Below are 230,686 nucleotides of genomic sequence, written 5' to 3'. Positions count from 1 at the left end.
GCGGTGAACCCGAAGAAGGTCATCGGACCGGCCAGCGCCGTCGACATCGCGACCATCAGCGAGACCACGACCAGCGCGCCGGTCAGCTCCCCGCGGTGGTTCAGGCCCAGCCCGGTGGCCGCGTCCCGGCCCGGCAGCAGCACGTCGAGCCGGTGCCGGCGCCGCCACAGGCAGAGGCCGGCCGCGGCGCACACGGCGAAGGCGAACGGGAGGTGCGTCGCCTCCACCGATCCGAGGCGGCCGAACAGCCGCGCGGAGAGCACGTCGTAGTCCGCGGGCGCCAGCATCCTCTGGAGGAACAGCGACAGGCTCTCGAAGGCCGCGCCCGGCACCACCCCGGCCAGCAGCAGCACGTGGAGGTTGCCCGTGGGGCCGCTGAAGAGCCAGCGGAACAGCACCGTGGTGAAGGCGACCATCAGCGCCGTCTGCACGACCAGCTTGGCGAGCCCGTCGGTCGCGGCCAGCGCGGTGCCGCCGAGGAAGAACACCATCAGCGTCTGCATCAGGGTGTGGACGGCGTCGAAGCCCATAGGGACGGGGTGAGGATCCGGTTGCGGGTGACGGTCTGGAACACGACGGTTCCCACGCCCTGGGCGAAGGCCGCCACCACCATGGCGCCGACCAGGGTCAGCCGTCGCTCGATCGCGAACTCGAACGAGCCCCTGACGAAGGGGAACAGGAAGCAGAGCGCGGCCACCACGACGGCGCCGCCGACGACGACCAGGCGCACGCGCGGACTCGGGCCGCGCCGCCGCCCCTCCTCCGGGGTGCCCGACGGCCGCAGGGAACGGCCGGGGGCGGCCGGGCCGGAGGCGGCCGGCGCCCGGACGGCTGCGGACTCAGGCATGGACGGCTCCTCCTCGTGCGAACCGGCGCAGGATCAGGCTCAGGAAGACGACGGCCCCGAGGATCACCGAGGCGGGGATCTCCGGCGGGGCGACGACGGTGCGGCCGATCAGGTCGCACACCGTCAGCAGGGCGACACCGCCCAGCACCGCCCAGGGCAGGTGGGAACGCACGTCGCCGCCGCGCTTCTTCTCACCGAGGTTGGTGGTCAGGGTGACCTGCTCCGCACCCGCGGCGCCGGCCGTCCCCCCGGAGCCGGTGCCGGAGGAGCAGGCCACCGGCAGGGCCACGGAGCCGGCGACGGCGCCGAGGGCGATCAGCGGGCGGGACGGGGCGAGCGGAGCCGGGCCGGACCGTCCAAGGGCTTCCGGCGGGTTTCCCACGGGCAAAGCCCTGAGGGCCCCCGGGACGCAGGGGGCCCGGGCGCGTCGGGAAGGGGCGGTCAGCCCGCCGTGGCGAGCACCAGCGGCAGGACCTGGGCCGCCCCCGCCCGCCTCAGCAGGCGAGCGGCGACCGCGAGGGTCCAGCCGGAGTCCGTGCGGTCGTCCACGAGCAGGACGGGCCCTGAGACACCGGCCAGGGCGTCGGCCAGCTCCCCGGGGACGGTGAAGGCCCCGGACAGCGCCCTGAGGCGCTGGGCGGAGTTGCTCCGCCGGGCCGCGTGCGCGCCGTCCGGCCCCGTGTACGCCAGGGCGCCCAGGAAGGGCAGTCGCCCGATGTCCGCCACTCCCCGGGCCAGGGACGCGACCAGCAGGGGTCGGGTCAGGGACGGCACGGCGACGACGCCCACCGGACGGGCGAGGGCGTCCGGGCCGTCCGACGCCCAGCCCCCCGCGGAGCGCGCCCAGTCGGCGAGGACCGTCACCGCGGCCCGCAGGACGTCGTCGGGGACCGGCCCGTCGGGTGCGTCCTCGGCCAGCAGCGGGCGCAGCCGGTTGCCCCAGCCGATGTCCGAGAGCCGGCCCAGGGCGCGCCCGGTGGAGCACTGCTCCTCGGCCGGGATGCGGCCCTTGAGGTCGATGCCCAGGGCGGGCATCCCCGTCGGCCACATCCGGCGCGGCTCGACCGCCACCCCCGGGCGGTCCAGCTCCTTCGCCGCCCCCGTCAACGCCTCCGCCGAAACCGAGGGATCGGCCCAGGCGCCCGCGCAGTTGTCGCAACGGCCGCACGGAGCCGCCCCCTCGTCGTCCAGCTGCCGGCGCAGGAACTCCATCCGGCACCGGTCCGTGCTCACGTAATCACGCATGGCCTGCTGCTCGGCGGCGCGCTGCCGCGCCACCCAGGCGTAGCGCTCGGTGTCGTACACCCAGTCGGCTCCCGTGGCCGTCCAGCCGCCCTTCACCCGCTTGACCGCGCCGTCGACGTCGAGCACCTTCAGCATCGTCTCCAGGCGGGTGCGCCGAAGGTCCACCGCCGCCTCCAGTGCCGGTACGGACAGGGGCCGCCCCGCACCGGCGAGGGCCGAGAGGGTCTGGCGGACCTGCGCCTCGGGCGGGAAGGCGGTGTCGGCGAAGTAGCGCCAGATGGCCTCGTCCTCCTTGCCCGGCAGCAGCAGTACGTCGGCGTGGGCCACACCGCGGCCCGCGCGCCCCACCTGCTGGTAGTAGGCGATCGGCGAGGACGGCGAGCCGAGGTGGACCACGAAGCCCAGGTCCGGCTTGTCGAATCCCATGCCCAGCGCCGACGTCGCCACCAGCGCCTTGACCCGGTTCCCCAGCAGGTCGGCCTCGGCCTGCAGCCGGTCGGCGTTCTCCGTGCGCCCCGTGTAGGAGGCCACCTGAAAGCCGCGCTGGCGCAGGAAGGCGGTGGCCTCCTCGGCCGCGGCCACCGTCAGCGCGTAGACGATCCCGGATCCCGGCAGCTCGTCCAGGTGCTCGGCGAGCCAGGCCAGGCGGTGCGCGGCGTCCGGCAGCCGGACGACTCCGAGCCGGAGGCTCTCCCGCTCGAGCGGGCCCCGCAGCACCAGGGCCTCGCCCGCGCCGGTGCCCAACTGCTCGGCCACGTCCGCGGTGACCCGCGCGTTGGCGGTCGCCGTCGTCGCGAGCACCGGAACGCCGGGAGCGAGTTCGGCGAGCATCGCCCGCAGCCGGCGGTAGTCGGGCCGGAAGTCGTGCCCCCAGTCGGAGATGCAGTGCGCCTCGTCGACCACCAGCAGGCCGGTCGTGGCCGCGAGCTTGGGCAGCATCTGTTCGCGGAAGTCCACGGAGTTGAGGCGTTCCGGGCTGATGAGGAGAACGTCGGTCTCGCCGCGCTCGACCTCCTCCTGGATGGTGTCCCACTCCTCCGGGTTGGCCGAGTTGATGGTGCGCGCCCGGATACCGGCCCGCGCCGCCGACTCGACCTGGTTGCGCATCAACGCCAGCAGCGGCGAGACGATCACCGTCGGGCCGGAGCCACGCCGGCGCAGCAGAGCGGTGGCCACGAAGTACACCGCCGACTTGCCCCAGCCGGTGCGCTGCACCACCAGGGCCCGTCGGCGCTCCTTCACCAGGGCCGCCACCGCCTGCCACTGGTCCTCCCGCAACCGCGCCGAGCCCTGCGGGGCGCCGACGAGCTCGGCGAGGATGGCGTCTGCTTCGGTGCGGAGCTCCAGGTCGTCCATGCCCCCATGCAACCCGACGGCACTGACAATCGGCCACTTCACCCTGCGTGACGGCCCGCTCGCGCACGCTCCTCGGGGCGCGTCCCTCCGGAGACCCGGTCTCCCGCGGCGTACGCATGTGTCGTGATCGAACGCCACGTGCGTGGCCCGGAGGGGCGGCGTGTGGGGATATAAGCCGCACTTCATCCGATAACGGTCGGCTGTCCCAATTGCTCGTTGCCGCATCCCAGTTCGACAGGAAGAATTGAAGTCCGCACCCGCACGGTTCGTCCGCCGATCAGGTAGTGCTCCGTTGCGTGCGCGCTCCCCCGAATCCGACCCCGCCCGCAGTGTGGGCGTAGCCGAAGGGAGGACCGTGACCTTCGGACTCGCTCCGTCCTCGGCGGCATCACTGTCGACGCCCGCCGCTTCCGCCAACCGTGTGCTCGAACCTGCGGAGTGGGCCGCCGCGGGAATTCCGCTGCTGCGCAACCCGCGCGAGGTCGTCAGCGGACTGCACGTCCGGCATCGCCCCGGGCCGGCGACCGCGGTCGTCGCCGTGCTCGACCCGGACGAGCGGCTGCGGGCGAGCGCTTCGTTCACCCGCCGCTCCGCCCCCGCGGACGGCTGGATGTTCCGCAACGCGCTGCTGGCCCAGTTGCGCCGGGTCATCCCGCACGACCTGCGGCGCCGCACCCCGGTGCGCACGGCCGTACTGCTCTACTGCCGTGACGGCGACGCACGTTGGACCGAGGAGGACGGCGCGTGGATGTGGGGGCTGCGGGACGCCTGCACCCTGCACGGGCTGCGCTGCGGGGCGTACATCACGCTGACCCGTGACGGCTGGCAGGTGCTCGGTGAGGACCGTGGCGGGCGTCACCCCAGCGCCGGCTCGGCACCGGAGCCGTTCTCCACGTCCGAGGCACCGCCCCGGATACCGCGCACCGGCGGCGCCGCGTCGGAGGTCCTGCGCCGCGCGGCGGCGCGCTGACACCGCGCACGGACCGCTCGGCGTCTCCGGCCCGCTCCCCGGGGCGGGTCGGACGGCGGGACGGCACAGCGCGCCCGCACGACGCCGGACTCGGCCCGGCGCAGCACGAACCGCCCGCGCACCGGCCCGGCCGGTCCCCCGGGCACGCCGAGTCCCCGGGCGCGGCGCTCGCGTCATCCCCCGGCGTCCGTTCCGACGCCGGGGTGCCGGCTCAGACGCCCGCGCCCAGCACCGAGTTGATCCGCTGCGGGTCGCCGCAGACGATCAGCAGGGCGCCGGCCTTGGCGTGGGCCGCCGACAGGGCGGAGGCGGCCACGGACTGGGAGCCGCCGTTGACGGCGACCACCACGACGGGCCGCGCACCGGCACGCTCCGCGACGCCGGCGTCCGTGTAGAAGACGTCGTCACCGGCGTCGTGCTGGGCCCAGTAGGAGGCCTCGCCGAAGGACAGTTCGTGGGTGGCCCACGGGTGCGGCTCGCCGGTGGTGATCACCAGCACGTCGCCGGGGGCACGGCCCGAGTCCAGCAGCAGGTCCACGGCCTCCTCGGCGGCGTCGAGCGCCCCCTGGACCGAGGCCGGGATCAACTGGATCTGCGGGGTGGCTCCGGCGGGCGCGGCCGGACCCGAAGGGCCGGGCTTGGCCGGAGCGGCCGCGTCACGCGGCGCACGTTGCGCCGGCGGCGCGGGCCGCGGCGGGCCGGGGCGACCGGGGCGCGACGGAGCCGCGGGGCGGGGACCGGGTACGGGGCGGGGGGTCGGCGCGGTGCGGCCACTGGCCGGAGTGGCGCGGGGACCCTGGGCACTCTCGTGAATCTGAGGCTCCTCGGGAATGAGAGGCATGAGCTGATTTTTATCAAACGTTGGTACGGCTCGCGCCGCCGGGTGGCACATGAGTGCGAGCGGAACCGTCAGAAATCGAAGCCGAGCTGACCCTCGATCCCCGGAACACTTCCGTCCGCCCAGCTGCGGACCTTCTTGAGGTGCCGCCACTGGGGCAGCGCATCAAGATACGCCCACGACAACCGGTGGTGCGGGGTGGGTCCCCGGACCTCCAGTGCGGCCTTGTGCACGGGCGACGGATACCCGGCGTTGTCCGCGAAACCGAAGTCTGCATGGTCGACGCCCAGTTCGGCCATCATTTTGTCGCGCTGGACCTTGGCGATCACCGAGGCCGCCGCGACCGCCACGCACGACCGGTCGCCCTTGATCACCGTACGGACCTTCCAGGGCGCGCCGAGGTAGTCGTGCTTGCCGTCGAGTATCACCGCGTCGGGCCGGACCGGCAGCGCTTCCAGCGCCCGCACCGCCGCCAACCGCAGCGCGGCCGTCATCCCCAGGTCGTCGATCTCCTCCGGAGACGCGTGCCCGAGCGCGTACGACGTCACCCAACTCCGCAGCGTCCCGGCGAGCTCGGCGCGCCGCTTGACGGTGAGGAGCTTGGAGTCGGTGAGCCCTTCGGGGGGCCGGCGCAGTCCGGTGACCGCCGCGCAGACGGTGACGGGGCCGGCCCACGCGCCGCGCCCCACCTCGTCGACACCTGCAACGATCTTCGCCCCGGTCGTGGCGCGGAGGGAGCGCTCGACGGTGTGAGTGGGTGGTTCGTACGGCATGGCGCCCTCAGGGTACGCCGCCCTCGACGGCCCGCGACACCCCGGCTCCCCGAGCGGCGTCATCTCCCCGGCGGGATCCGGTCAGGAGCCGTCCGGCCGCAGCAGCGGAACCATCAACCGGTCGATCATCTCCTCCAGGTCGGCATCCGCCCATTCGCTTGCGCACATCTTGGACCGGTACATCATCATCGCGGGGATGGCGTCGAAGACATATCCGTTCGCGGCCTCGGGACGCACCTCTCCCCGCTCGATTCCGCGCTCGATCACCTCGCGCAGCATCTGGATGGTCGGTTCCACGACCCCCTCGACGATCACGGCGTGGAAGGGTTCGGCCTGCACGGTGTCGCACTCGTGAATCACCGAACGCAGGGCGGCTCCCGGCCGGGAGAACATCGCGTCGCGCGCCCGCCGGCACAGCGCCAGGAGGTCCTCGCGCACGCTCCCCAGGTCGGGCGCCTCACCGAAACGCGGCAGCTCGGACTTCAGGGCGTCCGCGACCAGGTCCTCCTTGGACGGCCAGCGGCGGTAGACGGCGGCCTTCCCGGTCTGGGCGCCCGCGGCGACGCCCTCCATCGTCAGACCGCTCCAGCCGACCGTGCTGAGCTGCTCCAGCGCGGCATCGAGGATCGCGCGTTCCAGTACGGCGCCGCGCCGGCGGGAGGCGACCGTCTGAGCGTGGGCAGCCGCCCAGCTCGAAGTAACCATCTGACTCTCTCCAACGAGCAGAGGAAGCGGACATTCCGGGGATGGGCACACGCCGCGCGGCACCTACGGGGGACATGCCGAGCGACGACACATTTAGTGGACGCTTGCGTTCACTGTCGGGGACTCATACCGTTGACGCAACAGTGAACGCGAGCGTTCACTGACGCACTCGTGGGGGACCCATAGTGACAACCTCTCCGTTGATCCAAGACCGGAAGCCCGGTGCGGCCCGCCGGGAAGGACATCCCGGCATCGCGCTCGCCGTCATCGCGGCCTGCCAACTCATGGTGGTACTCGACGCGACGATTGTGAACATCGCGCTGCCGCACATTCAAAACGCTCTCGAGTTCAGCACCACCGACCTCACCTGGGTGGTCAGCGCCTACACCCTGACCTTCGGCGGCCTGCTGCTCCTCGGCGGCCGGGCCGGTGACATACTCGGCCGCCGCCGCGTCTTCATGACCGGCATCCTGCTGTTCACCCTCGCCTCGCTGCTCGGCGGATTCGCCCAGGAACCATGGCAGTTGCTGGCGGCGCGCGTCCTGCAGGGTGTGGGCGGTGCGATCGCGTCGCCCACCTCGCTGGCGCTCATCACCACCACGTTCCCGGAGGGCCCCGAGCGCAACCGGGCCTTCGGTGTCTTCGCCGCGGTCTCCGCGGGCGGCGGCGCCATCGGTCTGCTCGCGGGCGGCATGCTCACCGAGTGGCTCGACTGGCGGTGGGTGCTCTTCGTCAACGTGCCGATCGGTGTACTGATCGCCGTGCTCGCACCGCTGTACATCAACGAGTCCGAGCGGCACACCGGTCGCTTCGACATCGCGGGCGCGGTGACCTCGACGGCCGGTATGGCGTCCCTCGTCTACGGCTTCATCCGCGCGGCGGACGAGGGCTGGCGGGACGGTGTGACCATCGGCTCGTTCGCGGCCGCCGTGGTGCTGCTGGTGGCCTTCGCGCTGATCGAGTCCCGGGCCAAGGAGCCGATCACCCCACTGCGGATGTTCGCCGACCGCAACCGCTCGGGCACGTATGTGATCATGCTCAGCCTGGCCGCGGCGATGTTCGGCATGTTCTTCTACATCGTTCTCTTCGTGCAGAACGTGCTCGGATACAGCCCGATCGAGGCCGGTCTCGCCTTCCTGCCGGTGACGGTCGTGATCGCGCTCGGAGCGGGTCTGTCGCAGCGGTTCCTGCCCGTCTTCGGGCCCAAGCCGTTCATGCTCGTCGGCTCGGCGCTCGCCGCGACCGGACTGGCCTGGCAGGCGCTGATCAGTTCCGACAGCTCCTACGTCGGCGGCGTCCTCGGCCCGATGCTGATCTTCGGCTTCGGCATGGGCCTGAACTTCGTGACGCTGACGCTGACCGCGGTCTCCGGCGTGGCCCCGCACGAGGCCGGCGCGGCGTCCGGGCTGCTCAACGCGACCCAGCAGGTGGGCGGGTCGGTGGGACTGGCCCTCCTGACGACGGTGTTCGGCACGGCCAGCAGGGAGGAGGCGGAGAAGCAGGTCCCGGCCTTCCTCGCCGAGGCGACGCCGGAGCAGAAGGCCGAGTTCGCGCAGACGCAGCAACTGCCCGCGCCCTGGGGGCACGAGGTGCTCGCGCAGGGCATCTCGACGGCCTTCGTCCCGGCCGCGGCGATGGCCGTGCTGGCCCTGGTCGTCGCGGGGCTGGTGATCCGGGTCCGCAAGAGCGACCTGGAGGCGCTCTCCGGCTCGGTCGGTCCGGGCATCGGCTGACGGGGGAACGCCGCGGGTCCGGCCCGGCAGCTCACCGACGGAGGTCACGGGGACCGGTCGGAGAGCGCCGGGTCGCCCCGCGCCCGGCCGGTGACGGGCGAACCCCCACCGGCGCCCGGAGGGCCGGTACCGCCGGCCGGACACACCGGCGGGGGCACCGGACCGCGCCCCCGCGGCCCTCAGGGCGAACAGCACTTTCACGATCACCCCCGACGGCACTCATCGACGACGCTCTCCACCCCGCCTGCACGTGCCGGAACCCATGGCTCGCACAGCGGATGTTCCGACAACGCGCGGCCGTCACGGAGGGTTCCCGCCGCGCACGGAGAGTTCCCGACGCCGTAACTCGTCCCGGTCACTCCCGGAACTCACCGGCACCGTCCGGACGGTCCGCGCCCGGGCCGATCCGGCAAGCAGGCCCTCAGACCGAGGTCGGCGTCCAGTCCGGCAGCGGCTCGACCCGGTCGGCCCACTCGGCGGGCGGTGCCCCCGCCTTCCCGGCGGCGACCACCCCGCCCACGATGGCGCAGGTCGTGTCGACGTCCCCGCCCACCTGCGCGGTCGTCCAGAAGGCCCGCTCGTAGTCGCCCAGTGCCCGGGCGGCCGACCAGAGGGCGAACGGCACGGTGTCATGGGCCGTCGTGCGCCGTCCGCAGCCCAGCACGGCGGCGACGGTGGCCGCGTCGCCGTAGTCGAGCATGTCGCGGGCCCGGCGCAGCCCGGCGCCGACCGCGCTCCTCATGGGCACCAGCGCGATGACCCCGTCGAGGAGGGCTTCCGCTCCGGGTGGCCCGCCGGGGGCCGCGGCCAGCGCGGCTGCCGCGGCGACGGCCATGGCACCGACCACGGCCTCGCGGTGCTGGTGGGTGGGGTAGGCAGAGATCTCCGCCTGGTGAGTGGCCTGCTCCGGGTCGTCCGCGTACCAGGCGCCCAACGGCGCGATCCGCATCGCGGCGCCGTTGCCCCAGGAACCCTGTCCGTTGAAGAGCGCGGCGGCGAGCTCACGCCAGTCGCCCCCCTCACGGACCAGCCGCAGCAGCCGGCCGACCGCGGGGCCGTAGCCCCGGTCGAAGTCCTGGTGCTCGGCGAGGGACCGCGCGAGGGCGTCCTGGTCGATCCGGTGGTGCGCGGCCAGGACGGCCACGACGGAACAGGCCGTCTCGGTGTCGTCGGTCCACTGCCAGGGCCCGTGGGGCAGCTCGCGGCGCTTGAGCAGCGGATAGTTCACCGGAACGAAGAACTGCGAGCCGAGCGCGTCCCCCACCGACAGTCCGCGCAGGCTGGCCAGGGCGCGGTCCAGGCGCCCGGCGGAAGAGGAATCAGCGGTCATCGCACTGCCACTCTATCCGGTGATCCCGTACGGCTCCGGATCTCGCCAGCGCTCGAAGGGCCGGTCGAGGGTGTACTTGCCGTTCTCCCCCAGGACGAGCATCCGCATCTCGGCGTTCCCCGGGTTCGACAGCGACTCGAACTCCGCCACGGTCCAGTGGAACCACCGCATGCAGAACAGCCGCATGGCCAGACCGTGGGTGACGATGAGGACGTTCGGCGGATGGTCGGGGGCCTCGAAGCTGCGGAACAGGCTCTCCAGGAACCCGCCGACCCGGTCGTAGACGTCGGCTCCGGACTCACCCTGGGCGAAGCGGTAGAAGAAGTGCCCGTAGGCGTCCCGGTAGGCCTTCTGCAGACGCACGTCGTCGCGGTCCTGCCAGTTGCCCCAGTCCTGTTCGCGCAGCCGCGGTTCCTCGCGCACGCGTATGAGATCCGGGTCGAGGCCGAAGGCGCTCAGCGTCTGGTGCGTCCGGCGGTACGGGGAGACGTAGACGCTGACGCGTTCCCGGCCGAACAGTTCCCGCAGCCGCCTTCCCGTCTCCTCCGCCTGCCGCCGGCCCCGCTCGGTCAGGGCCAGGGCGTGATCGGGTTCGCGTTCATAGACGGAGTCATCAACATTGCCCGTTGATTCGCCGTGCCGGACAAGGACGATGCGCCGTGGTCGTGCCATGCCGAAACCCTAGATCGGGTGACGCGCCGGCGAGCACTCCCAGGGGCCCCTTACGGCGTAGGTCACACAGGTCCCTCACCAAGGGCCGCACGCGGACGCGTCCTCGCGCATCCGGGGATCAGACCGTCCAGGCCGGTTCCATGTCCACGACGTCCCCCGTGAGGGCCACGACGTCGGCCTCCGTCTGCGCCCGCAGGGCGAGGCGTTCCACCCTCTCGGTGCGGTACTTGCCGTGCTCGGCCGCGGACCGCCACATCGACAGCACCAGGAACTCGTTTCCGGGCGCCTCGCCGAACAGCCCGCGGACCATCCCGGGCGAGCCGGCCATCGCCGGGTTCCAGACCTTCTCCTGCATCAGCACGAAGTGTTCCGCCCGCTCCTCGTGGACCCGGCACAGCGCCGCTCTGAGCAGGTCGGCGTCCGTGAAGCGCGGTTCGAAGCCGGTCTTCACGTCGAAGCGGTGGTCGAAGAGCCTGACCTGAGCGCCCTTGAAGGTGCCCGACTGGGCCGAGGCGAGCCGGTCGTGGGAGCGCGCCATGAAGGAGTCGTAGAAGGCGCGGCTCTCCCAGAAGGAGAAGATGTGCGCCACGTCCGGCCGCCCACGGCTCCAGCCCCCGCCCTGTCCGCGAAACCCCGGCTCCCCCAGAAGCCCCGCCCACTTCCGCTGCCCCCGCTCGAACCCGCGGCGGTCCACCACGGTGCAGCGAATCCACTTGACCAGCACCGCGCCATCGTAAGGCCAGGGAGCGTGGCGCCGGTCACCCTCGGGTGGACCGCTTCCCCGCACGTGCCACCGCGCGCGTGGCAGGATGGACAACCCGCCGGGACAGCCCGGCGGTTGGGGTGAGCGGCAGGACGGTCACGGGGAAGGGGAAAACTGGTGAACGGCCTCAACAAGGGCATCCGCAAGGTCGAGATCGCGCTGAGGTGGGACCCGAGTCCTTCGGGGGAGCCGTCGACCGACCTGGATCTCGTCGCCGCGCCCTATCCGGCGAGCGACCCGCACGGCGATCCCGCCTACGTGGTGCACTTCGACAGCCGCTCCCCCGACGGCACCATCACGCTCAACCGGGACAGCAAGGACGGCAGGGGCTTCGGCTTCGACGAGGTCATGACGCTGGAGCTGGACCGCCTCGACGGGCGGTACGCGCGCGTGGTGGTCGGCGTCGTCATACAGCAGCACCGGGCGCGGCGCACGTTCTCCGGTGTGGGCAACCCCGGTCTGCGCATCCGCGAGGGGTACACCGTCCTGGCCGAGGACGACTTCGGCGGTGTCCTGGGCGCCACGGCGGCGACGGTCGCGGAGTTCGTCCGGGACGGCTCCGGGACCTGGGACTTCCACCCCGGCGTCCAGGGCTTCGAGGGCGACCCGGCGACCTTCGCCCGCGCGATGGGGGCGGCGCGCCGGCCGTGACCCGGCGGCCGGTGCCCGGGCTGGTTCCCGCACGCCGTACTCACCGGCGGCACGGCTTGCCCGGTCCCGGCCCCGCCTGCGAAGATCACCGCATGAACGAGCGAGAGGACATCCGGGTCCCCGCCCGGTGAGCCGCCCACAGCCATGGGACCTGGGCGGGACCTTCGGCGGCCGGCCCTCCCTCCACGGCCACGCCCTGGCGGCCGAGCGTCAGCACCCGGGGCGGCCACGAGACCGGCTTCCCCGGAAGCAGCCCCGGCCGAGCCGCCGCGCCAACCTCTCGGAGGACGCTGCCGCGCGGATCGTCGCCACCGTCACCCGTCTGGTCCGTTCCGGTCCCGATCGCCCGGTGGCGTCCGTCCTGGACAGACAGCTCCGGCGCATCGTGTGGCGGGACCACGAGCGAGCCCTCGAGGCGGCTCTTCGCGAGCGGTCCCTTCCCCCCGGCCACGTGCGCGGGCTGGGCCGGTGGTTCGCGACGCACGGTGAGCACCCCAACGCCGTCCGGTTCGGCATCCTGCTGCTGGGCATGGCCGGGACCGACGACGACGGCGACATCCTGAAGACGCTGGGCGCCTTTGGGGCGTTCTCGGCCGAGGCCTGTGAAGCCCTGGTGCGCTCCCGGGCCGACCCGTGCCGGATCCTGTTCGAACTGGCCCGGCAGGCGGAGGGGTGGGCTCGCGTCGACGCCGTCCGCCGGCTCGAGGGAGCGTCCGATCCCGATGTCCGGGAGTGGTTGGTCCGCGAGTCGTGCACGGGCGACGTGCTGGACGGCTACTTCGCGCTGACCGCCGCGAGAGCCGGCGATCTCGCCGGTGTCCTGGCCCGCGAGACCTTGGACGAGGAAACCCTGGACGGCGCCGGAAGACTCCTCCAGGCGCTCACCGACGTCGACGGACCGGGGCCGGCGCTGACGTCGTACGACGGCGCGGTACGCGCGCTGAACGGCTACCTGTCCCACTCCGCGGCACGAGGCGTCACCCTGCGGAGGCTCTGGAGCCTCTTGACGATCGACCGGTTCCTGAACGGGACGCACGCGGACGCATGGTGCCCGGGGAACGACGAGTGGCGGCGCGTCCGGAACCGGTTCGCGGAGGCGGTCGCCGATCCGGCGGCGCGGGACCTCGTACTCGCCGGCCTCACCGATGAGGAGCCGGACACGCGTCGTCTCGCGGCGTGGGCGGCACGACCGATGAACGTCCCGGCCCGCCCGGCCCTGCTGCGAGGGGTGGAGTCGGACCCTCACGACAGCACCCTCTGGTTCCTGCTCGTCGACGACTGTCCGAGCGAGGACATCCAGGCGGTCGTCGAGGCGGCGGCACGCCTCCTGCCCCTGCGGGAACTGCGGACCGGCCCGACGGCCGAGCCGGGTCTGGGGGCGGAGTACGCGCTCGACGGGATCCTCGACGTGATCGTGAGCCGGCTGGACGACCATCCCGGCCACGGCTGGGAACTGCTGGAAACCGCCCTCGGCAACCGCACGAGCAGGAATCGCCGCATGGCGCTCCGGGCCCTCAGGGGCTGGCCGGCCGAGTCCGTTCCCCCCGCGGCTCGCGGGATCCTCCTCGCCGCCGCGGCGAGGGAGCCCGTCCCCGAACTCAGGTCGGAGATGGAGCAAGAGGCCCGACGGCTGTGAGAGTGCCGTGGGGCGCGCCGTGGGGCGGGGAAACCTCGTCGCGGTCTCCCCGCCCCACCGCCCGGTCAGCGCCCCTTCGGCGCGTCCGGGATCAGCTGCAACCGCTGGTCGAGCCGCAGCCCTCGCAGATGTAGCAGGAGCCGGCCCGCTGCATCTTCGTGCCGCAGGAGAAGCACAGCGGGGCGTCGGCCTGGATGCCCAGCTGCATCTCGACCAGCTCGGCGCTGGTGTGGGCCTGCTTCGGGGCGGGCTTGGCCACCTCGGCCTCGGCCTTCGGCGTGGCGACCGCCTTCAGCTCCTGGGCGCGCGGCGCCGACTGGGCCAGACCCTCGACGTCGACCTCGTCGTCGTCGATGGCTTGCTCGTACGAACCGGTCTCCAGGTGGCGCTGGCGCTCCTCGGCGGAGTGGATGCCGAGCGCGGAGCGCGTCTCGAAGGGCAGGAAGTCCAGCGCCAGGCGGCGGAAGATGTAGTCGACGATCGACTGCGCCATCCGCACGTCCGGGTCGTCCGTCATGCCGGCCGGCTCGAAGCGCATGTTGGTGAACTTCGAGACGTACGTCTCCAGCGGCACGCCGTACTGGAGGCCCACCGAGACGGCGATGGAGAAGGCGTCCATCATGCCCGCGAGCGTCGAACCCTGCTTGGACATCTTCAGGAAGACCTCGCCGAGACCGTCGTCCGGGTAGGAGTTGGCGGTCATGTAGCCCTCGGCGCCGCCGACCGTGAAGGAGGTGGTGATGCCGGGACGGCCCTTCGGGAGGCGCTTGCGGACCGGGCGGTACTCGACCACCTTCTCGACCGCGGCCCGGATCGTCTCCTCGGCCTTCTCGGTGACCTCGGCCTTCTCCTTCTCCTTGGTCTTCGCGGAGAGCGGCTGGCCGACCTTGCAGTTGTCGCGGTAGATGGCGAGCGCCTTGACGCCCAGCTTCCAGGCCTCGAAGTAGATCTCCTCGACCTCCTCGACGGTCGCCGTCTCCGGCATGTTGACCGTCTTGGAGATGGCGCCGGAGATCCAGGGCTGGATCGCGGCCATCATGCGGACGTGGCCCATCGGGGAGATGGCGCGCTCGCCCATGGCGCAGTCGAACACCTCGTAGTGCTCCTGCTTGAGACCGGGGGCGTCGATCACATTGCCGTGCTCGGCGATGTGGGCGACGATCGCCTCGATCTGCTCCTCCTGGTAGCCCAGGCGGCGCAGGGCCTGCGGGACGGTGCCGTTGACGATCTGCATCGAGCCGCCGCCGACCAGCTTCTTGAACTTGACCAGGGCGAGGTCGGGCTCGACACCGGTGGTGTCGCAGGACATCGCCAGGCCGATGGTGCCGGTCGGGGCGAGCACGGACGCCTGGGAGTTGCGGAAGCCGTTCTTCTCGCCGAGGCGCAGCACGTCCTGCCACGCCTCGGTGGCGGCGGCCCACACCGGGGTGTCCAGGTCGTCCATGCGCACGGCGGTGCCGTTGGCGTCGGCGTGCTGCTTCATGACGCGCTGGTGCGCGTCGGCGTTGCGGGCGTAGCCGTCGTACGGGCCGACGATCGCGGCGAGCTCGGCGGAGCGCCGGTACGCCGTGCCGGTCATCAGGGAGGTGATCGCGCCGGCGAGGGCGCGGCCGCCGTCGGAGTCGTAGGCGTGGCCGGTCGCCATCAGCAGGGCGCCGAGGTTGGCGTAGCCGATGCCGAGCTGACGGAACGCGCGGGTGTTCTCGCCGATCTTCTGGGTCGGGAAGTCCGCGAAGCAGATCGAGATGTCCATCGCGGTGATGACCAGCTCGACGACCTTCTGGAAGCGCTCGGTCTCGAAGGACTGGTTGCCCTGTCCGTCGTCCTTGAGGAACTTCATCAGGTTCAGCGAGGCCAGGTTGCAGGACGTGTTGTCCAGGTGCATGTACTCGCTGCACGGGTTCGACGCGGTGATCCGGCCGGACTCGGGGCAGGTGTGCCAGTTGTTGATGACGCCGTCGTACTGGATGCCCGGGTCGGCGCAGGCCCAGGCGGCTTCGGCGATCTTGCGGAAGAGCGCCTTGGCGTCGACCTCCTCGATGACCTCGCCGGTCATCCGGGCGCGCAGGCCGAACTTGCCGCCCTGCTCGACCGCCCGCATGAACTCGTCGTTGACGCGGACCGAGTTGTTGGCGTTCTGGTACTGGACGGACGTGATGTCGTCACCGCCCAGGTCCATGTCGAAGCCCGCGTCGCGCAGGACGCGGATCTTCTCCTCTTCCTTGACCTTGGTCTCGATGAAGTCCTCGATGTCCGGGTGGTCCACGTCGAGGACGACCATCTTGGCGGCGCGGCGGGTGGCGCCACCGGACTTGATCGTTCCGGCGGAGGCGTCGGCTCCGCGCATGAAGGAGACCGGGCCGGAGGCGTTGCCGCCGGAGGACAGCAGTTCCTTGGAGGAACGGATCCGGGAGAGGTTCAGGCCGGCGCCGGAGCCGCCCTTGAAGATCATGCCCTCTTCCTTGTACCAGTCGAGGATCGACTCCATGGAGTCGTCGACGGACAGGATGAAGCAGGCGGAGACCTGCTGCGGCTGGGGCGTGCCCACGTTGAACCACACGGGGCTGTTGAAGCTGAAGATCTGGTGCAGGAGGGCGTACGCCAGCTCGTGCTCGAAGATCTCGGCGTCGGCGGGCGAGGCGAAGTACTTGTAGTCCTCACCGGCCTTCCGGTACGTCTTCACGATGCGGTCGATCAGCTGCTTGAGGCTGGTCTCGCGCTGCGGGGTGCCCACGGCACCGCGGAAGTACTTGCTGGTGACGATGTTGACCGCGTTCACCGACCAGAAGTCGGGGAACTCGACGCCGCGCTGCTCGAAGTTGACCGAGCCGTCGCGCCAGTTGGTCATGACGACGTCACGGCGCTCCCAGGTCACCTCGTCGTAGGGGTGGACCCCGGGAGTGGTGTGGATGCGCTCCACACGCAGTCCCTTGCCGGCCTTGTTGCTCTTGGCTCGGGGACTCCGTGCCGGACCGCTCGCCGTCTCTGTCATGCCGCCTCCCTGTACGGGCTGAAACGCCCTGAAGTGCCCCGTTGTTTCCGTGGCACGGTGTTCTGTCTGGTGCTGCGGGCACCCACTCGCCTGCCCGCAACAGGTCTTCTCGTCGCCGCCGCCCGGCCGCTCCCCGCACCTGGCGTCCGGGGCCGGCCCGCCGGTCAGCCGGCGGCGGGGGCGGGTTCGGGGACCTGGGCAGTCCCTCCGGACCCGCTGTCGTCCTCGTGGCTCCCCGGGACGGCTCCGCCGCCGCCCCCGTCGTCCGCGGCGGGCCGCTCCGCCCGCCGGAGTTCCGCGATCGCAGCCTCGAAGTCCTCGAGCGAGTCGAACGCCCGGTAGACGGACGCGAACCGCAGGTAGGCGACGAGGTCGAGCTCCTGCAGCGGGCCGAGGATGGCCAGCCCCACGTCATGGGTGGTCAGCTCGGCGCTCCCGGTGGCCCGCACCGCCTCCTCGACGCGCTGGCCCAGCTGGGCGAGCGCGTCCTCGGTGACGGGCCGTCCCTGGCACGCCTTGCGCACACCATTGATGATCTTGGTGCGGCTGAAGGGCTCGGTGACTCCGGACCGCTTGACCACCATGAGCGAGCACGTCTCCACGGTCGTGAATCGACGGGAGCAGTCGGGGCACTGGCGGCGCCTGCGGATCGACGTGCCGTCGTCGGTCGTACGGCTGTCGACGACACGGCTGTCGGGGTGCCTGCAGAAGGGGCAGTGCATGAACTCCCAACCCTCCTCACAGCAGACTCAATGGCCTCGTCGGGCCTCTCGGGCCTCACGAAGCAGCTCCAGCATAGGCGATCTCGGAGGGCCCGAAGACCCGGGGGACCACAACTTCTGGGCCGCTGCCGCAATCCAACCACTAGATGTGGGGATTGGCTCATACATGCACGTCCCGCACGCGTGTCGCGCGCGCCGGGCCCGGCGCGGGGCGCCGGCCACCTCCGCGGTACCCGGAAGCGTCCGTTCGAATCCTCGGATCCGCCGGGCGCGCCGCGCATGGGGAGACGCCGTGCACGGGGAGAGGAGGGGCGGTGCGACTCGCGGAGAAAGCGGGGGCCGCTCCCCGCGCCGCGGGGTACCCGATGGCAGACTGGGCACGCCGGCACGAGGTCGTCGCCTCGGCGGTGAAGACTACAACAGCAGGTCCGTGCGCCCGCCGGGGAGCGTGGTGGCCGATACACCTCGATGAGAGATCGCGCACAGCAATTCGCGATTTTTCACTCGAACGTGTGTTTGGCGCAACCTTTCGAAAGCAACTACCGTTGTGCTGCAGGGAGACCATCGAGAGGGGCCGACGTGACCACCACCGCAGACAGCGCCGCCATCACCGCCCAGGACCGCTCCCAGGGCCGACTCGAGCCGGTGCATGCGATGAACGAAGCCATGAGTCCCGAGGGGCACAAGCGCTCCCTGCCGGGCCGACCTCCGGGCATCCGGGCGGACAGCTCCGGGCTCACCGACCGCCAGCGCCGGGTGATCGAGGTCATCAGGGATTCGGTGCAGCGACGCGGCTATCCGCCGTCGATGCGTGAGATCGGCCAGGCGGTCGGCCTCTCCAGCACGTCTTCCGTGGCACACCAGCTGATGGCGCTGGAGCGCAAGGGCTTCCTGCGCCGTGACCCGCACCGCCCGCGCGCGTACGAGGTGCGCGGCTCCGACCAGGCCGCCCCCGTGCAGCCCGCGGACACCGCCGGCAAGCCGGCCGCGTCCTACGTCCCGCTCGTCGGCCGTATCGCCGCCGGCGGGCCGATCCTCGCCGAGGAGTCCGTCGAGGACGTCTTCCCCCTCCCCCGGCAGCTCGTCGGTGACGGTGAGCTGTTCGTGCTGAAGGTCGTGGGCGACTCCATGATCGAAGCCGCGATCTGTGACGGCGACTGGGTCACGGTCCGCCGCCAGCCCGTCGCCGAGAACGGCGACATCGTGGCGGCGATGCTCGACGGCGAGGCGACCGTCAAGCGCTTCAAGCGCGAGGACGGCCACGTCTGGCTCCTCCCCCACAACGCGGCCTACGAGCCGATCCCCGGCGACGACGCGACCATCCTGGGCAAGGTGGTGGCCGTTCTGCGCCGCGTCTGAACACGGCGCGGGGCCGGCCTCGACCGGCGCCCCGCCCCTTGACCGGGCCCCGGAACCCCTGCGCCGGTTCCGGGGCCCTGTGCTGTCCGGCCCCCGTGGCGGACGCCGATGACGCCCCCGGCCGCACCGGGGTGTGCCGCGGCGGGCGGCACACCCCGACCCCCTACGCCTCCGCCTCGGCCTCGGCCTGCTTCGCCGCCGCGTCGATCGCGGCCAGCGACTTCCTGACCTGGTTGCGGTCCGTGGTGTACCAGAAGTCGGGCAGCGAAGCCTTCAGATAGCTGCCGTACCGGGCCGTCGCCAGCCGCTGGTCCAGCACGGCCACCACGCCCCGGTCCCCCGACGCGCGTACGAGACGGCCGGCTCCCTGCGCCATGAGCAGCGCCGCGTGGGTGGCGGCGACCGCCATGAAACCGTTGCCGCCCGCCTCCTCCACGGCCTTCTGGCGGGCGCTCATCAGGGGGTCGTCCGGGCGCGGGAACGGGATCTTGTCCATGACGACCAGCTGACAGCTCGGACCCGGGACGTCGACGCCCTGCCAGAGCGACAGCGTGCCGAAGAGACAGGTCCTGGGGTCGGCCGCGAAGTTCTTGATCAGCTCGCCGAGCGTCTCCTCACCCTGCAGGAGGATCGGGAACTCGGGAATCCGGGAGCGCAGCTCCTCGGCGGCGAGCTGGGCGGCCCGCATTGAGGAGAACAGCCCCAGCGTGCGGCCGCCCGCCGCCTGGATCAGCTCGGTGAGCTCGTCGAGCATGTCCGCGCGGTCACCGTCACGGGCCGGGCGGGCCAGATGCCTGGCGACGTACAGGATGCCCTGCCTGGGGTAGTCGAACGGCGAGCCGACGTCGACGCCCTTCCACTGGGGGAGATCGTCGCCCTCGGCACCCTCGGGACCGAGGCCCAGAGAGGCTCCCACGCCGTTGAAGTCGCCGCCCAGCTTCAGGGTCGCGGACGTCAGGACGACGGAACGGTCGGCGAAGAGCTTTTCCCGCAGCAGACCCGAGACGGACATGGGGGCGACGCGCAGGGAGGCGCCGAATCGGTCATGGCGCTCGTACCAGACGACGTCCCACTCGGAGCCGTTGGTGATCCGTTCCGCCACGTCGTGCACGCTCTCCACGGAGGCCAGCGCCTGCTTGCGGACCGCGTCCTCGTCCTGGACGGACTTGTCGCGGGTGCTCCCGATCGCGGAGATCACGGTCCGGCAGGCGTCGCGCAGCGCCATGAGCGCGTATCCGAGGTCCTCCGGGATCTCCTCCAGCCGGCCCGGGAGCGCCAGCTCCATCAGCCGTTCGAAGCCCTCGGCGGCGGTCTGGAGGCGGTCGGCGGCCTTCTCGTCGACGAGCTTCGCGGCGCGGCGCACCGCGCGGTTGACCTGCCCCGGGGTGAGCTCCCCGGTGGCGACCCCGGTGACCCGGGAGACCAGCTCATGGGCCTCGTCGACGATCAGCACCTCGTGCTGCGGGAGGACCGGCGCGCCTTCGATGGCGTCGATCGCGAGCAGGGCGTGGTTGGTGACGACGACCTCGGCCAGCTTGGCGCGCTCACGGGCCATCTCGGCGAAGCACTCCGCGCCGTAGGCGCACTTGGTGGCGCCCAGGCACTCCCGCGACGACACCGACACCTGGGACCAGGCCCGGTCGGACACGCCGGGCGTGAGGTCGTCCCGGTCGCCGGTCTCCGTCTCGTCCGACCAGTCACGCAGGCGCAGCAGGTCCTGGCCCAGCTTGCTGCTGGGCGCGGCCGCCTCGAACTGGTCGAAGAGGCCCTCCTCCTCGTCCTGCGGCACACCCTCGTGGAGACGGTGCAGACACAGGTAGTTGGACCGGCCCTTGAGCATCGCGAACTCCGGGCGGCGGCGCAGCAGGGGGTGCAGCGCCTCGACCGTGCGGGGCAGGTCGCGCTCCACGAGCTGGCGCTGCAGGGCCAGGGTGGCCGTCGCCACGACGACCCTCTCCCCGTGTGCGAGCGCGGGCACCAGATAACCCAGCGACTTTCCGGTGCCGGTGCCGGCCTGGACCAGCAGGTGGGAGCCGTCGTCGATCGCCTCGGCGACGGCTTCGGCCATGGCCACCTGGCCGGGGCGCTCCGTGCCGCCGACGGCAGCGACGGCAGCGTGCAGGAGTTCGGGGAGTGAGGGCTTCGTCATAGCCCGACCACCCTACGGCCCGGCACCGACATCGGGGTGATCACGGCGTAGGCGGGAGGTGTGATCAAGACGGGGCTCCTCGGAACGGGGCGGCGACGACCGGTCACGGCACGGGGACTGGCAGGGGCACTGGGGCCGGCACGGGCACTGGAGGAATCGCTCCGGACGGCTCCCAGGACGCGGCGACGGCGGGGGCGTTCATCCACCGCGCGAGGAGAGGCAGTTCACGTTCGACGCGGACGGGGACGGGGACGGGGACGAACTGGAACAGACCCGCGGGGGTACGGGCCGGGCCCCGGTCGGCGACACGGTCGAGCAGGTCGCGGAGGCCCCCCGGAGCCGCCCGTCGTCCGGTGACTTCCTCCCCTGGCGCGGTAGCACGGCACTCGCCCTCCCGGCGGCGGACCGGGTGGCGCCGGTGTGCGAGCCGCACGTCCGTGCCGGGATGCGGTCGTCAGGAGTGGGGGTCGTGTGCACGGCGGGTCCTCGTGGAGTGGCTCGTGGTCATACGGTGGCGGTCCGGGAGCGGGTGTGGGCCGCACCCGCCCGGTGCGTGGGTGGCCCGTCGGCCCGGACGTCCGCCGGGGAGGAGGCGCACGGCCTCTCGTGCGCCGCGGCCGCCCTTCACCCTGCCCGCTCGGTGCGGTCCGCGGAACTGCGGGATCCGCGGCGCGGATGGGGGCGGGGCTGTTCCGTCCGGGGGCGGGCGACGTGGGCGCGCGCCGCCGCCCGGAGCGCATCGGCAAGCCGGTCGAGCACCGCGCCCGCCTGTTCGTCGGTGGTCGTCAGGGGTGGGAGCAGTCGTACGACGCTCGCGCGGGGGCCGCCGAGGCCGACGATCAGGCCGCGCCGCAGGCACTCCCGTTGCACGACGACCGCGAGTTCGGGCGCTGCGGGAGGGGGGCGGCGCCCTCGGGTGCCGTCCGGCGTCGCCGTCGGCCCCGGACCGGTGGCGCCGCGGTCCCCGTCGTCCTCCTCGCCCTCCGGATCCACCAGTTCGAGTCCGATCATCAGCCCTCGTCCCCGCACCTCCCCCACACAGGTGAGCTCACCCGCCAGTGCCCGGAGCCGGTCCAGCAGGCGGGCGCCCAGCGTGGCCGCGTGTGCGGCGAGGCCGTTCTCGCGGACGTGGCCGAGGGCCGCCGTGCCTGCGGCCATGGCGAGCTGGTTGCCGGGGAACGTGCCGGTGCGGGCGTCGGAGGCGCGGCTGTCGAGGTCGTCCCGGTGGACCACGACGGTCAGCGGCAGGCTTCCCCCGACGGCCGCGGACAGCACCATCGCGTCGGGCGTGACCCCGCTGTGCTCGACCGCCCAGAAGGCGCCGGTCCGTCCGACCCCCGTCAGGGTCTCGTCGGCGATCAGGGGGACGGACCGGTCGGCCGTCAGACGCCGTATGCGCCGCAGCCAGGCGTCCGGCGCCGGGAGCACGCCGTCGCCCTGCACGGGTTCGACGATCATCCCGGCGGGAAGCGGTACGCCCGAGGCGGAACCGTCGAGGACGGACTCGGTCCAGCGGGCGGCCAGTTCGGCTCCGCGCTCGCCTCCGATGCCGAAGGGGCAGCGGTAGTCCTGCGGATGGGGCAGCAGGGCGGTCTGCGCGCCGGAGGACGCGGAGCGGGTCGTGTCCGCGGATCCGGCGGTCAGCGCGTGACGGGTGCCGGTGAACGCGAGTACGCTGGCGCGGCCGGTCGCCGCGCGGACGAGGTGGAGGGCGCTCGCCACGGCGTCGGTGTCGGCCGGTCCGCAGAAACGCACGCGTGCGCGGCCGGCGAGTCCGGGGGGCAGTGTGCGGAACAGTTCGGTGATGAAGGCGTCCTTCACCGGGGTCGCCAGGTCGGAGACGTGAAGCGGTGCACCCGAGTCGATGACCTTGCGGATCGCCTCGAGCACGACGGGGTGGTTGTGCCCGAGGGCGAGCGTTCCGGCGCCGGAGAGGCAGTCGAGATAGCGGCGTCCGTCCGCGCCCTCGATGGTCATCCCGCGTGCCCTCACCGGGACGATCGGCAGGGCACGGGCGTGGGTGCGGGCCGCGGACTCGCGCGCGACCTGGCGGCGCAGGATGTCCTCGTGCGCGGTGGTGGCCCCCGCCACGGCCTGTCCTGTGGCGGGCCGGTCACCCGGGTCCGCCGTTCTCCGCTCCTCGTGCGTGGATCCCACCGCCGTTCTCCGTCCTCCGCTGTGCTCCCGCCGGCCACGGGCGCGGGGACGCCGCGCGGGCGGCGGGCCCCACCGCTACCAACCCCGGACCGCCCAGCGGGTTACGGGTTGCCTCAAGATCCCTGCCGTGACGGAACCGTTGCCGTTCCGTCGGTTGTCCCCCACAGCGAGCGCATAGGGTGTGGTGCCGTTCCCGAAGGCCGTGAAAACTCCGGTGAACTACGCGCGGGTTCAGGCGTGATACACGGTCCAAGCGCCAAGTACGTCCATTTCAGGGGGAGTCAGATCATGCGATCCATACGTCCGTCGTCCACCGCTCGACGAGGGGGGAGGACGCGGCGCGGAACCTCCCCCGTCCTGGCCGCCGTCGCGCTCGCCTCGGCGCTCGCGCTCACCGCCACCGCCTGTGGGTCGGGGGACGCCGGCGCGAATGCCGACACCTCCGCGACCGCCGCCGACGACGGCAAGCTCAAGATCCCGGACGACATCAAGGACCGGCTCAAGGAGCACGGGATCGACATCGACAAGTGGAGGGACGGCGCCTGGAAGGACTGGAGCAAGGACGACTGGCTGCGCGAGGCCAACGAGTTCATCAACCCGATCATCGAGGACCTGTGGGACCCGGACCGGATGCGGGAGGCCGAGGAGCCGGACCAGGAAGTCGACGCCGGCGACCTCCCCGGTGACCAGGGCGTGACGGACCCGACACCGGAACCGGTGCAGGCGCAGGCCGTCCCGTCGTCGTACCACGCCAACGCCCCCACGGCCGGCAAGGTCTTCTTCGACTCCCCCGAGGGCACGATGGTCTGCTCCGCGACGGTGGTGCAGGACCCGGCCAACCCCGGCAAGTCCAACATGGTCTGGACCGCCGGCCACTGCGTGCACGCCGGCAAGAAGGGCGGCTGGTACCGCAACATCGCCTTCGTCCCGTCGTACAACGACGCGGGCAAATCGGCCGCGGAGCTCGAGACCGCCACCAAGGAGGAGGTCGCTCCGTACGGCGTCTGGTGGGGCGACTGGGCGCAGACCTCGGACCAGTGGATCGAGCAGGGCGGTGCGACGGGCGGTGACGGCGCCTCGTACGACTTCGCCGTCATCCACGTGACGCCGGAGAAGGGCGGTGACGGCAAGTCGCTGGAGGAGACCGTCGGCGCGGCGCTGCCGGTGGACTTCGAGGCCCCGGCCGTGCCGCAGGTGAAGGAGGTGACGGCGATCGGCTACCCGGCCGCTCCGCCGTACGACGGTCAGACGCTGTACCGCTGCCAGGACCGTCCGGGCCGGCTGTCCCTCAACGCGTCCGACCCGACGATGTACCGCATCGGGTGCAGCATGACCGCCGGCTCGTCCGGTGGCGGCTGGGTCGCGACGGGTCCGGACGGCGAGCCGGCGCTGGTGTCCAACACCTCGATCGGCCCGGTGACGTCGGGCTGGCTGGCCGGTCCGCGACTGGGTGACGAGGCCAAGGGCGTGTACGACGCGGTCAGCGAGAAGTTCGCCGGTCAGTGACCGGTCCGTCCCCTCCCGGGTGCCGCCGGGCCCGCGGGAGGGGACACCCCGGCGGCACGGAGCCGCCGGCACCGCCGCACGCGTTCACCTGCGGCACGGCATTCATCCGCTTCCACGGGGGTCATCGCACCATGCGTTCCACACGTACGTCCGCACCACTCGGGCGCGGACGGCGCACCGTCCTCGCCGCCACCGGGCTCGTCGCCGCCCTGGCGCTCACCGCGACCGCGTGCGGCGGTTCCGAGAAGGACACGGCGAGCGACAAGCCCGACGCCACCGCCTCGCAGGCCGCCGACGGCGGCGGCAAGGTCCGGATCCCGTCCGACATCGCGGACAAGCTCGAGGAGCACGGGTTCGACGTCGACAAGTGGAAGGACGGAGGCTGGGAGGACTGGGACAGGGACAAGTGGCTCAGGGAGGCCAAGGACTTCGTCAACCCGGTGATCGAGGGCCTGTGGAAGCCGGAGCGGATGCGCTCCGCCGAGGAGGCCGACAAGACCGTCACGACCAAGGACACGGCGGCGGCCCAGGGGGTCAGCGACCCTGAGCCGGCCCCGGTCCGGGCGGAGGCCGAGAAGACGCCGTACCACGACAACGCCGCCCCGGTCGGCAAGGTCTTCTTCGACTCCCCCGAAGGCCCGAGCGTCTGCTCCGGCACGGTCGTCAAGGACGTGAACCACCCGGGCAGGTCCAACCTCGTCTGGACCGCCGGTCACTGCGTCCACGCCGGCGGCAACGGCGGCTGGTACCGCAACCTCGTCTTCGTCCCGGCCTACAACGACCTCGGCAAGTCCGAGGCGGACCTGGGCAACGCGAGCGCCTCCGAGATCGCGCCCTACGGCAACTGGTGGGCGGACTGGGCCTCGACGTCCAACGGCTGGATCCAGGGCGGCTCGCAGACCGGCGGTGACGGGGCGGCGTACGACTACGCGGTGCTGCACGTGAAGCCGGAGCAGGGGAGCAAGTCGCTGGAGGAGACGGTCGGTGCGGCGCTGGAGGTGGACTTCTCCGCCCCGTCGGCGGCCGAAGCGGGCCAGATGGGCGCCTGGGGCTACCCGGCCGCGCCGCCCTACAACGGCCTGCAGATGTTCAAGTGCCTCGACGCTCCGGGCCGGTTCTCGCTCAGCCCGAACCTGCCGACGATGCACCGCATCGGCTGCACCATGACGGGCGGTTCGTCCGGCGGCGGCTGGTTCCGTGTGGTGGACGGCAGGACCGTGCTGGTCTCCAACACCTCGATCGGCCCGACCGACAACACCTGGCTGGCGGGCCCGCAGCTGGGCGAGGACGCGGAGGCGCTCTACCAGAACATGAGCAAGACCTACGGCGGCCGGTGACCGCACACGCGGAAGGCCCGCCCCTGCCGTGAGCAGGGGCGGGCCTTCCCGGTACGGGGCCTGACGCTGCGGGCCCTCGCGCCGCCGAGCAGGTCAGCCGGCCGGGGTCGGAACGTACGGCGTGAGTTCCGCCGCCAGTTCCTCGTGCACCCGCACCTTGAGCAGGGTGCCCTCCGGGGTGTGCTCCTCGGAGATCACCTCACCCTCGTCGTGGGCACGGGCGACCAGCTTGCCGTGGGTGTACGGCACCAGCGCCTCGATCTCCACCGACGGGCGGGGCAGCTCGTTGTCGATGAGCGCGAGCAGCTCCCCGATGTTCCGGCCGGTGCGGGCCGAGACCGCGATGGAGCGCTTCTCCACCCGCAGCAGCCGCTGGAGCGTGAGCGGGTCGGCGGCGTCGGCCTTGTTGATCACGACGATCTCGGGTACGCCGGTGGCGCCGACGTCCCTGATCACCTCGCGCACGGCGGCCAGCTGCTCCTCCGGGTTCGGGTGCGAACCGTCGACCACGTGCAGGATCAGGTCGGCTTCGCCGACCTCCTCCATCGTGGAACGGAACGCCTCGACCAGGTGGTGCGGCAGGTGCCGGACGAACCCGACCGTGTCGGCCAGCGTGTACAGCCGTCCGCTCGGGGTCTCGGCCCGGCGCACGGTCGGGTCGAGGGTCGCGAACAGGGCGTTCTCGACCAGTACGCCCGCACCGGTGAGGCGGTTGAGCAGCGAGGACTTGCCCGCGTTGGTGTAGCCCGCGATGGCCACGGACGGCACCTTGTGGCGCTTGCGCTCCTGGCGCTTGATCTCGCGGCCGGTCTTCATCTCCGCGATCTCGCGGCGCATCTTCGCCATCTTCTCGCGGATCCGGCGCCGGTCGGTCTCGATCTTGGTCTCACCGGGACCGCGGGTGGCGAGGCCGCCGCCCTTGCCGCCGCCCATCTGCCGGGACAGCGACTGACCCCAGCCGCGCAGCCGCGGCAGCATGTACTGCATCTGCGCGAGCGCGACCTGCGCCTTGCCCTCCCGGGACTTGGCGTGCTGGGCGAAGATGTCCAGGATCAGGGCCGTACGGTCGATGACCTTGACCTTGACGACGTCCTCGAGGTGGATCAGCTGGCCCGGGCTGAGCTCACCGTCGCAGATGACGGTGTCCGCGCCCGTCTCGAGCACGATGTCGCGCAGCTCCTCGGCCTTGCCGGAGCCGATGTAGGTCGCCGCGTCGGGCTTGTCGCGGCGCTGGATCACGCCGTCGAGCACCAGGGCGCCGGCCGTCTCCGCGAGGGCGGCGAGTTCCGCGAGGGAGTTCTCCGCGTCCTGCACGGTTCCCGAGGTCCACACGCCGACGAGCACGACCCGCTCCAGGCGGAGCTGCCGGTACTCGACCTCGGTGACGTCCTCGAGCTCGGTGGAGAGGCCCGCGACACGGCGCAGGGCGGCGCGCTCGGAACGGTCGAACTGGTCACCGTCCCGCTCCGAGTCGGTCTCGAGGCTCCAGGCGACGTCCTCTTCCATCAGGGCATCGGCCCGAAGGCCCTCGGGATAGGTGTACGCGAGGCGCTTGGTGTCCTGGGAAGGGGAAGAAGAGGAGGTCATTGGGTCCTTACGTAGATGAGAAACCGTCTGCGGCGACGGTGTGGGGCTTCGGTCGCCCGCCGGGCTCCGGACCCGGCCGGTGGGACCTGTCCGTGAGACCTTTCCGTCACTGTCCTCAACGTACGGGTACCCCGGGAGATTCCCGTGTCCCGTGCCGCGCGGACCCGACGATGGTCGCACGGCACGGCCCGTCTCGCCATGGTGTTATTCCCGCCCCTCGTCCGGTCGACGCACGGACGCACCCGGACGGTGCGCGGGCTCGCCCGGCCCGCGGGCGTCGCGGCCGGCGCCGTGGACGTCCACTCCGGGTGCCCGGGCATCGGCGGGGTCGTGGCCCCGTGGAGCCAGGGGTCCAGGAAACCGGTCAGATGGACACCTGGGCGAGCTCGGTGGCCATGGGATGCCGGGTCCGGTAGGTCCACGTGGTGGTCCCCTTCCGGTGGCCGGCACCGGCCGGCAGCCCGGCGGCGACGGCCGTGTGGCCGTCGGGGGCGGTGATCCGGAAGGTGAACACCGCCTTGTCGGAGGGGGTCGTTGCACGGGAACACCAGATGGGCGGCGTCGGCCTGGTTGGCCATGACCAGGCCGTCCGCGGTGCGCACCCAGCCGCCCTCGCGGTCCCCGGCGGCCACGGGGTCGCTGCTGTGCCGCACGGTGATGCGTGTCCGTTCGCCCTCGCCGGGGGCGTCCTCGGGAGTGATCGCGAGATCCTCGCCGGCGGTGGTGAAGGCGGCCGGGCCGCCGTCGGCCTCCACCGCGTGGACGATTCCGTGGGCGAAGTCCGGGTTGAGCCGGTCCAGGTCGGCGGTCACCCGGGCGTCGACCGTGGTGACGGCCCGCAGCGGCCGGTCGCCGGTGCCGGGGTGGCCGAGCGCGAGGTCGTACGACACCACGTCGTATCCGGGGTTGCCCGGGTGGGGGAAGAGGCGGTCGCCGATGCCCAGCGGGACGGCCGGAGGGCTCGCGGCGAGGAGGCAGACGGAGACGGCGCAGGCCGGCAGCGCGGCGGCCGCCCTCCGGTGGCGGACGTGCCGGAGCCCGGCGGGGACGGCCCCGCCGTGAGGGGCGCGGGGGCCCGGGCGCGGGATGCCCGGCCGGGAGGCGCTTCGCCGTGGAGGGTCCGGCCCCGGGTGACGTGACCGGGGGAGGCCGGACCGGGGGGAGTGAGCGGCATGCGCCACGGCTGTCAGCGCGCACGCGCACCGCGGCGACGACGCGCTCCGGGCCCACCCGACCGGGTCGGGCGGGGCGTCCGACCGGCGCACCGGCCGCCCGCGGCCGGGACGGCCGCCGGGTGTGCCGGAGGGACCGATCCCGCGGGACGCGTCAGGCGCCCGGGGCCTGCGGCTGCGCCCGGCTCACGTCGTACACCCCGGCCACATTGCGCATCGCGCGCATGAGGGCGGGCAGTCTCGCGGCGTCCGGCAGCTGCACGGTGTACGTGTGCCGCACCTGCTGCCGGTCCGGCGGTTCGACGGTGGCGGAGACGATCTCGGCGCCTTCGAGGGCCATGGCCTCGGTGAGGTCCGCGAGCAGATGGGGACGGACGAACGATTCCGCGACCAGCGTGACCCGGCACTCGGCGTCCTCCCCCCAGCGCACGCCGACCTCCGCGCGCCCCGAGCTCTTCATGCGCGCGACCGTGGCGCACTCGACCCGGTGCACGGTGACGGCTCCCCCGCGCACGGCGAAGCCGGTCACCTCGTCGGGCGGCACGGGCGTACAGCAGCGGGCGAGCCGTACGGCCGCGCCGGGCCGGTCGACCAGGACCTGGGCGGCGGGACGGCCGGGCACCGCGCCCGGCGCCTGGGGGGCCTGCGGAGCGGCGGGGTCGTCGGCGGTGGGCCGCTGGGCCGCCGCGGGTTCCGTCGCGGGCGCGGTGTGCTGCGCGGGGTGGGCGGTCAGCCACCGCTGGATGGCGATGCGGGCCGCGGGGGTGTGGGCGTGCTTCAGCCACTCCCTGGAGGGTTCCGAGGCGGGGTCCTGGCCCATGAGGAGCTGGACGGTGTCGCCGTCCTTCAGGACGGTGCTCAGCGTCGCCAGACGGCCGTTGACCCGGGCGCCGATGCACGCGTGGGCGTCCTCGCCGTACTGCGCGTACGCGGCGTCCACGCAGGTCGCCCCCTCGGGCAGGCCGAGCGTGCCGCCGTCGGGGCGGAAGACGGTGATCTCGCGGTCCTGGGCGAGGTCCTCGCGGAGGGTGGACCAGAAGGTGTCGGGGTCGGGCGCGGCCCGCTGCCAGTCCAGCAGCCGTGAGAGCCAGCCGGGCCGGGTGGGGTCGGCGCGCTCGCCGTCGCTCGCGGCCTGCTCCTCCGGCGGGGCCGCGTAGGGGTTGCCGAGGGCGACGACTCCGGCCTCGGCGACCTTGTGCATCTGGTGGGTGCGGATGAGGACTTCGACGACCTGGCCGTCCTCGCGGGCCACGGCGGTGTGCAGCGACTGGTACAGGTTGAACTTCGGTACGGCGATGAAGTCCTTGAACTCCGACACCACGGGTGTCATGCAGGTGTGCAGCTCGCCGAGGACGCCGTAGCAGTCGGCGTCCTCGTTCACCAGCACCAGCAGGCGGCCGAAGTCGGCGCCGCGCAGTTGCCCGCGCTTGCGGGACACGCGGTGCACGGAGACGAAGTGGCGCGGGCGGATGAGGACTTCGGCGGTGATGTCGGCCTCTCGGAGCACCGTGCGCACGTCGTCGGCGACCTCGGCGAGCGGGTCGTCCGCGCGGGCGGTGTTGCGGACGATCAGCTCCCGCGTGTGCGCGTACTCCTCGGGGTGGAGGATGGCGAAGACCAGGTCCTCCAGCTCCGTCTTGAGCGCCTGGACGCCGAGGCGTTCGGCGAGGGGGATCAGGACGTCCCGGGTGACCTTGGCGATGCGTTCCTGCTTCTCGGGGCGCATCACGCCGAGGGTGCGCATGTTGTGCAGTCGGTCCGCGAGCTTGATCGACATCACGCGGACGTCGTTGCCGGTGGCGACGAGCATCTTGCGGAAGGTCTCGGGTTCGGCGGCGGCGCCGTAGTCGACCTTCTCCAGTTTGGTGACGCCGTCGACGAGGTAGCGGACCTCCTCGCCGAACTGCTCCCGCACCTGATCGAGCGTCACGTCCGTGTCCTCGACGGTGTCGTGCAGCAGGGACGCCGTCAAGGTCGTGGTCTCCGCGCCGAGTTCGGCGAGGATCAGGGTCACGGCGAGCGGGTGGGTGATGTAGGGCTCGCCGCTCTTGCGCATCTGGCCGCGGTGGGAGGACTCGGCCAGGAGGTAGGCGCGGCGCAGGGGTTCGAGGTCGGCGTCGGGGTGGTGGGCGCGATGGGCGTCGACCACGTGGCCGATGGCGTCGGGGAGCCGGTCGCGGGTGGCGGGGCCGAGCAGCGCCGCGCGTCCCAGCCGGCGCAGGTCGAGCCGGGGGCGGGCCTTCCTGCGCGACCCCGTGGGCGTGACGTGACCAGCTGTCACCGAGCCCGGGGTCGCAGGATTGACGGCCTCCGCGTTCATGGGCACCTCCGGCTGCGTGGACCGGCGGACGGCACGCCCCGAGGCGGACTCGGGCTCGGGGCGCGGTGTTCGCTCCCCCGTCCGGGCCGGTGCTTGATGCTACCGAGCCCGACCCGGTGCGGCTGGCCTCCTCTCGCCGAGCGTGAAACGGATCACTCCATCGAGCGATGGTCCCTCCCGGGGCGGTTTCACGCCACCCGGCCGACGGCCCGCCGTGGTCCCGAAGCGCAATTCGGCCTTCCGCCCTGCGGATGTGCACGTCCGGCCGGCCGGAGGCCGGGACACCGATCCGTCACCCTGATCAACGAAGGGCGCTTTCCAGCCACTCCGCCTCGATCACGCCCTCGGCGACGATCACCGCGGGTCCGGTCATCTCGATCTCGCCGTCGGGCCGTTCGGTGATCACCAGGGTGCCGCCGGGCACGTCCACGGTGTACGTGACCGGGGTTCCGGTGACGCCCGGGTCGACGCCGTCCCGGCGGGCGGTGGCCACGGCGACCGCGCAGGCGCCCGTGCCGCAGGAACGGGTCTCGCCGGCACCGCGCTCGTGCACCCGCAGCGCCACGTGCCGCGGGCCGCGGTCGACCACGAACTCGACGTTCACCCCGTCCGGGTAGGCGGAGGCCGGGCTGAAGGGAGGCGGGGCGTCCAGGCCGCCGGCGTGGGCGAGGTCGTCCACGAAGGCCACCGCGTGCGGGTTGCCCATGTTCACGTTCCGCGCGGGCCAGCTGCGCTCGCCGACGCTCACCGTGACGTCGCCCTCGGGGAGCAGCGCCCTGCCCATGCCGACGGTGACGTCGCCGTCCTTGGCGATGTGCACGGACTTCACGCCTCCGCGCGTGGCGACCGCGAGATCCCCCTCGGCCACGTGTCCGGCGCGCTGGAGGTAGCGCGCGAACACGCGCACCCCGTTGCCGCACATCTCGGCGATCGAGCCGTCGCCGTTGCGGTAGTCCATGAACCACTCGGCCTCGTCCGCCATGGCCCGGCCCTCGGGGTGCGCCGCGGACCGCACCACGTGCAGCAGTCCGTCGCCGCCGAGCCCCGCGCGGCGGTCGCACAGGGCGGCGACGGCGGCCGGGGGCAGGTCGATGGTGTTCTCCGGGTCCGGGACGATCACGAAGTCGTTCTCGGTGCCGTGCCCCTTGAGGAAGGCGATCCGCGTGCTCATCCCTCGATCGTACGGGGTGGGCACGACAGCACCCTCCCCGCCGATGACCGGACGGACGTCAGCGGAGCCGGGCGACCCGCCAGACGGCCAGGGCCACCACCGCGGCGACCATCACGGCGTAGCCGGTCACGACCCGCCAGTCGGGTCTGCGCCCGGATCCCCTGGCCGGCAGGCCCGGCCAGGTGTGGCCCACCCGGCGGGCGGCCATCATCCCCCAGCCGGCCGAGCAGGAGCAGATCAGCAGGCCCAGCATGGCGATCACGGCCCCGCTGTCGCCGAAGTCGAAGGCGAGGGGGAAGGCGAACATCAGGGAACCGACCGCGGCCAGACCGACGATGGGGGCGAGCTGCCAGATGCGCAGCCGGCGCTGCGGGCGCAGCTCGACCTCGACCTCGTCACCGCCCGCGAACATCTGCTCCGGCTCGGGACCGTCGTCGGTCACACCGCCCTGCGTCTCCTCGGGCCCGTCCGGGCTGAGACGGTCGGTTTCCTGCTCCGGGGCACCCCGCTCGGTGGTGAGGTGTTCGGTGCCGTGTGCGGTGTCGCGAGGGCCGGCCTCCATCGCCACGCGCCCTCCCAACTTGGACTCCACTGGTCGATCGAAGCTCGATGATGGCACGGCGTCACAGGCCCCGACGGCGGCCTGGGCGTCCCGATGCCAGGACGTGATCAGGCTGTAACCGGTCGTTCGACCAACGACAGAGCGAGCCGCGGAAGTTCCCCGAGGTCCGCCGCGGCCCCACTCAACCAATGCACCCGGGGATCGCGCCTGAACCACGAATCCTGACGGCGCGCGAAGCGCTTGGTGGCACGCACGGTCTCGGACCGCGCCTCCTCCATGCTGCACTCACCGGCGAGCGCCGCGAGTACCTGCTGGTAGCCGAGCGCGCGCGAGGCCGTACGCCCTTCACGCAACCCCTGCGCCTCCAGTGCGCGCACCTCGTCCACGAGGCCCGCCTCCCACATCCGGTCGACCCGGCGGGCGATGCGCTCGTCCAGTTCGGGCCGGGCCACGTCGACGCCGATCTGGAGGGTGTCGTAGACGGAGTCGTGGCCGGGGAGGTTGGCGGTGAAGGGCCGGCCGGTGATCTCGATCACCTCGAGTGCGCGCACGATGCGGCGGCCGTTGCTCGGCAGGATGGCCCGCGCCGCCTCGGGGTCCGCGGCGGCGAGGCGCGCGTGCAGCGCTCCCGGGCCGCGCAGGGTGAGCTCGTCCTCCAGCTGGGCCCTGACCTCGGGGTCGGTGCCCGGGAACTCCAGGTTGTCGATGGCTCCGCGGACGTAGAGGCCGGAGCCGCCGACCAGGACGGGCCAGCGCCCCTCGGCGAGCAGCGCGTCGATCCGCTCGCGGGCCAGCCGCTGGTACTCGGCGACGGACGCGGTGACGGTGACGTCCCAGACGTCCAGCAGGTGGTGCGGGACGCCACCGCGCTCCTCGGACGTCAGCTTGGCGGTTCCGATGTCCATCCCCCGGTAGAGCTGCATGGAGTCGGCGTTGACGACTTCACCGCCCAACCGCTGGGCCAGGAAGACCCCCAGATCGGACTTTCCGGCCGCAGTGGGTCCGACGACGGCGATGACACGGGGGGCGAGGGGTGCGCTGCTCACCGATCCAGTCTCGCAAACCCCGCAGCCCGCTCTCGAACGAGTTACGTGACGCGACCGGCGCGGGGTCGTTGCCCGTTGCGGGTTTCCCGCCGCCGGATCACGACGGCGGCGACCGGGTCGCGCGAACGGACGCACCGGGTCACGCGGGATACCACTCGCACGAGTAACGTATGGAGTGGATATGGGCGTTTTTGCATGGCTTTTTCGGAGGTCGAAGGCCACGGAGGAGACACGGACCGACGGGGCCCGGGCCGACGGGGCCGCGGCCGGGCCGAAGACGGAGGAGGACGCGGCCGGGGCCGCGGAGCCGACGGTGCCGGCCGACGCGCCGAAGGCCTCCGGGCCGGCGGCGGAGGAGACCGGCGAGGTCACCCGCGGCGACGGCGTCGAGATCCCGAAGCAGCAGTCCTCCGAGGCGGCCGACAGCGAGGCCGGCGGGGGCGCCCGCACGTAGACGCCGGCGAGGGAAGGTGCACCATGGGTCTCCTGCACAATCTGAAGGCCAGACTCGACCCGGCCAAGAGCAAGGTCTCCGGCCTCGCGCAGCAGCACGGGGACAAGATCCAGCACGGCCTGGACAGGGCCGCGCGGGCCGTCGACGAGCGGACCAAGGGCAAGTACAGCGACAGGATCCAGACCGGTACGGGGAAGGCCAGGGACGCCATGGACCGGCTCGCGCACAAGAACGACCCCGGTCCCGCGCCCGAGAACGACCCCGGTCCGGGCACGGGCGGCACGACGCCACCGGCCGGGCCACCGCCCGTCTCCTGAGCGGTGCGCCGCCGGACGGCCGTGGAGCACATGGAGGGCTCCCGGCCGTCCGCCGTTCCTCCGGCCGGGTCCGGGGCCGGTGATCCGGCCGGCCGGTTCCCGCGGGGCCGGCCGGTTCCTACGACCAGGCGGCCACGATGTAGCCCACCCCGTACGGGGCGTCCTCGTGGAGCAGGGCCCCCTCCAGGTCCGGGTTCCCGGCCGCGGCGCCCGCCAGGACCTGCCAGGGGGCACGGCCGGACACCTTCAGTTCGCGCGCCAGGCCGGTGTCCAGCGCGCACAGGGCCGCGGTGTCGGCCGCGCCCAGCGCGCGCGCGACCTCCGCGTCGAAGGGGGCCGCGCGTTCGTCGAGGTAGCCCGGGGCCTTGAGGGTGCGGCAGGCGCTGGCGTCGCCCATCACCAGCATCGCCACCCGGTCCGCCCGCGCGGCGATCGCCCTTCCCTCCTCGACGCACCGCTCGGTCGCGAGGGTCTCCCCCACTGCCAGGCCCTCGACGGGGGCGTCCGCCCACCCGGCCCTGCCCAGCATCCACGCGCCCACGGCGAGCCCGTACGGGAGTTCCCGCCCGGTCGGCGCGCCCCTGTCCGGGCCCAGCCGTACGTCCAGGCCGACGCCGAAGCCGCGGAAGGACCCCGGGGTGCCCTCCGGGTAGCTCTCGGGTCCGGCAGCCGCCGCCGGCCCGACCACCACGAGCCGGTCGGGCCGGGCGGCGGCGAGCACCCCCAGCGCGTCCGTGCACGCGGCACGCGTGGCGTCCAGTTCGGGGGCGGCACCCGCGGCGACCTCGGGGACGAGCAGCGGCGGGCAGGGGCAGACTGCGGCGGCGACTAGCATGATCGGCAGCGTAGCCGCCGTGGAGCAGCCCGCCGCCGCGGCCCGGCCGGTCGGGCCGCCGTCGATCCACCGGTCCCGGTCCGCTTCGGCCGGTCCGTCCGCGTCAGTCGCAGCCGCAGCCGCTCGCGGCCACCGGGAGCGGTTCGGGGACGCCGATCTTCGGCAGACCCAGCATCACGCCCGCCGGCTGCGCGGTCTTCGCCGCCTTCTCGGAGTTCCGCTTCTCCCAGGCGTCCCCCGCGCGCGTGCGGCGCACGTCCAGCACGGGCCCCTCGGCGAGCAGGTGGTGCGGGGCGGCATAGGTGATCTCGACGGTGACCACGTCGCCGGGACGGACCTCCTGCTCCGGCTTGGTGAAGTGCACCAGACGGTTGTCGGGGGCACGGCCGGAGAGACGGTGGGTGGTCTCGTCCTTGCGGCCCTCGCCCTCGGCGACCATCAGCTCCAGGGTGCGGCCGACCTGCTTCTTGTTCTCCTCCCAGGAGATCTCCTCCTGGAGGGCGACGAGCCGCTCGTAGCGCTCCTGGACGACCTTCTTGGGGATCTGGCCGTCCATCTCGGCGGCCGGGGTGCCCGGGCGCTTGGAGTACTGGAAGGTGAACGCCTGCGCGAAGCGGGCCTCGCGCACGACGTGCAGGGTCTGCTCGAAGTCCTCCTCGGTCTCGCCGGGGAAGCCCACGATGATGTCGGTGCTGATCGCCGCGTGCGGGATGGCGGCGCGCACCTTCTCGATGATGCCGAGGTAGCGCTCCTGCCGGTAGGAGCGGCGCATCGCCTTCAGGACCGTGTCCGAGCCGGACTGGAGCGGCATGTGGAGCTGCGGCATCACGTTCGGCGTCTCGGCCATGGCGGCGATGACGTCGTCGGTGAAGTCGCGCGGGTGCGGCGAGGTGAAGCGGACGCGCTCCAGGCCGTCGATCCTCCCGCAGGCCCGCAGCAGCTTGCTGAACGCCTCGCGGTCGCCGATGTCGGAGCCGTAGGCGTTGACGTTCTGCCCGAGCAGGGTGATCTCCGAGACGCCCTCGGCGACCAGGGCCTCGATCTCGGCGAGGATGTCGCCGGGGCGCCGGTCCTTCTCCTTGCCGCGCAGCGCGGGGACGATGCAGAAGGTGCAGGTGTTGTTGCAGCCGACGGAGACGGACACCCAGGCCGCGTACGCGCTCTCGCGGCGGGTCGGCAGCGTGGACGGGAACGCCTCCAGCGACTCGGCGATCTCGACCTGCGCCTCCTCCTGGACGCGGGCGCGCTCCAGCAGGACCGGCAGCTTGCCGATGTTGTGCGTGCCGAAGACGACGTCCACCCACGGGGCGCGCTTCACGATGGTGTCGCGGTCCTTCTGCGCGAGGCAGCCGCCGACCGCGATCTGCATGCCGGGGCGGCTCGCCTTCTTGGGGGCGAGGTGGCCCAGGTTGCCGTACAGCTTGTTGTCGGCGTTCTCGCGCACCGCGCAGGTGTTGAAGACGACGACGTCCGCGTCGCCGTCGGAGCCCTCGGGGGCGCGGACGTAGCCCGCGTCCTCCAGCAGCCCGGCCAATCGCTCGGAGTCGTGGACGTTCATCTGGCACCCGTAGGTGCGTACTTCGTAGGTGCGCGTGCCGCCCGCTGACTGGCTCCGGTCGATGCTGCTCATGGCATACAGGGTAGGCGGTCCCCGGGACGTGCCCGGCCGCCGGAGGAGCCCGCGGTGGCGGGCTCCACGGCCCGTGGCCCGCGCCGTGCCCCCGCCCGGTGGCTCACGCCTCCCCGTCCGGCGCCCAGCCCTGCCGCCGCAGTACCGCCGCCACGTCCGGGGCCTCGTAGTGGTCGCCCTTGAGGACCTTGCCGTCGGCACGGCGGCTGACCTGGCCGTCGGGGCCGAGCTTGGTCATGTTGGAGCGGTGGATCTCGGCGATGACCGCGTCGAGGTCGATCCCGTGGACGAGTGCCGTGCCGTACGCGACGTAGACGACGTCGGCCAGCTCGTGGGCGAGCCGGTCGAGCGGGCCCTTCACCGACACCTCGGCGACCTCCGCGGCCTCCTCGGCCAGCAGTTCGCCGCGGTGGGCGGCCAGGTCCGGCGAGACCTCGGACGGTGTGTCACGGACGTCCAGCCCGAAGGCGCGGTGGAACGCACGGACCAGGTCGGCGGGCGAGGAACTCATGCGGCGACTGTAGCGGCCGCCCCGGACACCTCCCCGGCCCGCGCTCGGCTCCGGGCTGTGAGCCCCGCCCTGGTCAGCGGGGCACCGGGCTGGCAGGATCGCGCGCATGCTCCACGCACTGTCCCGGATCGGCAGGCGCCGGGCCCTGCGGGGCGCGGCCGCCGGCCTCGTGGCGCTCGCACTGCTGCTGTGGTGGCTGGCGCCCTGGGGCGAGGAGCCGCCCGGCGGGACGGTCACGCTGAGCACGGGAACCCGCGCGGGCGTCTACCAGAAGTACGGCGAGCTCCTGCGCACCTCGCTCGGCAAGCACATGCCGGACCTCGAGGTCCGGCTGAAGACGAGTGACGGCTCGCAGGAGAACGTGCGGCGGGTGGCGACCGGGCAGGCCGACTTCGCGATCGCCGCGGCCGACGCGGTGGAGACGTACCGGCTGGCCGGCCGGCCGGGCGCGGACCGGCTGCGCGGGGTGGCGCGCCTGTACGACGACTACGTGCAGCTCGCGGTCGCGCCCGGCTCGGGCATCCGCTCCGTCGCGGACCTGCGGGGCAAGCGGGTCGCCATAGGACCGCCCAAGTCGGGGGTCCGGCTCATCGCCAACCGGATCCTCCGGGCGGCCGGCATCGACCCGGAGACGGACATCAGGCCCTACGCGGACGGCATCGACACCGGGCCGGAGCGGCTGGGACACGGCCTGGACGCGTTCTTCTGGTCGGGCGGACTGCCCACGGACGGCCTGAAGACGCTCGCCGAGGATTCCGCGCTGCGGTTCGTACCGATCGGTGCCGACCTCGTCGCCGAGCTGCACGAGCAGGGCGGGGCCACGCGTCACTACCGGGCCACCAGCATGCCGGAGTCGGCCTACCCCGGCAGTCAGCTCGGTTCGGCCGTCCCGACGATGGCGGTGTCCAACCTCCTGATCACCAGGGCGGACGCGGACCCCCGGCTCACCGAGTGGCTGACCCGCATCGTGCTCAGGAGCCGGGACGGCATCGGTGCGCACGTCCACTCCGCGCAGCTGGTCGACGTGCGCACCGCGATCTACACCGACCCGCTCCGGCTGCACGAGGGCGCCCGCCGCCACTACCGGTCCGTCAAGCCCTGAGCCGTCGCCTCACCCGTGGGGGCGTTCCGCGGCACCGTCACCGTGACCGTCAGCCCGTGCGGCTCGTGGTGGCCGTAGGCGAGGGAGCCGCCGCCCGCCGCGAGCAGGGCCCGGGAGATGGACAGGCCGAGGCCGGAGCCCTTGACGTTCTGGTGCCGGCCGCTGCGCCAGAACCGGTCGCCGACGCGGGTCAGCTCCTCGTCGGTCAGCCCCGGGCCGTTGTCGGTGACGACGACGGTGGAGGTGTCGCCGTTCGAGGTGACGGTCACCTCGACGGTCTCGCCCTCGGGCGTGAACTTCACCGCGTTGTCGATGACCGCGTCCAGCGCGCTGGAGAGCGCGACCGGGTCGGCCCAGGCCGTGGTCGGCGGGCAGTCCCCGGTCAGGCGGACCCCCTTGGCCTCGGCGGTGGGCGCCCAGGCCGCGACGCGCTCGCCGGCCACCGCGCCGATGTCGGTGACCTGGAGCTGGGCCTCGCTGTGCTCGGCGAGCGCCAGATCGAGCAGGTCGTCCAGGACCCGCGCCAGACGCCTGCCCTCGGCCTGGACCGAGGCGATCTCCTCGTTGCCCTCGGGCAGCTCGAGGGCGAGCAGCTCGATGCGCAGCAGCAGCGCCGAGAGCGGGTTGCGCAGCTGGTGGGAGGCGTCGGCGACGAAGGCGCGCTGCTGCTCCAGCACGCTCTCGACGTTGTCCGCCATCTCGTTGAACGACCGGGCGAGGCGTCTGAGCTCCGGGGGTCCGCCCGCCGCGGCGACCCGGGACTTCAGCCGTCCGGTGGCGATGTCGTGGGTGGTGGCGTCCAGGACGCGCACGGGCCTGAGCACCCAGCCGGTCAGCCGCAGGGCCGCGCCGACGGCCAGCAGCATGGCGGCGGCCTCCCCCGCGCCGATGACCAGCCAGCCCTGCAGGATGCGGGAGCGCATGGCCCCGGTGGGCGAGTCGGTGACGACGACGGCGACGACGTCGCCGTCCCGGATGACCGGCGAGGCCACCACGAGACTGCGCCGCTGCCAGGGCCACACCTGCTCGGGGTCGTGGCTGCGGCGGCTGAGCAGCGCCTCCTCGAAGGCGTCCCGCACCTCGCCCGACCGCGGGAGGAACCAGTCGTCCGGGGCGTGCGCCATGGGCGAGTCGTTGCGGTAGAACACGCCGGCGCGGATGCCGTAGACCTCGTGGTAGCTGCGCAGTTCGCTGCGGAGCGTCTCCTGGCGCTCGTTGATGTCCCCGGTGGCCGGGGCGGACGGCTCGGTGACGAACTGGGCGAGGGCCGCGAAGCGTGCCGTGTCGTCGATCCGGTCGACGACGACCTTCTGCTGCTGCGCGCCGGCCAGACTCACGGCGAGCGGGACGCCGAGCGCGAGGAGGACGGCCGCCATCAGGACGATGAGCAGCGGAAGCAGACGTGTGCGCACCCGGCCCCGCTAGGCCGCGGGCGCGACGAGCCGGTAGCCGACTCCGCGTACGGTCTCGATGAGGGCCGGCATGCGCAGCTTGGCGCGCAGGGAGGCGACGTGCACCTCCAGGGTGCGGCCGGTCCCCTCCCAGCTGGTGCGCCACACCTCGCTGATGATCTGCTCCCGGCGGAAGACGACCCCGGGGCGCTGGGCGAGCAGGGCCAGCAGGTCGAACTCCTTGCGGGTCAGGGGGACGGCCGAGCCGTTCACGCTGACCTGGCGGGTCGGCAGCTCGATGCGCACCGGGCCCAGGCGCAGCTCGGTCTCGGTGCCGCCGGTGGTCTCCTCCTGGACGGTGCGCCGGCTGACGGCGTGGATCCGGGCGAGCAGTTCCCCCGTGTCGTACGGCTTGACCACGTAGTCGTCGGCGCCGAGGTTGAGTCCGTGGATGCGGGAGCGCACGTCGGAGCGCGCGGTGACCATGATCACCGGTGTGCTGGTGCGCTTGCGGATCTTGCCGCAGACCTCGTAACCGTCCTGGTCGGGCAGGCCCAGGTCGAGCAGGACCACGCCGAAACCGTTGCCCTCGGGGACGAGCGCCTGGAGGGCCTCCTCACCGCTGCGCGCGTGGGTGACGTCGAACCCGTGCCGGGCCAGCACCGCCGACAGGGCGGCGGCGACGTGGTTGTCGTCCTCGACGAGGAGCAGTCTCACCAGGGCCCCTTTCCGTTCATCGGCCGTACGCTCTCCCTGTGTACAAAAACGCGTGCACGCGCGCGTGCACCTTGCAGTGACGCCGATGGACGAGGGCGGCGTCAAGGGGGTTCCGGTTGCGCTTTCGTACCGTTACCCGGCCGAAATCACCCCTGGTCACAAGTGCTACGACACGTGTCCGATTGCTATCGGATCGTGATGCTCAGATTCCCCTCAGATGTAATGACGCAGGTCTGAACGGTTACTACTGTCCTCCGAAACCGAGGAGGACGGAGCCTGAGAGCGATGACCGAAGTATCGGTGGCCAAGGAAGATGTGGCCGCGACCGGCGATCTGGTCGTCCTGAAGAGCGTCAACAAGCACTTCGGCGCGTTGCACGTACTCCAGGACATCGATCTGACGATCGCCCGCGGCGAAGTCGTCGTGGTCATCGGACCCTCCGGGTCCGGGAAGTCCACCCTGTGCCGCACCATCAACCGGCTGGAGACGATCGACTCCGGGTCGATCACGATCGACGGCAGGCCCCTGCCCCATGAGGGCAAGGAGCTGGCGAGGCTGCGGGCCGACGTGGGGATGGTCTTCCAGTCCTTCAACCTCTTCGCGCACAAGACCGTGCTCGAGAACGTGACGCTGGGCCAGGTCAAGGTCCGCAAGAAGGACAAGAAGGCGGCCGAGGAGCGGGCCCGCGCCCTGCTCGACCGGGTCGGCGTGGCCGCGCAGGCGGAGAAGTACCCCGCGCAGCTCTCCGGCGGCCAGCAGCAGCGCGTCGCCATCGCGCGGGCCCTGGCGATGGAACCCAAGGTCATGCTCTTCGACGAGCCGACGTCGGCTCTCGACCCGGAGATGATCAACGAGGTGCTGGAGGTCATGCAGCAGCTCGCCCGCGACGGCATGACCATGATCGTCGTCACCCACGAGATGGGGTTCGCCCGTTCGGCCGCGAACCGTGTGGTGTTCATGGCGGACGGCCGCATCGTCGAGCAGGCCGCGCCGGACCAGTTCTTCAGCAATCCGCGCAGCGACCGCGCCAAGGACTTCCTGTCGAAGATCCTTCACCACTGACGGCGCCCCTCGCGCCCCGACGACCTGCGTCACCGGACATTGACCGGGCCGCATCACTTCACCAGTCAAAGGATGTGCACCATGAAGCTCCGCAAGGTCACCGCCGCCTCGGCCGCCGTGTTCGCCCTTGCCCTGACCGCCACCGCTTGCGGCGGTGACGACGGCAACGACTCCAACGGGTCGGGGTCGGGCGACGACAAGAAGATCACCATCGGCATCAAGTTCGACCAGCCGGGCCTCGGCCAGAAGACCCCGCAGGGCTACGAGGGCTTCGACGTGGACGTCGCCACGTACGTCGCCAAGAAGCTCGGTTACAGCGAGGACCAGATCGAGTGGAAGGAGTCGAAGAGCGCCGACCGCGAGACCATGCTGCAGCGCGGCGACGTCGACTTCATCGCCGCCACCTACTCGATCACCCCGGAGCGCCAGGAGAAGGTCGACTTCGCCGGCCCCTACCTGCTCGCCCACCAGGACGTGCTGATCCGCGCCGACGACAACAAGATCAAGTCCCCGGAGGACCTGAACAGCGCCAAGCTGTGCTCGGTCACCGGCTCGACCTCGGCGCAGAACGTCAAGGAGAAGCTGGCGCCCAAGGCGCAGCTGCAGCCGTACCCGACGTACTCCGCCTGCCTGCCGGGCCTGCAGAACGGTGCCGTCGACGCGCTGACCACCGACGACTCCATCCTCGCCGGCTACGCCGCCCAGTCGCAGTTCAAGGGCAAGTTCAAGCTCGGCGGCTTCAAGCTGACCAACGAGAACTACGGCATCGGCGTCAAGAAGGGCAGCGACCTCAAGGACAAGATCAACAAGGCCCTCGAGGAGATGGTCGCCGACAAGTCCTGGGACAAGGCCGTCAAGGACAACTTCGGCCCGGCCAACTACAAGAACGAGCCGGCGCCGAAGATCGGCGACATCAAGAGCTGAGGCAGCGCCTGACAGGGTGCGCCGCCCACCGGAAGGGGCGGCGCACCGGGGCGGGCATCCCTACACGCGAAAGCGCGGGAGATCGTGTTCGACTTTCTTGAGGATTACGACCTGCTGGGAGCCTTCTGGACGACAGTGCAGCTCGCTGTGCTCTCCGCCGTCGGCTCCCTGATCTGGGGCACCCTGCTGGCCGCCATGCGCGTCGGCCCGGTGCCGCTGATGCGCGGCTTCGGGACCGCGTACGTGAACATCGTGCGGAACATTCCGCTGACCGTCATCATCCTGTTCACGTCGCTGGGCCTGAACCAGACGCTGGGGGTCTCCCTCGGCGCGGACGACGTCGAGACGATCAACTTCCGGCTCGCCGTGCTGGGCCTGATCCTCTACACCTCGTCCTTCGTGTGCGAGGCGCTGCGCTCCGGCATCAACACGGTGCCGGTGGGCCAGGCGGAGGCCGCCCGCGCGATCGGCCTCAACTTCAGCCAGGTGCTGGGCCTCGTGGTGCTGCCCCAGGCGTTCCGCTCGTCCGTCGGCCCGCTGGCGAACGTGCTGATCGCACTCATCAAGAACACCACGGTGGCCGCCGCGATCGGTGTCGCGGAGGCAGCGGTGCTGATGAAGGAGATGATCGAGAACGAGGCGCAGCTGCTGCTGATCTCCGCGGTCATCGCATTCGGTTTCGTGGTTCTCACGCTGCCGACCGGCCTGATCCTCGGCTGGGTGGGCAAGAAGGTGGCGGTGAAGCGATGAGCTCCGTTCTGTACGACGCCCAGGGGCCTCGCGCCAAGCGGCGGAACATCATCTTCACGGTGGTCTTCCTGGTCGCCCTCGCGGCCCTGCTGTGGTGGGTGTTCAGCACCCTCAACGAAAAGGGCCAGCTGGAATGGGCCCTGTGGGAGCCGTTCTTCACCGGTACCGAAGCCTGGTCCACGTACATCTGGCCGGGTCTGCAGAACACCTTGAAGGCAGCCTTCCTCGCGGTGCTCATCGCGATGCCGCTCGGCGCGGTCCTCGGCATCGCCCGGCTGTCCGACCACGCCTGGATCCGCGTCCCGGCCGGAATCGTGGTCGAGTTCTTCCGGGCCATCCCCGTCCTGGTCCTGATGATCTTCGGTCTCGCCCTGTTCGCCGAGTACACCGACGTCAGCTCCGACGACCGTCCGCTGTACGCGGTCGTCACGGGCCTGGTGCTCTACAACGCCTCCGTCCTCGCGGAGATCGTGCGCGCCGGCATCCTGGCCCTGCCCAAGGGCCAGTCCGAGGCGGCCGTGGCGATCGGTCTGCGCAAGAGCCAGGTCATGCGGGTGATCCTGCTGCCCCAGGCGGTCACCGCGATGCTCCCGGCCATCGTCAGCCAGCTCGTCGTGATCGTGAAGGACACCGCCCTCGGCGGTGCCGTCCTCACCTTCCCCGAGCTGCTCGCCTCGGCCAACACGATGAGCGGCTACTACGGCGCCAACGTCATCGCCAGCTTCACGGTGGTGGCCGTCATCTTCATCGCGCTCAACTTCGCCCTCACCTCCTTCGCCTCCTGGCTCGAGGGACGTCTGCGCCGCAGCAAGCGCAGCACGGGCGCGGTGCTCGGCACCGGCGATGTCGACGACATCAACGCGGCCGAGGTCGGGGGCCCCCACGGGGCCGGTGCGGAGAAGTGACGCACGCCTGACGCACGGCATGACTGTGGCCCGCCGGTTCCCGGCGGGCCACAGTCATGCCGAGTCGCCGGCGGTGCGCAGGAGCCGTGCGCCGTGGACCCGTGTGAGGAACAGTCAAGTAATGTGACGGGTACCGCACCGCTTCATGATCGCCACTGTCCTGCGGTCACTTGACGCAAGCACCGGCAATGGGTTGCATACGTTCTGTGATCGTGCACCCTGCTCCATCTTTCTGTTCCTCCCCGTCCCTCCGGACGTCACTTCGAGCAGGGGGCGCCGCGCCGTGGACCCGGTGATCATCGTCGGAGCGGGGCCCGTCGGGCTCGCGTTCGCCCTGGCACTGGCGCGTCAGGAGGTGCCGTGCGTGGTCCTCGACGAGGGGCCGGGCAAGGACGAGCCGCGTCCGGCGCGCACCGTCGTGCTGCGCGAGGGCACCGCCGCGCTGATGGAACGGCTGACCGGGGTGCCGCTCGCGCAGGCCGGTGTCCGCCCGGCGGGATGGCGGTCGATGCGGCGCAAGCAGGTGGTGCACGAGATCGCCCACGACGACGCCCGGCCCGCGCCCCTGCACATCGCCCAGCACGTCCTGACCGGTGCGCTGCGCGCCGCCCTGGCCGGGGAGCGGCTGGTCAGGATCGCCGTGAACAGCCGGCTGGACGCCCTGGAACAGGAGCCCTCGGGCGTCACCGCCCGCACCCGCGGCCCCCAGGGCACCTGGTGGCGCGGCAGTTACCTGGTCGGCTGCGACGGTCCCCGCTCGACCGTGCGCAAGCTCCAGGACATCCGCTTCCCCGGCCGCACGGCGGTGGAACGATACGCCGTGGCCGCACTGCGCGCGGAGCTTCCCTGGCACGACGAGGCACTGCTGCACCGCATGCCGCCGTGGCGCACGTCCGGGCCCTCGGCCGGGGAGATCACCGCGCGTCCGCTGCCGGAGGGGGTGTGGCGGCTGGACTGGCTGCTGCCGCCGGGCAAGGAGCTGGTGACGCCCGAGCTGCTGCTGGCCCGCATCCGGGAGACGCTGGCCGGCTGGAACCACGGTGCGGCCCCGCCGTACGAACTGCTGGACACCGGGGTCCACACCGTTCACCACCGGCTGGCCCGGCGCTGGCGGGCCGACCGGGTGTTCCTCGCCGGGGACGCGGCCCACCTGCTCGGCGCGCTGGGCACGCACGGGCTGGACGAGGGGCTGCGCGACGTCGACAACCTCGCCTGGAAGCTGGCGCTGGCCTGGCACCACGGGCCGCACGAGGCGCTGCTCGACAGCTACCAGACCGAGCGCCGGGCGATCGTCGCCGCCCGGCTGCGCGCCGCCGACCAGGCGCTGCCGCTGCTCCGGGGCGGAGGAGGGCTGCGTTCCTACGTCCCGGGCTCCGCCCGGGGCCACGACACGCTGCTGATGGACGGTCACCTGGGGCAGGGCGCGCTGGGCGGTCCGGGCACGTACGCCGACTCGCCGCTCGCGCCCCGGCGCCTCGAGGGCGAGGTGCCCGTCGGAACGCCTCCCGGGGCGGCGGTGACGGACGTGCGCGTCACGGCGGAGGACGGCACCTTCGTCCGGTTGCGGGACCGGCTCGGCCGGGGTGCGCTGCTGGTGGTGCTGATCGCGCCGGGCACGGGGGTGTGGGACCGCAGGCACTGGATGTCCGCCGGGATCATGCCCCGGCTGGCGGCGGCCGTCTCGGCGTTGCCGCATCCGGCCGAGATCCTGGTCGCCGAGAGCTATCCGGGGGCGGCGGCCCACACCGTGCTGCTGGTACGCCCCGACGGCCATCTGGTCACGGCGCTGAGCGGGGTCCGCCCGGCGGACCTGTACACGGCGGCGGAAGCGGTCGTCGGAGGAACGACGAAGGCGAAAGCGAAGGCAGAGGCGGAGGCCGGGGCCGCGACCGGCTGAGGCGCCGGCCCCGGAAGCGGGGACCGGCTCGCGCCGGGCCCGGTCACGTCGTCCTCGCCGTACGGTCCACAGGGTGACGGCGAGTTGAAGCGGTGTGCGGCTTCGTGGTCTACTCCGGACCGTGACCGACACCTGTGTGCGCCTGTGGCGGAGGGTCCATATGGACCTCCTCCGCTACGCGGGCTGCGTGTGTCGCCCGTCCTGCTGACTTCGCGCTCTCTCCCTCACCTCCCGCGCGCCATCCGCCGCTCCGCATGCCGCCGTGGCGCGCCTTCCGCGAACTTCCCTCAGGACGGTGCACGTGTCTGTCTCCTCCGCCGCCTCATCCCCCGCCACGCCTCCCGTCTCCGCCCCCACCCAGGCGGACCTCCTCGCCTTCGTCCGCCGTGTCGCCGCCGACACCGCGCTGATCGCCTCGCTCCCGCTCGACCCTGAGGGCCGCACCTGGGTGCGGCTCGACGGGCCCGGCGGGAGCGAGGCCTGGCTGATCGGTTGGCCGCCCGGCACCGGAACCGGCTGGCACGACCACGCCGACTCCATCGGTGCCTTCATGACCGCCTCGGGTGCGCTGAAGGAGAACTCGCTCGCCGCGCGGCTGCCCTCCGAGGGCTGGAGAACCCTGGAACTGACCGAGGGAGTGGACCGGGAGCGCCGGCTGCCGGCCGGGCAGGGCCGCTCCTTCGGCCGGCACCACGTGCACGAGGTGCTCAACGAGTCCCCGGACCGGCACGCCGTCTCTGTGCACGCCTACCATCCGCCCCTGCCGCGGATCCGCCGCTACAGCCGCAGCGGCCGGGTTCTCCGCCTGGAGCAGGTCGAACGCCCGGAGGACTGGCAGTGAGCGGGACGGACGAACGGGCCGCGGGTGCCGTGGGCATCGACGAGCTGCTGGAGCGCGTGCGCTCGGGTTACCGGCGCATCGAGCCGCAGGACGCCCACGAGGCCGCCCGGACCGGCGAGGCGCTGCTGGTGGACATCCGGTACGCCGCCCTGCGCGACCGGGACGGTCTCATCCCCGGCGCCGTCGTCGTCGAGCGCAACGAACTGGAGTGGCGCCTCGACCCGCGGGGTGGTCACCGTCTCCCCGAGGCGACGAGCCATGACCTGCGCGTCGTCGTGATCTGCAACGAGGGGTACGCCTCCAGCCTGGCCGCGGAGTCCCTGCACCGCCTGGGGCTGCACCGGGCCACCGACCTGATCGGCGGTTTCCAGGCCTGGCGGGCGGCGGGGCTGCCCGTGCTGCCCGCGCCGGTGTGAGGCTGCCGGAGGGGGCCGGCGGTGCCCGTGCCGCCGGGCCGGCGGCGCCGCCCCGCTGCCCGGCCCCTCACGCCCCCTCGTCGTCGAGGAACTCCGTGTCCTCGCCCTCCTCCTCCAGCGCCTGCCGGACCACGCGGAGGGCGAGGCCCTCGGGGTAGCCCTTGCGGGCCAGCATGCCCGCGAGGCGGCGGATCCGCTTGTCGCGGTCGAGTCCCCGGGTGGAGCGCAGCTTGCGGGCCACCAGTTCGCGCGCGGTCGTCTCCTCCTGCTCGGAGTCGAGCTGCGAGACGGCCGCGTCGATCAGCGTGGGATCGACCCCCTTGGTCCGCAGCTCCTGGGCGAGCGCGCGCCGGGCCAGTCCCCGGCCGTGGTGCCGGGACTCCACCCAGGCGTCCGCGAAGGCACTGTCGTTGATCAGTCCGACCTCCTCGAACCGGGACAGCACCTCCTCCGCCGCCTCGTCCGGGATCTCCCGCTTGCGCAGGGCGTCGGCGAGCTGCTTCCGCGTGCGCGGGGTCCCGGTGAGCAGGCGCAGGCAGATCGCCCGCGCCCGCTCCACCGGGTCCCCCGGAGGCTCCTCCTGCTCGGCCCTCGACGAGGAGGAGTCGCCCCCGCCCTCCGCGGTCGCCTCGCCGAAGGCCCGGCGTCTGCGTCCGCGTCCACCGCGCGCCCCGCCGTCACGCGAGCCGCCCGACCGTGAACCACCCCCACGCCGCCGGCCGCTGCCGGAGCCCGGGGCGTGGAGGCCGTCCGCGCCGGTGCTGTCGTCGTACGCCTCGTCACCGCCCACGGCCGAGCCCTCGCCGCCCTCGGTGCCCCTCCCCCGGGAGGCACCGGTGGCGGCGAACTCGTACTCGGCCCAGTCGGTTCGTCGGGTCACGGGTCAGCTCTTGGCCGCCGCGGCCTTGGACTTGCCGGCCTTGACCGCCGGGGCCGGCACCGCGGCCGCCTCGGCCGGGGCGGCGGAGTCCGCGGCGCCCGTGCCCGGCTCGGCGGCGGGCTCCTCGGGCCGCACCCCGACGCCCAGCTTCTCCTTGATCTTCTTCTCGATCTCGTTGGCGAGGTCGGGGTTGTCCTTCAGGAAGTTGCGGGCGTTCTCCTTGCCCTGGCCGAGCTGGTCGCCCTCGTACGTGTACCAGGCACCGGCCTTGCGGACGAAGCCGTGCTCCACGCCCATGTCGATCAGACCGCCCTCGCGGCTGATGCCCTGGCCGTAGAGGATGTCGAACTCGGCCTGCTTGAAGGGCGGCGCCACCTTGTTCTTGACGACCTTGCAGCGCGTGCGGTTGCCGACCGCCTCGGTGCCGTCCTTCAGGGTCTCGATGCGGCGGATGTCGATGCGCACCGAGGCGTAGAACTTCAGCGCCCGGCCACCGGTGGTGGTCTCCGGGGAGCCGAACATCACGCCGATCTTCTCGCGGAGCTGGTTGATGAAGATCGCGGTGGTCTTGGACTGGTTGAGCGCGCTGGTGATCTTCCGCAGGGCCTGGCTCATCAGGCGGGCCTGCAGACCCACGTGACTGTCACCCATCTCGCCCTCGATCTCCGCGCGCGGGACGAGTGCCGCGACGGAGTCGATGACGATGAGGTCGAGGGCGCCGGAGCGGACCAGCATGTCCACGATCTCCAGGGCCTGCTCGCCGTTGTCCGGCTGGGACAGGATCAGGTTGTCGATGTCGACGCCGAGCTTCTTCGCGTACTCGGGGTCGAGGGCGTGCTCCGCGTCCACGAAGGCCACCTGGCCGCCGGCCTTCTGGGCGTTCGCCACCGCGTGCAGGGTCAGGGTCGTCTTACCGGAGGACTCCGGTCCGTAGATCTCCACCACACGGCCGCGCGGCAGGCCGCCGACGCCGAGGGCCACGTCGAGCGCGGTCGACCCGGTCGGGATGACCTCGATGGGCTCCTTCGACCGCTCGCCCATGCGCATGACCGCGCCCTTGCCGAATTGCCGTTCAATCTGTGCGAGCGCGGCGTCGAGCGCCTTCTCGCGGTCGGTTCCTGCCATGGGTTCCACCCGGTTTGCTTGAGTCGATCGCTTCACGTCAAAAACGCTAACGCCTGCCACTGACAACGCGTCCCGACGCACGTCCGGCCTGTGGACAACTCGGGCACATCCCCCGTTGAATCGGGACAGACCGCCCGCCGTCGAGCCCCGCCGGCACCTTCATGAGAATGGATGTTCGATTTTCGTGTCAAGCGCGCCACACGGGACTCGCGCCGCCGTCCGGCACCACCGCGGAGCACCGCGGCCCCCGTGGCGCCGCGGTCCCGCGCCCCCGGCCGCGGTGTCCCCGGCACACGGGCGGGAGGGCGCCGGACGCGGCTGGACCGTGAGACGACAGACGCTCCGGGCCCCCGGGGCAGTGCCGCGCGGGCTTCCCGGGGGCGGTACGGCACCACCTCTCCGTCAGCCGGCCCCGGTGCCTCGCCCCGTCGTCGGCCCGGTGCCCTCACCCCGTCAGCCGGCCCCGGTGCCCTCGCCCCGGGCGCCCGGCGCCCCCGGCCGGCGGATCCACAGGCGCCGGGTGCGCGTGATGAGCCCCGGCCCGCGGCCGGAACTGCGGTGGCCGTGCACACGGGGGTCGTCCGTGACGTCGTACCGCTTCACGTAAGCGCCGAGGAACGCCTGGAGGGTGGCGATCGCGGGGATGGCGATCAGCGCGCCGACGGCGCCGAGCAGTGCGGTGCCCGCGACGACCGAGCCGAAGGCGACCGCCGGGTGGATGTCGACGGTCTTGGAGGTCAGCTTGGGCTGCAGCACGTAGTTCTCGAACTGCTGGTAGATCACCACGAAGACCAGCACCCACAGCGCGTACCAGGGGTCGACCGCGAAGGCGATCAGCATGGGCAGGGCGCCCGCGAGGTAGGTGCCGATGGTGGGGATGAACTGCGACACCAGGCCCACCCACACCGCGAGCACGGGCGCGTAGGGCACTTCGAGGATCTCCAGCAATACGTAGTGCGCCAGGCCGGAGACCAGCGCCATCAGTCCCCGCGAGTACAGGTAGCCGCCGGTCTTGTTCACGGCGATCTCCCACGCGCGCAGCACCTCGGCCTGGCGGGCGGGCGGCAGGACGGAGCAGATGGTGCGCCGCAGCCGCGGGCCGTCGGCGGCGAAGTAGAACGAGAACAGGGCGACGGTCAGCAGTTGGAAGAGACCGCCGAGGACCTGCGCGGAGACGTCCAGGACACCGGTGGCGCTGTTCTGCACGTAGTTGCGCAGCCAGTCGGAGCGCAGCAGGCCCTCCTGGATGTCCACCCGCCGCAGCTCGGTGTGGAAGTGCGTGTTGACCCAGTTGATGACGGAGTCGAGGTAGTCCGGGAAGTCCTCGACGATCTTGATGATCTGTCCCGCCAGCATGGAACCGAGCAGCGTGACGAAACCCGCCGCCGCGATCAGCACCGTCAGGAAGACCAGGAAGGTGCCCAGCCCCCGGCGCACCCCGCGCGCGGCCATCCAGCTCACCGCGGGTTCGACGGCGAGCGCCAGGAAGAACGCGATGAGGACGTTGATCAGGAGGCCGGTGAGCTGGTGGAAGGCCCAGCTGCCCAGCTGGAACACGGCGACCAGGGCGAGGGCGAGCACCATGGCGCGCGGCAGCCAGCGCGGCATGCGGCTGCCCGGCCCGGCCACCGGGTCCGCCGGAGGACCGGCGGGCGGCGGGGTGCCCGGCGTGGAGGTGTGCAGGGCTGCCTGCCCGGTTTCATCAGTGGGTGCCACGGAGCAAGTCTGGCCCACGCCCCCGCCGGCCGTCCGCCCCCGGTCGATCTCTGTGACGATCAGCGCTTTTCCGGGGGGACGCCCATCACCGCGCAGACCACCTGCCAGACGTCCTTGGCGTCCCAGCCGGCCGCCAGCGCCTCGTGCACGGTGCGCCCGCCGAGCTCCGACATGACGTGGTCGCGCGCGAAGGTGTCGGCGTACCCGGAGCCGAAGTGCTCCGCCATCCGCTCCCAGAAGACCGTCAACCGCATGGCCCCAGTATCCCGCGTGCGGGGGTGGCCCCGGGCCGGGGAGCCCCCTGGGACCGCTTTCCGCCCTACGGTCGGTCCCATGGCCGATCCCGGAGCTGCCCCTTCGCCCCCGACACCCCCGGCGCACGACGGCCCGCTCGCGCGGGCGGAGCGGTTCGTCTGGCTCACCGCGCGTGTGCTCGAACAGCGCCTCTTCGCCCACCTCTTCCGGGGCGGCGCCGCCGACCCGGTGGAGACGGCGCTGGAGGCCTACCGCAACGAGGACGGCGGGTACGGCCACGGTCTGGAACCCGACCTGCGCGGTCCGGTCAGCCAGCCGCTGCACACCGCCCGCGCCCTGGACGTGCTGGACGCCGTGGGGCGGTGCGACGGACGGCGCGCGGAGCGGGTGTGCCGCTACCTGACGTCCGTCTCGACGGCGGACGGCGCGCTTCCGGCGATCCACCCCAGTCAGCGCGGCTACCCGACGGCACCCTTCGCGCCGGTCGTGGACGACCCGCCCGGCCAGTTGCTGGCCACCGGGCCGGTGGTGGGCCTGCTGCACCGCAACGAGGTGTGGCACGCCTGGCTGTTCCGGGCCACGGACTTCTGCTGGCGGGCCGTCGAGTCGCTGGAGAGGTCCCATCCGTACGAGGTCCGGGCCGCCGTGGCCTTCCTGGACCGGGTCCCCGACCGCCCGCGCGCGCAGGCCGCCGCCGAGCGGCTGGGCCGCCTGGTGCGGAGGCAGCGGCTCGCGGCGCTCGACCCGGACGACCTCGGCGCGTACCCGGTCGCGCCCGGTTACGCCCCGGGCGAGCACCACTTCCCGCACGACTACGCGAGAACACCGCGCTCACTCGCGCGCGCGTGGTTCACCGACGGGGAGATGGCCCGGTCCCTCGACTTCCTCGCGGCCGAGCAGCAGGAGGACGGCGGCTGGCCCATCCGCTGGCGCCGGTGGGCCCCGGCCCCCGCGCTGGAGGCCCGCCCCGTGGTGACGATCGAGGCCCTGCGCACGCTGGAGGCGTACGGCCGCCCCGTCGGCTGACCGCGAGGCCGGCGGATCCGGTCCTCGCAGCATGCGGGCCGCACGCCCCGAGGACCGGGAGGACACCGCCCGGCCCGCCTCCGGGTCCGGACGCGGGCCCTCCCACAGCGCCGCCGGGGGCGGCCCGTGACCGCCTCATCCGCCCAGGGCGCGCACCCCCGCCGTGACGATCACGGCCGCCCCGACGACAACCAGGAACGGAGCGCGCAGCGCCAGCGCCACCGCGGCGGCCGCCACCCCCGCCGCCCGCGCGTCCAGCACCAGCGCCCGGCCGTCGGCGAAGGTCTGCTGAGCCGTCAGGGCGGCGAGCAGGGCGACCGGCAGCAGCGCGGCGAGCCGCCTGACGAGGGGCCGCTCGAGGACTCCGGCGGGCACCATCAGCCCGGCCAGTTTGACGGCGTAGCAGCCGAGGGCGGTCACGCCGATCGCGATCCAGATGTTCAACGGTCCCCCTCCGGTACGTCAGCGCGCGGTGTGCTCTCCCGGCGGCCCCGCGCCCACAGGACGGCCGGTGCCGCGAGGGCGGCCACCAGGACCGGCACGCCGGCGGGCAGGACGGGCAGCAGACCGAGCCCCAGGAGAACGGCGAGCCCGGCGACGGTGCGCTCGGTTCCGGTCCGCAGCATCGGCGCGAGCAGCGCCAGGAAGACCGCGGGACCGGCCGCGTCCAGGCCCCACGCGTCGGTGTCCCCGATGGCCTCGGCGCCCAGCGCGCCGAGCAGCGTCGTGAGGTTCCACAGGAGGTACAGGCTGAGCCCGGTCACCACGAACCCGACGCGCGCGCTGCGCCGGTCGGGCTGGGCGAGCGAGACGGCGGCCGTCTCGTCGATGACCCACTGGGCGGCGAACGGCCGCACCGTGCGCGGGAGGGCCAGCACCTGCGACAGACGCAGCCCGTAGAACGCGTTGCGCACCCCGAGGAAGAGCGCCCCCGCGGCGGCCGTGAACGGGCCTCCGCCGGCCGCCAGCGCCCCCACCAGTGCGAACTGCGACGCGCCGGTGAACACCAGCAGGCTGAGCACACAGGTCTGGAGCAGGGTGAGTCCGCTGCCGGCCGAGGTCACGCCGAAGGCGAACCCGGAGAGTCCGACGGCGATCCCGACCCCGAGGGCGTCCCGTACGACGGCGCCGTCCGGTTTTCCTCCCCCGGCGTCCCGGACGTCTGTGAGAGTTGTCTGTTCCGTTGCCACGCCCCGGACGGTACGAGTGGGCCGCGCCGCGCGTCTTGTACGTTCTTGCGCTCGCGCTGGTACGCGCCCGGGGGCACGCCGACGATCCGGGCGAAGTGCCGGTTCAGGTGCGGCTGGTCGGTGAACCCGACCGCGACGGCCGCCTCCGACGGCGCCGTCCCCGCGTCCAGCAGCCGCCGCGCCCGCCGTACCCGCGCGTCGGTGAGCCAGGTGTGCGGTGGCATCCCGTAGGCGTCCCGGAAGGCGCGCAGCAGGGCGAACGGGCTGGTGCCCAGCTCACCGGCCAGCTGCTCCAGCGTCGGCGGTGCGGCCATCCGCGCCTCCAGCAGGGCACGCGCGCGTGCCGCGGTCCGGGCGCCGCCCGTCCGCACCTGCCGGCGCGGCAGCGCCCCGCCGTTCAGCCGCAGCAGCCGGGTCACGGCGACCCGGAGCAGGGTGTCGGCGGCGAGCGCGTTGCCCTCGTCGGTGGCCCGCAGCACCTGGTGCACGAGGCGGACCGTGTAGGGGTCGTCGAGCACCGGCGACACGAAACCCGGCGTGCCGCGCAGCGTGGTGGTCTCGGCGGCGATCGCGGCCACCACCTCCGGTGACGGGTACACCGCCCCGTACCGCCATCCCTCGGGGACACCCGCCCGCCCGGTGTGCGGGGTGTCCGGGTTCACCAGCGCGAGGGCCCCGGCGCCCGCGTACTGGTCGCCCCCGCCGTGGTGGAAGACCTCCACCCCGTCGGCGATGGCGGCGATCACGAAGTGCTCGTGGGTGTGCCGTGCGAACGTCTTCCGTATGTACCGGGCGCGCAACAGATCGACACCGGGCAGTTCGGCGTACTGCCAGTGCCGCGCGCGCTCCCCGCCCGATTCCGCCATACGGCCATTGTCACGCGGCCCCGGCCCCGGCCCCGGCCTCTGCCCCTGCCCCGGCCTCCCGGACCGAAGGGCGGACGGCGCCCCGTCCCCCGGCTCGGCCCCGCTGTCAGTCCCCGGGTGCACGATGGACGCATGGTCAGTGATCCGCACCGCGCACTGGACGGCTTCTCCCCCGCGACCCGCGGCTGGTTCACGGGGGCTTTCTCCGCGCCCACCGCCGCCCAGGCCGGCGCGTGGCGGGCCATCCGGGAGGGCTCGGACGTGCTGGTGGTCGCCCCCACCGGTTCCGGGAAGACCCTGGCCGCCTTCCTCGCGGCCCTGGACCAGCTGGCCTCCACGCCCCCGCCCGCCGACCCGAGGAAACGCTGCCGCGTCCTGTACGTCTCCCCCCTCAAGGCCCTGGCCGTCGACGTCGAGCGCAACCTCCGCAGCCCGCTGACCGGCATCCGGCAGGAGTCCGTGCGCCTGGGCCTGCCCGAGCCGGAGGTGAAGGTCGGGATCCGCTCCGGCGACACCCCGCCCGCCGAGCGCCGCGCCCTGCCCACCCGCCCGCCGGACATCCTGATCACCACCCCCGAGTCGCTGTTCCTGATGCTGACGTCGGCCGCGCGCGACGCGCTGACGGGCGTGGAGACGGTGATCCTGGACGAGGTGCACGCGGTCGCCGGCACCAAGCGCGGGGCGCACCTCGCGCTGTCCCTCGAGCGGCTGGACGAACTGCTGCCCGGGCCGGCCCGCCGCATCGGCCTCTCGGCGACCGTCCGCCCGGTCGACGAGGTCGCCCGCTTCCTCTCCCCCCGCCGGAAGGTGGAGATCGTCCAGCCGGAGTCGGGCAAGGAGTTCGACCTCTCCGTCGTGGTGCCGGTCGAGGACCTGGGAGAGCTGGGCGGCTCCCCGGTCGCCGACGGCTCGGAGGGCGCCGAACGCCCGTCGATCTGGCCGCACGTCGAGGAGCGGATCACCGACCTGGTCCAGTCCCACCGCTCGACGATCGTGTTCGCGAACTCCCGGCGCCTCGCCGAGCGCCTGTGCAACCGGCTCAACGAGATCGCCTACGAGCGGGCCACCGGCGAGCCCCTGGACGAGCACCACTCCCCCGCCGAGCTGATGGGCGGTTCCGGGGCGGCCCAGGGCGCGCCCGCGGTCATCGCCCGCGCCCACCACGGTTCGGTGTCCAAGGAGCAGCGCGCCCTGGTGGAGGAGGACCTCAAGGCGGGCCGGCTGCCCGCGGTGGTCGCCACCTCCAGCCTGGAGCTGGGCATCGACATGGGCGCCGTCGACCTGGTGGTCCAGGTCGAGTCGCCGCCGTCCGTGGCCTCCGGTCTCCAGCGCGTCGGCCGCGCGGGGCACCAGGTGGGCGCGGTCTCCACGGGCGTGGTGTTCCCGAAGTACCGGGGCGACCTCGTGCAGGCGGCCGTGGTCACCGAGCGGATGCGCGCGGGCGCCATCGAGTCCCTGAAGGTCCCCGCCAACCCCCTGGACGTCCTGGCCCAGCAACTGGTCGCGATGACGGCCATGGACACCTGGCAGTTCGACGACCTGCTCGCCACGGTCCGCCGGGCCGCGCCCTTCGCCTCGCTGCCCGAGTCCGCCTTCACGGGCGTCCTGGACATGCTCGCCGGCCGGTACCCGTCCGACGCCTTCGCGGAGCTGCGTCCGCGCGTGGTGTGGGACCGGGTCACGGGCGCGATCACCGGCCGTCCGGGGGCCCAGCGCCTCGCCGTCACCTCCGGGGGCACGATCCCCGACCGGGGCCTGTTCGGGGTGTTCCTCGCGGGCGCCGACCCCAAGAAGGGCGGCGGACGGGTCGGCGAGCTCGACGAGGAGATGGTGTACGAGTCCCGCGTGGGCGACGTCTTCACGCTCGGCACCAGTTCCTGGCGCATCGAGGACATCACGCGCGACCGCGTCCTGGTCTCCCCGGCGCCGGGGGTGCCGGGCCGGCTGCCGTTCTGGAAGGGCGATCAGCTGGGCCGCCCGCTGGAGCTGGGCCGCGCGGTGGGCGCCTTCCTGCGCGAGGTCGGCTCGCTCTCCGAGGAGGACGCCCGCCTGCGGCTCCTCGCGGCGGGGCTGGACGCCTGGGCCGCGGACAACGTCCTGTCCTACCTCGCCGAGCAGCGCGAGGCCTGCGGCCACGTCCCGGACGACCGCACGATCGTCGTGGAGCGCTTCCGCGACGAGCTCGGCGACTGGCGGGTCGTCGTGCACTCACCCTTCGGCGCCCAGGTGCACGCCCCGTGGGCGCTCGCGCTCGGCGCCCGGCTCTCCGAGCGGTACGGCATGGACGCCCAGGTGATGCACGCCGACGACGGCATCGTGCTGCGCCTGCCGGACGCCGACCTGATGGGCCTGGACCTGCTCGACCAGGAGCCGGTGCAGGCCGGCGCCGAGTACGACGCGGACCGGGCCCCCGTGGGCGCGGCGGACGTCGTCTTCGACAAGGGCGAGGTCGACCGGGTCGTCACCGACCAGGTGGGCGGCTCGGCGCTGTTCGCGTCCCGGTTCCGGGAGTGCGCCGCCCGCGCGCTGCTGCTGCCGCGCCGCAGTCCCGGCAGGCGCACCCCGCTGTGGCAGCAGCGCCAGCGCGCCTCCCAGCTGCTCCAGGTGGCGGGCGAGTTCGGCTCGTTCCCGATCGTCCTGGAGGCGGTCCGCGAATGTCTCCAGGACGTCTTCGACGTCCCCGGACTGATCGAGCTGATGGGCGACCTGGAGTCGCGCAAGGTGCGGCTCGTCGAGGTCACCACCCCCGAGCCGTCCCCCTTCGCCCGCTCCCTCCTCTTCGGGTACGTCGCCCAGTTCCTCTACGAGGGCGACTCCCCGCTCGCCGAGCGCCGCGCCGCCGCCCTCTCCCTCGACTCGCGGCTGCTGGCCGAGTTGCTCGGCCAGGCGGAACTGCGCGAGCTGCTCGACGCGGAGGTGCTGACCGAGCTGGAGCGCGAACTGCAGTGGCTCACCGAGGACCGGCGCGTCAAGGACGCGGAGGGCGTGGCCGACCTGCTGCGGCTGCTCGGGCCGCTCACCGAGGCCGAGCTGGCCGAGCGGGGCGCCGAGCCGCAGTGGGCGCGGGAACTGGCCTCCGCGCGGCGCGCCATCCGGGTGCGGATCGCCGGCGCCGACCACTGGGCGGCGGTCGAGGACGCCGGGCGGCTGCGCGACGCGCTGGGCACGGCGCTGCCGGTCGGCGTGCCGGAGGCGTTCACCGAACCCGTCAAGGACCCCCTCGGCGACCTCCTCGCGCGGTACGCGCGCACCCACGGCCCGTTCACGTCGGCCACGGCGGCGGCCCGCTTCGGACTGGGGGTGGCGGTCACCGAGGGCGCCCTCCAGCGGCTCGCGGCGGCGGGCAGGATCGTCCAGGGCGAGTTCCACCCGGCCGGCATCGGGCAGGAGTGGTGCGACGCGGCCGTGCTGCGCCGGCTGCGGCGCCGTTCCCTGGCCGCCCTGCGGCACGAACTGGAGCCGGTCCCGCCGGCCGCGCTCGCCCAGTTCCTCCCCCAGTGGCAGCACATCGGCAAGGGACACGCGCTGCGCGGCGTCGACGGCCTGGTGCGCGCCATCGAGCAGTTGCAGGGCGCGCCCGTACCCGCGTCCGCCCTGGAGAAGCTGGTCCTGCCGTCCCGGGTGGTGGACTACACCCCCGCGATGCTGGACGAGCTGACCGCCGCCGGGGAGGTGGTGTGGGCCGGCGCCGGCTCGCTGCCGGGGAAGGACGGCTGGGTCTCCCTGTACCTGGCGGACGCGGCGCCGCTGCTCCTGCCGCCCCCGCACCCCTTGGAGCCGACCGCCCTCCACCGGTCCGTCCTGGACGCCCTGTCCGGCGGCTACGGCCTGTTCTTCCGCCAGATCGCCGACCAGGTCCGCGCGACCACCCACCCCGAGGCCACCGATCCGCAACTGTCCGACGCCCTCTGGGACCTCGCCTGGTCGGGGCGGCTGACCAACGACACGCTCGCCCCCCTGCGCTCCCTGCTGGGCTCGGGCCGCACCGCGGGCTCCACGGCCCACCGCGCGAAGCGCTCGGTCCCGCGCGGGCGCTACGGCTCGCTCACGGCGGCCGCCCGCACCGCCTCCCGCACCGGCCCGCCGACCGTCGCCGGCCGCTGGTCCCTGCTCCCGGACCAGGAGACCGATCCGACGGTCCGCGCGCACGCGCTGGCCCGCACCCTGCTCGACCGGCACGGCGTGGTGACCCGGGGCGCCGTCTCCGCGGAGGGCGTCGAGGGCGGCTTCTCGGCGATGTACCGGGTCCTGTCCGCCTTCGAGGAGACGGGTCAGGCCCGCCGCGGCTACGTGGTGGAGGGGCTGGGCGCCGCCCAGTTCGCGATGGACGGTGCGGTGGACCGCCTCCGCGCGGTGGCGAACGCCCGTGAGCGGGGCGAGGCCCCGCCCCTCCCCGGCGCCGCCGGCGGCGGGGCCCCCGGCCCGTTCGACGGCGGCTCCGGTCCGTTCGCCGCCCACGGCTTCGCCTCCCGCACCGACGGCGCCCACGAGACCGCCTCCGGCCACGACGGCTTCCCCGGTTCCGGCGACGCCCTCTCCCCGAGTCCCTCGCCGGGTGACTACGTCTCCCCCCGCGACATCGCCCCGCAGGCCCCGCCGCCCTGGTGGAACGGCGGGCGGGCGTCGTACGACCCCTTCACGGGCCGTCCTGCCGGCCGGACCGCCGCCTCCCGGGCCGTCGTCCTCGCCGCCGCCGACCCGGCCAGCGCGTACGGTGCCGCCCTGGCCTGGCCCGAGCCGCCGACCGGCGCGGGGCACAAGCCGGGCCGCAAGGCGGGCTCCCTGGTGGTGCTCGTCGACGGCGAGCTGACGCTCTACATGGAACGCGGCGGAAAGACGCTGCTGGCCTGGCCCGCCGACCTCGACGGCGAACCCGCCGGCGACCCGCGCCTCCCGGCGGCGGCCGAGGCCCTCGCGGCAGCCGCCCGCGCGGGCTCCCTCGGCACGGTCACGGTGGAGCGCGTCAACGGCGCCTCCGCGCTGACGTCCCCCCTCGGCACCCTCCTGGAGGCCGCGGGCTTCGTCGCCACGCCGCGCGGCCTGCGCCTGCGCGCCTGACCGGATCCGGTCCCCCGGCCCGGTCCCGCCCCGGCCGTCGGCTCCCGGCCGCCCCGAGCACCGCGGCCGGTCCGACGTGTCACCCTTGACACATGCCCGAAGGAGACACGGTCTGGCAGGCCGCACGGCGACTGCACGACGCCCTCGCGGGCAGCGTGCTGACCCGCAGCGACCTGCGGGTGCCCAGGTACGCCACGGCGGACCTCACCGGCCGGACCGTCCTGGACGTCACCCCGCGCGGCAAGCACCTGCTCACGCGCGTCGAGGGCGGCCTGACCCTGCACTCGCACCTGCGGATGGACGGCTCCTGGAGGGTGTACGCGGACGGGCAGCGCTGGAACGGCGGCCCTGCCCACCAGATCCGCGCGATCCTCGGCACCGCCGACCGCACGGCCGTCGGCTACCGGCTCCCCGTCCTGGAACTCCTGCGCACCCGCGACGAGGACCGCGCGGTCGGCCGGCTCGGACCCGATCTCCTCGGCCCGGACTGGGACCCGGACCGGGCGCTGGCCAACCTCCTGAAGGACCCGGCCCGTCCCCTCGGCGAGGCCCTGCTGGACCAGCGCAACCTCGCCGGCGTCGGCAACGTCTTCAAGAGCGAGCTCTGCTTCCTGCTCGGCGTCACCCCCTGGCTCCCCGTGGGCGAACTGCCCGCCGAGCGCGCCGCGAAGCTGCCCGGGCTCGCCAAGCAGCTGCTGGAGTTCAACCGCGAGCGCCCGGTCCGCAACACGACGGGCCTCCGCGGCCAGGACCTGTTCGTGTACGGCCGCGCGTCCCGCCCCTGCCTGCGCTGCCGTACTCCGGTCCGTCTCGCCGAGCAGGGCGACGGCTCCCGCGAGCGCCCCACCTACTGGTGCCCCACCTGCCAGCCGGGCCCGGCCCCCGCACCGATCCGGTCACGCCGCACCGCCGTGCCCTAGGCGGCCGGCCCGCCGCACCGCTGGCCCCACCGCACCGCCGAACCCGCATCCGGCTCGGGCCGACGATCCCGGACAGGTCCGCTCGCAGGGATCTCCGCCCCGCCCCGTACGGCCTCACCGGCCGCACCGCCTTCGCCACCGGTCACCGGTCACCGGTCACCGGCCACCGGTCACGGATCGACTGGAGCACGCGCCACCGCCCGGTGCCCCGGCCTGCGACACCGCGGCCCTCATCGCCGGCCGGCTCCCCCGTCGGAACCGGGACGCGGCGTCTCCGTGGTGACCGCCGCCGCGGGGTCGGTGCCCGCGCGCCAGGCCCGCCGCCACCGTCCGGCGGCCAGTACCCCTTCCGCCCGGCCCTTGGGCACGCAGTGCACCGGCAGCAGGCTGAGCCCCCATCCGCCGGCCACGACCGCCCCCTCCAGCGCACCGGCGCCGGGCACCAGCAGCAGCCGTGCCACGGCCCACCACCACAGCGCCCCGAGCCCCAGCACGGCCCCCAGGCGCACCGCCCGTCCCGTCATGGCCCCCACCTCCCCGCCCGGACGCCGTGAGGCCTCCCGCCGGAGGTTACGAGACGGCTGGGGCCCGTGTGCAGGGCGCGTGGACGGCACACGGGCGCACCGCGCGCACCGTGCTCCCCCTGCGCCTCGGCGAGGGCCTCGCGGCCCTCCAGGGCCACGTCACCCGTTCTCGGCCTGGAACATCCAGTGCTGCTTCTCCAGACCCGCCGTGACCGTGATGAGGATGTCCTGGGTCACCGGATCCGCCTCCCCGGTCGCCGTGATCCGCTCGCGCATGCGGGCGATCACCGCGCCCAGCGCCTCCACGAGCGCTCCCACCGCGGCCGTGTCGTCGACCCAGCCCTCGGGCGTCACCCCGATCCCGCTGCCGACGGCCACCGTCGCGGCGCGCCCGTCGGGCGAGACGCCCAGTGCCGCGGCGCGCTCCGCCACGGTGTCGGAGTGCGTGCGCGCGAGGGTCACGACCTCGTCGAGCTGGAGGTGCACGGAACGGAAGCGCTGCCCGACCACGTTCCAGTGGATCTGCTTCGCGACCAGGGCGAGGTCCACCAGGTCCACCAGGGCGCCCTGCAGCGCCTCGGACACCGTCTTCAGGTTCACGTCGGACAACGGGCTCTTCACGACGTACATCCGCACCTCCGTGGCCGTCCCCCGCCTCGTCCCTCAACGATGACCGCCGCGCGCCGCACCGGCAAACGCACACGGGGCGCCCCGCGCATGCGAAAACCCCGGCGGCACCCCTCCGGATCCCTCCGGAGGAGCCCTGACCGGGGCCTCTCACATCACACCTTCACACCGCGCGTGCGAAGAACACGCGTCACGCGGCGACGACGTCCACCGCCTCGGCGGGCGCCTTGATGGTGACCCGTTCCGGTGGCACGCCGGTCACCGAGACGGAACCCAGCATCGGACGGACCGACGTGGGTACGGGCTCGCTGGGGGTCGCTGCAGCAGACTGGGCCAGCTCCGCGAGGGCGAGCTCGTCGCTCACTTCCCGCATGAGCTCGGACATCCGTACGTCCAGCGCGTCGCAGATGGCGGAGAGCAGTTCGGAGGAAGCCTCCTTCTGCCCCCGCTCCACCTCGGAGAGATAGCCGAGTGAGACTCGGGCGGACGAGGAGACTTCGCGCAGAGTACGGCCCTGGCGTTGGCGCTGCCGACGCAGCACGTCACCCAGCAGGCGACGGAGCAGAATCATCGGTGGCTCCCTCCTCGGACCGCGTAGCCGCATCCATTACGCCCCACCGTACCGCCTTGCGCCGCGGCCGTGCGGGGAGCGATGTCGTGTTCACTCAGGGCTGCAAACATCAAAACCCCCCGTTCCGTTCCGTATCCTGTGCCCGCTCATTCCCGGTCTGTTCGCCCGCAAGCTCCTCGAGGAGCAGCGCGAGTACGCTGCGTACACTCTCCATACGAATTTCCGCGCGGTCGCCGTTCAACCGCAGGTGCCCCACTTTTCCGCCGCGGGCGGAACCGGAACCCGTCCCGGAGGGGCCGTCCACGGCCACGAAAACCGTCCCGACGGCCTGCCCGTCCTGGGGGTCCGGGCCGGCGACGCCGGTGGTCGCGATGCCCCAGTCGGCACCCAGCGCCTTGCGGACACCGGCCGCCATCTGGGCCGCCACCTGCGGATCCACCGCTCCGCGCTGAGCCAGCAGAGTGGCGTCCACGCCGAGCAGCCGGTGCTTCAGCTCGGTGGCGTACGCCGTCACCGAGCCCCGGAAGACCTTGGAGGCCCCGGGGACGGAGGTGATCTCCGCCGCCACCAGACCACCGGTCAGCGACTCGGCGACAGCGAGCGTCCCGCCGTTCACGGTGAGTAGTCGCACCACCTCGGTGGCCCTGGAACTCACGCTTCCATCTCCTCCAACGCCGCCCTGCGCTCGGCGATTCCCCGCCTGCGGAGCACAATGGCCTGTTTCACATAGTCGAGTCCGGTCACCACGGTCAGCACCACCGCCGCGGCCATCACCCACCACCGCAGCGTGGCCAGCCACCCGGTGAGTGCCAGCACGTACATGCCGACGGCCACCCCCTGGGTGAGGGTCTTGAGCTTGCCCCCACGGCTGGCCGGGATCACGCCGTAGCGAATGACCAGGAAACGCAGCAGCGTGATGCCGAGTTCCCGGCCGAGGATGACCCCGGTGACCCACCAGGGAAGATCGCCCAGCGCCGAGAGACAGACCAGCGCCGCTCCCATGATCGCCTTGTCGGCGATGGGGTCGGCGATCTTCCCGAAGTCGGTGACGAGGTTGTAGGTGCGCGCCAGATGGCCGTCGAACAGGTCGGTGATCATGGCGATGGCGAAGGCCGCCCAGGCGAGCGACCGCCACGCCGGGTCGTATCCGCCGTCGGCGAGCATCAGCGCGACGAAGGCCGGTACGAGCAGCAGCCGCAGCATGGTCAGCAGGTTGGCGATGTTCCAGACGCTGGCCTGGTTGACGGCCGCCGCCGCGATCTTCCCGCCGCGCGGCGGTTTCGCGCCGTCCCCGGCGTCGAGGACGTCTCCGGAAGCCGCGCCCCGGGAGACCTCGTCGCCGGGCGGGTTCTTCCCGCCCGAACCGCGGCCGGACAGCCCGTCCGCCCCCGGGACACCCCCGGGCGGCCCGGGAGCCGCACCGCGGGCCTCCCGCGCGGCCGTGCGACCGGCCGCCCCCGGGACGCCTCCGGGGGCCGCGTTCGCCGCCGCCCTCCTCGCGCCGGAGGGGCCTCCCGCCGCCGATGCCGGGACACCCGTCATCTGCCCGCCTCCTCACTGCGCGCGAGCGAGCCCTGGAAGAGCGGCTCGGCCACCAGGTCGACACCTTCCGTACCGACCACCTTCGCCTCGACCATACGGCCGACGCTCACACCCTCGCCGCTCGTGAGCAGCACCTGCCCGTCCGTCTCGGGGGCCTGGTGCGCCGCCCGGCCGTGGACGCCCTCCTCCTCGTCCACGGACTCCACCAGCACGTGCACGGTCTCGCCGACCCGCTCCTCGGCGCGCTGCGAGACGAGTTCCTCGGCCAGCCGGGAGACACGGGCCAGCCGCTCGGCGACGACGTCCTCGTCCAGCTTGGTGTCGTAGGTCGCCGCCTCCGTGCCCTCCTCGTCGGAGTAGCCGAAGACGCCGATGGCGTCCAGCCGCGCGTGGTTCAGGAACCGCTCCAGCTCGGCGAGGTCGGCCTCGGACTCGCCGGGGAAGCCGACGATGAAGTTGGAGCGCACACCGGCCTGCGGCGCCTTGCTCCGGATGGTGTCGAGCAGCTCCAGGAAGCGGTCGGTGTCGCCGAAGCGGCGCATCGCGCGCAGCACGTCGGGCGCGGAGTGCTGGAAGGACAGGTCGAAGTACGGGGCGACCTTCGGGGTGGAGGTCAGCACGTCGATCAGGCCGGGCCGCATCTCGGCCGGCTGGAGGTAGCTGACGCGCACCCGCTCGAGGCCGTCGACCTCGGCGAGCTCGGGCAGCAGGGACTCCAGCAGGCGGATGTCGCCGAGGTCCTTGCCGTAGGAGGTGTTGTTCTCGGAGACCAGCATGATCTCCTTCACGCCCTGTTCGGCCAGCCACCGCGTCTCGTTCAGCACGTCGCTGGGCCGGCGTGAGATGAAGGAGCCGCGGAAGGACGGGATGGCGCAGAAGGAGCAGCGGCGGTCGCAGCCCGAGGCGAGCTTCACCGAGGCGACCGGGGAGCCGTCCAGCCGGCGGCGCAGGGGCGCCCGGGGCCCGGAGGCCGGGGCGAGGCCCTCCGGCAGGTCCGCCGGGCCGTGGCCGGGCAGCGCGACGGACGCGCCCGCCGTCTGCCGCTCCACCGGGCTGACGGGCAGCAGCTTGCGCCGGTCGCGCGGGGTGTGGGAGGCGTGGACGCCGCCGCTCAGGATGGTCTGGAGCCGGTCCGAGATGTCGGTGTAGTCGTCGAAGCCGAGCACGCCGTCGGCCTCGGGGAGGGCCTCGGCGAGTTCCTTGCCGTACCTCTCGGCCATGCAGCCCACCGCCACGACGGCCTGCGTTCTTCCATGTCCCTTGAGGTCGTTGGCCTCCAGGAGGGCGTCGACCGAGTCCTTCTTGGCGGCCTCGACGAAGCCACAGGTGTTCACGACGGCGACGTCCGCGTCGGCGGCGTCCTCGACGAGCTGCCAGCCGTCCGCCTCCAAACGGCCTGCGAGCTCCTCCGAGTCCACCTCGTTACGGGCGCAGCCAAGGGTGACGAGTGCGACGGTACGGCGTTCAGGCATGGGCTCAAGACTACTTCGTCCCGCCGAGGGCCCACGTCGACGGGGTTGGCCGATCTTGGCCAACCCCGTCGCCGATGCACCGCCTGGGACCGTTTATCCGGCCTGCGGGTCGCCCTTGGTGTAGGTGAGGCGCTCGACGGCCCCCGGCTGGAAATCGTCCTCGATCTTCTTGCCGTTCACGAACAGCTCGATCGCGCCGGCGTCGCCGAGCACCAGGTTGATCTTCGAACTGTCCTGGAAGGTCTTGGACTCGCCCTGCTTGAGGAGACCGTCGAACAGCAGCCGGCCGTTGTGGTCCTTGGCCGAGATCCAGCTGCGCCCGTCGGCGGCGCTCACCCGGACCGTCACCTTGTCCTGCGGCGCGGCGGCGATGGCGCTGTCCGAGGGCTCCGGCTCGGGGACGACGGGCTTCTTGGACTTGGGCGTCGGCGAGGCGGACTTGGTGGGCGCGGTGCCGTCGGCGACGTTCTCCTTGCCGCCGTCGTCACCGCCCTTGACCATCGTGAACCCGACGAAACCGATCACCACGACGATCGCGGCGACCATGGCCGCGGTCCAGTTGGGTCCGCGCCGCTCCGGACGGATGCGTTCCGCCTCGAAGAGGGGCGCGGCCGGGGTCGGGGCCGGGCGGCCGCCGCCGTGCTCGGCCTCGTACTGGGCGATCAGCGGGGCCGGGTCGAGGCGCACGGCCTTGGCCAGGGTCCGGATGTGCCCGCGCGCGTAGACGTCGCCGCCGCAGGGCGCGAAGTCGTCCGCCTCGATGGCGCGCACGATGGCGATACGGACCCGGGTGGCGGTACTGACGTCGTCGACGGTGAGCCCGGCGGCGATGCGCGCCTGCTGCAGCGCACGGCCGACGGAGGGGCGGGCTTCCTCGGAAACGTCTTCGAACGGACGCTCGTCTTCAGGGGAGTTGCCGATGGACACGGGGGCGCCTTTCGAGCGTGTAGCCGCCTGTGCTGGAGGTTCAGTCTAGGGGGGGTGCAAAAGGGTGGGGCAACCGGGCGGTAGGACTTTGTACGCCATCGGAATGGCCCGACGTCCCGATGGTGGACCTGCTGTTTGTCGCTTCCCTCAACTTGACGTACGCCGAGGGGAAACGGTTGCCCACGGTTCTCTTACGGGTGGGTCACGATCGGCCACCCGGATGTCCCGGGGCGACAACCGCGTCCCGTCCGCCTACCCTTCAGACTCCCCCCGGATCAGCGCGAGCACGCCGTCCAGGTCATCAGGCTTCACAAGAACGTCACGAGCCTTCGAACCCTCGCTCGGTCCGACGATGTTCCGGGACTCCATCAGGTCCATCAGCCGGCCGGCCTTGGCGAAGCCCACGCGCAGCTTGCGCTGGAGCATGGACGTGGACCCGAACTGGGTGGAGACGACCAGCTCGGCCGCCTGGCACAGCAGGTCGAGGTCGTCGCCGATGTCCTCGTCGATCTCCTTCTTCTGCTTGCTCCCGACGACCACGTCGTCCCGGAAGACGGGCGCCATCTGGTCCTTGCAGTGCCGGACGACGGCCGCGACCTCCTCCTCGGTCACGAACGCGCCCTGCATACGGGTCGGTTTGTTCGCCCCCATCGGCAGGAACAGCCCGTCGCCCTTCCCGATCAGCTTCTCGGCACCGGGCTGGTCGAGGATGACGCGCGAGTCGGCGAGCGAGGAGGTGGCGAACGCGAGCCGGGAGGGCACGTTCGCCTTGATCAGACCGGTGACGACGTCGACCGACGGCCGCTGGGTGGCGAGCACCAGGTGGATCCCGGCCGCCCGCGCGAGCTGCGTGATGCGCACGATGGCGTCCTCGACGTCGCGCGGGGCGACCATCATCAGGTCGGCCAGCTCGTCCACGATCACCAGCAGGTACGGGTACGGCTGGAGCTCGCGCTCGCTGCCCTCGGGCGGTTTCACCTTGCCCTCGCGCACCGCGCGGTTGAAGTCGTCGATGTGCCGGTAGCCGTAGGCGGCCAGGTCGTCGTAGCGCAGGTCCATCTCGCGCACGACCCACTGCAGCGCCTCGGCGGCCCGCTTGGGGTTGGTGATGATCGGCGTGATCAGGTGCGGGATGCCCTCGTAGGCGGTGAGCTCGACGCGCTTGGGGTCGACCAGGATCATCCGGACGTCCTCCGGGGTCGCCCGCATCATGACCGACGTGATCAGGCAGTTGATGCAGGACGACTTGCCGGAGCCGGTGGCGCCGGCGACCAGCATGTGCGGCATCTTCGCCAGCGAGTGCATGACGTAGCCGCCCTCGACGTCCTTGCCGAAGGCGACCAGCATCGGGTCGTCGTCCTCGGCGGACTCCGCCAGCCGCAGCACGTCACCGAGGTTGACCATCTCCCGGTCGGTGTTGGGGATCTCGATGCCGACGGCGGACTTGCCGGGGATCGGGCTGATGATCCGCACGTCCGGGCTGGCGACGGCGTACGCGATGTTCTTGGTCAGCGCGGTGATCCGCTCCACCTTCACGGCGGGGCCGAGCTCGACCTCGTAGCGCGTGACCGTCGGCCCGCGGGTGAAACCGGTGACCCGCGCGTCGACCTTGAACTCGGTGAAGACCGTGGTGAGCGACGCGACGACGGCGTCGTTGGCCGCACTGCGCGCCTTGCCGGGACCGCCCCGGGTGAGCAGGTCGAGCGAGGGCAGGGCGTAGGTGATGTCGCCCGACAGCTGGAGCTGCTCGGCGCGCGGGGGCAGGTCCCGGGGCTCGGAGGGCGGGGCCTTCGTCAGGTCCGGGACGCCGGCCCCGGGCCTGTCCTGTTTCGGCGCGTCCGCCTTCGGCTGTTCCGGCCGGGGGCGGGCGGCCGGCACCGGCGTGGTCGGCTCGCGGTCCCCGACGCGCACGCCCTGGGTCAGGTCGGCGACGACCGGGGAGGGCGGCATCCCGTGCAGGACGGCGCCGTCGAGCGCGGCGGCCGCGGCGGCGGCCACGTCCACGGCGTCCATGGGCCGCTGCGCGTCGGGCTGCGGCACCGCGGACCTGCGGGGCCGGCCGCGGCGCCGGGACAGCGCCTCCTGCTCCGCGTCGTCCGGGCCGTCCGGGTCGTACTCCGGGGGTGCGGGCTGCCGCCTGCGGCGGCTCGGGGGCAGCGCCTCGCGCCACTGCTCCTCGTAGCGCTCGTCGTCCTCGCCGAACTCCTCCGGCCCGGGCTCGTGGACGAGCCCGAGCCGCACGCCGAGCAGCCGCAGCCGCTGCGGAATGGCGTTCACCGGAGTGGCCGTGACGACCAGCAGACCGAAGACCGTGAGCAGCACCAGCAGCGGCACGGCGAGCACGTCGGTCATGGTGGCCGACAGCGGAGTGGCCGCGCCCCAGCCGATGAGGCCGCCGGCGTCCCTTATGGCCTGCATGCCGTCGCCGCGGGCGGGCGAGCCGCAGGCGATGTGGATCTGGCCGAGCACGCCGATGACGAGCGCGGACAGACCGATGACGATCCGGCCGTTGGCCTCCGGCTTCTCCGGGTGCCGGATCAGGCGCACGGCGATGACCGCGACCAGGATCGGCACGAGCAGGTCCAGCCGGCCGAAGGCGCCGGTGACCAGGATCTCCACGAGATCGCCGACCGGCCCCTCGAGGTCGGCCCAGGTGCCCGCGGCGACGATCAGCGCGATGCCGAGCAGCAGCAGCGCCAGACCGTCCTTGCGGTGCGCGGGGTCGAGGTTCCTGGCGCCCTGCCCCATGCCGCGGAAGACGGCGCCGACGGCGTGCGCCAGGCCCAGCCACAGGGCGCGCACGAGGCGGTAGACGCCTCCGGTCGGGCTCGGTGCGGGCGCGGGCTTCTTCGCCACCGCCTTCCCGCCGGGAGCCCTCTTGGCGGGAGCCTTCTTCGGTGGGGTCCTCTTGGCGGCGGCCTTCTTCGCCGGAGCCTTCACGGAAGCGGCCGCCTTCTTCGCGGGCGGCTTCTTGGCTGCGGAGGGACGTGAGGCCATGGGTGTGAGGTTACCGGTGGAGGAGGCAGGGGACACGCGTGGCGGACGCTTCACCCGTTCGTGTCGCCCTCATCGAGGCGCGAAGCTGACACCGGGGGCCGCGGACGGACGCGGAGGAGACGCGGGGCCCGCGGAATTGACACACCCTCACGCCCGGGCCCCGCCCCGGGGCAGGACAAGGCCCTTGCGTCCGGGATCAGTTCTGCGAGGACACCGACGACGCGCTGCCGGTGCCCGGCTCCAGCGCGTCCAGCGCCCGCCGCAACCCCGTGAGCTTGCGCTCCAGATGTGCCGCCGTGGCCACCGCGGCCGCGTCGGTCGACTCGTCGTTGAGCTGCTTGGTGAGCGCCTCGGCCTGCTCCTCGACGGCCGCGAGCCGTGCCGAGAGCTCGGCGAGCAGGCCCACCGACTCCTTCGGCTCGCCCGTGTCCTTCTCGCCGCCCTCCAACTGGAGCCGCAGCAGCGCCGCCTGCTCCCGCAGCTGGCAGTTCTTCATGTACAGCTCGACGAACACCGAGACCTTCGCCCGCAGCACCCACGGGTCGAACGGCTTGGAGATGTAGTCCACCGCACCCGCCGCATAGCCGCGGAACGTGTGGTGCGGGCCGTGGTTGATCGCGGTGAGGAAGATGATCGGGATGTCCCGGGTCCGCTCCCGCCGCTTGATGTGCGCGGCGGTCTCGAAACCGTCCATGCCCGGCATCTGGACGTCCAGCAGAATGACCGCGAAATCGTCCGTCAGCAGCGCTTTGAGCGCTTCCTCCCCGGACGATGCCCGCACCAGCGTCTGATCGAGCGCCGAGAGGATCGCCTCCAGCGCCAGCAGATTCTCCGGCCGGTCATCGACCAGGAGGATCTTGGCCTTCTGCACCATGGCCCGCCCTCCTCGCCCCGGCGTGGGGCCTCCCCTGTCCGCAGGACCTGGGAAAGCACCGGTGGGTGCCGCCCCAGGCGACGGCTCCCTTGCGCCGCCCGTCCTTGTGCCGGTCATCGTAGCCGCACCCCGCCCGTCGCCACACCCTGTCACCGCGATGTCACTGTGCACATAGCAGAAACGCGGCGTGGGACCAGAAGGTTCCCCGATTCCCGCACTTCTACACGACTTCGCGCACACCACGTGAGCAACTTCGTGTGAACACGGAAGCTTCCCGTCCCGTTCGTGCGTTCTCCGGTCGCCGCCCTCACTCCCCCCGCATCCACTGCTCCATCACCGACAGCAGGTGATCGGGGTCGACCGGCTTGGTCACGTAGTCGGAGGCGCCCGACTCGATCGCCTTCTCCCGGTCGCCCTTCATCGCCTTCGCGGTGAGCGCGATGATCGGGAGCCCCGCGAACTGCGGCATCCGGCGGATCGCCGTGGTCGTCGCGTACCCGTCCATCTCGGGCATCATGATGTCCATCAGCACGACCGCCACGTCGTCGTGCTGCTCCAGCACCTCGATGCCCTCGCGGCCGTTCTCCGCGTACAGCACGGACAGGCCGTGCTGCTCCAGGACGCTGGTGAGCGCGAAGACGTTGCGGATGTCGTCGTCGACGATCAGCACCTTCTGCCCGCCGAAGCGGATGCCGCGGTGCGACCGGGGCGCCGGCTCCTGCCGCTCCACGCCCGACCACTGCTCCGGCTCCGGCGCGGGCCGCTGCTCCGGCTGGGGCAGGACCCTGCGGCGGCGCCGGAACAGCGCGGCCGGACCGTTCTGGGTCGCCCGGTACGACGTCACCTCGGCGGGCGTCTCGACCTGCGGCCCGGTCAGCTCGGCCGATGCCACGAGGTCACCGGGCCTCCAGGGCGGGCACGGGCTGCTGGTAGCCGTGCGCGGGCAGCTCGCTCGGGTGCAGCGGGAGGTACAGCGTGAACGTCGAACCGCGGCCCGGCTCGCTCTGCGCGTGGATCTCACCGCCGAGCAGCTGCGCGATCTCCCTCGAGATGGACAGCCCCAGCCCCGTGCCGCCGTACTTGCGGCTGGTCGTACCGTCGGCCTGCTTGAACGCCTCGAAGATCACCCGCATCTTGCTGGCCGCGATGCCGATGCCGGTGTCGCTCACCGAGAACGCGATCAGGTCCGCGTCCGGGTCGGTCAGCGAACCGGTCTCCAGCAACTGCTCCCGGATGGCCTGCGGAACGTCGTCCCGGGCCGGCCGGATGACCAGCTCGACCGACCCGGAGTCGGTGAACTTCACCGCGTTGGACAGCAGGTTGCGCAGCACCTGGAGCAGCCGCTGCTCGTCGGTGTGCAGGGTGGCCGGCAGCTCCGGGGACACGCGTACCGACAGATCCAGGCCCTTCTCCGCGGTCAGCGGCCGGAAGGTGGCCTCCACGTAGTCCACGAGCTGGACGAGCGCGATGCGCGTCGGGGAGACGTCCATCTTGCCCGCCTCGACCTTGGACAGGTCGAGGATGTCGTTGATGAGCTGGAGCAGGTCGGACCCGGCGCCGTGGATGGTCTCGGCGAACTCGACCTGCTTCGGGGAGAGGTTCCCCTCCGCGTTGTCGGCGAGCAGCTTGGCCAGGATCAGCAGCGAGTTGAGCGGCGTCCGCAGCTCGTGCGACATGTTGGCCAGGAACTCGCTCTTGTAGCGCATGGAGACCGCGAGCTGCTCGGCACGCTCCTCCAGCACCTGCCGCGCCTCCTCGATCTCGGTGTTCTTCACCTCGATGTCGCGGTTCTGCCGGGCCAGCAGCTCGGCCTTCTCCTCCAGTTCGGCGTTGGACGCCTGGAGCGCCTTCTGCCGCTGCTCCAACTCCGCGGACCGCTCGCGCAGTTGCTCGGTCAGCTCCTGCGACTGCGCCAGCAGCCGCTCCGTCTTGGTGTTGACCGAGATGGTGTTGACGCTCGTCGCGATCATCTCGGCGATCTGGTTGAGGAAGTCCTTCTGGATCGCCGTGAACGGCGTGAACGACGCCAGCTCGATGACGCCGAGCACCTTCCCCTCGAACAGCACCGGCAGCACGATCACCTGTGCCGGCGGCGCCTCCCCGAGCCCCGAGGAGATCTTGAGGTAGCCGCTGGGCGCGTTCCCCACCAGGATGGTGCGCTTCTCCACGGCCGCCGTCCCGATCAGCCCCTCGCCGGGCCGGAACGACGTCGGCATGGAGCCCATGGAGTAGCCGTACGAACCGAGCATGCGCAGCTCGAACTGGTCGTCGTCCGCGGCGCTCAGGTCCTCGCCGTCGACCAGCGGCATCGCGAGGAAGAACGCGCCGTGCTGCGCCGAGACCACCGGGGTCAGCTCGCTCATGATCAGCGAGGCCACGTCCTCCAGGTCGCGGCGGCCCTGCATCAGCGCGGAGATCCTCGCCAGATTGCCCTTGAGCCAGTCCTGCTCCTTGTTGGCGATGGTGGTGTCGCGCAGGTTGGCGATCATCTTGTTGATGTAGTCCTGGAGTTCCTGGATCTCCCCGGACGCGTCCACGTCGATCTTCAGGTTCAGGTCGCCACGTGTCACCGCGGTCGCCACGCGCGCGATGGCACGCACCTGCCGGGTCAGGTTCCCGGCCATCTCGTTCACGGACTCGGTCAGGTCCCGCCAGGTGCCGTCGACGTCCCGCACGCGTGCCTGACCGCCCAGCTGCCCCTCGGTGCCCACCTCGCGGGCCACGCGCGTGACCTCCTCGGCGAAGGACGACAGCTGGTCCACCATCGTGTTGATGGTCGTCTTCAGCTCGAGGATCTCCCCGCGCGCGTCGATGTCGATCTTCTTCGTCAGGTCGCCCTTGGCGATGGCCGTCGTCACCATGGCGATGTTGCGCACCTGGCCGGTCAGGTTGGACGCCATCTGGTTCACCGACTCGGTGAGGTCCTTCCACGTGCCCGCCACGCCCGGCACGTGCGCCTGGCCGCCGAGGATGCCGTCCGTGCCCACCTCGCGGGCCACCTTGGTCACCTGCTCGGCGAACGCGCTCAGCGTCTTCACCATGATGTTGATGGTGTCGGCGAGCTGCGCCACCTCACCGCGCGCCTCGATGCTGACCTGCCGCGTCAGGTCGCCGTTGGCGACCGCGGCGGAGACCTGGGAGATGTTCCGCACCTGGGTGGTCAGGTTCTTGGCCATCAGGTTGACGTTGTCGCTCAGGTCCTTCCAGATGCCCGTGACGCCGGGCACGTGGGCCTGGCCGCCGAGGATGCCCTCGGTGCCCACCTCGCGGGCCACCCGGGTCACCTGCTCGGCGAACGACGACAGCTGGTCCACCATCGTGTTGACGGTGGTGACCAGCTCCAGGATCTCGCCCTTGGCGTCGACGGTGATCTTCTTCGACAGGTCGCCCTTGGCGACCGCGGTGGTCACCTCGGCGATGTTGCGCACCTGGAGGGTGAGGTTGTTCGCCATGCCGTTCACCGACTGCGTGAGGTCCTTCCAGGTGCCGGAGACACCCTGCACCTCGGCCTGGCCGCCGAGGATGCCCTCCGTACCCACCTCACGGGCCACCCGCGTGACCTCCTGGGCGAACGACGACAGCTGGTCCACCATCGTGTTCAGCGTGTTCTTCAGCTCCAGGATCTCCCCGCGCGCGTCCACGGTGATCTTCTGGGACAGGTCGCCGCGGGCCACCGCCGTGGCCACCTGGGCGATGTTGCGGACCTGCGCGGTGAGGTTGCCGGCCATGCCGTTCACGGAGTCCGTCAGGTCCCGCCACACACCGGCGACGCCGGGCACCTGCGCCTGACCGCCCAGCCGGCCCTCCGTGCCCACCTCACGGGCGACCCGGGTGACCTGGTCGGCGAAGCTCGACAGCTGGTCCACCATCGTGTTGATGGTGTTCTTCAGCTCCAGGATCTCCCCGCGCGCGTCGACGTCGATCTTCTGCGACAGGTCGCCCCGCGCGACGGCCGTCGTGACCTGCGCGATGTTGCGCACCTGGGACGTCAGGTTGCCCGCCATCGAGTTGACGGAGTCGGTGAGCTCCTTCCAGGTGCCCGACACGCCGTCCACGCGCGCCTGACCGCCCAGCCGGCCCTCCGTGCCCACGTCCCGGGCCATCCGCGTGACCTGGTCGGCGAAGCTCGACAGCTGGTCCACCATCGTGTTCACGGTGTTCTTCAGCTGGAGCATCTCGCCGGAGACGTCGACCGTGACCTTCTGCGACAGGTCGCCGTTGGCCACCGCCGTCGTCACCTGGGCGATGTTCCTCACCTGTCCGGTGAGGTTGCGGAACGCCGTGTTGACGGAGTCCGTCAGGTCCTTCCAGGTCCCCGCCGCCCCCGGCACCTGCGCCTGCCCGCCCAGCTCGCCCTCGACGCCGACCTCGCGCGCCACCCGGGTGACCTCGGCACCGAAGGAGGACAGCTGGTCGACCATCGTGTTGACGGTGTTCTTCAGCTCCAGCATCTCGCCGGCCACGTCCACGGTGACCTTCTGCGACAGGTCGCCGTTGGCCACCGCCGTCGTCACCGCCGCGATGTCCCTCACCTGAGTGGTCAGGTTCCGGAACACCGTGTTGACGGAGTCCGTCAGGTCCTTCCAGGTCCCCGCCGCCCCCGGCACGTTCGCCTGCCCGCCCAGCCGGCCCTCGGCACCGACCTCGTTGGCGACCCGCGTGACCTCGTCCGCGAAGATGCGCAGCGTCTCGGTCATCTGGTTGATCGTCTCGGCGAGCTGCGCGACCTCGCCGCGCGCCGGCACGGTCACCTTCCGCGACAGGTCGCCGTTGGCCACCGCGGTCGTCACCTCGGCGATCCCGCGCACCTGGGCCGTCAGGTTCCCGGCCATGGTGTTGACGGAGTCCGTGAGCTCCTTCCACACCCCGTCCACCCCGGGCACCTGGGCCTGCCCGCCGAGCGCGCCCTCGGTGCCCACCTCGCGCGCGACCCGGGTCACCTCGGAGGAGAACGCGGAGAGCTGGTCCACCATCGTGTTGACGGTGTTCTTCAGCTCCAGCATCTCCCCCTCGACGTGCACGGTGACCTTGCGGGACAGGTCACCCCGGGCGACCGCCGTCGTCACCAGCGCGATGTCGCGCACCTGCGCGGTCAGCCGCTCCGCCATGGTGTTGACGGAGTCCGTGAGGTCCTTCCACGAACCGGACATCCCGCGCACCCGCGCCTGCCCGCCCAGCTTGCCCTCGGTGCCCACCTCGCTGGCCACGCGCGTGACCTCGTCGGTGAACGTCGACAGCTGGTCGACCAGGTTGTTGACGGTGCGCCCGACCTTCAGGAACTCACCGCGCAGCGGATGCCCGGTCCCGTCCGGCGCCTGCGTCCGCAGCTCCATGCGCGGCGACAGATCGCCCTCGGCCACCGCGGACAGCACCCTGCTGACCTCGGACACGGGCCGTACGAGATCGTCCACCAGCGCGTTCGAGTGGTCGATCGCCGCCGCCCAGGAGCCCTCGGAGGCCCCCGTCTCCAGCCGCTCGGTGAGTTTTCCCTCACGTCCGACCATGCGGCGCACCCGCGCCAGCTCACCCGTCAGATGGAGATTGCGGTCGGCCACCTCGTTGAAGACCGCCGCGATCTCCGACATCACGCCGTCGCCGGACACCGTGAGCCGCTTGCGGAAGTTCCCGTCCCGCATCGCCACGAGAGCCGCCAGCAGCCGGTTCAGGGCCACCGTGTCCACCACGGTGGTCCCACCCCGCGCCTTGCGTGGGTTGCTCAGGGACGGTCCGCCTTTCGCGCGCGCTTTCGTGCCCCGCGTCGCTGCGCCAGACTCCACTGTGTCCCTCCCGCAGGGGTCGACCGTTACTGCTGTGCTCTGGTACCCCCTGGGGGCGTACCAGTTGTTGCTGCCTGTTCCCTGTACTACTGCGATTTCGCACTACTACGATTCCTGTCCGGCGTACCAGGACACCGCCGAGGGGCTGCTGCCCACCCGCCGCGGAAGACACTCGGTCCGCCCGGAACTTCACGACAAGCCTGCCCAGTGTTTCACCCCTGCCGAACCAGGCCATAACAGTTCGGCAGCTTCGCACATCGTCCGCACACCCTCCGGACGTGAGACACCTCCGGACGGAAACACAGCAGACCGGCATCCGCTGGGACCGCGAAGGTAAGTAACCTTGCATCCGGCTGTCCAGCCACGCCGGTCCGTCCGGCCTGGGCGGTGGCAGGGAGACGAGCGGGCATCGGAGGGGCGGCCGCACACATGACCACCGGACTGATCCCCGGGGACCAGCCCCCGGAGCCACGGCCGACGGGTGACCTGCCGCAGCAGCGGCACGAGCCCGACGGCCATGGGAGCATGCACGCCGACGACCGGTCGAGGAGTTCTGTGATCACCGCGCGCGCGGCCGCCAGCTTCGAGCCCGTCGGACGATCGGTCGCGAGCGCCCGCTCCTTCGTCCGCGACACCCTCCAGGGCTGGGGCTTCGGTGACATCGTGGACGACGCGGTGGTCCTCACGAGCGAACTGGTGACCAACGCCGTGGTCCACGCCGGCACCTCCGCCGACCTGCTGTGCCTGCGCGGCGACGACGCCGTACGGATCGAGGTGGCCGACCGGTACCCGGAGCGCGAGATCCCCGTCCAGGGCTCGGCCGTCAACATGGGCAGCCCCGACCGCGAGGGAGGCCGCGGCCTCCAGCTGTGCGCGGCCCTGGCCGGCCGCTGGGGCGTGGACTACACGCCCACCCACAAGACCGTCTGGTTCCAGCTCGATCTTCCCGAACGCCCGGTGGGCACCCGCACCGCCGGCCCGTCCCTGCCGGCCGACCTCCTCCCGCTCGCCGACACCCGGGTCCGCGTGGCCGTCGTCCAGATCGACCGGACCGGCTCCATCACCGCCTGGAACGAGGACGCGGAAGAACTCTTCGGCTACACGGCCGAGCAGGTCACCGGCAAGCCCCTGACCGACCTCGCCGCCTGGCCGCACACCCCCGGCACCAGCACCGGCATCGCCGAGGCGCTCCAGCTCTCCCGCTGGGAGGGCAGCTACGGCATCAGGGGCGCCCACGGCCGGGTGATTCCGGTGTACGCCTCCCACCTGCGGGTCCGCGACACCGACGGCGAGCCGTCAACGGTCTGCCTCCTGGTGAAGGACCACGAACGGGCGGTCCTGCAGACCCCCCTGCGCGTGCCGGCCTCCGAGACGCCCGGCGGCTCCGAGGGCCAGAGCACCGACCCCTTCGAGGTGTTCATCGGCTCCCCCGCCCCGGACGACCTCGACGGCCTGCTCCAGCGCACGGTGGAACGCGCCCGCGACATGCTCGACGCCGACTCCGCCTTCCTGCTCCTGGCCACCGACGACGAGACGGAACTGGAGGTCCGCGCCTCCACCGGCCTGCCCTCGGCCCGCCAGCGCTTCGCCCGCGTCCCCGTCGAGGCGGGACCCGGCCGCTACGGCTCCGCCCGCATGCCGGCCGTCCACGAGGACCTCACCGCCGTGCCGGGCGCGGTCCCCCTCCTCAACGGCACCGGCATGCGCTCGGTCGTCACCGTGCCGCTGAAGGTCGAGGGCCGTCTCACCGGCTCCCTCGGCGTCGCCGCGGAGGCACCGGGCCGGTACTCCAACGAGGAGGCGCTGCGCCTTCAGTTCGCGGCCGACCGCATCGCGCTCGCCGTCGAGTCGGCCCGCCTGGGCGAGCTGGAGCGCCTGCGCCGCGGCTCGCTCAGCTTCCTCGTCGAGGCCTCCGACCTCCTCGCCGGCACCCTGGACCGGGACCAGACCCTGGCCCTCATGGCCCAGATGACGGTCCCCACCCTCGCCACCTGGTGCGCCGTCTACACGATCGCCGACCAGGCCTCCGAGCCGTACCTGTCCTACGTGCTGCACGAGGACGAGGAACTCATCGACGGCATCAAGTCGCTGCTGTCGAAGATCTCCCCGCCCGACCCGGTCCCCACCCCCGGTGCCCGCGTCTGGTCGGCCCCCGCGGAGGTCGCCCACCAGGCGGCCCTGCGCAGCTCCATGCGCAGCCTCGGCCTCAGCGGCGGTACGACCCGCCAGGTCACCCCGGGCATCGGACCGACCCTCGCCACGGCCTCCGCCGTCGGCGGCGAGACGGTGGTCCTCCCCCTGGTCGCCCGCAACCGCGTCATCGGCATGCTGACCCTCGGCAAGCCGACCGACGAGCACTTCCGCCAGGAGATCCTGGAACTCGCCGAGGACCTCTCCCGGCGGGCCGCACTGGCCCTGGACAACGCCCGCCTCTACTCCGAGCGCACGGCCATCAGCCAGTCCCTCCAGCGCAGCCTCCTGCCCCCCGAGCTGCCGACGATCGACGGCGTCGAGGTCGAGGTCATCTACCGCGCGGCCGGCGAGGGCAACGAGGTCGGCGGCGACTTCTACGACCTCTTCCCCATCAGCGACGGCGCCTACGGCTTCGCCATCGGCGACGTCTGCGGTACGGGCCCCAACGCGGCGGCCGTCACCGGCCTCGCCCGCCACGCCCTGCGGCTGCTGGCCCGTGAGGGGCTGAGCGGCCCGGCGGTCCTGGAGCGCCTGAACTCCGCGATCCTCGACGAGGGCGCCCGCAGCCGCTTCCTCACACTGCTCTACGGCGAACTGCGCCCGCAGCAGGACGGCAGCGCGGAACTGAAGGTGGTCTGCGCCGGCCACCCGCTCCCGCTCCGCCTGCGCCAGGACGGCACGGTCGAACCGGCCGCCGAGCCCCAGCCGCTCCTCGGCGTCATCGACGACCTGGAGCTGTACGAGCAGACGGTCACCCTCGATCCCGGCGACGTCCTCCTCTGCGTGACCGACGGCGTCACCGAACGCCGTGAGGGCACCCGCATGCTGGGCGACGACGGTCTCGCCGACGTCCTGACGACCTGTACGGGTCTGACGGCCGGCGCGGTCGCGGCCCGCATCATGCGCGCCGTCGAACGCTTCGCCTCCGACGCTCCGTCCGACGACATGGCCATCCTGGCCATGCGTGTGCCGGAGCCGCACACGGACTAGGACATGCGAAAGGCCCCGCCCGAATGGGCGGGGCCTTTTTCCGAGCCCCCAAACGGAATCGAACCGTTGACCTTCTCCTTACCATGGAGACGCTCTGCCGACTGAGCTATAGGGGCCTGTTGCTGTCAGCGGGGTTTCCCCCTCGGCAACGGAATAGATCATACCCCGAAGACAGCCGTGCTCCCAACCACGCTCACAGAGCCGGCTGCAGCAGCCCGCCCAGCGCATTGCACGCGGACGCGATCCGCTGCATGTCCCGCTTGGTCAGCGAGGCGTCCACCGGAAGCGCGAGCGTCTCGTCGGCGGCCCGCTCGGTCTCGGGCAAGGACACGCACCGCCGGAATTCGGGCAGGCGATGCACGGGGGTCTTCACCGGCACCCGGCAGTCAACGCCCTTGGCGCGTACGGCCCGTGCGAAGGCGTCCCGATCAGGTCGCCCGTTCCCCGGCACCCGTACGACGTACTGCTGGTAGGTGTGCCCGACCCCGCCCTCGGGCGTCCGCACACCCCTCAACTTCGCGTCGAGGAACGCCGCCCGCTCCCTGCGCCGGGCTATCTCGTCGTACGGCGCCTCGGACTCCCCGTGCTCCAGCACCAGCAACCCGTGCCGTCGGCCGAGAGCGTGCAACCGTGCGAGGTCGGCGGGCCTGCCGAAGCGGTGCACGACGACGACGGCCGCCGTCCGGGGCGTCACGGCCGCCTCCACGGCGGCCGGCTCGAGGCAGTACGACGACGGATCTATGTCGGCGAACACCGGCAGCGCTCCCGCCGTCACCACGGCCTCAGCGACCTCCACGTTCCCGAAGGCCGGGACGACGACCTCGTCACCGACTCCGACACCGGCGGCCCTGAGCAGTGCAGCAGTACCCATGTGGTGGATGCTCGTTGCGCAACGTGAACTTCAAGTGACGCCGAACAAAAAAGGGTTGGACCCGGAACCGAAGTTCGGGGTCCAACCCTTTTCAATGATTGTTCGGCGGCGTCCTACTCTCCCACAGGGTCCCCCCTGCAGTACCATCGGCGCTGTAAGGCTTAGCTTCCGGGTTCGGAATGTAACCGGGCGTTTCCCCTACGCTATGACCACCGAAACACTATGAAACAATCAACAACCGGCTTCGGGTTGTTCGTGGTTTCAGAACCAACACAGTGGACGCGAGCAACTGAGGACAAGCCCTCGGCCTATTAGTACCGGTCAACTCCACACGTTACCGTGCTTCCATATCCGGCCTATCAACCCAGTCGTCTACTGGGAGCCTTACCCCATCAAGTGGGTGGGAGTCCTCATCTCGAAGCAGGCTTCCCGCTTAGATGCTTTCAGCGGTTATCCCTCCCGAACGTAGCCAACCAGCCATGCCCTTGGCAGAACAACTGGCACACCAGAGGTTCGTCCGTCCCGGTCCTCTCGTACTAGGGACAGCCCTTCTCAAGACTCCTGCGCGCACAGCGGATAGGGACCGAACTGTCTCACGACGTTCTAAACCCAGCTCGCGTACCGCTTTAATGGGCGAACAGCCCAACCCTTGGGACCGACTCCAGCCCCAGGATGCGACGAGCCGACATCGAGGTGCCAAACCATCCCGTCGATATGGACTCTTGGGGAAGATCAGCCTGTTATCCCCGGGGTACCTTTTATCCGTTGAGCGACGGCGCTTCCACAAGCCACCGCCGGATCACTAGTCCCGACTTTCGTCCCTGCTCGACCCGTCGGTCTCACAGTCAAGCTCCCTTGTGCACTTACACTCAACACCTGATTGCCAACCAGGCTGAGGGAACCTTTGGGCGCCTCCGTTACCCTTTAGGAGGCAACCGCCCCAGTTAAACTACCCATCAGACACTGTCCCTGATCCGGATCACGGACCCAGGTTAGACATCCAGCACGACCAGACTGGTATTTCAACGACGACTCCACCCGAACTGGCGTCCGAGCTTCACAGTCTCCCAGCTATCCTACACAAGCCGAACCGAACACCAATATCAAACTGTAGTAAAGGTCCCGGGGTCTTTCCGTCCTGCTGCGCGAAACGAGCATCTTTACTCGTAGTGCAATTTCACCGGGCCTATGGTTGAGACAGTCGAGAAGTCGTTACGCCATTCGTGCAGGTCGGAACTTACCCGACAAGGAATTTCGCTACCTTAGGATGGTTATAGTTACCACCGCCGTTTACTGGCGCTTAAGTTCTCAGCTTCGCCCACCCGAAGGTGAGCTAACCGGTCCCCTTAACGTTCCAGCACCGGGCAGGCGTCAGTCCGTATACATCGCCTTACGGCTTCGCACGGACCTGTGTTTTTAGTAAACAGTCGCTTCTCGCTGGTCTCTGCGGCCACCCCCAGCTCCGGCAGCAAGTGCCGTCACCGGATGTGGCCCCCCTTCTCCCGAAGTTACGGGGGCATTTTGCCGAGTTCCTTAACCATAGTTCACCCGAACGCCTCGGTATTCTCTACCTGACCACCTGAGTCGGTTTAGGGTACGGGCCGCCATGAAACTCGCTAGAGGCTTTTCTCGACAGCATAGGATCATCCACTTCACCACAATCGGCTCGGCATCAGGTCTCACCCTCATGAGTGGCGGATTTGCCTACCACTCGGGCTACACCCTTACCCCGGGACAACCACCGCCCGGGCTGGACTACCTTCCTGCGTCACCCCATCACTCACCTACTAACCGCTTGGGCCGGCGGCTCCACCACTCCCCTTCACCCGAAGGATCCGGGGCGGCTTCACGGCCTTAGCATCACGATGCTCGGTGTTTGACGCTTCACAGCGGGTACCGGAATATCAACCGGTTATCCATCGACTACGCCTGTCGGCCTCGCCTTAGGTCCCGACTTACCCTGGGCAGATCAGCTTGACCCAGGAACCCTTAGTCAATCGGCGCACACGTTTCTCACGTGTGAATCGCTACTCATGCCTGCATTCTCACTCGTCAACCGTCCACAACTCGCTTCCGCGGCTGCTTCACCCGGCAGACGACGCTCCCCTACCCATCACAGCACCCGTTGGGGCTTATTGCTGCAATGACACGACTTCGGCGGTACGCTTGAGCCCCGCTACATTGTCGGCGCGGAATCACTAGACCAGTGAGCTATTACGCACTCTTTCAAGGGTGGCTGCTTCTAAGCCAACCTCCTGGTTGTCTGTGCGACTCCACATCCTTTCCCACTTAGCGTACGCTTAGGGGCCTTAGTCGATGCTCTGGGCTGTTTCCCTCTCGACCATGGAGCTTATCCCCCACAGTCTCACTGCCGCGCTCTCACTTACCGGCATTCGGAGTTTGGCTAAGGTCAGTAACCCGGTAGGGCCCATCGCCTATCCAGTGCTCTACCTCCGGCAAGAAACACACGACGCTGCACCTAAATGCATTTCGGGGAGAACCAGCTATCACGGAGTTTGATTGGCCTTTCACCCCTAACCACAGGTCATCCCCCAGGTTTTCAACCCTGGTGGGTTCGGTCCTCCACGAAGTCTTACCTCCGCTTCAACCTGCCCATGGCTAGATCACTCCGCTTCGGGTCTTGAGCGTGCTACTGAAGCGCCCTGTTCGGACTCGCTTTCGCTACGGCTACCCCACCCGGGTTAACCTCGCAACACACCGCAAACTCGCAGGCTCATTCTTCAAAAGGCACGCAGTCACGAGACACCAGCAAGCTGATGTCCGACGCTCCCACGGCTTGTAGGCACACGGTTTCAGGTACTATTTCACTCCCCTCCCGGGGTACTTTTCACCATTCCCTCACGGTACTATCCGCTATCGGTCACCAGGGAATATTTAGGCTTAGCGGGTGGTCCCGCCAGATTCACACGGGATTTCTCGGGCCCCGTGCTACTTGGGTGTCTCTCCAACGAGCCGCTGACGTTTCGACTACGGGGGTCTTACCCTCTACGCCGGACCTTTCGCATGTCCTTCGCCTACATCAACGGTTTCTGACTCGTCTCATGGCCGGCAGACCATGAAAGAGAGATCCCACAACCCCGCATGCGCAACCCCTGCCGGGTCTCACACGCATACGGTTTGGCCTCATCCGGTTTCGCTCGCCACTACTCCCGGAATCACGGTTGTTTTCTCTTCCTGCGGGTACTGAGATGTTTCACTTCCCCGCGTTCCCTCCACACTGCCTATGTGTTCAGCAGCGGGTGACAGCCCATGACGACTGCCGGGTTTCCCCATTCGGACACCCCCGGATCAAAGCCTGGTTGACGACTCCCCGGGGCCTATCGTGGCCTCCCACGTCCTTCATCGGTTCCTGGTGCCAAGGCATCCACCGTGCGCCCTTAAAAACTTGGCCACAGATGCTCGCGTCCACTGTGCAGTTCTCAAACAACGACCAACCACCCACCACCCCGGGACAACATCCCGAGTTCACTGGGGCCGGCAACCGAGAGACGACCATGCGGCCGTGCCCTCAGACACCCAACAGCGTGCCCGGCCGGACCCTGTCCGGAGATCGTGCGTTCCACGCCCTTACGGGCAGTACTGGCAGCCTCCGGCCCAGTGATCGGACCGAGTAGTCAACGTTCCACCCATGAGCAACCAGCATCGGACGTTCGCCGATGCACTGGCCTCTGACCAGCCCGAGGGCCGGTGAGAAGTGCTCCTTAGAAAGGAGGTGATCCAGCCGCACCTTCCGGTACGGCTACCTTGTTACGACTTCGTCCCAATCGCCAGTCCCACCTTCGACAGCTCCCTCCCACAAGGGGTTGGGCCACCGGCTTCGGGTGTTACCGACTTTCGTGACGTGACGGGCGGTGTGTACAAGGCCCGGGAACGTATTCACCGCAGCAATGCTGATCTGCGATTACTAGCGACTCCGACTTCATGGGGTCGAGTTGCAGACCCCAATCCGAACTGAGACCGGCTTTTTGAGATTCGCTCCACCTCGCGGTATCGCAGCTCATTGTACCGGCCATTGTAGCACGTGTGCAGCCCAAGACATAAGGGGCATGATGACTTGACGTCGTCCCCACCTTCCTCCGAGTTGACCCCGGCGGTCTCCCGTGAGTCCCCAGCACCACAAGGGCCTGCTGGCAACACGGGACAAGGGTTGCGCTCGTTGCGGGACTTAACCCAACATCTCACGACACGAGCTGACGACAGCCATGCACCACCTGTACACCGACCACAAGGGGGGCTCTGTCTCCAGAGCTTTCCGGTGTATGTCAAGCCTTGGTAAGGTTCTTCGCGTTGCGTCGAATTAAGCCACATGCTCCGCCGCTTGTGCGGGCCCCCGTCAATTCCTTTGAGTTTTAGCCTTGCGGCCGTACTCCCCAGGCGGGGCACTTAATGCGTTAGCTGCGGCACGGACGACGTGGAATGTCGCCCACACCTAGTGCCCACCGTTTACGGCGTGGACTACCAGGGTATCTAATCCTGTTCGCTCCCCACGCTTTCGCTCCTCAGCGTCAGTATCGGCCCAGAGATCCGCCTTCGCCACCGGTGTTCCTCCTGATATCTGCGCATTTCACCGCTACACCAGGAATTCCGATCTCCCCTACCGAACTCTAGCCTGCCCGTATCGACTGCAGACCCGGGGTTAAGCCCCGGGCTTTCACAACCGACGCGACAAGCCGCCTACGAGCTCTTTACGCCCAATAATTCCGGACAACGCTCGCGCCCTACGTATTACCGCGGCTGCTGGCACGTAGTTAGCCGGCGCTTCTTCTGCAGGTACCGTCACTTGCGCTTCTTCCCTGCTGAAAGAGGTTTACAACCCGAAGGCCGTCATCCCTCACGCGGCGTCGCTGCATCAGGCTTGCGCCCATTGTGCAATATTCCCCACTGCTGCCTCCCGTAGGAGTCTGGGCCGTGTCTCAGTCCCAGTGTGGCCGGTCGCCCTCTCAGGCCGGCTACCCGTCGTCGCCTTGGTGAGCCGTTACCTCACCAACAAGCTGATAGGCCGCGGGCTCATCCTGCACCGCCGGAGCTTTCCACCATCAAGGATGCCCAAGATGGTCGTATCCGGTATTAGACCCCGTTTCCAGGGCTTGTCCCAGAGTGCAGGGCAGATTGCCCACGTGTTACTCACCCGTTCGCCACTAATCCCCACCGAAGTGGTTCATCGTTCGACTTGCATGTGTTAAGCACGCCGCCAGCGTTCGTCCTGAGCCAGGATCAAACTCTCCGTGAATGTTTACCGGCTGTCCGGTGACACATCACGAGAGCGGAACGGCCGGGCGGAATAGGCCCAACCGTTCACAGCGTCCTCGCTGTGTTTTTTCAAAGGAACCTCGACCATCCGAACCGGATGGACGGGGTATCAACATATCTGGCGTTGACTTTTGGCACGCTGTTGAGTTCTCAAGGAACGGACGCTTCCTTCGTACTCACCCTCGCGGGCTTTCCTCCGGGCGCTTCCCTTCGGTCTTGCGTTTCCGACTCTATCAGATCTTTCCGATCCGATTTCCTCGGTGCTTTCCAGGTTCCCGCTTCCGCGTTTCCCTTTCCGGCGGTTCCGACTCTATCAGAGATTCTCAGTCGGATTTCCCCGCCCCTCCGGGGATTGGTTCCGACGTATGAGTTGGTCGGGTTCCCGAGCGGGGCGAGTTGTAAACGTACTGGAGCGGGGCGCCCCGATGCAAATCGGGGCGCCCCGCTCCAGGTCGCGTCGTGCGTGGGGCCGACGGTCCGTCAGACCTCCACCACCACGGGCAGGATCATCGGCCGGCGCCGGTACGTGTCGGAGACCCACTTGCCCAGCGTCCTGCGGATGAGCTGCTGCAGCTGGTGGGGTTCGACGACGCCGTCCTGGGCCGAACGCTCCAGCACCTCCGTGATCTTCGGGATCACCCCGCCGAAGGCGGAGTCCTCGATGCCGGAGCCGCGGGCCTGGAGGTGCGGACCGCCCGTGATCTTGCCGGTGGACGAGTCGATGACCACGAAGACCGAGATGATGCCCTCGTCGCCGAGGATCTTGCGGTCCTTCAGGGCCGGCTCGCCGACGTCGCCGACGGAGAGGCCGTCGACGTAGACGTATCCCGCCTGGACCTTGCCCGAAATCTTCGCCTTGCCCTCGACGAGGTCGACGACCACGCCGTCCTCGGCGATGACGATGCGGTCGTGCGGGACGCCGGTCATGGCGCCCAGTTCCGCGTTGGCCCGCAGGTGGCGCCACTCGCCGTGCACCGGCATCAGGTTCTTCGGGCGGCAGATGTTGTAGAAGTACAGCAACTCGCCCGCGGAGGCGTGACCGGAGACGTGCACCTTGGCGTTGCCCTTGTGGACGACGTTGGCACCCCAGCGGGTCAGGCCGTTGATCACGCGGTACACCGCGTTCTCGTTGCCGGGGATGAGCGACGACGCCAGGATCACGGTGTCGCCCTCGACGATGCGGATCTGGTGGTCGCGGTTGGCCATGCGGGACAGGGCCGCCATCGGCTCGCCCTGGGAGCCCGTGCAGACGAGGACCACCTCGCTGTCGGGGAGGTCGTCGAGGGTCTTGACGTCCACGACCAGGCCCGGCGGGACCCTGAGGTAGCCGAGGTCGCGGGCGATGCCCATGTTGCGGACCATGGAGCGGCCGACGAAGGCGACCCGGCGGCCGTACTCGTACGCCGCGTCCAGGATCTGCTGGATGCGGTGGACGTGGCTGGCGAAGCTGGCCACGATGATCCGCTTGCGGGCGCCGGCGAAGACCTGGCGCAGCACGTTGGAGATGTCGCGCTCGTGCGGGGTGAACCCGGGGACCTCGGCGTTCGTGGAGTCGGTGAGGAGGAGGTCGATGCCCTCCTCGCTGAGCCGGGCGAATGCGTGGAGGTCCGTGAGGCGGTTGTCCAGCGGGAGCTGGTCCATCTTGAAGTCGCCGGTGTGGACGGCCATGCCGGCGGGGGTACGGATCGCCACGGCGAGCGCGTCGGGGATGGAGTGGTTGACCGCGATGAACTCGCAGTCGAAGGGGCCGATGCGCTCGCGCTGTCCTTCCGCCACCTCCAGGGTGTACGGGCGGATGCGGTGCTCCTGGAGCTTCGCCTCGATGAGGGCGAGGGTCAGCTTGGAGCCGATCAGCGGGATGTCCGGCTTCTCGCGGAGGAGGAAGGGGACGCCGCCGATGTGGTCCTCGTGGCCGTGGGTGAGGACGATGCCCTCGATGTCGTCGAGACGGTCCCGGATGGACGAGAAGTCCGGCAGGATCAGGTCGATTCCGGGCTGCTCCTCCTCGGGGAAGAGCACTCCGCAGTCGACGATCAGCAGGCGGCCGCCGTACTCGAAGACCGTCATGTTGCGGCCGATCTCGCCGAGGCCACCGAGCGGGGTGACCCGCAGGCCGCCTTCGGGCAGCGCAGGGGGCGGGCCGAGTTCAGGATGCGGATGACTCAAAAGACTCTCCTCAAACACGCGCGCCACGTACCGGTGGGCACGTGGCGCGCGTGACGTTCGTGCAGAAGCAGTTGTCGTTGTGGGGTGCGGGCACCGGTGGCCCGCCTATTCAGTTGTGGAGTCCGGCTGCGCGAGCGGTCGCGCGAAGTCTGGTTACTGGAGCTGTACCCCGCCGGCGGCAAGATCGATCTTGAGCTGCTCGACCTCTTCCGGCGCGCACTCGACCATGGGGGCGCGCAGGGGCCCGGCGGGCAGGCCCTTGAGGGTGAGCGCCGCCTTGGTGGTCATCACGCCCTGGGTGCGGAACATGCCGGTGTAGACCGGGAGCAGCTTCTGGTGGATCTCGGTGGCCTTCTGGACGTCGCCCGAGGTGTACGCCTCGACCAGGGCGCACAGCTCAGGGGTGACGAGGTGGCCGACGACCGAGACGAAGCCGACGGCGCCCACGGAGAGCAGGGGGAGGTTCAGCATGTCGTCGCCGGAGTACCAGGCGAGGCCGGAGCGGGCGATGGCCCAGCTCGCGCGGCCGAGGTCGCCCTTGGCGTCCTTGTTGGCGACGATCCGGGGGTGCTCGGCGAGGCGGACGAGCGTCTCGGTGTTGATCGGGACGCCGCTGCGGCCGGGGATGTCGTAGAGCATGACCGGCAGCCCGGTGGCGTCGGCGACGGCCGTGAAGTGCCGGTAGAGGCCCTCCTGCGGGGGCTTGTTGTAGTACGGGGTGACGACCAGCAGGCCGTGCGCGCCGGCGCGCTCGGCGGCGCGGGCCAGCTCGATGCTGTGGTGGGTGTCGTTGGTGCCGACTCCGGCCACGACGTGGGCGCGGTCGCCGACCGCCTCCAGGACCGCTCGTACGAGATCCGATTTCTCCGCGTCGCTGGTGGTCGGGGACTCGCCGGTGGTGCCGTTGATGATCAGGCCGTCGTTGCCTGCGTCCACCAGGTGGGTGGCGAGCCGCTGTGCGCCGTCGAGGTCGAGTGCGCCGTCCGCCGTGAAGGGCGTGACCATGGCGGTGAGGACCCGCCCGAAGGGGGTCTGCGGAGTGGAGGTCGGAGCCATGGGTTACACGCTACTCGTTGCTCAGGCCGGGGTCTGCCCTCGGGGGAGGCGACAAGGTGGGGCAAAAGGTGGAACAAAGGGGGGACCCGGCACTGCCTGCTCGGGGGTTCAGGCAGTGCCGGGCCCGTTTGATCAGGCTAGATGAACTTCTCCAAATGCCGCAATACGGACACTTCACAGGACTGACCCGTACATGTGTGCCTGATGCGCGAACGGGGGTTCCTCACGGCGCCACCCGGCCGTTGGCGTTGAAGGCGGCGTAGGTGAGCGGCATGAGCCGGGCCCACTCGGCCTCCATCTTCTCGCCGACCATCTCGATCTCCCGCTGCGGGAAGGACGGGACCTTCGCCAGTTCGTGCTGGGTGCGCAGTCCGAGGAAGTGCATCAGCGAGCGGGCGTTGCAGGTGGCGTACATCGAGGAGTACAGGCCGACGGGGAGCACCGCGCGGGCGACCTCGCGGGCGACGCCGGCGGCGAGCATCTCCTGGTACGCCTCGTACGCCTGCCGGTAGGAGTCCTCCATGACGCGGCCCACCAGCTCCTGCTGGGCCCCGGTGCCCTCGACGAAGCGGTACTTGCCGGGGCGGCCCTCCTGGACCAGCTTGCGGGACGCGTCCGGGACGTAGAAGACCGGCTGGAGCTCGCGGTAGCGGCCCGACTCCTCGTTGTACGACCAGCCCACGCGGTGCCGCATGAACTCGCGGAAGACGAAGATCGGGGCGCTGATGAAGAAGGTCATCGAGTTGTGCTCGAAGGGGCTGCCGTGGCGGTCCCGCATCAGGTAGTTGATCAGGCCCTTGGAACGCTCGGGGTCCTTGTTGAGCTCGTCCAGGGACTGCTCGCCGACGGTCGAGACGCGGGCGGCGAACAGCACGTCGGCGTCGGACGCGGTGTGCTTGACCAGCTCGACGGTCACGTCGCTGCGGAAGTCGGGCTTGAGGTCGTCGGCGGGGGCGTCGGTCACGGCGCGGGGGTCCTTCCATCACATCTCGCGGGCGGCGACCACTCTACGGCTCCACGCCCCGGCCCCGGTGGCGGGACGTCCGGCGGGGCGCCCGGCACCGGGCCGCGACATACGGCGCCGAACGACGGCGAACATCACCGAACGTCTGCGCATCCGGTGAAAGCGGGCACTTCTCGAGGCGCTCGTTCGTCTGTGCCGATGACAGCGATTCGTTCGATCCCGAAGGGAGACGCACCCCTGATGTCCGGTCGGCGTGAACCCGTACCGTTCGCCTTCCTCGCCGAGGCCGACAGGTTCCGCAGCAATGTCACTCCCCCGCCCCGCGAGCGGGCGACCGCCGGTCAGATAGCCGGGCGCTGGCTGCTGGGGCTCACCGTCGTCGCCGGGCTGGTGGGCTCCCTGGTCATCGGGACGCCCGCGTTGTCCACCGATCCCTCGGGCACGGAAACCCCGCAGTCACAGGCGTCCGACGGGCGCTGAACCGCCGGACCGGCCGCTCCGTCTCCGTCCGGCCCCCCGAGGGTGGTGACGGGGCACACGGATCGGTAGCCTCACCGGGCACAGCCCACGCATGGATCGAGTGAGGACCAGCCGTGCCCCTGCCCTTCCTGACGGCCGACCGCGCGTTCGACACGGCGGACGACGTCGCTCTGCCGTACGACGACCGTGACCGCTGGCGGCGCCCGTACCGTCCCGGGCCGTGGCGGGTGGGTGCGGCGGCGCTTCTGCTGCTGCTCGCCTCGTTCGTGCTGTTCGCGGGGATGGCCATCACGGTGACGGCGACGCTGTCGTCCGCCGGGGCCGTGTTCGCCATCGCGCTGGTCGTCGTCGGCTGCGCGCTGAGGATGCTGCGCATGGGCGTCTGGGTGAGCGCGCGGGGCCTGCGTCGCGTGGCCTTCCTCGGCACGCGTACGACGCCCTGGGAGCAGGTGGTCTCCGTGCGCACGGTGCAGCAGCCGGTGCGCTGGCTGGGGCTGCCGCGCACGGTGCAGGGGCAGGCGCTGCTCCTCGTCCGGCGGGGACGGGCCGCGGATGCCCCGCCGCCGCTGCTGACCTCGCACAACGCGGACTTCCTGGGGCGGGATCCGCTGGCCTTCGACCGGGCGGCCGACTCCGTGGAGGTCTGGGCCGACGAGTACCGGCAAAGCTGAGCGCACGGAGCCGCACCGCGCGCGCCGGGGCCCGGTCCGCACAGGCGGGCCGGGCCCCGGCGCGTGGCGCGCAGGCGCTCAGTGAGAGGCCTTGTGCAAGGTGATCGCCCGCTGCATGGCCTTGCGGGCGCGCGGGGTGTCGCGGGCGTCGTGGTAGGCGACGGCCAGCCGGAACCAGCTGCGCCAGTCGTCGGGGGCGGCCTCCGTCTCGGCCTTGCGCCGGGCGAAGACCTCGTCGGCCGAGTCGCGGTCGACGCGGCCGCTGGGCAGGCGCTTGAGCTCGTCGACGGGCAGTCCGCCCTCGGCGTCGAGCTCGGCGGCGAGCCGGTTGGCGTTGCGGACGAACTCGGTGTTCTTCCACAGGAACCACACGCCGATGACCGGCAGGATCAGCACCGCGACACCGAGGGTGACGGTGAGGGGCGTACCGGTCCCGATGAGCAGCACACCGCGGCTGCCGACCAGGACGAAGTAGACGACCAGGACGGCGGCCGTGACGGCGTAGGAGATCTTGGCGCGCATGGGGCGGCTCGGGCTCAGTTCAGGTCGAGGAAGTGTTCCAGGCCGAAGGTCAGGCCGGGAGTGGTCACCACGCGGCGGGCGCCGAGCAGGATGCCCGGCATGAAGCTGCTGTGGTGCAGGGAGTCGTGGCGGACGGTGAGGGTCTCGCCCTCGCCGCCGAGCAGGACCTCCTGGTGGGCGAGCAGGCCGCGCAGCCGGACCGCGTGCACCGGGATCCCGTCGACGTCCGCGCCGCGGGCGCCGTCCAGGGCGGTGACCGTGGCGTCCGGGGCGGGGGCGCTGCCGGCCCGGCGGCGGGCCTCGGCGATGAGCTGGGCGGTGCGGGTGGCGGTACCGCTGGGGGCGTCCACCTTGTTCGGGTGGTGCAGCTCGACGACCTCGACGGACTCGAAGTAGGGGGCGGCGATCTGCGCGAACTTCATGGTGAGGACGGCGCCGATGGAGAAGTTCGGCGCGATGAGCACGCCCGTCTCCGGGGACTGGTCGAGCCAGCCCCTCAGCTGCGCGAGGCGCTCGTCGGTCCAGCCCGTCGTACCCACGACCGCGTGGATGCCGTGGCGCACGCAGAAGTCGAGGTTGCCCATGACCGAGGCGGGGGTGGTCAGCTCCACCGCGACCTGGGCGCCGTTCTCGGCGAGGGTCTCCAGCTTGTCGCCCCGGCCGAGGGCGGCCACCAGCTCCATGTCCTCGGCGGCCTCGACCGCCCGTACCGCCTCGGAACCGATCCGGCCCTTGGCGCCGAGGACCGCCACGCGCAGCTTGCTCATGTTCGTTGCTTCCTTACGGGGGTGGGTCAGGCGACGGCGTCGTGCAGCCGGGACGCCTGCTTGTCCTTGAGCGGGCCGATGACCGACAGGGAGGGCCGCCGTCCCAGGACCTCGCGGGCGACCGAGCGGACGTCGTCCGGTGTGACCGAGGCTATCCGGGCCAGCATGTCGTCGACCGACATCTGCTCGCCCCAGCACAGTTCGCTCTTGCCGATACGGTTCATCAGCGCGCCGGTGTCCTCGAGGCCGAGGACCGTGGAGCCCTGGAGCTGGCCGATGGCGCGCTCCATCTCGTCGTCGGGGAGTCCGTGCTCGGCCACGTGGTCGAGTTCGTCGCGGCAGATCTTCAGCACGTCGTGGACCTGCGACGGCCTGCAGCCCGCGTACACACCGAACAGGCCGCAGTCGGCGAAGCCGGAGGTGTAGGAGTACACGCTGTAGGCGAGGCCCCGCTTCTCCCGGACCTCCTGGAACAGGCGGGAGGACATGCCACCGCCGAGGGCGGTGTTCAGCACGCCGAGGGCCCAGCGCCGCTCGTCGGTGCGGGCCACGCCCGGCATGCCGAGGACGACGTGCGCCTGTTCCGTCCTGCGGTCGACGAGTTCGACGCGGCCCGCGGTGCGCAGGGTGCGCAGGCCGCCGCGCGGGGCGATCGGCTGGGCGTCGGGGTCCTTGAGGGCACCGGCCTTCTCGAAGGCGGCGCGGACCTGGCGCACGACCTTGCCGTGGTCGACGTTGCCGGCGCAGGCGACCACGAGGTGGGTGGGGTCGTAGTGCTTCCTGTAGAAGCGGCGGATGCGGTCGGCGGTGAGGGCGTTGACCGTGTCGACCGTGCCGAGGACCGGGCGGCCGAGGGGGTTGTCGCCGAACATGGTGCGCGCGAACAGGTCGTGCACGCAGTCGCCCGGGTCGTCCTCGGTCATCGCGATCTCTTCGAGGATGGCGCCGCGCTCGACGTCGACGTCCTCCTCGCGGATCACCGAGCCGGTGAGCATGTCGCAGACCACGTCGATGGCGAGCGGCAGGTCCGTGTCGAGCACCCGCGCGTAGTAGCACGTGTACTCCTTGGCCGTGAACGCGTTCATCTCGCCGCCGACGGCGTCGATGGCGGAGGAGATGTCCAGGGCAGACCTGCGGGCGGTGCCCTTGAAGAGCAGGTGCTCCAGGTAGTGGGTGGCGCCGTTCAGGGCCGGGGTCTCGTCGCGGGAGCCGACGTGCGCCCAGATGCCGAAGGTCGCCGAGCGGACCGAGGGCAGGGTCTCGGTGACGATGCGCAGGCCCCCGGGGAGGGTGGTCTTGCGAACGGTGCCGATGCCGTTCTCGCCCTTGATCAGGGTTTGGGTACGGGCGACGGCCCGCGCCTCCGGGGAGGTGCGGGCCGTCGCCTTGGAGCCACGGGACGTCACTGGTCGGCGTCGTCCTTCTTCTCGTCGGAGGAGTCTTCCTCGCCCTCGATCACCGGGACGAGGGAGAGCTTGCCGCGGGAGTCGATCTCGGCGATCTCGACCTGGACCTTCTGGCCCACGCCGAGGACGTCCTCGACGTTCTCCACGCGCTTGCCGCCGGCCAGCTTGCGGATCTGCGAGATGTGCAGCAGGCCGTCCTTGCCGGGGAGGAGGGAGACGAAGGCGCCGAACGTCGTCGTCTTCACGACCGTGCCCAGGTAGCGCTCGCCGACCTCGGGCATCGTCGGGTTGGCGATGCCGTTGATCGTGGTGCGGGCGGCCTCGGCGGACGGGCCGTCGGCGGCACCGATGTAGATGGTGCCGTCGTCCTCGATGGTGATCTCGGCGCCGGTGTCCTCCTGGATCTGGTTGATCATCTTGCCCTTGGGGCCGATGACCTCGCCGATCTTGTCGACCGGGATCTTCACGGTGATGATCCGCGGCGCGTTGGGGGACATCTCGTCCGGCGTGTCGATCGCTTCCATCATCACGTCGAGGATGTGGAGGCGGGCGTCACGGGCCTGCTTCAGGGCGGCGGCCAGGACGGAGGCCGGGATGCCGTCCAGCTTGGTGTCGAGCTGGAGGGCGGTCACGAACTCCTTGGTGCCGGCGACCTTGAAGTCCATGTCGCCGAAGGCGTCCTCCGCACCGAGGATGTCGGTGAGGGTGACGTAGTGCGTCTCGCCCTCGATCTCCTGGGAGATCAGGCCCATGGCGATACCGGCGACCGGGGCCTTCAGCGGCACACCGGCGTTCAGCAGCGACATGGTGGAGGCGCAGACCGAGCCCATGGACGTCGAGCCGTTGGAGCCGAGGGCCTCGGACACCTGACGGATCGCGTAGGGGAACTCCTCGCGCGTCGGCAGGACCGGGATCAGGGCGCGCTCGGCGAGGGCGCCGTGGCCGATCTCGCGGCGCTTCGGGGAGCCGACGCGGCCGGTCTCACCGGTGGAGTACGGCGGGAAGTTGTAGTTGTGCATGTAGCGCTTGCGGGTCACCGGGGAGAGGGTGTCCAGCTGCTGCTCCATGCGGAGCATGTTGAGGGTGGTGACGCCCAGGATCTGGGTCTCGCCACGCTCGAACAGCGCCGAGCCGTGCACCCGCGGGATGGCCTCGACCTCGGCGGCCAGGGTGCGGATGTCGGTGACACCGCGGCCGTCGATGCGCTTCTTCTCCTTGATGACGCGCTCGCGGACCAGGGTCTTGGTCAGCGAGCGGTACGCGGCGGAGATCTCCTTCTCGCGGCCCTCGAACTCCGGCAGGAGCTTCTCGGCGGCGAGGGCCTTGACGCGGTCCAGCTCGGCCTCGCGCTCCTGCTTGCCGGCGATGGTGAGCGCCTGGGCGAGCTCGGGCTTGACGGCGGCGGTCAGCGCCTCGAGGACGTCGTCCTGGTAGTCCAGGAAGATCGGGAACTCGGCGGTCGGCTTGGCGGCCTTCGCGGCGAGGTCGGCCTGGGCCCGGCAGAGCACCTTGATGAAGGGCTTCGCGGCCTCCAGACCGGCGGCGACGACCTCCTCGGTGGGCGCCTCGGCGCCGCCCTCGACCAGCTTGACGGTCTTCTCGGTGGCCTCGGCCTCGACCATCATGATCGCGACGTCGCCGTCCTCCAGGGTGCGGCCCGCGACGACCATGTCGAAGACGGCGTCCTCGAGCTCGGTGTGCGTCGGGAACGCCACCCACTGGCCGTTGATCAGCGCGACGCGGACGCCGCCGATCGGGCCGGAGAAGGGCAGGCCGGCCAGCTGCGTGGACGCGGAGGCGGCGTTGATCGCCACGACGTCGTACAGGTGGTCGGGGTTGAGCGCCATGATCGTGGCGACGACCTGGATCTCGTTGCGCAGGCCCTTCTTGAAGGACGGGCGCAGCGGGCGGTCGATGAGGCGGCAGGTGAGGATCGCGTCCTCGGAGGGCCGGCCCTCGCGGCGGAAGAAGGAGCCGGGGATCTTGCCGGCCGCGTACATCCGCTCCTCGACGTCCACCGTGAGCGGGAAGAAGTCGAGCTGGTCCTTGGGGTTCTTGGAGGCGGTGGTCGCCGACAGCACCATGGTGTCGTCGTCCAGGTAGGCCACGGCGGAACCCGCCGCCTGCCTGGCGAGGCGGCCGGTCTCGAAGCGGATGGTGCGGGTGCCGAAGGAGCCGTTGTCGATGACGGCCTCGGCGTAGTGGGTCTCGTTCTCCACTAGCGTTTTCTCCGTTACTTGTCGTCTTTGGTCCCGCCTCGCCCGTGTGGCGGGGGGACGGTGACGGAGAAGCGCTCCACTGGTGCGGGCCGGTCTTCGATCGAAGCACCCGGGTTCATTCTCCCGGGGGCCACTACCGAGGACCGGCGGCGGCGAGGTGCGCTTCTCCTTCGTGCGTCGTGACGCCTGGACGGCGTCGGCGGTGACGTCCGTGATGGTCGCGTACCCGATGAGGCACCGGTCATCACACTGAGTCGTGTCTTTTGCGTTGTGCTACCACACTACAAAGGCGCGGTGACACTCCGCACGTACAGCAAAGGGAGCGGTCCCCTTGTCCCGGGAACCGCTCCCTCCACGGCGTCTTACTTGGCGCCCGCCGCACCGCGGCGGATGCCGAGGCGGTCGACCAGCGCACGGAAGCGCTGGATGTCCTTCTTGGCGAGGTACTGCAGCAGCCGGCGGCGCTGACCGACCAGGATCAGCAGACCGCGGCGGGAGTGGTGGTCGTGCTTGTGGGTCTTGAGGTGCTCCGTCAGGTCGGAGATCCGACGGGAGAGCAGAGCGACCTGGACCTCGGGGGAGCCGGTGTCACCCTCCTTGGTACCGAACTCGGAGATGATCTGCTTCTTCGTGGCGGCGTCGAGCGACACGCGTACTCCTCATGGTCTGAATACATGGCCACCGAGTGCCCCCGGTCTTCGTCTCGGGGGATCTTCCGTGACTCGGAAGGCGGGGATCCGCTGAGCGCGGCCTCCAGAACGAGCGCTCCGGGGGTGCGTACACAAACGGCCGTCACTCAGGGTACCAGGCGGTGGCGGGCGGTTTCCCCCCGGTCCGTCGAACCGCCCGGGCCGGACGCAGGAGGCCACTAGGGTGAGCGCTCGGACCGTTGGTACGTCGGGAAGGGGTCGCTGCGGTATGGCGGAGACGGCTGAGGAGATCAAGGCGCGCAAGGAGCGGGAGAAGAACGAGCTCTACGCCCTCGACATCTCCGGCGTGGAGTGGCACAGCGCGCCGGGCACCGAGGAGCACGAGGAGCGGGTCGAGATCGCCCGTCTGCCCGGCGGCGCCGTGGCCATGCGCTCCTCCCTCGACCCGGACACCGTGCTGCGGTACACGGAGGCGGAGTGGCGGGCCTTCGTGCTGGGCGCGCGGGACGGGGAGTTCGACCTGGAGCCGGCGCCGGCCGGCGAAGGGGCGGTTCCGGCCTCCGAGTGACGGGGGACGCGGCGCGCGGCGGGTGCCGCCGCGCGCCGCGTCCGTCGTGTGGTGCGGGGATTCGGGGACGGGCGGTACGCGTGCGTGCCGCCCGTCCGTCTGCCGCCGGTCCGCCCGCCGGCCGGCCGTCGGCCGTCGGCCGTCGTTCCGCGGCCTGTCCGTCAACCCGCGGGACTCCGGGGCCGGTTGGCGGATTTCCCACGTCCGGCGGATCGACCGGCGCATCCGTTGACCGTTGCGCGGGCATTGAGCGATTTCGCCCCTTGGGTTGTGAACTGGTACGGCTCTTGACCGCGTTGCGCGGGGACGGGCGGCGAACAGTGAGGAGCGGGCGGGGCTGACGGGGCGGGGCCACTGGTGATTAGGCTGGTACCCGGCGCGACGCCAGAACCCGGTACCGGGCATCGGCGTCCTACGGGGAGGGCCGGTTCGGACGACTTCGTTTCCTTTTCGGACACGTCGGACGACGAGAAATGGTCGCCCCAGCACGGCACGAGGGTGCTCGACCACACCAGGAGGAACTGTGAGCAGCGATCGGGACGGGACGCGCGGGGGCTGGGCGACACCCGGCGATGACCAGCCCGACGCGGAGTCCGCCCTCGAGACGACGGGCGAGTTCACCATCGACTACGCGCCGCCGGCCTGGTACACGCAGAACGCTTCGGGGAGTTCGGGGTCGGGGGGGTCCTCCTCGACCGCCGCGTCGGCCTCTTCCGACTCCTCGTCTCCTTCCGCTTCTTCTCCTTCCCCCTCTTCGGCTCCGGCCTCGCCACCGGCCGCTCCACCGGCCTCCCCGGGGCCCGTTCCGCCCCTGCCCGGGCTGACTCCGCCGCCGCACGCGGTGGGTGCCGCCGGGCCCTCCTCCGTTCCGGCACCGGCCCCGGGGGCGCCTTTCACGCCGCCCGCGCCCGCTCCCGGTGCTCCCTTCACGCCTCCCGCACCCGTGCCGGGGGCGCCCTTCACCCCACCCGCACCGCCCGTCGGGGGGCCGGTGGCCGTGCCCAGGCTTCCGGTGGGGAGCGGGTTCGAGCCGCAGCGGCCCCGGGAGGAGCACGACGAGGCGCCGGAGCCCTCGCCTCCGCCCCTGTCAGCGGCGGATCCGGACCCTGCCTCCCCTTCGGCCGTGCCGAACATGCCGGTCGGCGGGTTCCGGTCGCAGTGGTCGGCTGCCGCGTCCCCGGACTCCCCGGTGGCTCCGGCGAGTTCCGCGGCCGAGGAGAAGGGGGAGGAGGAACCCGGCAACGGGAACCTCGAGAGCGGTGCCACCCTTCGGTTCTCCGCCGCCGCGCTGAAGCGGGAGATCGAGGAGCGGGAGGCCGCGGCGGAGGCGCCGTCCGCGCCGGTCGCCGCCGACGACGAGGACGTCCGGGACGAGTCCGGTGACGCGGACGTCCCGGCCGGTGCGGTGGACGCCCAGGGCGCGGACGACCCGGAAGAGGGTGCCGGCGGGGCCGGGTCCCCCGACGCGTCCGAGACCCTCGACACCCCTGACACCCCTGACACCTCTGACGCGTCCGGCGCGTCCGGCGCGTCCGGCGCGTCCGGCGCGTCCGGCGCGTCCGAAGCCCTCGAAGCGTCCGGCGGGGACCGTCTCAGCGGCGCCCCCTCCTCCGAGGACGGAGGAGTCGCCGAGGAGGCCGGGACCGGGGAGGACGGGGACGCCGAGCCCTCCGTGACCGACGTGGAGGAGGCCCCCGCGTCGGCGGGTCCGGCGACCGAGCCCGAGGACGCCGTGCCCACGCAGGACGCACCGGCGGAGGACGCACCGGCGGCGGTCGTCGAGCCCGAGGACGCCGTGCGGGTGGAGGACGCCGTGCCCTCCGGCGCGGCTCCCGCCGAGGCTCCCCGGGACAGCCCGCCCCAGGACGCCGTCCCGGCGGCCGCGCCCGACGCCCCGCCCGCCTGGACGCCCCCGGCGCCGCAGGGAGTGCCCCCGGTACCGCCCGCGTCCCCCGCCGCCCCGGCGCCCGCGAGCCAGTGGCCCGCGCAGCCGCAGCAGGCACCGGCCCGGCCGACGGACGCCCACGTGCCCGCGCAGCCGCAGCCGGCGGACCCGGCCCAGGGCCGGCCGGTCGTCCCCGCCCAGCAGCCGCCGTTCCAGCCGCAGGCGCCGCAGCCCGCACCCGCCGCCTGGAACACACCGGGTGGACAGACACCGCCGCCCCAGGTGCCCGCACAGGCCGGATACGGCTTCCCGCCCCCGGCGCCCCTCACCCGGCAGCCCAGCAGCCGCCCGCACAGCAGCCCGAGGCCGTTCCTGCGCCCGCGCCCGCCCCGCAGGCCGGATACGGCTTCCCGCAGCCGGGGGCTCCGGGCTCCGCCGCCCCGCAGCCGCCCGCCCCGCAGCCCGGTTACGGCTTTCCGCCCGCCGGTCCCGCGCCGGCTCCGACTCCCCCGGCCCAGCCCGGTTACGGCTTCCCCCAGCAGCAGCCTCCCGTGCAGCAGGGACAGCCGCAGCCGCAGCATCCCGGTGTGCCGCCGCAGGCCCAGCCGGGCGCACCGGCCCAGCCCGACGCGCAGGCCCCGCACGCCTTCGCCCCCCAGCCGCAGCCCCCGCACGCCGGTCAGCCCCCGCAGCAGCCGGTCGATCCGCGTGCCGGGGCCGCCTGGCCGCAGCCGATGCAGCACGACCAGCGGCAGCCGACCAACCCCGGAGCGGCGCCGCTCGGTTACACCGCGGCCGTGGAGCTGTCGTCGGACCGACTGCTCAACAGCAGGAAGCAGAAGGCGAAGAGCAGCCGCCCCGCGGCCGGCGGCTCGCGGTTCAAGCTGGGCGGCAAGAAGGAGGAGGCCGAGCGGCAGCGGAAGCTGGAGCTGATCCGCACGCCGGTGCTGTCCTGCTACCGCATCGCCGTCATCAGCCTCAAGGGCGGTGTCGGCAAGACGACCACGACGACCGCGCTCGGCGCCACCCTCGCCAGTGAGCGACAGGACAAGATCCTCGCGATCGACGCCAACCCGGACGCCGGTACGCTCGGCCGCCGCGTACGGCGCGAGACCGGGGCCACCATCCGTGACCTCGTCCAGGCGATCCCGTACCTCAACTCCTACATGGACATCCGGCGGTTCACCTCGCAGGCGCCCTCCGGTCTGGAGATCATCGCCAACGACGTCGACCCGGCCGTCTCGACGACCTTCAACGACGAGGACTACCGGCGGGCCATCGACGTCCTGGGCAAGCAGTACCCGATCATCCTGACCGACTCCGGCACGGGTCTGCTCTACAGCGCGATGCGCGGGGTGCTGGACCTCGCCGACCAGCTCATCATCATCTCCACGCCGTCCGTGGACGGCGCCAGCAGCGCCAGCACGACACTGGACTGGCTGTCGGCGCACGGGTACGCGGATCTCGTCTCGCGGTCGCTCACCGTCATCTCCGGCGTGCGCGAGACCGGCAAGATGATCAAGGTCGAGGACATCGTGGCGCACTTCGAGACGCGGTGCCGCGGCGTGATCGTCGTACCGTTCGACGAGCACCTGGCGGCCGGTGCGGAGGTCGATCTCGACATGATGCGGCCGAAGGTGCGGGAGGCGTACTTCAACCTCGCGGCGATGGTCGCCGAGGACTTCGTCCGCCACCAGCAGTCGCACGGCCTGTGGACCTCCGACGGCAACCCTCCGCCGGTCGCCGCCCCGCCGCTGCCGGGTCAGCCCTTCCCGGGTCAGCCGATGCCGGGACAGCCCGGGCCGGGGCAGCCGCCGGTGCCCGGGCAGCCCGTCCCCGGTCAGCCGGGCCCCTACCCGCAGCAGCCCCAGCCCCAGCCCGGTCAGCCGTACGCCCACCCGGGACAGCCGGGACAGCCGCCGGTCCAGCCCGGCCAGGGGTACCCGCAGGTTCCGGGCCAGGCGTACCCGCAGGTTCCGGGCCAGGCGTACCCGCAGGTTCCGGGCCAGCCCCAGCCCGGTCAGCCACCGCAGCAGCCGGGCTACGGCTACCCCCAGCCCGGCCAGCAACCGCCCGCGCAGCAGTAGACCGGGGCACCGCCCCTCCCGTCCGACCGGCCCCTTCCGAGGGGCCGGCCCCTCCCGGCCCGCGCCGTTCGCACTCGGCGCGGGCCGCTTCGCGTCCGGGGGGCGAAATCCGCTGCGGGGTCCCGGCCGGGGGCGCGCCGGCGGTCTCGGCCGACGGGCGGAGACGGCGTCAGTTCACCGTCTGCGCGGGCCGCATGAGGGCGTGCCGGGGCCGGGCCCCCGAGGATTTCCGGCGGAAACGGCGCGGCCCGGGTGGAGAGCCACCCGGGCCGCGGAAGCGGAAGGTCCGGCCGCCCTACGGCCTCTCGGCCGCGGCCACCAGTTCCCTGCACCGCTCGACGTCCCGCGCCATCTGTTCCAGCAGCGCCCCGAGCGTGTCGAACTTCGCCTGACCGCGGACGAAGGCCAGGAAGTCGACGGCGACGTGGAGGCCGTACAGGTCGAGGCCGACGCGGTCGATGGCGTAGGCCTCGACCGTGCGCTCGGTGCCGTCGAACTGGGGGTTGGTGCCGACGGAGACGGCGGCCGGCATGGCCTCGCCCTGGGCGTGCAGCCAGCCGGCGTAGACGCCGTCGGCGGGGATCGCGGTGTGCGGGAGGGTCTCGACGTTGGCGGTGGGGAAGCCCATCTCGCGGCCGCGCTGGGCGCCGCGGACGACCACGCCCTCGACGCGGTGCGGGCGGCCGAGGATCTCGGCGGCGCCGCCGACGTCGCCCTCGGCGACCAGGCGGCGGGTGAGTGTCGAGGAGAACGGCTCGCCGCCGCCCGCCTCGCCGGTCACGTACAGGTCGACGACCTCGACCTCGAAGTCGTAGACCCGGCCCTGCTCGGCGAGGAAGTCCACGGTGCCCGCGGCCCGGTGGCCGAAGCGGAAGTTGGGGCCCTCGACGACCGCCTTGGCGTGCAGCTTGTCGACCAGGACCTTGACCACGAAGTCGGCCGCGGACAGCCTGGAGAACTCGGTGGTGAAGGGAAGGATCAGGACCGCGTCCACCCCCAGGCCGGCCATGAGTTCGGCGCGCCGGTGGTGCGGGGCGAGCAGCGGCGGGTGGCTGCCGGGGCGGACGACCTCGCTGGGGTGCGGGTCGAAGGTGACGACGACCGCGGGGACGCCCAGGGCGCGGGCGCGGTCCACGGCATGCCGGATGATCAACTGGTGCCCGCGGTGCACTCCGTCGTAGGAGCCGATGGTGACGACGCTGCGCCCCCAGTCCTGGGGGATGTCCTCCAAGCCACGCCAGCGCTGCACTGTGCCTGCTCCTTGTCGAAACCTCGTCGTACCCGAGTCCGTGGACTTCTCCTGCGCAGGTCTAAGGGTGCCATGCCGCATGCCCGGGGCCCGCATCGGCATGGGAGCTGTGACCGGGTGCACGCGGTGCGGGATCAGGCGGGGACGCCCACGCCCGCCAGACCCTCGATCGTCCGGCGGGTGCCGGGCCCCACGACCGCGGCCCACTCCTGTGGGGCGTCCGCCAGCCAGCCGGCCACGGCGGCGGCGAAGCCCGGGAGGTGGCGGGCCAGGTCGGTCAGGCCGTGGTCGAAGCGGGCGGCGCCCTCCGGTGTGCGGACCAGGAGCCGACCGGTGCGGTGGACGAGGACGCGCAGTTCGGGGCCGGTGTTCCGGGCGGCGGCCCGCAGCACCGCCTCCAGGACGCCGGGGTCGGTCTCGCGGATGAGCAGGAGGTCCAGCAGTGCGCGGCGCAGGGGGTGGGAGGCCGGTGTCCCGGGGCCGGCGAGGACGCCGGCGAGGGCCGCCCGCAGCGCTTCCGGGCCGCCGACCAGCAGGCCGGTGAGCAGGGGGTGGAGCACGGCGCGGGCGGCCGGTGCCGTGTCCCGGTCCAGGCGCCGGTCGACGTGCGCGGCCACGTGTCCCGCGAGCTCCGGCCGCCGTGCCACCGCCTCCCGCACCAGGGCGGCGACCGGCCGGGCCAGCCCGGGGGTGGTGGCGTCGGCGAGGGCGCGGAACGTCTCGCCCGCGTCCGCCGCCCGTCCCAGCCGCGCCCGGAAGGCGTCGAGCACGGGCTCCGGGTGGGTTACCAGGGCGTCGGTCAGCGCGCTCGGCGGGAAGCGGGGGTCCCCGGCCGCGAAGTGCTCCAGGGCACGCGCGAGGTGCCGGTCCCTGCCGCCGGGGTCGCGGACGAGAAGGGCGAGCGCGCCGCCGTGCAGACCGCGGTCGTCGGTGCGGGCCAGCAGGGCGAGCGCCGCATGGCGCAGCAGGGCGCGGTCGCCGGCGTCGCGGGCGTACGGCGCGACGCGCAGCCCGTACGTCAGTGCCGCGGCCCGGCGCGCGGGCCGCTCGTCCCGCGCCCACCGGCCGACGGCCCGGCACACCGCCGGGGGCTCCTCCTCGGCCAGCGCGGTGAGCAGTTGGTCGGCCCGCCGGTGCGCGCTGTCGGCGAGCGCCTCCGTCAGCGCGTCCGGGGCCGCCCGCCGGTGGGTGTGCAGCAGTGCCTGCGCCGCCGTCGCCACGGTGGCGTGCGGAGTGGCGGGCAGCGGTCGTTCGTCCTCGAACCAGCGGACGAGGTACGGGAGCACGGCGACGGGGTCGGCGGCGAGCAGGCGGCCGGCGGCGGCGAGGAACCGGGGCCCGCTCTCGCACGGCGGGCCGTCGGCGTGGACGAGCCGGCGCAGCAGCGCGCACCGCGCCTCCAGGGGCAGCGGGAGCCCGGTCCAGAAGGCGGGCCCCAGCTCCCGGGGCACCGTCCGGCGCTGCTCGCGCCACGCCACGATCCGGTCGGCCAGCATCCGCAGCACGCCCGTGTACGGCGTCGCGTCGGGCACGCGCGCCAGGCTCCCGGTGAGCAGCCGGACGGCCCACCAGGAACCGGGGTGGGCGTCCAGGGCGTGCACGAGGTCCGCCAGCCGCGAGGCGAGGTGGCCGGTGCCGTGCTGGCGGGCGAGGAGCAGCAGGGCCTGGACGACGGGACCGATGCGGTGGTGCGGTACGGGGGCGGGGAGGTCGTCGGGGTCCGGCGGGGTGCGGCGGTGGTGGACCAGGGCGCGCAGGGCCTCGTCGAGGTCGAGGTGGACGCCGTGGATCCAGTCGGCGAACTCCTCGTGCGCGAACCGGTAGCCGGTCCCGGCCGGGACGAGGAGACCCTCGGCGAGCACGGCTGCGGCCCAGCCGGTGCCGCCGCCGAGCCGGTCCGGGGCGGGCCCCGGCGGGAACACCGCCTCGAACGTCTCCCGGTCCAGCTCGCCCCGCCCGGCGCCGAGGCTGCGCCGGGCGGCCTCGTGCACCTGCCCGGAGACCTTAGCGGCCAGCCGCCGCACGGCGGTGCCGCGCGGTCCGTTCCCGGCGGCGAGGCGGGCGGCGATCCGCAGGCACATCAGGTCCAGGTGGGCCGAGAACACGGTGTCGCGGTCCACGGGCACGTCGGGGACGGCGTCGGCGGCGTCGGCGAGGGCGGCCCGGACCTCCGCGAGCATCCGGAGCGTCAGCGGGTGCCGGGCGTCGGCCAGGACGCCCTCGGGGATGCCGTGGCGGGCACGCGCCTGACGGGCCTCCTCGGGGGTGAGATCGCCCAGGCCCACGCACGGGGGGAGCCCGTCGGGGCGGGGGTCGGCGGCGTGCAGCAGGTCCGCCGGGAACCTCGCCCCCGCCTCCTCCCAGTACTCCGCGCGGCACGCCACCACCAGCCGTGCCCCCGTCGCCCGCAGCCAGCGCGTCGTCCCGTCGGTCCACTCGGCGAGGCGGTGGGCCAGGCCGGGCGGCATCTCCTCGGGGCCGTCGAGGAGCAGCAGCAGGGGGCGCCCGGCCGTGCGGGCGACCCGGGCCAGGCGTTCCGGGCCGGTGTCGCCGAGGTCGTCGGGGGCGGCCGGGAAGGGGATGCGGGAGGCGGCGACGGTGCGGGCGGCCCGGTCCAGCGCCCGGCGGGCGGCGTCCGCGACCGAGCCGTCGGCGCCGTGCAGATCGGCGCCGCGCAGCCACAGCGTGGGCCGCCCGGCGCGGTGGCGGCGGGCGGCGAGCTCCGCGAGCTGCGTCGTACGGCCGCTGCCGGGCGGCCCGACGAGGCCCAGCACGGCGGCGTCCCCCCGCTCGAACGCGGCGAACTCCGCGGTGACGGCGGCCCGTTCGACCGGTTCCACGGTCGTGTGTGCGCCGGGTGCGGGCGCCGGCCCGTCCCGTCGCACCGAGGCGGCCGTGAGCTCCACCGCGCCGGCGATGTTGAGGTCGGCGCCGTAGGCGGGGACCGTCACCGCGTTCTCGGCGAGCAGTTCGGCGAGCGGGTCCTCCGCCCCGGTGGCGCCGCCCGCTCGAGCGGCGCCGGGATCCCGGGGAGGCAGGGGCACGGCGAACCCGGAGTCGCGGCCCTGCGACCGGAGCGCGGTGCCGAGGACGCCGACGACGGCTCCGGTGGTGGCGTCGAGCACGGGTCCGCCGGCCGCGCCGCCGCCGAGGCGCAGCGCGTCGCGGCCCGCGGTGCCGATCGCCAGCTCGAGGGCGTCGCCGAGGGAGTGGAAGCGGTCGGTGGCGGTGTAGGTGACGGCGCTCGTGCCCAGCACCCGCGCCTCGCGCCAGCCTCCTGCGGCGATCCGCACGTAGGTGCCGGTCTCGACGCTCTCCCGCGCGGTGACCGGCAGCGGTGCGACGCCGAGCCCCTCGCTGCGGACGAGGGCCAGGTCGAGTGCGGGCAGCGGGGTCACCGCGTCGGCGGTCACGACGCAGTGGCGGTCCCCCGGGGCGTGCAGCACGAGGCGGGGAAGGCCGTCGACGGCCTCGTGACTGGTGATCACCGTGCCGTGGTGGTCGGCCACGAAGCCGGTGCCGCGCGGGCGGCCGGCGAGGTCCTGGACGCGGACCAGGACGTCGGCGGCGGGGTGGTGTCCCACGGTCGCGTGGGAGCAGTGTCCCGGACGTCCCGGACGGGTGGAGGGGTCCGCGCGGCCGCAGAGGTCCGGGGGGTCGTCTGGGATGTCCCGCCCGTGACGGGACCGGTTCCGCGACGTCATCGTCGAGTCCTTTGCCGTACATCCGTGCCCTTGCCTGCGACAGTAGGGCCGGGATGATCAGCGGGACAGATCGTTCGGCGAACGCGCCCCCTTCCGCTCCCCCGGTTCACTCCGAGCGCCCGCACGTACGGGTGAACAGGAGGGGGCGGATGGATAACCCTAGGGATGGGGGAACCGAGGGGGACCGTGGAGCGGCGGCATGTCCATCCCCGTGACGCCGCTCCACGGGCGGGACCGGTGACGGCCGGTCAGGCGAAGACGGCCAGGCTCCTGGCCTTGCCCTTCTGCTGCTCGACGAGGGCGAGGAACCGGCCCTCGGGGTCGAAGACGGCCACGGGACCGGAGCCCGCGTACTCGTCCGGCATCTCCAGCCGCACGCCGTTGGCGAGCAGCCGGGCCCGCCGGGCGTCGATGTCCCAGCGCGGGAACGCCGCGGCGGCGGCCTCGGCGATCGGCATCACGGTCAGCTCCTGCTGGAGCTGGTCGAGCGTGCGGGCCGCGTCCAGCTTGTACGGGCCGACCCGGGTGCGGCGCAGCGCGGTCAGGTGCCCGCCCACGCCCAGGTCGGCGCCCAGGTCGCGGGCGAGGGCGCGGATGTACGTACCGGAGGAGCAGACGACGGAGACCACCAGGTCGAGCACGGCGGTGCCGTCGTCGGCGACGGCCTCCCGGACGTCGTACACGGAGAACGAGGAGACGGTGACCGGCCGCGCCGGGATGTCGAACTCCTCGCCCTCCCGGGCGCGCTTGTAGGAGCGCACGCCGTTGATCTTGATGGCGCTGACCTTGGACGGCACCTGCATGATGTCGCCGGTCAGCTTGGCGATGCCGGCGTCGATCGCGTCCCGGGTGATCCGCGAGGCGTCGGTGGAGGAGATGATCTCCCCCTCGGCGTCGTCGGTGATCGTGTTCTGCCCGAGCCGGACGGTGCCCAGGTACTCCTTCTCGGTCAGCGCCAGGTGACCGAGGAGCTTGGTCGCCTTCTCGACGCCGAGGACGAGGACACCCGTCGCCATCGGGTCGAGGGTGCCGGCGTGGCCGACGCGCCGGGTGCGCGCGATGCCGCGCATCTTGGCGACCACGTCGTGCGAAGTGAAGCCCGACGGCTTGTCGACGATGACGAGGCCGTCGGGCGTGGTGTGCTTCTGGGTCATTCGGCGGTGTCGTCCGTCTCGTCGTCGCCCGGCTTGCGGTACGGGTCGGCGTCACCGGCGTACGCGGCGCCCGCGGACGCCTCGCGCACCTTCGCGTCGGACTGGCGCGCCTTGTCGAGGAGGTCCTCGATGGTGCGCGCGGTGTCCGGCAGGGCGTCCATGACGAAGGTCAGGGTCGGCGTGAACTTCACGCCCGCCGCCCGGCCCACCTCGGAGCGCAGGACGCCCTTGGCGCTCTCCAGACCGGCCGCCGCGGCCTTGCGCTCCTCGTCGTCCCCGTACACGGTGTAGAAGACGGTCGCCTCCCGCAGGTCACCCGTGACCCGGGTGTCCGTGATGGTGACGTGCGAGCCGAGCCGCGGGTCCTTGATCCCGCGCTGCAGCTTCTGGGCCACCACCTCTCGGATGAGGTCCGCCAGCCTTTTCGCCCGCGCGTTGTCGGCCACTGGTCCGTCTCCCGTTCTTTCCTGATCTGCGTGTCGATGAGCTGTGGTCGTCAGTCGTCTTCGCCGTGGAAGCGCCGCCTGACGGACAGCAGCTCCACTTCGGGGCGCCCGGCGACCAGCCGCTCGCACCGGTCCAGTACGTCGCTCAGGTGCCCCGCGTCGCCGGACACCATGGCCAGGCCGATGACCGCCCTGCGATGGAGGTTCATGTGGTCCACCTCGGCCGCGCTCACCGCGTACTTGCGCTGGAGCTCGGCGACGATCGGGCGGACGACGGAGCGCTTCTCCTTCAGCGACCGTACGTCACCGAGGAGGAGGTCGAAGGACAGCGTCCCCACATACATGTGTGCAACCGGTTCACCCGCCGGTACGGGATCGATGGCCCCGCCATCCGTACGGGCAGGGACATCAGAACCGTACATCGAAGGGGCGCGCCGATCGACGGATATTACGCTCCGTGGCTTCGGGCCCGGGGCCGCCGTCCTCGGAGGCCCCGGACACACGGACCGGCCGGCGGGACCGCGGTCCCGCCGGCCGGCACACGCCGTGGGGTGTTACGCCCGCGGCTTCTCGCGCATCTCGTACGTCGCGATGACGTCGTCGACCTTGATGTCGTTGAAGTTTCCGAGGTTGATACCGCCCTCGAAGCCTTCGCGGATCTCGGTGACGTCGTCCTTGAAGCGACGCAGGCCCTCGATGTTGAGGTTCTCCGCGATGACCTTGCCGTCGCGGATGAGGCGCGCCTTGGTGTTGCGGCGAACCTCGCCGGAGCGGATGAGGACACCCGCGATGTTGCCGAGCTTGGACGAGCGGAAGACCTCGCGGATCTCCGCGGTGCCGAGCTCGACCTCCTCGTACTCCGGCTTGAGCATGCCCTTCAGGGCCGCCTCGATCTCCTCGATCGCCTGGTAGATGACCGAGTAGTAGCGGACGTCCACGCCCTCGCGCTCGGCCATCTGCGCCGCGCGGCCGGCCGCGCGGACGTTGAAGCCGATCACGATGGCGTCCGAGCCCATCGCCAGGTCGATGTCGGACTCCGTGACCGCACCGACGCCGCGGTGCAGGACGCGGATGTCGACCTCTTCGCCGACGTCCAGCTGGAGCAGCGAGGACTCGAGGGCCTCGACCGAACCGGAGGCGTCACCCTTGATGATCAGGTTCAGCTGCTGGACCTCGCCGGCCTTGAGCACCTTGTCCAGGTCCTCCAGCGACACGCGGCGCGTGCGCTTGGCGAACGCGGCGTTGCGCTCACGGGCGGCGCGCTTCTCGGCGATCTGACGGGCCGTGCGGTCCTCGTCGACGACGATGAAGTTGTCGCCCGCACCCGGGACGTTGGTCAGGCCCAGGACCTGGACCGGCGTCGACGGGCCCGCCTCGGCGACGTTGTTGCCGTTGTCGTCGAGCATGGCGCGCACGCGGCCGTAGGCGTCGCCCACCACCATCGTGTCGCCGACCCGCAGGGTGCCTCGCTGGACGAGGACGGTCGCCACGGCACCGCGGCCGCGGTCGAGCCGGGACTCGATCGAGATGCCCTGCGCGTCCTGCGTGGGGTTGGCCCGCAGGTCGAGCGAGGCGTCCGCGGTGAGGATGACGGCCTCGAGGAGGCTGTCGATGTGCAGACCCTGCTTGGCGGAGATGTCGACGAACATGGTGTCGCCGCCGTACTCCTCGGCCACCAGGCCGTACTCGGTCAGCTGACCGCGCACCTTGGTCGGGTCCGCGCCCTCGACGTCGATCTTGTTGACCGCGACGACGATCGGCACGTCGGCCGCCTTGGCGTGGTTGAGCGCCTCGACCGTCTGCGGCATGACGCCGTCGTTGGCCGCGACGACCAGGATCGCGATGTCGGTCGACTTGGCACCGCGGGCACGCATGGCGGTGAACGCCTCGTGACCCGGGGTGTCGATGAAGGTGATCTTGCGATCCTCTTCGTTGACCTCGGTCGTGACCTGGTAGGCACCGATGTGCTGGGTGATGCCGCCGGCCTCGCCCGCGATGACGTTCGTCTTGCGGATGGCGTCGAGCAGTCGGGTCTTTCCGTGGTCGACGTGACCCATGACGGTGACGACCGGCGGACGGACCACCAGGTCCTCCTCGTCGCCCTCGTCCTCGCCGAATTCCAGGTCGAAGGACTCGAGCAGCTCGCGGTCCTCCTCCTCCGGGCTGACGATCTGAACGGTGTAGTTCATCTCGTCGGCGAGGAGCTGGAGCGTCTCGTCGGAGACGGACTGGGTCGCGGTGACCATCTCGCCGAGGTTCATCATGACCGCGACGAGCGACGCCGGGTTGGCGTTGATCTTCTCCGCGAAGTCGGTGAGCGAGGCACCGCGCGACAGGCGAATGGTCTCGCCGTTGCCGCGAGGCAGCATCACGCCGCCGACCGACGGGGCCTGCATGGCCTCGTACTCCTGGCGCCTCTGCCGCTTCGACTTGCGGCCGCGACGCGCGGGACCGCCGGGACGGCCGAAGGCGCCCTGCGTGCCACCGCGGCCACCCGGGCCACCGGGACGACCGCCGAAGCCGGGACGGCCGCCGCCGCCGGCGAAGCCGCCGCCGCCACCGCCACCGGGACGACCGGCGAAGCCGCCGCCGCCACCGGGACGACCGGCACCGGCACCGCCGCCCGGACGGCCGGCGAAGCCGCCGCCGGGACGACCGGCACCGCCGGGACGACCCGCACCGCCCGGACCGCGGCCGCCGGGGCCGGGACGCGGGCCGGCAGCGGGACGCTGCGGCATCATGCCGGGGTTCGGACGCGGGCCGCCGGGACGGGGACCGCCGCCCTGCGGACGCGGCATCGAGCCCGGGGTCGGGCGCGGACCGCCCGGAGCCTGCGGACGCGGGCCGCCGCCGCCCTGGCCGCCGGGGGCCTGCGGACGCGGACCGGCACCGGGGGCGCCGGGGGCGCCGGGACCGGGACGCGCGCCCTGCGGGCGGGGCGCCTGCGGACGGGCCATGCCGGTGGAGCCACCGGAGGTGAAGGGGTTGTTGCCGGGGCGCGGACCGGCCGGGCGGGCGCCCGGACGCGGAGCGCCGCCACCGGGACGCTGACCCTGACCGGCCGGACGGCCCTGGCCGCCCTGACCCTGACCGGGACCGGCGGGACGACCGCCGGGCTTGGGCGCACCGGGACGCGTGCCGGGCTTCGGGCCGGACGGAGCCGGGGCCGCCGCCGCGGGCGGGGCCTGGAACTCCGGGGCGGCCGGAGCCGGACGCGGCGCGGGCCGCGGACCCGGCGTCGGGCGCGGACCGGGGGTCGGCGCGGGAGCCGAGGGTGCCGCGGGCGGCTGGGCCGCAGCGGGCTTGGGCGCGGCCGGCGGCTTGGGCGCAGCCGGACGCTCCCCCGCCGGCTTGGCGGCGCGGGAGGGGCCCCCGGCCTGCGCCGGAGAGGGCGCGGCGGGCTTGGGCGCGGCCTTCCGGGGCGCGCCGGGCTTCGCGGGGGACTTGCCGTTGCCTCCGCCTTGGAAGGCGTCGGTCAGCTTGCGTACAACGGGCGCTTCGATGGTCGAAGACGCCGAACGGACGAATTCACCGAGTTCCTGGAGCTTGGCCATGACGACCTTGCTCTCCACACCGAACTCCTTGGCGAGTTCGTAGACCCGGACCTTAGCCACTTCGCTCCTTTGAGGTCCGGGTTGCGTCCGGACCGTCGCTAGTTCATGGGCGTACTCATCGCGTACTCATCGAGTGCTCATCGCAATCTCGACCTGCTTTCGACTCGCGAGGTACCAGACCGCACGGGGACTTCCGCGCGGCACATTTCCTTACCGTGTTGCCGTCAGCAACCTTGTGCCCGCTCGACGTAGTGGCGCAACGCCTTTACGTCGAGCGGTCCCGGGACGCGCAGCGCCCGTGGGAACGCCCTGCGGCGCACCGCCTGGTCGAGACAGACCGGGGCGGGGTGTACATAGGCGCCCCGGCCGGGCAGCGTACCGCGAGGATCGGGGACGCACGCGTCCTCGACCGCCACGATCCGCAGCAGCTCGCTCTTGCCTGCTCGCTCCCGGCATCCCACGCAGGTGCGCTCAGGGCATGCGCGGGTACATGTCCGGCCAGACACTCCTCAGTCTACCTCCCCGGACCGACCTCACCCCTTCGGGGCAAGGATCGGACGCACGTCGCGCACGAACCTGTCGTGATCTCAGCGACCTGCGGCTTGGTTCTATTCCCCGGCCTGCTCGGTGTCCGGCCGGATGTCGATGCGCCAGCCGGTCAGACGGGCGGCGAGACGGGCGTTCTGCCCCTCCTTGCCGATCGCCAGGGACAGCTGGTAGTCCGGCACGGTCACCCGGGCGGACCGGGCCGCCATGTCCACGACCTCCACCTTGGAGACGCGGGCCGGCGACAGCGCGTTCGCCACCATCTCGGCCGGGTCGTCGGACCAGTCGACGATGTCGATCTTCTCGCCGTTCAGCTCGCCCATGACGTTGCGCACCCGGCCGCCCATGGGGCCGATGCAGGCGCCCTTGGCGTTGAGGCCGGAGCGGGTGGACCGGACGGCGATCTTCGTGCGGTGACCGGCCTCACGGGCGATCGCGGCGATCTCCACCGACCCGTCGGCGATCTCCGGCACCTCCAGGGCGAACAGCTTCTTCACCAGATTGGGGTGCGTGCGCGACAGGGTGACGGACGGACCGCGCACGCCCTTGGCCACCCGGACGACGTAACTGCGCAGCCGCATGCCGTGCGGGTAGCTCTCGCCCGGGACCTGCTCCTGCACCGGCAGGATGGCCTCCAGCTTGCCGATGTCGACCAGCACGTTCTTCGGGTCGCGGCCCTGCTGGACCACTCCGGTGACGATGTCGCCCTCGCGGCCGGCGTACTCGCCGAGCGTCGCGTCGTCCTCGGCGTCGCGCAGGCGCTGCAGGATGACCTGCTTGGCCGTGGTGGCGGCGATGCGGCCGAAGCCGGACGGGGTGTCGTCGAACGCGCGGGGCTCCTGGCCCTCCTCGAGGTCCTCGGGGTCCTCCTTCGCCCACACGGTCACATGTCCGGTCTCCCGGTTGAGCTCCACGCGCGCGTGCCGGCGGCTTCCCTCGGTGCGGTGGTAGGCGATGAGGAGGGCCGATTCGATCGCCTCGACCAGCAGGTCGAAGGAGATCTCCTTCTCCCGTACCAAGCCCCGCAGGGCACTCATGTCGATGTCCACGGCTACGCCTCCTCTTCCTTCTCGTCGTCCTTCATGTCGGACGCGTCGTCCTTGCGGTTGAACTCGACCTGGACGCGCGCCCTGGTGATGTCGTCGAAGGCGAGTCTGCGCGCGGTGGCCTTGCGGCCCTTCACCCCGGGCACCTCGAGGTCGAGACCGTCGTCGCCGACGCCGAGGATCCGGGCGACCAGTTCGCCGCCCTCGGCCAGCTGGAACCGCACCAGGCGGCCGGTGGCGCGCACGTAGTGCCGGTGCTCGGTGAGGAGGCGCTCCGCGCCCGGGGTTCCGACCTCGAGGGTGTACTCCCCGCCGCCCATCGCGTCCGTCTCGTCGAGCTTCGCCGAGAGCGCGCGGCTCACATCGGCGATCCGGTCCAGGTCCGCACCGGTGTCGGAGTCGACGACGACGCGCAGCACACGCTTGCGGCCGACCGAGTCCACGGCGATCTCCTCGAGATCCAGGCCCTGGGAGCTGACGAGCGGTTCCAGAAGTTCTCGAAGCCTCTCGCTCTGGGTGGTGCTCATCCGGGTGACTCCTCGGCCGCGTGTGCTGTTGTGGGATGGGGCGCGTGTCTGCTCAAAGGGTATCCGGTCGCGGAGGGTGTTGCCGTCCACCCGGTCACGGAGGGTGCCGCTGAGCGCCGCCGGGCGGGGGCCCGGGTACCGTGATCACGGGCCAGCGGCCCTTTCTTCCGTCGCCCCGTTCGTACGAGCCCCCGAGGACGTCTGCCGTGCCGTTCCCCCCGTCTCCGCGCGCCCGTTCGGGGCCGCGCAGAAGGAGTCTGCTCGCCGTCGCCCCGGCGGCCCTGCTCGTGGCGGGCTGTTCCGCCGAGTCCGGGGAACCCGACGCCGCCGCCGGCGGCCGGCCCTCGGCCGCCGACCGGGCACGCGCGCGTGCGGCCCGGGACAGCCGGGAGCTGGCCGAGCGGTACGACGCGGTCATCGCCGCGCATCCGAAACTGGCCCGGCGGCTGGCCCCGTTGCGCGCGGAGGCCGTCCGGCACGAGAAGGCGTTCGGCGGCACGCGGGGGGCGACGCCGGCACCCTCCGGGACGGCGGCACCCCCCGCTTCCGCCTCCGCGTCCGCACCGGTCACCGCCGTGCCCGCCGACGAGAAGAAGGCCCTGGCCGAACTCGCCGCCGCCGAGCGGGAGATCGCCGACCGGCGGACGCAGGCGCTGCTGGACGCGCCCGGCGAGCTGGCCCGGCTGCTGGCCTCGGTGGCGGCGGCCGGCGCGGCGCACGTGTACCTGCTGACGGAGGCATGACGGTGAAGGACGCGCGCGAGGCGAAGGACAGGGAGCTGCGGGCCCTCCAGGCGGCCCTGGCCGCGGAGCACGCGGCGGTGTACGGCTACGGGGTCGTCGGGGGGCGGATCGGCGAGAAGCGGCGCACGGAGGCGCGTACGGCGTACGACGCGCACCGGGCGCGCAGGGACGCGCTGGTGCGCGAGGTGAGGGACGCGGGCGGCGAACCCGTCGCCGCGGCCGCGGGGTACGCGCTGCCGTTCCCGGTGCCGGACGCGGCGGCGGCGGTCCGGCTCGCCGCGGAGCTGGAGAACCGGGTGGCCGGGGTGTACGCCGACCTGGTGCGCGACAGCGGGGGCGAGCGGCGCCGGGGCGCCGCCGAGGCGATGCGGGAGGCGGCGGTGCGGTCGGTGCGCTGGAACCGCGAGAGCGTAGCCTTCCCTGGGCTCGCCGAGCGGGCCGGTTCGGCCTCGGCGGCCTCCGCGCCGACGGCGTGACGGGGGCGGCAGGCACCGCGTACAGCACGAAGGGAACGGCTCGCGCATGGTTTTCGAACCGCCGCAGCGTCTGGTGAGGGCGCTCGGTGAGACGGCGCCGCACGGGGACGACTGGCTGGAGAGGCTGCCCGAACTGGTGCGGCAGGCCGTCGCCCTGCGCGAGTTGACGGTGGAGCGGGTGCAGGTGCCCGGAGGGCGCAGCAGCCTGGTCGTGCTGGTGCGGACGGCCGGCGGTACGCCCGCCGTGCTGAAACTGGCCCCGCGCCGGGCCCGTCCGGAGGGCGAGCGGGCCGCGCTGGCCCACTGGGGCGGCCGGGGGGCGGTGCGGCTGCTGGAGCCTCCCCCGGGTCCCCGGCTCCTCCCCCGCTCGACCGGGGACACCCCCGTGGACGGCGAGGGCCCCCCGTCCACCGAGGGCGTCCTGCTGCTGGAGCGGCTGCACCCGGACGTGTCGGTGCGCTCGCTCCCGGAGGCGAGGGCGCTGCTGGAGGCGGCGGAGACACTGCGCAGGCTGTGGGTGGAGCCGCCGGAGGATCACCCGTTCGAGACCGTCGCCGAGCGGACCGGGCGGCAGGCCGCGGCGATGCGGGCGAGCGCGGCGACCGACCCGGAGGTGGCGCCGCTGGTGGAGGCGGCGCTGACGGCCCGTGAGGAGCTGCTGGCCGCGCCGCCCGAGCACCGGCTGCTGCACGGCACGTTCCGGCAGAGCAAGGTGCTCTCCGGGGAGCGGCTGCCGTGGCTGGCGGTGGGCCCGGACCCGGTGGTCGGCGAGCACGCCTTCGACCTGGCCCGGCTGGTCCGCGACCGCGTGGAGGACCTCATCGCCCAGCCCTCCGGCGCGACGACGACCCGTCGCCGGGTGAAGCGCCTCGCGGAGTCCCTGGAGGTCGACCGGGAACGCCTGCGCGGCTGGACCCTGTTCCGCGCGGTGGAGTCGGGGGTACGGGCCCGCCGGGTCGGCCGCGAACAGGACGCGGAACTGCTGCTGGAGTTCGCGGGCTGGCTCTAGGCCCCCCGTCCCGGCGGGCCACCGCGGACCACGCCGGAGAAGGCCGTCCGCCCCCGCCGGCACGGGGGGGCGGGGACGGGGAGCCGGACGGGGCCCGGGCGGGTCGGTGTTCCGCACGGGCCCCGTGACGTCGTTACGCCGTCACGCCGTGAGGCGGGCGATGGCCTCGTCGACCGTGAGTTCCTCGCGCTCGCCCGTGCGGCGGTCCTTGAGCTCCACGACGCCCTCGGCCGCACGGCGGCCGGCGACGAGGATGCGCGGGACGCCGATCAGCTCCGAGTCGGTGAACTTCACGCCCGGGGAGACGCCGGGGCGGTCGTCGACCAGGACGCGGACACCGGCCGCGGACAGCTTCTCCGAGACGTCGAGCGCGAGCTCCGTCTGGAGGGCCTTGCCCGCGGCGACCACGTGGACGTCGGCCGGGGCGACCTCCTGGGGCCAGCACAGGCCCTTGTCGTCGGCGGTCTGCTCGGCGAGGGCCGCCACCGCGCGGGAGACGCCGATGCCGTAGGAGCCCATGGTGACGCGGACGGGCTTGCCGTTCTGGCCGAGGACGTCGAGCTTGAGGGCGTCGGCGTACTTGCGGCCCAGCTGGAAGATGTGGCCGATCTCGATGGCGCGGTCGAGCTTGAGACCGGTGCCGCACCTGGGGCAGGGGTCGCCCTCCTGCACCACCACGACGTCCACGTACGCGTCGACCTGGAAGTCGCGCCCGGCGACCACGTTCTTCGCGTGCGTGTCGGCCTTGTTGGCGCCCGTGATCCAGGAGGTGCCCGGCGCCACGCGCGGGTCGGCGATGTACGTCACCTTGTCCAGGCCCTGCGGGCCGACGTAGCCGCGGACCAGGTCGGGGCGGGCGGCGAAGTCGGCCTCGGTGACCAGTTCCACCGTGGCCGGGGCGAAGTGCGCCTCGACCTTGCCCATGTCGACCTCGCGGTCGCCGGGCACGCCCACGGCGACGATCTCGCCGTCGACCTTGATCAGCAGGTTCTTCAGCGTGGCCGAGGCCTCCACGCCGAGCTGGGCGGCGAGGGTCTCGATGGTCGGGGTGTCGGGCGTGGGGATGTCCTCGGCGGCCGGGACGCCGGAGGCGTCGACCGGCCGCAGCTCGTACGCGACCGCCTCGGTGTTGGCGGCGAAGTCGCAGTTCGGGCAGTCCGCGAAGGTGTCCTCGCCGGCCTCGGCCGGGGCGAGGAACTCCTCGGACTTGGATCCGCCCATCGCACCGGCGGTCGCCGCGCAGATGCGGTAGTCGAGGCCGAGGCGCTCGAAGATCTTCCGGTACGCCTGGCGGTGCAGGGCGTAGGACCGGGCGAGGCCCTCGTCCTCCAGGTCGAAGGAGTAGGAGTCCTTCATCAGGAACTCGCGGCCGCGCAGGATGCCGGCCCGGGGGCGGGCCTCGTCGCGGTACTTGCTCTGGATCTGGTACAGGACGACCGGCAGGTCCTTGTAGGAGGACGCCTGGTCCTTCACCATCAGGGTGAAGATCTCCTCGTGGGTCGGGCCGAGGAGGTAGTCGCCGCCCTTGCGGTCCTGGAGGCGGAACAGCTCGGGGCCGTACTCGTCCCAGCGGCCGGTCGCGTCGTAGGGCTCACGCGGCAGCAGGGCGGGGAGCAGCACCTCCTGGGCGCCGATGGCGTCCATCTCCTCGCGGACGACGCGCTCGACGTTGGCGAGGACCTTCTTGCCGAGGGGCAGCCACGTCCAGATGCCGGCGGCGGTGCGGCGCACGTAGCCGGCGCGGACGAGCAGCTTGTGGCTGAGGACCTCGGCGTCCGCCGGGTCGTCGCGCAGCGTCTTCACCATCAACTGGGACATGCGCTGGACCGGTGCGTTCGCCATGGTTCTCGTACTCCTGCTGCGTCTGGGTGATGACAGGAGGTTAGCCGGGCGGGACGGGGCGGCGGAAATCGGTTATGGGCGAAGGAGTGGCAGAGGGGCGCCCATGACGGCGTACGGCTTGGCGGCGCTGGGGAAGTGGACCTGCCGGGCGAGGTCCCGGTAGCCGAGGGAGCGGTACAGGCGGCGGGCGGGGCTCTCCGTGTCGATGGCGGAGAGGATCGAGCGGGGTTCGTCGGCGCCGTCGGTGATCGTGGTGATCAGGGCGCGGCCGATGCCGTGCTTCTGGTGGCGCGGGTGGACGTGCAGCTCGGTGATGACGAAGGAGCCGTCGAGCCAGTCGTCGTTGTCCCGGGCCCGCAGGTAGGGCTCGACGACGGTGGACCACCAGTGGGTGCGGTCGTTGGGCATGCCGTAGACGAAGCCGACCAGGCGGCCCCCGACGGTGGCGCCGAAGGCCCTGGCGCCCGGGAAGGTCATGTGGCGCAGCACGATCTGCCGTCGCACGGCCACCTCGTCGGGGCCGAGCCCGAACGCCACCGCCTGGACCGCCAGCGCCGCGTCGACGTGGGCGGCGAGGTCGAGGGGGCCGATCACGATGTCGTCGGGGTGGGAGCGGCCGTGACCGGGAAAGCGCACCATGCCGGGGAGACTACAGGGGGTTCCGGCGGGGCAGAACGGCGTCCCGGGCCGGTGCGGGGGCCGTGGCCCCGGCGCGCGCTCAGAACAGCACGCTCATGAAGGCGCCGGTCTCCCGGAAGCCCACCTTCTGGTACGTCCTGCGGGCAGGGATGTTGAAGTCGTTGACGTAGAGGCTCACCAGGGGGGCGACGTCCGCCAGGGCGTAGCGCAGGACGGCGGCCATGCCGGGGGCCGCGACGCCCGTGCCCCGGTGCTCGGGGGCCACCCAGACGCCCTGGATCTGGCAGGCGCGGTCCGTCGCGGCGCCGATCTCGGCCTTGAAGACGACCTTGCCGTCGGCGTCGAAGCGGGCGAAGGAACGGCCCGAGCCGACGAGTTCGGCGACCCGGGCCTGGTAGAGCAGGCCGCCGTCGCCGGCCAGCGGGGAGACGCCGACCTCCTCGGTGAACATCGCCACGCACGCCGGCATGATCGTCTCCAGTTCGTCCTTGCGGACGCGGCGCACGCGGGGGTCGGGGGCCACGGTGTCGGGCATGCGGTCGGTGACCATGAGGGGCTGGTGGGCGCGGACCTCGCGGGCCGGGCCCCACTGGGGTTCGAGCAGCCGCCACAGTTCGGCGGTGGAGTCGGCCGGCCCGACTATGGAGGAGCAGCGGCGGCCCGCCCGGCGGGCGCGGTCGGCGAAGGCGCGGACGGCCCTCGGGGTGGCGCAGACGGGGACCAGGTTGGCGCCGGCGTAGCACAGGGACGTCAGCACGCCGCCCTCGTACCAGCCCCACATCTCGCCGCCGAGCCGCCACGGGTCCAGGCCCGCGACCTGTACCCGGGCGGCCACGAAGGCGTTCGCGACCGGCTCGCGGTCGAGCACGGCGAGTGCGGCGTCCAGGTCGCTCGGTTCGAGGACCCGGGATGTGGTCTGCGTCAACACGTGCGGGGCCTCACACACTGGGGTCTGCTGATTTCCGCACTGTACCTGCGGAGCTTGTGCGGCGCCGCCCTGTGCGGGGTGCCGCTGTCCGGAAGCCGGCCGCCGGGCCGTTCCCGGGGGCGGCGGCCTCCGGGCCCCCGTGGCGGCCCCGGACCGGCCTCGTCCTCGCGCTCCCCCGGGCTCCACGGGCGGGGGGAGTTCCGGAGACGGGCCGGCTCTCCCGGCCGGCGCGCGAGGGTCCGTGTCAGCCCGCGACCGAAACCGACGGCTCGCCGGAGGCCGCTCCGTCCTTCTCCATCTGCTCGGCCAGCTTCATGGCCTCTTCGATCAGCGTCTCGACGATCTTCGACTCGGGCACGGTCTTGATCACCTCGCCCTTGACGAAGATCTGCCCCTTGCCGTTGCCGGAGGCCACGCCCAGGTCCGCCTCGCGGGCCTCGCCCGGGCCGTTGACCACGCAGCCCATGACCGCGACCCGCAGCGGCACCTCCATGCCGGTCAGGCCCGCGGTGACCTCCTCGGCCAGCTTGTACACGTCCACCTGGGCGCGCCCGCAGGAGGGGCAGGAGACGATCTCCAGCCCGCGCCGGCGCAGGTTGAGCGACTCCAGGATCTGGATGCCGACCTTGACCTCCTCGGCCGGCGGGGCGGACAGCGAGACGCGGATGGTGTCGCCGATGCCCCGGGAGAGCAGCGCGCCGAAGGCGACGGCCGACTTGATCGTGCCCTGGAAGGCGGGGCCGGCCTCGGTGACGCCGAGGTGCAGGGGGTAGTCGCACTGCTCGGCGAGCTGGCGGTAGGCCTCGATCATGACGACCGGGTCGTTGTGCTTGACGGAGATCTTGATGTCCCGGAAGTCGTGCTCCTCGAACAGGGAGGCCTCCCACAGCGCGGACTCCACCAGCGCCTCGGGGGTGGCCCTGCCGTACTTCTGCAGCAGGCGCCGGTCCAGGGAGCCGGCGTTCACCCCGATGCGGATGGGGGTGCCGTGGTCCCTGGCCGCCCTGGCGATCTCCTTGACCTGGTCGTCGAACTTCTTGATGTTGCCGGGGTTGACCCGGACCGCCGCGCAGCCCGCCTCGATCGCGGCGAAGACGTACTTGGGCTGGAAGTGGATGTCGGCGATCACCGGGATCTGCGACTTGCGGGCGATGGTCGCCAGCGCGTCGGCGTCGTCCTGGGTGGGGCAGGCCACCCGCACGATCTGGCAGCCGGACGCGGTCAGCTCGGCGATCTGCTGCAGCGTGGCGCCGATGTCGGACGTGCGCGTCGTCGTCATCGACTGCACCGACACCGGGGCGTCCCCGCCCACCGCCACCGACCCGACCTGGATCTGCCGGCTCTTCCGGCGCTCGGCGAGCTTGGTCGGAACGGACGGCATGCCGAGAGAAATCGCAGTCATCTGCTGTGCAACCCCAAGTCGTGGATCAAGGTCCGGCTCCCCGTGAGCAGCGGGCTCCGGGCTCCGAGATTACGGCAATGGCCGACGCCCGGGCACATCCCGTTCGTAAACCCACTCAAAGGACGACGGCCCGGAACGAAAGGGTTCCAGGCCGTCGTGAACGGCAGGTGTCGAAGTCCGGGCTAGGAGATCCGCACCGGGTTCACCACGTCCGCGACGAGGACGAGGAGGGTGAAGCAGACGAAGATCCCGGCCACCACGTAGGCCACCGGCATCAGTTTCGCCACGTCGAACGGCCCGGGGTCGGGGCGGCGCAGCACCTTGGCGGTGTTGCGGCGCAGCGACTCCCACAGCGCGCCCGCGATGTGCCCGCCGTCGAGCGGCAGCAGCGGGAGCATGTTGAACAGGAACAGGGAGAGGTTGAAGCCCGCGAGCAGCATCACGAACATGGCCAGCTGCTGCGAGGCCGGGATGTCGAGGGTGGCGATCTCGCCGCCGACCCGGGCCGCGCCGACGACGCCCATCGGGGAGTCGGGTTCGCGCGGGCCGTCGCCGAAGGCCGCGTCCCACAGGGCGGGGACCTTGGACGGCAGGGCGGCGAGGGAGTCGACGGCGTCGCCGACCCGGTCGGTCATCCAGACCACGGACTCGCCGAAGTCCTGTTTGACGACGCCGGTGGCCGCGCTGAAGCCGAGGAAGCCCGCCTTGACGTACTCGCCCTCGACGTAGGCCCCGCTCGCGTCCTTCTTCGCGACCAGGTTGGTGGCGATCTCCGCGTGGAGGGTGACCTCCTGGCCCTTGCGGTCGACGACGATCGGCACGTCCTTGCCGGCGCTGTCGCGGATGAGGTCGGAGAGGGTGCCCCAGTCCTCGGTCCTGACCCCGTCGAAGGCGACGATCCTGTCCCCCGCCTTCATGCCGGCCGCCTCGGCCGGGGACTCGGGGTCGGACTTCTTGCAGTCGTCGCGGTTCTCGCTCTGCGAGATGACGCAGGGCGAGACGGAGCTGACGGTGGTGGTCTGCTGCTGGATGCCGAAGCCCATCAGCACGGTGAGGAACAGCACGACCGCGAGGATCAGGTTCATGAACGGGCCCGCGAACATGACGACGACCCGTTTCCACGGCTTGCGCGTGTAGAACAGGCGGTTCTCGTCGCCGGGCCTGAGCTCCTCGAACGCGGCGGAGCGGGCGTCCTCGATCATGCCGCGCCACGGTGAGGTGGAGCGGGCCTCCAGCCGGCCGTCGGGGCCGGGCGGGAACATGCCGATCATGCGGATGTAGCCGCCGAACGGGATCGCCTTGACGCCGTACTCGGTCTCGCCCTTGTGCCGTGACCACAGGGTCGGTCCGAAGCCGACCATGTACTGGGGCACGCGGATGCCGAACATCTTCGCCGTGGACAGGTGCCCGAGTTCGTGCCAGGCGATGGAGAACAGCAGGCCGGCCGCGAAGACGACTATGCCGAGGATGAACATCAGGGTCGTCATACACGCGCCTCCGCGCTCGCCGTCCGGACTGTCAGTTCCCGGGCCCGCGCGCGGGCCCAGGTCTCCGCTTCGAGGACGTCCGACACGGTCAGCGAGGTTCCCGTGTCCGGTGTGCCGTGCTCCTCGACCACCCGTGTGACCGTCTCCATGATCCCGTTGAACGGCAGCGCGCCGGCGCGGAACGCCTCCACGCACTCCTCGTTGGCGGCATTGAACACCGCCGGGGCGGTGCCCGCGAGCTCGCCGACGTGCCGGGCGAGGTTCACCGAGGGGAACGCCTCGTTGTCGAGGGGAAGAACTCCCAGGTGGACGCCTTGCTCCAGTCGAAGACCGGGGCGGCGTCGGGGACCCTCTCGGGCCAGCCGAGGCCGATGGCGATGGGCCCCCGCATGTCGGGGGGCGTCGCCTGGGCCAGTGTCGATCCGTCCGTGAACTCCACCATCGAGTGGACATACGACTGCGGGTGCACGACGACCTCAATGCGGTCGAAGGGAATGTCGTACAGCAGGTGCGCCTCGATGACCTCCAGGCCCTTGTTGACCAGGGTCGCGGAGTTGATCGTGATGACCGGGCCCATCGCCCAGGTGGGGTGGGCGAGGGCGTCCTCGACGGTGACGTGCGCCAGCTCCTGCCTGGTACGGCCGCGGAAGGGGCCGCCGGAGGCGGTGACGACGAGCCTCTTCACGTCGGCGCGGGTGCCGGCGGCCAGCGCCTGGAACAGCGCGGCGTGCTCGGAGTCGACCGGGATGATCTGCCCGGGCTCGGCCAGCGCCTTGACCAGCGGGCCGCCGACGATGAGCGACTCCTTGTTGGCGAGCGCGAGGGTGCGGCCCGCCTCCAGGGCGGCGAGGGTCGGGGCGAGTCCGATGGAGCCGGTGATGCCGTTCAGGACGGTGTGGCAGTCGGAGGCGGCGAGCTGAGTGGCCGCGTCCTTCCCGGCCAGGATCCCGGGCAGCGGCTCCCCCGCGCCGTACTGCGCGCGGAGCGCCTCGCGCAGGGCCGGTACGACGTCCTCGCGGGCGACGGCGACCGTGCGCACCCGCAGCCGGTGGGCCTGCTCGGCGAGGAGGGCGACCCGGCCGCCGTTGGCGGACAGGCCGGTGACCCGGAAGCGGTCGGGGTGGCGCAGCACGAGGTCGATGGCCTGGGTGCCGATCGACCCGGTGGAGCCGAGGACCACCACGTCCTTCGGGCCGTCTCCCGCGACGGGGTCGTACACCAGGTGCGGGTCGGCGAGGGGGGCTGGAGCGTCGGTCATGGACCCATTGTGTCGGGTCGCGACCGCTGCCGGGGCGGCGCCCCGGCAGCCCGCCCCCCGTGTCCCGCCGCGGTTCCCGCCGCGCCGCCGGCCGGTCAGCGGTCCACGTGGTCGATCTCGCGGTCGTTGCGCGGCTGGACCGGGCGGTTGCTCCTCGGGAACAGCTCCCGGTACGCCGCGACCTGCCGGGGGGTGACGCCGACCCGCTTCTCCAGCACGGTCCACCGGACGCCCTCGGTGCAGGGCGGGGTGGTCAGGGAGCCCTCGTAGCGGTACTGGTCGCGGTCGCCGGGCAGGAACCGCGCCGGGTCGAGGGGCCTGGTGATCCGGCTGTGCCCGCCCTCCGCGGCCGGGAGGTGCTTCCACAGGTCCGTGAAGGCGGAGTGTCCCTTCCTCTCCCGCATCAGCACGGCGAGGACGGCGAGTTCGCCCTCGGCGTCCTCGTGCACGAAGTGCATCTCCATGGCCGCGTGCTCGCCGTCCTCGGTGTGCTCGCTGGGCAGGTGGAAGTGGAACTGCCGCAGCCGGTACGTGGTGCCGTCGACGACGATGCTGCTGCCGGCGGAGACGTCGGCCTGGACGGTGTGGCCGGTGTTGACGAGTTCCGCGGTGACGGGCCGGTAGTGGACGGTGACGGGTGTGTCCGTCTCGACGGCGACGTCCTCGCCGAGGTCGACGGGTGACTGCTCGTGCCCCTTCCCGCAGGTCGCGAAGTCCTCGCTGAGCGAGGCCCAGTGCTCGGGGCCGGTGGCGCCCTCGTAGCTCCAGTGCGGGGCCTGCCGGTTCTCGCCGTCCGGGGAGGCGGAGGCGGTGGCGGTGCAGGCGGTCGCCGTCACGGCCGTCAGGGCGACGACCGCGAAGACGGCGGCGGTGCGTATGCGGTGGGCGGACATGCGGATGACCCCTCGTCGGGTTGCGGGAGGTCATCCACCCTTCGCCATCGATCGCAACGAACGGGGCAAGAATCGAACAGGGGTCGGCAAGGAAGGGTAAGCAGTCGGCCAAGCTTCCGGCACACGTTTCGCGTAACCGGAAAAACCGGGCTGGGCAAGGGAGTTGGGTGTCCAGAACGGGCACGAGGGAGTGCGGCCGGGTCCGGTGGCCCGGCCGCACTCCCTCGCGCCGCGTCGACGGGCCCGCGTCAGGCCGACGCGAGGGGGCCGCACGTCAGCGGATCGGACGGTGCACGTTCTCCCGGGTGCTCGGGCCGGGGGTCGCGTCCGCGATCCACGGGCCGTCGCCCGAGGGGTCGACGACGCCCTCCTCCAGCCACGCGTAGGTGCCCGAGAGCACCCCCTTGACGACCTTGCGGTCGAGGTCGTCGGTGTTGCTCCACAGCCGGCCGAAGAGTTCCTCGACGCGGACGCGGGACTGGCGGCAGAAGGCGTCGGCGAGCTGGTAGGCCTCACGGCCGTGGTCGCCGCGGCTGCGCAGGAGCTCGGCGCGGACGCAGGCGGCGCTCATCGCGAACAGTTCGGCGCCGATGTCGACGATCCGGCCCAGGAAGCCCTGCTTGGTCTCCATCCTCCCCTGCCAGCGGGACATGGCGTAGAAGGTGGAGCGGGCCAGCTTGCGGGCGGTGCGCTCGACGTAGCGCAGGTGCAAGGACAGGTCGACGCCGTGCTTGAACTCGCCGAAGGTGCCGGGCAGCTGTCCGGGGCCGGCGACCAGCCTGGGCAGCCACTTGGCGTAGAAGACGCCCGCGTTCGCGCCCGCCCTGGCCTTGTCGGAGAGCGACTTCTCGGGGTCGATCAGATCGCCGGCGACCGACAGGTGGGCGTCGACCGCCTCGCGTGCGATCAGCAGGTGCATGATCTCCGTGGAGCCCTCGAAGATGCGGTTGATGCGCAGGTCGCGCAGCATCTGCTCGGCCGGGACCGCCCGCTCGCCGCGCGCCTGGAGGGACTCGGCGGTCTCGAAGCCGCGCCCGCCGCGGATCTGGACCAGTTCGTCGGCCATCAGCCAGGCCATCTCCGAGCCGTACAGCTTGGCGAGGGCGGCCTCGATGCGGATGTCGTTGCGGTCCTCGTCGGCCATCTGCGAGGAGAGGTCGACCACGGCCTCCAGGGCGAAGGTGGTGGCCGCGATGAAGGCGATCTTGGAGCCGACGGCCTCGTGCAGCGCCACCGGCTTGCCCCACTGCTCCCGGGCCGCCGACCACTCGCGGGCGATCTTCAGGCACCACTTCCCGGCGCCGACGCACATGGCGGGCAGGGACAGCCGCCCGGTGTTGAGCGTGGTGAGGGCGATCTTCAGGCCCTGGCCCTCCTCGCCGATGCGGTGCGAGGCGGGGACGCGGACCCGGTGGAAGCGGGTGACGCCGTTCTCCAGGCCGCGCAGGCCCATGAAGGCGTTGCGGTTCTCGACGGTGACGCCCTCGGAGGACGCCTCCACGACGAACGCGGTGATGCCGCCCCGGTGGCCCTCGGACCTCGGCACGCGGGCCATGACCACGAGGAGGTCGGCGACCACGCCGTTGGTGGTCCACAGCTTCACGCCGTCCAGGACGTAGTCGTCGCCGTCGGGGACGGCGGTGGTGGCGAGCCGGGCCGGGTCCGAGCCGACGTCCGGCTCGGTGAGCAGGAAGGCCGAGATGTCGGTGCGGGCGCAACGCGGCAGGAACGTCTCCTTCTGCTCGCGCGTGCCGAAGATCTTCAGCGGCTGCGGGACGCCGATCGACTGGTGCGCGGAGAGCAGCGCGCCGATCGCCGGGCTGGCGGAGCCGACCAGGGCGAGGGCCTTGTTGTAGTAGACCTGGGTGAGGCCGAGACCGCCGTACTTGGTGTCGATCTTCATGCCGAAGGCGCCGAGCTCCTTGAGCCCGGTGACCACCTCGTCGGGGATGCGCGCCTCGCGTTCGATCAGCGCTCCGTCGATCTTCGTCTCGCAGAAGTCGCGGAGCTTGGCGAGGAACTCCTCGCCGCGCTGGGCGTCCTCGTCGGCCGGGAGGGGGTGCGGGTGGATCAGGTCGAGCCGGAAGCGGCCGAGGAACAGTTCCTTGGCGAAGCTGGGCTTGCGCCAGTCCTGTTCCCGGGCGGCCTCCGCGACCTGGCGGGCCTCACGTTCGGTGACGGTGGGTCGGGACGGAGACGGGGGCGTCTCGGGTGCTGCGGACATGAGGCTCACCTCGCCGCGAATAGGATGGGTGTTACCGACTGGTGCTACCCGATCGTATGTACCCGATTCGTAGCGACCCCACCACCCTTCGTGCGGCCGTTCGGCCGATACGGCGGTGCGGCGGCCGGGCGGAAAAACGCTGTCGAAGCGCTTCGACAACCTATGGACACCCCTCACCCACTAGGGCTACTGTCGGACCACCCTCACCCGCCCCTGTACGTTCCGCGCACTGTCGAAGCGCTTCACAAAACTTGGAGAGCTGGATGGTCACCCTCGCCGAGGTCGCCCAGCACGCCGGAGTCTCGGCGAGCACGGTGAGCTATGTCCTCAGCGGCAAGCGGTCCATCTCCGCGAACACCCGCCAGCGGGTCGAGCGGAGCATCCGCGAGCTCGGGTACCACCCGAACGCCGGGGCCCGCGCCCTGGCCAGCAGCAGGTCCAACATCATCGCGCTGATGGTCCCGCTGCGTACGGACATGTACGTGCCGGTGATGATGGAGATCGCCATCGCGGTGGCCACCACCGCCCGCACCCACGGGTACGACGTGCTGCTGCTCACCGGCGAGGAGGGCCCGGACGCGGTGCGCCGTGTCACGGGCAGCGGGCTCGCCGACGGCATGATCCTGATGGACGTCGAACTCGACGACGAGCGGCTGCCGCTGCTGAGGGACGGGGACGCCTCCGCCCGGGCGAAGTCGAGGGCGGGGGACGACCAGCCGGCGGTGCTGATCGGACTGCCCGCCGACACCACCGGCCTGACCTGCGTCGACCTCGACTTCAAGGCCACCGGCGCCCTGTGCGTGGAGCACCTGGCCGAGCGGGGGCACCGCGACATCGCCGTCATCGGCGAGGCCCCGGCGGTCTACGAACGGCACACCGGGTTCGCCGAGCGCACCCTCGAGGGACTGCGCACCCGGGCGCGGGAGCTGGGGCTGCGGCTGCTGCACCGGCCGTGCGAGGGCGGGTACGACGCGATGGCCGTGACGCTCTCCCGGATCCTCGACGAGCGCCCCGGCACCACGGGCTTCGTCGTGCAGAACGAGTCGGCGGTCGAGCCGTTGCTGGCCCTGCTGCGGCAGCAGGGACGGGCCGTGCCCGAGGACGTCTCGGTGGTCGCGATCTGCCCCGAGCAGGTCGCCGTCCAGGCGTCGGTGCGGCTCACGTCCGTCGCCATCCCGGCGCAGGAGATGGGCCGGCGCGCCGTGGAGCAGCTGGTCGCCAAGCTCGACGGGCGGGGCGGCGACGAGGTCGTGCTGCTCGCCCCCGAGCTGACGGTCCGGGCGAGTTCCGGCCCGGCGCCCGCCCAGCCGTAGCCCGCCCGCCCCCGCACCTCCGGCTTCGGCAGGCGCTCTCCCGTACCAGGGCACAGCCGTGCCCGCCTTCCTCCAGGAGCAGCCTCGTGACCCAGTCCGCCGAGACGCAGCCCGGGGCCGGCCTCGCCCGGTCCTCCCCCACCGCCGGCACGTTCCGCGAGCGGGAGGGTGCGCTGGAGTGGAGCGGCCGTCAGGAGACCGTGCGGATCGAGCCGTGGGGGCCGGACGCGGTCCGGGTGCGGGCCCGGCTGGGCGGCCCGGTGCTCCGGGACCTGCCCGGCGCCCTCCTGGAGGAGGCGCCCGCCACCGGGTCCGCCGTGAGGATCGGGGACGGCCGGGGCCGGCTGACCGTCGGCGCGCTGACCGCCGAGATCGACGCCGAGGGCATGGTCCGCTTCCTGCGCACCGCCGACGGGGGCGAGCTGCTCGCCGAGGAGCGCGCCCACTTCTGGTGGCCCGGCCCGCGCCTGTACACGGCGGTCGGCAACGGCCACCACCGGCTGGAGCAGCGGTTCGCCGCCCACGACGGCGAGCGGCTGTACGGCCTGGGCCAGCACCAGCACGGCTGGCTGGACCAGAAGGGCCTGGTCGTCGACCTCGTGCAGCGCAACGCCGAGGTGAGCATCCCGGTGCTCACCTCCAGCCGCGGCTACACCCTGCTGTGGAACAACCCGGCGATCGGCCGCGTGGAGCTGGCCCACAACGGCACCCGCTGGGTGGCGGACTCGGCCCGGCAGATCGACTACTGGATCACCGCGGGCGCCCCGGCGGACGCCCAGCGCCGCTACAGCGCGGTGACCGGGCGGTCACCGATGCTGCCCCGGTGGGCGGCCGGTTTCTGGCAGTGCAAGCTGCGCTACCGCACCCAGGGCGAACTCCTCTCCGTGGCACGGGAGTACAGGCGCCGGGGCCTGCCGCTGGACGCGATCGTCTGCGACTTCTTCCACTGGACCCACCTGGGCGAGTGGAAGTTCGACCCGAAGGAGTGGCCGGACCCGGCGGCGATGGTGCGCGAGCTGGACGAACTCGGCGTCAAGCTGGTGGTCTCCGTGTGGCCGTCGGTCTCCCCGCTGAGCGAGAACCACCCGGTGATGGACCAGCGCGGCTACTTCATCGGCACCCAGTACGGTCCGACGGCGCACGCCGACTGGCCGGACAAGGAGGTCGCCTCCACGGTCCAGGTCGCCTTCTACGACGCCACCAACCCCGAGGCCCGGGAGTTCGTGTGGTCGAGGATCAAGGAGAACTACCTCGACCCGTACGGGATCACCGCCTTCTGGCTGGACGCCTGCGAGCCGGAGCTGAAGCCGGGCTTCCCGGAGAACCTGCGGTACTGGGCGGGTCCGGGCCTGGAGGTCGGCAACCTCTATCCCGCCGAGAACTCCCGCGCCTTCCACGAGGGCCTGAGGGCCTGCGGCGAGGACGAGGTGATCACCCTCAACCGCTCGGCGTGGGCGGGCAGCCAGCGCTACGGCGCGGCCCTGTGGTCCGGTGACATCGGCACCGACTTCGCCACCCTGCGCCGCCAGATCGCGGCCGGCCTCAACACCTCGCTGTCGGGCATCCCGTGGTGGAACACCGACATCGGCGGCTTCCACGGCGGTGACCCGGACGACCCCGCCTACCGCGAGGTGATGGTCCGCTGGTTCCAGTTCGGCGCGCTGTCCCCGCTGATGCGGCTGCACGGCTTCCGCGACCCCGGCATGCCCCTGGGCCCGGACATGACCGGCGGCCCGAACGAGGTCTGGTCCTACGGGGAGGAGGCCGGCGCGATCCTGGAGAAGTACCTGCGGCTGCGCGAGCGGCTGAGGCCGTACGTCCTCGAGGTCATGCGGGAGGCGCACGAGGAGGGGCTGCCGGTGATGCGGCCGCTGTTCCTGGAGTTCCCCGGCGACCAGGCGGCCTGGTCGGTGGACGACGCGTACCTGTTCGGCCGTGACCTGCTGGTCGCCCCGGTGCTGACGGCGGGCGCCGCGGCCCGCACGGCGTACCTCCCGGCGGGCGCGCGCTGGACGGACGCGTGGACGGGTGAGACGTACGGGGGCGGCGCGGCCGTGACGGTCGAGGCGCCGCTGGACCGCATCCCGCTGTTCCTGCGGGACGGGGCGAGCCTGCCGGTCCGGGAAGCGTGAGGCACGGCGGCCGGGGTCCCGTGCCGGCCCGCGGGACCCCGGCCGCCGCGGCGCGGGACGGACGTCACTCGCGGCGCCACAGCGCGGGGACGTGGGGCGGCTCCCAGCCGGTCATGGAGGTGTGGGCCTGCAGACAGCGGTAGGCGGCGCCGTCGTGGGTCACCCGGTCGCCCGCCGCGTACGAGCGGCCGGGCGCCCACCCGCCGCCGGGCGGGTCGGTGGGCCCACCGTCCACGTCGAGCACGAAGTCGAAGGTGGCCTCCTTGCCGCCGCCGGCGTCGCGGACGTTCATCAGCAGGGCCGGGTCGAAGAGCGCGTCGGTGCTGTTGCGGGGCTCACCGGGGAAGTACAGCTGGGTGGTGAGCACGGGCTCGGCGGGCGCCTGGGCCTTGACGTGGAGGTGCCGGGTGCGGCCCGGATAGAGGCCGGGCACGATCGTCCGCAGGGTGAAGGCACCGGAGGAGTCGGTGAACTGGTGCCCGCGGAAGGCGTATCCGGCCATGTCGTAGGCGCCCGCGTGGTCCGCCTGCCAGAAGTCGAGCAGGACGCCCGCGAGAGGGACGCAGTTCCGGCCGAAGACGTAGCCGCTGACGGTGAGCCGGGTGCCGGGGGCGCCCGGCGCCACGAGGTCGGTGCGCAGCGGGGAGGCCGGCTTGAAGTAGGGGCCTTCCATCTGGTCGGGCGTGGGGTCGTCCCCGTCGTCGCAGAAGGGCGTCGGCGCGAGGGGCCCTCCCCGGGCGCCGGCGTCCCGGGCGAGCGCCACCGTGCCCGTGGCGAGCAGCGGGACGGCGGCTCCGGCGGCGACGGCCGCCCTGAGCAGGCTCTTGCGGCTGATCCGGCGGTCGGCGCCGGGGCCCGTACCGGCGCCGGACGCGTCGGGAGCGGATGGTGTCATGGCGGGTTCCTCGGTCTTCTCGGTGGGGGACGGGAGGGCGGGACGTGCCTGACCCGGAGCGCGCCCGCGCACGCGGGGCGGGCTGTGACGGTTCCGCAGGCGCGCTCCGATGGTGAACCGCCGGACAACGTAGTCGCGGCGGGCGGCCGCGGAGGAGACCCCGTTCCGGCCCCTGCACGGCGTTATGGAGGCGCGCGGACCCCGCGAGCACGGAGCCGGCGGCGCCCCTCGGCGAGGAGGACGTCGCACTGGGCGGACACTTCTCCCGCACGGACGGCACCGGCCTGGAGAAGGTCCTGTCCGGCCGGGACGAACGGGGCGCGGGGCGCGGGCTCGGGAGCGCGAGCGGAAGGCCGGCCACGCCGGGGTCCCGACGCGGAAGGGGTGCCCCGGGAACCGGGACACCCCTTCGCCGGTCTCGCGGGGAGCGCCTAGCCGCCCGACACCGTCAGGCTGTTGGTGCGGAAGTCCAGTCCGCCGGACGACGAGGTGATCTCGTACCCGAACTGGACGTCCCCGATGGTCTCGTTGCCCATCCAGCCCTTGGTGTCCTTGATCCACTTCAGGATCGGGAGGATGTCGACGGTGCCGGAGTTCGAGTCCGAGGTGCGCAGGAACGAGAAGACCTCGTTGGCGCCGTTGTTCCCCTTGTGGACGTTCCAGGTGTGGCCGCCCAGGCTCACCGTGCCCTGCGCGGAGCCGAGCGGCCCGACGGCGCCGTTGTGGTTGACCCAGAGCATGATCTCGTAGTCGTAGTCCGTGTCCCAGATGTCGTACGAGGTGTTGTACGCGCCCGAGGACGGGACGGTGACGTTGTAGCTGCTGGTGAGCGAGGAGAGGGAGGTGACCGACTTGTTGATCACCTTCTTGGCGTTCGGGTACGACTTGATGCCGCCGGTGTTCGGGTGGTCGGCCCAGACGCCCCAGTTGGTTCCGGAGTTGGCCCAGACGCACTGGCTGCCGGCGCCGGAGCCCCAGATGTTGTTGTAGAGCGTGTAGCCGTTCAGGCTGGTGTTGCCCCACTGGTCGCAGGAGCTCCAGACGGCGGCGTGGGCGGGGGCGGAGGCGAGGCCGACGGTGGCGCCGAGCGCGAGGGCGGGGGCCAGCAGGACCTTGGTGATCCTGCTCGGGGTGCTTGTTGCCATGGTGTTCCTTCCATGGGTGGGGGGAATCACGGGGATCACCGCGTCTTCAGCGTGAGGACGCGGTCTTCTCCGGCGACGAGGTCGAGGGGCTCGGCGCCGGCGGAAGTCCACAGGTCGACGCGGTGGGTGCGGGCCGGCCGCAGGACGGCGGTGGCGCCGTCCGGGGACCAGGTGAGGTCGAGTGCGGCGCCGAAGCGGGTGCGCACCCCGCGCAGGGCGCCGCTCGGGTACGCCGGCGGCGGCGCGGGCAGCAGGACCAGCCGGTCGGGGGTGGACTGCACGAGCGCCTCGATCAGCACGGCGGGCAGGGTGTGGGCGGCGTCGGCGTTGTAGACGTCGCGGTGCGGGTAGTGCGCGCTCATCAGGGAGGTGTGGAAGAAGTCGCCCTCCAGCACCCGGGCGAGCGCGTGGGCGACCCGTTCGCCGTCCCGGAGGCGGGCCGCGATCAGGGCGTGGTGCAGGTGGCCGTGCGCGGAGTCGTTCTCGGTGCCGCGCAGTTCCAGCGCGCGGTGCGCGGCGGCGGCCAGGCCGGGGGTGTCGTAGGGGGTGATCTCCTCCAGCGGCCAGACGCCGTAGAGGTGGCTGAGGTGCCGGTGGTCGTAGGAGTCGTCCAGGTCCGGCCGGGCCCATTCGGCGAGCGCGCCGTCGGCGTTGACCCGGTGCGGCGGGAGCCGGTCGGCCAGCGCCCGCCAGCGGTCGGCGTGCTCCGGGTGGTGGTCGGCGGCGGTCAGCAGGGCGTGCCGGGCCGCGGAGAGGTCCATGGCCGCGTTGATCGCGCCCCAGCTCGCGTTCGCGGGCCGGTTCTCGGGCGAGTAGGAGGGGACGACGACCAGCCGGCCCTCGGCGTCGGTGCGGGTGAGGAAGCCCTCGTAGAACAGGGCGACCTCGGCGAGCGCGGCGGCGGTGCGCGGATCGCGCGCGCCGCGGGTCTCGTCGTGGTCGACGAGGGGCTTCAGCAGCCAGTCGGCGCCGGCGGTCCACAGGTGGAGGGGGTACTCGCGGCTGAAGTGGTAGGCGTGCCCGGACTCGCCGTCGGTGTGCGCGGGGGCGACCACGCCCCGGGCGCCGAAGACCGCGCGGGCGTTGTCCCGCCAGTCGGGCAGCTGGCGGTGGACGAGTGACGCCAGCGCCTCGGTGACCTCGGGGAGGGCGGCGGCCGCGGCGGAGGCGGTCTGGAGGTTGAGGTTGGCGTCGTTGGTGAAGGCGCCGGACCAGGCGGTGTCCCAGTCGCCGGTCCACAGTCCGGTGAGGCGGGGCGGGAACATCCCGCTGGCGGACAGCAGGTGGTAGCGGCCGGCCGCGAAGAGCCGCTCGAGCAGGGCGGCGCTGTGCGGCCGCGTCAGCAGCGCGGAGCCCGGCAGGGCGCGTTCGGCCGGGTCGGCGGCCAGGTCGAGGGTGACGCGCTCGTAGGCGGTGCGGTGGTGCGGCAGGTGGCGGGCCAGGAGGCCGTCGTAGGAGCCCCACGCCTCGTCGAGCAGGTCCCGCAGGGCACGGCCCTCGGCGACCACGTCCGCCTCCCCGGTGTGCCGCCGCACCCGGGTGAGCAGCAGGACGGACCGCGCGTCCTCGACGCGCACCCCCTGGGGGCCGAGCGTGGTCGTGCCGCCGGTGACGGCGACCAGGGTGGTCCCGGTGTAGGCGCGGTCGCTGCCCGGGTAGCGGGCGCGCAGGCTCAGCAGGGCCCCGTCGGCGGTGAGGACGGCGCCGTGGCCGACGCCCAGTGCGGTGGGGGCGCCCGGGAGGCGGTGGTCCAGGAACACGTCGAGGACGGGTCCGGGGGCGGTGACGTGCTGGACGATCACGTCGTCGGCGCGGGAGACGAAGGCGCGGCTGGTCCAGCCGGCGCGGGCCGCCTGCAGGACGCCGGTGGCGAAGTCGACCGTGCGGCGGTACCGGGTCCGCTCGTCGTCCTCCTCCCCGTTCCCGTCGTCGCCCGGGCGGCGCAGGCGCACCTGGAAGGCCGGGTGGAAGGGCCGCACCCACTGGAGGGGGCGGCCGTCGGTGAAGTCCTCGGCGGCGGCCAGGTCACCGGAGAGGAGACGGTCCTGGAGGCCGGGAAGTCCGTCGGCCAGGCGGGGCGGCAGGCGGTGCTCGCCGCCCTCGTCCGGCCGGACGAGGGTGTGGTGCGTGACGACGGTCCGTTCGTCGTCCGGGTCACCGAACACAAGGGCGCCGTGACGGCCGTTGCCGCTCAGGAAGCCGTCCTCCCAGCGGCCGGCCGGGCGCGGTTCCCAGGTTCCGTGGACGGGCGTGGCGCTCATGACCGCAGCACCGCCGCGCCGTGGCGGCCGAGGGTGAGCCGGCCGGTCACGGCCGTCTCCGTCAGCAGGTCGTGGTGGGTGCCGGGGACGTCCACGGTGACCGGCTCACGGCCGTGGTTGAGCAGGAACAGCAGCTCGCCCCGGCGCACCGCCTCGACCCCGTCCGGCAGCCCGCCGAGCACCGGCCGGACGCCGGCCTGTCCCGCGACGCGGGTCAGCAGCGCGCGCAGCGCCTCCGGCTCCGGGAGCGTCGAGACGTACCAGGCGCGGCCCTTGCGCAGCACGGCGGGCAGTCCGTCGAGTTCGCCGCCCTTGTAGGGCGTCGTCTCGTCGGCGGTGCCGTCGGGTTCCAGCTCCTCCGACCACAGGGAGCCCTCGAAGCCCTCGCACGCGGCGCTCTCCCCCGGGTCCAGCGGCCACCACTCGTGCAGGGTGCGGATGCCGAAGAGCTCGCGCAGCCGGGCGTCCATGCCGCCGGGCCGCACCCGGTCGTCCTGGTCGGCGACGCCGGTCAGGAAGCCGCAGACGAGGGTGCCGCCGCCGCGTACGTATCCCAGGAGGTTGTCGACGGCCGCGTCGGTGAGCAGGTAGAGCTGGGGCACGACGACCATCCGGTGGCCGGACAGGTCGTGCTCGGGGTGGGCGAAGTCGGTGGTGAGGCCGGCCTGCCACAGCGCGCGGTGCCAGGCGCGCAGGACCCGCGGGTAGTCGACCTCGCGCGAGGGCCGGCCCTCCTGGTCGCCGGCCCACCAGGAGTGCCAGTCGTGCAGCACGGCGACGCCGGCGGTGACGCGGGCACCGGAGACGTGCGGGGCGAGCCGTGCCAGGTCCGCGCCGAGCCGCTTGACCTCCTGGTACGTGCGTCCCTCCGCCCCCGCGTGGCCGACCATCGCGGAGTGGAACTTCTCCGCGCCCTGCCGGGACTGGCGCCACTGGAAGTAGCAGACGGCGTCCGCGCCGCGCGCCACCGCCTGGAGGGACCACAGGCGGTTGAGGCCGCGCGGCTTGGGGTGGTTCACCGCGCGCCAGTTGACCGGTCCGGCCGCCTGCTCCATGAGCATCCAGGGGCCGCGGGCCTGGGAGCGGGTCATGTCCTGCACGAGCGCCCCGTCCTGGGCGCCGAGGGGGTCGCGCGGGTCGGGGTAGAGGTCGACGGAGACGACGTCCTCCTCCTCGGCCCACCGCCAGGCGTCCTGGCCGGCCCACAGCGGCATGAAGTTGGTGGTGACCGGCAGGTGCGGGGTGTGCCGGCGGACGATGTCGCGTTCGGCGGTGTAGCACTCCAGGAGCATGTCGGAGGTGAAGCGTCTGAAGTCCAGCACCTGGGTGGGGTTCTTCCGGTAGTGCGCGCGGCGGGGCGGCATCACCTCCGCCCAGTCGCCGTAGCCCTGGCTCCAGAACGCGGTGCCCCAGGCGGTGTTGAGGGCGTCGAGGGTGCCGTAGCGGCCGCGCAGCCAGGCGCGGAAGCGGGCGGCGGCCTCGTCGCCCCAGTCGTGGGTGCAGTACTCGTTGTTGACGTGCCACATCGTGAGGGCCGGGTGGCCGGCGTAGCGGGCGGCCAGGTCCTCGGTGATGGCGGCGGCGTAGCGGCGGTAGGTGGCGCTGGAGTGCGAGAAGTGCTGGCGGCCGCCCCACCACTCGGTCCGGCCGTCCTCGTCGCGGGGCAGGGTGTCCGGGTGGCGGTGCCCCATCCAGGGCGGCGGTGAGGCGGTCGGGGTGGCGAGGACGACGCCGACGCCGTTCTCGTGCATCAGGTCCATCAGCCGGTCCAGCCAGCCGAACTCGCGTTCCCCGGGCGGGGTTCCAGCTTCGACCAGGAGAAGACGCCGAGGGTGACGGAGTTGACGCCGGCCTCCTTCATCAGGCGGACGTCCTCGTGCCAGACCTCCTCGGGCCACTGCTCGGGGTTGTAGTCGCCGCCGTAGAGGAGGCGGCCGCGGGTGGCGTCGCTCAGGTTCGGCATCAGACGGGCTCCCCGTACTGGATGCCGCGCCCGTTGGTGGCGAGGTAGACCCGGCCGTACACGCGCGGGTCACCGGTGACGGTCTCGCCGGTCCAGCCCCACTGGTGGGCGTCGTCGTTGATCCGCACCCAGGTCCTCGCCTCGTCGTCGGAGCGGTACACGGCGGTGATCGCCTCGGTCGAGCCGACCTGGTAGACCGCCGGGTAGTCGGCGCCCTCGGCGGCCTTGCCGAAGCCGAGGGTGTGGGAGGCCCGGCAGCTCTCGACCTTCGTGAAGGTCCCGCCGCCGTCGGTCGAGCGGTACAGCCCGTTCCCCTTGGTGCTCAGCCACAGGTCGCCGGACCGGCCGGGCGCCGCGACCAGCTTGAACTGGCTGTCGCCGGACGGCAGTCCGCTCGCCCGCGCGGTGAAGGTGCGCCCGCCGTCGGCGCTGGCGAACAGCGTCCCCGTGCCGGTGTCGTACGCGTAGAAGCGCGCCGGGTCGGCCGGGTCGGCGACCGGGACGGCGCCCTTGGGGAAGGTGGGGACCTCGGTCCAGGTGGCGCCGTTGTCCGCGGAGCGGTGGGCCGGGTGCTTGGTGCCGTCCCAGTGCACGAAGGACCACAGCAGCACGCCGCCGTCGGCGTCGGTGGCGATCGGCCCCGGCGCGTCCTTGGCGATCGCGGGCTGGGCCGCGAAGGGTACCCAGGTCCGTCCGCCGTCGTGGGAGTACGCGCCGTTGCCGTGGTCGCCCCAGCCGGTCCGCACGACGTACCGCGGTCTGCGGGCCGCCTGCGCCAGACCGGTCGCCGTCCCGAACACGGGGTTCGCCGCCATGCCGTCCGACGGGGAGGCGGTGAGCCTCTCGTGGTACATCACGCCGATGTCCCCGAGGCCGCTGATCAGGTGCGCCCTGCCGGCCGGGGGCGAGATCAGCTGGCGCACGGACGTCTCCTCCAGGCCGCGGATCCACGGGGCCCAGTGCTTCAGGTCGCGGGTGCCGTAGAGGGTCGCGCCGGTGCCGTAGACGAGGTGCCGGGAGTGGTACGGGTCGAGGGCCAGGGCCTGGATCCACCAGCCGAACTTGGGTTCGTCCCCGCCCCACCTCAGGTACGGCGTCTCGGAGACGTCGAGGACGGCGGAGTCCTTCAGGGACCTCCAGGTGCGGCCGCCGTCGGTGGACCGGTACAGGGTGTCGACCGCCGCCCAGCGGTTGTTGGTGGAGACGACGACGGTGCCGGGGCGGCGGGCGTCGACGGCGACACCGCCGTAGCCGAAGGTGTCGGCGGAGCCGTCCTGCGCGGTCCCGCCCGGCTCGACCGGCGTCACCTCGGTCCATGTGCCCTTGTCCGTGCGCAGTTTGTGCACGCTCCCGTCGGACTGCCCGTTGGGCCCGGGGGCGTCGGCGTACGTCACGTACAGCTCGCGGGTGTGCCGGTCGTACGCGGCCCGGATCGGCACGCGTGCGGCGGTGCCGGACGGCTGCCCCGGCACGGCCTCCCACGTGGTGCCGTCGGACGTGCGGAACAGATTCGCCCCGCCGCCGTCGCCCCAGCCGGCGTAGACGGTGCGTCCGGCGGCGACGAGCAGGGTGACGCCCTGGCCGGTGGCGGACGGGGTGGCCGGGAAGCCGCTCACCGGCGCCCAGGTGGCGCCCCGGTCGGTCGACCCGAGCAGACCGTCGTGCCGGGTGCCCAGCCACAGGGTGTCGCTGTCCCTGGGGTCCACGAGCAGCCGCTCGCCCGCGCCCCGGCCGTCCTCGTTGGCGCCGAGCTTCACGGTGAGGTCGGTCCGCCGCCAGGTGGCGCCGCGGTCCTCGGAGCACAGGATCGCGCCGTTGCCCGCCCACGACTGGGCGTAGGTGCCGCAGGCCAGGTAGAGCCGGTCCGGATGGGCGGCGTCGACCGCCATCGCCTCGACGCCGAGCAGGTTCCAGTCGTCCCAGCCGATGTGGTCCAGCAGCGGGATCCAGCGGCCGGTCCGGTCGTCCCAGCGGTAGGCGCCGCCGATGTCGGTGCGGACGTAGGCGAGTCCGCGGACGGAGGGGTGGAACAGCACGCCGGTGATGAACCCGGTGCCGCCGATGACGACGTTGCGCCAGCGGTAGGCGGGGGCGTCCGCAGCGCCATCGGCGGCCCGCGCGTGCCCGGGGGCGAGCGGGACGGCGGCGAGCGCGGCGGTGGCCGCGGTGCCGGCGAGAACGGCACGCCGGCTCAGGGGAGACGCGAACATGACAGAACCTCGTCTACGGGGTCGAGTGGGGAAACCCGAAGGGGCGCGGGGAACCGCGCGGCCGGCCATCACGTGCTCGCGGCCGGAGGACCGCGCGGACTCCCCCGTTGCTCGGGGCGCTAGCCCTTGACCGCCCCCGTGAGCATCCCCTTCTTGAAGTGCTTCTGGACGAACGGCGACAGGACCGCCACCGGGAGGAGGGCCATGACCATGACGGCCATCTGCACGGCCAGTCCCGACAGCTGACCGGTCTTGATGGCCTGGCCGAGACCGACCGGGGCCTCCTGCTTCTGCACCAGCTGGATCATGACGTTCTGCAGCGGCAGCATGTCCTGGTCGTTGAGGTACAGGGACGCGTTGAACCAGGCGCTCCAGTAACCGACGGCGTAGAAGAGCGTGATCACCGCGATCACCGCCCGGGACAGCGGCATGACGATCTGCCACAGGATCCGGACGTCACCGGCCCCGTCGATGCGGGCGCTGTCGATCAGCTCCTGCGAGATGTTCATGAAGAAGCCGCGCAGGACCAGGATGTTGAAGACGCTGATCGCGCTCGGCAGGATCAGCGCGAGGTAGGTGTCGGTCAGGCCCAGCGACTGCACCAGCAGGTAGGTGGGGATGAGACCGGCGCTGAAGAACATGGTGGCCAGCAGCACCATCAGGATCCAGCGGTGCCCGAGGGAGTTGCTGCGGGACAGGCCGTAGGCGCACAGCACCGACACCGTCATCGAGAACACCGTGCCGACGAGGGTGACGAGCAGGCTGATGACCGTGGCGCGGGTGACCTGGCCGCCGCCGAGCAGTTCCTGGTAGGCGACGAAGGTGATGTCCTGCGGGATCACCACCAGGCCGCCGGCCTCGTCGATGGTCCTGCGCGAGGACAGGCTGGTGACGACGACGATCCAGAGCGGGAACAGGATGGCCAGGCAGGCGAGGAGCAGGACCAGCCCCTTGCCCGCGAGCCCGGCCCTGCTGGGCCTCTCCTCCCACACCGGCCGGGGCGGGGCCGCCCACCGGCCGGGTTTCCCCGCGGACTTGTCGATGACGGCGCTCACTTCTTGTACACCCCCTGCTCGCCCATGAGGTGGGCCACCTTGTTCGCCGCGAGGACCAGACCGAGGCTGATGACGCCCTTGACGAGTCCGGCCGCGGCGGCGTAACCGAAGTCCTGGTTGCGTACGCCGTTCCACCACACGAAGGTGTCCAGCACCTCGGCGGCGCCCGGCCCCACGGCGTCCCGTTGCAGCAGGATCTGCTCGAAACCGACGGTCAGCGCGTCGCCCACCCGCAGCACCAGCAGCAGGGCGATCACCGGGCGCAGCGCGGGCAGGGTGACGTGCCACATCCGGCGCCAGCGCCCGGCGCCGTCCATCGCGGCGGCCTCGTACAGGTCGGGGCTGACCGAGGCCAGCGCGGCCAGGAAGACGATGATCCCCCAGCCCGCGTCCTTCCACACGCTCTGCGCGGTGATCAGGAACTTGAAGGTGTCCGGGTCGGTCATGATGTCGAGCCCGTCGTACCCGTGCGCGCGCAGCAGCTGGGACAGGATGCCGGCACCGCCGAACAGCTGCTGGAAGACGGCGATGACCAGCACCCACGAGAAGAAGTGCGGCAGGTAGAGGACGGCCTGCGAGATCGCCCGGACGCGGGGCCGGACCACGCTGTTGATGAGCAGCGCGAGCAGGATGGGGACGGGGAAGTACAGCACGAGCTGGAGGACGAACAGCACCAGCGTGTTGCGCACGGCGTTCCAGAAGGCGGAGTCCTCGAAGATCCGCTGGAAGTTCTCCAGGCCCACCCAGGGGCTGTTCAGGATGGAGACGACGCCGTTGTCGCTGATGTAGGGGTCGTACTCCTGGAACGCGACGACGTTGCCGAGGATCGGCACGTAGTTGAAGAGCAGCACCAGCAGCACGGCCGGCAGCGTCATCAGCAGCAGCACGCGGTCGCGTCTGAGCCTCACCCGCAGACTCGGTTTTCCGGCGGGTCGCTTCTTCGGGGCCCCGGCGGCGCCGTGCGCCGCCGGGGAGGTCGCCTTCGCTTCGGCCTCGGCACCGGTCCGAGGCACCGTGCTGTGGGACACGGCGGTTCTCCTTGCCTCGGTACCTGCTCAGCCGGCCGCCGAACCGTTCTCGTCCAGGATCTTCCGGTACCAGTCGCGCAGCTCGTCCCCGCCCTTGCTCCTCCATTCGGAGACGGCCTGCTGCACGTCGCTGATCTTCTTGCGGCCGCGGATGACGTCGTCCTCCAGCTGCTCGAAGTCGTTGGAGAGGTTGGTGTAGCGGGCGGGTTCGGTGATCTGCATGCCGTAGAAGGCCGACTTCCTGGTGAAGGCGCCCATCCGCTGCTGCCACTCCACCTGGCCCCGGGCCACCTCGGGGAAGTCGGGGTGGGCGATGGTCGGAGCGGGGCTGGCGATCATCACATAGGCGTTCATCACGTCGATGTTGCCCTGGTCGGTCTTGGTGGGCACACCGTCCTTGACGGTGTAGTGGGTGCCCTCCACGCCGTAGTTGGTGGCCATGTACTCCTTGGTGCCGTAGGGCGCGGCGGTGACGTTGGCGACGGCCAGGACGTCACGGATCACGGCCTCCGGGGCCTTCTTGTTGACGAAGGCGAAGATGCCGGCCGGGTTCTTGGCCCACAGCGTGGGGTCGCCGCCGTCGTGGCCGAAGACGTCCATGCCCCAGATCTCGAAGTCCGGGTTCTGGGTGGCCTGTTCGGCGGTGCGGCTCCACCACTGCGACATGTCCTGGTTGTAGATCAGGAACTCGCCGGCGGCGAACTTGGGTCCGGGGTCGGTCGCGTTGCTCTTGCCCAGCTTGGCGTCGGGGTGCACGACGCCGGCGGCGAACAGCTTGCGGGTCCACTCCAGGGCTTCGAGGTACTCGTCGGTCTCGATGCGGTAGACCAGCTTGCCGTCGACCTGGTTCCAGCCGAGCGACTTCTCCTCGCCGGAGAGCACACCGAAGGCGTTGAAGGCGGTCCACTTCATGTCGAGGCAGGCCCAGCGCTTGGCCCTGGCGTTGGTGGCGTCCTTGGCCAGCTCCATGAACTCGTCGCAGGAGCGGGGGACCTCGTACCCCTCCTTCTCGAAGATGTCCCGGCGGTAGAGCGGCACGATGCCGGTCACGTACGAGGACGGCATCGGCAGGCCGCGCAGCTTGCCGCCGAAGATGGACCGCTGCCAGGCGTCGGTGGGGATCGCCGCGAGGTTCGGGTAGTCCTTGACCGCGTCGCCGGAGAGGTACGGGCCGAGGTCGGCGAACTTGCCGATGATGGCGCTGGGGATCTTGCCCGTCATGTTCCAGCCGGGCACGACCACCACGTCGGGGACGTCGCTGGAGGCGAGGACCGCGCCGAGCTTCTGGTCGTAGGTGTTGCCGTCCTGGTTCTGCCAGACCACGTCGACGCCGATGAGGTCGTTCATCGCCCTGTAGTAGGCGTTGCCGTCCTTGGGAGGGGAGCCCCAGAACGGCGACATGACGGTGACCTTGTTGCCCTTGCCGAGCTTCTTCGGCACCGACGTCTTCAGGTCCGCGAGATCGAGTTTGCCGGTGAAGCCCGCCGCGGAGCCGTTCTTGCTGGGGATGTCGGGGGTGACCACGTTGCTCGCCACGTACGCCGGCAGCAGCTTCTCGGCGTCCTTGCCCGACGTGGTGCCGTCGCGCGAACCCCCGTCGGACCCGCCGCAGGCGGCGAGCAGCGGCATCCCTCCGGCCACCGCCGCGGTGGCGGCCGCCGTGGAGGCGAGGAAGCTTCTCCGGCTGGGTCCGGAGGAGTGGGGGGCGGCGTTCGGCGTCATTGCGTCAACCCTTCATGGCGCACCAGGACACCCGGCGGTGGCCGTCGGCTGCGGTGTCTTCAGTGGAACTGGCTGAGCTGAAGCGGTCGTTGGCGGAGGGTGCGCCGGATGGCGGGCCTCGCAGTCGAAGCGCTTCGATGTTGCTGCGAGGTTAAGTGAACACCTCAAGGCGCACAAGGGTCGCTCCGAAGATTCCTCGGAGGTATGCGCGATCGCGACGCAGCCGTGCACGCCACGGCCTGTCCCGGATCATCCGGATCCGCCGCACCCCGCTCCCTTGACACCCGACCCCACTCCGAATGAGCATCGAAGCGCTTCGAAAGCGCCTCTCCGCTCCATTTCAAGGGGAACCCCACGTGACCGCACCGACGCCGCCCACGCCGCCCTTCCGCGATCCGCGACTGCCGTTCGCGAAGCGCATCGACGACCTTCTGTCACGGCTCACCCTCGACGAGAAGATCGGATTTCTGCACCAGTTCGGGCCGGCCGTCGAGCGCCTGGGCGTCGCGGCCTTCCGCACCGGCCAGGAGGCCCTGCACGGCGTCGCCTGGATGGGCCCGGCGACGGTGTTCCCGCAGGCGGTCGGCCTGGGCGCGACCTGGAACCAGGAACTGGTGCGCCGGGTGGGCGAGGCGGTGTCCCGGGAGACCCGGGCGATGCGCGCCCGGGACGAACGCGTCGGCCTCAACGTCTGGGCCCCGACGGTCAACCTGCTGCGCCACCCCCTGTGGGGCCGCAACGAGGAGGGGTACGCGGAGGACCCGGGGCTCACCTCGGCGATCGCCACCGCCTACACCCGCGGTCTGCGCGGCGACCACCCGGTGTACTGGCGCACGGCGCCGGTCCTCAAGCACTGGCTCGCGCACAACAACGAGACCGACCGCGACACCTCCTCCAGCTCCGTCCGTCCGCGCGTGCTGCACGAGTACGACCTGCGCGCCTTCCGCGACACGGTGGAGGCGGGCACGGCGGCCGGGGTGATGCCGGCGTACAACCTGGTCAACGGCCGCCCCAACCACGTCTCGCCGTACCTGCGCGAGCATCTGCGCACCTGGACCGACCAGGAGCTGCTGGTCTGCTCGGACGCGGGCGCACCGTCCAACCTGGTCGACTCCGAGCACTACTTCGACACGCACGAGGAGGCCGTCGCGGCGGCCCTGCGCGCCGGCGTCGACAGCTTCACCGACCACGGCACGGACGGCTCGAGGACCGTCGCGCGCGTCAAGGGGGCCTTGGAGAAGGGCCTGTTGACGGAGGCCGACATCGACACGGCCGTCCGGCGCCAGCTCTCGGTGCGTTTCCGGCTCGGCGAGTTCGACCCGGACGCGGACCCGTACGCCGGGGACCGGGCCTTCGACACGCCGGAGCACCGGGCGCTCGCGCAGGAGGCCGCCGAGCAGGCGGTCGTGCTGCTCAAGAACGACGGCCTGCTGCCGCTTGCACCGGACACCCGGATCGCGGTCGTCGGACTGCTCGCCGACGAGTGCAAGCTCGACTGGTACAGCGGCACGCTCATCCACCGCTCCACCCCGCTGGAGGGGATCCACGAGCGGTTCGGCGCCGAACGCGTGGAGTTCGCGGAGGGCGTGGACCGCGTCCTGCTGAAGACCGCCGCCGGGACGTTCCTGCACGTCCCGCCCGCGCCCGACGCCCCCGGGGCGGCACGCGGCGCCGAGGGCGCCCTCGACCCCGCGCTGCTCGCCGGCCGCACCGACCTGCCCCCGCTCACCGCCGGCCCGGACGGCACCGGACTCGCCCTGGTCGACTGGGGCGGGGGCGTGCTCACCCTGCGCGCCCCCGACGGCCGCTACCTCTCGGTCGCCGAGGACGGGTACGTCCGCGCCTCGGCCGACCAGCCGGGCGGCTGGATCGTCCAGGAGACGTTCCGTCTGGAACCGCACGGGGACGGTCACCTCCTCAGGCACGTGGGGACAGGACGCCACGTGCAGGTCGCCGCCGACGGCGTGAAGGTTGCCGAGGAGGACCCCGAGGTCTTCGAGGTGGTCGTCGTCGAGCGCGGAGCGGACGCGGTGGCCCGGGCCGCGGCCCGGGCCGACGTGGTCGTCGTGGTCGCGGGCAACGACCCGCACATCAACGGGCGCGAGACCGAGGACCGCACGACGCTCCGCCTGCCCGCCCAGCAGGAGATGCTGCTGCGCGCCGCCCGCGCCGCGAACCCGCACACGGTGCTGGCGCTGGTCTCCGCCTACCCGTACGCGGTCGACCCGGCGGACCTGCCGGCGGTGCTGTGGAGCGCGCACGGCGGGCAGGCCGCGGGCACCGCGCTGGCCCGGGTGCTCGCCGGTGACGTCTCCCCCGCCGGCCGGCTGCCGCAGACCTGGTACGCCGACGACGCCGACCTGCCGGACCTCCTCGACTACGACGTGATCGGCAGCCGTCAGACCTACCTGTACTTCGAGGGCACGCCGCTGTTCCCCTTCGGCCACGGCCTGTCGTACGCGGCGTTCTCCTACGGAGCGCTGACGGCCCGCGCCGGCGCGACGGCGGTGCGCGTCTCCTTCACGGTCACCAACACCGGGGACGTCACCGCCGACGAGGTGGCCCAGCTCTACACGCGCGCCGTCCGGGCGTCGGTCCCGCGTCCGCGGCGCGAGCTGGTGGCCCACCGGCGGGTGACCCTGGCGCCCGGGGAGACGGCCGAGCTGTCCTTCGACGTCCCGCTGTCCGCCTTCGCGTTCTGGGACGTCGCCGTGGGCCGGTGGCGCGTCGAGCCGGGCCCGTACGAGCTGCTGGCCGGCGCCTCCAGCGAGGACGTCCGGCTCCGTACGACCGTCACGCTCGACGGCGAGCCCACGCTCCCGCGCCCCGTCCTCGACCGCGGCCTGGACGCCGCCGGCTTCGACGAGCAGAGCGGCACGCAGATCGTCGACCGCAGCAGGACGGCCGGTGACGCGGTGACCGCCGTGGGCGGCAAGGACGGAGAACTCGTCTTCCGCCGCTGCGACTTCGGCGGCGGCCTGTCGGAGGTGAGCGTGGAGGTGTCCGGCGAGGGCACGGTCGAGCTGTCCCTCGACGGCGGACCGGTGCTCGCCGCGCTGTCACCGCGGTCGCCCTCGGCGGACCGGTACGCCTACGTCACGCTCACCGCGCCCGTCACCGCCGCCGTGGACGGCGTGCACGACGTGCGCCTCGGACTGCGCGGCCCGCTGCGGCTCGCGCGGGTCGGCTTCTCCGGTTGAGGGTCCGGACGCGGCCGGCACGAAGAAGGGGCCCGGCACCGATGTCCTCGGTGCCGGGCCCCTTCGGGGTCCGCGGGGGACGGCTCCCGGCGGCTGCTACAGGGCGAGGCCGGTCAGGACCATCACACGCTCGTACGTGTAGTCGTCCATCGCGAACCGCACGCCCTCGCGGCCCACGCCGGACTGCTTGGCACCGCCGTACGGCATCTGGTCGGCGCGGTAGGAGGGCACGTCGCCGACGACCACACCACCGACCTCCAGGGCGCGGTGGGCCCGGAAGGCGGTCTGCAGGTCGTGCGTGAACACGCCCGCCTGGAGGCCGTACTTGGAGTCGTTGACGGCGGCGAAGGCGGCGGCCTCGCCGTCCACCTTCTGCACGGTCAGGACCGGCCCGAAGACCTCCTCGCAGGCGATCGTCGCGTCGGCCGGCACGTCGGTGAGCACGGTCGGCGCGTAGGAGGCGCCGTCGCGCTTGCCGCCGGTGAGGAGGGTGGCGCCGGCCTCGACGGCCTCCTGCACCCAGGCCTCGACGCGCTGCGCGGCGTCCTCGCTGACCAGCGGGCCGACGTCGGTGGCGTCGTCGCTCGGGTCACCGGTGACCTGGGCCTCGACGGCGGCGACGATGCGCGGCAGCAGCCGGTCGTACACGGAGGCGTCGGCGATCACGCGCTGCACGGAGATGCAGGACTGGCCGCCCTGGTAGTTGGAGAAGGTCGCGATGCGGGTCGCCGCCCAGTCCAGGTCCTCGTCGCTCGCCCAGTCGGCGAGGACGACGGCCGCGCCGTTGCCGCCGAGCTCCAGGGTGCAGTGCTTGCGCGGCACCGAGTCCATGATCGCGTAACCGACCTTCTCGGACCCGGTGAAGGAGATCACCGGCAGCCGCTCGTCCTGGACCAGGGCGGGCATGCGGTCGTTGGGGACGGGCAGGATGCTCCAGGAGCCGGCGGGCAGCTCGGTCTCGGCGAGCAGTTCACCGAGGATCAGCCCGGACAGCGGGGTCGCCGGGGCCGGCTTGAGCACGATCGGCGCACCGGCGGCGATGGCCGGGGCCACCTTGTGGGCGCACAGGTTCAGCGGGAAGTTGAACGGCGCGATGCCGAGCACGACGCCCTTGGGGAAGCGGCGGGTGAGGGCGAGCCGGCCCTGGCCGCCGGCGTCGGTGTCGAGCCGCTGGGCCTCGCCGCCGTTGAACCGGCGGGCCTCCTCGGCCGCGAAGCGGAACACGGAGACGGCCCGGCCGACCTCGCCGCGCGCCCACTTGATCGGCTTGCCGTTCTCGGCGGAGATCAGCCGGGCGATCTCCTCGGTGCGCTCCACGAGCCTGCGGCTGACGTGGTCCAGGGCGGCGGCGCGGACGTGGGCGGGGGTGGCGGCGAACTCGCCCCGGACGGCGTACGCGGCGGCCACGGCCTCCTCGACCTGGGCGTCGGTGGGCACGCTCACGGTGCCGACGACCCGGCCGTCCCAGGGGGAGGTGACGTCGAAGGCGGCCTCGCCGGTGGACCGGCGGCCGGCGAGCCAGAAGGCGTGGGTGGAGGTCATGTGGAGTCCCGGCCCTTCCGCGTTGGGGGTGTGTACGTGGTTGCTGGGTCCACGGTAGGGCGGGGAGCGCCGGGGGGAGTTTGGCCGAGTCGTAGTGGTGGGGACGTGGGGGTTCGACGGATTGGCGGGGTGGGGCGGTGGCACGGGCTCACCGGGTCCGCCCCCGCCGCCCCTTGCCTTCCCGTCCCCCGGGGGCCGCGCCCCGGACCGCCGCTTCGGCCCCGGACGGACCTCGTCCCCGGCCTCCCCCGGCCCCGCAGGCAGCGGCGGCCCCGGACGGGCCGGCCGGTTCACTCCGGTGCCGTCGCCTTGAGGGCCAGCCACAGTTCCATGCGGACGTCCGGGTCGTCCAGGGAGCGGCCGAGGATCTCCTCGACCCGGCGCATGCGGTAGCGCAGGGTGTGGCGGTGGACGCCCAGGTCGGCCGCCGCCGCGTCCCACTGGCCGTGGCGGGAGAGCCAGGCGCGCAGGGAGGCGACGAGGTCGCCGCGTCCGGTCGCGTCGTGTTCGCGCAGCGCGCGCAGCAGCCCGTCGGCGAACGCCCTGACCGCGTCGTCGGCGAGCAGCGGCAGGACGGACCCGGCGGCCATCCGCTCGTGCTCCACCAGCACCCGGCCCCGTCGCCGGGCCACCGAGAGCGCCTGTTCGGCCTGCTTGTAGGCGGCGGACGCGGCGATCGGTCCGGCCGGCGCGGACAGCCCGACGACCAGGTCGTCCTCGTCGGCCTTGCGGGCCGCCTCCCGCGCGCCGGCGTGGTCGCAGCAGGCGGCCACGGCGGCACCCCCGTCGGCGGCCAGGACGACGAGGCGGTCCTCCCCCTCCGGCACGACCAGGACGGCCTCGCCGGAGCGGGCGGCGGCGGACTCGGCGACCTCGGCGAGGGCTCCGAGGGCGTCGCCGTTCGCCTCGCCCCGGGCGGCGACGATGATCCGGAACGGCGCGTCCAGGAGGCCGCCGTACAGGTCCCCGGCCACCGCGCGGGCGTGGTCCGGCTCCCCGGCGAGCAGCATGCGCAGGACGGCGGCGCCGACGCGCTGCTCGGCGGCGTGCAGGGAGCGGGAGCGTTCCGTGGTCAGGGTGAGCAGGGCGATGGCGGAGTGCACGGCGTACCGCTCGGCGGTGCCGAGGGCCGCGGCCGTGCCCACGGCGAGCGCGGCCCGGGGGCGCCGGCCGGTGCCCAGGGAGTGCAGCTCGACCCGGTCCTCGTTCTCCGGCCCGGCCACGACCGAGGAGGCGGGCGCGGGCCGCTCCCGCAGCCGCTGGACGTCCGCGGTGAGCCGCGCGGCGCGGCGCCCCGCCCACTCCGGTGCCGTGGCGACGACGGCGCCCGAGGCGTCGTAGAGCGCGGTCCACCCGTCGACCTGGGAGGCGAGCGCGGCCAGCAGCCCCTCCGGCCCTTCGGTCAGCGCCTGCTTGGTCAGTTCCCGCTGGGCGGCGAAGCCCGCGGTCACCGCGCGGTACTGGTCGGCGGCGATGGCGGCGGACACGGCCTTGCTGATCGCGAGGAAGGGGGTGCGGCGCGGCACCTCCAGCAGCGGCAGCCCCTCCTCGCGGGCCGCGTCGACGAGGGCGTCGGGGATGTCGTCGTAGTGGACGCCGACGGCGAACCCGAGCCCGACGACCCCCGCCTCCGCCAGCCGCTTCACGTAGCGGCGCATCGCCTCCCGGTCCTCCGCGTCGAGCTTGAGCGCGGTGATCAGCAGCAGTTCCCCGCCCTCCATGTAGGGCACGGGGTCGGCGAGCTCACTGGCGTGCGCCCAGCGGACCGGCACGTCGAGGCGGTCCTCGCCCGCGCGCACGGTCAGCTTGAGCGCGGAGTGGTGGACGAGCGAGGCGAGCGTCGGGGGCATGGGGCCTTCAGGTCGGTGGACGTCGGAGGGGACCGCCGGGTGGGAGGTTCGGTGATCACGGTGATCTTTTGGCCGCCGCGTATGAACGACCTGTGTCGATTCTGCCTCACCGTACGGTCCCCGCGTCACCGCGCGTCCGCGCCGCCCGGCCCGCCGGCTCAGTCCCGCAGGTCCACCAGCAACGGCGGCGCGTGCTCCCCCTCGACGGTCGTCAGTGACAGCACCGCGTGCCCCGGCGGCACTGCGTGCGCCAGTTCCGACGCCGACCACCGCTCCCGTTCGACCTGCCGCACGGTGACCGCGTCCGTGGTCACCGCCTTGCCCGTCACCAGCTTGCGCAGCGCGTGGAAGGCGCGGGTCATCGGCTGGTCGGCGAAGACCGTGTGCCGGGCGACCTCCGTCGTCTCCACCCACTCGGTGCCCCAGGCCTGCGCGAACCGGCTGCCGTCCCAGGTGGTGACGCCGCAGAAGGCCATGCGGCAGCCCACCGCCCCGTAGAGCGGGCCGTGCAGCGCCTCGGGGACGTCGCCGATGGAGCGCAGGGCGAGCAGCACGCCCGCGTTCTGCGAACGCAGCCGCTGGATGCGGCGCACCGACTCCGCGGTGACCGTGCCCGTCGCGTCGTCCAGGACCAGACAGGCGAAGTGCGCGCGCCGGCCCTCCCGGACGACGGCGTGGAACTGTGCGAGGACCAGCCGGGCGATCAGCCGGCCGGCCTCCTCGTGGCCGCGCTCGGGCAGGTCGATCCGCACCCGCAGGGGGTGGTGGGCGACCGCCCGCAGGGAGAACGGCCGGCCCGGACCGCCCCCGCCGAGGAAGTCGGCGAACACCGGGCGGTTCAGCAGCGCCAGCCGGTCGGCCAGGGCCCGGCCCGCGTCACCCGGCGTGCCCGTCTGCCGGGCGCGCGCCTCGAGCTCGCGGCGCATGACGTCGTTGCCGCGCGCGGTGAGCGCCTCCCGCAGCGGGGCCAGCGTCCGCTCCTCGCCCTCCAGCAGCTCGCGCAGCTCCGGCAGCGAGGGGAAGCGTCCGTGCACCGCCCGGAAGGGGCCGAGCAGCTGCGCCAGCGCGGTGGCGGCGCCCTGCGCGCCGACCGTGTCGAGGTCGCCCACCAGCGCCTCGGCGAGGATCGCGGCCGCCTCGTCCGGGTCGTCGGACTCGGCGTACGGGTCGAGGTCGTGCACCGAGGACGGGTCGCCGATCCGCACGATCACGTCGAAGGCGTCGTCCGCGCCGAGCGGGCTCCCGGGGGCGGAGACGGCGACGACGGCGCAGCGCCCGGCGAGCGCCTGCAGCGCGAGCGCCTCGGTCACCGGCTCGACGAGGGCGCGGGTCTTGCCGGACCCGGAGGGGCCGACGGCCAGCAGCGAGGTGCCGAGCACCTCCGGGCCGAGGGCCGCCCCGGCGCCCTGGTACGGCTGCGGGGCGCGCTCGGCCGCCACCCAGCGGCCGATGCGCACCTGACCGGCGAGCAGGTCGTGGCGGGCGGTGCGGCGCGGCAGGTCCCGGGCTCCGGAGGGGTGCGTCCAGGCCGCGCCGCCCTGGCGCAGGACGGTGTCGCGGAAGGCGTCCAGCGTGGCGCCGCGCCGGGCGGCGGCGAAGGCGTGCTCGATGCGGGTGCAGTCGACGTCGTTCATGCGGTCACCGGTGACCTCGGCGGTGAGCAGCTCGGCGGCCTCGTGCTGGCCGGCGTCGCGCAGGGCGGGCCACTGGGAGCGGGGACGGACGGGCGCGGGGGTGCCGGGGGCGGTGCCCGCCCGGCGGGCGGTGAGCCGCTCCTTCGCGTACGGCCACCAGGCGCCGAGGCGGGCGAACGGCCACACCACGAGCAGCGTGACGACCGCGTACAGCGTGTTGGTGAAGGAGGGGGAGGTCATCGGCTCGTAGCTGCCGGAGACCAGCACGGTCAGGGAGAGCAGCGGATCGACGACCGGCACCGCGGACCATCCCGCGCCGGGGAAGGCGTCGGGGAAGACGAGGCTGAGGGCGAACAGGGCGAGGAGGGCCGCGATCAGGGCGCGTGCCGGCTGGGGCCTGCGGCCCACGTAGTGGCGGACGATGGCGCGCCAGCTGCCGAGCACGGCCACCGCGAGGACCAGCACGGCGAAGGAGACGCCTTCGTAGACCACCAGGGCCTCCGCCCCCGGGGACGGCACCGCCCGCCCCTCGAACACCTTGGGCGAGACCACCGTGCCGCCCCACCACCAGTCGTCCGGCGTGAACATCCGCAAGGGGGCGAACTGGTACGAGGTGACGCCGCGCCGCCACAGCGACCACACCACGGCCGCCAGGGCGAGCGGGACCAGCATGCCGGCGACCGTCACCGGAGCGAGCCTTTCCTGCGTCCGCTTCGGCGGGCGGTAGCCGTACCGCCAGATCCCGGGCCGGGCGGCCGGCCGCGCCGTGTCGAGCCAGGCGGCGACGGTGGACGCGGTCCGGGGGACCTGTCCGGGCACGAAGGGCGCGTCCGGTGCCCGACTCGGCCGAGGCGGCACCGCGGGCGGCACGGGATCCGCCTGCGTACCCCGCGTGTCCCGGGTTCCGTCGCTGTCCATCGCCTTGCCCCCTGAGCAACCGCTCCGTCCACCGTCAGCGAGTCAATCTAACGCCCCGGCAGGGCGAGTTCACCGCTCACGCGCCGGGTCCGGCCCCGGTGCGGTCCCGGCCGCCGCGCCGGGGCCCCGCCGCCGCTATGTCCACCGCGGACAACCCGGCCCCGCGGACAACGCCCACATGGAGCATGCCCAGCTCCCTCCCGCCGCCCTAGCCTGCGAGAAAAGAAGGAAAAAGCGTCCGTTACACCCCAGGAGCCCCGCATGACCGCACTTCCGCAGGAGCGCCGCGTCGTCACCGCCATCCCCGGCCCGAAGTCGCAGGAGCTGCAGGCCCGCCGTACCGCCGCGGTCGCCCAGGGCGTGGGCTCCGTGCTGCCCGTGTTCACCGCCCGGGCCGGCGGCGGGATCATCGAGGACGTCGACGGCAACCGGCTGATCGACTTCGGTTCGGGCATCGCCGTGACCTCCGTCGGCGCCTCCGCCGAGGCCGTCGTCCGCCGCGCCTCCGCCCAGCTCGCCGACTTCACGCACACCTGCTTCATGGTCACGCCGTACGAGGGGTACGTGGCCGTCGCCGAGGCGCTCGCCGAGCTGACGCCGGGCGACCACGCCAAGAAGTCCGCGCTGTTCAACAGCGGCGCCGAGGCCGTCGAGAACGCCGTCAAGATCGCGCGCGCCTACACCAGGCGGCAGGCGGTCGTCGTGTTCGACCACGGCTACCACGGCCGCACCAACCTCACCATGGCGCTGACCGCGAAGAACATGCCGTACAAGCACGGCTTCGGCCCGTTCGCGCCCGAGGTGTACCGCGTCCCCGTCGCCTACGGCTACCGCTGGCCGACCGGCCCGGAGAACGCGGGCCCCGAGGCCGCCGCGCAGGCCATCGACCAGATCTCCAAGCAGGTCGGGGCCGAGAACGTGGCCGCGATCATCATCGAGCCGGTGCTCGGCGAGGGCGGCTTCATCGAGCCGGCCAAGGGCTTCCTGCCCGCGATCAGCGAGTTCGCCCGGGACAACGGGATCGTCTTCGTCGCCGACGAGATCCAGTCCGGCTTCTGCCGCACCGGCCAGTGGTTCGCCTGCGAGGACGAGGGCATCGTCCCGGACCTGATCACGACCGCCAAGGGCATCGCCGGCGGTCTGCCGCTGGCCGCCGTCACCGGCCGCGCGGAGATCATGGACGCCGCGCACGCGGGCGGTCTGGGCGGCACCTACGGCGGCAACCCGGTGGCCTGCGCGGGCGCGCTCGGTGCCATCGAGACGATGAAGGAGCTGGACCTCAACGCCAGGGCGAAGAACATCGAGGCGGTCATGAAGTCCCGCCTCACCGCCATGGCGGAGAAGTTCGACGTCATCGGCGACGTCCGCGGCCGTGGCGCGATGATCGCGATCGAGCTGGTCAAGGACCGCGCGACCAAGGAGCCGAACCCGGAGGCGACCGCCGCGCTGGCCAAGGCCTGCCACCAGGAGGGCCTGCTGGTCCTGACCTGTGGCACCTACGGCAACGTGCTGCGCTTCCTGCCCCCGCTGGTCATCGGCGAGGACCTGCTGAACGAGGGCCTGGACATCATCGAGCAGGCGTTCGCGCGCATCTGAGCCGGTATCGGGGCAGGTGAGCCGCCCCGGTCCGGCGGACCGGGGCGGAACGGCAGAGCGTGTGAAGAACGTGTGCGGGGTGGATGACAGGAGCCCGTTGCCCCTGTCGTGGGTCCCTCCCCTGCCGTAGGTTCTACCGCGATGAGAGATACACCCCGCCCGCAGGGGACTGTGGGCGGTACAGGACGAGGCCTCCCCAGCTTCGACCTGGTCGTGCCCTCGCGCACACAACCGGAGCCCGAAGGTTCCGGGTCTCCTCACGATCGGACGGTCGCCCGCCCCACACCCCCCGGGGCGTGCGGCGTTCCGGTCCGGACGGCCGCCCAGGCTTGACGGCACGCCGTTCATCGAAGGGCCGGCGCACACCCCCCCTTGCGCCGGCCCTTCGGCGTGCCGTGCCCCGGCCTGCGAAGCTGTGCACCATGGTGTTGCTCGGACCGCCCCTCCTCCTCTTCGCGCTGATCACCTGGCAGGTCGTCGACGACGGTCCGCTGGTGGGCCTCGACGAGCGGCTGAGCAGGGCCCTGGTCCGTCCGGACCGGGCCTCCGAACTGCTCGCCGACCTCGGCAACGTGCAGGTGGCCGTGCCCGTCCTGGCGGTCGCGCTGGCGTACGTCGCCTGGCACGGGCGTGCCGGAGGCCGGGACCACTGGTGGCTGCCGCCCGCCGCCGGGGGCGCGGCGATGGTCCTGGTGCCGGCGCTGGTCGTGCCCCTGAAGGAGTGGACCGACCGCCCCGGCACCCCGGCCGTGCCCCCGGCGGTCGGCTACTACCCCTCCGGCCACACCGCGACCGCCGTCGTGGCGTACGGCGCGGCGACGTTGCTCCTCCTCCCGCTGCTGCGCTCGGCGGCGGTGCGTCGCGCGTTCGTCCTGCTCTGCTCCGCCCTCGTCCTGGGCGCCTCCTTCGGGCTGGTGCGCCGGGGCTACCACTGGCCGCTGGACGTGGCGGCCAGCTGGTGCCTCGGGGCGGCACTGCTGATCGGTCTGTGGCTGCTGGTCGGCCGAACCGGCGTCCTCGTCCCCGCGGACGGGAGGAGTCCCCGTCCGCCGCGCCGGTGAGAGCCGCGGTGCCGGACGGGTTCCCGCCGCGGCGGGACGGGTCCCGCCGTCCGCTTCCCTCAGCTGTCGAAGCCGAGGCCCAGCCGGTCCATCGTCCGCAGCCACAGGTTGCGGCGCCCGCCGTGCGCGTCGGCGCGGGCCAGTGACCACTTGGTGAGGGCGATCCCGGTCCAGGCGAAGGGCTCCGGCGGGAACGGCAGCGGCTTCGTGCGGACCATCTCCAGCTCCGTGCGCTCGGTCCGCTCCCCCGCCAGCAGGTCCAGCATCACCTCGGCGCCGAAGCGGGTGGCGCCCACGCCGAGCCCCGTGTAGCCCGCCGCGTACGCCACCTTCCCCGCGTGCGCCGTGCCGAAGAACGCCGAGAAGCGGGAGCAGGTGTCGATCGCGCCGCCCCAGGCGTGGGTGAAGCGCACGCCCTCCAGCTGCGGGAAGCAGGTGAAGAAGTGCCCGGCGAGCTTGGCGTAGGTCTCCGGCCGGTCGTCGTACTCCGCGCGCACCCGGCCGCCGTACGGATAGACGGCGTCGTAGCCGCCCCACAGGATGCGGTGGTCGGCGGAGAGCCGGAAGTAGTGGAACTGGTTGGCGCTGTCCCCGAGGCCCTGGCGGTTCCGCCAGCCGATCGACGCCAGCTGCCCGGCCGTCAGCGGTTCGGTCATCAGGGCGTAGTCGTAGACCGGGACGGTGTAGGGGCGGACCCGTCTGACCAGGCTGGGGAAGACGTTGGTGCCGAGGGCGACCGCGCGGGCGCGGACCCGTCCGTACGGGGTGCGCACGGCCATGCCGGCGCCGTACGGCTTCAGGGTGAGGGCGGGGGTGTGCTCGTACACGCGCACCCCGAGTTCGCGGCAGGCCCGCTTCAGGCCCCAGGCGAGTCTGGCCGGGTGGAGCATCGCCACGCCCCGGCGGTCGTACAGGCCCGCCCGGAAGGTCGGGGAGTCCACCTGTTCCCGTACGGCCCCGGCGTCCAGGTACTCGATGCCGTCGGCGAGGCCCCTGGCGCGGATCTCCTCGTACCAGTCCCTGAGTTCCCGGGCCTGGTACGGCTCGGTGGCGACGTCGATCTCGCCGGTGCGTTCGAAGTCGCAGTCGATGGAGTGGCGGGCGACCGCCTCCTCGATGGCGTCGAGGTTGCGGGCGCCCAGCTCCTGGAGCTTGTGGATCTCCTCCGGCCAGCGGCTGAGTCCGTTGGGCAGGCCGTGGGTGAGGGAGGCGGCGCAGAACCCGCCGTTGCGGCCCGAGGCGGCCCAGCCCACCTCGCGGCCCTCCACCAGCACCACGTCCCGCCCGGGGTCGCGTTCCTTCGCGGTCAGCGCGGTCCACAGCCCGCTGTAGCCGCCGCCGACGACCAGCAGGTCGCAGGTCTCGGGGCCGGTGAGGGCGGGTTCGGGGCCGGGCCTGCCGGGGTCGTCCAGCCAGTAGGACACCGGCCGGGCTTCGGAGAGGGATTTCGTCCAGCGGCTCATGGCGCTCGGGGCCATGATTTCAACTCCCTACGGGGGACTGCGGTCCGTTTTCTATGCCTTCTGCCGGTTGCGGCGCCTGCCGACGGCCATGGAGACCAGCACCAGGAGAACGGCGATGACGAACATGGCCGTACCGATGACGTTGATCTGCACGGGGGTTCCGCGCTGCGCGGAACCCCAGACGAACATCGGGAAGGTGACGGTCGAGCCGGCGTTGAAGTTGGTGATGATGAAATCGTCGAAGGAGAGCGCGAAGGCGAGCAGCGCGCCCGCCGCGATCCCGGGGGCGGCGATCGGCAGCGTGACCCGGACGAACGTCTGGAACGGGCCGGCGTAGAGGTCCTGCGCGGCCTGCTCCAGCCTCGGGTCCATCGACATCACGCGCGCCTTCACGGCGACCACGACGAAGCTGAGGCAGAACATGATGTGGGCGATCAGGATCGTCCAGAAGCCGAGCTGCGCGCCCATGTTGAGGAACAGGGTGAGCAGCGAGGCCGCCATGACCACCTCGGGCATCGCCATCGGCAGGAAGATCAGCGAGTTCACGGCGGAGCGGGCGCGGAAGCGGTAGCGGACCAGCGCGAAGGCGATCATCGTGCCGAGCAGGGTGGCGCCGAGCATCGCCCACAGCGCGATCTGGAGGCTGAGCGTCAGCGAGCCGCACAGCCCGGAGACCCCGCAGGGATCCCGCCACGCCTCGGTGGAGAACTCCTGCCACTCGTAGTTGAAGCGCCCCTTCGGGTTGTTGAAGGAGAACACGGTGACGACGACGTTCGGCAGGAGGAGGTACCCGAGGGTCAGCAGTCCCGCGATGACGACGAGATGGCGCTTGAGCCAGTTGACGAAGGCCATTTAAACCAGGTCCTCCGTCCCGGACTTGCGGATGTAGAGCGTGACCATGATGAGGATGGCGGCCATCAGGATGAACGAGAGCGCCGCGGCCGTCGGGTAGTCGAGGATCCGCAGGAACTGCGACTGGATCACGTTGCCGACCATGCGGGTGTCGGTGGAGCCGAGCAGGTCCGCGTTGACGTAGTCGCCGGTGGCGGGGATGAAGGTCAGCAGCGTGCCGGAGACCACGCCCGGCATCGACAGCGGGAAGGTGACCTTGCGGAAGGTCGTCGACGGCCTGGCGTACAGGTCGTTCGCCGCCTCGTGCAGCCGGGGGTCGATGCGCTCCAGCGAGGTGTAGAGCGGCAGGACCATGAACGGCAGGAAGTTGTACGTCAGGCCGCAGACCACCGCGAGCGGGGTGGCGAGCACCCGGTCGCCGGCGGTCCAGCCGAGCCAGGCCGTGACGTCCAGGACGTGCAGGGCGTCCAGGGCGCCGACCACCGGTCCGCCGTCGGCGAGGATCGTCTTCCAGGCCAGCGTGCGGATCAGGAAGCTGGTGAAGAACGGCGCGATCACCAGGATCATGATCAGGTTCCGCCAGCGTCCCGCCCGGAAGGCGATCAGGTAGGCCAGCGGGTAGCCGAGCAGCAGGCACAGCACCGTCGCGGAGGCGGCGTAGAGGACCGAGCGGACGAACTGCGGCCAGTACTCGGACAGCGCGTCCCAGTAGGTGGCGAAGTGCCAGGTGACCTCGTAGCCCTCCTCCAGGGAGCCCGTCTGCACGGACGTGGAGGCCTGGTAGATCACCGGCAGCGCGAAGAACACCACCAGCCACAGCAGACCGGGCAGCAGGAGCAGGTACGGCGTCCAGCGGCCGCGTCTGCGCGGCGGTTTCCCCTCCGGGGCGGGCGCCAGGGGTGGCGCCTCGGTGACCGTGGCCATCAGGCGACCTCCTCCTCGACGGTCTCCACCCCGGCGTCGATGTCCTGGGCCGCGTCCAGGCCGAAGGTGTGCGCCGGGTTCCAGTGCAGGACCACCTCGGCGCCGGGCACCAGCCGGGCGTCGCGGTCGATGTTCTGGGCGTAGACCTCGAAGTCGGAGCAGACCGGGCTGTCGACGACGAACTGCGTGGAGACGCCGATGAAGCCGGCGCCGGTGATGCGGCCGGTGATCCGGTTGCGGCCCTCGGGTATCCCGCCGGCGTCGTCGGCGTGGGTGAGGGAGATCTTCTCCGGGCGCACGCCGACCAGCACCTTGCCGCCGGTCGTCACGGGGGCGCTGTTGCGGGCCTCGGGCAGGACCAGCTTGCCGCCGCCCGCCTTGAGGACGATCTCGTCGCCGGACCTGGTGTCGACCTCGGCCTCGATGAAGTTGGAGGTGCCGAGGAAGTTGGCGACGAAGGTGGTGCGCGGGTTCTCGTACAGGTCGGTGGGCGAGCCGAGCTGCTCGACCCGGCCGGCGTTCATCACGGCGACCGTGTCGGCCATGGTCATGGCCTCCTCCTGGTCGTGCGTGACGTGCACGAAGGTGATGCCGACCTCGGTCTGGATGCGCTTGAGCTCCAGCTGCATCTGGCGGCGCAGCTTCAGGTCGAGGGCGCCGAGCGGCTCGTCGAGCAGCAGCACCCTGGGGTGGTTGATGAGCGCGCGGGCCACCGCGACGCGCTGCTGCTGGCCGCCGGAGAGCTGGTGCGGCTTCTTGCGGGCCTGCTCGCCGAGCTGGACCAGCTCCAGCATCTCCTCGACCTGCTTCTTCACGCTCTTGATGCCGCGCCGGCGCAGACCGAAGGCGACGTTCTCGAAGATGTCGAGGTGCGGGAAGAGGGCGTAGGACTGGAAGACCGTGTTCACCGGCCGCTTGTACGGCGGCAGCGCGGTGACGTCCTGGTCGCCGAGGTGGACGGTGCCCGCGGTGGGCTCCTCCAGGCCGGCGATCATCCGCAGGGTGGTGGTCTTGCCGCAGCCGGAGGCGCCGAGCAGGGCGAAGAAGGAGCCCTCCGGCACGGTCAGGTCGAGGGGGTGCACGGCGGTGAAGGAGCCGTACGTCTTGCTGATCCCGGTGAGGCGGACGTCCCCGCCGCCGTTGCCGGCCGTGGTGGTGTCTTTGGTCGTCTTCATCTCGTCACGCCCCAGTGAGCTTCGCGAACTTCTCTTCGAATTCCGTCTCTTCCTTGGAGCTCAGGGAGCGGAAGGCACGGGACTTGGCCTGCATGGCCTTGTCGGGCAGGATCAGCGGGTTGTTCGCCGCGTCCTCGTCGATCTTCGCGAGCTCGTCCTTCACTCCGTCGACGGGACAGACGAAGTTGATGTAGGCGGCGAGCTCGGCGGCCGGTTTCGGCTCGAAGTAGTAGTCGATCAGCCGCTCGGCGTTCGTCTTGTGGCGGGCCTTGTTGGGGATCAGCATGGCGTCGCTGGACGTCATGTAGCCGCTGTCGGGGATCAGGAAGTCGATGTCCGGGTTGTCCGCCTTGAGCTGGACGACGTCCCCGGCCCAGGCGAGACAGGCGGCGAAGTCGCCCTTGGCGAGGTCGGCGGTGTAGTCGTTGCCGGTGAAGCGGCGGACCTGCCCCTTGTCGACGGCCCTCTGCAGGCGGGCGACCGCCGCGTCGTAGTCGTCGGCGGCGAACTTCGCCGGGTCCTTGTCCATGTCGAGCAGGGTCATGCCGACGGTGTCGCGCATCTCGGTGAGCAGACCGACGCGGCCCTTGAGCTTCGGGTTGTCCAGCAGGTCGGAGAGGGTCCGCACCTCGACGCCGTCGAGCGCCTTCTTGTTGTAGGCGATGACGGTGGAGATGCCCTGCCAGGGGTAGGAGTAGGCGCGGCCCGGGTCCCAGTCGGGGTTGCGGAACTGGGCGGAGAGGTTGGTGAAGGCGTTCGGCAGGTTGGCCGGGTCCAGCTTCTGCACCCAGCCCAGGCGGATCAGCCGGGCGGCCAGCCAGTCGGTGAGGACGATGATGTCGCGGCCGGTGTCCTGGCCGGCGGCGAGCTGCGGCTTGATCTTGCCGAAGAACTCGGTGTTGTCGTTGATGTCCTCGGTGTACTTGACCGTGATGCCGGTGCGTTCGGTGAACGCCTCCAGGGTGGGGTGCCTGCGCCCGCTCTCGTCGACGTCCATGTACTCGGTCCAGTTGGAGAAGCTGACGGTCTTCTCCTTCTTCGAGTGGTCCTCCGCCGGGACGCCGCCCCGGGTGTTGCCGGCCGCGGGGATGCCGCAGCCGCTCAGCGCGCCGAATCCGCCGGCCGCGAGCGCCCCGCCCGCGGAGGCGCGCAGCAGGGAACGGCGGGTCAGCGCCGCCCTGCCGCTGCGGAAACTGCGCCGCACGGCGGCCAGTTGGGCCGCGGAGAGGCGGTCGGGCTCGTACTGCTCCATGCGCGTGGTGCCCTTTCGGGAGGTCGGCCGCGGGTCAGGCGGCCTGGCTGCTATCGGTCCCCGAAGACGGTGCGGTGCCAGTCCTTGCGGACCACCGCGGTGTTGTCGAACATGACGTGCTTGATCTGCGTGTATTCCTCGAACGAGTATGCGGACATGTCCTTGCCGAAGCCGGACGCCTTGTAGCCGCCGTGCGGCATCTCGCTGATGATCGGGATGTGGTCGTTGATCCACACGCACCCCGCCTTGATCTCGCGCGTGGCGCGGCCCGTGCGGTACACGTCCCGGCTCCACGCGGAGGCGGCGAGCCCGTACGGGGTGTCGTTGGCCAGCGCGATGCCCTCGTCGTCGGTGCCGAAGGGCAGGACCACCAGCACCGGCCCGAAGATCTCGGACTGCACGACCTCGCTGTCCTGCGGCGCGTCGGCGACGAGGGTGGGGCGGTAGTACGCGCCGTCCTTCAGCTCCCCCTGCGGGGCCTCGCCGCCGGTCACCACGCGCGCGTAGGCACGCGCCCGGTCGACGAAGCCGGCCACCCGGTCGCGCTGGGCGTGCGAGACCAGCGGGCCGAGGTCGGTGCCGGGGGCGAAGGGGTCGCCGAGCCGCACCGTCTCCATCAGGGCGGCCGTGCGCTCGACGAACGCCTCGTAAAGCGGACGCTGCACGTACGCGCGCGTGGCGGCCGTGCAGTCCTGCCCGGTGTTGATCAGCGCGCCCGCGACCGCGCCGTTGACGGCGGCGTCGAGGTCGGCGTCGTCGAAGACGACGAAGGGCGCCTTGCCGCCGAGCTCCAGGTGGAGGCGCTTGACGGTGGCGGTGGCGATCTCGGCCACCCGCCTGCCCACGGCGGTGGAGCCGGTGAAGGAGGTCATGGCCACGTCGGGGTGGCCGACGAGGTGCTCGCCGGCCGTCTTTCCGGTGCCGGTGACGACGTTGATCACGCCGTCCGGGATCCCGGCGTCGACGGCGGCCTGCGCGAAGAGGAGAGAGGTGAGCGGGGTGAGCTCGGCGGGCTTGAGGACGACGGTGTTGCCCGCGGCGACCGCCGGGAGGATCTTCCAGGCGGCCATCTGGAGCGGGTAGTTCCAGGGGGCGACGGAGCCGACGACGCCGATCGGCTCGCGACGGACGTAGGAGGTGTGGTCGCCGGAGTACTCGCCGGCCGACCGGCCCGTCAGGTGGCGGGCGGCGCCGGCGAAGAAGGCGATGTTGTCGACCGTGCCCGGCACGTCGAACTCGCGGCTCAGCTTCAGCGGCTTGCCGCACTGCAGGGACTCGGCCCGCGCGAAGTCCTCGGCGCGCTCGGCGACGACGGCGGCGAACCGGTGCAGGGCGTCGGAGCGCTCGCCCGGGGTGGCGCCCGCCCAGGCCGGGAACGCCTCGCGGGCCGCGGCGACGGCCGCGTCCACGTCGTCGGTGCCGGCGAGTTCGTAGGTGTGGACGCCTTCGCCGGTGGCCGGGTCGACGACCGTGTGGGTACGGCCCGAGGTTCCCCTCGTCACACGTCCCGCGATGAACTGCGCCCCGTCCGCGAAGCGGTCCTGGGCGGGGAATCGTTCCGGGGTGGCGTTGCCCGGGTTGTGCATGTCGCGCTCCTCCGTGTCCCCGAGGGGGGCGGCGTGGCTCCAGCTCGATTTGAGTGCCGATCCTGACAGAGGTACGGGACTCCAACAAGTGATTCCGTTGTTGCCTTTTGGTTACGCGACGGAATCTGTCGACCAGGTGTCGAGTGGCTGCGGAAAAGGCAGGACGAGGTGTCAGTGGTGCGTGCCAGACTCGCGTGCGTGGAAGGGATCACGGGGGTGGCGGTGGGCGGGACGACGGGGACGATCGGCTCCAGGGAGGCGCTGATCGAGGCGGTGCGGGCCGGGGAGAGGGTCAAGTACCTGCATTTCTGGGGGCACCGGCCGCTGCCCGACGGCCGGATCGGGGCGAGCTGTCTGAGCCAGTGGTGGCCGTCGCCGTTCACGGTGGAGGGCGTGCGGTACGCGACCGCCGAGCACTGGATGATGGCGGCCAAGGCCCGGCTGTTCGCGGACGCGGAGGCGGAGCGGCGGGTGCTGGCCGCGGACCATCCCTCACTGGCGAAGAAGGCGGGGCGGCTGGTGCGGGGCTTCGACGAGGCGACATGGCGGCGGGAGCGGTTCCGCGTCGTCGTCGAGGGCAGCGTCCACAAGTTCGCGGCGCACGCGGACCTGCGGGACTTCCTGCTCGGCACGGGCGGGCGCGTCCTGGTCGAGGCGAGCCCGGTGGACCGGGTGTGGGGCATCGGCCTCGCGGCACGGGACGAGGGCGCGTACGACCCGGAGCGGTGGCGGGGGCCGAACCTGCTGGGGTTCGCGCTGATGGAGGCGCGGGCGCGGCTGCGGGCGGACGGGGGCACCGGTCGGCGGACGGAGGCGCCGGAGGGACGCCCCGGCCAGTAGCGCGACGGTGCTAGAGGGACGTGGTGAGGACGAGCACGCCGAAGCCGATGCCCAGGACGATGCCGGCCGCCCCGCAGATGATCCCGGCCAGCGCCTGGCCCGGGTTGGTGGCCTCGCCGCGGGTGGCCTTGCTCCGGCCGACCGCACCGAAGATCACGCCCAGCACTCCCAGCAGGATGGCGACCGGCCACAGACAGAACACGGTGGCCGAGATGATCCCCAGCACCAGTCCGGTCACGCCCAGCCCGTTGCTCGGCATCGGCGCCGTGCCGGTCCAGCCGTGGTAGGCCTGTCCCGGGGCAGCGCCGTACCCGGGCGGCTGCGCGGTCGGGTGGCCGTACCCGCCCGGGTAGCCGTACGGGACCCGGCCGGGGCCGTCGGGGGCGATGGGCGGCGGCGGGACCGGCTCGCCCGCGGCCGGGGGCGCGAAGGGGTTGGCCGGAGAACCGTGGGCGGCGGGCGGGGCGGGCGTGCCCATCGCGGGGAACGAGACGACCGTCTGCTGGTCGTGGACGGAAGGGGAGGAGGGGGTGGAGGGGGAGGACCAGGGAAGGGGGCCGCCGGCCGCGAGGGTCTCGCCCGGACCGCCGGCCCCGGGACCGACGGCTCCCCGGCCGAAGGCCGGTGTGCCGTGGACCGGAGGCGCCCAGGGGTCGGGGACGTCCGCCGTCGCCGGCGCGTCCGGCTCCACCACCGGCGGACCGGCCTGCGGCACCGCGTCCCCGGCCCCGCCGTCGGCCGGTGCCGGCCACACACCGCGGGCGTGCGGATTCCCGGGCGGCGTACCGCCCTCCGCGTCCCCGGCGGGCTCCGGGTTCCGTCGCGCTCCCGGCGTCTGCGCGTCGTCGGACATGCGCTGGGCCCCCTCAGTCGAACGTCCCGTCATGCTACGGCGCGCTCCCCCGCCGCGCGCGCCCGGCCTACGATGATCCCCGATCCACCGATCAGCCGATCACCCGCGTCCCGCCGCGCACCGGCCGGGGACGCCGTTCCGGGGAGGAACCTTGACCGACCGCCTCGACGCAGCCGTCGCCGGCCCGGGCCGCGACCTGCACGCCTTCATCGCCGGACTGCCCAAGGCCGAACTGCACGTGCACCACGTCGGCTCCGCCTCCCCCCGCATCGTCTCCGAGCTGGCCGCCCGCCACCCCGACTCCAAGGTCCCCACCGACCCCGAGGCCCTGGTCGACTACTTCACCTTCACGGACTTCGCCCACTTCATCGAGGTGTACCTGTCCGTCGTCGACCTGATCCGCACCCCCGAGGACGTCCGCCTGCTGACCTTCGAGGTGGCCCGCGAGCTGGCCCGGCAGCAGGTGCGGTACGCGGAGCTGACCATCACGCCGTTCTCCTCCACCCGCCGCGGCATCGACGAGCGCGCCTTCATGGACGCGATCGAGGACGCCCGCAAGGCGGCCGAGACCGAGTTCGGGACCGTGCTGCGCTGGTGCTTCGACATCCCCGGCGAGGCCGGGCTGGAGTCCGCCGAGGAGACCGTGCGGCTCGCCACCGACGACCGGCTGCGCCCGGAGGGCCTGGTCTCCTTCGGGCTCGGCGGACCCGAGATCGGCGTGCCCCGCCCCCAGTTCAAGCCGTACTTCGACCGGGCGATCGCCGCCGGGCTGCACTCCGTGCCGCACGCCGGCGAGACCACCGGCCCGGAGACGGTGTGGCACGCGCTGAACGACCTGCGGGCCGAGCGGATCGGCCACGGCACCAGCTCCGCCCGGGACCCCGAGCTGCTCCAGCACCTGGCCGAGCGGCGCATCGCGCTGGAGGTGTGCCCCACCTCCAACATCGCCACCCGCGCCGTCGCCTCTCTCGACGAGCACCCCCTCGAGGAGTTCACGCGGGCCGGCGTGCTGGTCACGATCAACTCCGACGACCCGCCGATGTTCGGCACCGACCTCAACAACGAGTACGCGGTCGCCGCCCGGCTGCTGGACCTCGACGAGCGGGGCCTGGCCGGCCTGGCGAAGAACGCGGTCGAGGCGTCCTTCATGGACCCGGCGGGCAAGGCGGGGCTGGCCGCGGAGATCGACGCCTACACCGCGTCCTGGCTCGCCTCCTGACCACCCCGCGAAGGGACGCCATGCAGAACGTGACCGCCGTGGCCCACCGCGGCGACCCCTACCGCGTCCGCGAGAACACCCTCGCCTCGCTGCGTTCCGCGCTCCGCCGGGGCGCGGACGCGGTCGAGATCGACGTGCGTCTCACCCGCGACGGCGTCCCGGTGCTGCTGCACGACGACACGCTCAAGCGGCTCTGGGAGCACGACCGTCCGCTGCTGTCGCTGTCGTGGGAGGAGGTGCGCGAGGTGACGGACGGCGGGGTCCCCACGCTCCTCGACGCGCTGGCGGCGACGGACGGCAGCCGGGTGATGATCGACCTGCCCGGCACGCCGGACGTCCGTGCCGCGCGCCGGGTCGTGGACGCCGTACGCGAGCAGGGCGCCCAGGACCGCGTGTACTACTGCGCGGGCGCCTCCGCCATGCTCGCCGTGCGCGCGGCGGACCCGTCCGCCGAGATCGCGCTCACCCGGACGACTCTGGCCCCGCCGCGCGCCGGTCTGCTGGAGGCGGTCCGCCCGCGCTGGCTGAACTACCGCTTCAGCCTGGTCGACCGGTCCCTCGCCGACCGCGTCCACCGCGGCGGCCACCTGCTGTCCGTCTGGACCCCGGACACCCGCCGCTCCATGCGCCGCCTGCTGGCACTGGGCGTCGACTCGATCACGACCAACCGCATCGACGTCCTGTGCGCGCTGCGCGCCGCCGGGTCCCGGACCGGTCCGGCAGGAGGTCGCGCGGCGCCGCGGTGATCCCCCGGTGCCGCCTCGGCCATGCAGCCGTGAGGCGGCCGCGGGACACCGCGCCGGGATCCTCGGACCGCACGTCCGGGAAGCGGGCGAAGGAGGCGTCGGCGCTCGCCGTGATCACCCGCTCGGGCGGGCCGGGCGGCTGCGCCGTCAGGAGGAGGCGGAAGACGGCTCGGTCACCGCCCACGGCACGTCGTCGCCTTCCCTCGGCCTCGGCCGCGCCGCCGCGCACCCCGCGGCCGCGGTTCCCGGAGCGGTCCCACCGACTCGCGGATCATGTCGCCGGGCCCCAGGGGTGATCCCTGACAACCCCCCGTGCCGGCCGGGGAAGTCACTCGGGGGTGCACCAGGGCCGCTCCCCTTCCCGGTGACGATCCGGGCGCGCCCGTACGGCCGGAGGATGCTCCTGTCCCTCCGCCGAACTCCCCCATGGAGCAGCCGATGCGCGCACGCCGTCGCACCACCCTCCTCGCCGCCTCCCTCGTCCTCGCCCTGGGCGCGGGCCCGCTCGCCGCGCCGGCCCTCGCCGCCCCGTCCCCGTCGGCCCCCGTGTGCGTCGGCACCTCCTCGAACGAGGCGTTGTGCGAGGCGATCGAGGGGCTGCCCGACGGGAGCGCGACCGCCGCGCTCGTCCGGCTGGGCGGCACCGGGGGCTCCTGGCAGGGCAGTTCGGGGGTGCGGGACCTGGCGAGCGGCCGGGCGGCCGACCCGGACGCGCGGTTCCGGGCCGGTTCGACGACCAAGGTGGTGACGGCCGCCGCCGTCCTCAAACTGGCGGCCCTGGGCGAGGTCGACCTCGACGCGCCGGTCGAGCGCTACCTGCCCGGCCTGCTCGGCCCCGCCTTCAGGAAGCCCGTCACCGTACGGAACCTGCTGAACCACACCAGCGGCATCCGGCCCGGCGACAGCTGGGGGGACACCTTCGAGGAGTTGTACGCGCACCGCTACGACACGCTCAGCCCGCGGCAGGTCGTGAAGTCGGCGGTCGCGAAGGGCCCGGCGTTCACCGCCGGTGATCAGCAGCAGTACCTCAACATCAACTACACGGTCCTCGGCATGCTGATCGAGAAGGTGACCGGGCAGTCGTACGCCTCCGAGGCCACCCGGCTCGTGCTGCGTCCCGCCAGGATGCGGCACACGTACTTCCCGGGCACCGATCCCCGCATCCGCGGACCGCACCACCGCGGCTACCAGACGGTGCCCGGGGCGGACGGGACGACCCGGCTCGTCGACGTCACCGAGTGGAACGTGGCCGACCGCTGGGCGGCCGGGGACATGATCTCGACCACCGCCGACCTGGAGCGGCTCGTCACGGCCCTCTTCAGCGGACGGATCGTACCCGAACCGCAGTTGCGGGAGATGTTCACGGTCCCGGCGGGCATCGAGGGCGCCGCCCACAGCGCGGGCCTGACCCGCTGGGAGCACCGGGGCACGGTGTACTGGCTCAAGAGCGGCGCCCGCCCCGGTTACAGCACGGCGATCGCCGCGACCGAGAACCTGAGCCTCACCCTCGTGTACTCGCTCTCCGACACCGACGCGAAGGACACGGCTGCGAACCCGGTCGCCGAGCGCATCAGGGAGGCCGCCCTCAAGCAGCGGGAACCGGAGCCGCGTTCGGCGTGAGCGCCTCCAGTCGCTTGATCTTCCGGCGTACGACGTACAGCGGGATCACGCCGAACACGCCGAACGCCATGTCGATGACGCTCCACCAGAAGGGGATGCCGCGGACCGGGCCGCAGATCAGCGCGAGCGGGACGATGCCGGCGCAGGCGATCATGCCGAACTCGACGACCCAGATGTTGCGGACGGGGTCGCGGTAGGGGCCGTAGAAGGCGACGGCGATCACGAGGTGGGCGAAGGCGAGCCAGTCGGTGCCGTAGAGGAGGAAGGGGTACTCGGCGTCGGCGGTGTCGAGCCCCTGGCGCACGCGCTCGATCCAGTCCATGAGGGCGGGGAGGTGCTCCGGCACGGACAGCGACCGGAGCAGGTCCTCGGTCCAGCGCAGTTCGTGCACCAGCGGGAAGGCCGTGGCACCGCTGAGCACCAGGCAGACGACGAAGAGGGCCAGCCAGACGCGGATGCCCTTGAGCAGGGCGGCTCTGTCGCTCATGGCGGCAGCGTACGCCGAGAGTTGAACATGTTCAAAAATCATTCCGCGCCCCGGAGACACGCCGGCCCCGGACGGTGGACCACCGTCCGGGGCCGACGCTTCGGCGCTCAGCCCTCCAGGGACGTCATCACGTGCTTGATGCGCGTGTAGTCGTCGAAGCCGTACGCCGAGAGGTCCTTGCCGTAGCCGGACTTCTTGAAGCCGCCGTGCGGCATCTCCGCGACCAGCGGGATGTGGGTGTTGATCCACACGCAGCCGAAGTCGAGCTTCTTGGACATGCGCATCGCGCGGGAGTGGTCCTTGGTCCACACCGAGGAGGCCAGCGCGTACTCGACGCCGTTGGCGTACTCGACGGCCTGGTCCTCGTCCGTGAAGGACTGGACGGTGATGACCGGGCCGAAGACCTCCTTCTGGATGATCTCGTCGTCCTGGTTGAGGCCGGAGACGACGGTCGGGGCGTAGAAGAAGCCCTTGTCGCCGACGCGCTTGCCGCCGGCGACCACGCGCGCGTGCGCCGGCAGCCGCTCGATGAAGCCCTCGACCTGCTTGAGCTGGTTGGGGTTGTTGAGCGGGCCGAAGAGGACGTCCTCGTCGTCGGGCATGCCGGTCCTGGTGTCGGCGGCGGCCTTGGCGAGCGCGGAGACGAACTCGTCGTGGATCGACTCGTGGACCAGGACGCGGGCGGCGGCCGTGCAGTCCTGGCCGGCGTTGAAGAAGCCCGCGACGGAGATGCCCTCGACGGCCTTGGCGATGTCGGTGTCCTCGAAGACCACGACCGGGGCCTTGCCGCCCAGCTCCAGGTGGACGCGCTTGAGGTCCTTGGACGCGGACTCGGCGACCGACATGCCGGCGCGCACCGAGCCGGTGATGGACGCCATCGCCGGGGTGGGGTGCTCGACCATCATGCGGCCGGTGTCGCGGTCACCGCAGATGACGTTGAAGACGCCCTTGGGCAGGATCGAGCCGAGGATCTCGGCGATCAGGACGGTGGAGGCCGGGGTGGTGTCCGAGGGCTTCAGGACGACCGTGTTGCCCGCGGCGATCGCCGGGGCGAACTTCCACACGGCCATCATCATCGGGTAGTTCCAGGGGGCGACCTGGGCGCAGACGCCGACCGGCTCACGGCGCACGATGGAGGTCAGGCCCTCCATGTACTCGCCGGCCGAGCGGCCCTCGAGCATCCGCGCCGCGCCCGCGAAGAAGCGGATCTGGTCCACCATCGGCGGGATCTCCTCGGTGCGGGTCAGCCCGACGGGCTTGCCCGTGTTCTCCACCTCGGCGGCGATGAGTTCCTCGGCCCGCTCCTCGAAGGCGTCCGCGATCTTCAGCAGGGCCTTCTGCCGCTCGGCCGGGGTGGTGTCGCGCCAGCCGGGGAAGGCCTCGGCCGCGGCCGCCATCGCGGCGTCCACGTCCGCCTGCCCGGACAGCGGAGCGGTCGCGTACGCCTCGCCGGTCGCGGGGTTGACCACCTCGGTGGTCCGTCCGTCGGCGGCGTCCCGGAACTCCCCGCCGATGTAGTTGCGCAGACGACGCAGCTCGGTGCTCACTGCAGGCCCTCCTGGTGTTCCTTGTGGGTGTCCGAGGTGTCGGGTCGGAACGTGCTGAGGTGTCCAACCTCTGAGACACCCACCCTAAACCGACGGCTGACGTTTTCAACACCCCCGCCCGCCCCGCATCTGCGAAATCCGCAAGCACAGACGCCACAAACAACGAATTTCATCGATCGAACCTTGCGAAACTGTCGAGACGTCGTGCACAGTGACCTCGTGGCCAGTCGAAGCGCAGACCCGAGGGACTCCCGCGAGTCCAAGAACGGCGGCGGTCCCCAGTTGGACGCCGTCTCCCTCGCCATCATCGAGCAGCTCCAGGAGGACGGCCGCCGGCCGTACGCCGCCATCGGCAAGGCCGTGGGCCTGTCGGAGGCGGCCGTGCGCCAGCGCGTCCAGAAGCTGCTGGACCAGGGCGTGATGCAGATCGTCGCCGTCACGGACCCGCTCACCGTGGGCTTCCGCCGCCAGGCGATGGTCGGGGTCAACGTCGAGGGCGACGTGGAGTCCGTGGCCGACGCGCTGGCCGCCATGTCCGAATGCGAGTACGTGGTGATGACCGCAGGCTCCTTCGACCTGATGGTCGAGATCGTCTGCGAGGACGACGACCACCTTCTGGAGGTCATCAACAAACGCATCCGGGCCGTGCCCGGCGTGCGCTCCACCGAGAGCTTCGTCTACCTCAAGCTCAAGAAGCAGACCTACATGTGGGGAACCCGATAATCGTGAGCACCGACAGCCCCAACGACCTCAGCAAGTCCGCGTACGACCACTTGTGGATGCACTTCACCCGCATGTCCTCGTACGAGAACTCCCCCGTCCCCACCATCGTCCGGGGCGAGGGCACCCACATCTACGACGACAAGGGCAAGCGGTACCTCGACGGTCTCGCCGGCCTGTTCGTGGTGCAGGCGGGGCACGGCCGCGTGGAACTCGCCGAGACCGCCTTCAAGCAGGCGCAGGAGCTGGCCTTCTTCCCCGTGTGGTCCTACGCCCACCCCAAGGCCGTGGAGCTCGCGGAGCGGCTCGCGAACGAGGCGCCGGGCGACCTGAACAAGGTCTTCTTCACCACCGGCGGCGGCGAGGCCGTCGAGACCGCCTGGAAGCTCGCCAAGCAGTACTTCAAGCTGACCGGCAAGCCGACCAAGTACAAGGTCATATCCCGCGCGGTGGCCTACCACGGCACCCCGCAGGGCGCCCTGTCCATCACCGGACTGCCGGGCCTGAAGGCCCCGTTCGAGCCCCTGGTCCCGGGCGCGCACAAGGTGCCCAACACCAACATCTACCGGGCGCCGATCCACGGCGACGACCCGGAGGCGTTCGGCCGCTGGGCCGCCGACCAGATCGAGCAGCAGATCCTCTTCGAGGGCCCGGACACGGTCGCCGCGGTCTTCCTGGAGCCGGTGCAGAACGCCGGCGGCTGCTTCCCGCCCCCGCCCGGCTACTTCCAGCGGGTGCGCGAGATCTGCGACCGGTACGACGTGCTGCTCGTCTCCGACGAGGTCATCTGCGCCTTCGGCCGGCTCGGCACGACCTTCGCCTGCGACAAGTTCGGCTACGTCCCGGACATGATCACCTGCGCCAAGGGCATGACCTCGGGCTACTCCCCCATCGGCGCCTGCATCGTCTCCGACCGCCTGGCCGAGCCGTTCTACAAGGGCGACAACACCTTCCTGCACGGCTACACCTTCGGCGGCCACCCGGTGTCGGCCGCGGTGGGCGTCGCCAACCTCGACCTGTTCGAGCGCGAGGGCCTGAACCAGCACGTGCTGGACAACGAGGGCGCCTTCCGCGCGACCCTGGAGAAGCTGTACGACCTGCCGATCGTCGGCGACGTCCGCGGCAACGGCTTCTTCTACGGCATCGAGCTGGTCAAGGACAAGAACACCAAGGAGTCCTTCGACGCGGACGAGACCGAGCGGGTCCTGTACGGCTTCCTGTCGAAGAAGCTCTTCGAGAACGGCCTGTACTGCCGTGCCGACGACCGCGGCGACCCGGTCGTCCAGCTCGCCCCGCCGCTGATCTCCGACCAGGAGACCTTCGACGAGATCGAGCAGATCCTGCGCGCGACGCTGTCGGAGGCGTGGACGAAGCTGTGAGCCGCCGACGGCTGTGATCCTCCTCGGCGATCCTCTGCGATCTTCCGCTGGAATGATCATCAACGGCCCCGGTGCCGCCCGTTCGAGTGAGAAACGGCGGCCCGGGGCCGCGTGCTGTCCGGCATGCCGCCGCCCGGTGCCTAGCGTGCCTGTGACCGATCGGCCCTGCCTTCGTTCCCCCGGACGGGGGACTTACCCGAACCGCACACGGCATTTCCGATCCGAACCGAGGTGTACGCCATGGTGGCCCCACCGGACAACGACGTGCTCTGGGCACGTGCCCTGCACTTCCGGCACGACGACGGCTCACCCGGACTGAGCGGGGTCTCGCTCGGCGTCCGGGAGGGCGAGATCCTCGCCGTCGGCGGTCCGCGCGGCAGCGGCAAAACGACACTGCTGCGCTGCCTGTCGGGTCTGCTGCCCGCGCGCAGCGGCGAGGTCTGGTTCAACAGCGTGCCCGTGCACACCATGGGCCCCGTCGCCCGGGAGCGGCTGCGCCGGGACCGCTTCGGCTGGATCGACCCCGACCCGGCGCTCGTCCCCGAGCTGAACGTCTGGGAGAACGCCGCCCTGCCCCTGATGCTGCGCGGCACCGGACGGCGCCGGGCCAAGACGGCCGCCATGGAGTGGCTGGAGCGCCTCGACATCGGCGACAAGGCCCGCAAGCACCCGGACGAGCTGGTCCAGGCGGAGCGGCAGCGGCTGTGCATCGCCCGCGCCCTCGCGCCGGCGCCCTCGGTGGTCTTCGCCGACGAACCGACCGCCCCGCTGCACCGCACCGACCGCCGGCACGTGCTGCGCACGCTCACCGCGGCGGCCCGCTCGCACGGCATCACGGTGGTCCTCGCGACCGCCGACCCGGACACCGCGGCCATCGCCGACCGCACGGTGTCGCTGCTCGACGGGCGGCGCGTGCGCACCGTGCACCTGCCCCCGGTCTCCGGGACCGCCGAGACGGAAGGCCGGGCGGCGTGCTCGCTCTCCGTCTGACCCGAGGCGCCCATCCCGCCGTCCAGCTGCGCCGTCTGCTGGTCACGGCCGCGTCGGCGGGCACCGGCTTCCTGCTCCTGTGCGCCCTCGGGCACGCGCTGGGCCACCCCGGCACACCGTCCGCCTCGGCGCTCCGGCTGGCCTGGTGCGCGGCCCCGACGGCGGCCACCGTGTACCTCGCGGTCGCGGTGGCCCGCACCGACCCGGGCACCCGGCCCCGGCCCGGCCTGTCGGCGGTCGGACTCGGCCCGGCCCGCCTGATGGCGATCTCCGCGACGACCACGGCCCTGTCCTGCACGCTGGGTTCGCTGCTCGCCCTGCTGGTCTTCCTGTACCTGCGCGGCGGCCTCGCCCGCGTGCCCCTCGACGGTGCCGCGACGGACTTCCTCGCCGCGGACCGGCCGCTGCCGTTCCCGGCGGCCCTGACGCTGCTGGCCCTGGTACCGCTGAGCGCGTCGGCGGCGGTGGCGGTGGCGCTGCGACCGCGCGAGCCGGTGACGGGCACGCCCCGCATCGCGCGGGCGTACGGCCGTTTCGGCGCGGGCCGGCGTCCGGCCGGGCGGGAGACCTTCGGGGCGTACGGACGGTTCGGCAGGCACCTGGGGGCGGCGCGCGGGCGGCGGGCGGGCGGCGGACCGCGGGAACAGGAGCGGGAGGAGGGGCCGGAGCAGAGGCAGGACGGCGTCTCCGACGCTCCCGGGACGGTCACCGGCACCCCTGAGACGGTGAACGGCACCCTCGAGGCGGTCACCGGCGCCCCCGGGGCGGTCGCCGAGGCCCCGCCCGCCCCCGCCCGTCCGGCGCTGTCGGGTCTGCCCTGGGGCATCACCGTGCTGGCCGTGGGACTGGCCGCGGAGGCCTTCGCGAGCCGTACGGGCACCGACGACGCGCCCGTCGACCGGCCCGGCGCGCTGGTCGGGCTGGCCCTGACCACCGTCGGCCTCGCCCTGGCCGGCCCCGGTCTCACCCATCTGTGCGGGCTGCTGCTCCAGGCGGTCCGGCCAGGCGCGCTGCGCCTGCTGGCCGGGCGGATCCTCATGTCGGAGGCCACCCGCATCGGCCGCCCGCTGGGTGTGGTCTGCGCGGTGCTGTCGGCCGTTCACGCCCTGGCCTCGCTGAACGGGCCCGGGGGACCCTCCGCCGGCCCGCTCACCGCGCTCGGGGTGCTGGTGGTGACCGGCTGCACGGTGGCGACCCTGCTGACGGCGGCCGTCGAGGCCAAGCACGCCCGTGCCGACGCCACGGCCGCGCTGCTGCGCGTCGGGGCGCCCGCCGTGACGCTGCGCAAGGCCGCCGCGCTCCGCGCCGGCGCCCTCCTGGCCGTGTTCGGGCCGCTGACCCTGCTCATGGCCGAGCTGTCGGCGTGGCCGCTGGCCCGCTGAGGCCCGTGCGGAGAAATCCCGGAGAAAATCCCCGCGGGCCGATGAGTTCCGCGCACTTCCCGGGTCCACCCCTCGAACGCCACGGAACCGATGGGAGAGGCCCCACCATGTACCAGCAGATGATCTTCGTGAACCTGGCCGTCAACGACCTCGAGGCGTCGAAGAAGTTCTTCACGGAGCTCGGTTACTCGATCAACGCGCAGTTCAGCGACGAGACCGCCGCGTCGGTCGTGATCAGTGACACGATCGTCGCGATGCTGCTCACCCGGCAGAAGTACGCGGAGTTCACGAAGAAGGAGATCGTGGACGCCACGAGGAGCAGCGAAGTGCTGCTGGCGCTGAGCGCCGAGAGCCGCGAGAAGGTCGACGAGCTGGTGGAGAAGGCCGTCGCGGCGGGCGGCTCGGTCAGCGGCGAGACCCAGGACCACGGCTTCATGTACGGCCGCGCCTTCGACGACCTCGACGGCCACACCTGGGAGGTCGTGTGGATGGACCCGGCCGCCCTGGAGGGCTGAGGGACCGGCCTAGCATGGGCGGGTGCAGACGAGTCCCGCCCACGCCGCCCACCACCAGGACCGCGAGATCGAGACGCTCGAGGAGTTCGACGCGATCGTCTCGGCTCGCGGCACGCTCCGCGGATTCCGTGTCCAGTCCGTCGATCTGACCGACCGGACAAGGGAGTTGCTCGCCACCGACACCACCGGGGCCGTCTTCCTCGGCTGCCGGATGCGTCCGGACGCGGCGGACAAGCTCCGCGCCGACGGCGCCCTGGTCCTTCCCCCGCTCCCGGAGCTCCCCTTCGACCCGTACCGGGGCCATCTGTACACGCCCGGCGACCTGTTCGCCTCGCTCGACAAGGGGTACGAGGAGACACCGGACGCCCTCGCGTACTCCTGGTTCCAGCGGACCCGGGCCGACGGCGACATATTCGCCTCGATGCTGCGCGCCGTCCACGACGACTCCATGTCCGACGCCCTCGACGAACTCCTGCGCGGCGCACGGGTCGTGGGAGTCATGGGCGGCCACGCGATGGCCCGCGGCACCGAGGAGTACCGGGGCGCCGCCCGGCTGGGCCGCGCGTTGTCCCGCACGGGTTTCACGGTGGCGACGGGCGGCGGCCCGGGCGCGATGGAGGCGGCGAACCTCGGCGCCTACACCGCCCCGTACGAGGACGCCGTGCTGGACGAGGCCTGCGAGGTCCTGGCGGCCGCGCCCTCGTTCACCCCGTCGATCACCGACTGGGCACGCGCCGCCTTCGAGGTGCGCACCCGCTGGCCGAAGGGCAACCACTCGGTCGGCATCCCCACCTGGTTCTACGGCCACGAGCCGCCGAACGCCTTCGCCTCCCACATAGCCAAGTACTTCGCCAACGCCACCCGCGAGGACGGCCTGCTCGCCCGCTGCAACGCGGGCGTCGTCTTCCTGCCGGGCGCCGCGGGCACCGTGCAGGAGGTCTTCGACAACGCGACGCCGAACTACTACGAGTCGCGCGGGGAGCCCACGCCCATGGTGCTGGTGAACCGGGCCCACTGGACGGAGAAGCTGCCGGCCTGGCCGCTGCTGCGCTCCCTCGCCCGGGAGCGGTCGATGGAGACACGGATCGCCCTCGTGGACCGGATCGAGGAGGCTCCGGAGGCGTTGAAACATCTGCTTGGTTAATGAGAAGGCAAAGCCGGGGTCCGCTGTAGGCATATGCGTTGACACTACTTATGCGGCGCTTATAGACCTGGGAGCCTCACGGGAGTGCTGATGCTTCGTCAACACTCCCTCAACCCCCCGCATTTGCGCATCTCTCGCAAAGGACAAACGTGACAGTTCTGTCCGTATCCCGCCGTACGGCCTCGCGCCGTACCGTCGCACGTACCGTGCGCGCCCTCGGTGTCGTCTCCGCATCGGCGGCGCTCGCGCTCGGTGCCGCCGGCACCGCGGCGGCGTGCAACATCAACGAGTTCTCGGCCAAGGCCGAGTGTGTGGGTGACAAGGGCGTCATCACCGTCACCGACGTGGACCCGGCCGGCGTCCCCGCCACCGTCACCGTGTTCCTCGAGAACAACGGCGCCGACGTGAAGAAGGTCGGCGAGCAGGTGGTCAGGGGTTCCCGTGAGGGCACCACCATCACCTTCGAGGAGGACTGGAAGCCGAACGCCGAGTACCGCGTCCACGTCAAGGCCGAGCCCTACGTGGACGAGGACATCAAGCCGAACCTGGTCACCCCGGCCACGGCGTGCAAGGAGGACGAGGAGAAGCCTCCGGCTCCGGAGCCCACGCCGACCCCGTCCGGCTCCCCCTCGACCCCGGCCGAGGAGACCGGCACCCCGACCCCGTCGGCGCCGGAGAGCAGCACCGCTCCGGCGGACACGGCGAGCAACGCGCCGTCCCCGGCCGGTGAGTCGAACCTCGCCGAGACCGGCGCCAACTCCAACACCGGCCTGATCGTCGGCATCGCGGCCGCGCTGGTCGCGGTCGGCGGCGGAGCGGTCTTCTTCGGCATGCGCCGCCGAGGGGCGAAGAGCGAAGGCTGACACCTCACGGACGTGAGGGGTGGCCCGTCCCCGAGGGGGCGGGCCACCGCGTTGCGGGAGCGGGCCGGCCCCTCCCGGCGGTTCACCCGAACGTCGCCCGTTCCAGCCAGGACTCCAGCAATCCCCGGTCGCCCAGCACCTCCACCTCCGGGGTGTCGAGCGGCAGCCGGCGGTAGAAGGCCAGCAGCACGGAGGTGAGCGGACCGCGCAGGGCGACCGTGGCCTTCGCGTGGCCGCGGCGCCAGGAGACGCCGTCCTCGGTCAGTTCGACCAGCCACTCCGCGTTCAGCTCCGGTCCGGTGTCGGTGGCGTGGAGGTGAATGCTCCGGTGGGGGCCGCGCAGTTCCCGCACCGCGTCCTGCGGCAGCGTCCGCTGCGCCCACTCCACGATCTGGAGCCACTCGTCGACCGCGTCGGCGGCGACCTCGGGCGCGACCTCGTAGGGCAGCCCGGCGGCGAGGGTCGCGTCCGCCCGGTGGACGGTGATCTCGTGCGTCATACGGCGGGCCCAGAACCCGGCGGTGCGGATCCCCGCCCAGCTCCACACCCCGGCGTCCGGCCCGGCCTCCCGCAGGGCGCCGACGACCAGCTCACCGGACTGTGCCAGCCACGCGTCCAGCGCGGCCGGATCGCCCCGCCCGTCGGGCCCGGCGGCCCCCGGCACGCGCTCCTCGGGGACCTCCTCCTCGGCCCGGGTGCGCACCATCAGCTCCACCCAGCGCAGGGCGCCGCCGACGTGCCGGACGAGCTGTTCCAGTGACCAGTCCGGGGTGGTGGGCACGGTGCCGGAGAGATCGGCGCCCGAGGTCACCACGGCCCGCAGCCGTCCCACCTGGTGGGCGATCTCGTCGCAGTAGCGGTCGTGCGGCAGTCGCGTCATGCCGCTCACCCTAGGTGGGGGGAACTCACCCGAGCACGACGATTTCGGCCGCGTCGAACTCCACGCCGACCCGGTCCCCGACCTCCGGGGCCGACCTGAGCGCGCAGGCCGCCTCCAGACCGGGCGCGTCCTCGGGCTGGAGACGGACGGCGACGTGGGTGCCCCGGAAGGTGCGCGCGGTCACCGTGCAGCGCAGACCCGCGTCGGCCGGGACCAGGCGGACGCCGGCGGGCCGGACGAGGAGCGCCCGCGTCCCCTGCGGGGCGTCCTGCGGCACGGGGACCTTGCCCCAGGGGGTCACGGCGACCGCGTCGCCCACCGTCGCCTCGACCACGTTCTCGAAGCCGAGGAAGCGGGCCACGAAGGCGTCGGCCGGGCGCTGCCACACCTCGAGGGGCGTGCCGGACTGGGCGATCCGCCCGTCCCGCATCACCACCACCCGGTCGGCCAGCGCGAACGCCTCCCCCTGGTCGTGGGTCACGGCGAGCACGGTGGTGCCCAGCCGGACGAACAGCTCCCGCAGTTCGACGACCAGTCGTTCCCTGAGCGAGCGGTCGAGCTGTCCCAGCGGCTCGTCGAGCATCAGCAGCCGGGGGCTCGGCGCGAGGGCACGGGCCAGCGCCACGCGCTGCTGCTCCCCGCCGGACAACGCGGCGACGGCGCGCCCGGCCGCTCCGGGCAGCCCGACGAGCTCCAGCAACTCCCCGACCCGCTCGGCCCGATCGGCCCGCGACGCTCCGCGCATCCGCAGCCCGAAGGCCACGTTGCCCGCGACGTCCCGCTGCGGGAACAGCTGGTGGTCCTGGAACATCAGCCCGACCCCGCGCCGGTGCGCGGGCACGCCCGCCTGGTCGCGGCCGTCGAGCGCGACCCGCCCGGAGTCGAGGGGCTGCAGCCCGGCCACCACCCGCAGCAGCGTCGACTTGCCGCTGCCGCTGGGCCCGAGCACGCACACGATCTCGTGCTCGGCGACCTCCAGGTCGACGGCGTCCAGCACCGCCCGTCCTCCGAGGCGGACGGTCGCGCCCTCCAGGCTCAGCAGCATCTAGAACTCCCCGGTCCGGTCGGTCCGCAGCCGCTCCAGCACCAGCAGCGCCACCGCGCACACGATCATCAGAATCGTCGACAGGGCCATCGCCTGGCCGTAGTTGAGGTCCCCGGGCCGTCCCAGCAGCCGCGCCACGGCCACCGGCAGCGTCGGGTTGTCCGGCCGCGCGATGAACACGGTCGCCCCGAACTCCCCCAGTGACACCGCGAAGGCGAACCCGGCGGCGATCAGCAGCGCCCGCCGCACCATCGGCAGGTCCACCTCCCGCCACGCCCGCCACGGCGACGCCCCGAGCACGGCCGCCGCCTCCCGCAGCCGTACGTCCACGGCCCGCAGCACGGGCAGCATGGTCCGCACGACGAACGGGACGCCGACCAGCGCCTGGGCGAGCGGCACCAGGATCCACGAGGCCCTGAGGTCCAGCGGCGGCTCGTCGAGGGCGATCAGGAACCCGAAGCCGACGGTCACCGCGGACACCCCGAGCGGCAGCATCAGCAGCGCGTCGAAGCCGCGCACCAGCCGCCCCGCGTCCCGCCGGGTGAGCGCGACGGAGGCGAGGCCGCCGATCAGCACGGCGATGGCGGTGGCGGCCACCGCGTACCGCAGCGAGTTGCCGACCGCCTCGATCGGCGGCACCAGGAACACCCCCCCGTCCTCGTGGGTCAGCGCCCGGTAGTAGCCGAGGCCGGCGCCGGCGAAGGAGCGTTCCACCAGCACGGCGAGCGGCAGCAGGAGCAGCACGGCGACGGTGGCGACGACGCCGCCGAGCAGCGCCCACTGCCCGGCGCCGCGCGGCCGGCGCGCGGTCGTCGAGGCGTCCACCAGCCGCAGCGCGGTCTCCCGCCGCCGTACGGTCCAGGCGTGCAGGGCGAGGATCGCGCCCACGGCGACGAACTGGATCATGGTCAGGACGGCGGCGGTGGACAGGTCGAAGATCTCGGCGGTCTGGCGGTAGATCTCCACCTCGAGGGTGGAGAAGGCGGGCCCGCCGAGGATCTGCACCACGCCGAAGGAGGTGAAGGTGAACAGGAAGACCATCAGCGCGGCGGCGGCCACGGCCGGCGCGAGCGCGGGCAGGGTGACGGTCCGCCAGGCAGCGAACCGCGAGGCGCCCAGCATCCGCGCGGCCTCCTCCTGCCGGGGGTCGAGCTGCGCCCAGAGTCCGCCCACGGTCCGCACGACCACGGCGTAGTTGAAGAAGACGTGGGCGAGCAGGATCGCCCACACGGTGGTGTCCAGCCGCAGGCCCCACAGCTCGTCGAGGAGTCCGCCGCGCCCCACGAGCGCCATGAACGCCGTCCCGACGACCACCGTCGGCAGCACGAACGGGACGGTGACCACGGCCCGCAGCACCTGCTTGCCGGGGAAGTCGAAGCGGGCGAGGACGTACGCGCCGGGCAGGGCGACCAGCAGGGTGAGGGCGGTGGAGACCAGCGCCTGCCAGGTGGTGAACCACAGGACCTGCCGGACGTCGGACTGCGCCAGCACCTCCCCGATCCGCCCGGGGTGCCAGGTCCCGTCGGCCTTCAGTCCGCGCGCGACGATCGCGGTGACGGGATAGGCGAAGAAGACGGCGAAGAACGCGACGGGCACGGCCATGAGGCCGAGCCGCGCCGCGTTCCCGCGCCACGTCGCCGCGGCTCGCGTCACCTCAGTACGAGCGAGGTCCACGACTTGACCCACTGGTCACGGTTGTCGGCGATCTTCGCCGGGTCCATGGTCTCCGGGTCCTTCGCCTGCGGCCCGAACTTCGCGAACTCCTCGGGCACCTCGGCGCCCTCGCGCACCGGGTAGACGAACATGTTGAGCGGCATGTCGTCCTGGAACCGCTTGCTGATCAGGAAGTCGAGCAGCGCCTTGCCGCCCTCGGGGTTCTTCGCGTTGCTCAGCAGCCCGGCGTACTCGACCTGGCGGAAGCAGGTGCCCTCCGCGACGCCGGTGGGCGCGGTCTCCGGCTTCGGGTCGGCGTAGATCACCTCGGCGGGCGGCGAGGAGGCGTAGGACACCACCAGCGGCCGTTCGGCCCTGGCCTTCTTGCCGCCGGCCGAGCCGGAGAACTCCTCGTTGTAGGCCTGCTCCCAGCCGTCGACCACCTTCACGCCGTTGGCCTCGAGCTTCTTCCAGTAGTCCTGCCAGCCCTCGTCCCCGTACCGCGCGGCGGTGCCGAGCAGGAAGCCGAGGCCGGGTGAGGAGGTGGAGGCGTTCTCGGTGACGAGGAGGTCCTTGTACTCGGGCTCGACCAGGTCGTCGAAGGTCTTCGGCGGGGTCAGCCCGTGCTCGTCGAACCACTCCTTGTCGTAGTTGACGCAGACGTCACCGGTGTCGACGGGCGTGACCCGGTGCTTGCCCTCGTCGGCGCGGTACTCGGGAAGGATCAGGTCGGAGCCCTTCGCCTCGTACGGCTGGAACAGCCCGTTGTCGAGGGCGCGGGACAGCAGGGTGTTGTCGACGCCGAAGAGGACGTCGCCCTGGGGGTTGTCCTTGGTCAGGATCGCCTTGTTGACGGCCTGCCCGGCGTCGCCGTCCTCCAGGACCTTGACCCGGTAGCCGGACTGCTTCTCGAAGGCGGCGACGACGTCCTCGGACGCGGCCCACGAGTTGTGGCTGACGAGGGTCACGGTCTTCGACCCGCCGCCGCCCTGGTCGTCGCCGCCGGACGCCCCGCACGCGGACAGCGTGACCAGCCCCAGCCCGACGGCCAGGGCCGTGACCTTCTTGGTGATGCCCACTGGATTCCTCCTGGAGTGACCAGGAAGAGACGCGGCCCTGCCCGGGACCCCTCACAGGTGTCCCGGGCAGGACGCAACAGCTCGAGTGATGACCGATCTCCCTACCCAGAATGACCTGGGCCAGGTTCGGAGGGTCTGCGGCCGGTGCCGCACTCTCAGCGCTGTGGCGCTCCCCTGTCGGAATATGAAGATGTACGTGTCTGGTGTTCGGTGTGCGGTTGTTCCTGCGCCGGTCAGGTTACCGCTCGCTCGCGGCCAGCTGACCACAGGCCCCGTCGATCTCCTGACCACGGGTGTCCCGGATCGTCACCGGCACACCGTGCGCGGCGATCGCCTCCACGAACGCCTTCTCGTCCTCGGGCCGCGAGGCGGTCCACTTGGAGCCGGGCGTGGGGTTGAGCGGGATGAGGTTGACGTGCACGGGCCGGCCCTTGAGCAGCCGGCCGAGCCGGTCACCGCGCCAGGCCTGGTCGTTGATGTCCCGGATGAGCGCGTACTCGATGGACAGCCGCCGGCCGGACTTGGCCGCGTACTCGAACCCGGCGTCGAGCACCTCGCGCACCTTCCACCGCGTGTTCACGGGGACGAGGGTGTCGCGCAGCTCGTCGTCGGGGGCGTGCAGCGAGATGGCGAGGCGGCACTTGAAGCCCTCGTCGGAGAACCGGTGGATGGCCGGGACGAGGCCGACCGTGGACACCGTGATCCCGCGCTGCGACAGACCGAGCCCGTCCGGCTCGGGATCGGTGAGGCGGCGGACGGCCCCCACGACCCGGTTGTAGTTGGCGAGCGGCTCGCCCATGCCCATGAACACGATGTTGGACAGCCGTGCGGGACCGCCGGGGACCTCCCCGTCCCTGAGCGCCCGCATGCCGTCCACGATCTGGTGCACGATCTCCGCGGTGGACAGGTTCCGGTCCAGTCCGGCCTGCCCGGTGGCGCAGAACGGGCAGTTCATGCCGCAGCCCGCCTGGGAGCTGATGCACATCGTCACCCGGTCCGGGTAGCGCATGAGCACCGACTCGACGAGCGTCCCGTCGAACAGCTTCCACAGCGTCTTGCGGGTGGTGCCCTGGTCGGTCGACAGGTGCCGCACGACCGTCATCAGCTCGGGGAGCAGCGCCTCCTGGAGCTTGCCGCGGGAACCGGCCGGGATGTCGGTCCACTGCTCCGGGTCGTGCGCGTACCGCGCGAAGTAGTGCTGCGAGAGCTGCTTGGCACGGAACGGCTTCTCACCGACCGCTGCGACCGCCTCCTTGCGCTCGGCGGGCGTGAGATCGGCAAGGTGCCGCGGCGGCTTCTTGGCTCCGCGCGGCGCGACGAAAATGAGTTCTCCGGGCTTGGGCATGGTGCTACCAGTGTCGCAGATCCACTCGGGTGACCTGCGGCTGTCGTCAGCGGTCGCCACCGGTCACCGCTGGGCGGCCTCGGACGGCCCAGGACTCAGCCACAACGGACCGCAGCGCACAGCGACCGCGCCGCTTCTCGTCACCGGAGCCGCACGGGTGCGACCGGGGGCCGGTCCCGGCCACGGGGAATCGCCCCCGGCTCCTCGCTCCTCAGCAGCCACAACTGATCACGGGCGGCCGTGACCTGCGGCCACCGACACGACCTCGTCGTAGGAGGCGACGGCGGCCTCGAACTCCTCGATGGTCTTGCGGTCCTGGGCGCAGATCTCGACGTCGACGAGGACCTCGTCTGCTCGGCTCCGCCTGGGTCGACGGTGCTCGGCACCTCGAATCGCCGGGCGCGCCGGCGCACCCGGTGCGGCTGGCCGCCCCTCACTCGGGAGCCGGGTACGAGGCGGAGCAGTGCGGGCTGCCGATCGCGTGTTCCTGTCCGTGCGGCCGGGCACGCGCAGGGAATGACCTCTTACTACGCGGCATCGGTTCAACTGGCGGAGCGCTGGGAAGGCCCCCCGTGGTTCAAGTGGGCCTTCTTGGGCGTGTGGGCGCTCTGCGGAGTGTTCGTCCTCTACAAGCTGCGCCAGAACGGTTGGAAGTTCCCCCCACGACGTTGAGGCGGCCCGGCCGCGGAGAAGAGGCGCGGCTGCGCGAGTCCGACGGCCCGGAGACGGCCCGGCACCACCGAACAGGCCCCCTGTCCGCGCTGGATGCGCAGGCAGGGGGCCTGTTCTCGTCTCTTGCCCGCCGGTCCTCCGGGCTGGGGCATGGCCCTGCCGGTGCCGCAGACGCGCGGTGAAGGCCTCACCGCCCGTGGACGACCCCGCCCGGCCCGGCGGGCCCCGGGGTCAGCGGGCGGCCTGAGCCATCGTGTCGCGCAGCGCGGCCACATCGCGCTCGAGGTCGCGGTAGTGGTCGCTGACCTTGTGCTCGGGCGTCGGGATCACCCGGCCCTCCTCCAGGGCGGTCAGCCGGTCGCCGAGGGCCGCGAGGTCCGCCTGCCAGCCGTACCAGCCGCCCGCGCCCTGCGCGGCGTGCAGTTCGCCCCGCGCCGCGCGCACGGCGGCGTGCAGGCGCTCGCGCAGGGGGACCAGCTCCGCGCGCAGGTTCTCGATCCGCTCCCTGAGGGAGACGAGGGACTCCGTGGCGCCGACGAGCTCCTCCCCCGCTTCCGCCATGCCCCTGGCCTGCTCCACCAGCACCTCCAGCCAGGGCAGCACCGCGTCGACGCCGTTGCCCAGCTCGGCGACCGCGCGCCCCCGGTTCTCCAGGTACTGCCGGGCCACCTCCTGCAGGTCGCCGAGGGTCGAGACGGCCGAGTCCAGCTGCCGGCGGACGGCGTCGACGGGCACGCCGTCCCGCCCGCCGAGCAGCGCCTGGACGGCCTCGACCTCCTCCGCCATGGCGGTGGCCAGGTCCATCAGCGCCACATGGGTCTCGTCGGTCGAGTCCAGAGTGCGCTCGATCGTCTCCAGGTTCTCGTCCCGCTCGCGTCCGGCACGCCTACGCCCCCACATACAGCCCCGCCCCTCCCGTACGCATCGATCACGTGCGGTGATCATATGGCCGGAAGGGGCGGGTCAGCAGGGGATCGGGACGGTTGTTCAGCCGGATCCCACGAAGAGCACGAGGAGCAGCCACACCACCGGTGCCGTCGGCAGCAGGGAGTCCAGCCGGTCCATGATGCCGCCGTGGCCGGGCAGCAGGGTGCCCATGTCCTTGATGCCCAGGTCGCGCTTGATCATGGACTCGCCCAGGTCGCCGAGCGTGGCGCTGGCCGCGACCGCGAGGCCGAGCAGCAGGCCCTGCCACCAGACGCCGCCCTCGATCAGGAACTGCATGCACAGCGCGCCCCCCGCCATCGAGAAGGCGACGGCGCCGAGCAGGCCCTCGCGGGTCTTGCCGGGGCTGATCCGCGGGGCGAGCTTGTGCTTGCCGAAGCGCCAGCCGACGGCGTAGGCGCCGGTGTCGCTGACGACCGTCAGCAGCAGGAAGGTCAGGACCCGCCACGCGCCGTCGTCCGCCGTCAGCATCAGCGCGACGAAGGTCGCCAGGAACGGCACGTAGAACGCCGCGAAGAGACCCGCCGTGACGTCCTTGAGGTAGCCCTCGGGCGGCGCCGCCATGCGCCACACCAGCACCGCCAGGGCGGTGAGCGCCATGGCGACCCACGCGCCCTCGGCTCCCCGGGCGTACCCGGCGACGACCATGGCCGCGCCGCCGAGCGCGAGCGGCACGAGGGGCGCCTTGATGCCCTTGCGCTCCTCGAGCCGCTTGGTCAGTTCCCACAGGCCCACCACGACGGCGACGGCGATCACGCCGACGAAGACGGCCTTGACGACGAACAGCGACGCGACGATCACCGCGCCGAGTCCGACGCCGACGCCTATCGCGGCGCTCAGGTCGCGCCCCGCGCTCTTCTTCTGCGGGGCGGGCGCCGGCTGCGGGGCGTCGTGCATGGGCTCCGGATTCTGCGGCACCTCCCCCGGGTGGGGGCGGGCCCGCGTCGGCTCGTTGCGGAACGGGGGGCCGCTCGGCCGAGCGGCCCCCCGTTCCGCATCCTGGTCTCCGCCGTGTTCGGGTACGTCGGGCACGATGGGCATGGGGCGAGTCTGCTGTGGGTTGTGCGCATCGTACGCCGGACCCGCCGGGGCAGCCCCCCGGCCAGGCCCGTGGTCGGACGGCCCCCAGTACCCGGTCTGCGGCGTCCCCCAGGAAGAGTCGTTCATCAGACCTCGAGCAGCTCCGCTTCCTTGTGCTTCAGGAGCTCGTCCACCTGGGCGACGTACTTCGCGGTGGTGTCGTCGAGCTCCTTCTCCGCACGGCGGCCCTCGTCCTCGCCGACCTCGCCGTCCTTGATCAGCTTGTCGATGGCGTCCTTGGCCTTGCGGCGCACGGAGCGGATGGAGACCTTGGCGTCCTCACCCTTGCCCTTGGCCACCTTGATGTACTCGCGGCGGCGCTCCTCGGTCAGCTCGGGGAACACCACCCGGATGATGTTGCCGTCGTTGCTCGGGTTGACGCCCAGGTCGGAGTCGCGGATCGCCTGCTCGATGTTGCGCAGCGCGCTCTTGTCGAACGGCGTCACCACGGCCATGCGCGGCTCGGGCACGGAGAACGAGGCCAGCTGGTTGATCGGCGTCGGCGCGCCGTAGTAGTCGGCCACGATCTTGTTGAACATCGCCGGGTGCGCACGGCCGGTGCGGATCGCGGCGAAGTCCTCCTTGGCGACCACGACGGCCTTCTCCATCTTCTCCTCGGCCTCGAGGAGGGTCTCTTCGATCACCACTTGCTCCTGCGTGTCTTGAGTAGGCCCGGCTGCGGTTCCCCGTCGGGGCGGCGGCCGGCTGCGTCGCGTCTTCTTCCTGCACGGTTCCCGACCGGCGGGACAATGTCCATCCCCCGGTCAGGGTCATCAGCCCTGGCTGACTTGGTCACCCACAAGCGTGCCGATCTTCTCACCCTTGACGGCGCGCGCGATATTGCCCTCCGCCAGGAGCTCGAAGACGACGATCGGGAGCTTGTTGTCCCGGCACAGCGTGACGGCCGTGGCGTCGGCGACCTTGAGTTCCCGGGTGATGACCTCGCCGTAGCCGAGGTGGTCGAACTTCACCGCGTCGGGATTGGTCTTCGGGTCGGAGTCGTACACCCCGTCCACGCCGTTCTTGCCCATCAGCAGCGCCTCGGCGTCGATCTCGAGGGCGCGCTGGGCCGCGGTGGTGTCGGTGGAGAAGTACGGCATGCCCATACCGGCGCCGAAGATGACCACGCGGCCCTTCTCCAGGTGCCGCACGGCGCGCAGCGGGATGTAGGGCTCGGCGACCTGCCCCATGGTGATGGCGGTCTGCACGCGGCAGTCGACGCCCTCCTTCTCCAGGAAGTCCTGGAGGGCGAGGCAGTTCATCACGGTGCCGAGCATGCCCATGTAGTCCGAGCGGGCCCGGTCCATGCCGCGCACCTGGAGCTCCGCGCCGCGGAAGAAGTTGCCGCCGCCGATGACGATCGCGATCTGCGCGCCGTCACGCACGACGGCCGCGATCTCGCGCGCGATGGCGTGCACCACGTCGGGATCGACGCCCAGGCCCCCGCCTCCGGAGAAGGCCTCTCCGGACAGCTTCAGCAGAAACCGGCCGCGTACTTTGCCGTCGTCGCTCTTCTCAGCCTTGGTGGTCATCGTCGGATCCCGCCTCTTTCACGTGTTGCACATACGAAGAAGGCCATTGCCGGTGGGGCGTGTTTCGCATCCCATGCGGCAATGGCCTCCTCGTCAGATCTGCTGTCGTCCGGCACGCGCGCGTGCGTGACCGCGTACCCGGACGACTGCTGTCGACCCTATCGGGGTCGCGCGCCCGTCGCGGTACGGACTCAGATGCCGACCTTGATGCGCGTGAAGCGCTTCAGGGTGACACCGGCCTCGTCCAGGACCTTCTGGACGGACTTCTTGTTGTCCAGCGCGTAGGGCTGACCGAGCAGCGTGGCGTCCTTGTAGAAGCCGTTGAGACGACCCTCGACGATCTTGGCGATCGCGGCCTCGGGCTTGCCCTCGGCGCGGGTGGTCTCCTCGGCGATGCGGCGCTCGGACTCGACGACCTCGGCCGGCACGTCCTCCTTGGAGAGGTACTTCGGCGCGAAGGCGGCGATGTGCTGGGCGACGCCCTTGGCGATCTCGGCGTTCGGCTTGTCGAGCTCGACCAGGACACCGATCTGCGGGGGCAGGTCGGGCATGGTGCGGTGCATGTACGCCGTCACGTAGCCGTCGGTGAACTGCGCGAAGCGGTCCAGGACGATCTTCTCGCCCAGGTTGGCGTTGGCCTCGTCCACGAACGCCTGGACGGTCTTGCCGGCCTCGATCTCGGAGGCGAGCAGGGCCTCGATGTCGGCCGGGGAGGTCTTGGCGACGTGCTCGGCGATGGCGGTGGCCACGGCCTGGAACTTCTCGCCCTTGGCGACGAAGTCCGTCTCGCACTTCAGCTCGACCAGGACACCGGAGGAGTTGTCGTCGGCGATGATCGAGACCACGGCGCCGTTCTCGGCGGAGCGGCCCTCGCGCTTGGCGACGCCCTTCTGGCCCTTGATGCGGAGCGCCTCGACGGCCTTCTCGACGTTGCCCTCGGCCTCGTCCAGCGCCTTCTTGCAGTCCATCATGCCGGCGCCGGTGAGCTCCCGGAGCTTCTTGACGTCGGCGGCGGTGTAGTTCGCCATGAGTCTGTGAGTCTTTCTCGAAGTCTGGAGGTTCCAAGATCTGCGGGTCGGGACCTACCTGAGAGCAGGTGTCCGACTCGCCGCTGACCTACGGGTGAACGGCGGGAGCGGATCCGATGTCACCGCTCCCGCCGTCAACGGCTCTGACGGGCGGTCAGGCCTGCTCGGCCTCGGCGGCCGGGGCAGCCTCGGCGGGGGCCTCGGCAGGGGCCTCGGCGGGGGCCTCGGCCGGCTTCTCGCCCTCGGCGGCGGCCGGGGCGGCCTCCTCGGCCTTCTTCTCGCCCTCGAGCAGGTCGCGCTCCCACTCGGCCAGCGGCTCGCCGGCGGCCTTCTCGCCCTTGCCCTCGGTGGCGACACCGGAGCGGGCGATGAGGCCCTCGGCGACGGCGTCGGCGATCACGCGGGTGAGCAGGGTGACGGAGCGGATCGCGTCGTCGTTGCCCGGGATCTTGTAGTCGACCTCGTCGGGGTCGCAGTTGGTGTCGAGGATCGCGACGACCGGGATGTTCAGCTTCCGGGCCTCACCAACGGCGATGTGCTCCTTCTTGGTGTCCACGATCCAGACGGCACTGGGCACCTTCTGCATCTCGCGGATACCGCCGAGGGTCTTCTCCAGCTTGGCCTTCTCGCGGGAGAGGACCAGCAGCTCCTTCTTGGTCAGACCGGAGGACGCGACGTCCTCGAAGTCGATCTGCTCCAGCTCCTTCAGGCGCTGCAGACGCTTGTAGACGGTCGAGAAGTTGGTGAGCATGCCGCCCAGCCAGCGCTGGTTGACGTAGGGCATGCCGACGCGGGTGGCCTGCTCGGCGATGGCCTCCTGCGCCTGCTTCTTCGTGCCGACGAACATGACCGTGCCGCCGTGGGCGACGGTCTCCTTGACGAACTCGTAGGCGCGGTCGATGTACGACAGCGACTGGAGCAGGTCGATGATGTAGATGCCGTTGCGCTCGGTGAAGATGAAGCGCTTCATCTTCGGGTTCCAGCGACGGGTCTGGTGACCGAAGTGGACGCCGCTTTCCAGCAGCTCCCGCATCGTGACGACGGCCATGGCCGTATCTCCTCGAGTTTCTCGGTTGTGCCGCGGATGCCGGACGGCTCCCGCGCCTGACGCCCGCGACGCGCCGTTGCCACGAAGGACCGAGGGGCGCTGACACCGGGTTCCGGCCGTGACCGGCCCTGGCGTCGGGGCGTGCGAAGTCGACCCGGTGGCCCGGGTCGCCACCAGAAGTGTACGGGACCGGCGGGGTGCCGGGTGACGCCGATGTCCACAACCAGCCGGTGGTCCACAGGTCGCGGCCGTGATCGCGGTTTTCCGGGACGCTTCCCGCATGCGAGTGAGGCGATGTCCGAGGGCGTGCGTACGAGGGGTCCTGCCGGCGGTCCTGACCCTGGCGGTGCTGCCGGCACCGCCGCCGCCCCTGCCGTGGTCCCCGGTGTCCGTGGCCGGCACCGGGGACCACGGCGGGGACGCGGTGCCGGCGGGCGGGGACGGCGGAACACCGGCCGTGGGACGGGCGTGGCCCGTGGGGGCGCGCCCGCGGGTGCTGCGCGGCTGGGAACCTCCGGCGACGGTGTACGGGCGGGGCCATCGGGGCGTGGACCTGGCGGCGGCGCCGGGCACGCCGGTACGGGCGGTGGCGGCGGGCCGGGTCTCGTTCGCGGGCCGGGTGGCCGGGAGGGGCGTCGTCTCGGTGGAGCTGACGGGCACGGGTGATCCCCCGTTGCGCACGACCCACGAGCCCGTCCGGGCGTCGGTGGACGAGGGCGAGGAGGTGGCGGCGGGCGAGGTGATCGGCGCGGTGGAGCCCGCGGGCTCGCACTGCACGGCCCCGTGCGTGCACTGGGGCCTGCTGAGGGACGACGTCTACCTGGACCCGCTCATCCTGCTGCCCCCGTGGCTGCTGCGCGGGGGGCCGCCGAGGCTGCTGCCGGTGCTCGGCGTGCCGGTGCCTCGATGACGGGTGCCGGACCGCCCGCACCGGGCCGGCGCCGGGGAGCGGCCGGTCCCGCGGAGCGGCCGGCGCCTCGGTGATCCGGCGTCCCGGACGTGACCGCCGAAGGAGCGGCCGGTGCCGGAACCACCGCTGTCGGCGGAGCACCGCCGGACGCCCCGGGAGGACACCGCCGAACACCCCTGGGAGGGCGCCGCCCGACGGTCCCGCGCGGGTGGGCCGGGTCCGGCCGTGCGCCGCCCGTCAGCCGCGCACTCCCCGGAGTGCCATGGAGACCGCCGCTTCCGTGATCGCGTCCGGGTGCTCCGCCGCGCCCAGTTCGATGCGGCGCACCGCGGCGTCGACCACGCCCTGGAGCAGCATCGCCGCGAGCCGGGGCTGGTCGTGGCCCAGGTCGCCCAGGGCGTCGACGATCATCACGATGAGTCCGCCGTGTGCCGCGCGGATCTTCTCGCGGGCGCCCGCGTCGAGTTCGCTGGCGGAGATCGCCACCACGGCCCGGTGCCGCCGGTCCCCGACCAGTTCCAGCTGCTTGCGGACGTACGCCTCGATCTTCGCCTCGGCTCCGTCGGCACGGGCCATCGCCGCCTCGACCTCCGCCGCCCAGACCGGGAAGTCGACCTCGCACAGTTCCTCGACGACAGCCGCCCGCGAGCGGAAGTACTCGTACACGGACGAGCGCGCGAGGCCCGTCCGCTCGGCGAGGGCCGGGAAGGTCAGCGCCTCCGTCCCGCCCTCGGACAGCAGGGAGCGTGCCGCGTCCAGCAGGGCGGCTCGCTGCATCGACCGGTGCTCGGCCACGGAGGCCGCTCGAATCCTTGGCACGTCGACCACTTTACGGACGCCTCACCCACGGCGGGAGTCACTCGTCCGGAACCACAGGTCGCGCGGGGTCCCGGCGGGGTCCGGGCCGAGCGGGCTCAGCGTCCGAAACTCGCCAGCTTCGCCCGCAGCTGGAGCACGGACTTGGTGTGGATCTGGCTGACCCGGCTCTCGGTCACCCCCAGCACGTTGCCGATCTCGGCGAGGGTGAGTCCCTCGTAGTAGTACAGGGTGACCACGGTCTTCTCGCGCTCCGGCAGCGTGTTGATCGCCCGCACCAGGAACCGCCGCAGCTCCCGGTCCTCGGCCACCTCCACCGGGTTGTCGGCGGCGGTGTCCTCCAGCGTGTCCATGAGGCTCAGCCGGTCGCCGCCCTCACCCCCGACGTGCAGCAGCTCCTCCAGGGCGACGACGTTCGCGAGCGACAACTGGCTGAAAACCGCGTGCAGCTCCTCCACGGCGATGCCCATCTCGTCGGCGACCTCGCTCTCCGACGGCGTGCGTCTGAGCCGCGCCTCCAGGGTGGCGTAGGCCCGCTCCACGTTCCGCGCCTTCTGCCGCACCGACCGCGGGATCCAGTCGAGCGCCCGCAGCTCGTCGATCATCGCACCCCGGATGCGGGTGATCGCGTACGTCTCGAACTTGATCTCCCGGTCGACGTCGAACTTCTCGATCGCGTCGATCAGCCCGAAGACCCCGGAGGAGACGAAGTCCGCCTGCTCGACGTTGGGCGGCAGTCCCACGCTGACCCGGCCGGCGACGTACTTCACCAGCGGTGAGTAGTGCAGGATCAGCTGTTCCCGCAGCCGCTCGTCTCCCGTCGCCTTGTACGACCGCCACAACTCGTCGAGCGTCGAGGGAGCGGGCGGCCGCACGCTGCCACCGTCGCGGGCGGCTGGGGGGATCGCCGCCCGGTCGGACCCGGAGGTGTGCTGGGGCATTCGTCGCCTTGTGCCGTTCTGCCGTGGACTGGTGCTGCCTGGGTGAGCCGTCTGTCCGGTGTCGGGTTGTCTGTCCGTGCCGGGATCCTCGTGAGCGTAGCGTGACTGCGGCGTCGCGGTGTGCGAAGGAGCGAGGCGGGGTCGTGCGCAGATTCGTTCCGGGCACCGTCCCACCGGGGCATTGCGGTCGCTCAGCGTGATCACCCGGGTGTCCCAACTGAGCTGTTCTCCAAGGCGTGTCGGGGTTCCCCCGGACGGCCGAACACGCTCCGTCAGTGCGCACCGGAACCGCCGCGGGCCGAGATCACCGCCTGGCGTGTCAACTTCCAGCCGTCGCCGTGTCGTTCGACGTAACCAAGTGCTCGTAGTTCGTACAGTCTCGCGACCGCGTCGTCCCGGGTGGTCTGCGCGCCGCGCGCGACGTCCTCCGCCCGGGCGGTCCCGCGCGCCGGCAGCGCGGCGAGGACCTGGCGGCCGGCCGGTTCCAGCAGGTCCCGGGGCAGCACCGGTCCCCGGCGTTCCGGCGCGAGCTCGCCCATGTCGCCGACGAGTTCGACGACGTCCGCGGCATCGGTGACCAGCACCGCGTCCTGCCGCAGGAGTTCATGCACCCCCGCGGAGAGCCCGCTGGTGGCCGGTCCCGGTACTCCCATCGTGTGGCGTCCCAGGCGCCGGGCCGCCCTGGCGGTCACCAGGGAGCCGCTGCGGTGGGCGGCCTCGACGACCACGGTGCCCCGGGTGAGCGCGGCGATCACCCGGTTCCGCAGGACGAACCTGCTGGGCGTCGGGTGCTCACCGGGCGGCAGCTCGCCGATCACCAGGCCCTGCTCCGCGATCCTGGTGATCAGCCCGGTGTGTCCGCGCGGGTAGGGCCGGTCGACGCCGCAGGCGAGTACGGCGACGGTGGCGCCGCCCGAGCCGAGCGCGCCGCGGTGGGCGGCGCCGTCGACGCCGTAGGCGCCGCCGGAGACCACGATCCAGCCGCGTTCGGCGAGGCCGGCGGAGAGGGTGGCGGCCATGTGGGCGCCGTACTCGGTGCAGGCGCGGGCGCCGACGACGGCGACCGAGCGCAGCGCCCACATCCGCAGATCGGCGCCGCCGCACACCCACAGCCCGAGGGGCCGGGCGTCCCCCAGGTCGTCGAGCTGCCGGGGCCACTCGGCGGACCCGGGGCGCACGAACCGCGCGCCGGCCTCCCGCGCGGCGGCGAGGTCCCCGCGCGGGTCGGCCCGCTCGGCCCGGGCGAGCAGCCCCGCCCACCGCTTACCGCTCGCCCCGGGCAAGGGCCCGCCCCGTTCCCGCAGCCGCCGCACCACCGCCCCCGCGCCGAGCTCCCGCACCCACCGCCCGCCGGTCTCGTCCCCGGGTTCGAGGACCCGGGTGAGGAGGACCCGGGCGAGGAGTTCGTCGTCGCCCTCGCCGAGGGGGCTCATGCCGGCGTTCCGATGGCCATGGGCACACCGCGCGGGACACCGGTGCGCAGTTGCAGCGCGAGGGCGACGTCCCCGGCGTCGGGCCGGTCGTGGCCGGCCAGGTCGGCGACGGTCCAGGCGACCCGCAGCACCCGGTCCAGCCCCCGGGCGGTGAGCACGCCCCGTTCCAGGCCGCGTTCGGCGTCGTCCATCGCGCCGGGGGCTGCGTGCCAGCGGCTGCGCAGCTCCCGTCCGGGGATGTCGCTGTTGGTGCGCCACGGGGTGCCGGCGAGCCGTGCGGCGGTCCGCTCCCGGGCCGCCCGCACCCGGGCGGCGACCGTGGCGGTGGATTCGCCGCGGGCGCCGGTCGCCGTCAGTTCGGCGCGGGTGACGCGGTCGGCCTCGACCCGCAGGTCGACCCGGTCGAGCAGCGGGCCGGACAGCCTGGCCTGGTAGCGGCGGATCACCGAGGGCGGGCACTCGCACGGGGTGTCCGTCCGCGAGAAGCGCCCGCAGGGGCAGGGGTTGGCGGCGAGCACCATCAGGAACTTCGCCGGGAACCGCACGACGCCCGCGCTGCGCGCGATGACCACGTGTCCGGCCTCCAGCGGCTGGCGCAGCGCGTCGAGGGCGTGGCTGCTGAATTCGGGTGTCTCGTCCAGGAAGAGGACCCCTCGGTGCGCGAGGGACACCGCTCCGGGCCGCGCCACCCCGGGGCCGCCGCCGACCAGTGCCTGCATCGTGGCCGAGTGGTGCGGGGCGCAGTAGGGGGCGGCGTCGATCAGCGGTCTGTCCGGGGGCAGCAGGCCGGCCACCGAGTGCACCGCGGTGACCTCCAGCGACTCCTGCCGGTCCAGCGGCGGCAGGATCGACGGCAGCCGCTCGGCGAGCATCGTCTTGCCGGCGCCGGGCGGTCCTTCGAGGAACAGGTGGTGTCCGCCGGCCGCGGCCACCTCCACCGCCGTGCGTGCCGAGAGCTGGCCCACGACGTCCGCGAGGTCGTGGCCGAGGTCGTGCTGTGCCGCGCCGGTGGCGTGCACACCGGTGGCCGCTCCGGTGCCGGGGACGCGCAGTCCGGCCAGGAGCGGATCGGGGCGTCCCTGCTCGTCGGGGGCCTCGTCCGGCACGGGCTCGTCGGTGAGCACCGCGATCAGCTGGCGCAGGCTGCGGACGCCGAGCACGGACACGCCCGGCACCAGGGAGGCCTCGGCGGCGGCGCACTCGGGGACCACCACCTGCTCGTAGCCCGCGTCGGCCGCGGCCAGCACCGCCGGCAGGATGCCGCGCACCGGCCGCACCCTGCCGTCCAGCCCCAGTTCGCCGATCATGACGATGTCGGCGAGCACCCGGGGATCGATCCGTTCGGCGGCGCCGAGCACGGCGCAGGCGACCGCCAGGTCGAATCCGCTGCCGGCCTTGGGCACCGAGGCCGGGCTGAGCCCCACGGTGAGCTTCTTCTGCGGCCACTGCCCACCGGAGTTCACCACCGCCGCCCGAACCCGGTCCCGGCTCTCCGTCAGGCTCTTGTCCGGCAGCCCCACCAGCGCGAACGCCGCCACTCCCGGTTCCAGGTCGGCCTGGACCTCCACGACCACGCCCTCGACGCCGACCAGGGCGACCGCGCACGTGCGGGCGAACCCCATCTCAGGCCACCCCCCGGACGTGCTCGACGACGGGCGCGCCGCGGGCCGGCAGCAGGACGCCGACCAGGTCGATGCGGACCCCGCCGGGCGGTGCTCCCCCGTGTTCCCGGAGCCAGTGCTCCGCCAGGCTCCGCAGGCGGCCCGCCTTGGCCGGGGTGACCGCCTCCATGGGGTGCTGGAAGGGTCCTGCCCTGCGGGTCTTCACCTCGCAGACGACCAGGACGTCCCCGTCCCTGGCCACGATGTCGATCTCGCCGGTCCTGCCGCAGCGCCAGTTGCGCTCCAGGACCGTCATCCCGGCCTGGGCCAGCCGCCGCGCGGCCAGTGACTCGCCGTACCTTCCGAGCGCGCTGCGTGCCCGTTGTGCGTTCATGTCGGCACCACCTCCGGCGCCAACCGTCACGCGTCCCGCCCCACGGAGTGGATCTTGGTGGAGGAATCAGCGGTTGTGGACAACCCCGTCACCCGCCGGGGAGCTCCAGATCGCTCTTGTTGAGCTCCTCGATGTTCACGTCCTTGAAAGTGAGGACCCGCACCTGCTTCACGAACCGGGCCGGCCGGTACATGTCCCAGACCCAGGCGTCCGCCATGGACACCTCAAAGAACACCTCGCCCTGGACCGAGTGCACCTGCATCTCGTAGTCGTTGGTCAGGTAGAAGCGCCGCTCGGTCTCGATCACGTATTTGAACAGACCGACGACGTCGCGGTACTCCCGGTAGAGCTTCAGCTCCATCTCGGTCTCGTACTTCTCGAGGTCCTCGGCGCTCATGGCATGTTCCCCTTCAGCCGTGCGGTCCCCCCATTGTGCTCCAGTCCCGGGAGCCCCTAGACGATTTCGGTGTCCAGGGTCACGGGTCCGGCCGGAGGACCTTCGTCGAGCAGCGTGCGCAGCAGCTCGGCGAGTCTGGTCGGATACACCGTCTCATGGGCCCGGGTCAGTTCCGGGCACGTCCACCAGCGCGCTCCGACGACGCTGCGCCGCTCCAGCTCGGTCAGCGCCGTGGCCGCGGTGGCCGTCCGGTCGGTGCGGGCGAGGTAGTACCACTCGTCCTGGTGCCAGCGGCGACCGGCGAAAGGGAAAGAGCACCTCCGCTTCCACAGCACGGGTCCGAGCTCGACCCCGGTGATGCCGGTCTCCTCGGCGAGTTCCCGCAGGGCGGCCTGTTCACGCGTCTCGTCGCCCTCCACGCCGCCGCCGGGCGTGAACCACCAGTCGTCGGCCGGATCGTCCGGCTCGTGGCCGTGCAGCAGCAGGATGCGGTCCCGCGGGTCGAGCAGGACGACCCGGGCGACCCTGCGCAGTCCGTCCTCGTGCGACTCCCCGGCCGTCGGGACGGGCTCAGCGGGCACCGGCGGACTCCGCCTTCGCCCGGGCCCGGGACGCGCCCGCCCGCCGGGCCAGGGGACCGTACGCGGCCCCGCCCAGGACGAGCACGGCGCCGGCGATCACCATGGCGGTGATCGTCCGCAGCGGGCCCGGTGAGGAGAGGGGGCCGAGCTCCTCGAAGCCGGTGGGGGCCGTCAGCATGCCGTCCATCGGCCAGACCACGGCGTCGACCCGGGCCTGGACGGCCCCGCGGGACACGGTGCCGTTCGCGGCGTCGGTGAGATGGGCGGTGGAGTCGACCGAGCCGGTGCGCTCGTCGCCGAGCAGGAACAGCCGTCCCTTCGGCACGGTCACCTCCGGGAAGTTGTTGAACCCGGCCGCCGTGTCCTCGGGGAGGTACGGCTCGTCGATCTCCTTGCCGTTGACCTCGAGCCTGCCGTCCCGGCAGCAGGAGACGGTGTCACCGCCGACGGCGACCACCCGCTTGAGGACCGGGGCGTTCGCCCAGGTCGTGTCCTCGAACACGACGACGTCGCCACGGCGGACGTCACCGCTGTCGATGCGCTGGGCCAGCACGCGGTCACCGGCGCCGATCGTCGGCGTCATCGACGTGGTGGGCACGGTGTACGGCCGGTACACCACCGCTCCCCAGCCGAAACCGCCGAGGAACAGCACCAGGCCCAGGGCCATGGCCAGTCCGGACAGCAACTGCCCGGTCCGGCCGCCCGCCGGGCCCGTGCCGCCCTGGCGGGGGGCCGTGTGCGTCGTGCTCTGACCACTCATGGGCCGCACCCTACCCGGCGGTACCGGACCGGGTCAGCCCTCGGCGGGACGCTCTCCCGGCGACCGCTCAGCGGCCGTCGCCACCGCCGCCGCGCCTGCGGCGCAGCAGCACCAGCGGCACCGCGCCCGCGAGCGCGAGTCCCTGCGGCGCGACCGACAGGGCCGCGGCCGCCGACGCCTGGGTGTTCAGACCGGGCTGGTCGAAGGTGTCCGGGACCGGCAGGTTGTTCCAGCGGTTGATGGGCCAGGCGATGACGATGGCGCGGCCCACGACCTCCTCCACGGGGACCATGCCGTTGTTCTTGTCGGCCTGGTTGTACCGCGAGTCCCGGGAGTTCTGCCGGTGGTCGCCCATCACCCAGATGTGCCCCTCGGGAACCTCGACCTTGAACTGGCCGCCCTGGTCGTCCTGGCTGCACGGGGTGTTGCCGGGGTAGACGTACGGCTCGTCCAGCGCCTTGCCGTTGACCCTCAGCGGGCCGGTGCCCTTGCACTCGACCGTGTCACCGCCGACCCCGACGACCCGCTTGATCAGGTCCTTCTCCTCCGCGGACGGCATCAGGCCGATCCAGCTGAGGCCCTTCTGCAGGGCGTTCGGGGTGGGCGTCGGCTCGCCCGCCAGCCAGTTGTCGGGGTCGTGGAAGACGACGACCTCGCCGCGCTCGGGCTCGGAGCCGAACCAAGGGGTGAGCTTGTCGACCAGGACGCGGTCACCCTGCTGGAGGGTGTTCTGCATCGAGTCGGACGGGATGGAGAACGCCTGCACCAGGAACGTCTTGATCAGCAGCGCCAGCACCAGCGCGATGCCGACCAGGATCGGCAGTTCCTTCCAGAAGGAGCGGGGCTTCTTCGCCTGGGGCGTGCTGTCGCCCGCTCCCCCTTCCGCCGCGGGGGGCTGCCGGTCCCCGGGCCCGTCGCCGCCACCCGACGGGACGTGCTTCCCGGAGGTCACGGAGTCGTCCGCGGCCTGGTACGCCGCTCCCACGCCACGTCCATGCCGCTCCTCGCCCTCGTGTCCGGACCGTGCGCCGACCGCCGCATCCCCCACGCCAACTCCTTACTCTCTGCCGCCGCCTGCCCCATCCGCGGCGCAGGCCCACCACTCCCATAACGAGCGGGAGTTCCGCAGGGCTCGGGAGCCGGACCATCCCGTTCGGATCGTCCGGGGCAACCCTATGCGACAGCCGGGCGGCAGCGGTCGACCCGGACGCCGAGTCCGACACGGACGCGTAGGTTTTCGGTTCCTCCAGTGTGCTCCAGTGGCCGAGCGGCCAGGCGATGACCATGGCCCGGCCCACCACCTGGTCCTCGGAGACGGTGCCGCCGTAGTCGGTGTCCTGGTGGGAGCGGGAGTCGGCGGAGTTCTCCCGGTGGTCGCCCATCACCCACAGCCGCCCCTCGGGGACGGTGACGTCGAACGGCGTCACCGACGGGGCGTTGCCGGGATACAGGTAGTCCTCGTCCAGGGGGACGTCGTTGACGGTGACCCGCCCCTGCGCGTCGCAGCACCGGACGCGGTCGCCGCCGACCCCGACGACCCGCTTGATGAGGTCCTTCTCGTTGTCGGACGGCAGCAGACCGATGAAGGTGAGCCCTTCCTTGATCTGCTTGATCCCGACCGGGTCCTCCTTCTTCGGCGCGGGCTGCTCGTCCTGGAGCCAGCCGCCGGGGTCCTTGAACACGACGACGTCCCCGCGCTGCGGCCTGGAGCCGAACCACGGGGTGAGCTTGTCGACGAGCACCCGGTCACCGATCTGGATCGTCTGCTCCATGGAGCCGGACGGGATGACGAAGGCCTGGACGAGGAACGTCTTCAGCACCAGCGCTATCAGGACGGCGACACCGACGAGGAGGGGGATCTCCTTGACGGCGCTGCGCCTGCGCCGCCGCTTGACCTTGCGCTGGAGCTTGCGCCGCTCCGCGCGCGTGCGTCCGCCGGCCGGGCGGGGCGCGCGGCGGGAGCCGGTGGGCAGCAGGTTCTCCGCGGCGTCGGCCGGGACGCCGCGGGGTCGGCCGCGGTTACCCATGGACGCCCTCCGCCGGGTGCGCCGCGTCCGCCCCCGGGGCGGGCACGCGCGCGTAGGCGTCGGGGCGGTGCAGCCGGGTGGCGTGGCCGAGGGGCCAGACGATCCAGTCGGCGCGGCCGATCACGTCCCCGACCGGGATCATGCCGCCGCCGGGCGATCCGAGGTGGTCGCGGGAGTCGCTGGAGTCGCCGCGGTGGTCGCCCAGCACGAACAGGCGCCCGTCGGGCACGACGACGTCGAAGGGCACCGCGGAGGGGCTGTCGCCGGGGAACAGGAAGCCCGACTCGTCGACCGACCGGCCGTTCACCCGGATCCTCCCCTCGCTGTCGCAGCAGACCACACGGTCCCCGCCCACCCCGACGACCCGCTTGATGTAGTCGGCCTCACCGAAATACCCGGTGCCGTCGAACACAACCACGTCGCCGCGGTGCGGCCCGGTGCCGAAGCGGTACGCCACCTTGTTTACGAGAACGCGGTCGCCGGGCCTCAATCCGGGTTCCATGGAGCCGCTGGGGATCTGGAACGGCCGCGCCACGAACGTGTTGAGCGCCAGCAGGAACAGCAGGCAGAGCAGCAGGGTCAGGGTGACCCACCCGCCGGGGACCCGTCCCGCCACGCGCGGCACCAACGCGGAACGCGACCGCCCCTCCGGGCCGGGCGCCCCCGAGGTGTCCTCGGATGCGGCCGGGCGAGAGGAGCGATCGCGCTCCGTCGGCTGTGCTTCGGTGTCCATCGGGGCCAGATGCTATCCGGCCGTGATATGACGCCGGTAAAGCGCTCAGTTCTCGCGCTTCTCCTTGATCTTCGCCGCCTTGCCGCGCAGCTCGCGCAGGTAGTACAGCTTGGCGCGACGGACGTCACCCTTGGTGACGAGCTCGATCTTCTCGACGATCGGGGTGTGCACCGGGAAGGTGCGCTCGACGCCGACGGAGAAGGAGACCTTGCGGACCGTGAAGGTCTCGCGCACGCCGGAACCCTGGCGGCGGATCACCACGCCCTTGAACTGCTGCACACGGGAGCGGTTGCCCTCGATGACGCGCACGTGGACGTTGACGGTGTCGCCGGGGCGGAAGCTCGGGACGTCGCTGCGCAGCGACGCGGAGTCGACGGAGTCGAGCAGGTGAGACATTTCGTCTGCTTTCTTCGCTGATGCCGCAGGTCATCAACGGCAACTAGGGTTTCGGGATCTCGGGTGTGCGGTGCGGGGCGGGCGTCGTGTCCCCCTGCGGCAGGGGCGCACGCCGGACGACGCACAACAGCGGCCTATTCTTCCACGCCGCCGGTCCTGCGCCAAAATCGGCCGTGCGACTCCCCCGCCGGGTCCGGTTCCCAGCCGAGGACGGACAGCATCTCGCGGTCCTTCTTGTCGAAGCTCCTGGGGTCGCAGCGCTCGATGAGGTCGGGCCGGTGCTCCGTGGTGCGCCTCAGCGCCTCGTCGCGCCGCCAGCGGGCGATCTTCCCGTGGTGGCCGCTGAGCAGCACCTCCGGGATCGGCCGGTCGCGCCAGACGGGCGGCTTGGTGTAGACGGGGCCCTCCAGGAGGCCGGCCATGGCGCCGGGCGCGAAGGAGTCGTCCCGGTGCGACTCCGCGTTGCCCAGGACGCCGGGCAGCAGCCGTGCCACGGCCTCGGTGACGACGAGGACGGCCGCCTCGCCGCCGGCCAGGACGTAGTCGCCGATGGACACCTCGTACACCGGTATCCGGGTCGCGTACTCGTCGATGACGCGCCGGTCGATGCCCTCGTAGCGGGCCGGGGTGAAGATCAGCCAGGGGCGCTCGGAGAGGTGGACCGCGAGTTCCTGGGTGAAGGGGCGGCCGCTGGGGGTGGGGACGATCAGGGCCGGCTCGCGGGAGCCGGTCTCGTAGCCGTCGGCCAGGACGGTGTCCAGCGCGTCTCCCCACGGCTCGGTCTTCATGACCATGCCGGGGCCGCCGCCGTACGGGGTGTCGTCGACGGTGTTGTGCCGGTCGTAGGTCCACGAGCGCAGGTCGTGCACGTGCACGTTCAGCTGTCCACGCGCGCGCGCCTTGCCCACGAGGGAGACGTTCAGCGGTTCGAGGTACTCGGGGAAGATCGTGACGACGTCGAGCCGCATCTAGGCCTCGTCCCGGGGGGACGCGATCTCGGCGCGGTCGTCGATCAGGCCGGGTGGCGGGGCGATGACCGCCCGCTGCTCCTCCAGGTCGATCTCGGTGACGATCTCCCCGACGAACGGCACGAACACCTCGCTGCCGTCGGGGCGCTCGACCACGAAGAGGTCCTGGGTGGGCAGGTGCGAGATCTCGGTGATCCGGCCGACCTGCTCGCCGTCCTCGGTGACGACGTCGAGGTCGATCAGCTGGTGGTCGTAGTACTCGTCCTCGCCCTCGGGCAGTTCCTCGGGGTCGACCTCGGCGATCAGGAGGGTGTTGCGCAGGGCCTCGGCGGCGGTGCGGTCGCGCACGCCCTCGAAGCGCAGCAGGAGGCGGCCGCTGTGGACGCGGCCCGTCTCGATGGTCAGCGGACCGGCCGAGGCCGGTTCGGTGGCCAGGACGGCGCCGGGGGCGAGCCGCAGTTCGGGCTCGTCGGTACGGACCTCGACGGTGACCTCGCCCTTAATGCCGTGGGCGCGGCCGATGCGAGCGACTACCAGCTGCACGGTACTTTTTTTCTCCTGGTCTACGACCACGGGCCGGGGAGGGCCCCGAGGGGCCCTCCCCGGCCCGTGCCGGTTGCGATAGGCGTCAGCGGACGTGGTCCACGTCGACGAGGTCGACCCGGACACCGCGGCCGCCGATGGCGCCCACGACGGTGCGCAGGGCACGTGCGGTGCGGCCGTTGCGACCGATCACCTTGCCGAGGTCGTCCGGGTGGACCCGGACCTCGAGCACACGCCCGCGGCGCAGGTTGCGTGAGGCCACCTGCACATCGTCAGGGTTGTCGACGATGCCCTTCACGAGGTGCTCGAGAGCCTCCTCGAGCATGCTCAGGCCTCGGTCGACGCAGAGGACTCGGCCGCGGCCTCGTCCTTCTTGTCAGCCTTCTTCTTCTGGGTGATCGCCTCACCCTTGCCCTCGTCCTCGCCGCCGAGCGCCTCGAACGACGGGCGGGCGGGCTTCTCGGCCTGCTGCAGCAGCGGAGCCGGGGCGGGCTCGCCCTTGAACTTCTGCCAGTCGCCGGTCTTCTTCAGGATGGCGAGCACGGGCTCGGTCGGCTGGGCGCCGACACCGAGCCAGTACGCCACACGCTCGCTGTCGACCTCCATCACCGACGGGTTGTACGTCGGGTGGTACTTGCCGATCTCCTCGATGGCCCGGCCGTCACGGCGGGTACGGGAGTCGGCGACGACGATGCGGTAGTGAGGCGAACGGATCTTGCCCAGACGCTTCAGCTTGATCTTGACTGCCACGGGAGTGGGTTCTCCTGGATTTGACGTGGTTGGGCACGGCGAGAGAAGCCGCGTGGGGTTGCGGTACCCGAGTGCCCGATGGACGCGTCAGCCGGAGGAGAGAGGGGTCCTGTGCGGCTGTCGAGTACAGCTAGCCATTGTGCCACACCCCGCGGGGCGCGTCGGACCGCGGGGCATGCGGAAGGCGGGCGCGAGGCGCCTCCCCCGGGCCCTTCGAGCAGGGGGTGCCCCCGGCGCCCGCCCTGCCCCGAGCGCCCGGTTGCGCTCGGACCGGGGCGTCCCCGTCGCCCTGAGGCACCCCCCGCCCGAAGAACCCGGGGGAGGCACGACCGCCCGCGGCCGCGGTGCGGCCGGCGGCTTCCCTTTTCCGGCATCCACGAAATGCCGGACTCGGTCAGCTCGCCGCCCCCACGACCTCCGGGATGCGGAAGGGCTTGCCGCAGCCGCCGCAGACGATGGGGGCCTGGGCCAGCACCGACGGGACGACGCGGACGTTGCGGCCGCAGTCGCAGACGGCCTTGACCCGGACGCCGCCGCCGGAGGAGCCGTGCCGGGCGGCCGGGCCGCGGAAGCTGCGGGCGGTGTCGCCCGCGGTCGCCGCGGAGTGGGCCTTCAGGGCGCGCTGGAGGCGTTCGATCGTCGGGCGGTAGCGGCGCTTCGCCTCGGGAGTGAGCGTGACCAGGGAGAAGCCGCTGCTGGGGTGCGGCTCCTCGGGGTGGTCCAGGCCCAGCTCCTCGGCGATGGCGAGGAATCTGCGGTTGTGGTAGCGGCCGGCGCGGGATGTGTCGCGCACGCCGCGCGCGGCGGCGACGCCGTGGACTGCCTCGTGCAGCAGTCGTTCGAAGGAGAGTTCGTGACCGCATGCGGACGACGACTCCCCGATCAGGGACTCGGGCGCGGCAAGATCGGGCAGCTCGGGGTGGTACCGCTGGATGTCGGCCCACGCCTGTGCCAGCTCTGCGGCGAGGACAGGTGGTGTCTGTGTCGTGCTCACGTAATGACAACGAGCCTGGGTGCCTCCGTGTTCCGATTCCGGGGCATCCCAAATAATTTGCACGTACCCGTCAGTTGCCGCTGATGCGTCCCGACGAGGGCGGGTGCGCTGATCTGCGGAGAAGCCTCGCAGCTCACCGCAAGGTGGTGCGTAGTCTGACGTACGCCCACCCGTCTCCCGCCGTCACCCTCAAACGAGGCCCTCACGAGCCGCTCCCCCACCCCGGCGCGTACGCGGTGTCCGCGCGCCGGTGCGCCGGGGATCCGCCGGTGCGCAAGAGGCGTTTTCGGTCGCCCTCGCGACGGAAGCGCCCGGCCCGGCCGGCACGCGCTCCGGCCGCGACGTTACCGGGCACCTCGGCGGCGCCCCGCACCGGCCCGCCCCTTCCCCGGCGGGATCGCGCGGTCCCGGATTACCGGGAGGTGAATTCTTGCCACTGGCACGAGCAACCACCAAACCGTCGCCTCCTTCCACTGGACGACACGTCGAGGGCGCAGTTTCCTGGCATACGGGGGAAGTGCGAGCGCACTGCACGGGGGCCAGGGAATCGGGCACTGCGGCAACTCTCGGCTGATTGGGGCGCTTACCTATGACACCTACGCTCGTGCGGCAGCACCTGCCTCACCCGGGGGCCACCCCCCGGGTGGACCTGCGTGCACGCGCGCGTGACTGGTCCGAGATACAGGAGCGGATGCTCGTACCGCTCTTCGAGGCCGTCTACGAGCGACTGGACGTGGGTCCCGCGACACGCCTGCTCGGCCTCGGCTGCGGCTCCGGACTGGCCCTGCTGCTGGCCGCCTCGCGCGGTGCCGCGGTCACCGGTGTCGACACCTCCGCCGACCGGCTGGCGCTCGCCCGGGAGCGGCTGCTGCCCGACGGGCGGGAGACGCGCGCGCGTACGGACGTCCGGATCGTGGACGGCTCCCCCGCGGACACGGCTCGCGCGGACGCGCCCCCGTACACCGTGCTGACCGCCTTCGAGCCGATCGGCTGTCTCGCGGGGGACGCGGAGGGGCTGGGCGAGCAGCTCGCCGAGGCGATGCCGCTCGCCGGGCGCGGAGCGGCCGTGGTGCTGGCCGGCTGGGGTCCGCCGGAGCGGTGCACCACGGCGTCCGTGCTCCGGGTGGCCACCAAGCTGGCGGAGCCGCTGCGCGCCGCGGGGACCTGGCGCCCCGCGCACCGCGACGAGCTGGAGCAGGTCGCCCAGCGGGCGGGCCTGAGGCCGGACGGCTCCGGGCGGGTGGCCTGCCCCTTCGGCTACGCCGACGTGGACAGCGCGGTGCGGGGCCTGAAGTCGACGGGGCTGTTCGACCCGGCGATCACCGCCACGGACCAGGCGCAGGTGGACAAGGAGCTGGCGGAGGCGCTCCACCCGCACCAGCGGCAGGACGGCACCGTGTGGATGCCGAACGTGTTCCGGTACCTGATCGCCCGGACACCGTGAGGCCGGCGCCGGCGAACTGATCCCGCCGGACACGCCACCGGGGCGCCCCCTGTGCGAGGGGGCGCCCCGGTGGCGTGTCCGGTGAGGGCGTCAGCCCATGAACTTCTTGAACTCGTCGGGGAGCTCGAAGTCCTTGCCGCCCTGCTGGGGCAGCCCGAAGGCGTTGCCGCCCTCCGCGGCGGCGGCGCGGCGCGCGGCGGCCTCCTGCTCCTGCTGCCTGCGCTTCATCGGGTTGCCGGAGCGCTGCTTGCCCTTGGCCTGCTTCTGCTTCTTCTTCGTCCGGCCCGGACCCCCGCCCATGCCCGGCATCCCGGGCATCCCCGGCATGCCGCCGCCCTGGGCCATGCGGGACATCATCTTGCGGGCCTCGAAGAACCGCTCGACCAGGTTCTTCACCGCGCTGACCTCGACACCGGAGCCCTTGGCGATACGGGCGCGGCGGGAGCCGTTGATGATCGTCGGGTCCTGGCGCTCGCCGGGGGTCATCGACTTGATGATGGCGGCGGTGCGGTCGACGTCGCGCTCGTCGAGGTTGTTGATCTGGTCCTTGATCTGGCCCATGCCGGGGAGCATGCCGAGCAGCTTGGAGATGGAGCCCATCTTCCTGACCTGCTCCATCTGGGCCAGGAAGTCGTCCAGGGTGAAGTCCTGGCCCTTCTTCGACGCCAGCTTGGAGGCCATCCTCTCGGCCTCTTCCTGGCTGAACGTCTTCTCCGCCTGCTCGATCAGGGTGAGCAGGTCACCCATGTCGAGGATGCGGGAGGCCATCCGGTCCGGGTGGAAGGCGTCGAAGTCGTCGAGCTTCTCACCGTTCGACGCGAACATGATCGGCTTGCCGGTGACCTGGCGGATCGACAGGGCGGCACCACCGCGCGCGTCGCCGTCGAGCTTGGAGAGCACCACGCCGTCGAAGCCGACGCCGTCGCGGAAGGCCTCGGCGGTGTTGACGGCGTCCTGACCGATCATCGCGTCGACGACGAACAGGATCTCGTCGGGCGAGACCGCGTCCCGGATGTCCGCGGCCTGCTGCATCATCTCCTGGTCGATGCCCAGGCGGCCGGCGGTGTCCACGATCACGATGTCGTGGACCTTGGTCCGCGCGAAGTCGATGGAGTCCTTGGCGACCTTCACCGGGTCGCCCACGCCGTTGCCCGGCTCGGGCGCGTAGACGGCGACGCCCGCGCGCTCGGCGACGACGCTGAGCTGGTTGACCGCGTTCGGGCGCTGGAGGTCGGCGGCGACCAGCACCGGGGAGTGCCCCTGGTCCTTGAGCCACTTGCCGAGCTTGCCCGCGAGGGTGGTCTTACCGGCACCCTGCAGACCGGCCAGCATGATCACGGTCGGCGGCTGCTTGGCGAAGCGCAGCCGCCGGGTCTCGCCGCCGAGGATGGTGACCAGTTCCTCGTTGACGATCTTGAGGACCTGCTGGGCCGGGTTGAGCGCCTTGGAGACCTCGGCGCCGAGCGCGCGCTCCTTGACGTTCTTGATGAACGCGCGGACGACCGGAAGGGCCACATCCGCTTCAAGGAGGGCGATGCGGATCTCACGCGCCGTGGCGTCGATGTCCGCTTCGCTCAGGCGCCCCTTGCCGCGCAAGTTCTTGAAGGTCGCTGAAAGGCGATCGGAGAGAGTATCGAACACGGCGGCGTCGGTCCTCGGAGTCGGTGACAGGCTAGGGAATCGCCCTCCAGGGTATCCCGGCCGGGCAAGTCGCCGGAGTGTCCTCACCCACGCAGGGTCTCCTCCAGCTTCCGCGCCACCGCCGCGGCCTCCTCCCCGGGAAGGGGCGCGCCCTCCTGCGCGTCGGTGACGTAGAAGGCGTCCACGGCGTTCGCGCCCAGGGTGCTCGCGTGCGCGCTGCGCACCCGCACCCCCGTGTCCTCCAGCGCCCGCCCGATCCGGAACAGCAGCCCCGGCGCGTCCTGGGCCCGGACCTCGATCACGGTGGCGTGCCGGGAGGCGGCCGGGGCGACCGTGACGCGCGGCGGTGGGGCGACCACGCCCCGGCGCCGGGGGTGGGCGGCGTCCCGTTCGGCGAGGCGGCCGGCGACGTCCAGGGTGCCGTCCAGGGCGCGTACGAGGTCCGCGCGCAGCCGGGCGGCCTGGGGCAGGGAGCCGTACTGGGCGGCGACGCGCCAGTCCAGCAGCAGCACGGATCCGTCGAGGCCGTCCGGGAGGTCCACCGCCCGCAGCTCGGCGGTCCGCACGGTCAGCCGGTGCAGGGCGAGCACCCCCGCCACCGCGGGCAGCACGCCCGGCTGGTCGGGAACGGCGACGAGCAGCTCCACGCCCAGCGGCTCCGGGTCGCCGGAGGGCTCCTGCCGCTCGGCGGGCGGCTCGGTGCGCGCCCGCAGGGCCAGCACCGGGCCTCCGGTGGCGACCGCCTCGAGCGCGAGGCGCTCCTGCTCGGCGGTGGGCGCGGCCTCCTCGGGGACGGCGGGGGCGTCCCCCGCGAGCACCGCCGAGACCCGTTTCACCAGGTCGGCGACCAGTGCGGCGCGCCAGGACGACCAGGCGGCGGGGCCGGTGGCGAGCGCGTCGGCCTCGGTCAGGGCGTGCAGCAGTTCCAGGGTGCCCTGGGAGCCGACGGCCTCGGCGACCGCGCGCACGGTCGCCGGGTCGTCCAGGTCGCGCCGGGTGGCGGTCTCCACGAGCAGCAGGTGGTGGCGTACGAGGGCGGCGACCACCGTGACGTCGTGGTGGTCGAAGCCGATGCGGGCGGCCACGTCCCTGGCGATGACCTCGCCGGCCACCGAGTGGTCGCCGGGCCATCCCTTGCCGATGTCGTGCAGCAGCGCGGCGACCAGCAGCAGGTCGGGGCGGCCCACCCGGCGGGTGAGCCCGGCGGCGCGCACGGCGGTCTCGACGAGGTGCCGGTCGACGGTCCACAGGTGCACGGCGTTGCGCTGCGGCCGGCAGCGCACCCGCTCCCAGTCGGGCAGCAGGAGGGTGATCAGGCCCTCGGCCTCCAGTGCCTCCCAGACCTCGACGGTGGGGCGGCCGGAGCCCAGCAGGGTCACCAGCTGTTCGCGCGCCTCGGCGGGCCAGGGCGTGGGCAGCGGGCGCGCCGCGGCCGCCATGCGCCGTACGGCGTGCGGGGAGAGCGGGAGCCCGGCCTGTGCGGCGGCGGCCGCCGCGCGCAGCGGGAGCACGGGGTCGCGGTCGGGGCGTGCGGCGCGGGCGAGCACCACCTCGCCGTCCTGCTCGACGACCCCCTCGGCCAGCGGGGAGCGCTCGGCGGCCGCCTTCCCGCCGCCCAGCATGGCGCGCAGCCTGGGCCGCACGGCCCGGGAGCGCAGGACACGGCCCACCTCGCGCCAGGTGACGTCACCGGCGTACGCGATGACGCGGGCCGCCTCGTACACCTGCCGCAGCAGTGCGTCGGCGTCGAGCAGCCCCAGCTCGGACGCCACCTGGTCCTGTTCCTGGAGCGCGAGCCGGTCGGTCGCGCGGCCGGTCGCCAGGTGCAGTGCGTCCCGTACGTCGAGGAGCCGGCGGCGGGCCTCGGCGAGGCCCTCGCGCGGGGCGTCGGCGAGCCAGGAGGCGGCGACGGCGCGCAGCGCGGTGGCGTCGCGCAGTCCGCCGCGCGCCTCCTTGAGGTCGGGTTCCAGGAGGTACTGCAGCTCGCCCTGGCGTTCGGCGCGTTCGGCGCACAGTTCCCTGAGTTCGGGGAGCCGTTTCGGTGCCTGGTTGCGCCAGTCGGCCAGCATCGCCGTGCGCAGGGCGGCGGTCAGGCCGAGGTCTCCGGCGATGTGCCGGGCGTCGAGCAGTCCGAGCTGGACCTTCAGGTCCTCGCCCGCGGTCCTGCGGGCCTCCCCCGGGGTGCGCACGGAGTGGTCGAGCGTGAGGCCCAGGTCCCAGACGGGGTACCAGAGCCGGTCGGCGAGGGCGGCGACCGCCTCGGGGTCGCCGCCGTCGTGCAGCAGGAGCAGGTCGAGGTCGCTGCGCGGGGAGAGCTCCGCCCGCCCGTAGCCCCCGACGGCGACCAGGGAGATCCCGCGCGTCTCCCGCGTGCCCGCGGCGAACAGCCCGCCGAGCCATGTGTCCGTGAGGTCCGCGAGGGCGGCACGGCGCGGCGGCCCGGACCGCGCCCCCTCGGTGAGGAGGTGCAGCCGGGCCGCCGCGTAGCCGCCGGGTCCCGAGTCCTTCGCCTCGTCGTGCATGTCCGTACCCGTCACCGGCGACTCCTTCTTCCTCGGCCTGCCGTCAGAGCGCGTCCGGGCCGCGCTCGCCGGTGCGGACCCGTACGGCCGTCTCGACCGGGATCGACCAGACCTTGCCGTCACCGATCTTGCCGGTGCGGGCCGCCTTGACGACGACGTCGATGAGCTGTTCGGCGTCGTCGTCCTCGACCAGGACCTCGATGCGGATCTTGGGCACCAGGTCGACGGTGTACTCGGCCCCGCGGTAGACCTCGGTGTGGCCGCGCTGGCGGCCGTAGCCGCTGGCCTCGGTGACGGTCAGACCGTGCACTCCGAAGGCCTGCAGGGCCTCCTTGATCTCGTCGAGCCGGTGCGGCTTCACGACGGCGGTGATGAGCTTCATGCGTCCACCTTCTTGCTCTCGGCCGGGGCTGCGGGGGCGACGGCTGCGGTGCGGGCCGCGCCGCCGCCGGCACCGCTGAAGTCGTATGCGGTCTCGGCGTGCTCGGCCTGGTCGATGCCGGCCACCTCGTCGTCCTCGGAGACTCGCATACCGATCGTCTTGTCGAGGACGAGGGCCAGGACCGCGGAGACGACCAGGGAGTAGGCGAGGACGCCGAAGACACCGGCGCACTGCTTCCAGAACTGGTCGAGGCCGCCGCCGTAGAAGAGGCCCGCCACGTCGGACTGGCCCTTGCCGGTGGCGAAGAAGCCGACGAGCAGGGAGCCGAGGATGCCGCCGACGAGGTGGACGCCGACGACGTCGAGGGAGTCGTCGTAGCCGAACCGGTACTTCAGGCCGACGGCCATGGCGCACAGCACACCGGCGATGACGCCGATCGCGATCGCGCCGAGCGGGGAGACCGCGCCGCCGGCCGGGGTGATGGCGACCAGGCCGGCGACCGCGCCGGAGGCGGCGCCCAGCGTGGTGAACGCGCCGTGGCGGATCTTCTCGTAGGCGAGCCAGCCGAGGACGGCCGCGCCGGTGGCGACCTGGGTGTTGACGAACATCAGCGCGCCGACGCCGTCGTCGTTGCCGAGCCACGAGCCGGCGTTGAAGCCGAACCAGCCGAACCACAGGAGCCCCGCGCCGAGCATGACCAGCGGCAGGCTGTGCGGGCGCATCGGGTCCCTCTTGAAGCCGATCCGCTTGCCGATGACCAGGATCACGCCGAGCGCGGCGGCACCGGCGTTGATGTGGACGGCCGTACCGCCCGCGAAGTCGATGACGCCCAGCTCGAAGGCCCAGCCGCCGGCGCCCCAGACCCAGTGCGCCACCGGGAAGTAGACGACGGTGACCCACAGGGCGACGAACAGCGCCCACGCGGTGAACTTCACGCGGTCCGCGAGCGCGCCGCTGATCAGCGCGGGCGTGAGGACGGCGAACATCAGCTGGAAGACCAGGAAGACGAAGACCGGGATGGTGTAGCCGTCCCAGAGCTCGGTCAGGCCGATGTCGCTGAGGCCGACCCAGTCGGAGTTCCAGCCGATGAGGCTGCCGGAGTCGGTGCCGAACGCCATGGAGAAGCCGTACAGCACCCACAGGACGGTGACGATCCCCAGGCTGATGAAGCTCATCATCAGCATGTTCAGGGTGCTCTTGACGCGGACCATGCCTCCGTAGAAGAAGGCCAGGCCCGGGGTCATGAGCATCACCAGGGCGGAACAGATGAGCATGAACCCTGTGTTGGCGGCAGAGAGCGTGGGCTCCTCTGCGGCCAGGGTGATGGCTGGTGCCATCGGCGTCTCCTCGTCGTTGGTACGGCCCCGTGCGGGCGAAGCCTCGAGCGGATTGAGGGGCGGGCCGGTTATGCGCCACGAGACTGGCGCAGCGCCGTTTCGGTGGGAGCCCCTCGTTGTTTCGCCGCCGTGACGAAGACGCCGGATGTGTTACGGGTCGGTGAACCACCGGATCCGGGGAGTGCCGGCCGTTATCGTGACGCAATCTTCGCCACCCGGCGCCGCGGCCGTCGGCCGGGGAACCGCGCCGACGCCCGAGCCGGGTCCGCGAGAGCGGCACCGGCTCGGGCGCACCAAGACGGCCGGCCGCGGCCGGCCTCCGAATGACCTGGCATGGGGGAGCCGAGTCGGGCATTTCGGGAGGGCCGGCCGCGGCCGGGGCTCAACGGTTCCTCTGGGGTGTCAGACCGCCTCCGCGTTCTCGGGCAGCTCGGCCGCGAGCCGCTCGGTGAGGTCGACGACGTCGGCGAGGTCCCCGAAGTCGCGCACGGCCGTGTCGACCGTCTTTCGGATACGAGTGTTGACGCGTTCGGAACGGACCTTTTTGGCCGCCTTGATGGCCTCGGTGGCGAAGACCACGCTCTGTTCGGGCTCCCGCTGGAGCAGGTGCACCGTGGCCATGCCGATCAGGTTGAGGGCGTAGGACCGCTGGTGCTCGCCGCCCTCCTGGCCGAACAGCTCCACGGCCCGCTTCATGAGCGGCTCGGCGAGGGAGGCGTAGGTGGGGCTGCGGCCGGCGACGTAGGCGAGGTCGCGGAAGGAGTGGGAGTTCTCGGCGTACAGCTCGGCCTCGGAGAAGAAGCGGATCCAGTCGGGGTCCGGCTCGTCCCACTCGGCGGCCTCGGCGAAGGTGTCCTCGGCCATCCTGACCGCCCGCTTGCACCGGCCCGGCTGGCCCATGTTGGCGTAGGCGCGGGCCTCCATGGCGTACAGCATCGACTGGGTGCGCGGGCTCGCGCAGTCCCGGCTGCCGTACTGCGCGAGGTGGATCAGCTCCAGGGCGTCCTCGGGCCGGCCGAGGTGGATCATCTGCCGGCTCATGTTGGACAGCACGTAGGAGCCGAGCGGCCGGTCGCCGGCCTCCTTGGCGGCGTGCAGGGCGAGCACGAAGTACTTCTGCGCGGTGGGCTGGAGCCCCACGTCGTACGACATCCAGCCGGCCAGTTCGGCCAGTTCGGCGGCGACCTTGAACAGCCGCCGGGTGGTGGCCTCGGGCTGGGGTTCCTGGAGCAGGTCCGTCACCTCGTGCAGCTGGCCGACGACCGCCTTGCGGCGCAGGCCGCCGCCGCACTGGGCGTCCCACTGCCGGAACATCACGGTGGTGGTCTCCAGCAGGTCCAGCTCGGGTTTGGACAGCCGGCCCCGGGCCCGCCCGGCGGACGACGCCGGGTCCGGATCGGGCCGGGACTGCGGGGCGGACGGGGCGGGGACGAGCCAGCGCTGCAGGGGCTCGATGAGGGGCGGGCCCGCGGAGAGGGCCAGCGAGCTCCCGAGGAAGCCGCGCCGCGCCAGCATCAGGTCGCTGCGCGAGAACTCGCTGAGCAGGGCCACGGTCTGCGGGCCCGTCCAGGGCAGGTCGACGCCGGTCGCGGAGGGTGACGGGCGGGCGGTGCGCAGGCCCAGGTCCTCGACGGAGACCACGACGCCGAAGCGTTCGGAGAAGAGCTCGGACAGGATCCTGGGGATCGGCTCGCGCGGGTTCTCGCCGTCCAGCCAGCGGCGCACGCGCGAGGTGTCGGTGGAGATGTGGTTGGCGCCCAACTGGCGTGCTCTGCGGTTGACCTGGCGGGCGAGCTCGCCCTTGGACCAGCCGCTGCGGACGAACCACGAGGCGAGGAGTTCGTTCGGACGTTTCTCCGCGCTCGCAGCATTCGTCCCGCCACCGCCGTTGCCGCTCACTGGAACGCCCCCATCCCTGAAGACCACTTGTCGCCGAGTGCGCCAAGCCTTATCAGAATGCCGGTCGCCGGGGTCGCCCGTCCGGCGGTTGCCACCCTCCGAACGGGAAGTCGAGTTGCCTCCGGCATACCCACGAGTGCATGTGCCCCAAGAAGCCGTGCACTCAACGTAGTCCTACGATCACCCGTCCCACCATGACGGAACCGCAATCGCCACCATTCGCCACCCCTTCGTATGAACTCACGGTCGTCAACCCACGATTCACTTGACACAGGACAGCCAGAAGTGGATGCAGCGATGCACACAGGGGCGCGCACCGTGGAACACGCCACCCCTGGACGCTTCGGGGCGCCGACTGAGCGGAGCGGCACGGGGAAGTGGGAATACAGAGCGTCACGGTGCGCGTCCGCTGCGTAACCATCGGTACATCGGACCCGTTGGAGGGGGCATGGGTTTCACGATCGGCATCAGTCGGGGCATCCGCGACATCCGGTCCGGCTCGCGCCGCCGGGGCCGCTCGTCGGACGCCACCGCCGTGGCGGAGTACACCGGGCTGTGGGGCTGGGACGTGGTGCCGGGCGTCCGGGCCGTCGCGGGCGCCTGTTCCTGCGGCCGGACCGACTGCCGGGCACCGGGCGCGCACCCGCTGGACTTCGCGCCGGTGATCTCCGCCGGCGCACCGCTGGACGCGGCGACCGGGACCTGGGCCGAGTTCCCCGGAGCCTCGGTGATGCTGCCGGTCGGGCGGGCGTTCGACGTCATCGACGTCGCCGAACCCGCCGGCCGCCGCGCCCTGGCCCGGCTGGAGCGCATGGGCCTGCCGGTCGGCCCGGTCACCGCCACCCCGGACGGCCGCGCCCACTTCTTCGTCGCCCCCGGCGCCGCCGCCGCGCTGCCCGAGCTGCTCTACCGCATGGGCTGGGACGACCCGGCCGCCCTCGACCTGCGGGGCCTCGGACCCGGCACGCACATCACGGCACCGCCGTCCGACCGGGGCGGCCTCGGCCCGGTGCGCTGGCTGCGCTCCCCCGCCCTGGACTCCGCGTCCCGGCCGCCCGAGGCCCGGCTGGTGCTCGGCACGCTGGCGTACGTGGCGCACCGGTCGCGGGCGTAGCCCTCCGGTGCGGCGGACCGCCGGGGCCGTCGCCCCCGCGGAGCCGGCCCCGCACACGGCGGAGCGCCCGTCCCCCGACCGATTCGGGGGCGGGCGCTTCCTCGCGTCTGCCGGACGGGCCTCGGGGCCCGGGGCTCAGTCTCCGATGAGCGCGTCCACGAACGCCTCCGGCTCGAACGGAGCCAGGTCGTCCGCGCCCTCGCCGAGACCGACCAGCTTCACCGGGACGCCCAGCTCGCGCTGGACGGCGATCACGATGCCGCCCTTGGCCGTGCCGTCCAGCTTGGTGAGCACGATGCCGGTGATGTCGACGACCTCGGCGAAGACCCGGGCCTGGATGAGTCCGTTCTGACCGGTGGTGGCGTCGAGCACGAGCAGCACCTCGTCCAGCGGGGCCTGCTTCTCCACGACGCGCTTGACCTTGCCGAGCTCGTCCATGAGACCGGTCTTGGTGTGCAGGCGGCCGGCGGTGTCGATGAGCACGGCGTCCGCGGCCATCTCCTTGCCCTCCTTGACCGCGTCGAACGCGACGGAGGCGGGGTCGCCGCCCTCCGGACCGCGCACGGTGTGGGCGCCGACCCGCTCGGCCCAGGTCTGGAGCTGGTCGGCGGCGGCGGCGCGGAAGGTGTCGGCGGCGCCGAGGACGACGGTGTTGCCGTCGGCGACCAGCACGCGGGCGAGCTTGCCGGTGGTGGTGGTCTTGCCGGTGCCGTTGACACCGACGATCATCACGACGCCCGGGCCGCCGGCCGCGTTCTGCGTGTGCACGGTGCGGTCCATCTCGGGGCCGACCAGCGTGATCAGCTCCTGGCGGAGCAGGCCGCGCAGCTCCTCGGGGGTGCGGGTGCCGAGCACCTTCACGCGCTCGCGCAGCCGCTCGACCAGCTCCTGGGTGGGCTGCACGCCGACGTCGGCGGTGAGCAGGGTGTCCTCGATCTCCTCCCAGGTGTCCTCGTCGAGGTGCTCGCGGGACAGCAGGACGAGCAGGCCCTTGCCCAGGGCGTTCTGCGAACGGGAGAGCCGGGCGCGGAGCCGGATCAGACGTCCGGCGGTGGGCTCCGGGATCTCGATCGGGGGAGCCTCGACGGTGGGCGGCTCCTCGATGACGACGGGAGGGCCGCCGACCGGAAGATCAACCTCCTCGATGGTGCGCCGCGGCTCCTCCCGCGGCGTCTCGGCCTCTTCGCCGACGTGCGGCTCGGCCGGCGGGGCGGTGATGTCGGGCGCGGCGGGCGGTGGCGGGGGCAGCGGCTTCCTGCGCCTGCTCCCGACGATGAGCCCGCCGAGCGCGCCGAACACGACCACGGCGATGACTACAGCAAGGATGACGATGTCCATAACGCGTCCAGTATCAGCCATGGGCACCCCCCTCGCCCCGATGCCGGCCCGTGCCGGACGGGCCGCGCCGCGCGGCGCCGGCGGTCCGGTGGTCCGACGGCACGTCAGCCGGTGTCCGCCCCGCGGCCGGCCGGCCCGGGCCGCCGTTCCCGCGGACACCGGCCGTGGCCGTCCGGCGGCCGCGGTGGCCGGCGAGCCGCCCGTGGAGCGGGCGCCGGTCCGGGCGGACGCTTCCCGGCGCACGGCGTCGCGCACAGGGCGCCGCCCCGGCTCGGACGGTACCGGGCCGGGGCGGCGGTGGGGGGTACGAGGAGAGGGGCAGCGGGGACTTGAGCCCTTCTCCCCGGCTCTCGCGGGACGGGCCGGGCCCGTCCGCCGCGGGGAGGGCGGGTCAGCCCATCTCCTCCAGTGCCTTGCCCTTCGTCTCCTTCACGAACTTCAGGACGAACGGGATGGAGAGCGCGGCGAACACCGTGTAGATCACGTAGGTGACGGACAGGTTCCAGTCGGCCAGCGACGGGAAGCTCGCGGTGATGGCCCAGTTGGCGATCCACTGCGCGGCGGCGGCGACACCGAGCGCGGCGGCGCGGATCCGGTTGGGGAACATCTCGCCGAGCATGACCCAGACGACCACGCCCCAGGACAGGGCGAAGAAGAGGACGAAGACGTGCGCGGCGATCAGGGCGACCCAGCCCTGGGTGGCGGGCAGCTGTCCGTCGACGAGGTCGTAGGAGAACGCCCAGGCCTCCAGCGCGAGGCCGATCACCATGCCGACGGAGCCGATGATCGCGAGCGGCCTGCGGCCGATGCGGTCGACGAAGATCATCGCGATGACGGTGCCCACGATGTTGATGATCGACGTGGTGAAGGAGTAGAAGAACGAGTCCGTCGGGTCGACGCCGACCGACTGCCACAGCGTCGAGGAGTAGTAGAACGCGACGTTGATGCCGACGAACTGCTGGAACACCGACAGGCCGATACCGATCCAGACGATCGGCCTGAAGAAGAAGCTGCCGCCGAGCAGGTCCTTGAAGGACGACTTCTCCTCGCGGTGCATCGCCGACTCGATCTCGGTGACGCGGGCGGTCAGGTCGACGTCCCTGCCCTCGACCTCTTCGAGGATCCGCCGGGCGCGCTCGTGCTTGCCGACGGAGATCAGGTAGCGCGGGGACTCGGGGATGGCGAAGGAGAGCAGGCCGTACAGGACGGCGGGGATCACCATGACGCCGAGCATGAGCTGCCAGGCCTCCAGGCCCATCAGCTCACCGCGCTGGTCGCCGCCGGCGGCGTTCAGGATGCCCCAGTTGACCAGCTGCGACACGGCGATGCCGACGACGATCGCGGCCTGCTGGAAGGAGCCGAGCCGGCCGCGGTAGGCGGGCGGGGCGACCTCGGCGATGTAGGCCGGGCCGATCACCGAGGCCATGCCGATGGCGAAGCCGCCGACGACCCGCCAGAAGGCGAGGTCCCACAGCGAGAAGGGCAGCGCGGAGCCGACGGCGCTGACGGTGAACAGGACCGCGGCGATCTGCATGCATCGGATGCGCCCGATGCGGTCGGCTATGCGGCCGGCGGTCGCGGCGCCGACGGCACAGCCGATCAGGGCGACGGCGATGACCTGGGCCAGCGCCGCGGAGCCGATGTCGTAGCGGTCACGGATGGCCTCGACGGCACCGTTGATCACGGAACTGTCGTAGCCGAAGAGGAAACCACCCATGGCGGCCGCCGCCGCGATGAAGACGACGTGCCCGAGATGATCGGGATGAGCCGCCTCGGCTCCTGACTTCTGTGCCTGCGCTGTGCTGGTCACGTGTACTCCTCGGGCCACCGGCAACATCGCCGGATGGGGGGTCAGCCCTTCGAGGTCCACTTGAAGGTACCTGAAGGTAAAAGCAACATGGCAGAGAATATGTCTTCAATTTTTGAAGTCAATAGGCATGCAGCTGTGAGCTTGGAGACCCGCGAGGAGGGAATGCGTTCAGAAGTTGAAGAGTCTGTGCCCCTCTAGCGCAGCCGCTGGCTGATGACCTTGGACACGCCGTCGCCCTGCATGGAGACGCCGTAGAGCGCGTCGGCGACCTCCATGGTGCGCTTCTGATGGGTGATCACGATCAGCTGCGAGGCCTCCTGCAGCTCCTGCATGATCCGGATCAGCCGCTGGAGGTTGGTGTCGTCGAGGGCGGCCTCGACCTCGTCCATCACGTAGAACGGGCTGGGCCGCGCCTTGAAGATCGACACGAGCAGGGCCACGGCGGTCAGCGACCGCTCCCCGCCCGAGAGCAGCGACAGCCGCTTGACCTTCTTGCCCGGCGGGCGGGCCTCGACGTCCACGCCCGTGGTGAGCATGTTGTCGGGGTCGGTCAGCACCAGGCGCCCCTCACCGCCCGGGAACAGGCGGGAGAAGACGCCCTCGAACTCGCGGGCCGTGTCGCGGTAGGCCTCGGTGAAGACCTGCTCGACGCGTTCGTCGACCTCCTTGACGACCTGGAGCAGGTCCGCGCGGGTCTTCTTCAGGTCCTCCAGCTGCTCGCTGAGGAACTGGTGGCGTTCCTCGAGCGCCGCGAACTCCTCCAGGGCGAGCGGGTTCACCTTGCCGAGCTGCTGGTACGCGCGCTCGGCGGCCTTCAGGCGCTTCTCCTGCTCGGCCCGCACGAAGGGGCGGGGCCTGTTGCGCGGATGGTCCGGGTCCTCCGGCAGCTGCTCGCCCTCGGCGGGGGGCGAGGGCGGCACCGGCTGGTGCGGCCCGTACTCCGCCACCAGCCCGGCCGGTTCGACACCCAGTTCCTCCAGCGCCTTGGTCTCCAGCTGCTCGATCCGCAGCCGCTTCTCGGCGCCGAGTACCTCGCCCCGGTGGACCGAATCCGTCAACTTGTCGAGTTCCGCCTTGAGATCGCGTCCCTCGCTCCGGGCGCGGGCGAGTTCCCGCTCGTGGTGGGCCTTGGCGGCCTCGGCGGCGGTGCGCTCCTCGTCGGCGCGGGCGAGGGAGACCTCGACGTGCGCCAGCAGCTGCCGGGCGCCGGAGGCGACGGCCGCGGCGACGGCCGCCTCGTGCCGCAGCCGGGCCCGCCGCTGCTCGGCCCGCGCGCGTGCCTCGCGCTCGGCGCGGGCGGCCCGGTCCAGGGAGTCGGCCCGCCCGGCGAGCCCCTTGACCCGCTCCTCGTGGGTACGGACCTGGAGGCGGGCCTCCATCTCGGTCTGGCGGGCGTTGGCGCCGTCGGCGGCGAGCCGGTCGCGCACGGAGGTGTCGGGCTCCTCCGTCCCCCCCTCCCCGAAGGGGTCGCTCTCCTCCGCGACGGCGAGCCGCTCGGCGAGCTCCTCGACCTCGGCGAGCGCCGTGTCGAGTGCCTCCCGGGCACGGGTCGCGGCGGCGCCGGCCCGCTCGGCCTCCCCGGCGGCACCGCGCGCCTGCCCGGCGAGCCGCCCGAGCCGCTGGGCGACGGCGGACTTCTCCCGGTCGGCGGCCCGGCGCCGCTCCCCCAGCTCCTCGACGAGGGCCGCGCACTCCCTGCGCCGCTCGGCCGCCGCGGCCTGCGCCCCGGCCAGCTCCCCGCACCGCACCTCCAGCTCCTCCAGCTCGGCGGCGGCCTCGTCCACGGACGCCTGCACCTCCAGGAGGCTGGGCGCCCCGGCGGACCCGCCCTGCGCGAAGTGCGCTCCCAGCAGATCGCCCTCGGCGGTGACGGCGGTCAGGTCGGGCCGGGCGCGGACGAGGTCCTCGGCGTCCTCCAGGGTGCCCACGACGACGATCCCGCGCAGCAGCCGCCGCACGGCGGGCAGCAGGGCGGCGGGCCCGCGCACCAGGTCGGCGGCGTACGGCGGCCCGTCGGCCCGTGGCTGCCGCGGTACCTCGTCGGGGGCACCGGCGAGCAGCAGGGCGGCCCGGCCGGCGTCCTGCTTGCGCAGCAGGCGCAGGGCGTCGGCGGCGTCCGACGGGGACGTCACCGCGAGGGCGTCGGCGGCGGCGCCGAAGGCGGCGGCCAGGGCGGTCTCGTGGCCGGGCGCCACGGTGAGGAGTTCGGCGGCCGGCCCCAGCAGTCCGGTGAGCCGGTCCTCGGCCGCGAGCAGCGCCCCGGTGCCGTCCTTGCGGCGCAGGCCCAGGGCGAGGGCCTCGTGACGGGCCCGGGTCGCGGCCCGCTCGCGCTCGGCCGCGGTGGCCGCCTCGCGGGCGGTGCCCAGGGCGCTCTCCGCCTCGGCCAGCCGGCTCCTGGCCGTCTCGTGCCGCTCGGCGAGTTCCACGTCGTCGGCGTCGAGGCCGTCGACCTCGGCCCTGAGCGCCTCGTACTCCTCCTGGGCGGCGACGGCCCGCTCCTGGGCCTCGTCACGGGCGGCGGCCAGGCGCTCGACCTCGGACTGGGCGGCGGCGGCACGCGAACGGGCGGCACCCACCTGGGCCTTGAGCCGGGCGAGTCCTTCGCGCCGGTCGGCGATGGCGCGGGCGGCGTCCTTCAGGCGCCGTTCCTCCTGGGCCAGTTCGCGCTCCAGTTCGGCGCGGTGGGCGACCGTGTCCTCCAGGGCGCGCTCGGCCGCCTCCAGGGCCGCCTCCAGCTCGGCCTCCTGTTCGCGGATGCGGGCGGCCTCGCGCTCCATGTCCTCGGGGTCGCGGCCGCGCCGCTCCTCGGGGGGCGCGGAGGTGGCGCTCTTCACCCGCGCGTCGGCCAGCGAGATCGTGCCGCGCACCCGCTCGGCGAGCTGGGAGAGCTCGTACCAGGTCTGCTGGGCGTCCTGCAGCCGCGGGACGAGCCGGCGCACCTCCTCCTCCAGCAGGGCCTCGCGCCGGAGGGCCTTTCCCAGCTCCCGCTCGGCCGCCTCCTTGCGCTCCTTCAGGGCGGCCTCGTCGGCGATCTCCGCCTCGAGGGCCTCGCGCAGCCGTACGAGGTCGTCGGCAAGCAGGCGCAGCCGGGCGTCGCGCAGGTCGGCCTGGATGACGGCGGCCCTGCGGGCGACCGCCGCCTGGCGGCCGAGGGGCTTGAGCTGCCTCCTGAGCTCGTCGGTGAGGTCCTGCACGCGCGCGAGGTTGGCCTGCATCGCGTCCAGCTTGCGCAGCGCCTTCTCCTTGCGCTTGCGGTGCTTGAGGACGCCGGCGGCCTCCTCGATGAAGGCGCGGCGGCCCATGGGGTCGGCGTGCAGCACGGAGTCGAGCTGGCCCTGGCCGACGATCACGTGCATCTCGCGGCCGATGCCGGAGTCGGAGAGCAGCTCCTGGATGTCGAGGAGGCGGCAGGTGTCGCCGTTGATCTGGTACTCGCTGCCGCCGTTGCGGAACATGATCCGCGTGATGGTGACCTCGGAGTACTCGATGGGCAGCGCCCCGTCGGAGTTGTCGATGGTCAGCGACACCTCGGCGCGGCCCAGCGGCGGGCGGCCGGTGGTGCCGGCGAAGATGACGTCCTCCATCTTGCCGCCGCGCAGCGACTTGGCGCCCTGCTCGCCCATGACCCAGCTGAGCGCGTCCACCACGTTGGACTTGCCCGACCCGTTCGGGCCCACGACGCAGGTGATGCCCGGTTCGAACCGGAGCGTGGTGGCCGAGGCGAACGACTTGAAGCCTCGGAGGGTCAGGGCCTTGAGGTGCACACAGCCGGACTCTACCCGCCGGGGAGGTCTCACTCCATGAACGCGCGGTTTCGCGGGTGAACGCGCAGGGCACACCAGACGTTGAAGACGGTGAAAGGATGTGCGGGACAAGGAGTGCCGGGGGGCCGGACGCGGGCGCGGGGCGGGGGCGAGGAGGCAAGAAAGAAGGGACGCCGTGGCGTCCCTTGCAATTCTGTACTGCTTGGCGGTTGTGACGGACGGCCCGACCACTGCTGTCCTGTTGTGCAGCGATGCAGTGATCAGGTGAGCGCAGGCTCCGCCTGGTGTGCGTCAACGCTCTCCATGATCCTGTCGTGAGAAGCGGCAGCCGTCAGCGCTTCGTTCTCCGCCTGGATCCGTACGAGCTCGGATTCCAGGTCCTGGACGCGCTGCTGGAGCCGTCGCATCTCGGCGAGGAGTCGAGGGTCGGAGCCGCCGACGTAACCGAGAAGCGCCTTTGCCATGATGGATGGTCCTCCACACTGAGTGACCGACCGATGCGGTGCGGGTCGTGAGGGATTTGCACCCGCGGTGCTTGGCAGGCCTGGAGTTGTGCTGCCGTTCAGCCATGCCAAACAGCTAAGGTGCGCGGGGCTTTCAGCGTCTCACCAAAAAGTTTGACGGTCAACACGATCACACCCCGTATCGGCGGACAACCGGGCGCGCACGGCCGTGGAACGGCGGTGCCGCGAGGCCTGCGGGTCCTCGGGGCGTGGCGATCATCTTCGCGGGTGGAGCCTCCCACGGCAAGCCGTTGTCGGCAATCACCTGGACGTTTTCCTCGACCGGGCCCCGGGGCGGGCGCCGGGCGCCGCCCGCGGGGCCGTCGGCGGGCGGCCGGATCAGCGGACGGCGAAGCCCTCGTAGCCCCCGCGCGGTGTGTCCCATATCTCGGTGACGCCGTCCACGCGCCCGGGCGTGTCGCCGTTCTGGAGCCAGTCGAGCAGCCCCTCGCAGCGTTCGCGGGAGCCCTCGGCCACCACCTGGACCCGGCCGTCGCCCAGGTTGAGAGCAAAACCGCTCAGGCCGCCGATCTCCAGGGCCTTGGCCCGCGTGAACCACCGGAAACCCACACCCTGGACGCGCCCTCGCACCCAGGCGACCAGTCGCACTTCGTCGCTCATGACGGCAACCTAACCGGTCAATGTCCCTGGAGGCACTCCGTCCCCGGGCACCATGCGGTACCGTCCCGACCCATGAATCTCATATGAAACTCACTCGATGGTGTGAGTTTCGTGTGGGTCATGTTTCGCGTAGGTCGCGAGGACGAGTCGACCGCAAGGACGAGGAAGGCCAGGACATGGGACGCCACCGACGCTCCGCCGCCGGCCGCGCCACCACGGGCCGCGCCACGGGGGTCGTTCACCACGACGGCTCTCGCGACGGGGCCCGGGATCCACTGGGTGCTCGTACGGACGGCCCGCCCACGATGGGCATCGCGCCGTACCTGAACCCCGAGGCGTACGCCGGGACGTACGCGAGGGGCGAGGCGTACCTCTTCGGGACGGACGACGGGGCCGGGACCCTCGGCACCGCCGTCCTCGCCGGTGACGACTTCCCGGGCGACGGTCTCACGGGGGGTCCCGCCGACGGCCCCTTCCCGGGCGACGATTTCACGGCTGGTCCCGCCCGCGGCTCCTTCCCGGACGGCCGCTTCCCGGACGACGGTTTCACGCCCGACGGGGGTGCCCGGGGCGCGGGCGGGCACCGGCGCCGGAAGAAGAAGGCCGCGGCACCGGTCCGCACCGGTCTGCTCGGGGTCTCCGCCGCGGTGGCCCTCGGCACGGTCGCGGTGGCCACCGGCGCGGTGCCCGGCCTCGAGAACTACCGGCTCGGCGGCGACAGCACCTCCAGTGACGAGGTCCAGGCCGGGGGCCTGGCGACCAACCTGCCCAGCGAGCAGGGCGGCACCTCCGGCAGCGCCGAGACCCCGGGCCGTGACGCCGGCACCCCGGCGGGCCGCGAATCCGGGCGCCCGGCCTCCCCCGAGCCGTCGGAGTCGGCTCCGGCCTCGACCGCGCCGACGAAGGCGCCGGAGAAGAAGGCACCGGAGAAGAAGGCGCCCGAGGCGCCCCCGAGCGGGAAGCCGGAGAAGACGCCGTCCCGCAAGGCCGAACCGGAACCGGAGAAGAAGCCGGACGCTCCGGCGGCCTCGTCGGCGGAGGCCGTCGCCGGGGCCCGGGTCCTCGCACTGGTCAACGAGGAGCGGGCCAGGGCGGGCTGCAGCCCCGTCACCGCGAGCGGCGCGCTGACGGATCTGGCCACCGCGTTCAGCGAGGACATGGCCCGCCGGGGCTTCTTCGACCACACGGACCCCGATGGCGACACACCGTGGGACCGGGCCCAGGCGGCCGGCGTCAACGGCCTCGGCGGCGAGAACATAGCCCGCGGCCAGGCCGACGCCGAGGCCGTCATGCGGGCGTGGATGGACAGCCCCGGCCACAAGGCGAACATACTGAACTGCGACTTCAGGACACTGGGCGTGGGCGTCCACTTCGGGCCGGGCGGCCCGTGGTGGACCCAGAACTTCGGCTACTGAGACAACCGCAGCCCGGAGAACCCACCCTGCCCCGGGCCGGCTCCGGGCCGCCTTCCGTGGGGTCCTCGTCCTGGAGGACGCGGTCCACGGCGGCCCGGGTCCGGTTCTCACCGGACGGCATCAGGTGCGCGTACGTCCGCAGCGTGAAGCCGGGGCCATGGTGGCCCGGGCACTCGCTGAGAGCCCCGATGCTCTCCCCCGCGTCCAGGAGCACCGGGGCGCAGAGGCGCCGCAGCGCGTGCACGCCGTCGCCCCGTCCGATCTCCACGCCCGCGGCGGCCCGGAGCGCCGGCCGCCGCACACGGCCGTTGAAGCGGTTCCGGCCGAGCACCCGTCGTCGCTCCGCTCCTCCGGGCCGGAGCGGACGGCACACAGGGGTCGTTTCACCACACCTGTTCGGGTGACGGATTGCATCCAGATGTGCACATAAGGGCAAACTGCGCACAACTGCCGTTCTTCCGGAGGAGAATCATGCCTCGCATCGCAGCCACCGCACTGGTGGCCGTCACGGTCGTCGGTTGTCTTGCGACACCGGCCATTGCCGTGCCGGACCCGGTCGCGACCGTCGACTGTGCCGTTCAAGAGGTCACGGGCCTCGTGGACCCGGTCAGTCTCGGAATCCCCAGCGAGGTGCCGGCCACGGGTTGCCTGGCGCCATGACCTGCCGGGGCGAGCGGCTTTCTCCGTGATCCGAGGGGCTTCCGGAGCCGTTGCCGTACGGCGGCGAAGCACAGCGACCCCCGCAACCGCGACCAGCCGTCACCCGCTCCGAGCACCCGTCCGACCAGCCGGGGCGGCCCGGCGCCCTCCCCGCCCGCCGGGAGGACACCGGACCCGTGCGCTAACTCTCAGTTAGCGCAATCTGTTGGTCAGCGCTGCTCTGAAGTAGCCTGGAACCATGACGACCACGCAGCGGCACTCCGGGGAGCGGGCCCTGCCCTTCGACGTGTTCGCCAAGGCCTGCCCCTCCCGCGGCACCCTGGAGCACGTGACCGGGCGCTGGGGCTCGCTGACGCTCGGCGCGCTGTACGAGGGTCCGCTCCGGTTCAACGAGCTGCGCCGCCGGGTCGACGGTGTGAGCGAGAAGATGCTCTCCCAGACGCTGCACGCGCTGGAGCGCGACGGCCTGGTGCACCGCGAGGCGCAGCTCACCAACCCGCCCCGCGTGGACTACGAACTCACCCCGCTGGGCCGCGAGGTGGCGCAGCGCCTGCTGTCCCTCATCCGTTTCGTGGAGGGCAGCATGGACGCCGTGCTCGAGGCGCGTGAGCGCTACGACGACACGCGCGGCGCCCGCTGACACGCCGGGCAGAAGTAGCTGGACCGGTTCATCCACGGCCGCCTGCGCATCGGCGTACCGCAGCGGCGGCACGGCAGGCCCTCGCGGCCGTAGGCGTCCAGGGACCGGTCGAAGTAGCCCGACTCGCCGTTGACGTTCACGTACAGGCTGTCGAAGCTGGTGCCGCCGACCGCGAGGGCCGCGCTCATGACGTCCCGGACGTGCCCCAGCAGGAGCAGGGTGCGCGGGCGGGTGAAGCCGGCCGTCGGGCGCTCGTAGTGGATGCGGGAGCGCCACAGCGCCTCGTCCGCGTAGATGTTGCCGACGCCGCTGATCAGTGACTGGTCGAGCAGCGCCCGCTTGATGGTGGTGCGCTTGCGGCGCAGCGCGCGGTGGAAGGCCTCGTCGTCGAAGAGCGGGTCGAGCGGGTCGCGGGCGATGTGGGCGATGATGTCCGGCAGGCCGTCGGGGGTGTTGTCGTGCAGCGACAGACCGCCGAAGGTGCGCTGGTCGACGAAGCGGAGTTCGGTGGGCCCCGCCGCGGCGCCGGCTGACGGCCGCGTGTCCGCGAAGCGGATCCGGACGCGCAGGTGCTTCTCGTCCGGCGCGTCGTGCGGCTGGACGAGGAGCTGGCCGCTCATGCCGAGGTGGGCCAGGATCGACTGGTCCGTGTCCTCCAGCGGCAGCCACAGGTACTTGCCGCGGCGGCTGGGGACGCCGATGCGGTGGCCCTTGAGGCGGTGCGCGAAGTCGTCGGCGCCGGCGAGGTGGCGGCGCACCGCTCGCGGGTGCAGCACCTCGGCCTCGGCGACGGTGCGGTGCGCGACCCACCGCTCGAGTCCGCGCCGTACGACCTCGACCTCGGGCAGCTCGGGCATGGTTCCCCCTCCAGGGGCCGGTGTATGCGCGCCGAGCGCCCGCCCCGGGTCGGGACGGGCGCTCGGGACACGCTGTTCGTCAGGCGGAGGCCGACGGGATGTCGGCGCTCTTGCCGGCGGCTCGTGCCTCGGCGGCCCGGACGGCCTCCTCGGCCTCGGCCGCCGCCTTGGCGCGCTCGTCCGCCGCGCCCTTGATGGAGCGCCAGGCGGACTCGGCGGCCTGCTGCTCCGCCTCCTTCTTGCTGCGGCCGGTGCCGGTGCCGTACGAGACGCCTCCGACGCGGGCGGCAGCAGTGAAGGTCTTCTCGTGGTCGGGACCGGTCTCCGTGACCAGGTACTCGGGGACACCGAGTCCTTCGGTCGCGGTGAGCTCCTGGAGACTGGTCTTCCAGTCCAGGCCGGCACCGAGGTTGGAGGACTTCTCGATCAGCGGGTCGAACAGGCGGTGCACCAGCTCAGCCGCCGAGTCCAGGCCCTGGTCGAGATAGACCGCGCCGATCACCGCTTCGAGGGTGTCGGCGAGGATGGACGCCTTGTCCCGGCCGCCCGTTCCCTCTTCACCGCGGCCGAGCCGGATGAAGGAGCCCAGGTCGAGGCCGCGGCCCACCTCCGCCAGCGCACGCGAGTTGACCACCGCGGCCCGCAGCTTGGCCAGCTGGCCCTCGGGCAGGTCGGGGTGGACGCGGTACAGCGTGTCCGTGACGACGAGGCCGAGCACGGAGTCCCCGAGGAACTCCAGCCGCTCGTTCGTCGGCAGGCCGCCGTTCTCGTACGCGTAGGAACGGTGGGTCAGCGCACGCACCAGAAGGGCGGACTCGACCTTGTAGCCGAGCCGCCCTTCCAGAAGCGTGTGGGACGAGGCCTGGTTGTCCGCAGAGTTCTTCTTCGGCGTGGACACAGTGCCTCTCACCAGCCGCTCAGACCTCGAGGACCTGGCGCTTGTTGTAGGTGCCGCACGACGGGCACGCGATGTGCTGCTGCTTGGGCTCGTGGCAGCGCTCGCACGCAACCAGGGTGGGGACCGCAGCCTTCCACTGCGACCGGCGGTGGCGCGTGTTGCTGCGCGACATCTTCCGCTTCGGAACAGCCACGGCTACTTCTCCTGCTTCTCGTCGACGCCCGGTTCGGCGCCGCCCATCTCGTCCTTCTCGCCGTCCCTCATGGTGCCGGCGAGTCCCTGCAATGCCGCCCAACGGATGTCGACGGCGTCATGGTGGTGGTCCGGGTCGTCAGCGAGCCGTGCTCCGCACTCGGAGCACAGACCCGGGCAGTCTTCCCGGCACACCGGCTGCATCGGCAGTGCGAGCACCACCGCATCGCGCAGCACGGATTCGAGGTCGATCAGACCGTCCTCGACAAAGAGCCTGTCCTCGTCGTCCTCGGCGTCGTCGCCCGGTTCCGCGATCACGCGGCCCCGGTCGTCGGCGTCAGGGTACGAGAACATCTCCTGGAAGTCCGCTTCGAGCTCCAGCCCGAGCGGCTCCAGACACCTTACGCACTCCCCCTCGGCCGTTGCACGGGCGGTGCCGGTGACGAGCACACCTTCCATGACCGACTCGAGCCGGAGTTCGAGCTCCACCGGGGTGCCTTCCGGCACTCCGATGACCTCCTTGATGCCGAAGTCCTTGGGAGCGTCGACCGTGCGGGCCAGGCGCTGCAGCGCACCGGGCCGCCGCCCCAGCTCGTGCGTGTCGAACACGAGGGGGTTTCGATGGTCGAGGCGGGCGTTCAGGGCCATTCCTGCTTTCGGTCTTCGAACTGGAGGGGATGCTGCCGTGCGGTCTTCCCGGGCAGCGGTGATCGCGGACGTCCACGAAGGCAGCGTGCACGCACGCACGACCGAAGAGCCAGGATACTGGACCTTTCGCTCTCGGCCCAATCCGCCCCTACAGGCCCCGCTCGCGCTCGTAGGCCCGCAGCTGCTCGGGGGTGATCATGCTGGTGTCGAAGAGGCTGGTCTCGTCCAGGGCGTAGCCCTGCTGGGCCTGGTGCGCCTGCTGGTCGTGCGCGGGCTGCCGGGCCTGGTCGGGGTCGTACGCCTGCTGTCCGGCGTCGTAGCCCTGGTACGCGGCGTACGGGTCGGCCTGCTGGTAGCCGTAGGGGTCCTGCGGGCCGCCGTACTGCTGCTGGTAGCCGGCGTAGGGGTCCGGCTGCTGCTGGTGGGGGGCGCCCCCCGCCGGGGCGTAGCCGGGGGCGGGGGGGTAGGCGGGCTCCGGCTGGGCGTACGCCTGCTGCTGCGGCTCGGGGGCGGGCCGCCTGGCCGGGGAGTCCTGCTCCGCGAGGGACGCGAGGTCGGCGAGGTAGTCGGCGTCGCTGGAGTGCTGGACGGTCGTGGTGTCGTCGGCGAGGGCGCCGAGGTCGTCGGTGGCGATCCGGCCGTGCAGTTTCTGGCGGCCCCGGCCGACCGCCTCCAGGGTCTTGGCGAGGACCGCCTCGAAGGCGCCGAGCTTGGCGTCGACGTACTCGTCGGCGGTGCGGCGCAGGGTCTCCGGGTCGTGGCTGCGCTCGGGGGCGTCCTCGTCCTCGTAGCCCTGCTCGTCGAGGCCCGGACCGGTGCCGAGCAGCTTCTCGCGGCCGCGGCCGACCGAGCCGAGGGTCTTGGTGAGGACGACCTCGAAGTTGGCGAGCTTGGAGTCGACGTAGTCGTCGGCCTCGGCGCGGATCTCCTCGGCCTCCTTGCGGGCCTCGGCGAGGATCCGGTCGGCCTCGGCCTGGGAGCGGCGGGCGACCTCGGTGCCGGCGATCAGGGAGCCGCGCTCGGCGTGGGCGCTCTCGATGATCCGCTCGGCCTCCTGCCGGGCCTGCTCGACCATCTGCTCGCGGCCACCGATGAGTTCCTGGGCCTGCGCGAGGGAGTCGGGCAGCGCCGCGCGCACCTCGTCGAGCATCGAGAGCAGTTCGGCGCGGTTGACCACGCACGAGGCCGACATGGGCATCGACCGGGCACTGGAGACCGCGGCGACGATCTCGTCGAGCTTCTTCTGCACGTCCACCGTGTGCTCGCCACTCTCTACAGCTGTGTTGTTGGAGACGGACGGGACGACTGTACGGCCCCGGGGCGTCCGGGGGACACCGGCCGGCGGCTCACCGGCCGGCGGGGCGTCCCCGGACTTCGGCGGTGCGCGTCCTCAGTCCTTGCGCAGGCGCTCGGTGAGGGCCGCCAGGACCTCCGCCGGCACCAGGTGGGAGACGTCGCCGCCCCAGGCCGCGACCTCCTTGACGAGCGAGGAGGACAGGAAGCTGTAGGTGGGGTTGGTGGGGACGAAGAGGGTCTCCACGCCCGAGAGGCCGTTGTTCATCTGGGCCATCTGCAGCTCGTAGTCGAAGTCGCTGACGGCGCGCAGGCCCTTGACGATGGCGGGGATGTCGCGCTGCTTGCAGAAGTCGACGAGGAGGCCGTGGAAGGCCTCGACGCGCACGTTCCCGTACTCGGCGGTGACCCGGCGGATCAGGTCGATCCGCTCCTCGATCTCGAACAGGCCCTTCTTGGACTGGTTGATCATCACCGCGACGTAGACCTCGTCGTACAGCCTGGAGGCCCGGGCGATGATGTCGAGGTGTCCGTTGGTGATCGGGTCGAACGACCCGGGACATACGGCGCGGCGCACTTGTGATCCCTCGCTCTCCGGTCCGGTCATCGTGCGTCTTCGCACGTAGAGGCGGCGCGACCGTACCAAAACGTTCCCTCGCCGTAGCGACGGGCCCGGATCGCGTCGAAACCGGGCGGCCACCTGAACTCCCCGCCCCTGGTGCTGCGCTCCACGGTGACGAGAGCCTCCTCCGCGAGCCAGCCCTCCGAGCGGAGTGTGAGCAGAATCTCGCGAAGATCGTCGTCGGAGACGGCGTAGGGAGGGTCCAGGAACACGATGTCGTACGGCTCGTCCGGCGGCGCCGTACGGATGATCTGTTCCGCTCTGCCCGACCGGACTTCGGCGCCGGGGAGTCCGAGCGACCTGGCGTTGTCCCGGACCGTGCGCACGGCCCTGGCGTCGGCCTCGACCAGCAGGGTGTGGCCGGCGCCCCGGGACAGGGCCTCCAGGCCGACGGCGCCGGATCCGGCGTACAGGTCCAGGACGCGTTCGCCGTCCAGCGGGCCGCCGAGCAGCGCCTGCCAGGTGGAGAACAGGCCTTCGCGCGCGCGGTCGGAGGTGGGACGGGTGCCGTTGCCCGGCGGAACGGCCAGGCGGCGTCCGCCGGCCGCGCCGGCGATCACGCGGGTCATCTCGGGTCCTTGTCCGTGGGGTGGTCAGGAGTCCAGTCTGGCAGGCGGCGCGGCCCGGTGGAGCCGCGCCCGGCGCCGCCCCGGGTCCACCGGCCGGCGCCGTCCCCGGCCCGTCCGGCCCTCCTAGCCCTTCTCCAGGTACTGCTCCCTCTCCTCGTCCAGGAGGGCGTCCAGCGCGGTGCGCAGGGCCGGCAGGCGTTCCAGCTCCGGGTCGGCGGCGACGACCGCGGCGGCCTCCTCGCGGGCCTCGGCGATGATCTCCTCGTCGTCGATGACCGCGAGCATGCGCAGGCTGGACCGGGTGCCGGACTGGGCCTGGCCCAGCACATCGCCCTCGCGGCGCTGTTCGAGGTCGATCCGGGAGAGCTCGAAGCCGTCGAGGGTGGAGGCCACCGCCTTCAGCCGCTGGCGGGCCGCGCTCGCCTCGGGCATCTCGGTGACCAGCAGGCACAGGCCGGGGGCCGAGCCGCGGCCGACACGGCCGCGCAGCTGGTGGAGCTGGGAGACGCCGAAGCGGTCGGCGTCCATGATCACCATCGCGGTGGCGTTCGGGACGTTGACGCCGACCTCGATGACGGTCGTGGCGACCAGGACGTCGGTCTCGCCGGCGGCGAAGCGGCGCATGACGGCGTCCTTGTCGTCGGGCTGCATCCTGCCGTGCAGGACCTCGACCCGCAGACCCTTCAGAGGGCCCTTCGCGAGCTGGTCGGCCACGTCGAGGACGGCGAGGGGCGGACGCTTCTCGGCCTCGTCCCCGGAGGGCGCCGGCTTCTTCCGGGCGGCCTTCTTCGGGTCGTCCTCCTCGTCGCCGATGCGCGGGCAGACCACGTACGCCTGGTGGCCGTTCGCCACCTCCTCGCGCACCCGCTCCCAGGCCCGGGTGAGGAAGTGGGGCTTGTCCGCGGCGGGGACGACATGGCTGGCGATCGGCGAACGCCCGGCCGGGAGCTGGTCGAGGACGGAGGTCTCCAGGTCGCCGAAGACGGTCATGGCGACCGTGCGCGGGATGGGCGTGGCGGTCATGACGAGCAGGTGCGGGGGCTGCTTGCCCTTGCCGCGCAGGGCGTCGCGCTGCTCCACCCCGAACCGGTGCTGTTCGTCGACCACGACCAGGCCCAGGTCGTGGAACTGCACCTTGTCCTCGATGAGCGCGTGGGTGCCGATGACGATGCCGGCCTCGCCGGTGGCCAGGTCCAGCAGGGCCTGGCGCCGCGCGGCCGCGCCCATGGAGCCGGTGAGCAGCACCACCTTGGTGGCGTTCTCCGCTCCCCCGAGCATCCCGCCCTCGGCGAGCTCGCCCATCATCTCGGTGACCGACCGGTGGTGCTGCTGGGCGAGCACCTCGGTGGGCGCGAGCATCGCCGCCTGTCCCCCGGCGTCGACGACGGCGAGCATGGCGCGCAGGGCGACCATGGTCTTCCCGCTGCCGACCTCGCCCTGCAGCAGCCGGTGCATGGGGTGTTCGGTGGCGAGGTCGTCGAAGATCTCCGCGGAGACCTTCTGCTGGCCCTCGGTGAGGGTGAACGGCAGGCGGTCGTCGAACGCGGCGAGGAGGCCGTCCGGCCTCGGTCTGCGGGCGACGGCGGGGAGCTGGGCGTCGGCGTGCCGGCGGCGGGCGAGGGCGACCTGGAGGACGAAGGCCTCGTCCCACTTGAGGCGGGCTCGGGCGTCCTCGATGTCCGCCTTGGTGTGCGGGCGGTGGATCTTCAGCAGGGCCTCGGGGAGGGGGACCAGTCCGCGGCCGTCGCGCAGGGACGCGGGGAGCGGGTCGACGGCCTCCTGGGCGCTGGGCAGCACCGTCTGGAGCGCCTTGCCGATCTTCCAGGACTCCAGCTTGGCCGTGGCGGGGTAGATCGGGATGAGGGCGCCGGCCCAGCTCTCGACCGTCTCCGCCGCGCCGTCGCCGCGCAGCAACTCGTAGGCGGGGTGGGCGAGCTGGAGGCGGCGGTTGAAGACGGAGACCTTGCCCGCGAACAGCGCGCGGGTGCCCGGCAGGAGTTCCTTGTGGGGCTTGTGGACGCCGGCGCCGAAGAAGACCAGCTGGAGCCGGCCGCTGCCGTCCGTGATGGTCACCTCCAGGCGCTGGCCCTTGCCGCGCGGGGCCTTGGCGGAGGCGAAGGTGTGCAGGCGGGCGTCGGCGACCTGGGCGACCACCGTGACGTGCTCGTCCATGGGGAGGTCGGCGAGGTGGGTGAGCTGGCCCCGTTCCTCGTACCGGCGCGGGTAGTGGTGGAGGAGGTCGCCGACGGTGTGCAGGCCGAGGTGCTCGGCCATCACCTTCGCGGTGGCGGGGCCGAGCACCTTCTTCAGTGGTTCTTCCAGTGCGGGCACGGGATCCATTGGACACCACGGCACTGACAGCCCCCGACGTCCTCCCCTCCCCGGGGAGCGGGGACCGCGGGCCCCGGCGGTCGTGGCCCGGCGGGCCCGTGCCGGTGCCCCGGGCCCGCCGGATCCGCCGGCGGCGGCCTGGGCGGCCCGGGTCACTCCACCCCGATGAGCAGCAGGGCGCCCTGCCTGCCGCCGTGGTACACCACCGTGTCGACGGCGAGGTAGCCCTCGCGGACCCGGGCCTCCAGGTGACCGGCGACGGCCTCGGGGGCCCCGTCGCCGAGGACCAGGGTGACCATCTCGCCGCCGGCCGCGAGCATGCGGTCGAGGACGGCCCCGGCGGTGGCCGCGAGGTCCTGCCCGATCACGGCCACGTCTCCGTCGATGAGGCCGAGGACGTCACCGGCCTGGCAGATGCCGGCCATGGTCCAGGACTGGTGCTCGGCGACGGTGACCTCGGCGTACCGGGTCGCGCCCGCCGCCGAGGTCATCGCCACCACGTCCTCGTCGAAGCGGCGCTCCGGTTCGTGCACCGCGAGCGCCGCGATGCCCTGGACCGCGGAGCGGGTCGGGATGAGGGCCACCCGGATGCCCTCGGTCCGGGCCTGCTCGGCCGCCGCGGCGGCGGTGTGCCGCAGGTCCGTGTCGTTGGGCAGCAGCACCACCTCGCGCGCGTGCGCCCGCCGTACGGCCTGGACGATCTCGCCGCTGGCGGGCGGCTCCCCGGGGCGCGCGAGCACGGTGGTCGCACCGGCCTCGGCGTACAGCCCGGCCAGGCCCTCGCCGGGCACCACGGCCACGACGGCCCGCTGTGCGCGCTCCTCGGGCGACCGCTCGGCCCCCGTGGTGTGGACGTCCCCGGCACCGAAGTGGGTGATGCGGATCCGGTACGGCCGCCCGGCCTCGACCCCGGCCTCGACCGCCGCGCCCGCGTCGTCGACGTGCACGTGGACGTTCCACAG

At 72.2% G+C, this 230,686-nt stretch carries 178 protein-coding genes, 1 tRNA gene, 3 rRNA genes, 9 pseudogenes and 1 riboswitch (2 of these 192 cut by a window edge); of the genes and pseudogenes, 51 read left to right on the top strand and 140 right to left on the bottom strand.

The window, feature by feature from the left end; all coding sequences use genetic code 11:
- The 4 genes in view from GL259_RS28450 to GL259_RS28440 are tightly spaced (at most 59 nt apart) and all read right to left on the bottom strand, a layout consistent with a single transcriptional unit that may run on beyond the window.
- Nucleotides 1–530, bottom strand: partial view of an iron chelate uptake ABC transporter family permease subunit gene (locus GL259_RS28450; RefSeq protein WP_243762400.1) — the 5' portion only. Its footprint begins 205 nt before the window's first position; only the first 530 of its 735 coding nucleotides appear in the window; its start codon is at nucleotides 528–530; the stop codon falls past the left edge of the window.
- Nucleotides 503–847 (bottom strand): hypothetical protein, encoded by a 345-nt coding sequence (locus GL259_RS38970; RefSeq protein ID WP_243762399.1) that lies wholly within the window; start codon nucleotides 845–847, stop codon nucleotides 503–505. The genes GL259_RS28450 and GL259_RS38970 overlap by 28 nt, the downstream gene beginning before the upstream one ends.
- Entirely contained in the window at nucleotides 840–1,229 is a 390-nt protein-coding gene (locus tag GL259_RS38965; protein ID WP_243762398.1) for an iron chelate uptake ABC transporter family permease subunit, read from the bottom strand. The genes GL259_RS38970 and GL259_RS38965 overlap by 8 nt, the downstream gene beginning before the upstream one ends.
- 59 nt (nucleotides 1,230–1,288) lie before the next feature.
- Nucleotides 1,289–3,448: a RecQ family ATP-dependent DNA helicase gene (locus GL259_RS28440; RefSeq protein ID WP_159536144.1), complete on the bottom strand. Its 2,160-nt coding sequence runs from the start codon at nucleotides 3,446–3,448 to the stop codon at nucleotides 1,289–1,291.
- A 355-nt stretch (nucleotides 3,449–3,803) separates the two neighbouring features.
- On the opposite strand from GL259_RS28440, the gene GL259_RS28435 reads away from it, so the two are divergent.
- On the top strand, nucleotides 3,804–4,418 hold the full coding sequence (locus GL259_RS28435) for a hypothetical protein (protein ID WP_159536143.1): 615 nt from the start codon (nucleotides 3,804–3,806) through the stop codon (nucleotides 4,416–4,418).
- 211 nt (nucleotides 4,419–4,629) lie between these two features.
- Here GL259_RS28435 and GL259_RS28430 read toward each other — a convergent pair whose 3' ends face one another.
- The 3 genes from GL259_RS28430 to GL259_RS28420 all read right to left on the bottom strand — a co-directional run bounded on the left by GL259_RS28430 (nucleotide 4,630) and on the right by GL259_RS28420 (nucleotide 6,734).
- Nucleotides 4,630–5,259, bottom strand: coding sequence for a hypothetical protein (locus GL259_RS28430; RefSeq protein ID WP_159536142.1), 630 nt, complete (start codon nucleotides 5,257–5,259; stop codon nucleotides 4,630–4,632).
- Nucleotides 5,260–5,327: 68 nt separating this feature from the next.
- Nucleotides 5,328–6,029 (bottom strand): ribonuclease HII, encoded by a 702-nt coding sequence (locus GL259_RS28425; protein ID WP_159536141.1) that lies wholly within the window; start codon nucleotides 6,027–6,029, stop codon nucleotides 5,328–5,330.
- Between the two features lie 81 nt (nucleotides 6,030–6,110).
- Complete coding sequence (locus GL259_RS28420; protein WP_159536140.1) at nucleotides 6,111–6,734, bottom strand: TetR/AcrR family transcriptional regulator; 624 nt, start codon at nucleotides 6,732–6,734, stop codon at nucleotides 6,111–6,113.
- Between the two features lie 185 nt (nucleotides 6,735–6,919).
- On the opposite strand from GL259_RS28420, the gene GL259_RS28415 reads away from it, so the two are divergent.
- Nucleotides 6,920–8,467, top strand: coding sequence for an MFS transporter (locus GL259_RS28415; RefSeq protein ID WP_159536139.1), 1,548 nt, complete (start codon nucleotides 6,920–6,922; stop codon nucleotides 8,465–8,467).
- A 421-nt stretch (nucleotides 8,468–8,888) separates the two neighbouring features.
- Here the strand turns inward: GL259_RS28415 and GL259_RS28410 are convergent, their stop codons facing one another.
- The 3 genes from GL259_RS28410 to GL259_RS28400 all read right to left on the bottom strand — a co-directional run bounded on the left by GL259_RS28410 (nucleotide 8,889) and on the right by GL259_RS28400 (nucleotide 11,193).
- The gene (locus GL259_RS28410; protein ID WP_159536138.1) at nucleotides 8,889–9,797 is read right to left on the bottom strand and encodes an ADP-ribosylglycohydrolase family protein; all 909 of its coding nucleotides are present in this window, start codon (nucleotides 9,795–9,797) and stop codon (nucleotides 8,889–8,891) included.
- 12 nt (nucleotides 9,798–9,809) lie between these two features.
- Complete coding sequence (locus GL259_RS28405) at nucleotides 9,810–10,469, bottom strand: histidine phosphatase family protein (protein ID WP_159536137.1); 660 nt, start codon at nucleotides 10,467–10,469, stop codon at nucleotides 9,810–9,812.
- A 118-nt stretch (nucleotides 10,470–10,587) separates the two neighbouring features.
- Nucleotides 10,588–11,193 (bottom strand): YdbC family protein, encoded by a 606-nt coding sequence (locus GL259_RS28400; RefSeq protein WP_159536136.1) that lies wholly within the window; start codon nucleotides 11,191–11,193, stop codon nucleotides 10,588–10,590.
- 156 nt (nucleotides 11,194–11,349) lie between these two features.
- Between GL259_RS28400 and GL259_RS28395 the strand changes: the two genes are divergently transcribed.
- Nucleotides 11,350–11,883, top strand: a complete 534-nt coding sequence (locus tag GL259_RS28395; RefSeq protein ID WP_159536135.1) for a TerD family protein — start codon at nucleotides 11,350–11,352, stop codon at nucleotides 11,881–11,883.
- 127 nt (nucleotides 11,884–12,010) lie between these two features.
- Nucleotides 12,011–13,519, top strand: coding sequence for a hypothetical protein (locus tag GL259_RS28390; RefSeq protein ID WP_159536134.1), 1,509 nt, complete (start codon nucleotides 12,011–12,013; stop codon nucleotides 13,517–13,519).
- Nucleotides 13,520–13,610: 91 nt separating this feature from the next.
- On the opposite strand, the gene GL259_RS28385 is transcribed toward GL259_RS28390, so the two are convergent.
- Together GL259_RS28385 and nrdR are read right to left on the bottom strand one after the other, a co-directional pair.
- Nucleotides 13,611–16,511 carry a vitamin B12-dependent ribonucleotide reductase gene (locus tag GL259_RS28385; RefSeq protein WP_159536133.1) on the bottom strand — a complete coding sequence of 967 codons (2,901 nt, stop codon included), beginning with the start codon at nucleotides 16,509–16,511 and terminating at the stop codon, nucleotides 13,611–13,613.
- Nucleotides 16,512–16,675: 164 nt separating this feature from the next.
- Nucleotides 16,676–17,233 carry a transcriptional regulator NrdR gene (nrdR, locus tag GL259_RS28380; RefSeq protein WP_159536132.1) on the bottom strand — a complete coding sequence of 186 codons (558 nt, stop codon included), beginning with the start codon at nucleotides 17,231–17,233 and terminating at the stop codon, nucleotides 16,676–16,678.
- Nucleotides 17,234–17,812: 579 nt separating this feature from the next.
- On the opposite strand from nrdR, the gene lexA reads away from it, so the two are divergent.
- Nucleotides 17,813–18,592 carry a transcriptional repressor LexA gene (gene lexA, locus GL259_RS28375; RefSeq protein ID WP_159536131.1) on the top strand — a complete coding sequence of 260 codons (780 nt, stop codon included), beginning with the start codon at nucleotides 17,813–17,815 and terminating at the stop codon, nucleotides 18,590–18,592.
- Nucleotides 18,593–18,755: 163 nt separating this feature from the next.
- On the opposite strand, the gene GL259_RS28370 is transcribed toward lexA, so the two are convergent.
- Nucleotides 18,756–20,741: an ATP-dependent DNA helicase gene (locus GL259_RS28370; protein WP_159536130.1), complete on the bottom strand. Its 1,986-nt coding sequence runs from the start codon at nucleotides 20,739–20,741 to the stop codon at nucleotides 18,756–18,758.
- 624 nt (nucleotides 20,742–21,365) lie between these two features.
- Nucleotides 21,366–22,832 (bottom strand): aminotransferase class III-fold pyridoxal phosphate-dependent enzyme, encoded by a 1,467-nt coding sequence (locus tag GL259_RS28365; RefSeq protein ID WP_243762603.1) that lies wholly within the window; start codon nucleotides 22,830–22,832, stop codon nucleotides 21,366–21,368.
- A gap of 354 nt (nucleotides 22,833–23,186) precedes the next feature.
- On the opposite strand from GL259_RS28365, the gene GL259_RS28360 reads away from it, so the two are divergent.
- On the top strand, nucleotides 23,187–24,404 hold the full coding sequence (locus GL259_RS28360; protein WP_159536128.1) for a hypothetical protein: 1,218 nt from the start codon (nucleotides 23,187–23,189) through the stop codon (nucleotides 24,402–24,404).
- Nucleotides 24,405–24,535: 131 nt separating this feature from the next.
- Nucleotides 24,536–25,741 (top strand): hypothetical protein, encoded by a 1,206-nt coding sequence (locus GL259_RS28355; protein WP_159536127.1) that lies wholly within the window; start codon nucleotides 24,536–24,538, stop codon nucleotides 25,739–25,741.
- A 93-nt stretch (nucleotides 25,742–25,834) separates the two neighbouring features.
- Here GL259_RS28355 and hflX read toward each other — a convergent pair whose 3' ends face one another.
- The 6 genes and pseudogenes from hflX to miaA form a co-directional block, all read right to left on the bottom strand.
- Nucleotides 25,835–27,328 carry a GTPase HflX gene (gene hflX, locus GL259_RS28350; protein ID WP_159536126.1) on the bottom strand — a complete coding sequence of 498 codons (1,494 nt, stop codon included), beginning with the start codon at nucleotides 27,326–27,328 and terminating at the stop codon, nucleotides 25,835–25,837.
- A gap of 367 nt (nucleotides 27,329–27,695) precedes the next feature.
- A pseudogene (locus GL259_RS28345) lies at nucleotides 27,696–28,329 on the bottom strand (M1 family peptidase); the annotation flags it as partial.
- Nucleotides 28,330–28,654: 325 nt separating this feature from the next.
- Nucleotides 28,655–30,820: an HD domain-containing protein gene (locus tag GL259_RS28340; protein ID WP_159536125.1), complete on the bottom strand. Its 2,166-nt coding sequence runs from the start codon at nucleotides 30,818–30,820 to the stop codon at nucleotides 28,655–28,657.
- 301 nt (nucleotides 30,821–31,121) lie between these two features.
- Nucleotides 31,122–31,991, bottom strand: a complete 870-nt coding sequence (gene dapF, locus GL259_RS28335; RefSeq protein WP_159536124.1) for a diaminopimelate epimerase — start codon at nucleotides 31,989–31,991, stop codon at nucleotides 31,122–31,124.
- A gap of 58 nt (nucleotides 31,992–32,049) precedes the next feature.
- On the bottom strand, nucleotides 32,050–32,553 hold the full coding sequence (locus tag GL259_RS28330) for a hypothetical protein (RefSeq protein WP_159539045.1): 504 nt from the start codon (nucleotides 32,551–32,553) through the stop codon (nucleotides 32,050–32,052).
- A gap of 107 nt (nucleotides 32,554–32,660) precedes the next feature.
- A complete protein-coding gene (miaA, locus tag GL259_RS28325; RefSeq protein ID WP_159536123.1) occupies nucleotides 32,661–33,599 on the bottom strand; it encodes a tRNA (adenosine(37)-N6)-dimethylallyltransferase MiaA in 939 nt (312 codons plus the stop codon).
- Nucleotides 33,600–33,780: 181 nt separating this feature from the next.
- Here miaA and GL259_RS28320 point away from each other — a divergent pair, with 181 nt between their 5' ends.
- Both GL259_RS28320 and GL259_RS28315 read left to right on the top strand, forming a co-directional pair.
- The gene (locus GL259_RS28320; RefSeq protein WP_159536122.1) at nucleotides 33,781–34,053 is read left to right on the top strand and encodes a hypothetical protein; all 273 of its coding nucleotides are present in this window, start codon (nucleotides 33,781–33,783) and stop codon (nucleotides 34,051–34,053) included.
- A gap of 23 nt (nucleotides 34,054–34,076) precedes the next feature.
- Entirely contained in the window at nucleotides 34,077–34,370 is a 294-nt protein-coding gene (locus GL259_RS28315) for an antitoxin (RefSeq protein WP_159536121.1), read from the top strand.
- A gap of 118 nt (nucleotides 34,371–34,488) precedes the next feature.
- Here the strand turns inward: GL259_RS28315 and GL259_RS28310 are convergent, their stop codons facing one another.
- From GL259_RS28310 to GL259_RS28300, 3 genes are all read right to left on the bottom strand, one after another.
- On the bottom strand, nucleotides 34,489–35,205 hold the full coding sequence (locus GL259_RS28310; protein ID WP_159536120.1) for a class III extradiol dioxygenase subunit B-like domain-containing protein: 717 nt from the start codon (nucleotides 35,203–35,205) through the stop codon (nucleotides 34,489–34,491).
- Between the two features lie 103 nt (nucleotides 35,206–35,308).
- Nucleotides 35,309–36,835, bottom strand: coding sequence for a tRNA (N6-isopentenyl adenosine(37)-C2)-methylthiotransferase MiaB (gene miaB / locus GL259_RS28305; protein WP_159536119.1), 1,527 nt, complete (start codon nucleotides 36,833–36,835; stop codon nucleotides 35,309–35,311).
- 103 nt (nucleotides 36,836–36,938) lie between these two features.
- A complete protein-coding gene (locus GL259_RS28300; protein WP_159536118.1) occupies nucleotides 36,939–37,346 on the bottom strand; it encodes a MazG nucleotide pyrophosphohydrolase domain-containing protein in 408 nt (135 codons plus the stop codon).
- A 106-nt stretch (nucleotides 37,347–37,452) separates the two neighbouring features.
- Between GL259_RS28300 and GL259_RS28295 the strand changes: the two genes are divergently transcribed.
- Complete coding sequence (locus GL259_RS28295) at nucleotides 37,453–38,448, top strand: TAXI family TRAP transporter solute-binding subunit (protein WP_159536117.1); 996 nt, start codon at nucleotides 37,453–37,455, stop codon at nucleotides 38,446–38,448.
- Here the strand turns inward: GL259_RS28295 and GL259_RS28290 are convergent.
- Nucleotides 38,427–39,860, bottom strand: a complete 1,434-nt coding sequence (locus tag GL259_RS28290; RefSeq protein WP_159536116.1) for a HAMP domain-containing sensor histidine kinase — start codon at nucleotides 39,858–39,860, stop codon at nucleotides 38,427–38,429. The genes GL259_RS28295 and GL259_RS28290 overlap by 22 nt on opposite strands.
- 9 nt (nucleotides 39,861–39,869) lie before the next feature.
- On the bottom strand, nucleotides 39,870–40,556 hold the full coding sequence (locus tag GL259_RS28285; protein WP_159536115.1) for a response regulator transcription factor: 687 nt from the start codon (nucleotides 40,554–40,556) through the stop codon (nucleotides 39,870–39,872).
- Between the two features lie 285 nt (nucleotides 40,557–40,841).
- Here GL259_RS28285 and GL259_RS28280 point away from each other — a divergent pair, with 285 nt between their 5' ends.
- The 8 genes from GL259_RS28280 to GL259_RS28250 all read left to right on the top strand — a co-directional run bounded on the left by GL259_RS28280 (nucleotide 40,842) and on the right by GL259_RS28250 (nucleotide 47,351).
- Nucleotides 40,842–41,618 carry an amino acid ABC transporter ATP-binding protein gene (locus GL259_RS28280; RefSeq protein ID WP_159536114.1) on the top strand — a complete coding sequence of 259 codons (777 nt, stop codon included), beginning with the start codon at nucleotides 40,842–40,844 and terminating at the stop codon, nucleotides 41,616–41,618.
- Between the two features lie 81 nt (nucleotides 41,619–41,699).
- The gene (locus GL259_RS28275; RefSeq protein ID WP_159536113.1) at nucleotides 41,700–42,542 is read left to right on the top strand and encodes a glutamate ABC transporter substrate-binding protein; all 843 of its coding nucleotides are present in this window, start codon (nucleotides 41,700–41,702) and stop codon (nucleotides 42,540–42,542) included.
- Nucleotides 42,543–42,626: 84 nt separating this feature from the next.
- The gene (locus GL259_RS28270) at nucleotides 42,627–43,292 is read left to right on the top strand and encodes an amino acid ABC transporter permease (RefSeq protein WP_159536112.1); all 666 of its coding nucleotides are present in this window, start codon (nucleotides 42,627–42,629) and stop codon (nucleotides 43,290–43,292) included.
- Nucleotides 43,289–44,197 (top strand): amino acid ABC transporter permease, encoded by a 909-nt coding sequence (locus GL259_RS28265; RefSeq protein ID WP_159536111.1) that lies wholly within the window; start codon nucleotides 43,289–43,291, stop codon nucleotides 44,195–44,197. Before GL259_RS28270 ends, GL259_RS28265 begins: the two co-directional genes overlap by 4 nt.
- 283 nt (nucleotides 44,198–44,480) lie before the next feature.
- Nucleotides 44,481–46,094, top strand: coding sequence for an FAD-dependent monooxygenase (locus GL259_RS28260; RefSeq protein ID WP_159536110.1), 1,614 nt, complete (start codon nucleotides 44,481–44,483; stop codon nucleotides 46,092–46,094).
- 94 nt (nucleotides 46,095–46,188) lie between these two features.
- On the top strand, nucleotides 46,189–46,302 hold the full coding sequence (locus GL259_RS39555; RefSeq protein WP_347814627.1) for a putative leader peptide: 114 nt from the start codon (nucleotides 46,189–46,191) through the stop codon (nucleotides 46,300–46,302).
- 93 nt (nucleotides 46,303–46,395) lie between these two features.
- Entirely contained in the window at nucleotides 46,396–46,935 is a 540-nt protein-coding gene (locus GL259_RS28255; RefSeq protein WP_159536109.1) for a cysteine dioxygenase, read from the top strand.
- Nucleotides 46,932–47,351 carry a rhodanese-like domain-containing protein gene (locus GL259_RS28250; RefSeq protein WP_159536108.1) on the top strand — a complete coding sequence of 140 codons (420 nt, stop codon included), beginning with the start codon at nucleotides 46,932–46,934 and terminating at the stop codon, nucleotides 47,349–47,351. The genes GL259_RS28255 and GL259_RS28250 overlap by 4 nt, the downstream gene beginning before the upstream one ends.
- Nucleotides 47,352–47,418: 67 nt before the next feature.
- Here GL259_RS28250 and recX read toward each other — a convergent pair whose 3' ends face one another.
- The 4 genes from recX to GL259_RS28230 form a co-directional block, all read right to left on the bottom strand.
- Complete coding sequence (recX, locus tag GL259_RS28245; protein WP_159536107.1) at nucleotides 47,419–48,231, bottom strand: recombination regulator RecX; 813 nt, start codon at nucleotides 48,229–48,231, stop codon at nucleotides 47,419–47,421.
- A gap of 3 nt (nucleotides 48,232–48,234) precedes the next feature.
- Nucleotides 48,235–49,356 (bottom strand): recombinase RecA, encoded by a 1,122-nt coding sequence (gene recA / locus GL259_RS28240; protein WP_159536106.1) that lies wholly within the window; start codon nucleotides 49,354–49,356, stop codon nucleotides 48,235–48,237.
- A 453-nt stretch (nucleotides 49,357–49,809) separates the two neighbouring features.
- Nucleotides 49,810–51,072, bottom strand: coding sequence for an AI-2E family transporter (locus GL259_RS28235; protein ID WP_208026530.1), 1,263 nt, complete (start codon nucleotides 51,070–51,072; stop codon nucleotides 49,810–49,812).
- A gap of 59 nt (nucleotides 51,073–51,131) precedes the next feature.
- Nucleotides 51,132–51,326 (bottom strand): DUF3046 domain-containing protein, encoded by a 195-nt coding sequence (locus tag GL259_RS28230; RefSeq protein WP_159536105.1) that lies wholly within the window; start codon nucleotides 51,324–51,326, stop codon nucleotides 51,132–51,134.
- Nucleotides 51,327–51,405: 79 nt separating this feature from the next.
- Between GL259_RS28230 and GL259_RS28225 the strand changes: the two genes are divergently transcribed.
- The gene (locus GL259_RS28225; protein WP_159536104.1) at nucleotides 51,406–52,353 is read left to right on the top strand and encodes a hypothetical protein; all 948 of its coding nucleotides are present in this window, start codon (nucleotides 51,406–51,408) and stop codon (nucleotides 52,351–52,353) included.
- 135 nt (nucleotides 52,354–52,488) lie between these two features.
- Here the strand turns inward: GL259_RS28225 and GL259_RS28220 are convergent, their stop codons facing one another.
- The 3 genes and pseudogenes from GL259_RS28220 to GL259_RS28210 all read right to left on the bottom strand — a co-directional run.
- A complete protein-coding gene (locus tag GL259_RS28220; RefSeq protein ID WP_159536103.1) occupies nucleotides 52,489–52,797 on the bottom strand; it encodes an AzlD domain-containing protein in 309 nt (102 codons plus the stop codon).
- Nucleotides 52,794–53,543: an AzlC family ABC transporter permease gene (locus tag GL259_RS28215; protein ID WP_159536102.1), complete on the bottom strand. Its 750-nt coding sequence runs from the start codon at nucleotides 53,541–53,543 to the stop codon at nucleotides 52,794–52,796. The genes GL259_RS28220 and GL259_RS28215 overlap by 4 nt, the downstream gene beginning before the upstream one ends.
- 113 nt (nucleotides 53,544–53,656) lie before the next feature.
- Nucleotides 53,657–54,409: pseudogene (locus tag GL259_RS28210) on the bottom strand (AraC family ligand binding domain-containing protein); the annotation flags it as partial.
- Between the two features lie 132 nt (nucleotides 54,410–54,541).
- Between GL259_RS28210 and GL259_RS28205 the strand changes: the two are divergent.
- Nucleotides 54,542–59,467 carry an ATP-dependent helicase gene (locus GL259_RS28205; protein WP_159536101.1) on the top strand — a complete coding sequence of 1,642 codons (4,926 nt, stop codon included), beginning with the start codon at nucleotides 54,542–54,544 and terminating at the stop codon, nucleotides 59,465–59,467.
- A 92-nt stretch (nucleotides 59,468–59,559) separates the two neighbouring features.
- Nucleotides 59,560–60,387 (top strand): DNA-formamidopyrimidine glycosylase family protein, encoded by an 828-nt coding sequence (locus GL259_RS28200; protein ID WP_159536100.1) that lies wholly within the window; start codon nucleotides 59,560–59,562, stop codon nucleotides 60,385–60,387.
- Nucleotides 60,388–60,617: 230 nt separating this feature from the next.
- Here GL259_RS28200 and GL259_RS28195 read toward each other — a convergent pair whose 3' ends face one another.
- The 10 genes and pseudogenes from GL259_RS28195 to GL259_RS28150 all read right to left on the bottom strand — a co-directional run bounded on the left by GL259_RS28195 (nucleotide 60,618) and on the right by GL259_RS28150 (nucleotide 75,698).
- A complete protein-coding gene (locus GL259_RS28195; protein ID WP_159536099.1) occupies nucleotides 60,618–60,911 on the bottom strand; it encodes a hypothetical protein in 294 nt (97 codons plus the stop codon).
- 159 nt (nucleotides 60,912–61,070) lie between these two features.
- On the bottom strand, nucleotides 61,071–61,541 hold the full coding sequence (locus GL259_RS28190; RefSeq protein WP_159536098.1) for a DNA starvation/stationary phase protection protein: 471 nt from the start codon (nucleotides 61,539–61,541) through the stop codon (nucleotides 61,071–61,073).
- A gap of 187 nt (nucleotides 61,542–61,728) precedes the next feature.
- Nucleotides 61,729–62,109, bottom strand: coding sequence for a helix-turn-helix transcriptional regulator (locus GL259_RS28185; protein ID WP_015657463.1), 381 nt, complete (start codon nucleotides 62,107–62,109; stop codon nucleotides 61,729–61,731).
- 109 nt (nucleotides 62,110–62,218) lie between these two features.
- Nucleotides 62,219–62,764 (bottom strand): CinA family protein, encoded by a 546-nt coding sequence (locus GL259_RS28180; RefSeq protein WP_159536097.1) that lies wholly within the window; start codon nucleotides 62,762–62,764, stop codon nucleotides 62,219–62,221.
- The gene (gene pgsA, locus GL259_RS28175) at nucleotides 62,761–63,651 is read right to left on the bottom strand and encodes a CDP-diacylglycerol--glycerol-3-phosphate 3-phosphatidyltransferase (RefSeq protein ID WP_159536096.1); all 891 of its coding nucleotides are present in this window, start codon (nucleotides 63,649–63,651) and stop codon (nucleotides 62,761–62,763) included. The genes GL259_RS28180 and pgsA overlap by 4 nt, the downstream gene beginning before the upstream one ends.
- Nucleotides 63,648–65,123 carry a 30S ribosomal protein S12 methylthiotransferase RimO gene (gene rimO, locus GL259_RS28170; protein ID WP_159536095.1) on the bottom strand — a complete coding sequence of 492 codons (1,476 nt, stop codon included), beginning with the start codon at nucleotides 65,121–65,123 and terminating at the stop codon, nucleotides 63,648–63,650. Before rimO ends, pgsA begins: the two co-directional genes overlap by 4 nt.
- Before the next feature lie 93 nt (nucleotides 65,124–65,216).
- Nucleotides 65,217–66,050 carry a helix-turn-helix domain-containing protein gene (locus GL259_RS28165; RefSeq protein WP_159536094.1) on the bottom strand — a complete coding sequence of 278 codons (834 nt, stop codon included), beginning with the start codon at nucleotides 66,048–66,050 and terminating at the stop codon, nucleotides 65,217–65,219.
- A gap of 252 nt (nucleotides 66,051–66,302) precedes the next feature.
- Nucleotides 66,303–69,047: a DNA translocase FtsK gene (locus tag GL259_RS28160; protein WP_208026529.1), complete on the bottom strand. Its 2,745-nt coding sequence runs from the start codon at nucleotides 69,045–69,047 to the stop codon at nucleotides 66,303–66,305.
- 196 nt (nucleotides 69,048–69,243) lie between these two features.
- Nucleotides 69,244–69,921, bottom strand: coding sequence for a response regulator (locus GL259_RS28155; protein WP_159536092.1), 678 nt, complete (start codon nucleotides 69,919–69,921; stop codon nucleotides 69,244–69,246).
- Between the two features lie 307 nt (nucleotides 69,922–70,228).
- Nucleotides 70,229–75,698, bottom strand: a pseudogene (locus tag GL259_RS28150) (HAMP domain-containing protein).
- 429 nt (nucleotides 75,699–76,127) lie between these two features.
- Between GL259_RS28150 and GL259_RS28140 the strand changes: the two are divergent.
- Entirely contained in the window at nucleotides 76,128–78,881 is a 2,754-nt protein-coding gene (locus tag GL259_RS28140) for a SpoIIE family protein phosphatase (RefSeq protein ID WP_159536091.1), read from the top strand.
- Between the two features lie 43 nt (nucleotides 78,882–78,924).
- On the opposite strand, the gene GL259_RS28135 is transcribed toward GL259_RS28140, so the two are convergent.
- The 8 genes from GL259_RS28135 to thyX all read right to left on the bottom strand — a co-directional run bounded on the left by GL259_RS28135 (nucleotide 78,925) and on the right by thyX (nucleotide 89,209).
- Nucleotides 78,925–78,997: transfer RNA gene (locus GL259_RS28135), tRNA-Thr, on the bottom strand.
- A gap of 77 nt (nucleotides 78,998–79,074) precedes the next feature.
- Nucleotides 79,075–79,737, bottom strand: a complete 663-nt coding sequence (locus tag GL259_RS28130; RefSeq protein WP_166461673.1) for a DegT/DnrJ/EryC1/StrS family aminotransferase — start codon at nucleotides 79,735–79,737, stop codon at nucleotides 79,075–79,077.
- A gap of 115 nt (nucleotides 79,738–79,852) precedes the next feature.
- Nucleotides 79,853–79,969: ribosomal RNA gene (rrf, locus tag GL259_RS28125) — 5S ribosomal RNA — on the bottom strand.
- A 74-nt stretch (nucleotides 79,970–80,043) separates the two neighbouring features.
- Nucleotides 80,044–83,164 (bottom strand): 23S ribosomal RNA (locus tag GL259_RS28120).
- Nucleotides 83,165–83,478: 314 nt separating this feature from the next.
- Nucleotides 83,479–85,003 (bottom strand): 16S ribosomal RNA (locus GL259_RS28115).
- The 16S, 23S and 5S rRNA genes sit together here, the layout of an rRNA operon.
- A 500-nt stretch (nucleotides 85,004–85,503) precedes the next feature.
- Nucleotides 85,504–87,189, bottom strand: coding sequence for a ribonuclease J (locus GL259_RS28110; RefSeq protein ID WP_159536089.1), 1,686 nt, complete (start codon nucleotides 87,187–87,189; stop codon nucleotides 85,504–85,506).
- A gap of 153 nt (nucleotides 87,190–87,342) precedes the next feature.
- On the bottom strand, nucleotides 87,343–88,245 hold the full coding sequence (gene dapA, locus GL259_RS28105; RefSeq protein ID WP_159536088.1) for a 4-hydroxy-tetrahydrodipicolinate synthase: 903 nt from the start codon (nucleotides 88,243–88,245) through the stop codon (nucleotides 87,343–87,345).
- Between the two features lie 223 nt (nucleotides 88,246–88,468).
- The gene (thyX, locus tag GL259_RS28100; RefSeq protein WP_159536087.1) at nucleotides 88,469–89,209 is read right to left on the bottom strand and encodes an FAD-dependent thymidylate synthase; all 741 of its coding nucleotides are present in this window, start codon (nucleotides 89,207–89,209) and stop codon (nucleotides 88,469–88,471) included.
- 240 nt (nucleotides 89,210–89,449) lie between these two features.
- Between thyX and GL259_RS28095 the strand changes: the two genes are divergently transcribed.
- Complete coding sequence (locus tag GL259_RS28095) at nucleotides 89,450–89,689, top strand: hypothetical protein (RefSeq protein WP_159536086.1); 240 nt, start codon at nucleotides 89,450–89,452, stop codon at nucleotides 89,687–89,689.
- A 113-nt stretch (nucleotides 89,690–89,802) separates the two neighbouring features.
- Entirely contained in the window at nucleotides 89,803–90,360 is a 558-nt protein-coding gene (locus tag GL259_RS28090; protein WP_159536085.1) for a PH domain-containing protein, read from the top strand.
- 78 nt (nucleotides 90,361–90,438) lie between these two features.
- On the opposite strand, the gene GL259_RS28085 is transcribed toward GL259_RS28090, so the two are convergent.
- The 5 genes from GL259_RS28085 to rpsO form a co-directional block, all read right to left on the bottom strand.
- Nucleotides 90,439–90,882, bottom strand: a complete 444-nt coding sequence (locus GL259_RS28085) for a hypothetical protein (RefSeq protein ID WP_159536084.1) — start codon at nucleotides 90,880–90,882, stop codon at nucleotides 90,439–90,441.
- A 14-nt stretch (nucleotides 90,883–90,896) separates the two neighbouring features.
- Nucleotides 90,897–91,649 carry a 4-hydroxy-tetrahydrodipicolinate reductase gene (dapB, locus tag GL259_RS28080; protein WP_159536083.1) on the bottom strand — a complete coding sequence of 251 codons (753 nt, stop codon included), beginning with the start codon at nucleotides 91,647–91,649 and terminating at the stop codon, nucleotides 90,897–90,899.
- A gap of 26 nt (nucleotides 91,650–91,675) precedes the next feature.
- Complete coding sequence (locus GL259_RS28075; RefSeq protein WP_159536082.1) at nucleotides 91,676–93,055, bottom strand: pitrilysin family protein; 1,380 nt, start codon at nucleotides 93,053–93,055, stop codon at nucleotides 91,676–91,678.
- Nucleotides 93,052–95,274 carry a polyribonucleotide nucleotidyltransferase gene (locus GL259_RS28070; RefSeq protein ID WP_159536081.1) on the bottom strand — a complete coding sequence of 741 codons (2,223 nt, stop codon included), beginning with the start codon at nucleotides 95,272–95,274 and terminating at the stop codon, nucleotides 93,052–93,054. The genes GL259_RS28075 and GL259_RS28070 overlap by 4 nt, the downstream gene beginning before the upstream one ends.
- A 362-nt stretch (nucleotides 95,275–95,636) precedes the next feature.
- Nucleotides 95,637–95,924 carry a 30S ribosomal protein S15 gene (gene rpsO / locus GL259_RS28065; RefSeq protein WP_004982702.1) on the bottom strand — a complete coding sequence of 96 codons (288 nt, stop codon included), beginning with the start codon at nucleotides 95,922–95,924 and terminating at the stop codon, nucleotides 95,637–95,639.
- Between the two features lie 268 nt (nucleotides 95,925–96,192).
- On the opposite strand from rpsO, the gene GL259_RS28060 reads away from it, so the two are divergent.
- Both GL259_RS28060 and GL259_RS28055 read left to right on the top strand, forming a co-directional pair.
- On the top strand, nucleotides 96,193–96,492 hold the full coding sequence (locus tag GL259_RS28060; RefSeq protein ID WP_159536080.1) for a DUF397 domain-containing protein: 300 nt from the start codon (nucleotides 96,193–96,195) through the stop codon (nucleotides 96,490–96,492).
- 523 nt (nucleotides 96,493–97,015) lie between these two features.
- Nucleotides 97,016–100,464, top strand: a pseudogene (locus tag GL259_RS28055) (SCO5717 family growth-regulating ATPase).
- 295 nt (nucleotides 100,465–100,759) lie between these two features.
- On the opposite strand, the gene GL259_RS28050 reads toward GL259_RS28055, so the two are convergent.
- From GL259_RS28050 to rimP, 9 genes are all read right to left on the bottom strand, one after another.
- A complete protein-coding gene (locus tag GL259_RS28050) occupies nucleotides 100,760–101,713 on the bottom strand; it encodes a bifunctional riboflavin kinase/FAD synthetase (protein WP_159536079.1) in 954 nt (317 codons plus the stop codon).
- 134 nt (nucleotides 101,714–101,847) lie between these two features.
- Entirely contained in the window at nucleotides 101,848–105,297 is a 3,450-nt protein-coding gene (locus GL259_RS28045) for a trypsin-like peptidase domain-containing protein (protein ID WP_243762395.1), read from the bottom strand.
- Nucleotides 105,298–105,665: 368 nt separating this feature from the next.
- Nucleotides 105,666–106,571, bottom strand: a complete 906-nt coding sequence (gene truB / locus GL259_RS28040) for a tRNA pseudouridine(55) synthase TruB (RefSeq protein ID WP_159536077.1) — start codon at nucleotides 106,569–106,571, stop codon at nucleotides 105,666–105,668.
- Nucleotides 106,568–107,017 carry a 30S ribosome-binding factor RbfA gene (rbfA, locus tag GL259_RS28035; RefSeq protein ID WP_159536076.1) on the bottom strand — a complete coding sequence of 150 codons (450 nt, stop codon included), beginning with the start codon at nucleotides 107,015–107,017 and terminating at the stop codon, nucleotides 106,568–106,570. Before rbfA ends, truB begins: the two co-directional genes overlap by 4 nt.
- 50 nt (nucleotides 107,018–107,067) lie before the next feature.
- Complete coding sequence (locus tag GL259_RS28030) at nucleotides 107,068–107,361, bottom strand: DUF503 domain-containing protein (RefSeq protein WP_159536075.1); 294 nt, start codon at nucleotides 107,359–107,361, stop codon at nucleotides 107,068–107,070.
- 210 nt (nucleotides 107,362–107,571) lie between these two features.
- A complete protein-coding gene (gene infB / locus GL259_RS28025; protein WP_159536074.1) occupies nucleotides 107,572–110,631 on the bottom strand; it encodes a translation initiation factor IF-2 in 3,060 nt (1,019 codons plus the stop codon).
- Nucleotides 110,632–110,795: 164 nt separating this feature from the next.
- Nucleotides 110,796–111,077 carry a YlxR family RNase P modulator gene (locus tag GL259_RS28020; RefSeq protein ID WP_159536073.1) on the bottom strand — a complete coding sequence of 94 codons (282 nt, stop codon included), beginning with the start codon at nucleotides 111,075–111,077 and terminating at the stop codon, nucleotides 110,796–110,798.
- Nucleotides 111,078–111,179: 102 nt separating this feature from the next.
- Nucleotides 111,180–112,166, bottom strand: a complete 987-nt coding sequence (gene nusA, locus GL259_RS28015) for a transcription termination factor NusA (RefSeq protein ID WP_159536072.1) — start codon at nucleotides 112,164–112,166, stop codon at nucleotides 111,180–111,182.
- A 2-nt stretch (nucleotides 112,167–112,168) separates the two neighbouring features.
- Nucleotides 112,169–112,690, bottom strand: a complete 522-nt coding sequence (gene rimP, locus GL259_RS28010; RefSeq protein WP_159536071.1) for a ribosome maturation factor RimP — start codon at nucleotides 112,688–112,690, stop codon at nucleotides 112,169–112,171.
- 206 nt (nucleotides 112,691–112,896) lie between these two features.
- Between rimP and GL259_RS28005 the strand changes: the two genes are divergently transcribed.
- The 3 genes from GL259_RS28005 to GL259_RS27995 are packed head-to-tail and all read left to right on the top strand — an operon-like array spanning nucleotide 112,897 to nucleotide 114,918.
- Nucleotides 112,897–113,433 (top strand): hypothetical protein, encoded by a 537-nt coding sequence (locus GL259_RS28005; RefSeq protein WP_159536070.1) that lies wholly within the window; start codon nucleotides 112,897–112,899, stop codon nucleotides 113,431–113,433.
- The gene (locus GL259_RS28000) at nucleotides 113,430–113,909 is read left to right on the top strand and encodes a ferritin-like domain-containing protein (RefSeq protein ID WP_159536069.1); all 480 of its coding nucleotides are present in this window, start codon (nucleotides 113,430–113,432) and stop codon (nucleotides 113,907–113,909) included. Before GL259_RS28005 ends, GL259_RS28000 begins: the two co-directional genes overlap by 4 nt.
- 46 nt (nucleotides 113,910–113,955) lie before the next feature.
- Nucleotides 113,956–114,918, top strand: a complete 963-nt coding sequence (locus tag GL259_RS27995; protein ID WP_159536068.1) for an aminoglycoside phosphotransferase family protein — start codon at nucleotides 113,956–113,958, stop codon at nucleotides 114,916–114,918.
- 141 nt (nucleotides 114,919–115,059) lie between these two features.
- On the opposite strand, the gene GL259_RS27990 is transcribed toward GL259_RS27995, so the two are convergent.
- The 8 genes and pseudogenes from GL259_RS27990 to GL259_RS27955 all read right to left on the bottom strand — a co-directional run bounded on the left by GL259_RS27990 (nucleotide 115,060) and on the right by GL259_RS27955 (nucleotide 125,591).
- Nucleotides 115,060–116,760, bottom strand: coding sequence for a proline--tRNA ligase (locus GL259_RS27990; protein ID WP_159536067.1), 1,701 nt, complete (start codon nucleotides 116,758–116,760; stop codon nucleotides 115,060–115,062).
- Between the two features lie 72 nt (nucleotides 116,761–116,832).
- Nucleotides 116,833–117,399: a GNAT family N-acetyltransferase gene (locus GL259_RS27985; protein WP_159536066.1), complete on the bottom strand. Its 567-nt coding sequence runs from the start codon at nucleotides 117,397–117,399 to the stop codon at nucleotides 116,833–116,835.
- A 79-nt stretch (nucleotides 117,400–117,478) separates the two neighbouring features.
- The gene (locus GL259_RS27980; protein ID WP_159536065.1) at nucleotides 117,479–118,327 is read right to left on the bottom strand and encodes a GNAT family N-acetyltransferase; all 849 of its coding nucleotides are present in this window, start codon (nucleotides 118,325–118,327) and stop codon (nucleotides 117,479–117,481) included.
- A gap of 244 nt (nucleotides 118,328–118,571) precedes the next feature.
- On the bottom strand, nucleotides 118,572–119,729 hold the full coding sequence (gene ispG / locus GL259_RS27975) for a flavodoxin-dependent (E)-4-hydroxy-3-methylbut-2-enyl-diphosphate synthase (RefSeq protein ID WP_159536064.1): 1,158 nt from the start codon (nucleotides 119,727–119,729) through the stop codon (nucleotides 118,572–118,574).
- A 182-nt stretch (nucleotides 119,730–119,911) separates the two neighbouring features.
- Nucleotides 119,912–121,204, bottom strand: coding sequence for a site-2 protease family protein (locus tag GL259_RS27970; protein ID WP_208026635.1), 1,293 nt, complete (start codon nucleotides 121,202–121,204; stop codon nucleotides 119,912–119,914).
- An 8-nt stretch (nucleotides 121,205–121,212) separates the two neighbouring features.
- A pseudogene (gene dxr / locus GL259_RS27965) lies at nucleotides 121,213–122,474 on the bottom strand (1-deoxy-D-xylulose-5-phosphate reductoisomerase).
- A 95-nt stretch (nucleotides 122,475–122,569) separates the two neighbouring features.
- Nucleotides 122,570–123,367 (bottom strand): carbonic anhydrase family protein, encoded by a 798-nt coding sequence (locus tag GL259_RS27960; protein ID WP_159536062.1) that lies wholly within the window; start codon nucleotides 123,365–123,367, stop codon nucleotides 122,570–122,572.
- A gap of 274 nt (nucleotides 123,368–123,641) precedes the next feature.
- On the bottom strand, nucleotides 123,642–125,591 hold the full coding sequence (locus GL259_RS27955; protein WP_159536061.1) for an acyl-CoA dehydrogenase family protein: 1,950 nt from the start codon (nucleotides 125,589–125,591) through the stop codon (nucleotides 123,642–123,644).
- 263 nt (nucleotides 125,592–125,854) lie between these two features.
- Here GL259_RS27955 and GL259_RS27950 point away from each other — a divergent pair, with 263 nt between their 5' ends.
- Together GL259_RS27950 and GL259_RS27945 are read left to right on the top strand one after the other, a co-directional pair.
- Complete coding sequence (locus tag GL259_RS27950; protein WP_159536060.1) at nucleotides 125,855–126,904, top strand: LacI family DNA-binding transcriptional regulator; 1,050 nt, start codon at nucleotides 125,855–125,857, stop codon at nucleotides 126,902–126,904.
- Between the two features lie 86 nt (nucleotides 126,905–126,990).
- Complete coding sequence (locus tag GL259_RS27945) at nucleotides 126,991–129,036, top strand: glycoside hydrolase family 31 protein (RefSeq protein WP_159536059.1); 2,046 nt, start codon at nucleotides 126,991–126,993, stop codon at nucleotides 129,034–129,036.
- Nucleotides 129,037–129,100: 64 nt separating this feature from the next.
- Here GL259_RS27945 and GL259_RS27940 read toward each other — a convergent pair whose 3' ends face one another.
- The 8 genes and pseudogenes from GL259_RS27940 to GL259_RS27905 form a co-directional block, all read right to left on the bottom strand.
- Entirely contained in the window at nucleotides 129,101–129,931 is an 831-nt protein-coding gene (locus GL259_RS27940; RefSeq protein WP_159536058.1) for a carbohydrate-binding protein, read from the bottom strand.
- A gap of 431 nt (nucleotides 129,932–130,362) precedes the next feature.
- A complete protein-coding gene (locus GL259_RS27935; protein WP_159536057.1) occupies nucleotides 130,363–131,076 on the bottom strand; it encodes a hypothetical protein in 714 nt (237 codons plus the stop codon).
- Between the two features lie 35 nt (nucleotides 131,077–131,111).
- Nucleotides 131,112–133,337, bottom strand: a complete 2,226-nt coding sequence (locus GL259_RS27930; protein ID WP_159536056.1) for a glycoside hydrolase N-terminal domain-containing protein — start codon at nucleotides 133,335–133,337, stop codon at nucleotides 131,112–131,114.
- A pseudogene (locus GL259_RS27925) lies at nucleotides 133,334–135,300 on the bottom strand (beta-galactosidase). The gene GL259_RS27930 and the pseudogene GL259_RS27925 overlap by 4 nt, the downstream one beginning before the upstream one ends.
- Complete coding sequence (locus GL259_RS27920) at nucleotides 135,300–137,510, bottom strand: 1,4-beta-glucanase (RefSeq protein ID WP_159536055.1); 2,211 nt, start codon at nucleotides 137,508–137,510, stop codon at nucleotides 135,300–135,302. The pseudogene GL259_RS27925 and the gene GL259_RS27920 overlap by 1 nt, the downstream one beginning before the upstream one ends.
- Before the next feature lie 119 nt (nucleotides 137,511–137,629).
- Entirely contained in the window at nucleotides 137,630–138,565 is a 936-nt protein-coding gene (locus GL259_RS27915) for a carbohydrate ABC transporter permease (protein ID WP_159536054.1), read from the bottom strand.
- The gene (locus GL259_RS27910) at nucleotides 138,562–139,593 is read right to left on the bottom strand and encodes an ABC transporter permease subunit (RefSeq protein ID WP_159536053.1); all 1,032 of its coding nucleotides are present in this window, start codon (nucleotides 139,591–139,593) and stop codon (nucleotides 138,562–138,564) included. Before GL259_RS27910 ends, GL259_RS27915 begins: the two co-directional genes overlap by 4 nt.
- 27 nt (nucleotides 139,594–139,620) lie before the next feature.
- Nucleotides 139,621–141,315 (bottom strand): extracellular solute-binding protein, encoded by a 1,695-nt coding sequence (locus GL259_RS27905; RefSeq protein WP_159536052.1) that lies wholly within the window; start codon nucleotides 141,313–141,315, stop codon nucleotides 139,621–139,623.
- Between the two features lie 356 nt (nucleotides 141,316–141,671).
- On the opposite strand from GL259_RS27905, the gene GL259_RS27900 reads away from it, so the two are divergent.
- Complete coding sequence (locus tag GL259_RS27900; RefSeq protein ID WP_159536051.1) at nucleotides 141,672–144,515, top strand: glycoside hydrolase family 3 C-terminal domain-containing protein; 2,844 nt, start codon at nucleotides 141,672–141,674, stop codon at nucleotides 144,513–144,515.
- A 96-nt stretch (nucleotides 144,516–144,611) separates the two neighbouring features.
- Here the strand turns inward: GL259_RS27900 and GL259_RS27895 are convergent, their stop codons facing one another.
- The 3 genes from GL259_RS27895 to GL259_RS27885 all read right to left on the bottom strand — a co-directional run bounded on the left by GL259_RS27895 (nucleotide 144,612) and on the right by GL259_RS27885 (nucleotide 150,459).
- The gene (locus tag GL259_RS27895) at nucleotides 144,612–146,057 is read right to left on the bottom strand and encodes an aldehyde dehydrogenase family protein (RefSeq protein WP_159536050.1); all 1,446 of its coding nucleotides are present in this window, start codon (nucleotides 146,055–146,057) and stop codon (nucleotides 144,612–144,614) included.
- Nucleotides 146,058–146,347: 290 nt separating this feature from the next.
- A complete protein-coding gene (locus GL259_RS27890) occupies nucleotides 146,348–147,907 on the bottom strand; it encodes a PucR family transcriptional regulator (protein ID WP_159536049.1) in 1,560 nt (519 codons plus the stop codon).
- 158 nt (nucleotides 147,908–148,065) lie between these two features.
- Nucleotides 148,066–150,459 (bottom strand): ATP/GTP-binding protein, encoded by a 2,394-nt coding sequence (locus GL259_RS27885; protein WP_159536048.1) that lies wholly within the window; start codon nucleotides 150,457–150,459, stop codon nucleotides 148,066–148,068.
- A gap of 261 nt (nucleotides 150,460–150,720) precedes the next feature.
- On the opposite strand from GL259_RS27885, the gene gabT reads away from it, so the two are divergent.
- Entirely contained in the window at nucleotides 150,721–152,055 is a 1,335-nt protein-coding gene (gene gabT, locus GL259_RS27880; RefSeq protein WP_159536047.1) for a 4-aminobutyrate--2-oxoglutarate transaminase, read from the top strand.
- Between the two features lie 422 nt (nucleotides 152,056–152,477).
- Nucleotides 152,478–153,116: a phosphatase PAP2 family protein gene (locus GL259_RS27875; protein ID WP_159536046.1), complete on the top strand. Its 639-nt coding sequence runs from the start codon at nucleotides 152,478–152,480 to the stop codon at nucleotides 153,114–153,116.
- A 59-nt stretch (nucleotides 153,117–153,175) separates the two neighbouring features.
- Here the strand turns inward: GL259_RS27875 and GL259_RS27870 are convergent, their stop codons facing one another.
- From GL259_RS27870 to GL259_RS27845, 6 genes are read right to left on the bottom strand one after another with little or no spacing between them, the layout of a single operon-like run.
- Nucleotides 153,176–154,594 (bottom strand): FAD-dependent oxidoreductase, encoded by a 1,419-nt coding sequence (locus GL259_RS27870; protein WP_159536045.1) that lies wholly within the window; start codon nucleotides 154,592–154,594, stop codon nucleotides 153,176–153,178.
- Nucleotides 154,595–154,630: 36 nt separating this feature from the next.
- On the bottom strand, nucleotides 154,631–155,431 hold the full coding sequence (locus tag GL259_RS27865; protein ID WP_159536044.1) for an ABC transporter permease: 801 nt from the start codon (nucleotides 155,429–155,431) through the stop codon (nucleotides 154,631–154,633).
- On the bottom strand, nucleotides 155,432–156,355 hold the full coding sequence (locus GL259_RS27860) for an ABC transporter permease (RefSeq protein WP_159536043.1): 924 nt from the start codon (nucleotides 156,353–156,355) through the stop codon (nucleotides 155,432–155,434). It lies immediately after the preceding gene.
- Nucleotides 156,355–157,530 (bottom strand): ABC transporter ATP-binding protein, encoded by a 1,176-nt coding sequence (locus GL259_RS27855; protein ID WP_159536042.1) that lies wholly within the window; start codon nucleotides 157,528–157,530, stop codon nucleotides 156,355–156,357. Before GL259_RS27855 ends, GL259_RS27860 begins: the two co-directional genes overlap by 1 nt.
- Before the next feature lie 4 nt (nucleotides 157,531–157,534).
- Complete coding sequence (locus GL259_RS27850; RefSeq protein WP_159536041.1) at nucleotides 157,535–158,782, bottom strand: spermidine/putrescine ABC transporter substrate-binding protein; 1,248 nt, start codon at nucleotides 158,780–158,782, stop codon at nucleotides 157,535–157,537.
- A gap of 50 nt (nucleotides 158,783–158,832) precedes the next feature.
- On the bottom strand, nucleotides 158,833–160,368 hold the full coding sequence (locus GL259_RS27845) for a gamma-aminobutyraldehyde dehydrogenase (RefSeq protein ID WP_159536040.1): 1,536 nt from the start codon (nucleotides 160,366–160,368) through the stop codon (nucleotides 158,833–158,835).
- A gap of 174 nt (nucleotides 160,369–160,542) precedes the next feature.
- Here GL259_RS27845 and GL259_RS27840 point away from each other — a divergent pair, with 174 nt between their 5' ends.
- A complete protein-coding gene (locus GL259_RS27840; RefSeq protein ID WP_159536039.1) occupies nucleotides 160,543–161,208 on the top strand; it encodes an NADAR family protein in 666 nt (221 codons plus the stop codon).
- Between the two features lie 10 nt (nucleotides 161,209–161,218).
- On the opposite strand, the gene GL259_RS38960 is transcribed toward GL259_RS27840, so the two are convergent.
- Complete coding sequence (locus GL259_RS38960; RefSeq protein ID WP_243762394.1) at nucleotides 161,219–162,061, bottom strand: DUF4190 domain-containing protein; 843 nt, start codon at nucleotides 162,059–162,061, stop codon at nucleotides 161,219–161,221.
- Between the two features lie 98 nt (nucleotides 162,062–162,159).
- Here GL259_RS38960 and GL259_RS27830 point away from each other — a divergent pair.
- From GL259_RS27830 to GL259_RS27820, 3 genes and pseudogenes are all read left to right on the top strand, one after another.
- Nucleotides 162,160–163,280: pseudogene (locus GL259_RS27830) on the top strand (adenosine deaminase).
- Between the two features lie 20 nt (nucleotides 163,281–163,300).
- On the top strand, nucleotides 163,301–164,026 hold the full coding sequence (locus GL259_RS27825) for a glycerophosphodiester phosphodiesterase (protein ID WP_159536037.1): 726 nt from the start codon (nucleotides 163,301–163,303) through the stop codon (nucleotides 164,024–164,026).
- A 438-nt stretch (nucleotides 164,027–164,464) separates the two neighbouring features.
- Nucleotides 164,465–165,646, top strand: coding sequence for a serine hydrolase domain-containing protein (locus GL259_RS27820; protein WP_159536036.1), 1,182 nt, complete (start codon nucleotides 164,465–164,467; stop codon nucleotides 165,644–165,646).
- On the opposite strand, the gene GL259_RS27815 is transcribed toward GL259_RS27820, so the two are convergent.
- Nucleotides 165,612–166,133 carry a hypothetical protein gene (locus GL259_RS27815; RefSeq protein ID WP_159536035.1) on the bottom strand — a complete coding sequence of 174 codons (522 nt, stop codon included), beginning with the start codon at nucleotides 166,131–166,133 and terminating at the stop codon, nucleotides 165,612–165,614. The two genes, GL259_RS27820 and GL259_RS27815, sit on opposite strands and share 35 nt — an antisense overlap.
- Nucleotides 166,134–166,240: 107 nt before the next feature.
- The gene (locus tag GL259_RS27810) at nucleotides 166,241–167,680 is read right to left on the bottom strand and encodes a gamma-aminobutyraldehyde dehydrogenase (protein ID WP_159536034.1); all 1,440 of its coding nucleotides are present in this window, start codon (nucleotides 167,678–167,680) and stop codon (nucleotides 166,241–166,243) included.
- Between the two features lie 204 nt (nucleotides 167,681–167,884).
- On the opposite strand from GL259_RS27810, the gene GL259_RS27805 reads away from it, so the two are divergent.
- The 7 genes from GL259_RS27805 to GL259_RS27775 all read left to right on the top strand — a co-directional run bounded on the left by GL259_RS27805 (nucleotide 167,885) and on the right by GL259_RS27775 (nucleotide 174,673).
- Nucleotides 167,885–168,403 (top strand): Lrp/AsnC family transcriptional regulator, encoded by a 519-nt coding sequence (locus GL259_RS27805; RefSeq protein ID WP_159536033.1) that lies wholly within the window; start codon nucleotides 167,885–167,887, stop codon nucleotides 168,401–168,403.
- 2 nt (nucleotides 168,404–168,405) lie between these two features.
- The gene (locus GL259_RS27800; RefSeq protein ID WP_159536032.1) at nucleotides 168,406–169,779 is read left to right on the top strand and encodes an aspartate aminotransferase family protein; all 1,374 of its coding nucleotides are present in this window, start codon (nucleotides 168,406–168,408) and stop codon (nucleotides 169,777–169,779) included.
- A gap of 240 nt (nucleotides 169,780–170,019) precedes the next feature.
- Nucleotides 170,020–170,769 carry an ATP-binding cassette domain-containing protein gene (locus GL259_RS27795; protein ID WP_159536031.1) on the top strand — a complete coding sequence of 250 codons (750 nt, stop codon included), beginning with the start codon at nucleotides 170,020–170,022 and terminating at the stop codon, nucleotides 170,767–170,769.
- Nucleotides 170,751–172,151, top strand: a complete 1,401-nt coding sequence (locus GL259_RS27790; RefSeq protein WP_159536030.1) for a hypothetical protein — start codon at nucleotides 170,751–170,753, stop codon at nucleotides 172,149–172,151. The genes GL259_RS27795 and GL259_RS27790 overlap by 19 nt, the downstream gene beginning before the upstream one ends.
- A 107-nt stretch (nucleotides 172,152–172,258) precedes the next feature.
- Nucleotides 172,259–172,666 (top strand): VOC family protein, encoded by a 408-nt coding sequence (locus tag GL259_RS27785; protein ID WP_159536029.1) that lies wholly within the window; start codon nucleotides 172,259–172,261, stop codon nucleotides 172,664–172,666.
- A 22-nt stretch (nucleotides 172,667–172,688) separates the two neighbouring features.
- Complete coding sequence (locus tag GL259_RS27780) at nucleotides 172,689–173,810, top strand: LOG family protein (protein ID WP_159536028.1); 1,122 nt, start codon at nucleotides 172,689–172,691, stop codon at nucleotides 173,808–173,810.
- 206 nt (nucleotides 173,811–174,016) lie between these two features.
- Entirely contained in the window at nucleotides 174,017–174,673 is a 657-nt protein-coding gene (locus GL259_RS27775) for an LAETG motif-containing sortase-dependent surface protein (protein WP_208026528.1), read from the top strand.
- Between the two features lie 82 nt (nucleotides 174,674–174,755).
- On the opposite strand, the gene GL259_RS27770 is transcribed toward GL259_RS27775, so the two are convergent.
- The 11 genes from GL259_RS27770 to rpsB form a co-directional block, all read right to left on the bottom strand.
- Entirely contained in the window at nucleotides 174,756–175,553 is a 798-nt protein-coding gene (locus GL259_RS27770; protein WP_159536027.1) for a maleylpyruvate isomerase family mycothiol-dependent enzyme, read from the bottom strand.
- Nucleotides 175,554–175,578: 25 nt separating this feature from the next.
- A complete protein-coding gene (locus GL259_RS27765; RefSeq protein ID WP_159536026.1) occupies nucleotides 175,579–176,598 on the bottom strand; it encodes an ABC transporter ATP-binding protein in 1,020 nt (339 codons plus the stop codon).
- Complete coding sequence (locus tag GL259_RS27760) at nucleotides 176,599–178,200, bottom strand: iron ABC transporter permease (protein ID WP_159536025.1); 1,602 nt, start codon at nucleotides 178,198–178,200, stop codon at nucleotides 176,599–176,601. It lies immediately after the preceding gene.
- A 47-nt stretch (nucleotides 178,201–178,247) separates the two neighbouring features.
- Nucleotides 178,248–179,330, bottom strand: a complete 1,083-nt coding sequence (locus GL259_RS27755; protein WP_159536024.1) for a thiamine ABC transporter substrate-binding protein — start codon at nucleotides 179,328–179,330, stop codon at nucleotides 178,248–178,250.
- Between the two features lie 80 nt (nucleotides 179,331–179,410).
- Nucleotides 179,411–179,516: riboswitch (TPP riboswitch) on the bottom strand.
- A gap of 52 nt (nucleotides 179,517–179,568) precedes the next feature.
- Entirely contained in the window at nucleotides 179,569–180,675 is a 1,107-nt protein-coding gene (gene rlmN, locus GL259_RS27750) for a 23S rRNA (adenine(2503)-C(2))-methyltransferase RlmN (protein ID WP_159536023.1), read from the bottom strand.
- A 903-nt stretch (nucleotides 180,676–181,578) separates the two neighbouring features.
- A complete protein-coding gene (locus tag GL259_RS27745; protein WP_159536022.1) occupies nucleotides 181,579–182,247 on the bottom strand; it encodes a hypothetical protein in 669 nt (222 codons plus the stop codon).
- Between the two features lie 87 nt (nucleotides 182,248–182,334).
- Nucleotides 182,335–183,459: a phosphatidate cytidylyltransferase gene (locus GL259_RS27740; protein ID WP_159536021.1), complete on the bottom strand. Its 1,125-nt coding sequence runs from the start codon at nucleotides 183,457–183,459 to the stop codon at nucleotides 182,335–182,337.
- Complete coding sequence (gene frr / locus GL259_RS27735) at nucleotides 183,459–184,016, bottom strand: ribosome recycling factor (protein ID WP_014675285.1); 558 nt, start codon at nucleotides 184,014–184,016, stop codon at nucleotides 183,459–183,461. Before frr ends, GL259_RS27740 begins: the two co-directional genes overlap by 1 nt.
- A 129-nt stretch (nucleotides 184,017–184,145) precedes the next feature.
- Entirely contained in the window at nucleotides 184,146–184,904 is a 759-nt protein-coding gene (gene pyrH, locus GL259_RS27730) for a UMP kinase (RefSeq protein ID WP_159536020.1), read from the bottom strand.
- A 191-nt stretch (nucleotides 184,905–185,095) separates the two neighbouring features.
- Nucleotides 185,096–185,932: a translation elongation factor Ts gene (gene tsf, locus GL259_RS27725; protein ID WP_159536019.1), complete on the bottom strand. Its 837-nt coding sequence runs from the start codon at nucleotides 185,930–185,932 to the stop codon at nucleotides 185,096–185,098.
- Nucleotides 185,933–186,086: 154 nt separating this feature from the next.
- Nucleotides 186,087–186,980 (bottom strand): 30S ribosomal protein S2, encoded by an 894-nt coding sequence (gene rpsB, locus GL259_RS27720; RefSeq protein ID WP_159536018.1) that lies wholly within the window; start codon nucleotides 186,978–186,980, stop codon nucleotides 186,087–186,089.
- 280 nt (nucleotides 186,981–187,260) lie between these two features.
- On the opposite strand from rpsB, the gene GL259_RS27715 reads away from it, so the two are divergent.
- On the top strand, nucleotides 187,261–187,890 hold the full coding sequence (locus GL259_RS27715; RefSeq protein WP_159536017.1) for a M23 family metallopeptidase: 630 nt from the start codon (nucleotides 187,261–187,263) through the stop codon (nucleotides 187,888–187,890).
- Between the two features lie 237 nt (nucleotides 187,891–188,127).
- Here the strand turns inward: GL259_RS27715 and GL259_RS27710 are convergent, their stop codons facing one another.
- The 17 genes and pseudogenes from GL259_RS27710 to GL259_RS27630 all read right to left on the bottom strand — a co-directional run bounded on the left by GL259_RS27710 (nucleotide 188,128) and on the right by GL259_RS27630 (nucleotide 201,224).
- Complete coding sequence (locus GL259_RS27710; RefSeq protein ID WP_159539037.1) at nucleotides 188,128–188,685, bottom strand: TetR/AcrR family transcriptional regulator; 558 nt, start codon at nucleotides 188,683–188,685, stop codon at nucleotides 188,128–188,130.
- Nucleotides 188,686–188,804: 119 nt separating this feature from the next.
- Nucleotides 188,805–189,647 carry an RNA polymerase sigma factor WhiG gene (gene whiG / locus GL259_RS27705; RefSeq protein WP_159536016.1) on the bottom strand — a complete coding sequence of 281 codons (843 nt, stop codon included), beginning with the start codon at nucleotides 189,645–189,647 and terminating at the stop codon, nucleotides 188,805–188,807.
- 272 nt (nucleotides 189,648–189,919) lie between these two features.
- The gene (gene dprA / locus GL259_RS27700; RefSeq protein WP_159536015.1) at nucleotides 189,920–191,080 is read right to left on the bottom strand and encodes a DNA-processing protein DprA; all 1,161 of its coding nucleotides are present in this window, start codon (nucleotides 191,078–191,080) and stop codon (nucleotides 189,920–189,922) included.
- Nucleotides 191,077–192,702: a YifB family Mg chelatase-like AAA ATPase gene (locus GL259_RS27695; RefSeq protein WP_159536014.1), complete on the bottom strand. Its 1,626-nt coding sequence runs from the start codon at nucleotides 192,700–192,702 to the stop codon at nucleotides 191,077–191,079. Before GL259_RS27695 ends, dprA begins: the two co-directional genes overlap by 4 nt.
- A 1-nt stretch (nucleotide 192,703) precedes the next feature.
- On the bottom strand, nucleotides 192,704–193,105 hold the full coding sequence (locus tag GL259_RS27690) for a YraN family protein (RefSeq protein ID WP_159536013.1): 402 nt from the start codon (nucleotides 193,103–193,105) through the stop codon (nucleotides 192,704–192,706).
- 58 nt (nucleotides 193,106–193,163) lie between these two features.
- Nucleotides 193,164–193,472 (bottom strand): DUF2469 domain-containing protein, encoded by a 309-nt coding sequence (locus tag GL259_RS27685; protein WP_003965949.1) that lies wholly within the window; start codon nucleotides 193,470–193,472, stop codon nucleotides 193,164–193,166.
- A 56-nt stretch (nucleotides 193,473–193,528) separates the two neighbouring features.
- A complete protein-coding gene (locus tag GL259_RS27680) occupies nucleotides 193,529–194,053 on the bottom strand; it encodes an NUDIX hydrolase (protein WP_159536012.1) in 525 nt (174 codons plus the stop codon).
- Nucleotides 194,043–194,813 carry a signal peptidase I gene (lepB, locus tag GL259_RS27675; protein ID WP_159536011.1) on the bottom strand — a complete coding sequence of 257 codons (771 nt, stop codon included), beginning with the start codon at nucleotides 194,811–194,813 and terminating at the stop codon, nucleotides 194,043–194,045. Before lepB (GL259_RS27675) ends, GL259_RS27680 begins: the two co-directional genes overlap by 11 nt.
- Nucleotides 194,814–194,880: 67 nt before the next feature.
- Nucleotides 194,881–195,861: a signal peptidase I gene (lepB, locus tag GL259_RS27670; RefSeq protein ID WP_159536010.1), complete on the bottom strand. Its 981-nt coding sequence runs from the start codon at nucleotides 195,859–195,861 to the stop codon at nucleotides 194,881–194,883.
- Nucleotides 195,752–196,840: pseudogene (lepB, locus tag GL259_RS38955) on the bottom strand (signal peptidase I); the annotation flags it as partial. The gene lepB (GL259_RS27670) and the pseudogene lepB (GL259_RS38955), both read right to left, overlap by 110 nt.
- The gene (gene lepB / locus GL259_RS27660; RefSeq protein WP_159536009.1) at nucleotides 196,833–197,573 is read right to left on the bottom strand and encodes a signal peptidase I; all 741 of its coding nucleotides are present in this window, start codon (nucleotides 197,571–197,573) and stop codon (nucleotides 196,833–196,835) included. The gene lepB (GL259_RS27660) and the pseudogene lepB (GL259_RS38955), both read right to left, overlap by 8 nt.
- A 45-nt stretch (nucleotides 197,574–197,618) precedes the next feature.
- Nucleotides 197,619–197,969, bottom strand: a complete 351-nt coding sequence (gene rplS, locus GL259_RS27655; protein WP_159536008.1) for a 50S ribosomal protein L19 — start codon at nucleotides 197,967–197,969, stop codon at nucleotides 197,619–197,621.
- 134 nt (nucleotides 197,970–198,103) lie between these two features.
- Nucleotides 198,104–198,937 carry a tRNA (guanosine(37)-N1)-methyltransferase TrmD gene (gene trmD / locus GL259_RS27650; protein WP_159536007.1) on the bottom strand — a complete coding sequence of 278 codons (834 nt, stop codon included), beginning with the start codon at nucleotides 198,935–198,937 and terminating at the stop codon, nucleotides 198,104–198,106.
- A complete protein-coding gene (gene rimM / locus GL259_RS27645) occupies nucleotides 198,938–199,480 on the bottom strand; it encodes a ribosome maturation factor RimM (RefSeq protein ID WP_159536006.1) in 543 nt (180 codons plus the stop codon).
- A gap of 85 nt (nucleotides 199,481–199,565) precedes the next feature.
- Nucleotides 199,566–199,805, bottom strand: a complete 240-nt coding sequence (locus GL259_RS27640) for an RNA-binding protein (RefSeq protein WP_003973401.1) — start codon at nucleotides 199,803–199,805, stop codon at nucleotides 199,566–199,568.
- 2 nt (nucleotides 199,806–199,807) lie between these two features.
- Complete coding sequence (gene rpsP, locus GL259_RS27635) at nucleotides 199,808–200,230, bottom strand: 30S ribosomal protein S16 (RefSeq protein WP_159536005.1); 423 nt, start codon at nucleotides 200,228–200,230, stop codon at nucleotides 199,808–199,810.
- A 394-nt stretch (nucleotides 200,231–200,624) separates the two neighbouring features.
- A complete protein-coding gene (locus GL259_RS27630) occupies nucleotides 200,625–201,224 on the bottom strand; it encodes a hypothetical protein (protein WP_159536004.1) in 600 nt (199 codons plus the stop codon).
- 589 nt (nucleotides 201,225–201,813) lie between these two features.
- On the opposite strand from GL259_RS27630, the gene GL259_RS27625 reads away from it, so the two are divergent.
- Nucleotides 201,814–202,668 carry a methyltransferase domain-containing protein gene (locus GL259_RS27625; RefSeq protein ID WP_159536003.1) on the top strand — a complete coding sequence of 285 codons (855 nt, stop codon included), beginning with the start codon at nucleotides 201,814–201,816 and terminating at the stop codon, nucleotides 202,666–202,668.
- Nucleotides 202,669–202,758: 90 nt separating this feature from the next.
- Here the strand turns inward: GL259_RS27625 and ffh are convergent, their stop codons facing one another.
- From ffh to GL259_RS27600, 5 genes are all read right to left on the bottom strand, one after another.
- A complete protein-coding gene (ffh, locus tag GL259_RS27620) occupies nucleotides 202,759–204,309 on the bottom strand; it encodes a signal recognition particle protein (RefSeq protein WP_159536002.1) in 1,551 nt (516 codons plus the stop codon).
- A gap of 83 nt (nucleotides 204,310–204,392) precedes the next feature.
- Entirely contained in the window at nucleotides 204,393–206,846 is a 2,454-nt protein-coding gene (locus tag GL259_RS27615) for a [protein-PII] uridylyltransferase (RefSeq protein WP_159536001.1), read from the bottom strand.
- Between the two features lie 28 nt (nucleotides 206,847–206,874).
- Nucleotides 206,875–207,213, bottom strand: coding sequence for a P-II family nitrogen regulator (locus GL259_RS27610; protein ID WP_030231663.1), 339 nt, complete (start codon nucleotides 207,211–207,213; stop codon nucleotides 206,875–206,877).
- Nucleotides 207,210–208,550 (bottom strand): ammonium transporter, encoded by a 1,341-nt coding sequence (locus GL259_RS27605; protein ID WP_159536000.1) that lies wholly within the window; start codon nucleotides 208,548–208,550, stop codon nucleotides 207,210–207,212. The genes GL259_RS27610 and GL259_RS27605 overlap by 4 nt, the downstream gene beginning before the upstream one ends.
- Before the next feature lie 402 nt (nucleotides 208,551–208,952).
- Complete coding sequence (locus tag GL259_RS27600; RefSeq protein WP_159535999.1) at nucleotides 208,953–210,449, bottom strand: hypothetical protein; 1,497 nt, start codon at nucleotides 210,447–210,449, stop codon at nucleotides 208,953–208,955.
- 448 nt (nucleotides 210,450–210,897) lie between these two features.
- Between GL259_RS27600 and GL259_RS27595 the strand changes: the two genes are divergently transcribed.
- Complete coding sequence (locus GL259_RS27595) at nucleotides 210,898–211,563, top strand: bifunctional DNA primase/polymerase (protein ID WP_159535998.1); 666 nt, start codon at nucleotides 210,898–210,900, stop codon at nucleotides 211,561–211,563.
- 135 nt (nucleotides 211,564–211,698) lie between these two features.
- On the opposite strand, the gene ftsY is transcribed toward GL259_RS27595, so the two are convergent.
- The 5 genes from ftsY to GL259_RS27565 form a co-directional block, all read right to left on the bottom strand.
- Complete coding sequence (ftsY, locus tag GL259_RS27590) at nucleotides 211,699–212,901, bottom strand: signal recognition particle-docking protein FtsY (protein ID WP_159535997.1); 1,203 nt, start codon at nucleotides 212,899–212,901, stop codon at nucleotides 211,699–211,701.
- A gap of 391 nt (nucleotides 212,902–213,292) precedes the next feature.
- Nucleotides 213,293–214,711, bottom strand: coding sequence for a sugar porter family MFS transporter (locus tag GL259_RS27585; protein WP_159535996.1), 1,419 nt, complete (start codon nucleotides 214,709–214,711; stop codon nucleotides 213,293–213,295).
- A 194-nt stretch (nucleotides 214,712–214,905) separates the two neighbouring features.
- The gene (gene smc, locus GL259_RS27580) at nucleotides 214,906–218,475 is read right to left on the bottom strand and encodes a chromosome segregation protein SMC (RefSeq protein ID WP_159535995.1); all 3,570 of its coding nucleotides are present in this window, start codon (nucleotides 218,473–218,475) and stop codon (nucleotides 214,906–214,908) included.
- A gap of 260 nt (nucleotides 218,476–218,735) precedes the next feature.
- On the bottom strand, nucleotides 218,736–218,939 hold the full coding sequence (locus GL259_RS27575; protein ID WP_003993245.1) for a hypothetical protein: 204 nt from the start codon (nucleotides 218,937–218,939) through the stop codon (nucleotides 218,736–218,738).
- Between the two features lie 378 nt (nucleotides 218,940–219,317).
- The gene (locus GL259_RS27565) at nucleotides 219,318–219,599 is read right to left on the bottom strand and encodes an acylphosphatase (protein ID WP_159535993.1); all 282 of its coding nucleotides are present in this window, start codon (nucleotides 219,597–219,599) and stop codon (nucleotides 219,318–219,320) included.
- 176 nt (nucleotides 219,600–219,775) lie between these two features.
- Between GL259_RS27565 and GL259_RS27560 the strand changes: the two genes are divergently transcribed.
- Nucleotides 219,776–221,014: a CAP domain-containing protein gene (locus GL259_RS27560; protein ID WP_159535992.1), complete on the top strand. Its 1,239-nt coding sequence runs from the start codon at nucleotides 219,776–219,778 to the stop codon at nucleotides 221,012–221,014.
- Here GL259_RS27560 and GL259_RS38950 read toward each other — a convergent pair.
- Nucleotides 220,944–221,264, bottom strand: a pseudogene (locus GL259_RS38950) (hypothetical protein); the annotation flags it as partial. The gene GL259_RS27560 and the pseudogene GL259_RS38950 overlap by 71 nt on opposite strands.
- A 221-nt stretch (nucleotides 221,265–221,485) precedes the next feature.
- On the opposite strand from GL259_RS38950, the gene GL259_RS27555 reads away from it, so the two are divergent.
- The gene (locus tag GL259_RS27555) at nucleotides 221,486–221,674 is read left to right on the top strand and encodes a hypothetical protein (RefSeq protein ID WP_159535991.1); all 189 of its coding nucleotides are present in this window, start codon (nucleotides 221,486–221,488) and stop codon (nucleotides 221,672–221,674) included.
- A gap of 238 nt (nucleotides 221,675–221,912) precedes the next feature.
- Nucleotides 221,913–222,314 carry a helix-turn-helix domain-containing protein gene (locus GL259_RS27550; RefSeq protein WP_159535990.1) on the top strand — a complete coding sequence of 134 codons (402 nt, stop codon included), beginning with the start codon at nucleotides 221,913–221,915 and terminating at the stop codon, nucleotides 222,312–222,314.
- Here the strand turns inward: GL259_RS27550 and mutM are convergent.
- The 9 genes from mutM to GL259_RS27505 form a co-directional block, all read right to left on the bottom strand.
- Complete coding sequence (mutM, locus tag GL259_RS27545) at nucleotides 222,287–223,171, bottom strand: bifunctional DNA-formamidopyrimidine glycosylase/DNA-(apurinic or apyrimidinic site) lyase (RefSeq protein WP_159535989.1); 885 nt, start codon at nucleotides 223,169–223,171, stop codon at nucleotides 222,287–222,289. The two genes, GL259_RS27550 and mutM, sit on opposite strands and share 28 nt — an antisense overlap.
- Before the next feature lie 79 nt (nucleotides 223,172–223,250).
- Entirely contained in the window at nucleotides 223,251–224,069 is an 819-nt protein-coding gene (gene rnc / locus GL259_RS27540) for a ribonuclease III (protein WP_159539035.1), read from the bottom strand.
- 19 nt (nucleotides 224,070–224,088) lie between these two features.
- On the bottom strand, nucleotides 224,089–224,262 hold the full coding sequence (gene rpmF, locus GL259_RS27535) for a 50S ribosomal protein L32 (RefSeq protein ID WP_003951102.1): 174 nt from the start codon (nucleotides 224,260–224,262) through the stop codon (nucleotides 224,089–224,091).
- A 2-nt stretch (nucleotides 224,263–224,264) separates the two neighbouring features.
- Nucleotides 224,265–224,909 (bottom strand): YceD family protein, encoded by a 645-nt coding sequence (locus GL259_RS27530; protein ID WP_159535988.1) that lies wholly within the window; start codon nucleotides 224,907–224,909, stop codon nucleotides 224,265–224,267.
- A gap of 148 nt (nucleotides 224,910–225,057) precedes the next feature.
- Complete coding sequence (locus GL259_RS27525) at nucleotides 225,058–226,164, bottom strand: cell division initiation protein (RefSeq protein ID WP_159535987.1); 1,107 nt, start codon at nucleotides 226,162–226,164, stop codon at nucleotides 225,058–225,060.
- A gap of 135 nt (nucleotides 226,165–226,299) precedes the next feature.
- Nucleotides 226,300–226,779 (bottom strand): pantetheine-phosphate adenylyltransferase, encoded by a 480-nt coding sequence (coaD, locus tag GL259_RS27520; protein WP_159539033.1) that lies wholly within the window; start codon nucleotides 226,777–226,779, stop codon nucleotides 226,300–226,302.
- Between the two features lie 26 nt (nucleotides 226,780–226,805).
- Nucleotides 226,806–227,393: a 16S rRNA (guanine(966)-N(2))-methyltransferase RsmD gene (rsmD, locus tag GL259_RS27515; RefSeq protein ID WP_159535986.1), complete on the bottom strand. Its 588-nt coding sequence runs from the start codon at nucleotides 227,391–227,393 to the stop codon at nucleotides 226,806–226,808.
- A 123-nt stretch (nucleotides 227,394–227,516) separates the two neighbouring features.
- The gene (gene recG / locus GL259_RS27510; protein ID WP_159535985.1) at nucleotides 227,517–229,733 is read right to left on the bottom strand and encodes an ATP-dependent DNA helicase RecG; all 2,217 of its coding nucleotides are present in this window, start codon (nucleotides 229,731–229,733) and stop codon (nucleotides 227,517–227,519) included.
- Between the two features lie 143 nt (nucleotides 229,734–229,876).
- Nucleotides 229,877–230,686, bottom strand: the 3' end of a protein-coding gene (locus GL259_RS27505; RefSeq protein WP_159535984.1) for a DAK2 domain-containing protein. The gene runs 1,080 nt beyond the window's last position; 810 of the gene's 1,890 nt are visible here — the last part of the coding sequence; its start codon lies off the right edge, out of view; it ends in the stop codon at nucleotides 229,877–229,879.

Source organism: Streptomyces sp. Tu 3180 (assembly GCF_009852415.1).
GTDB lineage: Bacteria > Actinomycetota > Actinomycetes > Streptomycetales > Streptomycetaceae > Streptomyces.
The sequence above is the reverse complement of the archived record's forward strand: the minus strand, read 5'-3'. Positions and strand labels throughout refer to the sequence as shown.

Bases quoted from the DNA above. Each gene is read 5' to 3' on its own strand.
- GL259_RS27565 (WP_159535993.1), bottom strand. From the start codon at position 219,599: ATGAGCGACGAAGTGCGACTGGTCGCCTGGGTGCGAGGGCGCGTCCAG.
- GL259_RS27970 (WP_208026635.1), bottom strand. From the start codon at position 121,204: ATGTTCATCCTCGGCATAGTCGTCTTCGCGGCCGGCCTGCTGTTCTCC.
- GL259_RS27815 (WP_159536035.1), bottom strand. From the start codon at position 166,133: ATGAGCGACAGAGCCGCCCTGCTCAAGGGCATCCGCGTCTGGCTGGCC.
- GL259_RS28200 (WP_159536100.1), top strand. From the start codon at position 59,560: ATGCCCGAAGGAGACACGGTCTGGCAGGCCGCACGGCGACTGCACGAC.
- GL259_RS38970 (WP_243762399.1), bottom strand. From the start codon at position 847: ATGCCTGAGTCCGCAGCCGTCCGGGCGCCGGCCGCCTCCGGCCCGGCC.
- pyrH (WP_159536020.1), bottom strand. From the start codon at position 184,904: ATGACCACCAAGGCTGAGAAGAGCGACGACGGCAAAGTACGCGGCCGG.
- GL259_RS28300 (WP_159536118.1), bottom strand. From the start codon at position 37,346: ATGAGTTCCTCGCCCGCCGACCTGGTCCGTGCGTTCCACCGCGCCTTC.
- GL259_RS27550 (WP_159535990.1), top strand. From the start codon at position 221,913: ATGACGACCACGCAGCGGCACTCCGGGGAGCGGGCCCTGCCCTTCGAC.
- rpsB (WP_159536018.1), bottom strand. From the start codon at position 186,980: ATGGCCGTCGTCACGATGCGGGAGCTGCTGGAAAGCGGCGTCCACTTC.
- GL259_RS27950 (WP_159536060.1), top strand. From the start codon at position 125,855: ATGGTCACCCTCGCCGAGGTCGCCCAGCACGCCGGAGTCTCGGCGAGC.
- GL259_RS28265 (WP_159536111.1), top strand. From the start codon at position 43,289: ATGAGCTCCGTTCTGTACGACGCCCAGGGGCCTCGCGCCAAGCGGCGG.
- dapA (WP_159536088.1), bottom strand. From the start codon at position 88,245: ATGGCTCCGACCTCCACTCCGCAGACCCCCTTCGGGCGGGTCCTCACC.
- GL259_RS28205 (WP_159536101.1), top strand. From the start codon at position 54,542: ATGGTCAGTGATCCGCACCGCGCACTGGACGGCTTCTCCCCCGCGACC.
- recG (WP_159535985.1), bottom strand. From the start codon at position 229,733: ATGGATCCCGTGCCCGCACTGGAAGAACCACTGAAGAAGGTGCTCGGC.
- GL259_RS27745 (WP_159536022.1), bottom strand. From the start codon at position 182,247: ATGTGGGGGCGTAGGCGTGCCGGACGCGAGCGGGACGAGAACCTGGAG.
- GL259_RS28425 (WP_159536141.1), bottom strand. From the start codon at position 6,029: ATGCCGTACGAACCACCCACTCACACCGTCGAGCGCTCCCTCCGCGCC.
- GL259_RS27865 (WP_159536044.1), bottom strand. From the start codon at position 155,431: ATGGCCTTCGTCAACTGGCTCAAGCGCCATCTCGTCGTCATCGCGGGA.
- GL259_RS27920 (WP_159536055.1), bottom strand. From the start codon at position 137,510: ATGTTCGCGTCTCCCCTGAGCCGGCGTGCCGTTCTCGCCGGCACCGCG.
- GL259_RS28160 (WP_208026529.1), bottom strand. From the start codon at position 69,047: ATGGCCTCACGTCCCTCCGCAGCCAAGAAGCCGCCCGCGAAGAAGGCG.
- pgsA (WP_159536096.1), bottom strand. From the start codon at position 63,651: ATGACGGGTGTCCCGGCATCGGCGGCGGGAGGCCCCTCCGGCGCGAGG.
- trmD (WP_159536007.1), bottom strand. From the start codon at position 198,937: ATGCGGCTCGACGTCGTCACGATCTTCCCCGAGTACCTCGAACCGCTG.
- GL259_RS27760 (WP_159536025.1), bottom strand. From the start codon at position 178,200: ATGGCCGTGCCCGTCGCGTTCTTCGCCGTCTTCTTCGCCTATCCCGTC.
- GL259_RS28030 (WP_159536075.1), bottom strand. From the start codon at position 107,361: ATGTATGTGGGGACGCTGTCCTTCGACCTCCTCCTCGGTGACGTACGG.
- GL259_RS28430 (WP_159536142.1), bottom strand. From the start codon at position 5,259: ATGCCTCTCATTCCCGAGGAGCCTCAGATTCACGAGAGTGCCCAGGGT.
- GL259_RS28310 (WP_159536120.1), bottom strand. From the start codon at position 35,205: ATGCTAGTCGCCGCCGCAGTCTGCCCCTGCCCGCCGCTGCTCGTCCCC.
- GL259_RS27560 (WP_159535992.1), top strand. From the start codon at position 219,776: ATGGGACGCCACCGACGCTCCGCCGCCGGCCGCGCCACCACGGGCCGC.
- truB (WP_159536077.1), bottom strand. From the start codon at position 106,571: ATGACCCAGAAGCACACCACGCCCGACGGCCTCGTCATCGTCGACAAG.
- GL259_RS27765 (WP_159536026.1), bottom strand. From the start codon at position 176,598: ATGCTGCTGAGCCTGGAGGGCGCGACCGTCCGCCTCGGAGGACGGGCG.
- GL259_RS27555 (WP_159535991.1), top strand. From the start codon at position 221,486: ATGCCTCGCATCGCAGCCACCGCACTGGTGGCCGTCACGGTCGTCGGT.
- GL259_RS27875 (WP_159536046.1), top strand. From the start codon at position 152,478: ATGGTGTTGCTCGGACCGCCCCTCCTCCTCTTCGCGCTGATCACCTGG.
- dprA (WP_159536015.1), bottom strand. From the start codon at position 191,080: ATGAGCCCCCTCGGCGAGGGCGACGACGAACTCCTCGCCCGGGTCCTC.
- GL259_RS27995 (WP_159536068.1), top strand. From the start codon at position 113,956: ATGGTTTTCGAACCGCCGCAGCGTCTGGTGAGGGCGCTCGGTGAGACG.
- GL259_RS27575 (WP_003993245.1), bottom strand. From the start codon at position 218,939: ATGGCAAAGGCGCTTCTCGGTTACGTCGGCGGCTCCGACCCTCGACTC.
- GL259_RS28385 (WP_159536133.1), bottom strand. From the start codon at position 16,511: ATGACAGAGACGGCGAGCGGTCCGGCACGGAGTCCCCGAGCCAAGAGC.
- rsmD (WP_159535986.1), bottom strand. From the start codon at position 227,393: ATGACCCGCGTGATCGCCGGCGCGGCCGGCGGACGCCGCCTGGCCGTT.
- GL259_RS28330 (WP_159539045.1), bottom strand. From the start codon at position 32,553: ATGGAGGCCGGCCCTCGCGACACCGCACACGGCACCGAACACCTCACC.
- GL259_RS27740 (WP_159536021.1), bottom strand. From the start codon at position 183,459: ATGAACGACTCTTCCTGGGGGACGCCGCAGACCGGGTACTGGGGGCCG.
- GL259_RS27610 (WP_030231663.1), bottom strand. From the start codon at position 207,213: ATGAAGCTCATCACCGCCGTCGTGAAGCCGCACCGGCTCGACGAGATC.
- GL259_RS27985 (WP_159536066.1), bottom strand. From the start codon at position 117,399: ATGGTGCGCTTTCCCGGTCACGGCCGCTCCCACCCCGACGACATCGTG.
- GL259_RS27530 (WP_159535988.1), bottom strand. From the start codon at position 224,909: ATGGCCCTGAACGCCCGCCTCGACCATCGAAACCCCCTCGTGTTCGAC.
- GL259_RS27825 (WP_159536037.1), top strand. From the start codon at position 163,301: ATGCAGAACGTGACCGCCGTGGCCCACCGCGGCGACCCCTACCGCGTC.
- GL259_RS27625 (WP_159536003.1), top strand. From the start codon at position 201,814: ATGACACCTACGCTCGTGCGGCAGCACCTGCCTCACCCGGGGGCCACC.
- GL259_RS28095 (WP_159536086.1), top strand. From the start codon at position 89,450: ATGTCCGGTCGGCGTGAACCCGTACCGTTCGCCTTCCTCGCCGAGGCC.
- GL259_RS28085 (WP_159536084.1), bottom strand. From the start codon at position 90,882: ATGCGCGCCAAGATCTCCTACGCCGTCACGGCCGCCGTCCTGGTCGTC.
- GL259_RS27895 (WP_159536050.1), bottom strand. From the start codon at position 146,057: ATGACCTCCACCCACGCCTTCTGGCTCGCCGGCCGCCGGTCCACCGGC.
- GL259_RS27940 (WP_159536058.1), bottom strand. From the start codon at position 129,931: ATGACACCATCCGCTCCCGACGCGTCCGGCGCCGGTACGGGCCCCGGC.
- gabT (WP_159536047.1), top strand. From the start codon at position 150,721: ATGACCGCACTTCCGCAGGAGCGCCGCGTCGTCACCGCCATCCCCGGC.
- GL259_RS28155 (WP_159536092.1), bottom strand. From the start codon at position 69,921: ATGGTGCAGAAGGCCAAGATCCTCCTGGTCGATGACCGGCCGGAGAAT.
- GL259_RS27605 (WP_159536000.1), bottom strand. From the start codon at position 208,550: ATGGCACCAGCCATCACCCTGGCCGCAGAGGAGCCCACGCTCTCTGCC.
- nrdR (WP_159536132.1), bottom strand. From the start codon at position 17,233: ATGCACTGCCCCTTCTGCAGGCACCCCGACAGCCGTGTCGTCGACAGC.
- GL259_RS28420 (WP_159536140.1), bottom strand. From the start codon at position 6,734: ATGGTTACTTCGAGCTGGGCGGCTGCCCACGCTCAGACGGTCGCCTCC.
- tsf (WP_159536019.1), bottom strand. From the start codon at position 185,932: ATGGCGAACTACACCGCCGCCGACGTCAAGAAGCTCCGGGAGCTCACC.
- GL259_RS28370 (WP_159536130.1), bottom strand. From the start codon at position 20,741: ATGACGAAGCCCTCACTCCCCGAACTCCTGCACGCTGCCGTCGCTGCC.
- whiG (WP_159536016.1), bottom strand. From the start codon at position 189,647: ATGCCCCAGCACACCTCCGGGTCCGACCGGGCGGCGATCCCCCCAGCC.
- GL259_RS27955 (WP_159536061.1), bottom strand. From the start codon at position 125,591: ATGTCCGCAGCACCCGAGACGCCCCCGTCTCCGTCCCGACCCACCGTC.
- GL259_RS28190 (WP_159536098.1), bottom strand. From the start codon at position 61,541: ATGTACGTCGTGAAGAGCCCGTTGTCCGACGTGAACCTGAAGACGGTG.
- lepB (WP_159536009.1), bottom strand. From the start codon at position 197,573: ATGGACACCGAAGCACAGCCGACGGAGCGCGATCGCTCCTCTCGCCCG.
- GL259_RS27960 (WP_159536062.1), bottom strand. From the start codon at position 123,367: ATGTCCGCCCACCGCATACGCACCGCCGCCGTCTTCGCGGTCGTCGCC.
- recA (WP_159536106.1), bottom strand. From the start codon at position 49,356: ATGGCAGGAACCGACCGCGAGAAGGCGCTCGACGCCGCGCTCGCACAG.
- dapF (WP_159536124.1), bottom strand. From the start codon at position 31,991: ATGAGCACGCGGATCGCCTTCCTCAAGGGGCACGGCACCGAGAACGAC.
- GL259_RS28360 (WP_159536128.1), top strand. From the start codon at position 23,187: ATGCGATCCATACGTCCGTCGTCCACCGCTCGACGAGGGGGGAGGACG.
- GL259_RS28275 (WP_159536113.1), top strand. From the start codon at position 41,700: ATGAAGCTCCGCAAGGTCACCGCCGCCTCGGCCGCCGTGTTCGCCCTT.
- GL259_RS27595 (WP_159535998.1), top strand. From the start codon at position 210,898: ATGGGTTTCACGATCGGCATCAGTCGGGGCATCCGCGACATCCGGTCC.
- GL259_RS28355 (WP_159536127.1), top strand. From the start codon at position 24,536: ATGCGTTCCACACGTACGTCCGCACCACTCGGGCGCGGACGGCGCACC.
- GL259_RS27845 (WP_159536040.1), bottom strand. From the start codon at position 160,368: ATGCACAACCCGGGCAACGCCACCCCGGAACGATTCCCCGCCCAGGAC.
- GL259_RS28295 (WP_159536117.1), top strand. From the start codon at position 37,453: ATGCTCCACGCACTGTCCCGGATCGGCAGGCGCCGGGCCCTGCGGGGC.
- GL259_RS38960 (WP_243762394.1), bottom strand. From the start codon at position 162,061: ATGTCCGACGACGCGCAGACGCCGGGAGCGCGACGGAACCCGGAGCCC.
- GL259_RS27860 (WP_159536043.1), bottom strand. From the start codon at position 156,355: ATGGCCACGGTCACCGAGGCGCCACCCCTGGCGCCCGCCCCGGAGGGG.
- GL259_RS28225 (WP_159536104.1), top strand. From the start codon at position 51,406: ATGGCCGATCCCGGAGCTGCCCCTTCGCCCCCGACACCCCCGGCGCAC.
- GL259_RS27935 (WP_159536057.1), bottom strand. From the start codon at position 131,076: ATGGCAACAAGCACCCCGAGCAGGATCACCAAGGTCCTGCTGGCCCCC.
- GL259_RS28280 (WP_159536114.1), top strand. From the start codon at position 40,842: ATGACCGAAGTATCGGTGGCCAAGGAAGATGTGGCCGCGACCGGCGAT.
- GL259_RS27685 (WP_003965949.1), bottom strand. From the start codon at position 193,472: ATGAGCGCCGAGGACCTCGAGAAGTACGAGACCGAGATGGAGCTGAAG.
- GL259_RS27770 (WP_159536027.1), bottom strand. From the start codon at position 175,553: ATGACGCGACTGCCGCACGACCGCTACTGCGACGAGATCGCCCACCAG.
- GL259_RS27870 (WP_159536045.1), bottom strand. From the start codon at position 154,594: ATGGCCCCGAGCGCCATGAGCCGCTGGACGAAATCCCTCTCCGAAGCC.
- GL259_RS28315 (WP_159536121.1), top strand. From the start codon at position 34,077: ATGGGTCTCCTGCACAATCTGAAGGCCAGACTCGACCCGGCCAAGAGC.
- GL259_RS27905 (WP_159536052.1), bottom strand. From the start codon at position 141,315: ATGACGCCGAACGCCGCCCCCCACTCCTCCGGACCCAGCCGGAGAAGC.
- GL259_RS28195 (WP_159536099.1), bottom strand. From the start codon at position 60,911: ATGACGGGACGGGCGGTGCGCCTGGGGGCCGTGCTGGGGCTCGGGGCG.
- mutM (WP_159535989.1), bottom strand. From the start codon at position 223,171: ATGCCCGAGCTGCCCGAGGTCGAGGTCGTACGGCGCGGACTCGAGCGG.
- GL259_RS27890 (WP_159536049.1), bottom strand. From the start codon at position 147,907: ATGCCCCCGACGCTCGCCTCGCTCGTCCACCACTCCGCGCTCAAGCTG.
- GL259_RS28230 (WP_159536105.1), bottom strand. From the start codon at position 51,326: ATGCGGTTGACGGTCTTCTGGGAGCGGATGGCGGAGCACTTCGGCTCC.
- miaB (WP_159536119.1), bottom strand. From the start codon at position 36,835: ATGAGCAGCATCGACCGGAGCCAGTCAGCGGGCGGCACGCGCACCTAC.
- GL259_RS27990 (WP_159536067.1), bottom strand. From the start codon at position 116,760: ATGGCGAACGCACCGGTCCAGCGCATGTCCCAGTTGATGGTGAAGACG.
- GL259_RS28410 (WP_159536138.1), bottom strand. From the start codon at position 9,797: ATGACCGCTGATTCCTCTTCCGCCGGGCGCCTGGACCGCGCCCTGGCC.
- GL259_RS28405 (WP_159536137.1), bottom strand. From the start codon at position 10,469: ATGGCACGACCACGGCGCATCGTCCTTGTCCGGCACGGCGAATCAACG.
- GL259_RS27795 (WP_159536031.1), top strand. From the start codon at position 170,020: ATGGTGGCCCCACCGGACAACGACGTGCTCTGGGCACGTGCCCTGCAC.
- rimO (WP_159536095.1), bottom strand. From the start codon at position 65,123: ATGCCTGAACGCCGTACCGTCGCACTCGTCACCCTTGGCTGCGCCCGT.
- GL259_RS27715 (WP_159536017.1), top strand. From the start codon at position 187,261: ATGCGAGTGAGGCGATGTCCGAGGGCGTGCGTACGAGGGGTCCTGCCG.
- ispG (WP_159536064.1), bottom strand. From the start codon at position 119,729: ATGACTGCGATTTCTCTCGGCATGCCGTCCGTTCCGACCAAGCTCGCC.
- GL259_RS28340 (WP_159536125.1), bottom strand. From the start codon at position 30,820: ATGAACGCGGAGGCCGTCAATCCTGCGACCCCGGGCTCGGTGACAGCT.
- GL259_RS27640 (WP_003973401.1), bottom strand. From the start codon at position 199,805: ATGCTCGAGGAGGCTCTCGAGCACCTCGTGAAGGGCATCGTCGACAAC.
- GL259_RS28140 (WP_159536091.1), top strand. From the start codon at position 76,128: ATGACCACCGGACTGATCCCCGGGGACCAGCCCCCGGAGCCACGGCCG.
- GL259_RS28440 (WP_159536144.1), bottom strand. From the start codon at position 3,448: ATGGACGACCTGGAGCTCCGCACCGAAGCAGACGCCATCCTCGCCGAG.
- GL259_RS28185 (WP_015657463.1), bottom strand. From the start codon at position 62,109: ATGATTCTGCTCCGTCGCCTGCTGGGTGACGTGCTGCGTCGGCAGCGC.
- GL259_RS27850 (WP_159536041.1), bottom strand. From the start codon at position 158,782: ATGGAGCAGTACGAGCCCGACCGCCTCTCCGCGGCCCAACTGGCCGCC.
- GL259_RS28060 (WP_159536080.1), top strand. From the start codon at position 96,193: ATGGCGGAGACGGCTGAGGAGATCAAGGCGCGCAAGGAGCGGGAGAAG.
- hflX (WP_159536126.1), bottom strand. From the start codon at position 27,328: ATGACCTCCTCTTCTTCCCCTTCCCAGGACACCAAGCGCCTCGCGTAC.
- GL259_RS28000 (WP_159536069.1), top strand. From the start codon at position 113,430: ATGACGGTGAAGGACGCGCGCGAGGCGAAGGACAGGGAGCTGCGGGCC.
- rimP (WP_159536071.1), bottom strand. From the start codon at position 112,690: ATGAGCACCACCCAGAGCGAGAGGCTTCGAGAACTTCTGGAACCGCTC.
- GL259_RS28320 (WP_159536122.1), top strand. From the start codon at position 33,781: ATGGGCGTTTTTGCATGGCTTTTTCGGAGGTCGAAGGCCACGGAGGAG.
- lepB (WP_159536011.1), bottom strand. From the start codon at position 194,813: ATGAGTGGTCAGAGCACGACGCACACGGCCCCCCGCCAGGGCGGCACG.
- GL259_RS27820 (WP_159536036.1), top strand. From the start codon at position 164,465: ATGCGCGCACGCCGTCGCACCACCCTCCTCGCCGCCTCCCTCGTCCTC.
- GL259_RS27930 (WP_159536056.1), bottom strand. From the start codon at position 133,337: ATGAGCGCCACGCCCGTCCACGGAACCTGGGAACCGCGCCCGGCCGGC.
- GL259_RS27855 (WP_159536042.1), bottom strand. From the start codon at position 157,530: ATGAAGACGACCAAAGACACCACCACGGCCGGCAACGGCGGCGGGGAC.
- ftsY (WP_159535997.1), bottom strand. From the start codon at position 212,901: ATGGACATCGTCATCCTTGCTGTAGTCATCGCCGTGGTCGTGTTCGGC.
- rplS (WP_159536008.1), bottom strand. From the start codon at position 197,969: ATGTCTCACCTGCTCGACTCCGTCGACTCCGCGTCGCTGCGCAGCGAC.
- GL259_RS27785 (WP_159536029.1), top strand. From the start codon at position 172,259: ATGTACCAGCAGATGATCTTCGTGAACCTGGCCGTCAACGACCTCGAG.
- GL259_RS27695 (WP_159536014.1), bottom strand. From the start codon at position 192,702: ATGGGGTTCGCCCGCACGTGCGCGGTCGCCCTGGTCGGCGTCGAGGGC.
- rlmN (WP_159536023.1), bottom strand. From the start codon at position 180,675: ATGCCCAAGCCCGGAGAACTCATTTTCGTCGCGCCGCGCGGAGCCAAG.
- dapB (WP_159536083.1), bottom strand. From the start codon at position 91,649: ATGAGCAAGCTGCGCGTGGCGGTCCTCGGCGCCAAGGGCCGGATCGGT.
- GL259_RS27885 (WP_159536048.1), bottom strand. From the start codon at position 150,459: ATGGACAGCGACGGAACCCGGGACACGCGGGGTACGCAGGCGGATCCC.